Source organism: Falsiroseomonas sp. (assembly GCF_051859025.1).
In the GTDB taxonomy this organism is placed as follows: domain Bacteria; phylum Pseudomonadota; class Alphaproteobacteria; order Acetobacterales; family Acetobacteraceae; genus Falsiroseomonas.
The window spans coordinates 56,145-282,073 of record NZ_JBHYGL010000037.1 but is presented as its reverse complement, the minus strand read 5'-3'; the positions used below and the strand labels follow the sequence as shown (position 1 = coordinate 282,073).

Annotated in this window: 197 protein-coding genes and 2 tRNA genes (2 of these 199 cut by a window edge); 91 read left to right on the top strand and 108 right to left on the bottom strand. The window is 70.8% G+C overall.

What is annotated here, in order from left to right; all coding sequences use genetic code 11:
* From ACTIE5_RS24370 to ACTIE5_RS24350, 5 genes are all read left to right on the top strand, one after another.
* Positions 1–345, top strand: partial view of an aldolase gene (locus ACTIE5_RS24370; RefSeq protein ID WP_439552324.1) — the final stretch only. The gene continues 444 nt to the left of window position 1, outside the view; only the last 345 of its 789 coding nucleotides appear in the window; the start codon falls outside the window, past its left edge; its stop codon occupies positions 343–345.
* A 158-nt stretch (positions 346–503) separates the two neighbouring features.
* Positions 504–1,388, top strand: coding sequence for a DMT family transporter (locus ACTIE5_RS24365; protein ID WP_439552323.1), 885 nt, complete (start codon positions 504–506; stop codon positions 1,386–1,388).
* 19 nt (positions 1,389–1,407) lie between these two features.
* Positions 1,408–2,592: a class I SAM-dependent rRNA methyltransferase gene (locus ACTIE5_RS24360; RefSeq protein ID WP_439552322.1), complete on the top strand. Its 1,185-nt coding sequence runs from the start codon at positions 1,408–1,410 to the stop codon at positions 2,590–2,592.
* Positions 2,589–2,957, top strand: a complete 369-nt coding sequence (locus ACTIE5_RS24355) for a DUF3293 domain-containing protein (protein ID WP_439552321.1) — start codon at positions 2,589–2,591, stop codon at positions 2,955–2,957. Before ACTIE5_RS24360 ends, ACTIE5_RS24355 begins: the two co-directional genes overlap by 4 nt.
* Before the next feature lie 58 nt (positions 2,958–3,015).
* Entirely contained in the window at positions 3,016–4,188 is a 1,173-nt protein-coding gene (locus ACTIE5_RS24350) for a zinc-dependent alcohol dehydrogenase (RefSeq protein ID WP_439552320.1), read from the top strand.
* A 1-nt stretch (position 4,189) separates the two neighbouring features.
* On the opposite strand, the gene ACTIE5_RS24345 is transcribed toward ACTIE5_RS24350, so the two are convergent.
* The 7 genes from ACTIE5_RS24345 to ACTIE5_RS24315 form a co-directional block, all read right to left on the bottom strand.
* Positions 4,190–4,564: a hypothetical protein gene (locus ACTIE5_RS24345; protein WP_439552319.1), complete on the bottom strand. Its 375-nt coding sequence runs from the start codon at positions 4,562–4,564 to the stop codon at positions 4,190–4,192.
* 181 nt (positions 4,565–4,745) lie between these two features.
* Positions 4,746–6,116, bottom strand: a complete 1,371-nt coding sequence (locus ACTIE5_RS24340; protein WP_439552318.1) for a pentapeptide repeat-containing protein — start codon at positions 6,114–6,116, stop codon at positions 4,746–4,748.
* A gap of 35 nt (positions 6,117–6,151) precedes the next feature.
* Complete coding sequence (locus ACTIE5_RS24335) at positions 6,152–7,261, bottom strand: patatin-like phospholipase family protein (protein WP_439552317.1); 1,110 nt, start codon at positions 7,259–7,261, stop codon at positions 6,152–6,154.
* A gap of 157 nt (positions 7,262–7,418) precedes the next feature.
* Complete coding sequence (locus tag ACTIE5_RS24330; RefSeq protein ID WP_439552316.1) at positions 7,419–8,213, bottom strand: 3-hydroxybutyrate dehydrogenase; 795 nt, start codon at positions 8,211–8,213, stop codon at positions 7,419–7,421.
* 56 nt (positions 8,214–8,269) lie between these two features.
* Positions 8,270–9,724: a dihydrolipoyl dehydrogenase family protein gene (locus ACTIE5_RS24325; protein WP_439552315.1), complete on the bottom strand. Its 1,455-nt coding sequence runs from the start codon at positions 9,722–9,724 to the stop codon at positions 8,270–8,272.
* Positions 9,725–9,802: 78 nt separating this feature from the next.
* A complete protein-coding gene (locus tag ACTIE5_RS24320) occupies positions 9,803–10,057 on the bottom strand; it encodes a DUF1150 family protein (protein ID WP_439552314.1) in 255 nt (84 codons plus the stop codon).
* A 65-nt stretch (positions 10,058–10,122) separates the two neighbouring features.
* Complete coding sequence (locus ACTIE5_RS24315) at positions 10,123–10,635, bottom strand: Hsp20 family protein (RefSeq protein ID WP_439552313.1); 513 nt, start codon at positions 10,633–10,635, stop codon at positions 10,123–10,125.
* Between the two features lie 180 nt (positions 10,636–10,815).
* On the opposite strand from ACTIE5_RS24315, the gene def reads away from it, so the two are divergent.
* From def to truA, 3 genes are all read left to right on the top strand, one after another.
* Positions 10,816–11,322, top strand: a complete 507-nt coding sequence (def, locus tag ACTIE5_RS24310) for a peptide deformylase (protein ID WP_439552312.1) — start codon at positions 10,816–10,818, stop codon at positions 11,320–11,322.
* A 98-nt stretch (positions 11,323–11,420) separates the two neighbouring features.
* A complete protein-coding gene (fmt, locus tag ACTIE5_RS24305; RefSeq protein ID WP_439552311.1) occupies positions 11,421–12,338 on the top strand; it encodes a methionyl-tRNA formyltransferase in 918 nt (305 codons plus the stop codon).
* A 1-nt stretch (position 12,339) separates the two neighbouring features.
* Complete coding sequence (truA, locus tag ACTIE5_RS24300) at positions 12,340–13,101, top strand: tRNA pseudouridine(38-40) synthase TruA (protein WP_439552310.1); 762 nt, start codon at positions 12,340–12,342, stop codon at positions 13,099–13,101.
* Positions 13,102–13,118: 17 nt separating this feature from the next.
* On the opposite strand, the gene ACTIE5_RS24295 is transcribed toward truA, so the two are convergent.
* The 5 genes from ACTIE5_RS24295 to dapD all read right to left on the bottom strand — a co-directional run bounded on the left by ACTIE5_RS24295 (position 13,119) and on the right by dapD (position 19,084).
* Complete coding sequence (locus ACTIE5_RS24295) at positions 13,119–15,206, bottom strand: methyl-accepting chemotaxis protein (RefSeq protein ID WP_439552309.1); 2,088 nt, start codon at positions 15,204–15,206, stop codon at positions 13,119–13,121.
* Between the two features lie 98 nt (positions 15,207–15,304).
* Positions 15,305–16,357, bottom strand: coding sequence for an Ldh family oxidoreductase (locus tag ACTIE5_RS24290; protein WP_439552308.1), 1,053 nt, complete (start codon positions 16,355–16,357; stop codon positions 15,305–15,307).
* 42 nt (positions 16,358–16,399) lie between these two features.
* The gene (locus ACTIE5_RS24285) at positions 16,400–16,942 is read right to left on the bottom strand and encodes a hypothetical protein (RefSeq protein WP_439552307.1); all 543 of its coding nucleotides are present in this window, start codon (positions 16,940–16,942) and stop codon (positions 16,400–16,402) included.
* Positions 16,943–17,025: 83 nt separating this feature from the next.
* The gene (gene dapE / locus ACTIE5_RS24280; RefSeq protein ID WP_439552306.1) at positions 17,026–18,147 is read right to left on the bottom strand and encodes a succinyl-diaminopimelate desuccinylase; all 1,122 of its coding nucleotides are present in this window, start codon (positions 18,145–18,147) and stop codon (positions 17,026–17,028) included.
* A gap of 100 nt (positions 18,148–18,247) precedes the next feature.
* Positions 18,248–19,084 (bottom strand): 2,3,4,5-tetrahydropyridine-2,6-dicarboxylate N-succinyltransferase, encoded by an 837-nt coding sequence (dapD, locus tag ACTIE5_RS24275; RefSeq protein WP_439552305.1) that lies wholly within the window; start codon positions 19,082–19,084, stop codon positions 18,248–18,250.
* Between the two features lie 134 nt (positions 19,085–19,218).
* Between dapD and ACTIE5_RS24270 the strand changes: the two genes are divergently transcribed.
* The 3 genes from ACTIE5_RS24270 (at position 19,219) to ACTIE5_RS24260 (ending at position 23,115) form a co-directional block, all read left to right on the top strand.
* The gene (locus tag ACTIE5_RS24270; RefSeq protein ID WP_439552304.1) at positions 19,219–20,466 is read left to right on the top strand and encodes a diguanylate cyclase domain-containing protein; all 1,248 of its coding nucleotides are present in this window, start codon (positions 19,219–19,221) and stop codon (positions 20,464–20,466) included.
* Positions 20,466–21,680, top strand: coding sequence for a DUF2336 domain-containing protein (locus ACTIE5_RS24265; protein ID WP_439552303.1), 1,215 nt, complete (start codon positions 20,466–20,468; stop codon positions 21,678–21,680). The genes ACTIE5_RS24270 and ACTIE5_RS24265 overlap by 1 nt, the downstream gene beginning before the upstream one ends.
* A 190-nt stretch (positions 21,681–21,870) precedes the next feature.
* Entirely contained in the window at positions 21,871–23,115 is a 1,245-nt protein-coding gene (locus ACTIE5_RS24260) for a phosphotransferase (protein ID WP_439552302.1), read from the top strand.
* A gap of 47 nt (positions 23,116–23,162) precedes the next feature.
* Here ACTIE5_RS24260 and argB read toward each other — a convergent pair whose 3' ends face one another.
* The 15 genes from argB to ACTIE5_RS24185 form a co-directional block, all read right to left on the bottom strand.
* Positions 23,163–24,047 (bottom strand): acetylglutamate kinase, encoded by an 885-nt coding sequence (gene argB, locus ACTIE5_RS24255; protein ID WP_439552301.1) that lies wholly within the window; start codon positions 24,045–24,047, stop codon positions 23,163–23,165.
* Positions 24,048–24,192: 145 nt separating this feature from the next.
* Positions 24,193–24,537: a hypothetical protein gene (locus tag ACTIE5_RS24250; protein ID WP_439552300.1), complete on the bottom strand. Its 345-nt coding sequence runs from the start codon at positions 24,535–24,537 to the stop codon at positions 24,193–24,195.
* Positions 24,538–24,711: 174 nt separating this feature from the next.
* Complete coding sequence (gene yihA, locus ACTIE5_RS24245; protein ID WP_439552299.1) at positions 24,712–25,401, bottom strand: ribosome biogenesis GTP-binding protein YihA/YsxC; 690 nt, start codon at positions 25,399–25,401, stop codon at positions 24,712–24,714.
* Positions 25,398–27,230: a membrane protein insertase YidC gene (gene yidC / locus ACTIE5_RS24240; protein ID WP_439552298.1), complete on the bottom strand. Its 1,833-nt coding sequence runs from the start codon at positions 27,228–27,230 to the stop codon at positions 25,398–25,400. Before yidC ends, yihA begins: the two co-directional genes overlap by 4 nt.
* Positions 27,231–27,241: 11 nt before the next feature.
* Positions 27,242–27,520, bottom strand: a complete 279-nt coding sequence (gene yidD / locus ACTIE5_RS24235; RefSeq protein WP_092962849.1) for a membrane protein insertion efficiency factor YidD — start codon at positions 27,518–27,520, stop codon at positions 27,242–27,244.
* On the bottom strand, positions 27,517–27,885 hold the full coding sequence (gene rnpA / locus ACTIE5_RS24230; protein WP_439552297.1) for a ribonuclease P protein component: 369 nt from the start codon (positions 27,883–27,885) through the stop codon (positions 27,517–27,519). Before rnpA ends, yidD begins: the two co-directional genes overlap by 4 nt.
* Positions 27,886–27,910: 25 nt before the next feature.
* Complete coding sequence (gene rpmH / locus ACTIE5_RS24225) at positions 27,911–28,045, bottom strand: 50S ribosomal protein L34 (protein WP_092962847.1); 135 nt, start codon at positions 28,043–28,045, stop codon at positions 27,911–27,913.
* Between the two features lie 335 nt (positions 28,046–28,380).
* The gene (hpf, locus tag ACTIE5_RS24220) at positions 28,381–28,989 is read right to left on the bottom strand and encodes a ribosome hibernation-promoting factor, HPF/YfiA family (RefSeq protein ID WP_439552296.1); all 609 of its coding nucleotides are present in this window, start codon (positions 28,987–28,989) and stop codon (positions 28,381–28,383) included.
* A gap of 66 nt (positions 28,990–29,055) precedes the next feature.
* Entirely contained in the window at positions 29,056–30,549 is a 1,494-nt protein-coding gene (gene rpoN, locus ACTIE5_RS24215; RefSeq protein ID WP_439552295.1) for an RNA polymerase factor sigma-54, read from the bottom strand.
* A 51-nt stretch (positions 30,550–30,600) separates the two neighbouring features.
* The gene (gene lptB, locus ACTIE5_RS24210) at positions 30,601–31,419 is read right to left on the bottom strand and encodes an LPS export ABC transporter ATP-binding protein (RefSeq protein ID WP_439552294.1); all 819 of its coding nucleotides are present in this window, start codon (positions 31,417–31,419) and stop codon (positions 30,601–30,603) included.
* Entirely contained in the window at positions 31,416–32,471 is a 1,056-nt protein-coding gene (locus ACTIE5_RS24205) for an LptA/OstA family protein (RefSeq protein WP_439552293.1), read from the bottom strand. Before ACTIE5_RS24205 ends, lptB begins: the two co-directional genes overlap by 4 nt.
* Positions 32,468–33,163, bottom strand: a complete 696-nt coding sequence (gene lptC / locus ACTIE5_RS24200) for an LPS export ABC transporter periplasmic protein LptC (RefSeq protein ID WP_439552292.1) — start codon at positions 33,161–33,163, stop codon at positions 32,468–32,470. The genes ACTIE5_RS24205 and lptC overlap by 4 nt, the downstream gene beginning before the upstream one ends.
* 149 nt (positions 33,164–33,312) lie before the next feature.
* On the bottom strand, positions 33,313–33,936 hold the full coding sequence (locus tag ACTIE5_RS24195) for a ribonuclease D (protein WP_439552377.1): 624 nt from the start codon (positions 33,934–33,936) through the stop codon (positions 33,313–33,315).
* 128 nt (positions 33,937–34,064) lie between these two features.
* A complete protein-coding gene (locus ACTIE5_RS24190) occupies positions 34,065–35,678 on the bottom strand; it encodes a diguanylate cyclase (protein ID WP_439552291.1) in 1,614 nt (537 codons plus the stop codon).
* A 347-nt stretch (positions 35,679–36,025) separates the two neighbouring features.
* Positions 36,026–36,112: transfer RNA gene (locus ACTIE5_RS24185), tRNA-Leu, on the bottom strand.
* A 154-nt stretch (positions 36,113–36,266) separates the two neighbouring features.
* Here ACTIE5_RS24185 and ACTIE5_RS24180 point away from each other — a divergent pair.
* From ACTIE5_RS24180 to ACTIE5_RS24150, 7 genes are all read left to right on the top strand, one after another.
* Positions 36,267–37,211 (top strand): complex I NDUFA9 subunit family protein, encoded by a 945-nt coding sequence (locus ACTIE5_RS24180; RefSeq protein WP_439552290.1) that lies wholly within the window; start codon positions 36,267–36,269, stop codon positions 37,209–37,211.
* 212 nt (positions 37,212–37,423) lie between these two features.
* Positions 37,424–38,863: an NAD(P)-dependent oxidoreductase gene (locus tag ACTIE5_RS24175; RefSeq protein WP_439552289.1), complete on the top strand. Its 1,440-nt coding sequence runs from the start codon at positions 37,424–37,426 to the stop codon at positions 38,861–38,863.
* 5 nt (positions 38,864–38,868) lie between these two features.
* Complete coding sequence (gene gltB, locus ACTIE5_RS24170) at positions 38,869–43,425, top strand: glutamate synthase large subunit (protein WP_439552288.1); 4,557 nt, start codon at positions 38,869–38,871, stop codon at positions 43,423–43,425.
* Complete coding sequence (locus ACTIE5_RS24165; RefSeq protein WP_439552287.1) at positions 43,422–44,534, top strand: endo-1,4-beta-xylanase; 1,113 nt, start codon at positions 43,422–43,424, stop codon at positions 44,532–44,534. The genes gltB and ACTIE5_RS24165 overlap by 4 nt, the downstream gene beginning before the upstream one ends.
* Before the next feature lie 89 nt (positions 44,535–44,623).
* Complete coding sequence (fzlA, locus tag ACTIE5_RS24160; protein WP_439552286.1) at positions 44,624–45,292, top strand: FtsZ-binding protein FzlA; 669 nt, start codon at positions 44,624–44,626, stop codon at positions 45,290–45,292.
* A 33-nt stretch (positions 45,293–45,325) separates the two neighbouring features.
* A complete protein-coding gene (locus ACTIE5_RS24155; protein ID WP_439552285.1) occupies positions 45,326–45,643 on the top strand; it encodes a hypothetical protein in 318 nt (105 codons plus the stop codon).
* Between the two features lie 71 nt (positions 45,644–45,714).
* The gene (locus ACTIE5_RS24150; protein ID WP_439552284.1) at positions 45,715–46,425 is read left to right on the top strand and encodes a hypothetical protein; all 711 of its coding nucleotides are present in this window, start codon (positions 45,715–45,717) and stop codon (positions 46,423–46,425) included.
* Positions 46,426–46,428: 3 nt separating this feature from the next.
* On the opposite strand, the gene ACTIE5_RS24145 is transcribed toward ACTIE5_RS24150, so the two are convergent.
* From ACTIE5_RS24145 to ACTIE5_RS24130, 4 genes are all read right to left on the bottom strand, one after another.
* The gene (locus tag ACTIE5_RS24145) at positions 46,429–47,148 is read right to left on the bottom strand and encodes an LrgB family protein (protein WP_439552283.1); all 720 of its coding nucleotides are present in this window, start codon (positions 47,146–47,148) and stop codon (positions 46,429–46,431) included.
* Positions 47,145–47,492, bottom strand: coding sequence for a CidA/LrgA family protein (locus tag ACTIE5_RS24140; protein ID WP_439552282.1), 348 nt, complete (start codon positions 47,490–47,492; stop codon positions 47,145–47,147). The genes ACTIE5_RS24145 and ACTIE5_RS24140 overlap by 4 nt, the downstream gene beginning before the upstream one ends.
* A 10-nt stretch (positions 47,493–47,502) precedes the next feature.
* Positions 47,503–48,336, bottom strand: a complete 834-nt coding sequence (locus ACTIE5_RS24135) for a tetratricopeptide repeat protein (protein ID WP_439552281.1) — start codon at positions 48,334–48,336, stop codon at positions 47,503–47,505.
* A 78-nt stretch (positions 48,337–48,414) separates the two neighbouring features.
* A complete protein-coding gene (locus ACTIE5_RS24130) occupies positions 48,415–49,386 on the bottom strand; it encodes a Bug family tripartite tricarboxylate transporter substrate binding protein (RefSeq protein ID WP_439552280.1) in 972 nt (323 codons plus the stop codon).
* Between the two features lie 118 nt (positions 49,387–49,504).
* On the opposite strand from ACTIE5_RS24130, the gene ACTIE5_RS24125 reads away from it, so the two are divergent.
* Positions 49,505–50,353, top strand: a complete 849-nt coding sequence (locus ACTIE5_RS24125) for an SDR family NAD(P)-dependent oxidoreductase (RefSeq protein ID WP_439552279.1) — start codon at positions 49,505–49,507, stop codon at positions 50,351–50,353.
* Here the strand turns inward: ACTIE5_RS24125 and ACTIE5_RS24120 are convergent.
* Together ACTIE5_RS24120 and ACTIE5_RS24115 are read right to left on the bottom strand one after the other, a co-directional pair.
* Positions 50,350–51,087 (bottom strand): alpha/beta hydrolase, encoded by a 738-nt coding sequence (locus ACTIE5_RS24120; protein ID WP_439552278.1) that lies wholly within the window; start codon positions 51,085–51,087, stop codon positions 50,350–50,352. The genes ACTIE5_RS24125 and ACTIE5_RS24120 overlap by 4 nt on opposite strands.
* Entirely contained in the window at positions 51,084–52,244 is a 1,161-nt protein-coding gene (locus ACTIE5_RS24115; RefSeq protein ID WP_439552277.1) for a fumarylacetoacetate hydrolase family protein, read from the bottom strand. Before ACTIE5_RS24115 ends, ACTIE5_RS24120 begins: the two co-directional genes overlap by 4 nt.
* A 179-nt stretch (positions 52,245–52,423) precedes the next feature.
* Here ACTIE5_RS24115 and ACTIE5_RS24110 point away from each other — a divergent pair, with 179 nt between their 5' ends.
* Genes ACTIE5_RS24110 through ACTIE5_RS24085 form a run of 6 tightly spaced genes read left to right on the top strand, consistent with a single transcriptional unit; the run spans position 52,424 to position 58,619 of the window.
* Positions 52,424–53,761, top strand: coding sequence for an extracellular solute-binding protein (locus ACTIE5_RS24110; protein WP_439552276.1), 1,338 nt, complete (start codon positions 52,424–52,426; stop codon positions 53,759–53,761).
* Entirely contained in the window at positions 53,761–54,705 is a 945-nt protein-coding gene (locus ACTIE5_RS24105; protein ID WP_439552275.1) for a carbohydrate ABC transporter permease, read from the top strand. Before ACTIE5_RS24110 ends, ACTIE5_RS24105 begins: the two co-directional genes overlap by 1 nt.
* Entirely contained in the window at positions 54,702–55,547 is an 846-nt protein-coding gene (locus ACTIE5_RS24100; RefSeq protein WP_439552274.1) for a carbohydrate ABC transporter permease, read from the top strand. The genes ACTIE5_RS24105 and ACTIE5_RS24100 overlap by 4 nt, the downstream gene beginning before the upstream one ends.
* A 31-nt stretch (positions 55,548–55,578) precedes the next feature.
* Positions 55,579–56,535 (top strand): isopenicillin N synthase family dioxygenase, encoded by a 957-nt coding sequence (locus ACTIE5_RS24095; protein WP_439552273.1) that lies wholly within the window; start codon positions 55,579–55,581, stop codon positions 56,533–56,535.
* Positions 56,536–56,577: 42 nt separating this feature from the next.
* On the top strand, positions 56,578–57,705 hold the full coding sequence (locus tag ACTIE5_RS24090) for a glycosyltransferase family 4 protein (RefSeq protein WP_439552272.1): 1,128 nt from the start codon (positions 56,578–56,580) through the stop codon (positions 57,703–57,705).
* Positions 57,702–58,619: a glycosyltransferase family 9 protein gene (locus ACTIE5_RS24085; RefSeq protein ID WP_439552271.1), complete on the top strand. Its 918-nt coding sequence runs from the start codon at positions 57,702–57,704 to the stop codon at positions 58,617–58,619. The genes ACTIE5_RS24090 and ACTIE5_RS24085 overlap by 4 nt, the downstream gene beginning before the upstream one ends.
* Here the strand turns inward: ACTIE5_RS24085 and ACTIE5_RS24080 are convergent.
* Positions 58,616–60,346: an NYN domain-containing protein gene (locus ACTIE5_RS24080; protein WP_439552270.1), complete on the bottom strand. Its 1,731-nt coding sequence runs from the start codon at positions 60,344–60,346 to the stop codon at positions 58,616–58,618. The two genes, ACTIE5_RS24085 and ACTIE5_RS24080, sit on opposite strands and share 4 nt — an antisense overlap.
* Before the next feature lie 149 nt (positions 60,347–60,495).
* Here ACTIE5_RS24080 and thrS point away from each other — a divergent pair, with 149 nt between their 5' ends.
* From thrS to ACTIE5_RS23990, 18 genes are all read left to right on the top strand, one after another.
* Complete coding sequence (gene thrS / locus ACTIE5_RS24075; RefSeq protein WP_439552269.1) at positions 60,496–62,430, top strand: threonine--tRNA ligase; 1,935 nt, start codon at positions 60,496–60,498, stop codon at positions 62,428–62,430.
* A gap of 128 nt (positions 62,431–62,558) precedes the next feature.
* Positions 62,559–63,083, top strand: a complete 525-nt coding sequence (infC, locus tag ACTIE5_RS24070; protein WP_439552268.1) for a translation initiation factor IF-3 — start codon at positions 62,559–62,561, stop codon at positions 63,081–63,083.
* Between the two features lie 239 nt (positions 63,084–63,322).
* Positions 63,323–64,708, top strand: coding sequence for a signal recognition particle protein (ffh, locus tag ACTIE5_RS24065; protein WP_439552267.1), 1,386 nt, complete (start codon positions 63,323–63,325; stop codon positions 64,706–64,708).
* A gap of 23 nt (positions 64,709–64,731) precedes the next feature.
* A complete protein-coding gene (rpsP, locus tag ACTIE5_RS24060) occupies positions 64,732–65,061 on the top strand; it encodes a 30S ribosomal protein S16 (RefSeq protein ID WP_439552266.1) in 330 nt (109 codons plus the stop codon).
* Between the two features lie 23 nt (positions 65,062–65,084).
* Complete coding sequence (rimM, locus tag ACTIE5_RS24055) at positions 65,085–65,609, top strand: ribosome maturation factor RimM (protein WP_439552265.1); 525 nt, start codon at positions 65,085–65,087, stop codon at positions 65,607–65,609.
* On the top strand, positions 65,606–66,388 hold the full coding sequence (gene trmD / locus ACTIE5_RS24050) for a tRNA (guanosine(37)-N1)-methyltransferase TrmD (protein ID WP_439552264.1): 783 nt from the start codon (positions 65,606–65,608) through the stop codon (positions 66,386–66,388). Before rimM ends, trmD begins: the two co-directional genes overlap by 4 nt.
* Before the next feature lie 27 nt (positions 66,389–66,415).
* Complete coding sequence (gene rplS, locus ACTIE5_RS24045) at positions 66,416–66,796, top strand: 50S ribosomal protein L19 (RefSeq protein WP_439552263.1); 381 nt, start codon at positions 66,416–66,418, stop codon at positions 66,794–66,796.
* 65 nt (positions 66,797–66,861) lie between these two features.
* Positions 66,862–68,292, top strand: coding sequence for a 3-isopropylmalate dehydratase large subunit (gene leuC, locus ACTIE5_RS24040; protein ID WP_439552262.1), 1,431 nt, complete (start codon positions 66,862–66,864; stop codon positions 68,290–68,292).
* Between the two features lies 1 nt (position 68,293).
* Positions 68,294–68,914: a 3-isopropylmalate dehydratase small subunit gene (gene leuD, locus ACTIE5_RS24035; protein WP_439552261.1), complete on the top strand. Its 621-nt coding sequence runs from the start codon at positions 68,294–68,296 to the stop codon at positions 68,912–68,914.
* Positions 68,915–69,069: 155 nt separating this feature from the next.
* The gene (gene leuB / locus ACTIE5_RS24030; RefSeq protein ID WP_439552260.1) at positions 69,070–70,182 is read left to right on the top strand and encodes a 3-isopropylmalate dehydrogenase; all 1,113 of its coding nucleotides are present in this window, start codon (positions 69,070–69,072) and stop codon (positions 70,180–70,182) included.
* A gap of 68 nt (positions 70,183–70,250) precedes the next feature.
* Positions 70,251–70,327: transfer RNA gene (locus tag ACTIE5_RS24025), tRNA-Arg, on the top strand.
* 202 nt (positions 70,328–70,529) lie between these two features.
* The gene (locus tag ACTIE5_RS24020; RefSeq protein WP_439552259.1) at positions 70,530–71,885 is read left to right on the top strand and encodes a cytochrome P450; all 1,356 of its coding nucleotides are present in this window, start codon (positions 70,530–70,532) and stop codon (positions 71,883–71,885) included.
* A gap of 10 nt (positions 71,886–71,895) precedes the next feature.
* On the top strand, positions 71,896–72,471 hold the full coding sequence (locus ACTIE5_RS24015) for a hypothetical protein (RefSeq protein WP_439552258.1): 576 nt from the start codon (positions 71,896–71,898) through the stop codon (positions 72,469–72,471).
* Complete coding sequence (locus ACTIE5_RS24010; RefSeq protein WP_439552257.1) at positions 72,468–73,499, top strand: efflux RND transporter periplasmic adaptor subunit; 1,032 nt, start codon at positions 72,468–72,470, stop codon at positions 73,497–73,499. Before ACTIE5_RS24015 ends, ACTIE5_RS24010 begins: the two co-directional genes overlap by 4 nt.
* 10 nt (positions 73,500–73,509) lie before the next feature.
* Positions 73,510–74,697 (top strand): FtsX-like permease family protein, encoded by a 1,188-nt coding sequence (locus tag ACTIE5_RS24005; protein WP_439552256.1) that lies wholly within the window; start codon positions 73,510–73,512, stop codon positions 74,695–74,697.
* A complete protein-coding gene (locus ACTIE5_RS24000; RefSeq protein ID WP_439552255.1) occupies positions 74,694–75,386 on the top strand; it encodes an ABC transporter ATP-binding protein in 693 nt (230 codons plus the stop codon). The genes ACTIE5_RS24005 and ACTIE5_RS24000 overlap by 4 nt, the downstream gene beginning before the upstream one ends.
* Entirely contained in the window at positions 75,383–76,186 is an 804-nt protein-coding gene (locus ACTIE5_RS23995) for a 2-oxo acid dehydrogenase subunit E2 (protein WP_439552254.1), read from the top strand. The genes ACTIE5_RS24000 and ACTIE5_RS23995 overlap by 4 nt, the downstream gene beginning before the upstream one ends.
* Before the next feature lie 125 nt (positions 76,187–76,311).
* Positions 76,312–78,459: a methyl-accepting chemotaxis protein gene (locus ACTIE5_RS23990; RefSeq protein WP_439552253.1), complete on the top strand. Its 2,148-nt coding sequence runs from the start codon at positions 76,312–76,314 to the stop codon at positions 78,457–78,459.
* A 54-nt stretch (positions 78,460–78,513) separates the two neighbouring features.
* Here ACTIE5_RS23990 and ACTIE5_RS23985 read toward each other — a convergent pair whose 3' ends face one another.
* From ACTIE5_RS23985 to ACTIE5_RS23930, 12 genes are all read right to left on the bottom strand, one after another.
* Positions 78,514–79,203 (bottom strand): hypothetical protein, encoded by a 690-nt coding sequence (locus ACTIE5_RS23985; protein WP_439552252.1) that lies wholly within the window; start codon positions 79,201–79,203, stop codon positions 78,514–78,516.
* The gene (locus tag ACTIE5_RS23980; protein ID WP_439552251.1) at positions 79,200–81,185 is read right to left on the bottom strand and encodes a hypothetical protein; all 1,986 of its coding nucleotides are present in this window, start codon (positions 81,183–81,185) and stop codon (positions 79,200–79,202) included. The genes ACTIE5_RS23985 and ACTIE5_RS23980 overlap by 4 nt, the downstream gene beginning before the upstream one ends.
* Before the next feature lie 135 nt (positions 81,186–81,320).
* Complete coding sequence (locus ACTIE5_RS23975) at positions 81,321–82,421, bottom strand: alpha-hydroxy acid oxidase (RefSeq protein ID WP_439552250.1); 1,101 nt, start codon at positions 82,419–82,421, stop codon at positions 81,321–81,323.
* 54 nt (positions 82,422–82,475) lie between these two features.
* On the bottom strand, positions 82,476–86,501 hold the full coding sequence (gene glgX, locus ACTIE5_RS23970; RefSeq protein WP_439552249.1) for a glycogen debranching protein GlgX: 4,026 nt from the start codon (positions 86,499–86,501) through the stop codon (positions 82,476–82,478).
* Positions 86,491–87,933 (bottom strand): glycogen synthase GlgA, encoded by a 1,443-nt coding sequence (gene glgA, locus ACTIE5_RS23965; protein ID WP_439552248.1) that lies wholly within the window; start codon positions 87,931–87,933, stop codon positions 86,491–86,493. The genes glgX and glgA overlap by 11 nt, the downstream gene beginning before the upstream one ends.
* A gap of 115 nt (positions 87,934–88,048) precedes the next feature.
* Complete coding sequence (glgC, locus tag ACTIE5_RS23960) at positions 88,049–89,320, bottom strand: glucose-1-phosphate adenylyltransferase (protein WP_439552247.1); 1,272 nt, start codon at positions 89,318–89,320, stop codon at positions 88,049–88,051.
* Positions 89,310–91,574, bottom strand: coding sequence for a 1,4-alpha-glucan branching protein GlgB (gene glgB / locus ACTIE5_RS23955; RefSeq protein ID WP_439552246.1), 2,265 nt, complete (start codon positions 91,572–91,574; stop codon positions 89,310–89,312). Before glgB ends, glgC begins: the two co-directional genes overlap by 11 nt.
* 10 nt (positions 91,575–91,584) lie before the next feature.
* Entirely contained in the window at positions 91,585–94,065 is a 2,481-nt protein-coding gene (locus ACTIE5_RS23950) for a glycogen/starch/alpha-glucan phosphorylase (protein WP_439552245.1), read from the bottom strand.
* A gap of 115 nt (positions 94,066–94,180) precedes the next feature.
* Positions 94,181–95,146: a glucokinase gene (locus ACTIE5_RS23945; protein WP_439552244.1), complete on the bottom strand. Its 966-nt coding sequence runs from the start codon at positions 95,144–95,146 to the stop codon at positions 94,181–94,183.
* A 37-nt stretch (positions 95,147–95,183) separates the two neighbouring features.
* Positions 95,184–95,495, bottom strand: coding sequence for a c-type cytochrome (locus ACTIE5_RS23940; RefSeq protein ID WP_439552243.1), 312 nt, complete (start codon positions 95,493–95,495; stop codon positions 95,184–95,186).
* Between the two features lie 93 nt (positions 95,496–95,588).
* A complete protein-coding gene (locus ACTIE5_RS23935; RefSeq protein WP_439552242.1) occupies positions 95,589–96,341 on the bottom strand; it encodes an SDR family NAD(P)-dependent oxidoreductase in 753 nt (250 codons plus the stop codon).
* Between the two features lie 13 nt (positions 96,342–96,354).
* Positions 96,355–97,098 carry an SDR family oxidoreductase gene (locus ACTIE5_RS23930; protein WP_439552241.1) on the bottom strand — a complete coding sequence of 248 codons (744 nt, stop codon included), beginning with the start codon at positions 97,096–97,098 and terminating at the stop codon, positions 96,355–96,357.
* A 183-nt stretch (positions 97,099–97,281) separates the two neighbouring features.
* On the opposite strand from ACTIE5_RS23930, the gene ACTIE5_RS23925 reads away from it, so the two are divergent.
* The 6 genes from ACTIE5_RS23925 to ACTIE5_RS23900 all read left to right on the top strand — a co-directional run bounded on the left by ACTIE5_RS23925 (position 97,282) and on the right by ACTIE5_RS23900 (position 106,762).
* Positions 97,282–100,560 (top strand): DUF2126 domain-containing protein, encoded by a 3,279-nt coding sequence (locus ACTIE5_RS23925; protein ID WP_439552240.1) that lies wholly within the window; start codon positions 97,282–97,284, stop codon positions 100,558–100,560.
* A gap of 47 nt (positions 100,561–100,607) precedes the next feature.
* Positions 100,608–103,046, top strand: coding sequence for a circularly permuted type 2 ATP-grasp protein (locus tag ACTIE5_RS23920; protein WP_439552239.1), 2,439 nt, complete (start codon positions 100,608–100,610; stop codon positions 103,044–103,046).
* Positions 103,043–103,942, top strand: coding sequence for a transglutaminase family protein (locus ACTIE5_RS23915; protein ID WP_439552238.1), 900 nt, complete (start codon positions 103,043–103,045; stop codon positions 103,940–103,942). Before ACTIE5_RS23920 ends, ACTIE5_RS23915 begins: the two co-directional genes overlap by 4 nt.
* A complete protein-coding gene (locus tag ACTIE5_RS23910) occupies positions 103,939–104,826 on the top strand; it encodes an endonuclease/exonuclease/phosphatase family protein (protein ID WP_439552237.1) in 888 nt (295 codons plus the stop codon). The genes ACTIE5_RS23915 and ACTIE5_RS23910 overlap by 4 nt, the downstream gene beginning before the upstream one ends.
* A gap of 75 nt (positions 104,827–104,901) precedes the next feature.
* On the top strand, positions 104,902–105,894 hold the full coding sequence (locus tag ACTIE5_RS23905; RefSeq protein ID WP_439552236.1) for a hypothetical protein: 993 nt from the start codon (positions 104,902–104,904) through the stop codon (positions 105,892–105,894).
* A gap of 55 nt (positions 105,895–105,949) precedes the next feature.
* Complete coding sequence (locus ACTIE5_RS23900) at positions 105,950–106,762, top strand: aspartate/glutamate racemase family protein (RefSeq protein ID WP_439552235.1); 813 nt, start codon at positions 105,950–105,952, stop codon at positions 106,760–106,762.
* Between the two features lie 189 nt (positions 106,763–106,951).
* Here ACTIE5_RS23900 and ACTIE5_RS23895 read toward each other — a convergent pair whose 3' ends face one another.
* Together ACTIE5_RS23895 and ACTIE5_RS23890 are read right to left on the bottom strand one after the other, a co-directional pair.
* On the bottom strand, positions 106,952–107,923 hold the full coding sequence (locus ACTIE5_RS23895; protein ID WP_439552234.1) for a Bug family tripartite tricarboxylate transporter substrate binding protein: 972 nt from the start codon (positions 107,921–107,923) through the stop codon (positions 106,952–106,954).
* 5 nt (positions 107,924–107,928) lie between these two features.
* Entirely contained in the window at positions 107,929–108,912 is a 984-nt protein-coding gene (locus ACTIE5_RS23890; RefSeq protein ID WP_439552233.1) for a Bug family tripartite tricarboxylate transporter substrate binding protein, read from the bottom strand.
* A gap of 134 nt (positions 108,913–109,046) precedes the next feature.
* Here ACTIE5_RS23890 and ACTIE5_RS23885 point away from each other — a divergent pair, with 134 nt between their 5' ends.
* From ACTIE5_RS23885 to opgC, 5 genes are read left to right on the top strand one after another with little or no spacing between them, the layout of a single operon-like run.
* Positions 109,047–110,804, top strand: coding sequence for an SMP-30/gluconolactonase/LRE family protein (locus ACTIE5_RS23885; RefSeq protein ID WP_439552232.1), 1,758 nt, complete (start codon positions 109,047–109,049; stop codon positions 110,802–110,804).
* A 13-nt stretch (positions 110,805–110,817) separates the two neighbouring features.
* Positions 110,818–111,744, top strand: a complete 927-nt coding sequence (locus ACTIE5_RS23880) for a dihydrodipicolinate synthase family protein (protein WP_439552231.1) — start codon at positions 110,818–110,820, stop codon at positions 111,742–111,744.
* Positions 111,741–112,982 (top strand): mandelate racemase/muconate lactonizing enzyme family protein, encoded by a 1,242-nt coding sequence (locus ACTIE5_RS23875; protein WP_439552230.1) that lies wholly within the window; start codon positions 111,741–111,743, stop codon positions 112,980–112,982. Before ACTIE5_RS23880 ends, ACTIE5_RS23875 begins: the two co-directional genes overlap by 4 nt.
* Positions 112,983–113,036: 54 nt before the next feature.
* Positions 113,037–113,510 carry a hypothetical protein gene (locus ACTIE5_RS23870; protein ID WP_439552229.1) on the top strand — a complete coding sequence of 158 codons (474 nt, stop codon included), beginning with the start codon at positions 113,037–113,039 and terminating at the stop codon, positions 113,508–113,510.
* A gap of 2 nt (positions 113,511–113,512) precedes the next feature.
* Positions 113,513–114,631 (top strand): OpgC domain-containing protein, encoded by a 1,119-nt coding sequence (gene opgC / locus ACTIE5_RS23865; RefSeq protein WP_439552228.1) that lies wholly within the window; start codon positions 113,513–113,515, stop codon positions 114,629–114,631.
* Here opgC and ACTIE5_RS23860 read toward each other — a convergent pair.
* The 4 genes from ACTIE5_RS23860 to ACTIE5_RS23845 form a co-directional block, all read right to left on the bottom strand.
* Positions 114,601–115,584 carry an ABC transporter substrate-binding protein gene (locus tag ACTIE5_RS23860; protein WP_439552227.1) on the bottom strand — a complete coding sequence of 328 codons (984 nt, stop codon included), beginning with the start codon at positions 115,582–115,584 and terminating at the stop codon, positions 114,601–114,603. The two genes, opgC and ACTIE5_RS23860, sit on opposite strands and share 31 nt — an antisense overlap.
* A gap of 75 nt (positions 115,585–115,659) precedes the next feature.
* On the bottom strand, positions 115,660–117,429 hold the full coding sequence (locus tag ACTIE5_RS23855; protein ID WP_439552226.1) for an adenine deaminase: 1,770 nt from the start codon (positions 117,427–117,429) through the stop codon (positions 115,660–115,662).
* Positions 117,426–118,997 carry an ABC transporter substrate-binding protein gene (locus tag ACTIE5_RS23850; RefSeq protein ID WP_439552225.1) on the bottom strand — a complete coding sequence of 524 codons (1,572 nt, stop codon included), beginning with the start codon at positions 118,995–118,997 and terminating at the stop codon, positions 117,426–117,428. Before ACTIE5_RS23850 ends, ACTIE5_RS23855 begins: the two co-directional genes overlap by 4 nt.
* Positions 118,994–119,692 carry a phosphoribosyltransferase gene (locus tag ACTIE5_RS23845; protein WP_439552224.1) on the bottom strand — a complete coding sequence of 233 codons (699 nt, stop codon included), beginning with the start codon at positions 119,690–119,692 and terminating at the stop codon, positions 118,994–118,996. Before ACTIE5_RS23845 ends, ACTIE5_RS23850 begins: the two co-directional genes overlap by 4 nt.
* A 70-nt stretch (positions 119,693–119,762) precedes the next feature.
* Between ACTIE5_RS23845 and ACTIE5_RS23840 the strand changes: the two genes are divergently transcribed.
* Entirely contained in the window at positions 119,763–120,689 is a 927-nt protein-coding gene (locus tag ACTIE5_RS23840) for a nucleoside hydrolase (RefSeq protein ID WP_439552223.1), read from the top strand.
* Positions 120,690–120,692: 3 nt separating this feature from the next.
* Here ACTIE5_RS23840 and ACTIE5_RS23835 read toward each other — a convergent pair whose 3' ends face one another.
* The 5 genes from ACTIE5_RS23835 to ACTIE5_RS23815 form a co-directional block, all read right to left on the bottom strand.
* Complete coding sequence (locus ACTIE5_RS23835) at positions 120,693–123,599, bottom strand: ATP-binding protein (RefSeq protein ID WP_439552222.1); 2,907 nt, start codon at positions 123,597–123,599, stop codon at positions 120,693–120,695.
* On the bottom strand, positions 123,600–124,685 hold the full coding sequence (locus ACTIE5_RS23830) for a TRAP transporter substrate-binding protein (protein ID WP_439552221.1): 1,086 nt from the start codon (positions 124,683–124,685) through the stop codon (positions 123,600–123,602).
* Positions 124,686–124,940: 255 nt separating this feature from the next.
* Positions 124,941–125,267 (bottom strand): hypothetical protein, encoded by a 327-nt coding sequence (locus ACTIE5_RS23825; protein ID WP_439552220.1) that lies wholly within the window; start codon positions 125,265–125,267, stop codon positions 124,941–124,943.
* A gap of 48 nt (positions 125,268–125,315) precedes the next feature.
* Positions 125,316–126,923, bottom strand: coding sequence for a glycosyltransferase family 2 protein (locus tag ACTIE5_RS23820; RefSeq protein WP_439552219.1), 1,608 nt, complete (start codon positions 126,921–126,923; stop codon positions 125,316–125,318).
* 104 nt (positions 126,924–127,027) lie between these two features.
* Entirely contained in the window at positions 127,028–127,984 is a 957-nt protein-coding gene (locus ACTIE5_RS23815) for a hypothetical protein (RefSeq protein ID WP_439552218.1), read from the bottom strand.
* 220 nt (positions 127,985–128,204) lie between these two features.
* Between ACTIE5_RS23815 and rfbF the strand changes: the two genes are divergently transcribed.
* From rfbF to ACTIE5_RS23800, 3 genes are read left to right on the top strand one after another with little or no spacing between them, the layout of a single operon-like run.
* Positions 128,205–129,035, top strand: a complete 831-nt coding sequence (rfbF, locus tag ACTIE5_RS23810) for a glucose-1-phosphate cytidylyltransferase (RefSeq protein WP_439552217.1) — start codon at positions 128,205–128,207, stop codon at positions 129,033–129,035.
* Positions 129,036–129,046: 11 nt separating this feature from the next.
* Complete coding sequence (locus tag ACTIE5_RS23805; RefSeq protein ID WP_439552216.1) at positions 129,047–130,243, top strand: methyltransferase C-terminal domain-containing protein; 1,197 nt, start codon at positions 129,047–129,049, stop codon at positions 130,241–130,243.
* An 11-nt stretch (positions 130,244–130,254) separates the two neighbouring features.
* The gene (locus ACTIE5_RS23800) at positions 130,255–131,346 is read left to right on the top strand and encodes an NAD-dependent epimerase/dehydratase family protein (protein ID WP_439552215.1); all 1,092 of its coding nucleotides are present in this window, start codon (positions 130,255–130,257) and stop codon (positions 131,344–131,346) included.
* Between the two features lie 3 nt (positions 131,347–131,349).
* On the opposite strand, the gene ACTIE5_RS23795 is transcribed toward ACTIE5_RS23800, so the two are convergent.
* Positions 131,350–132,282, bottom strand: coding sequence for a hypothetical protein (locus tag ACTIE5_RS23795; protein WP_439552214.1), 933 nt, complete (start codon positions 132,280–132,282; stop codon positions 131,350–131,352).
* A gap of 19 nt (positions 132,283–132,301) precedes the next feature.
* On the bottom strand, positions 132,302–133,678 hold the full coding sequence (locus tag ACTIE5_RS23790) for an oligosaccharide flippase family protein (RefSeq protein WP_439552213.1): 1,377 nt from the start codon (positions 133,676–133,678) through the stop codon (positions 132,302–132,304).
* Positions 133,679–133,900: 222 nt separating this feature from the next.
* Between ACTIE5_RS23790 and ACTIE5_RS23785 the strand changes: the two genes are divergently transcribed.
* The 10 genes from ACTIE5_RS23785 (at position 133,901) to ACTIE5_RS23740 (ending at position 145,576) form a co-directional block, all read left to right on the top strand.
* Complete coding sequence (locus ACTIE5_RS23785) at positions 133,901–134,647, top strand: glycerophosphodiester phosphodiesterase (protein WP_439552212.1); 747 nt, start codon at positions 133,901–133,903, stop codon at positions 134,645–134,647.
* Between the two features lie 112 nt (positions 134,648–134,759).
* Entirely contained in the window at positions 134,760–135,557 is a 798-nt protein-coding gene (locus ACTIE5_RS23780) for an ABC transporter ATP-binding protein (protein WP_439552211.1), read from the top strand.
* Positions 135,554–137,440 (top strand): AMP-binding protein, encoded by a 1,887-nt coding sequence (locus ACTIE5_RS23775; RefSeq protein WP_439552210.1) that lies wholly within the window; start codon positions 135,554–135,556, stop codon positions 137,438–137,440. Before ACTIE5_RS23780 ends, ACTIE5_RS23775 begins: the two co-directional genes overlap by 4 nt.
* A 9-nt stretch (positions 137,441–137,449) precedes the next feature.
* The gene (locus ACTIE5_RS23770) at positions 137,450–138,343 is read left to right on the top strand and encodes a branched-chain amino acid ABC transporter permease (RefSeq protein ID WP_439552209.1); all 894 of its coding nucleotides are present in this window, start codon (positions 137,450–137,452) and stop codon (positions 138,341–138,343) included.
* A 3-nt stretch (positions 138,344–138,346) separates the two neighbouring features.
* The gene (locus tag ACTIE5_RS23765) at positions 138,347–139,414 is read left to right on the top strand and encodes a branched-chain amino acid ABC transporter permease (protein ID WP_439552208.1); all 1,068 of its coding nucleotides are present in this window, start codon (positions 138,347–138,349) and stop codon (positions 139,412–139,414) included.
* A gap of 35 nt (positions 139,415–139,449) precedes the next feature.
* Positions 139,450–140,739: an ABC transporter substrate-binding protein gene (locus ACTIE5_RS23760; RefSeq protein ID WP_439552207.1), complete on the top strand. Its 1,290-nt coding sequence runs from the start codon at positions 139,450–139,452 to the stop codon at positions 140,737–140,739.
* Positions 140,736–141,578: an ABC transporter ATP-binding protein gene (locus ACTIE5_RS23755; RefSeq protein WP_439552206.1), complete on the top strand. Its 843-nt coding sequence runs from the start codon at positions 140,736–140,738 to the stop codon at positions 141,576–141,578. Before ACTIE5_RS23760 ends, ACTIE5_RS23755 begins: the two co-directional genes overlap by 4 nt.
* Positions 141,575–142,807 (top strand): phenylacetate--CoA ligase family protein, encoded by a 1,233-nt coding sequence (locus ACTIE5_RS23750; protein WP_439552205.1) that lies wholly within the window; start codon positions 141,575–141,577, stop codon positions 142,805–142,807. The genes ACTIE5_RS23755 and ACTIE5_RS23750 overlap by 4 nt, the downstream gene beginning before the upstream one ends.
* On the top strand, positions 142,804–144,399 hold the full coding sequence (locus tag ACTIE5_RS23745; protein ID WP_439552204.1) for an acyl-CoA synthetase: 1,596 nt from the start codon (positions 142,804–142,806) through the stop codon (positions 144,397–144,399). The genes ACTIE5_RS23750 and ACTIE5_RS23745 overlap by 4 nt, the downstream gene beginning before the upstream one ends.
* A gap of 4 nt (positions 144,400–144,403) precedes the next feature.
* Positions 144,404–145,576, top strand: coding sequence for an isovaleryl-CoA dehydrogenase (locus ACTIE5_RS23740; RefSeq protein ID WP_439552203.1), 1,173 nt, complete (start codon positions 144,404–144,406; stop codon positions 145,574–145,576).
* Positions 145,577–145,582: 6 nt separating this feature from the next.
* Here the strand turns inward: ACTIE5_RS23740 and ACTIE5_RS23735 are convergent, their stop codons facing one another.
* Complete coding sequence (locus ACTIE5_RS23735) at positions 145,583–145,744, bottom strand: hypothetical protein (protein WP_439552202.1); 162 nt, start codon at positions 145,742–145,744, stop codon at positions 145,583–145,585.
* Positions 145,745–145,914: 170 nt separating this feature from the next.
* Here ACTIE5_RS23735 and ACTIE5_RS23730 point away from each other — a divergent pair, with 170 nt between their 5' ends.
* On the top strand, positions 145,915–146,331 hold the full coding sequence (locus tag ACTIE5_RS23730; protein ID WP_439552201.1) for a rhodanese-like domain-containing protein: 417 nt from the start codon (positions 145,915–145,917) through the stop codon (positions 146,329–146,331).
* Positions 146,328–146,804: a DUF3237 domain-containing protein gene (locus ACTIE5_RS23725; protein WP_439552200.1), complete on the top strand. Its 477-nt coding sequence runs from the start codon at positions 146,328–146,330 to the stop codon at positions 146,802–146,804. The genes ACTIE5_RS23730 and ACTIE5_RS23725 overlap by 4 nt, the downstream gene beginning before the upstream one ends.
* Here the strand turns inward: ACTIE5_RS23725 and ACTIE5_RS23720 are convergent.
* Positions 146,799–147,935 (bottom strand): ATP-grasp domain-containing protein, encoded by a 1,137-nt coding sequence (locus tag ACTIE5_RS23720; RefSeq protein WP_439552199.1) that lies wholly within the window; start codon positions 147,933–147,935, stop codon positions 146,799–146,801. The genes ACTIE5_RS23725 and ACTIE5_RS23720 overlap by 6 nt on opposite strands.
* Positions 147,936–147,947: 12 nt before the next feature.
* Here ACTIE5_RS23720 and ACTIE5_RS23715 point away from each other — a divergent pair, with 12 nt between their 5' ends.
* Complete coding sequence (locus tag ACTIE5_RS23715) at positions 147,948–148,808, top strand: CoA-binding protein (protein WP_439552198.1); 861 nt, start codon at positions 147,948–147,950, stop codon at positions 148,806–148,808.
* Here ACTIE5_RS23715 and ACTIE5_RS23710 read toward each other — a convergent pair whose 3' ends face one another.
* The 5 genes from ACTIE5_RS23710 to ACTIE5_RS23690 are packed head-to-tail and all read right to left on the bottom strand — an operon-like array spanning position 148,809 to position 154,472.
* The gene (locus tag ACTIE5_RS23710; protein WP_439552197.1) at positions 148,809–149,558 is read right to left on the bottom strand and encodes an alpha/beta fold hydrolase; all 750 of its coding nucleotides are present in this window, start codon (positions 149,556–149,558) and stop codon (positions 148,809–148,811) included. It abuts the gene before it with no gap.
* A gap of 4 nt (positions 149,559–149,562) precedes the next feature.
* Positions 149,563–150,036, bottom strand: coding sequence for a sarcosine oxidase subunit gamma (locus ACTIE5_RS23705; protein ID WP_439552196.1), 474 nt, complete (start codon positions 150,034–150,036; stop codon positions 149,563–149,565).
* Positions 150,029–152,971 carry a sarcosine oxidase subunit alpha family protein gene (locus ACTIE5_RS23700; protein WP_439552195.1) on the bottom strand — a complete coding sequence of 981 codons (2,943 nt, stop codon included), beginning with the start codon at positions 152,969–152,971 and terminating at the stop codon, positions 150,029–150,031. Before ACTIE5_RS23700 ends, ACTIE5_RS23705 begins: the two co-directional genes overlap by 8 nt.
* Positions 152,968–153,219 (bottom strand): sarcosine oxidase subunit delta, encoded by a 252-nt coding sequence (locus ACTIE5_RS23695; protein ID WP_439552194.1) that lies wholly within the window; start codon positions 153,217–153,219, stop codon positions 152,968–152,970. Before ACTIE5_RS23695 ends, ACTIE5_RS23700 begins: the two co-directional genes overlap by 4 nt.
* A 2-nt stretch (positions 153,220–153,221) precedes the next feature.
* The gene (locus ACTIE5_RS23690; protein WP_439552193.1) at positions 153,222–154,472 is read right to left on the bottom strand and encodes a sarcosine oxidase subunit beta family protein; all 1,251 of its coding nucleotides are present in this window, start codon (positions 154,470–154,472) and stop codon (positions 153,222–153,224) included.
* A gap of 136 nt (positions 154,473–154,608) precedes the next feature.
* Here ACTIE5_RS23690 and ACTIE5_RS23685 point away from each other — a divergent pair, with 136 nt between their 5' ends.
* Positions 154,609–155,739, top strand: a complete 1,131-nt coding sequence (locus ACTIE5_RS23685; RefSeq protein WP_439552192.1) for a TMEM43 family protein — start codon at positions 154,609–154,611, stop codon at positions 155,737–155,739.
* 63 nt (positions 155,740–155,802) lie between these two features.
* On the opposite strand, the gene ACTIE5_RS23680 is transcribed toward ACTIE5_RS23685, so the two are convergent.
* The 12 genes from ACTIE5_RS23680 to ACTIE5_RS23625 all read right to left on the bottom strand — a co-directional run bounded on the left by ACTIE5_RS23680 (position 155,803) and on the right by ACTIE5_RS23625 (position 175,112).
* Complete coding sequence (locus ACTIE5_RS23680; RefSeq protein WP_439552191.1) at positions 155,803–156,906, bottom strand: hypothetical protein; 1,104 nt, start codon at positions 156,904–156,906, stop codon at positions 155,803–155,805.
* 269 nt (positions 156,907–157,175) lie between these two features.
* Positions 157,176–158,585, bottom strand: a complete 1,410-nt coding sequence (locus tag ACTIE5_RS23675) for a formylglycine-generating enzyme family protein (protein WP_439552190.1) — start codon at positions 158,583–158,585, stop codon at positions 157,176–157,178.
* Between the two features lie 367 nt (positions 158,586–158,952).
* A complete protein-coding gene (locus ACTIE5_RS23670) occupies positions 158,953–160,119 on the bottom strand; it encodes an FtsX-like permease family protein (RefSeq protein WP_439552189.1) in 1,167 nt (388 codons plus the stop codon).
* Positions 160,119–160,826: an ABC transporter ATP-binding protein gene (locus ACTIE5_RS23665; RefSeq protein ID WP_439552188.1), complete on the bottom strand. Its 708-nt coding sequence runs from the start codon at positions 160,824–160,826 to the stop codon at positions 160,119–160,121. The genes ACTIE5_RS23670 and ACTIE5_RS23665 overlap by 1 nt, the downstream gene beginning before the upstream one ends.
* Positions 160,823–162,724: a vWA domain-containing protein gene (locus ACTIE5_RS23660; RefSeq protein WP_439552187.1), complete on the bottom strand. Its 1,902-nt coding sequence runs from the start codon at positions 162,722–162,724 to the stop codon at positions 160,823–160,825. The genes ACTIE5_RS23665 and ACTIE5_RS23660 overlap by 4 nt, the downstream gene beginning before the upstream one ends.
* The gene (locus tag ACTIE5_RS23655) at positions 162,721–163,746 is read right to left on the bottom strand and encodes a hypothetical protein (protein WP_439552186.1); all 1,026 of its coding nucleotides are present in this window, start codon (positions 163,744–163,746) and stop codon (positions 162,721–162,723) included. The genes ACTIE5_RS23660 and ACTIE5_RS23655 overlap by 4 nt, the downstream gene beginning before the upstream one ends.
* A complete protein-coding gene (locus tag ACTIE5_RS23650) occupies positions 163,746–166,361 on the bottom strand; it encodes a virulence factor SrfC family protein (protein ID WP_439552185.1) in 2,616 nt (871 codons plus the stop codon). Before ACTIE5_RS23650 ends, ACTIE5_RS23655 begins: the two co-directional genes overlap by 1 nt.
* Positions 166,358–169,312 (bottom strand): virulence factor SrfB, encoded by a 2,955-nt coding sequence (locus ACTIE5_RS23645; RefSeq protein WP_439552184.1) that lies wholly within the window; start codon positions 169,310–169,312, stop codon positions 166,358–166,360. The genes ACTIE5_RS23650 and ACTIE5_RS23645 overlap by 4 nt, the downstream gene beginning before the upstream one ends.
* Positions 169,313–169,397: 85 nt before the next feature.
* Positions 169,398–170,582, bottom strand: coding sequence for a hypothetical protein (locus ACTIE5_RS23640; RefSeq protein WP_439552183.1), 1,185 nt, complete (start codon positions 170,580–170,582; stop codon positions 169,398–169,400).
* A gap of 5 nt (positions 170,583–170,587) precedes the next feature.
* Positions 170,588–171,871, bottom strand: a complete 1,284-nt coding sequence (locus ACTIE5_RS23635) for a hypothetical protein (RefSeq protein WP_439552182.1) — start codon at positions 171,869–171,871, stop codon at positions 170,588–170,590.
* A 3-nt stretch (positions 171,872–171,874) separates the two neighbouring features.
* On the bottom strand, positions 171,875–173,611 hold the full coding sequence (locus tag ACTIE5_RS23630; protein WP_439552181.1) for a trypsin-like peptidase domain-containing protein: 1,737 nt from the start codon (positions 173,609–173,611) through the stop codon (positions 171,875–171,877).
* Between the two features lie 298 nt (positions 173,612–173,909).
* Positions 173,910–175,112: an MFS transporter gene (locus tag ACTIE5_RS23625; protein ID WP_439552180.1), complete on the bottom strand. Its 1,203-nt coding sequence runs from the start codon at positions 175,110–175,112 to the stop codon at positions 173,910–173,912.
* Positions 175,113–175,264: 152 nt separating this feature from the next.
* On the opposite strand from ACTIE5_RS23625, the gene ACTIE5_RS23620 reads away from it, so the two are divergent.
* From ACTIE5_RS23620 to ACTIE5_RS23610, 3 genes are read left to right on the top strand one after another with little or no spacing between them, the layout of a single operon-like run.
* On the top strand, positions 175,265–176,236 hold the full coding sequence (locus ACTIE5_RS23620) for a Bug family tripartite tricarboxylate transporter substrate binding protein (RefSeq protein WP_439552179.1): 972 nt from the start codon (positions 175,265–175,267) through the stop codon (positions 176,234–176,236).
* Positions 176,237–176,247: 11 nt separating this feature from the next.
* Entirely contained in the window at positions 176,248–177,222 is a 975-nt protein-coding gene (locus tag ACTIE5_RS23615; RefSeq protein ID WP_439552178.1) for an NAD(P)-dependent oxidoreductase, read from the top strand.
* Positions 177,223–177,273: 51 nt separating this feature from the next.
* Positions 177,274–178,185, top strand: a complete 912-nt coding sequence (locus tag ACTIE5_RS23610; protein ID WP_439552177.1) for a DMT family transporter — start codon at positions 177,274–177,276, stop codon at positions 178,183–178,185.
* Here the strand turns inward: ACTIE5_RS23610 and ACTIE5_RS23605 are convergent.
* From ACTIE5_RS23605 to ACTIE5_RS23585, 5 genes are all read right to left on the bottom strand, one after another.
* On the bottom strand, positions 178,178–179,335 hold the full coding sequence (locus tag ACTIE5_RS23605) for an acetate/propionate family kinase (RefSeq protein ID WP_439552176.1): 1,158 nt from the start codon (positions 179,333–179,335) through the stop codon (positions 178,178–178,180). The two genes, ACTIE5_RS23610 and ACTIE5_RS23605, sit on opposite strands and share 8 nt — an antisense overlap.
* Before the next feature lie 52 nt (positions 179,336–179,387).
* Positions 179,388–181,634, bottom strand: coding sequence for a molybdopterin cofactor-binding domain-containing protein (locus ACTIE5_RS23600; protein WP_439552175.1), 2,247 nt, complete (start codon positions 181,632–181,634; stop codon positions 179,388–179,390).
* Between the two features lie 3 nt (positions 181,635–181,637).
* Positions 181,638–182,105, bottom strand: coding sequence for a (2Fe-2S)-binding protein (locus ACTIE5_RS23595; RefSeq protein WP_439552174.1), 468 nt, complete (start codon positions 182,103–182,105; stop codon positions 181,638–181,640).
* An 81-nt stretch (positions 182,106–182,186) separates the two neighbouring features.
* Entirely contained in the window at positions 182,187–183,161 is a 975-nt protein-coding gene (locus ACTIE5_RS23590; RefSeq protein WP_439552173.1) for a Bug family tripartite tricarboxylate transporter substrate binding protein, read from the bottom strand.
* Between the two features lie 14 nt (positions 183,162–183,175).
* The gene (locus ACTIE5_RS23585; RefSeq protein ID WP_439552172.1) at positions 183,176–184,126 is read right to left on the bottom strand and encodes a Bug family tripartite tricarboxylate transporter substrate binding protein; all 951 of its coding nucleotides are present in this window, start codon (positions 184,124–184,126) and stop codon (positions 183,176–183,178) included.
* Between the two features lie 140 nt (positions 184,127–184,266).
* On the opposite strand from ACTIE5_RS23585, the gene ACTIE5_RS23580 reads away from it, so the two are divergent.
* Positions 184,267–185,262, top strand: a complete 996-nt coding sequence (locus ACTIE5_RS23580) for an amidohydrolase family protein (protein ID WP_439552171.1) — start codon at positions 184,267–184,269, stop codon at positions 185,260–185,262.
* Between the two features lie 3 nt (positions 185,263–185,265).
* Positions 185,266–186,351, top strand: coding sequence for an Ldh family oxidoreductase (locus ACTIE5_RS23575; protein WP_439552170.1), 1,086 nt, complete (start codon positions 185,266–185,268; stop codon positions 186,349–186,351).
* Here the strand turns inward: ACTIE5_RS23575 and ACTIE5_RS23570 are convergent.
* From ACTIE5_RS23570 to ACTIE5_RS23555, 4 genes are read right to left on the bottom strand one after another with little or no spacing between them, the layout of a single operon-like run.
* The gene (locus ACTIE5_RS23570; protein ID WP_439552169.1) at positions 186,348–187,382 is read right to left on the bottom strand and encodes an acyl-CoA dehydrogenase family protein; all 1,035 of its coding nucleotides are present in this window, start codon (positions 187,380–187,382) and stop codon (positions 186,348–186,350) included. The two genes, ACTIE5_RS23575 and ACTIE5_RS23570, sit on opposite strands and share 4 nt — an antisense overlap.
* Entirely contained in the window at positions 187,379–188,554 is a 1,176-nt protein-coding gene (locus tag ACTIE5_RS23565; RefSeq protein ID WP_439552168.1) for a CaiB/BaiF CoA transferase family protein, read from the bottom strand. The genes ACTIE5_RS23570 and ACTIE5_RS23565 overlap by 4 nt, the downstream gene beginning before the upstream one ends.
* Positions 188,551–189,699: an acyl-CoA dehydrogenase family protein gene (locus tag ACTIE5_RS23560; RefSeq protein WP_439552167.1), complete on the bottom strand. Its 1,149-nt coding sequence runs from the start codon at positions 189,697–189,699 to the stop codon at positions 188,551–188,553. Before ACTIE5_RS23560 ends, ACTIE5_RS23565 begins: the two co-directional genes overlap by 4 nt.
* A gap of 38 nt (positions 189,700–189,737) precedes the next feature.
* Positions 189,738–190,628, bottom strand: a complete 891-nt coding sequence (locus ACTIE5_RS23555; protein ID WP_439552166.1) for a LysR substrate-binding domain-containing protein — start codon at positions 190,626–190,628, stop codon at positions 189,738–189,740.
* Between the two features lie 103 nt (positions 190,629–190,731).
* Here ACTIE5_RS23555 and ACTIE5_RS23550 point away from each other — a divergent pair, with 103 nt between their 5' ends.
* The 3 genes from ACTIE5_RS23550 to ACTIE5_RS23540 are packed head-to-tail and all read left to right on the top strand — an operon-like array spanning position 190,732 to position 193,504.
* Entirely contained in the window at positions 190,732–191,625 is an 894-nt protein-coding gene (locus tag ACTIE5_RS23550) for a hypothetical protein (RefSeq protein WP_439552165.1), read from the top strand.
* Positions 191,626–191,629: 4 nt separating this feature from the next.
* Complete coding sequence (locus tag ACTIE5_RS23545) at positions 191,630–192,460, top strand: MBL fold metallo-hydrolase (protein ID WP_439552164.1); 831 nt, start codon at positions 191,630–191,632, stop codon at positions 192,458–192,460.
* Positions 192,461–192,514: 54 nt separating this feature from the next.
* Positions 192,515–193,504, top strand: coding sequence for a tripartite tricarboxylate transporter substrate binding protein (locus ACTIE5_RS23540; RefSeq protein WP_439552163.1), 990 nt, complete (start codon positions 192,515–192,517; stop codon positions 193,502–193,504).
* On the opposite strand, the gene ACTIE5_RS23535 is transcribed toward ACTIE5_RS23540, so the two are convergent.
* From ACTIE5_RS23535 to hemP, 3 genes are all read right to left on the bottom strand, one after another.
* Positions 193,501–194,286: an SDR family NAD(P)-dependent oxidoreductase gene (locus tag ACTIE5_RS23535; protein WP_439552162.1), complete on the bottom strand. Its 786-nt coding sequence runs from the start codon at positions 194,284–194,286 to the stop codon at positions 193,501–193,503. The genes ACTIE5_RS23540 and ACTIE5_RS23535 overlap by 4 nt on opposite strands.
* A 53-nt stretch (positions 194,287–194,339) precedes the next feature.
* Positions 194,340–195,647 carry a histidinol dehydrogenase gene (hisD, locus tag ACTIE5_RS23530; RefSeq protein ID WP_439552161.1) on the bottom strand — a complete coding sequence of 436 codons (1,308 nt, stop codon included), beginning with the start codon at positions 195,645–195,647 and terminating at the stop codon, positions 194,340–194,342.
* 75 nt (positions 195,648–195,722) lie between these two features.
* A complete protein-coding gene (gene hemP, locus ACTIE5_RS23525) occupies positions 195,723–195,884 on the bottom strand; it encodes a hemin uptake protein HemP (protein ID WP_439552160.1) in 162 nt (53 codons plus the stop codon).
* Between the two features lie 116 nt (positions 195,885–196,000).
* Between hemP and ACTIE5_RS23520 the strand changes: the two genes are divergently transcribed.
* Positions 196,001–196,327 (top strand): ArsR/SmtB family transcription factor, encoded by a 327-nt coding sequence (locus ACTIE5_RS23520; protein WP_439552159.1) that lies wholly within the window; start codon positions 196,001–196,003, stop codon positions 196,325–196,327.
* Between the two features lie 13 nt (positions 196,328–196,340).
* On the opposite strand, the gene trxC is transcribed toward ACTIE5_RS23520, so the two are convergent.
* A complete protein-coding gene (gene trxC / locus ACTIE5_RS23515; RefSeq protein WP_439552158.1) occupies positions 196,341–196,772 on the bottom strand; it encodes a thioredoxin TrxC in 432 nt (143 codons plus the stop codon).
* Between the two features lie 84 nt (positions 196,773–196,856).
* On the opposite strand from trxC, the gene ACTIE5_RS23510 reads away from it, so the two are divergent.
* The gene (locus ACTIE5_RS23510; protein ID WP_439552157.1) at positions 196,857–197,378 is read left to right on the top strand and encodes a rhodanese-like domain-containing protein; all 522 of its coding nucleotides are present in this window, start codon (positions 196,857–196,859) and stop codon (positions 197,376–197,378) included.
* A gap of 1 nt (position 197,379) precedes the next feature.
* On the opposite strand, the gene ACTIE5_RS23505 is transcribed toward ACTIE5_RS23510, so the two are convergent.
* The 5 genes from ACTIE5_RS23505 to ACTIE5_RS23485 all read right to left on the bottom strand — a co-directional run bounded on the left by ACTIE5_RS23505 (position 197,380) and on the right by ACTIE5_RS23485 (position 201,649).
* Positions 197,380–198,708 (bottom strand): LLM class flavin-dependent oxidoreductase, encoded by a 1,329-nt coding sequence (locus ACTIE5_RS23505; protein ID WP_439552156.1) that lies wholly within the window; start codon positions 198,706–198,708, stop codon positions 197,380–197,382.
* A gap of 136 nt (positions 198,709–198,844) precedes the next feature.
* Positions 198,845–199,642 (bottom strand): MetQ/NlpA family ABC transporter substrate-binding protein, encoded by a 798-nt coding sequence (locus ACTIE5_RS23500; RefSeq protein WP_439552155.1) that lies wholly within the window; start codon positions 199,640–199,642, stop codon positions 198,845–198,847.
* Positions 199,643–199,660: 18 nt separating this feature from the next.
* Positions 199,661–200,314 carry a methionine ABC transporter permease gene (locus ACTIE5_RS23495; protein ID WP_439552376.1) on the bottom strand — a complete coding sequence of 218 codons (654 nt, stop codon included), beginning with the start codon at positions 200,312–200,314 and terminating at the stop codon, positions 199,661–199,663.
* Between the two features lie 5 nt (positions 200,315–200,319).
* Positions 200,320–201,441: a methionine ABC transporter ATP-binding protein gene (locus ACTIE5_RS23490; RefSeq protein ID WP_439552154.1), complete on the bottom strand. Its 1,122-nt coding sequence runs from the start codon at positions 201,439–201,441 to the stop codon at positions 200,320–200,322.
* Between the two features lie 13 nt (positions 201,442–201,454).
* Positions 201,455–201,649, bottom strand: coding sequence for a hypothetical protein (locus ACTIE5_RS23485; RefSeq protein ID WP_439552153.1), 195 nt, complete (start codon positions 201,647–201,649; stop codon positions 201,455–201,457).
* A gap of 339 nt (positions 201,650–201,988) precedes the next feature.
* Between ACTIE5_RS23485 and ACTIE5_RS23480 the strand changes: the two genes are divergently transcribed.
* Entirely contained in the window at positions 201,989–202,390 is a 402-nt protein-coding gene (locus ACTIE5_RS23480; RefSeq protein WP_439552152.1) for a hypothetical protein, read from the top strand.
* On the opposite strand, the gene ACTIE5_RS23475 is transcribed toward ACTIE5_RS23480, so the two are convergent.
* Together ACTIE5_RS23475 and ACTIE5_RS23470 are read right to left on the bottom strand one after the other, a co-directional pair.
* On the bottom strand, positions 202,387–203,457 hold the full coding sequence (locus tag ACTIE5_RS23475; RefSeq protein WP_439552151.1) for a hypothetical protein: 1,071 nt from the start codon (positions 203,455–203,457) through the stop codon (positions 202,387–202,389). The two genes, ACTIE5_RS23480 and ACTIE5_RS23475, sit on opposite strands and share 4 nt — an antisense overlap.
* A gap of 51 nt (positions 203,458–203,508) precedes the next feature.
* Positions 203,509–203,997, bottom strand: coding sequence for a CinA family protein (locus tag ACTIE5_RS23470; RefSeq protein ID WP_439552150.1), 489 nt, complete (start codon positions 203,995–203,997; stop codon positions 203,509–203,511).
* A gap of 225 nt (positions 203,998–204,222) precedes the next feature.
* On the opposite strand from ACTIE5_RS23470, the gene ACTIE5_RS23465 reads away from it, so the two are divergent.
* The 5 genes from ACTIE5_RS23465 to ACTIE5_RS23445 are packed head-to-tail and all read left to right on the top strand — an operon-like array spanning position 204,223 to position 208,905.
* Entirely contained in the window at positions 204,223–206,331 is a 2,109-nt protein-coding gene (locus ACTIE5_RS23465; RefSeq protein WP_439552149.1) for a TonB-dependent receptor, read from the top strand.
* The gene (locus ACTIE5_RS23460) at positions 206,331–207,017 is read left to right on the top strand and encodes a Fe2+-dependent dioxygenase (protein ID WP_439552148.1); all 687 of its coding nucleotides are present in this window, start codon (positions 206,331–206,333) and stop codon (positions 207,015–207,017) included. Before ACTIE5_RS23465 ends, ACTIE5_RS23460 begins: the two co-directional genes overlap by 1 nt.
* Positions 207,017–207,679, top strand: a complete 663-nt coding sequence (locus ACTIE5_RS23455; RefSeq protein ID WP_439552147.1) for a MotA/TolQ/ExbB proton channel family protein — start codon at positions 207,017–207,019, stop codon at positions 207,677–207,679. Before ACTIE5_RS23460 ends, ACTIE5_RS23455 begins: the two co-directional genes overlap by 1 nt.
* A 4-nt stretch (positions 207,680–207,683) precedes the next feature.
* A complete protein-coding gene (locus tag ACTIE5_RS23450) occupies positions 207,684–208,115 on the top strand; it encodes an ExbD/TolR family protein (protein ID WP_439552146.1) in 432 nt (143 codons plus the stop codon).
* Complete coding sequence (locus tag ACTIE5_RS23445; protein ID WP_439552145.1) at positions 208,096–208,905, top strand: energy transducer TonB; 810 nt, start codon at positions 208,096–208,098, stop codon at positions 208,903–208,905. The genes ACTIE5_RS23450 and ACTIE5_RS23445 overlap by 20 nt, the downstream gene beginning before the upstream one ends.
* Here ACTIE5_RS23445 and ACTIE5_RS23440 read toward each other — a convergent pair whose 3' ends face one another.
* Complete coding sequence (locus ACTIE5_RS23440) at positions 208,906–210,207, bottom strand: NtaA/DmoA family FMN-dependent monooxygenase (RefSeq protein ID WP_439552144.1); 1,302 nt, start codon at positions 210,205–210,207, stop codon at positions 208,906–208,908. It lies immediately after the preceding gene.
* Positions 210,208–210,209: 2 nt separating this feature from the next.
* Complete coding sequence (locus ACTIE5_RS23435; RefSeq protein WP_439552143.1) at positions 210,210–211,592, bottom strand: amidohydrolase family protein; 1,383 nt, start codon at positions 211,590–211,592, stop codon at positions 210,210–210,212.
* Positions 211,593–211,685: 93 nt separating this feature from the next.
* On the opposite strand from ACTIE5_RS23435, the gene ACTIE5_RS23430 reads away from it, so the two are divergent.
* Entirely contained in the window at positions 211,686–213,239 is a 1,554-nt protein-coding gene (locus ACTIE5_RS23430) for an ABC transporter substrate-binding protein (protein ID WP_439552142.1), read from the top strand.
* 1 nt (position 213,240) lies between these two features.
* On the opposite strand, the gene ACTIE5_RS23425 is transcribed toward ACTIE5_RS23430, so the two are convergent.
* From ACTIE5_RS23425 to ACTIE5_RS23410, 4 genes are all read right to left on the bottom strand, one after another.
* Entirely contained in the window at positions 213,241–213,939 is a 699-nt protein-coding gene (locus ACTIE5_RS23425; RefSeq protein WP_439552141.1) for an SDR family NAD(P)-dependent oxidoreductase, read from the bottom strand.
* Positions 213,940–213,951: 12 nt separating this feature from the next.
* Positions 213,952–215,586, bottom strand: coding sequence for an alpha-D-glucose phosphate-specific phosphoglucomutase (locus tag ACTIE5_RS23420; RefSeq protein WP_439552140.1), 1,635 nt, complete (start codon positions 215,584–215,586; stop codon positions 213,952–213,954).
* 89 nt (positions 215,587–215,675) lie between these two features.
* Positions 215,676–216,986 carry a siroheme synthase CysG gene (cysG, locus tag ACTIE5_RS23415; RefSeq protein ID WP_439552139.1) on the bottom strand — a complete coding sequence of 437 codons (1,311 nt, stop codon included), beginning with the start codon at positions 216,984–216,986 and terminating at the stop codon, positions 215,676–215,678.
* Between the two features lie 50 nt (positions 216,987–217,036).
* On the bottom strand, positions 217,037–217,996 hold the full coding sequence (locus tag ACTIE5_RS23410; protein WP_439552138.1) for a Bug family tripartite tricarboxylate transporter substrate binding protein: 960 nt from the start codon (positions 217,994–217,996) through the stop codon (positions 217,037–217,039).
* 137 nt (positions 217,997–218,133) lie between these two features.
* Here ACTIE5_RS23410 and ACTIE5_RS23405 point away from each other — a divergent pair, with 137 nt between their 5' ends.
* Complete coding sequence (locus ACTIE5_RS23405; RefSeq protein WP_439552137.1) at positions 218,134–218,445, top strand: DUF4387 domain-containing protein; 312 nt, start codon at positions 218,134–218,136, stop codon at positions 218,443–218,445.
* 17 nt (positions 218,446–218,462) lie between these two features.
* A complete protein-coding gene (locus ACTIE5_RS23400) occupies positions 218,463–219,839 on the top strand; it encodes an acyclic terpene utilization AtuA family protein (protein ID WP_439552136.1) in 1,377 nt (458 codons plus the stop codon).
* Positions 219,840–219,845: 6 nt separating this feature from the next.
* Here the strand turns inward: ACTIE5_RS23400 and ACTIE5_RS23395 are convergent, their stop codons facing one another.
* From ACTIE5_RS23395 to ACTIE5_RS23380, 4 genes are all read right to left on the bottom strand, one after another.
* The gene (locus ACTIE5_RS23395) at positions 219,846–221,555 is read right to left on the bottom strand and encodes a putative bifunctional diguanylate cyclase/phosphodiesterase (protein WP_439552135.1); all 1,710 of its coding nucleotides are present in this window, start codon (positions 221,553–221,555) and stop codon (positions 219,846–219,848) included.
* Complete coding sequence (locus ACTIE5_RS23390; protein ID WP_439552134.1) at positions 221,543–221,944, bottom strand: hypothetical protein; 402 nt, start codon at positions 221,942–221,944, stop codon at positions 221,543–221,545. Before ACTIE5_RS23390 ends, ACTIE5_RS23395 begins: the two co-directional genes overlap by 13 nt.
* A 195-nt stretch (positions 221,945–222,139) precedes the next feature.
* Entirely contained in the window at positions 222,140–222,745 is a 606-nt protein-coding gene (locus tag ACTIE5_RS23385; protein WP_439552133.1) for a TetR/AcrR family transcriptional regulator, read from the bottom strand.
* A 62-nt stretch (positions 222,746–222,807) separates the two neighbouring features.
* Positions 222,808–225,929 carry the 3' portion of an efflux RND transporter permease subunit gene (locus tag ACTIE5_RS23380; RefSeq protein WP_439552132.1) on the bottom strand. It continues 31 nt past the right edge of the window, so only the last 3,122 of its 3,153 coding nucleotides appear in the window; the start codon falls outside the window, past its right edge; its stop codon occupies positions 222,808–222,810.

Genomic DNA, 225,929 nt, shown 5'->3' with positions numbered 1-225,929 from the left:
ACGGTGGTGGATGAGGATTACAACGGCCTGGCACTCGACACCGATGAGGGCGACCGGATCGCGGCCTCCATCGGGGATGCCGACATCGTCTTCATGAAGAACCACGGCGTGATGGTGGTCGGCCCGACCATCGCAGAGGCGTGGGACGACCTGTATTACCTCGAACGCGCGGCGGAGGCGCAGCGCCTCGCCTTGTCCACCGGCCGGCCGCTGAAGCAGGTGCGCCCCGACATCGCCGCCAAGACCGCCGCGCAGATGCGGGAAGGGGACCGGGAGAGCGCGCGGCTGCAACTGGAGAGCGTCAAGCGCATCCTGTCCCGCGAAGAGCCGGACTTCCTCGACTGATTCCAACGCTCGATTTCATCGACCGTTGGAATTCGTATGCAGCCCCTCAATCGCCGGGCGCGGCCTCCGGCCGCTAGGCTTCGCCGCACTGGCGGCGGGCCGCGTTCGCGGCCTCGGCCGCTAGCGGCGGCCGCAGGTCAGTCGTTTCGAGTGAGGGCATGACAGTAACCCCCGCCCGCCCCAACCCCACGGGGCTGCTGCTGCTGCTGGCGACGGTCACGGGCTGGGGCTTCAACTGGCCGGCGATGAAGCTGCTGCTGGTGGAGGTGCCGCCCTTCTCCATGCGCGTGGTCTGCGCGCTGGTCGGCATCGCGCTGCTGGCGGCGATCGCCCGATGGCGCGGCGAATCGCTGGCCGTGCCGCGGGGGCTTTGGCCGCGGCTGATCGGGGCGTCGCTGCTGAACGTCACGGCCTGGATGGGGCTGGCCTCCTTCTCCCTCGTCTGGCTGACGGCGGGGGAGGCGACGATCGTCTGCTACACCATGCCCGTCTGGGCCTCGATCTTCGCCTGGCTGGTGCTGGGGGAGAGGCTGACGGCCAGGCGGCTGGTGGCACTCGGCGTCGGGCTGGCGGGGCTGGCGGTGCTGGTGCTGGCGCAGGGGGTGGAAGCGGGGATGGGCAAGCTGCCGGGCGTCGGCTTCGCGCTGACCGGGGCGATCCTGTTCTCGCTGGGGACCGTCGTGACCAAGCGCTGGCCGCTCGGGCTGCCGCCGGCGTCTTCCGTCATCTGGCAGATGGGGCTGGGGACGCTGCCGCTGCTGCTGGGCGCGCTGCTGGTGGAGCATCCCGATTTCCCCGCCGTGACGACGCAGGGGTGGTTGCTGATCCTGTATGGCGGGGTCGGGCCGCTCGGGCTGTGTTACCTCGCCTGGTTCGGGGCGCTGCGGCGGCTGCCGGCCTCCGCCGCCGCGGCGGGGACGCTGCTGACGCCGGTGGTGGGGGTGGTGAGCGCCGCCTTCATCCTGGGGGAGCCGCTGGGGCTGCGGGAGGTGCTGGCGCTGTCGCTGACCGTGTCGGGCGTGGTGCTGGCGGTGCGGGGCTAGGCAAGGCATTAGGCGGGCCATGACAGACCGTCCTCTTCTCCGCCTGGCCCCCGGTGGCGACCGCCGTGTGAAGGCGGGGCACCCCTGGGCCTTCTCCAACGAGATCGCCATGTCCCCGGCGCTGCGCGCCCTGCCGCCCGGCATCGTGGTGCGGCTGGAGGGTGATGACGGGCAGAAGCATGGCGCCTGGCACTTCAACCCGCACAGCCTGATCGCCGCGCGCCGGCTGGATGGCAACCCGGACGCCGCCTGCGATGCCGCCTGGTACAAGGCGCGCATCGGCGCCTGCCTGAGCCTGCGGGACCGGATGTTCGACGCGCCCTTCTATCGCCTGGTGCATGCGGAGGCCGATGGCCTGCCGGGCCTCATCATCGACCGCTACGGCGATGCGGTGGCGATGCAGGCGAATACCGCGGGGATGGAGGCGGCGACGCCGCATATCCTGGCCGCGCTGCGCGACCTGTTCGACCCGCGCCTGGTGGTGGCGCGGAACGACAGCGCGGTGCGCAAGCTGGAAGGGATGGAGGAGGCGGTGACGCTGCTGCATGGCAGCGACGGCACCGCCACGGTGGAGGAATCGGGGCTGCGCTTCCCGGTGGATTTGCTGGGCGGGCAGAAGACCGGCTGGTTCTTCGACCAGCGCACGAACCGCGCCATGGTGGCCCGCTTCTGCGCCGGCAGGACGATGCTGGACGCCTTCTGCCACACCGGCGGCTTCGGCCTGGCGGCGGCAGCGGCGGGGGCGAAGGAGGTCACGCTGCTGGACCGTAGCGAGCATGCGCTGGACCTGGCCATGCAGGGCGCGCGGCTGGCCGGCTTCGGCGGCCGCGTGACGGCCGTGAAGGCGGAGGCGCTGGATGAGCTGGAACGCATGGCCGCCGGCGGCCGGCGCTTTGAGGTGGTGGTGGCGGACCCGCCGGCCTTCGCCAAGACGCGCAAGGACCAGCCGGCGGCACTGCGCGGCTATGCCAAGCTGGCGCGGCTGGCCGCGTCGCTGGTCGCGCCGGACGGCATCCTGTTCATCGCCTCCTGCTCCCACCACGTGGCACCGCCCGATTTCGCGGAGGCCGTGACCTGGGGGGTGCACAAGGCGCGGCGAGAGGCGCGGATTCTCGCCACTGTCGGGGCGGGGCCGGACCACCCGGTGCATCCCGCGCTGCCGGAGAGCGCGTATCTGAAGGGGCTGCTGCTGCACCTCGCATGACGCCCGGGCTTCTGCGCGCGTTCCGCGCGACCGCCTATGAGGCAGAGGGCGCGGTGGCGCGGATCGGCCGCCGGTCGCCAGCGGTGGACGCGCTGCTAAAGCGCCCGGCGGCGTTCATCACGGCCTGGAACCCCTGCAGCCGCGCCATGCCCTTCGGCTGGAACGACCGGATGCAGGACCGGCTGCGCCAATTGGTACGCGGGCGCGTCATCGGGGAGGGCTGGGGACGGGGCCGCGCCTGGGCGGAGCATCACCTGCTGGTGGAAGGGCAGCCCGCGCGGCTTCGCGTCATCGCCCGGCGCTTCCGGCAGCACGCCATCGTCATCGTCGCACCCGGCCGCGCCGCGAGGCTGTTGCTGGCGTAACGGCCTGCAACCGGCGCTGTCACGCCCCGTTGGCCCCCTGGCAACAAGGGAGGCGGCGATGCGCGCGATCTGCTGGCACGGCAAGGGCGACATGAGGGTGGATACGGTGCCGGACCCGCGCATCGAACAGCCCGGCGACGCCATCATCCGCATCACCGCGACCGCGATCTGCGGCAGCGACCTGCATCTGTATGATGGCTACGTGCCGATGATGAAGTCGGGCGACATCATGGGCCACGAACCCATGGGCATCGTCGAGGAAGTGGGCCCTGACGTGACCCGGCTGAAGAAGGGGGACCGCGTGGTGGTGCCCTTCGTCATTGCCTGCGGGTCCTGCTTCTTCTGCGAGAAGTCGCTGTTCTCCTGCTGCGACACCACCAACCCCGATGCCGCGGCGCTGGCGGAATTGCAGGGCCAGGCAGGGGCAGGGTTGTTCGGGTACTCGCATCTGTATGGCGGCTATCCCGGCGGGCAGGCGCAGTATCTGCGGGTGCCGCATGCCGATGTCGGCCCCGTGATAGTCCGCAGCGACCAGCCGGACGACAAGGTGCTGTTCCTGTCGGACATCCTGCCGACAGGCTGGCAGGCGGCGGAGCAGGGCAACATCCAGCCCGGCGATACGGTCGCCGTCTGGGGCTGCGGGCCGGTGGGGCAGATGGCCATCCTCTCCGCCTGGCTGCTGGGCGCCGGGCGCGTCATCGCGATCGACCGCGTGGCGGAGCGGCTGGAGATGGCGGGGATGCACGGCAAGGCGGAAGTGATCGATTTCACCAGCCAGGATGTCTACGACCAGCTCCAGACCATGACGAAGGGGCGCGGCCCCGATGTGTGCATCGATGCGGTGGGGGCGGAGACCCATGGCCTCGGTTCCATGGATGCGATGCTGGACAAGGCGAAGGCGGCGGTGGGGCTGACGACGGACCGCATCCATGCGCTGCGCCAGGCCATCAATTGCTGCCGCAAGGGCGGCACCGTTTCCGTCCCCGGCGTCTATATCGGCTTCCCCGACAAATTCCCGATGGGCGCGGCCTTCGGCAAGGGGCTGACGATGCGCATGGGCCAGACCCATGCGCAGCGCTTCCTCCAGCCTCTGCTGGACCGCATCGACAAGGGCGAGATCGATCCGAGCTTCGTCATCACGCACCGCCTGCCGCTGGAGGAAGGCCCCGCGGCCTATGAGACCTTCCGCGACAAGAAGGATGGCTGCATCAAGGTGGTGCTGACGCCGTAGTTCACCGCCTGTAGAGCGACCAGCCGCCGACGACGATGCGGAGGATGCCGCGGAAGCGGATCGTCTCCCGCCCTATGGTCAGGCGGCCGCAGACGCGCTGGACATCGACGGCGCCGATGCTCGCCTCGGGCTTCGCGCTGCGCGCCTCCGTGACGATGGCCTCGAGGATCTGCGCCAGCGTCCAGCCGGTATCGTCGAGTTGCAGCGTCTCCACCCCATCGGCCTCCGTCAGGCGGAGATCGCCATCGCCGGGGTGCCAGATGCGGACGGGATCGCGGGCGCGCAGCCGGGTGTGGATGGGACCGACGCGCCAGCGGCTGAAGGGGGGCGGTTCCTCGGGCTCGCAGGCCCAGGATTGGGGGGCGGTTCTGTCCATCGCCGAAGCTCCTCTCCGCATCGTTTCTCGATGCGGAGATGAAGCCTGGGCGGGCGTCGCGGGGCCAATCCGAAGCGCCTGTGGGGGCGATAGGCGTTGCCTTCGTTGCAGGCAGGGACTGCAAGGAATGGAAGGGGTGTGGCGCGGGCTATGGCGGCGATAGGCGTTGCCGATGGCGCGGTCAGCGCGGCGGGCAGGCGCCCGGCGCCATGATCATCGCCTGGCCCGTGGGATCGACGCCGCTGGGCAGGCGAGTACGGCAATCGTAACGGGCAGCGGTCAGATCAGCACCACTGAGGTTGGCGCCGCGCAGATCGGCCCCGCGAAGATCAGCCCCGTGAAGATTCGCGCCACGCAGATCAGCACGGCGCAAATCCGCGTCCACGAAGCGGGACGCCTGCAGCATGGAACCGTTGAGCTGTATCCCCGTCAGGTTGGCGCGCGTGAAATCGGCGTACGTCAACTGGGCATCCGTCGCACGGGCGTCGCGGAGGCTGGCGCCGGAGAACTGCGCACGCGCGAAGGTCACGCGATCCAACGTCGCGCCGTCCAGCCTCGCTCCTGTCAGGAAGATGAACCTGGCAGCCAACGTGCTCAGGTCCGCATGGCGGAGATCGGATTCCTGGAAGATCGCATCGCCAACATAGGCGTTACGGAACGTGGCGCGCTGGAGATTGGCCTGTCCCGCGTCCAACCTTATGATCGCCGCGTCGATGAAGTTGGCGCCATCCAGGTCGCGGCCGGTAAGGTCGAGGCTGGTGGCACTGATGCCCTGGAACTGGCGCAGCCTAGTGAATGCTTCACCGTCACCCATGCGGTACCGGGCCTGAAGCGCCCAGCCCTCCAGTTCCGCGTCATGCGGGGTGAGCACGGCAGCATGTTGGAGCGCGGTCAGCGCTTCCGCAGGACGCGAGGCATAGAGAAGCGAGCGCGCAAGGCCGAGATGAGCTTCCCTCCACTCGGGATGGGCGCGCGCCAGCGCAGCGTAGGCTGTGGCTGCCCCTTCAGGGTCCCAATTCTCCCGGAAGCGAGCACGCTCGAATGCCGGCGCGAGGCTGCCCGGTGCCGCCTGGACCGCGGCATCGAGCCGTCGCCGTTCGGATGCAGGACCCCTCAGCGAATCGAAGGCGCGGGCATTTCCGCCCGCAGCGCATCCCGTGAGCCAGAAGATGCCGTGATCATCGGTGTTGGAGGGCATGGCAAGGATGCTTTCCCCGACCGCAGGGGGGAAGAGGAATGCGAGACAGCCGGCGGTGCGAAGCACGGCGCGGTCAGGCACCGCACCCTTCCAGATGTCGGTCGGCTCGACGATGACTTCGATGGTGTACTGCGGAGCGTCGGCCAAGCGGGATTCGAGAATGCGCCCCTCGAAGATCGCCGGTGCCCTTCGCACCAGATCAAGCGCGGCGTTCGGATGGCAGTGGCAAGCTGTGGGCGGCGAAGGTGGGGCACGCTCCGCGCATGCCTGTGTCAGCAGCAGGACAACGCCAAGCGCCAGTGTGGCTGCCCATGAACGGCGCTGCGGCGTGGATAGGAGTCGATCGACATTCATGATGCGCCATCGTAGCGAAGGCGCTGCACCCGCCGCTACAGGAACCGCTCCCGGATATCGACGCTGCTCTCGCGGCCCAGCTTGTCGAAATGCGTGGCGAGCCAGAGGTCCGCCGCTTCCCGCCCGTAGCGCTTCAGGGTCGAGAGAAACTCCCAATCCCCGTTCAGCTTGGTGGACAGGCGAAACTCCCGCATGCGCGGCTCATCCTCGATGCAGTGGATGAACAGGCGCCGGTAGCGCGGCTGTTCAAGCCGGCCGGCATCCAGCAGGCGCTGGACGAAATCGATGGCGCGCATTTCCGCCATCAGCGATGCGTTGAAGCTGATCTCGTTCAGGCGGTTCACGATCTCGGTCGGGCGCGTCGGCAATTCGTCCCGCACGATGGGGTTCAACTGCACAAGCAGGATGTCGGGCGGGCCGCCCTGTTCGTACAGCGGCCAGAGCGCGGGGTTGCCGAGGTAGCCGCCATCCCAGAAGGGCTCGCCATCGATCTCCACCGCCTTGAAGAATTGCGGCAGGCAGGCGGAGGCGAGGATGGTGTCGACCGTCACCTCCTCCTTCGAAAACACCCGCGGCTTGCCGGTGCGGACGGAGGTGGCGGAGATGAAGAGCTTCGGCCCGTTGCCGTGGCAGAGCACGGTCGGGTCCACCGCTTCCTCCAGCACCTGGCGCAGCGGGTTGAAGTCGTAGGGGGTGGGATTCATCTGGTAGGGGGACAGGACGCGGGTCAGCGTCTCGAAGGCCTGGTAGGCGAAGGACCAGGTGAGGTCGTGGCCCCAGATCGCCTTCTCCAGCGGCGTGTTCTGCAACGGGCTGACGGCCATGCGCGCCGCGGCGCCGCGCCAGAAGCGATCGAGTGCCGCGATGGCGCCTTCGCGGCCACCCTCGCAGAGGCCCTGCACGAAGACCACGGCATTGACCGCGCCGGCGGAGGTGCCGGAGACGGCCTCGAATTCCAGCCGCTCATCCTCCAGCAGCCGTTCCAGCACGCCCCAGGTGAAGGCGCCGTGCGTGCCGCCGCCTTGCAGCGCCAGATTGATGCGGCGGGTGGCGCGCTGCGGGCGGATATTGGGCCTGGGCGCCTGGGTGGCGCCGGGGACGGCCAGGGTATCGGCCGCCTCCTTCCTGAATTCGCCTTCGATCATTTCTTGATGCCCTCAAACGGCGGGCGGGCGCATCCGCGCCCTTGCCTTCGCGCCCTGCACGGCCGCGTCCCGGCCGCACGGTCAGTCTGGGCGCGGCGCCCATTCGGGCGCTCGGCCCGCGCGAAGTGGCACGGGCCGCCAGCACCATCCGGCAGGATCACTGCGCCACCCAGCCGCCGTCGATGCTGAGGGACATGCCGTTGATGGAGCCGCTGTTGGGGCCTGCGAGGTAGAGCGCGCCCTCGGCGATCTCCTCCACCTCCACCCAGCGCTTGTTGGGCTGGCGTTCCAGCAGGAAGTCGGTCAGCGCCTTCTCCTCGCTGACATTGTGCTTGGCTGCGAGCGGCGCGACCTGCGCCTCCGCCAGCGGCGTGCGCACGAAGCCGGGGCAGATGGCGTTGCAGGTGACGGGGGTGCGCGCGACTTCCAGCGCTACCGACTTCGTCAGACCCACCACGGCATGCTTGGCGGAGACATAGGCGGTCTTGAAGGGGCTCGCGACCAGGCCGTGCGCGCTGGCGACATTGATGATGCGGCCGAAGCCGCGCGCCTTCATCCCCGGCAGCGCCGCCTTGATGGCGTGGAAGTTGGAGGTGAAGTTGATGGCGATGATGCGGTCGAACTGGTCGTCCGGGAAATCCTCGACCGGCGAGACATGCTGGATGCCGGCGTTGTTCACCAGGATGTCGAGCGAACCGAGCGTCGTCTGGCATTCCGCGACCATGGCGCGGATCTCGGCGGGCTTCGACATGTCCGCCGCGGAGTAGGGCGCTTCCGCGATACCCATGGCGGCGCCGACCTTCGCGCGGGCCTCCGCGATCGCTTCCGGCTTGCCGAAGCCGTTCAGCATCACCTTCGCACCCTCCGCCGCATAGGCCAGCGCGATGGCGAGGCCGATACCGGAGGTCGAACCCGTCACCAGGGCCACGCGGCCCTCCAGCTTCCTCGTCATGGGTCGATCCTTCCTCGAATAGGTATGTCGCAGCGCGGCACGCGGCGGAGGGTTGCTCAGGGCAGCCGCTTGAGCAAGCCGACCACGCGCTTGACCAGCGGCGACATCAATTTGGGCGCGTAGAAGTCGCCGGCGGCGCGCTTCGCGGCCTCCGCCAGGGTCGGGTAGGGCAGCACCAGGCCCGCCAGGGCGGAAAGCTTCATCTTCCGGCCGATCATCAGCGCGAAGGTCCCTGCCATCTCACCCGCATGGGGGGCGAGGATGCCGGCGCCGAGCAACCGCCCGGACTTCGTGGCCACCAGCTTGACCAGGCCGTGGCGCACACCCTCCGTCACCGCGCGGTCGGTCTCCGGGACGGGGAAGCGGAGGATGCGGATGTCGTGGCCGGCGGCGCGGGCCTCATCCTCCGTCATGCCGATCTGGGCGAGTTCGGGGTCGGTATAGGTCACGCGGGGCAGGGCGGCGTAATCGACCTTGGCGGGCAGGCGGAACAGCATGGCGCGGGCCAGGATGCCGGCATGCTGTGAGGCCACATGGGTGAAGGCGCGGGGGCCGATGCCGATGGGGTCCGCGATGTCCCCCACCGCGAAGACGCGGCGGTTGGTGGTGGAACGCAGGCCCTCATCGGTGGTGATGCCGGCCTTGCCGTGCGCGACCTGGCCGGCGGTGAGATCAAGCCCCGCCAGGCGCGGCGCGCGACCCACCGCCAGCAGCAGATGCGTGCCGCCGATGCGACGGCCATCCTCCAGCACCGCCACCAGGCCCTGCGTGCCGTCCTCCGCCGGGTCGGGCTCCACGCGCGCCAGCTTGGTGCCTTCCAGCAGCGCCACGCCATCGGCGGTCAGCGCGCGGCGGAGGCCATCGGCCAGTTCGGGGTCGTCGCGGCCGGCGATGCGCCCGGCCTCGATCACCGTCACCAGGCAGCCGAGGCGCGCATGGGCCTGTGCCATCTCCAGCCCGATCGGGCCGCCGCCGAGGATGATGAGGTGGCCCGGCGGTTCCTCCAGGTCGAAGATCGTCTCGTTGGTCAGCCAGGGGACGGGGCCGAGGCCGGGGATGTCCGGCACGATGGCCTGGCTGCCGGCGGCGATCACGCAACGGCGAAAGGTGATGCGGCGGCCCGCGGCCTCGATCACGTCAGGCGCCACGAAATGGGCGGAGGCGCGGATCACCTCCACCCCCATGCCGCGGAACCGGGCCTCGGAATCGGTCGGCGCGATGTGGTCGATCGTGCCGCGGATATGGGCGCGGAGCGCCGCCCAATCGATCTCGGGCGGGGGCAGGCGGATGCCGAAGCGGTGCGCCTGGCGGGCGCTGGCGGCGGCATGGGCGGCGGCGAGCATGGCCTTGGAGGGCACGCAGCCGAAATTCAGGCAATCGCCACCCATCGCCGCACGCTCGATGAGGGCGACCTTCAGGCCGAGGCCGGCGGAGAAGGCGGCGGTGGACAGCCCGGCGGCGCCGGCGCCGATCACCACCACGTCGAAGTCAGGCGTGCTGCCGAAGGCCATGGGCCGCGTCCTCTGCCGTGCGGCACCGGCAATGCCGGGATGGGCCGCCCGGGGCAAGCCCCGGGCGGGTTTGGGGCGTCAGTGGACGGAAGCCGGTTCCATGTCGTGCTGGCGGATGGCGGCGGCGGCCAGGCTGGCGCTGGGCGCGGCGCCGATCGGCGTGCCATCCGCGGCATGGATGCTGAAGGCCACCGCGCCGTTCATCACGACGGGGCGGAGATAGGCGACATGGTCGGCGCCGAGGCGCGCGAAATCGCGGTTGGACAGGCTGCGAAGGGTCTGGCTGCTGAGGAAGCTGGGGGCCTCGTCGGCGTAGCTGTCATGGTCGTTCATGGTCTTCTCCTTCCCGCACGTCCCGCAGGCCCGTGTGGATTGAACGCGGCAGGGGTATCCGAAGATCACCCCTCCCTGTTGCGGATGCCGTTGATGGGGGCGGGCGGCAGGTCGCCCACCTGGCTGACGCCGTGCTGGCTGACAACCGGGCGTTGCGGCGCGCCATTGCCGCGCGCCGCGATCTGGATGGTCTTCACGCGCACTTCCGGCACCGGCCGGCGCAGATCCACATGCAGCAGGCCGTTGTCGAGCCAGGCGCCCTCCACCTCGATCCCCTCGGCCAGCACGAAGGCGCGCTGGAACTGCCGGGCGGCGATGCCGCGGTGGAGGAAGATGCGCCCTTCCGAATCGTCGCGCTGCCGGCCGCGGATGACAAGCTGGTTGTCCTCCTGCGTGATCTGCAGGTCGTCCATCGAGAAGCCAGCGACGGCGAGCGTGATGCGAAGCCGCGTCTCGCCGGTCTGCTCGATGTTGTAGGGGGGGTAGCCGTCGGCGGATTTCTGCACCCGGTCGAGCATCTGTTCGAGATGATCGAAGCCGAGGAACAGGGGTGAGCCGAACAGGGAAGGGCGTGACATCGGTATTGTGTGCCTCCTCGCTCAGGAGCGAAGCGTTGGTCCGCGGGGCCCCAAGGCACCCCGTGGGGGGAGATTTTGGCGGTTGGGCACGCCGTTGCAAGGGGGGCGGGGCGGGGCTACCTGTGCCGGCCCCTCCCGCCACCAAGGCCTGCCATGTCCACGCCCCCTGATTCCGCCTTGATGCCCATCCTGTTCGTGCCTGACCCCCGGCTGCGCGCCAAGGCGAAGCCCGTGGTGGCGGCGGGGCCGGAGATCGCGGCGCTGTCGGAACGGATGCTGGCCACGATGTACAAGGCGCCCGGCATCGGGCTCGCCGCGCCGCAGGTGGGGGAGATGCTGCGCCTGGTCGTCATCGACCTGCATGAGAACGACATCCGCGCGCCGCTGGTCATGGTGAACCCGACCATCATCGCGGACAGCAAGGAACTGGCGACGCGGGAGGAAGGGTGCCTGTCCCTGCCGAACCAGTTCGCGGAAGTGACGCGCCCCGCCCGGGTGAAGGTGGGCTACCAGGATCTGACGGGCGCGAAGCGGGAGGTCGAGGGCGAGGGGCTGCTGGCCGCCTGCCTGCAGCATGAGATCGATCACCTCGACGGCGTGCTGTTCGTGGATCACCTGTCCGCGCTCAAGCGCAACATGATGCTGCGCAAGCTGGCCAAGGAACTGAAGGCCAAGGCGAGCGAATGAGCCGGCCCTTGCGGCCGCCGGAGGCGGACGAGGCCGCGAACGCGGCCCGCCGCAAGTGCGGCGAGCCAAGCGCGCGCCCGGCGCCTGAGGGCATGAAAATGCGCATCGCTTTCATGGGCAGCCCGGACTTCTCGGTCCCGGCGCTGCGGGCGCTGCATGGGGCGGGGCATCACATCATCGCGGTCTACACGCAGCCGCCGAAGCCGGCGGGGCGCGGGCAGAAGGAGACGCCCTGCCCGGTGCATCGCGCCGCCCTGGAACTGGGGCTGCCGGTGCGCACGCCGGCGCGCGTCAGGAAGGATGAGGCGGAGCACGCGGCGTTCCGGGCGCTCGACCTGGATGTCGCGGTGGTCGCGGCCTATGGGCTGATCCTGCCCAAGGCGATGCTGGATGCGCCGCGGCGCGGCTGCCTCAACATCCATGCCTCCCTGCTGCCGCGCTGGCGCGGGGCGGGGCCGATCCAGGCCGCGATCCTGGCCGGGGACCAGGAGACCGGCATCACCATCATGCGGATGGAGGAGGGGCTGGATACCGGCCCCATGCTGCTGCGGGAAAGCGTCCCGATCGGCCCGCGCATGACGACGTCCGAGTTGCACGACGCCCTGGCCGCCATCGGCGGGCCGCTTGTGCTGCGGGCATTGGACGAAAGCCCGGAACCGGTGCCGCAGCCGGAGGAGGGCGTGACCTATGCGCCCAAGCTCTCCAAGCCCGATGGCCGCATCGACTGGTGGCAGGACGCCGCGGCGCTGGACCGGCGCATCCGCGCCATGAACCCCTGGCCCGGCTGCTTCTTCCAGGCGGGGGAGGAGGTGATCCGCGTACTGGCCGCCGAACCCGCCGCCGGGGAGGGCCTGCCCGGCACGGTGCTGGACGGCGCCCCCACCATCGCCTGCGGCAATGGCGCCATCCGGCTGCTGCGGCTGCAACGCGCGGGGCGGGCCGCGATGCCGGCGGCGGATTTCCTGCGCGGCTTCCCGATGGCGCCCGGCACCGTCCTCGCCCCCACCAGCGGCTGACATGCCCCGCTACGCGCTGCGCCTGGAATATGACGGCACGGAATTCTGCGGCTGGCAGCGGCAGGGGGACCTGCCAAGCGTGCAGAAGGTGCTGGAGGAAGCCTGCGCCTTCCTGAACCATGGCGTGGTGCCGACCGCGACGGCGGCGGGGCGCACCGATGCGGGCGTGCATGCCGAAGCGGCGGTGGCCGATGTTGAACTGGCGCAAGACCTGCCGGCGCATCGCATCCGGGACGCCATCAATTTCCGCACCCTGCCGCACCCCGTTGTCGTCACCGCCGCGGCCCGCGTGGCGGATGACTGGTCCGCGCGCTTCGCCTGCATCGGGCGGGGCTACCGCTACCGCATCCTCAACCGGCCATCGCGGCCCGGGATGGAGCCGGGCAAGGTCTGGCACGTGAAGCGGCGGCTGGATGCGGGCGCGATGCATGCGGCCGCGCAGGGGCTGCTCGGCAAGCATGATTTCTCCGCCTTCCGCGCCTCCTCCTGCCAGGCGAAGTCACCGCTGCGGACGCTGGACCGGCTGGACGTGTCGCGGGTGGGGGAGGAGGTGGTGATCGTGGCGGAGGCCCGGTCCTTCCTGCACCACCAGGTCCGCAACCTCGTCGGCACGCTGGTGGAGGTGGGGGATGGGCGGCGGCCCGTCAGCTGGCCCCGCACCCTGCTGGAAGGGCGGGACCGCACCAAGGCGGGGATGACGGCGCCGCCGGACGGGCTGGTGTTCCGCTACGCGAAATACGAGCCCGAGCCGGGCTGGGTGTAGTCCGCCGCGCGGGGATGTCAGGCGGCGCGCAGCCGGGCGGTCAATTCGTCCAGCGTCTCGCTCAGCGTCCCGCCCTGTTGCAGCACCGCCGCGGCCGCGCTGCTGACGCTTTCGACCCCGCCAGTCGTCTCGGCGACGTCGGCGCCGGCCTTCTCGACACTCGCGCTGACCGACGCGGTGGCGCGGGCGGTGGCCTGCACCGCGCCGGCGATGGCGCGCGTGGCGGCATCCTGCTGCTGGACGGCGGAGGCGATGGCGCCGGCGATGCTGGCCACATCCTGGATGGTCCGGCCGATGCCGCGGATCGCATCGACCGCGCGGCCGGTCTCCCCCTGGATGGCGAGGATCTGGGCGGAAATCTCCTCGGTCGCCTTGGCGGTCTGGGAAGCCAGTGCCTTCACCTCCCCGGCCACCACGGCGAAGCCCTTGCCGGCCTCCCCGGCGCGCGCGGCCTCGATCGTGGCGTTGAGGGCGAGGAGGTTGGTCTGGCCGGCGATGCTGCCGATCAGCCGGGCCACTTCCTCGATGCGCCGGGCGCCCTCGGCCAGGCCGCGCACCGTGGCGTCCGTGGCCGCGGCTTCCGCCACCGCGCGGCCGGCGACTTCGCTGGCCTCGGCGACGCGGCCGGTGATGTCGCCGATGGAGGCGGCGAGCTGTTCGGCGGGGCTGGCGATCTCCTGCATCCCGCGATCGGCATCGCTGGCCGCGACCGCCGCGGCATGGGCGGAATCGCGCATCCGGCTGGCGGACTGGTCCAGCCTGGTGGCGGCATCGCGGAGCGCGGTGCCGGCCTCGATCACGCGGCGCGCCACGCCGCCGACGCTGCTTTCGAAGGTGTCGGCAAGCCCGCGCTGCGCGGCGCGGCGCGATTCCTCCGCCTGCCCGGCACTGGCCGCGGCCTCGGCTTCCAGCCTGGCGCGTTCCTGCATCGCGGCGCGAAAGACCGCGACGGTTGCCGCCATTTCCCCCACCTCGTTGCGGGCGCCGAGATAGGGCACGGTGGTCGAGAGGTCGCCATCCGCCAGGCGCCGCATCGCGGCGCGCAGGCTGTCGAAGCGGTTCAGCGTGCCCCGCGTGACCACCAGCACAAGCCCGACGCACAGCGCCGCCAGGCCGAGCAGCAGCAGCGTATCGCGCAGCATGCGGCCGCCGGCGCGGTCCACCCGCGCATCCCAGGCCGCATCCAGCTGCGACCCGGCTTCACGCACCAGGCCGACGATGCTGTCCAGCACCGCGGCGGACCGGCCGAAGAAGGTGTCGAAATCCACGGGTGCGGCCCCGGGTGCGGCGGTCAGCAGCGCTTCGCGCAGCGCGCGGTAGTCTCCGCCGAAGCGGGCATCGATGTCGCCGCCGGCGCGCGCCAGCGGTCCGGGGGATGCCTTCGCCGCCAGGGTCATCAGCACCACCTGCCGGGCATTCTCGGCCCGGCTGTGGTACTGCGCCATCTCGGCCCTCGCCGCATCGGACAGCGGTGTGCCGGCGGCCAGCGACAGCGCGAACAACGTGCGTTCCCGTCCCGAGAATTCGCGCCATTCCCAGGCCCGGTCCTGCACCGTCTCCAGCAGGCCGATCAGGCTGGTGGTCTCGGCATCCTCCGGGCGCAGCCACAGGCGCTGGCGCTGCAGGTCGGCGACGGTGGCCTTGATGCGCTCCGGCAACGCCCGGGCCAGCGCCGCGTCGCGTTCCGGCAGGCGCTGGGCCGTCAGGCGGTCAACGGCCTGGCGGAGTTCCGACAGGCTCGCGCGCGTCGCATCGGCTTCGCGGAGGTAGCGTTCCACAGCCTCGGTCCGCGGCAGGCTGGCGCCGAGCCGCCGGGCGAGGTCGAGCGACTGGTCGGCGGTGCGGCGCTGCGTGTGCAGAAGATCCCGGAAATTGGCCGGGATGGCATCGGGCAGGCCCAGCGCAACCTGGCTGACGCTGCGTTCCAGCGACAACTCGACGGTGCCGAGGGCGATCGCGTTGCGGGTCTGGTTGGCGACCTGCAGCACCTGTGACGTCCGATAATCCCGCCAGGCGAGGACGAAGTCAGTGACGGCCAAAGCGGAGGCCGCGATGGCCAGCAGGCCGATCATCAGCAGGACGCGGGCGCGGATGCTCGAAACCATGCGTGGTATCCAGTTGTCGTCAGTCGTCTCCGATCTACGGCGCGTTTGTGAAAAAAATGTTAGGGATTGCCGTCGAACGCGGCGGGTGCCGCGCTGCGCTACAGGGGTTCCGGCGCTTCCAGCTCGAACCGCTGCGCCAGCTTCGCCAGGGCGGGCGGGATGCCGGGGTGCAGGACCACGCCCTTCTCCATCGCCTCCGCCCGCCGCCGCATCGCATGTTCGCCGGGCAGGCGCGGCGCGGCATGGCCGGGGCGGGGCGGGTTGCTGTGGACGGCATCGGCCATCCAGCCAGTCTCCCGCATGAAGGCGTCCGTGCCGCCGAAGCGGGCGGGGTCCAGCACCATCACCAGGACGGAGGCGCCCCAGCCCGTCGGGTTGTCCGCGCGGCCATGGCCGGCGAGCGCGCTGGTCAGGGCCTCCACCAGCAATCCGAGGGCGAAGCCCTTGTGCCCGGCCTCGATGCCGCCCAGCGGCAGCAGCGTGCCGGCGGGTTCCGCCCAGAAGGCGTTGGGGTCGGTCGTCGGGTTGCCATGGCCGTCCAGCAGCCAGGGGTGGTCGAAATTCTTGCCCTCCGCCCGCTTGCGGGCCGTCATGCCATTGGTGGTGTTGGACATGGAGACGTCGATCAGCACCGGCCCCGCGGGGGTCGGCCAGGCGGCGGCCAGCGGGTTCGGGGTATAGACGCGCTTGGTGCCGCCCCACGGCGCCACGCTGCCGGTGGCGGGGTCCGAGCATGTCAGGATCAGCATCCGGCCCGCGGCCGCGACCGGCGGGCCATAGGCGGCGAGCGCCCCGATATGGTGGCAGCGGCGGATGCTGATGGCGCCCATGCCGAATTCCGCGGCCAGCTCCTGCGCCTTGTCCACGGCGCGGCGCACCAGCCAGGGGCCGGGCAGCTTGCGGCCATCCCAGGTCTCCGCGACCGGGGTCGCGGCCACCAGCTCGGGCTCCCCGGCCCCGCGCATGTCGCCGCTGGCGAGGGCATCGAGGTAGGGGGTCAGCAGCGCCAGGCCATGGGTGTCATGGCCCATGAGGTCGCCTTCCAGCAGCACCTCCGCCACCGCGCGCGCCTTTTCGGGATCGAGCCCCGCGGCGGTGCAGGCGCTGATGGCGAATTGCCGCAGGCCCGCGACCTCATGCCGAACCGTCATGCGACGTATCTCCCGTGGTTCTTGTCGTTCGATTCGTGTCGTTCAGCCCAGCGAAAGTCGCTGCGCCAGCCCTGCCAGGAACAGGCCGATGAGGAGGTCGAGGAAGACCACCGCCGTCGCCCTGCCGCTGGTCACGCCGAGGCCCACGCGCACGGTGAACCATTCCAGCCAGACGAGGTAGCCGAAACAGGCCAGCGTCAGCCCCTGCAGCAGCAGGCCGGAGGCGCCGACCGCGACCGGCACCGAGAGCGCCAGCCACAGCAGGTACTGCACGATGGTGATCCAGTTCCAGGCCGCGATGAAGCGCGGCCAGGCGGCGCCGCGGCCCCAGGTCTCCGCGATCCAGAACGACACCAGCGGGAAGACGAGCCAGCCCAGCGAGTAGGTGATGATCTCGGCCAGCAGCGGGCGGCCCAGCACCTCCGCCCCCACGCCGGCCTGCGCCCAGCCGAAGAAGCGCAGCGCCAGGAAGGCGGGCAGGCAGATGGCGGCGGCGATGAAGGACCGCCAGGCGCCGGCAGGCGTGCTTTCCATCAGCACCATCCCCTCCGGCCGCCCGCGCGCGAGCAGGGTGGCGCCCGCCATGCCGGCGGCGATCGCGAGGCGCAGGGGCGGCCCCGGCGGGGCGCCAGGCGGCGGTGGCGGCGGGCCCGGTGGGGGGGAACCGCTCAGCCGAGCACCTCCTCGATCACCCGGGCATAGAGGCGGGAGAGGGCGCGCAGTTCCTCGACCGGCGTGCGTTCATCCGCCTGGTGCATGGTGGCGCCGACCGCGCCGAGTTCCGCGACGGGGCAGTGCCGCGCGACGAAGCGGGCATCGGAGGTGCCGCCGCCGGTATCGAGCGCCGGATCGCGCCCGCATTCCGCCCGCACCGCGCGCACCAGCGCATCGACGAAGGGGCCGGGCTGGGTGAGGAAGCTCTCGCCCGAGCATTCGATGGCCAGGTCGTGGCGCGGGGCCTCGGCTTCCAGCACCGCGCGGATGCGCGCGGTGAGGCTGGCCTCGGTGTGGAGTTCGTTGAAGCGGATGTTGAGCCGCGCGGTCACCTTGCCGGGAATGACATTGGTGGCGGGGTTGCCGACATCGACGCTGGTGACCTGGAGGCTGGTGGGCTCGAAGAACCTCGTGCCCTGGTCCAGCGGCTCCGCCGTCAGCGCGTGCAGGACGCGGACCAGGCGATGGATGGGGTTGTCGGCGCGCTGGGGATAGGCGGCGTGGCCCTGGGTGCCATGGACGGTGATGGCGGCGTTGAGGCTGCCGCGGCGGCCGACCTTGATGGTGTCGCCGAGTTCGACCTTGCTGGTGGGCTCCCCCACCAGGCAGCAATCCGGAATCTCGCCGCGGCCCTTCAGCCAGCCCAGCACCTTCACCGTGCCGTCCAGCGCCGGGCCTTCCTCATCGCCGGTGATGAGCAGGGAGAGGCTGCCGGGCAGGTCAGCACGCCGTCCCAGGACGGCGGCGATGGCGGCCACGAAGGCGGCGACGCCCCCCTTCATGTCGGTCGCGCCCCGGCCATACAGCACGCCGCCGCGCACCTCCGCCCCGAAGGGATCGGTGGTCCAGGGCGCCTGGCCCGGCGGCACCACATCCGTGTGCCCGGCGAACATCAGATGCGGGCCGGCGGTGCCGCGCCGCGCGTATAGGTTCGGCGTGGTGCCGAAATCCACGCGCTGGCACGCGAAGCCGAGCGGCGTGAGCGCCGCTTCCAGCACCGCCAGCGCGCCATCATCCGCGGGGGTGACGGAGCGGCAGCGGATCAGCGCCTGGGCGAGGGGAAGGGGGTCGGTCATCGGATGCAGGGATGCCTCGTGCGACCCCCACCCCGACCCTCCCCCGCAAGCGCGGGGGAGGGAGCAGGGCAGCGCAGTCGCGATTGCTGGCGCGTGTCCTTCAATCCCGCAGCAGGTCGTTGATGCTGGTCTTGGAGCGGGTCTTCTCATCCACGCGCTTCACGATGACGGCGCAGTAGAGGCTCGGCCCCGGCGTGCCGTCCGGCAGCGGCTTGCCGGGCAGGGTGCCGGAGACGACGACCGAATAGGCGGGGACGCGGCCGTAGAAGATCTCGCCCGTCGCGCGGTCGATGATCTTGGTGGACATGCCGAGATAGACGCCCATGGACAGCACGCTGCCGCGTTCCACGATCACGCCTTCCGCCACCTCGGACCGTGCGCCGATGAAACAGTCATCCTCGATGACCACGGGGTTCGCCTGCAGGGGTTCCAGCACGCCGCCGATGCCGGCGCCGCCGGAGATGTGGCAGTTCTTGCCGATCTGCGCGCAGGACCCGACGGTGGCCCAGGTGTCGATCATGGTGCCGCTGTCGACATAGGCGCCGAGGTTCACGAAGGACGGCATCAGGATGACGCCCGGCGCGATATAGGCGCTGCGGCGGACCACGGCGCCCGGCACGGCGCGGAAGCCGGCGGCCTTGAAGCGGTTCTCGCCCCAGCCCTCGAACTTCAGCGGCACCTTGTCATAGGCCCCCGCGGCGGTGTCCATCGGCTGGCTGTCGGACAGGCGGAAGGACATCAGCACGGCCTGCTTCAGCCACTGGTTGACCTTCCAGCCGCCGTTTCCATCGGGTTCCGCCACGCGGGCGCCGCCGGAATCGAGCAGCGCGAGCGCTTCCTCCACCGCCGTGCGGTCGGCGCCATGGGTCTGCGCATTCAGCGTGTCCCGGCGCGCCCAGAGCGCTTCGATGCGGGCCTGGAGGGCAGTCTTGTCCATGGTGATTCGGGTGTCCTGGCGGGGGGTATCGGTGCGGCGGGACCATGCATAGCGCGCTGGCGCGATGTCAACGGAAGGGGGGGGCGCGCGCCACGCTAACCGGCAATTCACCCGCCTCCCGCATCCTGCCGCCCATGGATGTCCTACCCGATGATCGCGAACAATCACTGGCATCCGCCCTGATCGACAGCCGCGCCCGCTGGCGCGACTTCGCGCTGCTGGCGGCTGACCTGGTGTTCGAGACGGATGGCGGGGGCTGCTTCACCTTCATCGGCCCGGATGAGGTGCTGGGCTGGCGGGCGGAGGCGCTGCTGGGCCGGCCGGCGGCGCAGTTGCTGGCCAGCGGCGGCTGCGGGCTGTTCCGCACGCGCCAGGCGATGCGGGGCGCCCGCGTCTGGCTGAACCGCGCCGATGGCACGCCCGGCTGCTTCGACTTCACCGTGGTGCCGCATGAGGAAGGGCTGCGCGGCACCGCGCGGGACGTGACGGCGGAGGAGCGGATGGCGGAGGTCTCCGCCCGGGCGCTGCGCCGGGCGACGACGCTCGGCCGGTTGCTGCGGCTGGGGCAGCGGCAGGGCGACCCCTTGGCGGCGCTGGGCGCGATCCTGCGCGCGCTGCCCGCGGCGCTGCCCGCCATGGGCGCGGCGCTGCTGGTGCCGGAAGGGCCGGGCTGGCGCCTGGCGATGGAAGGCACCGCCCCCGTGCCGATCGGCCGCCTGCCCCCGCCGGGGGGCACCCCGGCGCCGGGCGCCCGGCTGCTGCTGGCCGGCGCCGATACCGGCGCCTGCCTGGCGGCCTGGCGGGACGAGGCGCAGCCGGATTTCGATACCGAGGACCGGGACCTGCTGGAGGCGCTGGCCATGCCCGTGGCCGGGCTGCATGCGGAGGCGCTGCGTCAGCAGGAACTGGCGCAGGCCGCGCATGGCGATGCGCTGACCGGCCTGCTGAACCGCCGCGGCTTCACGCTGGCCCTGGCCGGCCGGGTGCGCCCCGGGGCGGGGGCGCTGGTGTTCATCGACCTCGATGGCCTGAAGCCGCTGAACGACGTGCTGGGGCATGAGGCCGGGGACGCCGCGCTGCGCGGCATGGCGGACCGGATACGCGCCGCGGCCTGGCCGGGCGACGTGGCGGCCCGGCTCGGCGGCGATGAATTCTGCGTCTGGCTGGAGGGGGTGGGGAGTGAGGCCGCGGCGCTGGATCGCGCCTGGTCGATCGGCCAGCCCGGCCCCCTGCCAGGCTGGCCGCAGGCCGGGGAGGGTGCGCTGCGCGCGAGCCTCGGCATTGCGCTGCCGGCGCCGGGCGAGGATCTGGGGGGGCTGATGATGCGGGCGGATGCCGCGATGTATGCCGTGAAACGCGCCAAGGGCGGGGGGCGGCGCTGATGGCGGCGCTCGCGCCCTCTCCCCCAGGGGCGGCCCATGGAACATCCCATGGGGCGAGCCCGGAGGCGGTCCATGCCGCCCGGCATGGCGATACGGCCGCGCGCACCGCCGTGGCGCGGCAGGCCGGCACGCCCCCGGAATTGCTGACCTACCTGGCCGCGGACCCGGCGGCGGAAGTCCGGCGGGCCGTGGCGGCCAATACGGCCACGCCGCCCGCGGCTGACCGGCTGCTGGCCGATGACCGGGACGCAGCCGTGCGCACCGAACTGGCACGGCGCGTCGCCCGCCTGGCACCCCGGCTCAATGCCGGCGCGCAGGACCGCATGACGCGGCTTACCGGGGGCACGCTGGCGCTGCTGGTGGAGGATACCGCGGTCGAGGTGCGGGCCGCGCTGGCCGCGGTGCTGCGCGACATGCCCGACGCGCCGCGCGACCTGATCCTGCGGCTGGCGCGCGATACGGCGATGCCGGTGGCGGAGCCCGTCATCCGCCTGTCGCCGCTGCTGACCGATGACGATCTGATGGCCCTGGTGGCGGATCCGCCCGCTTCCGGCACGCGGCGCGCCGTCGCCCGTCGCCCGGCGCTGACGGAGCCCGTCACCGACGCGATCGCCGCCACCGCCGATACCGCGGCCGTCGCCGTATTGCTGGCCAATCCCTCCGCCGCCATCCGGGAGTCGACGCTGGATGCGCTGGTGGCCGGGGCGGGCAGCCGGCCGAGCTGGCAGGCGGCCCTGATCCGCCGGTCGCGCCTGCCGCCCCGTGCCGCGAAGGCGCTGGGGGAGATCGTGGCGGACCACCTGATCGGCCGCCTGGCGGCGCGGCCGGACCTGCCGGCCGGGCTGGCGGAATCACTCCGCACGCGCGTCATCGCCCGGATGGCCGAAACCGAGGGCGAGGTGGCGCCGCATGAGGCGGCACTGTTCACCGCCGCCCGGGTCGGCGACCGCGATGCGCTGATGGAGGCGCTGGCCCGCGATGCCGCGATGACGGAGGGGCAGATCGACGCCGCGCTGTCGCTGCGCAGCGGCCGTGCCTTGGCCGGGCTGTGCCACCGCGCCGGCTGGTCGCCAGCGTTGGCGGAGGCTGTGCAACTGGTGCTGGGCGGCCTGCCGCCGCATGAGATCGTCCGCCCCACCGCGACCGGCGGATGGGCGATGGGCGACGCGGAGCTGGAATGGCAGGCGGAACTGCTGGAGAGCCTGCCGGCCTGACGCCCGGCGCCTGACACCCGGCGCCTGACACCCGGCGCCCGACCCCTGGCGCGCCGCGCCGCGCGGGTCACGCTGGACTTTTCCGGACCCGCAAATATCGTCCGCATGGTGAAAGCCCCCTGGGGCGGCGAAAGCGGCGCGGCGACTCCGCGAAACGGCGGGGGTGCACGGGCGGTGGCGGGTGGATGCGATGACAGGCGATAGTGCGGCGAAGTCGGTCGCCGCATCGGGTGGCCCGCCCGCGGCGTCCCACCGCGCGCTCCACGCGGCGCTGGAGGCGCTGGAGGCCGGGCGGCAGGAGGAGGCGCGGGCAATGCTGGCCCCGCTGGTCGCCCCCCTGATGGAATCAGGCCGCGCCTACGAACTGGCGGATCACCAGCCGCTGGTCACCCTCGCGGAGGGATACAACGCGTCGCTGGACTGGGCCGGGGGCCATCTCGTCTACCAGGTGCTGGTGGCGGCGGGGCATGCCGGCTTTGTCGACAGGCGGGACTGGCTGGCCAAGCGCGTTGCCGTGCAGGAGCAGTTCCTCGCCCATTTCGAGGGCGAGACGAGCCTGGCACGCCTTGGCCAGGTGCTGGGCCCGAGGCTTGGCGGGCAGGTGCGCGGGATCAAGACGACCCGCATGCGGCCAGGCATGGTCGCCATGGCGTTGTACCGGCATGAGGTGACGCTGGAAGGCCGGTCGGGCCCCATGGTGGTGGTGGAAAAGACCTTCCGCGACCGCAAGGCGGACATCGAGAAGCTGACGCTCCAGGACCTGCTGTTCACCACCGTGCCGCCGCAGCGGCTGTTCGCCCCGGCCTATTACGGGATGCTGCGGGGCGGGTCCTTCGGGTCGAGCTTCCACGCCATGGTGCCGGGGGAGTCCCTGCCGCCTTCCCGCTGGGAACGGACCTGGCGCGAATTGATGTACTACTACTGGTCCGAGGCCCCGCACCCCAGGCTGGCGGCTGGAAAGAAACTGATGCGGCAGGTCATGAGCGACCTGCGGCACGTGGCTGCGGGCGGGCTTCGGCCTGCCATGCGCGCGCATCTCAGCGACAGGCTGAGGGGCGATGGCGCGGCGTCCGCGGCGGCGGCGCGCATGGCGGCGATCGAGGCCGCGGTGGCGCCGCTACCGCTCTTCGTCCTGCATGACGATTTGCATGCCGGCAACATCCTGGTGGATGAGCAGGGTTCGCTCAGCGTGATCGACTGGGATCGCTGGTGGCTGGCGCCGATCGGCGCGGGCTGGCCGGTGCCGTTCACGCCAGAGGACGGGGAGGCGATGTCGCTGGACCGCATCACCTGGGCGCGGCCGCTGCCAGCGGGCGTGGGCACCTCGCAGATGATGCTGGCGGCGGCGCTGTGGGCCTGGCAGCTGGCCACGCGGCACGAACACCCGAAGGACGCCGCGCGCTACCTGGAACGCGCGCTGACATGGGAGGGATGACGGGGGAGGGCTGACGCCCCCGCACGCCAGCGACCCGCCGGGGCCCGTCAGGCGCGGATCAGCGTGCCCGCGCCCTTGTTGGTGAAAAGCTCCAGCAGGACGGCATGGGGCACGCGGCCATCGAGGATGACGGCCCCCTTCACGCCCTGCTCCACGGCATAGATGCAGGTCTCGACCTTCGGGATCATGCCGCCGGAGATCCAGCCGGCCTCGATGCCGGCCTTGACCTCCGCCACCGTCATCTCCGGGATCAGGTTGCCATCGGGGCCGAGCACGCCGCGCACATCGGTCAGCATCAGCAGCCTTTCGGCATCCAGCGCGCCCGCGATGGCGCCCGCCACGGTATCGGCGTTGATGTTGTAGGTCTGGCCATGGGCATCGACGCCGACGGGGGCGACGACGGGCACGATATCCGCGCCGATCAGCAGGCGCAGCACGCGGGCATCCACGCTTTCGGGTTCGCCGACGAAGCCGAGGTCCAGCACCTTCTCGATGTTCGAACCCGGGTCACGGTAGGTGCGGCTGAGCTTCCGCGCGCGGACCAGCCCGCCATCCTTGCCGGAGATGCCGACGGCGAGCGCGCCTGCGCGGGTGATGGCGGAGGCAACCTGCTTGTTGACCGGGCCGGCCAGGACCATCTCGACCACGTCGAGCATCGCCTCATCCGTCACGCGCAGGCCCTGCACGAAGGTGGACTGCACGTTGAGGCGCTTGAGCATGGCGTTGATCTGCGGGCCGCCGCCATGGACGACCACCGGATTGACGCCGACCTGTTCGAGAAGGGCGATGTCGCGGCCGAAGCGGAGCGCCGTCTCCTCCTCCCCCATCGCGTGGCCGCCATACTTCACCACCACGATCTGGTCGTCGTAGCGCTTCAGGAAGGGCAGCGCGCCGGCGAGGATCGCCATCTGGTCGAGCGGGTCATCGGTCATGGTCTAGGCGTCCCCGTTCGCCCCGGACCCTTCGCCGTGGGCGGCGCGGTTTGTCGCCGCGGGCGGCGCGGTTTGAAGCCGAACCGCGCAAGGGTCAAGGGTGGGGCGGCGGGCGCGGGCGGCGCTGCCCGCCGCGCGCGGGTGGTCAGCGCGCCTCGATGCCGCGGCGGGTCGCGATGATCTCCGACGTCTCGCAGATGTTCACGCGCATCAGTTCCGCCGTCTCGCCGCTGGCCCAGACAAGCTTGAAGTCATAGGCGCCGCCACGGCCGCCGGGGTTGTAGGAGACGGAGCGGCCATTGGGCAGGACGTTCTCGCCCAGGCGGTCACGGCCCCAGCTGGATTGGGAGGAGGGGCCGAAATAGAACTCGTTCACCTGGGAGCCGGAGTTGTTGCGCAGCGTGAAGCGCGTGTCGCACTGCGCGAAGGCAGGGGCGGCGACGGCGGTGGCGGCCAGCAGCGTGGCGCCGAGGATGAAGCGTCGGAACATGGGGGGCATCCTTGCGAGGGATGGCGCCCGCGGAAGGCGGATCGCCGGGGCTTATGTTACGCCCGAAGGATGAAGCCCAGATTTCCGACCGTTCCGCCAGCCTGCCCCGGCCCGGATGGACCGTTCAGGGCGCGAGGTAGGCTTGGCGCTCAGGCCGCGAGGCCGGCTTTGCGCTCAGGCCGCGAGGCCGGCCAGCTCCGCCCGCAGTTCGGGGATGCCGGTGCCCTTCTCGCTCGACGTCACCATCACCAGCGGGTGCGCAGCGGTGCGCTTCTTCACCAGCGCGTCGATCTCCGCCAGGCGCTTCTTCAGCTGCGGCGGCTTCACGTCATCCACCTTGGTGACGACGATCTGGTAGGCGACGGCGGCATCCGCCAGCAATTCCATCGCGGCGCGGTCGGCGGGCTTGGTCTCGACGCGCGCATCCATCAGCAGCAGCACGCGCCGCAGCGTGGGCCGGCCGCGCAGGAAGTCGAACATCAGGCCCTGCCAATCCTCCTTCAGCGTCTTGGAGGCCTTGGCATAGCCATAGCCCGGCATGTCCACGAGCGTGAGACGGCCCTCATCCAGGTCGAAGAAGTTCAGCTGCCGCGTGCGCCCCGGCGTGACGGAGACGCGCGCCAGCGCCTTCTGCCCCGTCAGCGCATTCAGCAGGGAAGACTTGCCGACGTTGGACCGGCCGCAGAAGGCGATTTCCGGCCCGCGGACCGGCGGCAGCTGGTCGATGCTCTGCGACGCGTAGAAGAAGGTGCAGGGGCGGGCGAAGAGGAGGCGCCCGGCCTCGATCAGCGCCGCGCGGTCCTCCTCCAGCTTCGCCTCGGCAAGGCCGCCCGCGGGAAGCGGGGCGGCCGGGAGAAGGCTCATCCCTTCTTGTCCTTCGCGGCGATGGCGGGCTTGGCCGGCGCGGGGGCCGCGGCCGGGCGAAGCTGCCGCTTCTTGTCCATCTGCTGGATCCAGTACTGCTGGGCGATGGAAAGCAGGTTGTTCCACGTCCAGTAGATCACCAGGCCGGCCGGGAAGGAGGCCAGCATGAAGGTGAAGATCAGCGGCATCCAGGCGAAGATCTTGGCCTGGATGGGGTCCGGCGGCGTCGGGTTCAGCTTGAACTGCAGGAACATCGTGATGCCCATCGCGATGGCCCAGGCCGGCATGTGGAACAGGCTGGACCACTGCATGGGGTCGAAGGGCAGCAGGCCGAACAGGTTGAACAGGTTGGTGGGATCGGGCGCCGACAGGTCGTGGATCCAGCCGAAGAAGGGCGCGTGCCGCATCTCGATGGTGACGAACAGCACCTTGTAGAGCGCGAAGAAGACCGGGATCTGCAGCAGGATGGGCAGGCAGCCGGAGGCAGGGTTCACCTTTTCCGACCGGTACAGCGCCATCATCTCGGCCTGCGCCTTGGCGGGGTCGTCCTTGTAGCGCTCCCGCACCTCCGTCATCTTCGGCGCGAGCGTCTTCATCCGCGCCATGGAGATGTAGGCCTTGTTCGCCAGCGGGAAGAAGGCGAGCTTCAGGCCGAAGGTGAAGACCAGGATCGCGATGCCGAAGTTCCCGAAGACCTGGAACAGCCAGTCGATCGCGTAGAAGAACGGCTTGGTCAGCCAGTAGAACCAGCCGAAATCGATCGCCTTGTCGAAATCGACGATGCCGAGTTGCGCCTCATACCGGTCGAGCGTCCGCACTTCCTTGGCGCCGGCGAAGAGGCGGGTGGCGAGCGTGCCTTCGGCGCCGGCGGCGACGGTCTGCGGCGCAGGGGTGGCCATGTCCACCTGCCAGCGATCCTGCCCACCCTCGCCGGAATGGCGGTAGGCGGTGCGGACCTGCGTGGCCTGGTCCACCGGCGTCAGCGCGGCGAGCCAGTACTTGTCGGTGAAGCCGGCCCAGCCGCCGGGGCTTTCCTGTTCCACCGCCGGGCCGCGGCGCTTCTCGGCCTCGGCGCGCGCATCCTTGTAGGTCCACTCCACCAGGCGGCCGTTCAGCACGCCGACGAAGCCCTCATGCAGGATGAAGAAGCCGGCGACCTGGGGCGTCGTCTCGCGCCGCACGCGGGCCCAGGGCAGGACCTGGATGGGCTCGGCCGCGCTGTTCCGCACGGATTGCCGCGCCGTGACCATGAATTCGTCGTCGAGTTCGAGCCGGATGCGGAATTCCTGGCCCTGGCCGTTGTCCCAGCGCAGCGTGACGGGCGCGTTGGGGCCGAGGGGGCCGCCTTCCACCGCCCAGTCCGTATCCGGGCCGGGCACCACGGTGCGGCCATCGGCCGCGGTCCAGCCCCATTGCGCGAAATAGGGGTTGGCTTCCGTGCGTGGCGCGAACAGGCGGACCAGCGCGCTGTCGGGCCGCACCGTTTCGCGGTAGCGGCGCAGCACCAGATCATCCAGCCGCGCGCCGCGCAGGCCGATGCTGCCCTGCAGGGACGCATTCTCCAGCGCCACGCGCTGTTCCGGGCCGCGGCTGGCCGCGGTCGCCGCAGTGGCGCTGCCGGGCGCCTGGTTGGAGACGGCCGTGGGCGGGATGGGGACGGGCACGGCGGCGCCCGTCGTGCCGGCGGCGGGTGTGGCGGCCGACTGCTGGGCCGCGATCTCCGCCTGGCGAACACGCTCGGCTTCGCGGGCCGGGCGGTTCCAGAGGTCGAAGAGCAGCAGGATGCCGACCGACAGGGCGATGGCGGCGAGGAGGCGCTTCTGGTCCATGACGGCCTGGTTCAGCCTTTCGTCACGCCGGCGGCGGCGGGGTCCGCGCCGCGGGCGTTCGGGGAGGAGGATGGCGGCACCGGGTCATAGCCACCCGGATGCCAGGGGTTGCAGCGCAGGATGCGGCGGGCGGTCAACCAGGACCCCTTCAACGCCCCGTGCGCCGAGACGGCTTCAAGCCCGTAGTCGCTGCAATGCGGCAGGAAGCGGCAGTTGCAGCCGATGATCGGGCGCAGCGTGTACTGGTAGGTGCGGATGGCGCCGCGCAGCAGGTGCTGCTGGGGTGTCACGGCACGGATTCCGGCACGGGGGTGGGCTTGAGGAGCCCGGCCTGCTTCAAGGCGCCGCGGAGGTCGCCGACCAGGGTGCGGAAATCCCGCGTCGCCGTGGCATCCCGGCCGATCAGCACCAGATCGTAGCCGGCCGGTGCGGCCTCTCCCAACAAGATGCGCGCCGCCTCCCGCAACCGGCGCCGGGCGCGGTTTCGGGTGACGGCGTTGCCGATCTTCTTGGTTGTGGTGAAGCCGACGCGCAAGGGCGCCTCGGTCCCAGCCAATACCTGCAGCACGAGCCCCGGCCGCGCGACGCGCGTGCCGCGGGAGGAGACGCGCTGGAATTCGCGGCGCTGCTTCAGTCGCGGCGGGCGTGCCGGCATGACACTGGACTCGCCCGCCCCGCGATCAGGCCGAGAGCTTCTTGCGGCCCTTGGCGCGGCGATTCGCCAGCACATTGCGGCCGCCGACAGTCGCCGTGCGGGCGCGGAAACCGTGACGGCGCTTCCGGACGAGCTTCGAGGGCTGATAGGTACGCTTCACGACACACTCCCGCGGTGACCGGACCTGTTCACCGCCGCGGGAAGTCCCGATGGCGCCGACGATCCGGCAGGTATCTCTAAGGGATCGTCATGGCGGCCGCGAAGGACCAGGGCGCGCCCCGACGAAGGCCCGGACGTATAGGGAAGGGGGCGCCCTTCCGTCAACCGCGCAGGGCGGGCGGGGCGGGGGGGAAGACAGGTTCTGGCCATAAATCGGGGTGAACGCCCGGGTTCCGGACGGTTTCGGGGAGGCGGCGCGGACCCCCACCCTCAGCCTGCGGCGTCGCGGCAGTGCCGCGGCCCCCGCAAGCCCGGGGGAGGGAGCAGCCGAGTCCCTCAGTTGGTGCGGGGGTCGATCCAGCCGATATGGCCGTCGCCGCGGCGATAGACGACGTTCAGCGCGTTGGTCGCGCGGTTGCGGAACATCAGCACCGGCACATGCGCCAAATCCATGCGCATCACCGCCTCCCCCACCGTCAGGCGGTCGATCGTCGCGGGGGTCTCGGCGACCACGGCCGGATGGTCCGCGCCATGGGCCATGGCGGGCTCGGCATCTGCCTCGACCTCCTCCTCCGTCTCCCGCGCCAGGACCATCTGGCGGGCGGGTTCGCCCATCTCGGGCTGCCGCTCCCCGGCCAAATGCCGGGCGTGGTCGTTCATGCGGCGCCTGTATCGTCGCATCCGCTTGGCGACGTGCTCCGCCGCTTCCTCGAAGGCCCGGTGGGCGTCGGCGCCCTCGCCCTCCCCCCGCATGAACAGGTTGCGCCCGGCCTTGAGGTTGATGTCGCAGACGAAGGCGTGGCCCTTCGCGTCGCGGCGGAAGGTGACATTCGCTTCGAGCGCGTGGTCGAAATACTTCCGCGCGATGGTGCCGAGGCCATCCCGCACATGCGTCTTCAGCGCATCACCGGTTTCGACCTGCTTGCCCGCGACTGTAATATGCATGAGGGATTTGCTCCTTCTCCGGTTCGGAAAAGGCCGCCCGGTGGAACCGGCGGAAAAGCGCCAAGGTCAGGCCGGGACGGCCTTCTCCCGCTTGCGCTGCACAGACGATGGTATGCGCAACGCCTCCCGGTATTTGGCCACCGTTCGGCGGGCGATGTCCACACCCTCCTTGCGCAGACGCTCGACAATCGCGTCATCAGACAAGACGTCGTCAATACCTTCCGCCATGATCATCTCGCGGATGCGAAAGCGAACGGCCTCCGCGCTATGACTTTCACCACCACTGGTGCCTGCTATGGCAGTGGTGAAGAAATACTTAAGCTCGAAGGTCCCGCGCGGCGTCGCGATATACTTGTTCGCCGTCACGCGGCTGACCGTGCTCTCATGCATGGAGACATGTTCGGCCACGTCCCGCAAAATCAACGGCCGTAAATGTCCGACTCCGAGGCGGAAGAAGGCGTCCTGCCGGCGCACGATCTCGGCTGCCACCTTCAGGATGGTATTGGCCCGCTGTTCCAGGGACTTCACCAGCCAGGTCGCGCTCTGCAGCTTGTCGGCGATGAAGGCCTTGTCGTCCCGGCTGCGGGCGCCGACCACGGCGCGGGCGTGGAAACCGCGGTTGACCAGGATGCGGGGCAGCGTCTCCGGGTTCAGCTCCACCGCCCAGCCGCCATCATTGGTGCGCCGCATCAGCACATCCGGCACCACGGCCATGGCGGGCGCCGCGTCGAAGCTGGCACCGGGCTTGGGGTCGAGGCGCTTGAGCTCCGCGACCATCTCCGCGAGATCCTCGGAATCCACCTCGCAGACGCGCATCAGGCCGCGCAGGTCGCGCCGCGCCAGCATATCGAGGTTGTCGAGCAGCGCTTCCATGCAGGGGTCGAGCCGGTTGCGATCCGCCAGCTGCACCGCCAGGCATTCCCGCAGGTCGCGGCAGAACATGCCGACGGGGTCGAGGCGCTGCATCCGCGCGCGCACGGCGGCGACCTTCGCCTCCTCGCACCCCATGGCGGCGGCGATCGCGGCATCCGTCACGGGCAGCCGCCCGGCGGGATCGACCATCGCCAGCATCTGCGCGGCGATCATGCGGTCCCGGTGGTCATGGAAGCTCAGCCGGACCTGTTCGCCGAGGTGCTCGCGCAGCGACTTCCGCGCATCGGCCAGATCCTCGATGCCGGAGAGGTCGTCGTCGAAATCGGCCCGGCCGCCGCGGCCCGCGCCATCCCCCGCGCCGAGCCCGGCGCCGCCGCCGCTGCCATCGCCGTCATAGACATTGCCGTAATCGGCATCGAGCGGGCTTTCCGCCATGGAGGTCGCCGTCGCGGCTTCCAGCGAATCGCGGGGCTCCGGGGCCAGTGCCTCGGGCGCCCGTTCATCCGCGGTGGTGCGGGGTTCAGGCCGCTCATCCCGCTCCAGCAGCGGGTTGCGCTCCAGCTCCTCCTCCACGAAGGCGGTGACTTCCATGTTGGAGGATTGCAGCAGCTTGATCGCCTGGCGCAGCTGCGGCGTCATCACCAGCGACTGCGTGTGCCGCATGTCGAGCCGCGGGCCGATCGCCATCGCGCTCAGCCCCCCGCCTGGTGATGCGCGGCGCCTGTCATGGTCCCAGGCCTACAGCGAGAAGCGTTCGCCGAGGTAGACGCGGCGCACCCCTTCATGCGCGACGATGTCGCGGGGGCTGCCCTCCATCAGCACCTGGCCGTCATGCAGGATGTAGGCGCGGTCGATGATTTCCAGCGTCTCCCGCACATTGTGGTCGGTGATGAGCACGCCGATGCCGCGATCCTTCAGGTGCTTCACCAGGTCGCGGATCTCCCCCACCGCGATGGGGTCGATGCCGGCGAGTGGTTCGTCCAGCAGGATGTAGCTGGGCTGGGTGGCGAGCGCGCGCGCGATCTCGCAGCGCCGGCGTTCGCCGCCGGACAGCGCGAGCGCGGGGGCGCGGCGGAGGTGGCCGATGCCGAATTCCGCCAGCAGCGCGTCCAGCATCTGCTCCCGCCGGTCGCGGACGGGTTCGACGACTTCCAGCGCGGCGCGGATGTTGTCCTCCACCGACAGGCCGCGGAAGATCGATGCTTCCTGCGGCAGGTAGCCGAGGCCGAGGCGCGCGCGGCGGTACATCGGCAGGAAGGTCACGTCATGGCCATCCATGGTGACCATGCCCTCATCGGGCTGCACCAGGCCGGTGATCATGTAGAAGGTCGTGGTCTTGCCGGCGCCGTTGGGCCCGAGCAGGCCGACGGCCTCGCCCCGCTTCAGGCTGATGGAGACGTTCCGCACGACGGGGCGCTTCTTGTAGCGCTTGCCAAGGCCCTTCGCGACCAGGCCGGAATTATCGGCGGCCAGGCGCACGGGCGGTGCGCCCGTGCGGGGGTCGCGTGCTCCAGCCTGCGGGGGGCCATCCTGCGGGGGGCCATCGGGGGGCGTCATCGCGTCGCTCCCTGCGGCTGGCGCGGCGCCGGGGGCGGGGGCGTGGGGACCGGGCCGGTGGTGGGGGCGGGCCGTGGCGCCGGCCGGGGCGCGGGCGCCGCACCGGCTGGCGCGGGTGTCACGCTGCCGGGTGCTGGCTGCTGCTGGGGCACGACCAGGCCCTGGACCCGGTCGCCGGGCGCGGAGACGAGGCGGGAGACCCCGGTGCGGAGGTTCACGATCGCCTCCGTCCCGTTCAACTGGTTGTCGCCGCGCGTGATGCGCACGCCGCCCATCAGCCGCGCCAGCCCGGTGGGCGGGCTGTAGACGCCGCGGTCGCCGCGGACGACTTCCTCCGGCGACCGGATCTCGACGCTGCCATAGGCTTCCACGCGATCGATGCGACTATTCTCCGTATTGCCCGGCAGGCCGGGGATGGCGGCGGGGCGGCTGGCGGCTGTGGTGGGCGCCGGCGCGGGCGCGGGCGCGGGCGCGGGAGTTGCCGCGGGCGCGCCCGGGGCCGGGGACTCAAGAAAATAGGCGACCAGCGTATCGGCGGCGATGCGCCGGTTGTCGCTGGTGGTCACCACCGCGCCGCCGCGGCCCACCGCCATCCGACGCTGCGGCCAATATTCCAGGCTGTCCCGCGCCGTGATGCGCTGTTCCGGCGTGGTCAGGGACAGGTTGCGGCCGGACATCACCATCACCGCCTGGTCGATGTCATAGACCGCGCGGTCCCCTTCCGCCCTTTCGGTGGCGGAGGTGACGCGGACATTGCCCTCGGCCTCGAAGCGGAAGATCTCGCCCCCTGACATCGGGCTTTCCCCGGGCTGGACGGTGGTGCCGGCGCGGGGGCGGTAGCGTGCGATCAGCCGGTCGGCGTCCACCGTCACGCCATCGCGCACCGCGCGCGCATTGCCGCGGGCGACGATGACCTGTTCCTGCTGGCGCCACTCGATCCCGTCGGTCGCCGTGATCTCGACCGGGCCGCCCTGGGTGAGGTCCAGGTTCTGGGCGATCGCGGGGGCGGCCAGCAAGGCGATCGCGACGGCGAGGAGGGCGCGGCGGATCACTTGCCGCCCTCCAGCACCGCGCGGGCCTGGCCGGTGAAGATCACGACCTGGCCGCGGTCGATCAGCCGGAAGCCCTGGGCGGTGAGGGTCCCGAAGGGGCCCTGCGCGGCCACGGGGTCGTCGCCCGCTGCGGCGCCGGCGGCGAGGTCCACCGCGGCCTTGTCCGTCACGAACTGGGTGCCGTCGTCATGATGCACGGTCACGCGTCCCGCCAGATCCAGGTGGTTGCGGGGGCGGTCGTAGCGGCCATCGCGCGCCTCGATATAGATCCAGGCGCCATCGCTCATCAGCAGGTCGGCGCGGGGGGCCTGGAGGTTGACCAGATCCTCGTTCCCCGCCTGGGTGGCGAGGGTGGCAGTCACGTTGTAGGGGCGGTTCTGCTCGTCCACGCCCTGGTAGCGGGGATCGACGATGCGCAGCGCGTCCGGCCGCGCGGAGATCACCCGCTGGAAGGAGATGCGGCCCCGGTCCGCCGCGCTGTCGAATTCCGGCCACAGCGCGATGGCCGCCAGCAGCCCCACCGCCGCCAGCGGCAGCACGCGCTTGGCGATGCTGACGAAGATGCGCCGCCGCGCGAGTTCCGCCGGCCGTGGCGCGCGCCGTTCCCGGGACGGGGCCAGCATGCGGCGCGCGGGCGCGCGGAAGCCACCGGGCGCGGAGCCGGCAGGGCGGGAGGAGATGGGCGGGGGCAATCGCACCAAGCTTGTATGGGCCTGCCGGGCCATAGGGTCAACGAGCGGATGGCCCTTCCGGCGATGTCCGGACAAGAAACGTGCCAACCTTTCGTCAACCTTGGCGCGACTTGGCAACGATCGCGCGATTTCAAGGCAGGGCAGCCGATTCAGTGACTGAAGATGTCCGGTTCCTCATAGCCCAGCAGGTCCAGCCTGCCGCGCATGGGCAGGAAGCGATAGCAGGCCTCCGCGACGTCGAGCCGCCCTTCGCGTTCCAGCAACGCCTTCAGCCGGGCCCAGAGCGCATGCAGATGCAGCACATCGGACGCCGCATAGGTCAGCTGTTCCGGTGTCAGCTCCGGCTGGCCCCAGTCGCTGGATTGCTGCTGCTTGGAGAGTTCCACCCCCAGCAATTCCTTGCAGAGGTCCTTCAGCCCGTGCCGGTCCGTGTAGGTCCGCACCAGCTTGGAGGCGATCTTGGTGCAGACCACCGGCGCGACCTCCACCCCCAGCGCGTTGTAGAGCGCGGCGACGTCGAAGCGGGCGAAGTGGAAGATCTTCAGCACCGACGGGTCGGTCAGCAGCTTCTTCAGGTTCGGGCAGTCGCCCCCCCGCCCGCCGAGGCTGGTGGGCAGGATCTGCACGCAATGCGCGGTGCCATCGCCGGCGGACAGCTGCACCAGGCAGAGCCGGTCGCGGCGGGGGTCGAGGCCCATCGTCTCGGTATCGATGGCGACGGAGGAGCCGAAGCTCAGTCCTTCCGGCAGGTCGTGCCGATGCAGCTGGATCATGGCGTTCCGGGTGAAAAGGGTCTGGCCCTGGCCGCCGGCGCCCCTTGCCGGGGCGAAGGGCGTCCCGGCAAGGGGGAATTGCGCGGTCATCGGCCTCCGCCCGCTATAGCGGAGGCAGGGAGTGGCCGCTACCGGGACAGGCTGCTGGCGCGCATCTCCTTCGGCACCTCGCTCACCATCCGCACCTCCACCCGGTTGCGGCCCTTGGCCTTGGCCAGGAAGACGGCGGCATCGGCGCGCCTGAGGAGATCCTCCGGCCCCTGGTCCCGCGGCAGCAGGCCGGTGACGCCGATGCTGGCGGTCAGGCGGGCCGGGGCCTCGCCATCCTCTGCCGTGAAATTGTGGCGGGCGACGGCGGCGCGCATCGCCTCCGCCAGCGTCGCCGCCGCATTGGCATCGATGCCGGGGAGGGAGACGGCGAAGACCTCTCCGCCCAGGCGGCCGAGATTGGCGGGCATTCCCTCAAGCGGCGCCGCGACCAGCCGTGCCGCGGCCAGCAGCGCCGCGTCGCCGGCGGCGTGGCCGCGCATGTCGTTCAGCAGGCGGAACTGGTCGAGGTCCAGCAGCACCAGCGCCAGGGGCGCTCCCTGCCGCCGGGCCGCGGCGATGTGCTCCGCCAGGCTGCGCAGGAAATGGCCGCGATTGCCGATGCCGGTCAGGTCATCCGACTCCGCGCGGTGGCGGAGTTCGGCGGTGCGGTCGGCCACTTCCTCCGTCAGCCTGGCATTGCCCTCCGCCAGGCGCGCCTCCGCCTCCCGCCGCTCGCTCAGCAGCGCCATCAGGGCGAGGGCGTTGGTGGCCATCAGCACGATCATCATGGCGACGGCGCGGAGGGGATTCGGGACGACATCGGGCTGGAAGGGGCCGAGGCCCGCCAGCGTGCCGATGGTGGCGACCACGCTGATGAGGGTCAGCAGCGAATAGGCGGCGCGGAGCGAGATGCGCAGCGTCACCCAGGTGACGGGAATGGTCAGCAGAACCACCGCTTCCGGCTGCACCAGGGCGGATAGCGGCGGGGGCAGGGCGAAGACCAGCGCGGCCAGGCCGGCGGTGGCGGCGAAGACCGCCGCATCGCTGGCCGCCGGCCGGTGGCCGGGCACCGCCGGCGTGCGTTCGGCACCGATCCACAGCATCAGGGCCGGGGCGAAGAAGAAGACGCCACCGGCATCGCAGAGCACCCAGCGGGCGAAGACGGAATAGGCGGCTTCCACCGGCAAGCCACCGGTCGCCAGCAGCGCCGCGGTGCCACCCAGCGCGGTGAGCAGGGATTGCAGCATCACGCCGCCCGCCACGAAGCCGAGCACGCCGCGCAGCCGGGTGAAAAGGCCGGTGGGCGGGCGCAGCGACCTGGTCAGCACCGCGCCCACCCAGGGGCCGAGGCTGTTGGAGACGGAGATCAGCGCCGCGGGTAGCAGCCCGGCATCGAGCAGCAGGCCGTTGACGGCGAAGGAGCCGAGGAACAGCCCGGGCACCAGGCGGAGCCCACCCACCAGCGTGGCGACGGCGGCGATGCCGGCGGGCAGCCAGATGGGCGCAGGGAACAGGCCGTAGCGGGCGAAGAACAGCCCCACCGCCGCGCCAAGCCCGGCATAGAGCAGCGCGACCACCAGATTGGCCGCCAGCAGCGGTAGGGGATGGGCCAGCGACTCCGCGATCGCGGGCCTTTCCACCGCCGGGTGGGCGGGGGGGCTGACCCGGGCCGGGGTCCCGAAGCCGAAGCTGCCGAAGTGCCTGTCTCGCATCAGGTCGGGACGCTCTCGTGGGAGTCTTGATCCAGGTGGAGGCGGTATCCAGGTGGAGTCGTATCCGGGCGCAGGCGGCGCTTGCGGTCAGGGAATCGGCCAGGATCGGCACCGATGGCCAACGAAGCGCCGGCTGCGGCAGGCTTGCCGAGCATGGGGGGCGATCGGGCGATGCGCGGCGTGCCAATCTGGCACCGCGGCGAGGGCGTCGCAACAACCAGATGGAGTTATCCGGTCGCGGATCTGCCACTGTGGGTCGCAATCCCGACGCCATGTGCAGGACTGGATGCGGAAAGGGCTGTCGGGTTTCTGCTGCCGCTGTGCCCCGCGAGAATTCGGCGGAGTAGTGGTGCCCAGGAAAGGACTCGAACCTTCACGACCTTGCGGTCACTGGCACCTGAAGCCAGCGCGTCTACCAATTCCACCACCTGGGCAGGGGGCGTCGTTCAGCGAGGGGCGATTTACGGGGCGGGAAGGGGGGCGTCAAGCGGGGGGGCTTCGACAAGTTGTGGATGGTTTCCGATGCTTGGCGGGCGAGGGTCGCCCCCATATGGTCCGGCACGGATTTCCCTGACGGAGTGACGGATCATGCGCGCGGCGGATCGCAAGGTGGCGACGGTGTTCGGCGGCGCCGGTTTCATCGGACGCTACGTGGTGCAGCGGCTGGCGGCGCAGGACTACATCGTGCGCATCGCGGGGCGGGACCCGCTGGCGGCACGCTTCCTCTGCACCCAGGGGCGCGTCGGCCAGATCGTGCCGCTGCGCGCCGCGGTGACGGATGCCGCCGCCGTGGCGCGGGCGGTGGAAGGTGCCGATGTGGTGGTGAACCTGGTCGGCATCCTGCACGGGGATTTCGACAATGTGCAGGCCAGGGGGCCTGGCGTGGTGGCGCAGGCCGCGGCGGCGGCCGGGGTGCGGCGCTTCGTCCAGGTCTCCGCCATCGGCGCCGATGCGGCCAGCGACAGCCGCTACGCCCGCAGCAAGGCGGAAGGGGAGGCGGCGGTGCGCGCGGCCTTCCCGGCAGCCACCATCCTGCGGCCCTCCGTCGTCTTCGGGGCGGAGGATAATTTCTTCAACCGATTCGCCGGCATGGCGCGGCTGCTGCCCTTCATGCCCGTCGTGTCCGGCGGCACCAGGTTCCAGCCGGTCTTCGTGGGCGATGTCGCCGATGCGGTGATGGCGGCGGTGGAGCGGGACGACGCGGCTGGCCGCACCTATGAACTGGGCGGCCCGCGCGTGATGACGATGCGCGACGTGCTGCGCTTCATCCTGGACACCACGCGCCGCAACAAGCGCCTGGTGGATATGCCGATGGGGCTGATGGGCTTCCAGGCCAGCATCCTGGAGAAGCTGCCCAACCCCGCCCTGACCACGGACCAGCTCAAGCTGCTCGGCCGCGACAATGTGGTGGGGGAGGGGGTGCCCGGCCTTGCCGATCTCGGCATCGCGCCGACTTCGGTCGAGGCGGTGGTGCCGGGGTACCTGCGGCGCTTCCGCCCGGGTGGGGGCCGGCGCGATTTGGCGGCGGCCTGAGCGCCGGGCCGGATCGGACCTATTTCGCGGTCCGGTCCGGTGCATGGTTCGGGCTGCGGACCGGATATGCAGAAATAAGGTCAGCTAAACTGTCCTGTTAATGCATTTCGGACTCGCGCGGCGGTTTTCGGTGATGTAGAGGGGCCTCACGCGAACCCCGGGGGATGAGAGGGGGCGCGTGCCTCGTTTCGCCCCAAGGGAGCGTCGCCGCCATGGCCGACCGGATGCTGCAATTCGTGCGCCTCGACCAACGCCTGCCGGAAAAGCGGAAGGCGGATCTGCGACGCGAGGATTTCGACGAGATCTACAAGGCCTTCGACCCCGAAGGCGCCAAGACGCAGGCCAGCCGCTGCAGCCAGTGCGGCGTGCCATTCTGCTCCGTCCACTGCCCGCTGAACAACAACATCCCGGACTGGCTGAAGCTGACCGCGGAAGGGCGGCTGGAGGAAGCCTATGAGGTCGCCTCCGCCACCAACACATTTCCCGAAATCTGTGGCCGCATCTGCCCGCAGGATCGCCTCTGCGAGGGCAACTGCGTCATCGAGAAAGACTTCGGCAGCGTCACCATCGGGTCGGTGGAGAAGTACATCACCGATACCGCCTGGGAGAATGGCTGGGTCAAGGCGCCCAAGCCGCGGCACGAACTGACGCAGAGCGTCGGCATCATCGGCGCCGGCCCCGGCGGCCTGGCGGCGGCCGAACGTCTGCGCATGCGCGGCTACCAGGTGCATGTCTATGACCGCTACGACCGCGTTGGCGGGTTGATGATCTACGGCATCCCCAACTTCAAGCTGGAGAAGGAAGTGGTGCTGCGCCGCTGGAAGCAGTTCGAGGAAGGCGGCATCCACTTCCACCTGAACGTCGCCGTGGGCAAGGACATCACCCTGGCCGAGCTTCGCGAGAAGCACGATGCGGTGCTGGTCGCGACCGGCGTCTACAAGGCGCGCGACATGGCGGCGCCGGGCATCGGGCTGGACGGCATCGTGCCGGCGCTGGACTACCTGACGGCGTCCAACCGCGCGGGCCTCGGCGAGGTGGTGCCGGCCATGGAATCGGGCGCGCTGAACGCGGCCGGCAAGCGCGTGGTGGTCATCGGCGGCGGCGACACGGCGATGGACTGCGTCCGCACCGCGGTACGCCAGGGTGCCACTTCCGTCACCTGCCTCTATCGCCGCGACAAGGCGAACATGCCGGGCTCCATGCGTGAGGTTCATCACGCGGAGGAAGAAGGTGTGACCTTCGAATGGCTCGGTGCGCCGGAAGCCTTCCTGGGCGATGGCAAGGTCGATGGCGTACGCGCCCACCGCATGCATCTCGGCCTGCCCGATGCCTCCGGCCGCCAGCAGGTGGAACCGATTCCCGGCAGCAGCTTCACCATGCCGGCGGACCTCGTGATCATGGCGCTGGGCTTCGATCCCGAGAACCTCCCCAAGGCCTTCGAGGAGCCTGGCCTGCCCGTCACGCGCTGGGGCACGCTGAAGGTGAATCACCGCACCATGATGACGGACCTGCCCGGCGTGTTTGCCGCGGGTGACATCGTGCGCGGTGCCTCGCTCGTCGTCTGGGCGATCCGAGATGGCCGCGACGCGGCTGAACAGATGCATGGCTACATCCAGCAGAAGACCGCGGCGCTCGCCGTGGCGGCGGAGTGACTGACATGGACAACGGTTTCGAGAACGCTTCTTTCGAGAGCGGGGCGCAGTTCGCCGAGGGCTACAAGGCCAACCTGGCCACGCTGCAGGACGCCCATGTCGACCTGACCGAGCATGATGCCTGTGGCGTCGGCCTGGTGGCGGCGCTGGATGGCAAGGCGCGGCGGGATGTCGTGCAGGCCGGCATCGATGCGCTGAAGGCCGTGTGGCACCGCGGCGCCGTGGATGCCGATGGCAAGACCGGCGACGGCGCCGGCATCCATATCGAAATCCCCCAGGATTTCTTCACGGAAGTCGTGCAGCGCGGCGGCGACGCCGTGCGCCCGGGCCGCATCGCGGTCGGCATGGTGTTCCTGCCGAAGACCGACCTCGGCGCACAGGAACGCTGCCGCCAGATCGTCGAGACCGAGATCCTCAACGCCGGCTACAACATCTATTCCTGGCGCCAGGTCCCGATCGACGTCTCCTGCATCGGCGAGAAGGCCAATGCGACGCGGCCGGAGATCGAGCAGATCCTGCTGTGGAACCCGCGCGGCGTCGATGACGACACCTATGAGCGGGACCTCTACGTCATCCGCCGGCGGATCGAGAAGCAGGCCATCGCGGCGCAGATCCCGGAGCTGTACCTGTGCTCCCTGTCCTGCCGCTCGATCATTTACAAGGGCATGTTCCTGGCGGAGAACCTGACCGACTTCTTCCCGGACCTGAACGACACGCGCTTCGTCAGCCGCTTCGCCATCTACCACCAGCGCTATTCCACCAACACCTTCCCCACCTGGCGCCTGGCCCAGCCCTTCCGCACGCTGGCGCATAACGGTGAGATCAACACCGTCCACGGCAACATCAACTGGATGAAGAGCCACGAGACGCGGCTCGCCCATCCGTTGCTCGATGCCTACATGGAAGATCTGAAGCCGATCGTTCAGGCTGGCGGGTCCGACACCGCGACGCTGGACAATGTGTTCGAGCTTCTGGTGCGCGGCGGGCGCGATGCGCCGATGGCCAAGGCGATGCTGATCCCGGAAAGCCTCGGCAACAACGCCACCATGCCGGAGGCACACCGGGAATTCTTCCTGTACTGCAACGCGGTGATGGAGCCCTGGGACGGCCCGGCGGCGATCGCGGCCACCGATGGCAAGTGGGCGATCGGCGGGCTGGACCGCAACGGGTTGCGCCCGATGCGCTACACCATCACCACCGACAACATGCTGGTCACGGGTTCCGAGACCGGCATGGTGAAGATCGCGGAGGACCGCATCATCGCCAAGGGCCGCGTCGGACCCGGGCAATGCGTCGCCGTCGATCTCTCGACCGGCCGATTCTATGGCGACACGGAGCTGAAGGACGCGCTGTCCGGCCGCAAGCCCTTCGGCGACTGGACGCGCCGCACCACGCGCATCGACGGCATCGTCAAGGCCGGGGCGGATGAGCAGGCGGAATGGAGCGGGGAGGCGCTGCGTCGCCGCCAGCTGGCCGTCGGCTACACGCTGGAGGAGCTGGAGACCATCCTGCACCCGATGGTGGAGGAGGCGAGCGAGGCCGTGGGCTCCATGGGCGACGACACGCCCATCGCCGTGCTGTCCGGCCAGTATCGCGGCCTGCACCATTATTTCCGGCAATCCTTCAGCCAGGTGACGAACCCGCCGATCGACAGCCTGCGTGAGACGCGGGTGATGTCGCTGAAGACGCGGCTCGGCAATCTCGGGAACATCCTCGATGAGGACCCGACGCAGTGCGACATGCTGATGCTGGACAGCCCCGTGCTGTCCAACGCGGAATTCGCCGCGATGCGTGCCTATATGGGCGCCACCGTCTGCACCGTGGACGCGACCTTCCCGGTCTCCGAAGGGGAACAGGGGCTGCGTCGCGCGATCGAGCGCATCCGCCGGGAAGCCGAGGAAGGCGTGCGCAGCGGCTGCGCGCATGTCATCCTGTCCGATGAGGCGCAGGGGCCTGAGCGCGCCGCGATCCCGATGATCCTGGCCGTTGGTGGCGTGCACACGCATCTCGTGCGCCATTCGCTGCGGACCTTCACCTCGGTGAATGTGCGCTGCGCGGAATCCATCGATGTCCACTACATCGCCGTGCTGATCGGCGCGGGTGCGACGACGGTGAACGCCTATCTGGCGCAGGAAAGCATCGCGGACCGGCACCGCCGCGGGCTTTTCGCCGGTCTGTCGCTGAAGGACTGCGTCGCCCGCTACAAGAAGGCGGTGGACAAGGGCCTGCTGAAGGTGATGTCCAAGATGGGCATCTCCGTCATCAGCAGCTATCGCGGCGGCATGAATTTCGAGGCCATCGGCCTGTCCCGCGCCCTCGTCGCCGAATTCTTCCCCGGCATCGCCAGCCGCATCTCCGGCATCGGCCTGTCCGGCATCGCGCGCCGCGTGCTGGCGCTGCATGCCAAGGCCTGGGACGCGGATGCGGTGACGCTGCCGGTCGGCGGCCTGTACAAGCTGCGCAAGCGCGGCGAGAACCATGCCTTCGACGGCAGCCTGATCCACACGCTGCAGAAGGCGGTGGAGACGGACAGCTACCAGACCTTCAAGCGCTACACGGAAGGCGTGCGCAAGCTGCCGCCGGTGGCGCTGCGGGACCTGCTGGATTTCCGCGCCGATGGCCGCATCGCGGTCTCGCTGGAGGAAGTCGAGAGCATCACGGAAATCCGCAAGCGCCTGGTGGCGCCCGGCATCTCCCTCGGTGCGCTGAGCCCGGAGGCGCATGAGACGCTCTCCATCGCCATGAACCGCATCGGCGCGCGCAGCGACAGCGGCGAGGGTGGCGAGGATCCCGCCCGCGCGAAGCCGCGCAGCAACGGCGACAATGCGAACTCCTCCATCAAGCAGATTGCCTCGGGCCGCTTCGGCGTCACCGCCGAATACCTGAACAACTGCAAGGAGATCGAGATCAAGGTTGCGCAGGGCGCGAAGCCTGGTGAGGGCGGGCAGCTGCCCGGCTTCAAGGTGACGGAACTCATCGCCAAGCTGCGGCATTCGACGCCGGGCGTGATGCTGATCTCGCCGCCGCCGCACCACGACATCTACTCGATCGAGGATCTGGCGCAGCTCATCTACGACCTCAAGCAGATCAATCCCGAGGCGACGGTCTGCGTGAAGCTGGTGGCGCGCAGCGGCATCGGCACCATCGCGGCCGGCGTCGCCAAGGCGAAGGCGGATGCCATCCTGGTCTCCGGCCATTCCGGCGGCACGGGCGCATCGCCCGTCTCCTCCATCAAGCATGCCGGCCTGCCGTGGGAGATGGGGCTCAGCGAGACCCATCAGGTGCTGATGCTGAACAGGCTTCGCCATCGCGTGAAGCTGCGCACCGATGGTGGCCTCAAGACGGGGCGGGACGTGGTGATCGCGGCCATGCTGGGCGCCGAGGAATTCGGCATCGGCACGGCGTCGCTCGTCGCCATGGGCTGCATCATGGTGCGGCAGTGCCATTCCAACACCTGCCCGGTCGGCGTCTGCACTCAGGACGATGCGCTGCGGCAGAAGTTCACCGGCACGCCGGAGAAGGTCATCAACCTCTTCTCCTTCGTGGCGGAGGAAGTGCGGGAAATCCTGGCCGGCCTCGGCTTCCGCAAGCTGACGGACGTGATCGGCCGCACCGACCTGCTGCGCCAGGTGTCGCGCGGTTCCGATGACCTCGACGACCTCGACCTCAACCCCCTCCTGGTGAAGGCGGATGCCGGTTCGCATGCGGCCTACTGCACCATGGAAGGCCGGAACGAGGTGCCGGAGACGCTGGACGCCGACATGATCCGCGACGCCGCGGCGCTGTTCGAGCGCGGCGAGAAGATGCAGCTGGCCTACAACATCCGGAACACGCATCGCGCCATCGGCACGAAGATCTCCTCCAAGATCGTGCGCAAGTTCGGGATGGAGGGGCTGCAGAGCGGGCACCTGACCGTGCGGCTGCGCGGTTCCGCCGGCCAGTCGCTGGGCGCCTTCGCGGTGAAGGGCCTCAAGCTCGAAGTCTTCGGTGACGCCAACGACTATGTCGGCAAGGGCCTGTCGGGCGGCACCATCGTGGTGCGGCCGGCGCCGTCCTCCTCGCTGGTGTGGCGGGAGAACACGATCATCGGCAACACCTGCCTCTATGGCGCGACCGGTGGCGCGCTGTTCGCGGCGGGCCAGGCGGGCGAACGCTTCGCCGTGCGCAATTCCGGCGCGCTGGCGGTGGTGGAAGGCTGCGGCGCGAACGGGGCCGAATACATGACGGGCGGCTGCGTCGTCATCCTCGGCGCCGTGGGCGACAATTTCGGCGCGGGCTTCACCGGCGGCATGAGCTTCCTCTACGATGCCGACGGGAATTTCGAGAAGCGCGTGAACCCGGAGACGCTGCTGTGGCAGCGCCTCGGCGGCAGCACGCATTGGGAGGAGGTGCTGCGCGACCATGTGCAGCGCCATGTGAAGGAAACGGGCAGCCCCTTCGCCGCCCGCATCCTGAACGACTGGGCGACGGAACGCGGCCACTTCTGGCACGTCGTGCCGAAGGAATACGCGAAGTACCTGCCCAAGCCGATGACCGACGCCCCGGCCGTCGCCGCGGAGTGATCGGCCGAAGGGCCGTGCTGGCCGCCCCCGCTCTGCTGGGCGCGGGGTGTGCCAGCGCGCAGGTGCCGCCGCCCATCCCGCAGGCGGCGGCGGGCCCCGGGTTGCACGCCCGTGCGGCCGCCAAGGGGATCACCTTCGGTACCGCCATCACCACCCGGCAACTGGCGGAGCCCGACACCACCGCGGCCATCCGGGCGGAATGCGGTCTGCTGGTCGCGGAATACGAGATGAAGTGGGACCAGCTGGAGCCCACGCGCGGCGATCGGCGCTTCCGCCTGGCCGACCGCCTCATGGAGTTCGCCCGGGTCAACCGCATGGCGATGCGCGGCCATACCCTGGTCTGGCACGAAAGCGATCCGCCCTGGATGGCCAGGCTGGATGCGCGCGGCCTGGCCAATGCCATGCAGGAGCATATCGAGGCGACGGTCGGCCGCTGGCGCGGCCGCATCGGCAGCTGGGACGTGGTGAATGAGGCCGTGCGGGCGGAGGATGGCCGCGTGGACTGGCTCCGCCGCACCCGGATGCTGGAGGTGCTGGGCCCGGACTATATCCCCGCCGCCTTCCGTGCCGCCCGCGCCGCGGACCCTGCCGCGCGGCTCGCCTATAATGATTTCGGCTGCGAACACGCCACTGTCGCGGCGCGGCGCAAGCGCATGGGCGTACTCGGGCTGCTGCGCGGGTTGAAGCGCGCCGGGGCGCCGGTGGATGTGCTGGGGGTGCAGGCGCATCTCCAGGCCGGGCAGCCCTTCGCAGCGGATGAATGGCAGGATTTTCTCGGCGATGTCGCCGAACTCGGCCTGACGATCGAGGTGACGGAGCTCGACGTGAATGACCGCGCCCTGCCGGCCGATCCGGCGGCGCGGGATGCCGGCAGCGCCGATCTTGTGCGCCGCTTCCTGGAAGCGACCGTGGCGCAGCCCGCGGTCAAGGCGGTGCTCACCTGGGGGCTGTCGGACCGCCACAGCTGGGTCCAGGCCGGCCGCCTGCCGGAACACCGCCGCCGCGACAATGCCCGGGCGCGGCCCCTGCCATTCGATGAGGCGATGCGCCGCAAGCCGATGTGGCATGCCATCGCCATCGCCTTTGACGGGGCGCCGAGCCGGGCGTGATGACGCCAGCCGTGAACAGGGGGCCTGTTGGCCCGCCGCGCCCCCCATGCGATACGGCGTCACATCCCCGAATTGAAGCGCCAGCCTGCATGCGGATTCTCTACCACCTCCCCCTCTCGCCCTTCGCCCGCAAGGTCCGGCTCGCCCTGGCGGAGAAGCGGATTCCGTTCGAATTGCGGGTCGAGAAGGTGTGGGAAAGGCGGGACGAGTTCCTGGCGATGAACCCCGCCTGCACCGTGCCGGTGCTGCAGGAGGCCAACGGCCTGTCCATCGTGGATTCCAATGCGATCTGCGAATACCTGGACGAGGCCTATCCGGACATGCCGCTGCTGGGCCGCACCCTGGCGGAACGGGCGGAGGTGCGGCGCCTTGTCGCCTGGTTCGACCATAAATTCTACGCCGAGGTCACGCGCAACCTGCTGTTCGAGAAGCAGATGAAGCGCCTGCTGGGGCGCGGCAACCCGGATGCGGCATCGATCCGCGCGGGCTATGCCAACCTCAAGCCGCATCTCGAATACATCGGCTGGCTGGCGGAAACGCGGGCCTGGCTGGCGGGACCGGCGCTGAGCCTGGCGGACCTGGCCGCGGCGGCACAGCTTTCGACGCTGGACTATATCGGGGATCTGGACTGGTCGATCTCCGGCGGCGCCAAGGACTGGTATGCGCGCATCAAGTCGCGCCCTGCCTTCCGCAACCTGCTGGCGGATCGCGTCAGCGGCGTGACGCCGCCGGCGCATTACGCGGATCTGGACTTCTAGAAACCGTCACGGGGGGCGGACGTTTCGTCCCCCATGACCCATCGCCTTCTCCTTGTTGCCTTCTTCGCCCCGGGCCTCGCCCTTGCGCAGCCTGTCGCACCGCCCCAGGCCGGTGGGCCGCCGCCGGGGCGGGTGGAGGAGATCGGGCGCGATGCCGGCCCGGTTCGCCAGGCGCCGCAGACCGACAGCCCCCAGGCGGTGAACCGTGGCACGGATGGATCGGCCGTCGGGCTCGACCAGCCCGCGGGCACGGGCACCACGCCGCAGGGATTCCTGGGCGAGAGCACGGCAGGCGCACGGGACCCGGCGACGCCACCGGCGGGCGCGCCGCCGCAATCGCGGCCGGAGTGAGGGCCGTTCCGGCGTTGACACGATAGGCCGCCGCCCCCGAGCATGCCCCGGTTCATCATCGGGGGTTGTGCGTGGCTGTTCGTGTTCTGCTTCTGATGGTTCTTCTGGTGCTGGCGCGGCAGGCGCAGGCGCAGGTGCCGGGCACGATGGTCGAGGGCAGCCTGATGGTCGGGAGCAAGGTGCTGCCCCTGCCGCCCGGGCCGTGGCGGGTCCTTCACCTCGGCGTCGATGACCGACGCACCAGCGACATGACGGTGCCGACCCGGATGCACCAGGCTGTCCTCGTGCAGGAACGCACGGGCCGCGCCGCTGCGGTCATCGTCGCCCAGGCGGCGCAGGAAGTCGGAGTGCATTGGGAACCGCATGGGATCTGCCTCAACGAAGGCGCCATCGCGCGCCATGTCGTCTCCGCCGTGCGCGCCGCCCTGGATTGCCGCGGCCTCGTGGTGCTGGCCGCCGGGCAGCAGCCGGGGCAGCCCGGCCATCTGGCTCCGCTGTATGACGAAGGCCAGCGTCGCGCGGGCTGGATACCGCCCTACTGGATCAGCAGCCAGTTCCTGATCAGCGAGACGATGCACTATCTGAATGTCGAGTACCGGGTGGCGCCATCCGCCTTCGCGCCGGCGATGACGGGCCCCACGACCCTGACCGAGGGCGCCCGCGTTTCAGTACCGCAAGCCCTTGTCGATCGACTGGATGGCTGGGGCGCGCGCACCCATGCGGAACTCAAGCGCGGCCTGTATGGCCGCCAGCCCGCCACCCCCCTGCCGGCGCCCTTCTGACGCCTATCCCGCGAAGAAGCCCCAGAGCAGCGGCAGCAGCAGCGCCGTCGCCAGCGCGTTCAGCCCCATCGCCAGCCCGCTGAAGGCGCCAGCGGTGGCATTCACGCTCAGCGCCCGCGCCGTGCCGATGCCATGCGCGGCGGTGCCGATGGCGATGCCGCGCGCCCGCCAGTCGCTGACCCCCGCCCAGTCCAGCACCACGGGGCCGAGCGCCGCGCCGACGATGCCGGACAGGATCACCACCACGGCGGTCAGGCTCGGCAGGCCGCCGATGCGTTCCGCGATGCCCATGGCGACGGGGGTGGTGACGGAACGCGGCGCCAGGCTGGCCACCACCTCCGGCGCCGCGCCCAGCGCGAGTGCGATGCCGATGCCCGCAGCCGCCGCGAAGGCCCCGCCCAGGATGATGGATGCCGTGGCCGCCAGGGCGGATCGCCGCACCAGGGCGAATTGCCGGTAGAGCGGCACGGCCAGCGCGACGGTGGCGGGGCCCAGCAGGAAATGGACGAATTGCGCGCCGCTGAAATAGGCGCGGTAGTCGATGCCCGCCGCCAGCAGCCCGCCCGCCAGCAACGCCACCGCGATCAGCACCGGGTTCGCCAGCGGATGCCGCCCGCACCAGGCGTGGATGCGCAGCGCCGCCAGCCAGGCCAGCAGCGTCGCCGTCAGCGCCGCCAGGGGCTCCTGCGCCAGATAGACCCAGATCTCCGCCAGCGGGGTCACGGATCGTCCTTCGGCAGCAGCATCTGGGCGATCCGCCCCGTGGCCGCGATGGCGGCCAGCGTGCCCGCCAGCACGGCCAGCGACAGCGGCGCCCAGTCCCGCGCCAGCACGGGCAGGAACAGCACCACGCCGACCCCCGCCGGCACGAAGAGCAGCCCGAGATTGCCGAGCAGCCCATCCGCCGTGCCGCCCAGGGCCTCCGACGCCGGCCGCCGGCGCAGGAGCAGCGTCAGGAACAGGATCACCATGCCGACCACCGGCCCCGGCACCGGCAGGTGCAGCGCGCGCACCGCGAACTCCCCGGCCAGCTGGCAGACCAGCAGCGCGGTGATCGCGCCGATCATGCGGTGGCGGTCAACGCCGGAAGGGCCCGGCCTCGTTCAGCGCCAGGTTCTGCGCGGCGAGGTCCGCCGTCGGGCTGTCGGGCGCGAGTTCGATCGCTCGCTCCCAATCCTCCCGCGCCCCGGCGGTATCGCCGCGGAGCTGGCGGATGATGCCGCGTTCCAGCAGCGCCTCGGCATAGTTGGGATCGAGGGCGAGCGCCCGGTCGATGTCCCGCGCGGCATTGTCCACGCGGTCCAGATGCCGCCAGGCGGCGGCGCGGAACATCAGCGCCTCCGTCCGTTCGGTATCCAGCGCCAGCGCGCGGTCCAAATCCTCCAGCGCCTCCCGGTAGCGGGAGAGGGAGCCGAGGGTGACGGCGCGGTCCGTCAGCAGGTCCGGATCGTCGGGGGAGAGGGTCAGCGCCAGCGTCGCCGCCGCATAGGCGCGGCCGGCCTCGCCCGCCATCAGCCAGGCCTGGGTCGCCTGGGCGAAGACGGCGGCGCGGGCGGCGTTGCCGGCGCGGGAATTGCGGGCCAGGCCCTCCAGCAGCCGTGCGGCCTGGCCAGGTTCGCCCATGGCCAGGATGGTGATGGCCAGGCAGTGGCGCGCGCCTTCGCCGCCGCCCTCGGCGTCCCACGCCTCGGCGAAGGCGCGGGCCTCCACGGCATCGGTGCGGGCCAGGATCATGCAGCGCTCGCTGCGCGGGCTGCCGTCCAGCCGCGGGGGTTCCGGCGGCGTCGGCAGCACTTCCTCCGCCGTCAGGGCGGGGCTCGGGATCACCATCACCCAGGTGAACGCCCCCAGCGCCGCCAGCGCGGCGGCGGCGAAGGCGCCGAGGAGCATGGTGCGGGCGGGGCGTCGCATGGGGTGATCCTATACCACCTTGCGCGGGACGGGAATCGCCGGCCGATCCGACCGGCGCAACCCCCACCGCCGGTGGTATTAGTCCGACAGGATCCGGTGTTCGCGCACCACCTTGCCCCAGCGTTCGTATTCGCTGGCGACGAAGGCGCCGAATTCCGCGGGGGCCATGGCGCGGGGCGTCATGCCGATGCCGGCCAGCCTGTCCCGCACCCCGGGATCGGCGAGCGTGGCGGCGAGGTCGGTGTTGATCCGGGCGACAACGGCATCCGGCGTCCGCGCCGGCGCCAGCACGCCGACCCAGCTATCGGCGGAGAAGCCGGGGAAGCCCTGCTCCGCCACCGTGGGCACGGTGGGATGGACCGGGGAGCGTTCGGCCCCCGACAGCGCGACGCCGCGCAGCGATCCCGCCGTGACATGCGGCCCCACCGCGACGGTGGAGGTGATGACCAGCGGCACCTGCCCGCCCAGCGCCGCCTGCACGGCCGGCCCGCCGCCGCGGAAGGGCACATGGGTGAAGCGCGCGCCGGTCAGCGTGGACAACTGCGCCATCATCAGGTGGCCGGTGGAGCCATTGCCGATGGTACCGAAATGCGGGCCTTCGCCGACGCGGCCCGCCGCGATGACATCGGCCAGCGTCCGGAAGGGGGCGGAGGGATGGGCGGCCATCAGGACCGGCGCGCCGCCGATGAAGCCGACCGGGGCGAAATCCGCCAGCGTGTCGAAGGGCATGCGCGGGACCATGTGGGGGTTCACCGCATGGGTGGACAGCGCGAAGAGCAGGGTGTGGCCATCCGGCGCGCTGCGCACCACGGCTTCCGCCCCGATGAGGCCGGAGGCGCCGCCCCGGTTCTCCACCACCACCTGCCGGCCGAGCTTCTCCGCCAGCACGGGCGCGACCAGGCGGGCCACCGTGTCCACCGTGCCGCCCGGCGGGAAGTTCACCACGGCGCGGATTGGGCGGTCCTGGGGAAAAGCTTGCGCCCGGGCGCCCGCCCAGGGCAGCGCGAGACTCGTGGTGGCCAAGGCAAGGGCGTGGCGGCGACGCAGCATGGGGACGTTTCCTGTCTTGCTTGTAACTCTGGACCATGGCGGAACGGTCGCGGGTGCCGCAACCCCTTTGCCGCCACCGCGAAGCGGGGCACACCGACGGGGCAGCAAGGGGGATTCCATGGCGAACCGGTTGGTTGTGGCGGGCCTCGGCTACAGCGGCGGCGCGATCGCGCAGGAGGCCCTGGCGGCGGGTTTCTCCGTGACCGGTACGGCGCGCGATCCCGCCCGCGCCGCGCCACCGCCGGGCGTGGCGGTGGTGGCCTTCGCGGAGGCCGCGCGCGTGATCCGGGAAGCAACGCATCTCGTGGTGACGGCCGCGCCGGGTGAGGGGGGCGACCCGGTCCTCGCCGCCCATGCCGATGCCATCGCGCAGGCGCCCGCGCTGCGCTGGATCGGCTACCTCTCCACGACTGGAATCTATGGCGATCGCGGCGGGGCTTCGGTGGATGAGGCGACGGCCCCCGCGCCGGGGCAGGAGCGTTCGAAGCGCCGGCTTGCGGCGGAGCAGGCCTGGCGCGCGGCGGCGGCCGGGCGGGCGCTGGACCTGTTCCGGGTGGGTGGCATCTACGGGCCTGGCCGGTCCTCGCTGGATGAGGTCCGCGCCGGCACCGCGCGCCGCGTGCTGAAGCCGGGCCACGCCTTCAGCCGCATCCACCGGGATGACATCGCGCTGGCGGTGGTCGCCGCGGCGCGTCGGCCGGATGGGGTGCGGGTGCTGCACCTGGTGGATGACGAAGCCGCGGCGTCGGCCGATATGGTGGCGGAAGCGGCGCGGCTGCTGGGTGTCGCGCCCCCGCCCGCGCTGCTCTTCGAGGATGCGGCCCCGCGCATGTCCCCGATGGCGCTGTCCTTCTGGTCGGAGAACCGCGTGGTGACGAATGCCGCGACCAAGGCGGCACTCGGCATCCAGTGGCGCTGCCCGACCTACCGGGAGGGGCTGGCCGCGATCCTGGCGGCGGGGGGCTAGCCCGCCAGCAGGCTGTCCAGCGTCTCCGCCAGCAGGCGCAGATCCTCCGGCCGGGACAGGCGGTGGTCACCATCCTTGATCAGCGTCACCCGCGCATCGCCCTGAGCCAGCGTGTCCAGGATGCGGATGGCGTGGCGCCACGGCACGTCGGGGTCCGCCATGCCCTGCAGGATGCGGACGGGGCAGGGAAGGTCGATGGGCTCGGACAGGACGGATTGCCGGCGTCCATCCTCCACCAGCGCGCGGGTGATGGGCGTGGGTTCGCCGTATTCGCTGGGCAGGTGGATGATCCCGTCGCGGATCAGCGCCTGGCGCGCCTCCGGCGGAAGGGCGGGCCAGAGCAGCGCCTCTGTGAAGTCAGGCGCCGGCGCGATGCCGACGAGGCCCGCGAGGCGCGCCGCCCGCTGGCGGGCCATCAGCAGCGCGATCCAGCCGCCCATGGAGGAACCGACGAGGATCTGCGGGCCCTCCGTCAGCGCATCGAACAGCGCCAGGGCATCGGCGGCCCATTGGCCGATGGTGCCGTCCTCGAACCGCCCGTCGCTTTCGCCGTGGCCGGAATAGTCCAGCCGAAGGAAGGCCTGGCCGCGTGCCGCGCAATGGTCCCGCAGGAAGATCGCCTTCGATCCCTGCATGTCGCTGCGGAAGCCCGGCAGGAAGACCACGCCCGGCCCCTTGCCCCGCAGGCGCGCCCAGGCGAGTCGGTCGTCGAGGCGGCCCGTCTCCTCACTCATCTCGGCAGCCCCCGCCGCGCAAGGTTCGCCATCAAGGCACCGATGCCGAAGGTCCAGGGCGGGCATTCATCGGTGCGGTCCACCTCATTCTCCAGCGCGCCAAGGCGCGCGGAAGCTATGCGAACCACGTCGCCGGGCTGATGCGTGAAGCCCATGCCCGGCGCGCCGCGATCTTTCGTGGGGGAGAAGGGCGTGCCGAGGAACAGCACCGCGCCATCGGGATACTGGTGGTGCGGCCCGATCATCTGCCCGACGATGTCGGCGGGATCGCGGCTGATGGAGCCGATGCGGCCGGATTCGGACAAGTCGAAGCCGTCGCGCCCCGTGATGGTCAGCGTGATCTCGCCCTGGCGGATATCCTCCAGCGTGAAGCCCGCATCGAACAGCCGGATCATGGGGCCGAGGGCGCAGGAGGCATTGTTGTCCTTGGCGCGGCCGAGCAGCAGGGCGGACCGCCCCTCCACATCCCGCAAATTCACATCATTGCCGAGCGTGGCGCCGACGATCCTGCCGCGGCCATTCACCACCATCACCGCCTCCGGCTCCGGATTCGACCAGTGGCTGATGGGGTGGACGCCGACCTTGGCGCCGGTACCGACGGCGGAGAGGACGGGCGATTTGGTGAAGATCTCCGCATCCGCGCCGATGCCGACCTCGAGGTACTGGCTCCACCAGCCCTTCGCCACCAGCGCGGCCTTCACCGCCATGGCTTCCCTGCTGCCCGGGACCAAATTCGCCAGATCATCGCCGATGATGGCGCGGACCTCGCCCCGCACGGAATCGGCCTGGGATGCATCGCCGCGGCAGCGCTCCTCGATCACGCGTTCCAGCATGGAGCGGACATAGGTGACGCCCGCGGCCTTGATGGCGTGCAGGTCGATGGGGGCGATCAGGAAGGGCTGGCCGGCGTGGCGGGCGGCGTGGTGGGCATTCGCGATGGCGGCCGGCAGGTCCAGCACCGCGGGCACGCCGCGGGCGCGGATGGCGGCGACCGGATCCTCGCTGTTCAGCCAGGCGCTGGCCGTGCCGAAGGCCGGTGTCATGTCGAAGGCGGCCCCGCCCAGCAGCGCGAAGACGGAAGGCCCCTCCGGCGTCTGAACGCGCAGCGCGAAGGCGCCATCCTTCCAATCCTGAGGCAGGCTGTCCGGCATGGTCATGGCTGGTCTCTCCCCGTTTGGAGGGAGCCTAGCCGCATCGGCGCGATGGGAAAGGGGGCGCGGCGGCGCATCGGATGGCGATACGACCCCGCCCGTCATGGCGGGGCTTGCCCCAGGGCGGTGATTCGGCGGAGCATCCGCCACAGACAGGCCGCTTCGAGCCTTGAGGGAGGGACCCCATGACGATGATCACGCGGCGCGGTGCGCTGCTGGGCGGTGCGGGCGTGCTGGCTGCGCCAGCCTTGGTCAGCCAGGTGAATGCCCAGGCCGCCTTCAACTGGCGCCGCTTCGCCGGCGAACGGATCGAGGTGAGCCTGACGGCCAACCCCCGCAGCCAGATCCTGATCCAGAACCAGCGGGAGTTCGAGGAGCTGACCGGCATCCGCGTCGGCTCCGAAGCCATCCCGGAACAGCAGCACCGGCAGAAATTCGTCATCGAATTCGCCTCCGGCCGCCCGAGCTTCGACGTCATCGGCATCAGCCTGCACGTCAACAAGCGCCAGGTCGGCCGCGCGCGCTGGACCGCCGACCTCAAGCCGATGATCGCCGATGCGTCGCTGACCTCGCCTGATTTCGACTTCGCCGATTTCGGCGCCGGTGCGGTGGCCTATTCGACGCAGGCCGATGGGCGGATGGATACGCTGCCGGAGTTCACGGACTACTTCATCCTCTACTACAACAAGGAAATCTTCGCCCGCGCCGGCGTCCAGGTGCCGACCACCTATGACGAGATGTACGAGACCGCCAGGCGCCTGACGGATGCGCGGGCGGGCCAGGCCGGCTTCGTCGGCCGCGGCGTGCGCAACGCCAATGTCGTGCTCTACACCAGCTTCCTGCTGGGCACGCAGCAGCGGGACTGCACGGACGCCAACCAGCGCCTGCTGACGGACACGCCGGATGCCATCGCGGCCGGCGAATTCTACAAGAAGATCATGCGGGACTGCGCGCCGCAGGGCGTGGCCGGCTTCAACTGGAACGAGGCGCAGACCAGCTTCTCCCAGGGCCGGGCCGCCATGTGGCTGGATGGCGTGGGCTTTGCCGCGCCGCTGGAAGACCCGACGCGGTCCCGCGTGGCGGGCAAGGTGGGCTATGCCGTCGTGCCGCGCGGCGCGGCGCGCCACCATTGCGCGCTGTTCGGGACGGGTCTCGGCATCAGCGCCGGGTCCAATGAACGCAAGCGCGGCGCCGCCTGGCTTTACCTGCAATGGGCGACGAACAAGCGGAACCAGCTTCGCTTCCTCACCTCCGGCGCCGGCGCGCCAGCCCGCCAGAGCCCCTATCGCGACGAGGAAGCGATCCGCACCAGCCGCTTCGGCCGCGATTATTTCGAGACGCTGATCAGTTCCGCCCGCATCGCCCATCCGGGCCTGCCGGAGATCGTGCCCGTCACGGAATTCCGCGACACGCTGGGCGCGGCGCTGACCAACACGATCGGCGGTGCCGATGTGGCGACGGAGCTTCGCCGCGCGACGGAAGCCTTCCGCCCGATCCTCGAGCAATCCGAGCGCGCGACCTGATGTCTGGCGGCACCACCACTCCCGATGGCAAGGCGGCGGCACTCTCGGGTGCTGCCGCCGACAGGGTCCGGCGCAAGCGGGCCTATGCACGGCATTACTGGCCCTTCGTCGTGCCCGCCGCGGTGGTGGTGGTCGCCGTCATCGTCTTCCCCTGGATCTTCACGCTCTGGATGAGCCTGAACGAATGGAAGCTGGGCTCCGGCCGCAGCTTCGTGGGCCTGGCCAATTACGAAAGGCTTTGGGGCGACGAACGCTTCCATGCCTCGATCTGGCGGACCCTGTATTTCACCGCGCTGGCGGTCGTGATCCCGGTGATCCTGGGCACGGCGGCCGCCATCGCCTTCAACCGGAAATTCCCGCTGCGCGGCCTGGCGCGCACCATCTTCATCCTGCCGATGATGGCGACGCCCGTCGCCGTCGCGCTGGTCTGGACGATGATGTTCCACCCGCAACTCGGCGTGCTCAACTGGATCCTGTCCCAGTTCGGCATCCCGCCCAGCCTCTGGGTCTACGATGCTTCCACCGTCATCCCGACCCTGGTGATGGTGGAGGTCTGGCACTGGACGCCGCTGGTGATGCTGCTGGTGCTGGGCGGCCTGGCGTCGCTGCCCGTCGATCCCTATGAGGCCGCGAAGATCGATGGCGCGACGGGCTGGCAGGCCTTCCGCTACATCACCCTGCCGCTGCTGGCACCCTTCCTGATGGTGGCGATCATCATCCGCACCATCGACGCCCTGAAGGCCTTCGACACCATCTACGTCATCACCCAGGGCGGGCCGGGCACGGCGAGCGAGACGATCAACATCTTCCTGTATCTGAACGCCTTCGCCTACTACAACATGGGCTATGCGAGCGCCGTGGTGGTGGTGTTCTTCATCCTCATCATCGGGCTGGCGCTGCTGCTGCTGTGGTCGCGCGAACGCTTCAAGGACGCGGCACGATGAGCGGCACCATCCGCGCCCGGCCCTGGAAAAGGCGGCTGGAGAGCCTGGGCTTCGGCCTGGCGGTCTTCGCGCTGGTCTCGCCGGCGGCGCTGGTCTTCCTGTGGATGCTGTCGCTGTCCCTGAAGAACGAGGTGGACAACACCGCCTTCCCGCCGGTCTTCATCCCCAGCCCGCCGACGCTCGACAATTTCCGCGCGGTGTTCGAACGCAACGACTTCCTGCTGCAGGCCTGGAACAGCGTGGTGGTCAGCTTCGGCGCGACCGGCATCGCGCTGCTGGTCGGCATCCCCGCGGGCTATGGCATCGCCAAGATGCGCGCCACCAAGGCGGCGGTGCTGATCCTGATCGCCCGCATCACGCCGGGGCTTTCCTACCTCATCCCCCTGTTCCTGCTGTTCCAGTGGATCGGGCTGACGGGCACGATCTGGCCCATCCTGATCACCCACCTGGTGCTGACGGTGCCGATCGCGGTCTGGGTGATGATCGGGTTCTTCGAGGGGCTGCCGGGCGAATTGGAGGAAGCGGCGCTGGTCGATGGCGCCACCATCTGGCAGGCCTTCCGCCACGTGGCGCTGCCGCTGGCACGGCCCGGCATCACGGTGGCGACGATCCTCGCCTTCATCTTCTCCTGGAACAACTTCATCTTCGCCATGGTGCTGGCGGGGCGGGAGACGCGGACCCTGCCTGTCGCGGTCAACAACATGCTGACCTTCGAACAGATCAGCTGGGGCCCGCTCTCGGCCGCCGCCCTGCTGGTGACGGCGCCGGTGCTGGTGCTGACGCTGGTGGCGCAGAAGCAGATCGTGGCCGGGCTGACCCAGGGCGGCGTGAAGGGCGGCTGACGGCAACGGCCGCCTGCGGCACGATGGGGGGATGAACGACATCGTCCCCGTCATCGACATCGCCGGCCTGCGCAGCCCGGACCCCACCGCCCGCCGCGCGGTCGCCGTGGAACTCGGCGCCGCCTGCCGTGGCGCGGGCTTCTTCCTCGTCACCGGCCACGGCATCCCCGATGCCGTCACCACCGGCCTGTTCGACGCCGCCCGCGCCCTTTTCGCGCTGCCGGATGCCGACAAGCAGGCCCTGTCCATCCGGCGGTCGCCGCATAATCGCGGCTATGTCGGGCTGTCGGAGGAACAGCTGGACCCCACGAAGCCGGCCGACCGGAAGGAGGCTTTCAATGTCGGGCTCGAGATGGCACCGGACCATCCGGAGATCCTGGCCGGCATCCCCTTCCGCGGCCTGAACCTCTGGCCCGAGGGGCGCGCCGACCTCCGCGCCGCGATCCTCGCGCATTTCGACGCGGCCTGGGCGCTTGGCCGGTTGCTGCATCGCGGCTTCGCGCTGGACCTCGGGATCGAGGAGGATTTCTTCGAGGCTCGGCTGGACCGGCCGCTCGCCACGCTTCGGCTGCTGCACTACCCCGCCGGCAGCGGCCAGGCCGCGCCGCTCGGCGCCGGGGAACACACGGATTATGGCTGCGTCACGGTGCTGGCCACCGATGGCGTGGCGGGGCTGCAGGTGAAGCGCCGCGGCGGGGGGTGGGAGGATGTGCCGACGCTTCCCGGCGCCTTCATCTGCAACATCGGGGATTGCCTGATGCGGTGGACGAATGACGTCTATGCCTCCACGCCGCACCGCGTCCGCGCGCCGGCGGCGGAGCGTTATTCCGCCGCCTTCTTCCTGGACCCCAACCCCGATGCGGTGGTGGCCGTGCTCCCTGGCTGCACGGGGCCGGGCAACCCGCCGCGGTATACGCCGATCACCGGGGCCGCCTACCTCCGCGCGAAACTCGACGAGACCTACGCGCATCGGCGCGAGCCAGGCTGAACCCTTCACGCGCGCGCTCGTCGGGGGTAGGAACCGCGGCTGATGGCCAGCCCCCCCGCCGTGTTGCAGGTCCTCCCCGCGCTCGTCACTGGCGGCGTGGAGCGAGGCACGATCGAGATCGCGGAAGCCATCCGCGATGCGGGGCTGCGCGCCATCGTCGCCTCCCAGGGCGGGCCGATGGTGGCGGAGTTGGATGCACTCGGCATCCACCACGTCACGCTGCCGCTGCGCGCCAAGTCGCCGGTCACGATCTGGCGCAATGCGGGCGCGCTGGCGGCGCTGGCGCGGCGGGAGGGGGTGGCGCTGATCCATGCCCGGTCGCGCGCGCCCGCCTGGTCCGCGCTGATGGCGGCGCGGCGCATGGGGGCGGGTTTCGTCACCACCTATCACGGCGCCTATAATGAAGGCTTCCCGGGCAAGCGGCTCTACAACTCCGTGATGGCGCGCGGCGACCGGGTGATCGCGGTCAGCCACTTCATCGCCGACCTGGTCCGCGAACGGCATGGCGTGCGGGAGGACCGGCTGCGGGTGATCCATCGCGGCGTCGATCCCCGCCGCTTCAACCCGGCTTCTGTGCCGCCGGAACGCGTCGCCGCGCTGCGTGCTGCCTGGGGCGCGCCGGATGACCGGCCCGTGGTGCTGCTGCCCGGCCGACTGACGCGCTGGAAGGGCCAGGCCGTGCTGATCGAGGCGATGGCGAACCTGCCCGGCAACGCCCTGGCCGTGCTGGCCGGCGGAGGGGGTGAGGGCGAGTATCGCGCCGGCCTGGTGGCGCTGGCCCGCCAGCATGGCGTCGGCGACCGCGTCCGCATCCTCGGCCATGTGGAGGCGATGGGCACGGCGCTGCTGGCGGCCGATGTCGTCGTCCACGCCAGCACGGATGCGGAAGCCTTCGGCCGCACGGTGATCGAGGCCCAGGCCATGGGCCGCCCCGTGGTGGCCGCCGACCTCGGCGGGCCGAGGGAGACGGTAGAGGATGGCGTCACGGGCTGGCGCGTGCCGCCCGGGGACCCCGCTGGCCTGGCCGCGGCGCTGGCGCGCGTGCTGGCCCTGCCGGCGGCGGAGCGCGATGCGGTGGCGCAGGCCGGGCGCGCTTCCGTCCTGGCGCGCCACACCACCGCCGTCATGCAGCGCGCCACCCTGGACGTCTATCGGGAATTGCTGCCGTGACGGCACCGGTGCTGGTCATCCGCCTCGGCGCACTCGGCGATTTCGTCCAGTCCTTCGGGCCCTTCGCGGCCATCCGGGCGCATCACCCGGCGGCGCGGATCGTGCTGCTGACGACGCCGCCCTTCGCGCCGCTGGCCCGCCGCAGCCCCTGGTTCGACGAGGTGTGGGAGGATGGCCGCCCAGCCTGGACGGATTTGCCCGCCGTCTTCCGCCTGGCGCGCCGACTGCGCGGTGCGGGTTTCGACTGGGTCTATGACCTCCAGACCTCCGGCCGGTCATCCCGCTACCGGCTGATGGTGGGGCTTGGCGCCCGCTGGTCCGGCACGGCCTGGGGTGCGTCCCACCCCCATGCCAATCCGCGGCGGAACGTGATGCACACGCTGGAACGCCAGCGGGACCAGCTGGAGATGGCGGGCATCCGCCACTTTCCCGCGCCGGCGCTGGATTGGCTGGATGCCGACCTGTCGGACCTGCCCTTGCCGCCGCGCTTCGCGCTGCTGGTGCCGGGCGCGTCGCCGCATCGCCCGGGCAAGCGCTGGCCGGCGGAGCATTTCGCCGCCTTTGCCGCGGGCTGCGGGCTGCCCTGCCTGGTGCTGGGCGGGAAGTCGGAAGCCGCGCTGGCGGCGGAGATCACCGCCGCCGCGCCCAACGCCATCGATTTGGCCGGCCGCACCAGCATCGCGCAGGTCGCGGCGCTGGCGCGGCGGGCGAGCTTCGCGCTGGGGAACGACACCGGCCCCACCCACCTGATCGCCGCCGCCGGCTGCCCGACGCTGGCGCTGTTCGGGGATGAGAGCGACCCGGCGCTGTGCGCGCCGCGCGGCCCCGCGGTGGCGGTGCTGCGCCACGCGCCCCTCGCCGCGCTCGGCGTGGAGGATGTGCGCGCGGCGATGGCGGGGCTTTCGCCCCGCTAACCGATCCCGGCCTGGGTCCAGTTCCGCAGCGCCTCCTTCTCCGCCTCGCTCAGCGGTTCATCCACCGCGCGCACCGCCGCGACCAGCGTGGCGTAGAGGCGGCGGGCGTGCTGAGCCGCGGCGTCGGGGGCCGGGGCCTCCTGCAGCCTGGCGAAGCCGCGCAGCAGCCAGCGCAGGATGGCCGTGACCTCCCGCGCGGAGACATGCAGCCCCTGCGCGGCGGCGTCGGCGGCGATGGCTGTGGCGGCGGCGGGCATTTCCACCATCTCCAGCGGCTGGCGCGCGGCGATGGCGTTGAGCACGAAGCCGATCTCCGCCGGGGCGAAGGCGGGCAGATCCTGCGCCAGGCCCTTGTTGTCTCGGGAACCCCAGAGAAGGTCGCGCACCAGCAGCGCGGCCTCCGCCATCAGCGCCTCCCGGCTCGGCGGCTCGGGCTCCGGCTCGGGTTCCGGGGTGGGGGCCGGCTCTTCCGCCACCACGGGCGGCGCGGCGGGCTGGGATGGCTCGGGTTCCGGTGGGTTCTCCACAGGAGTCTCGGGCTCCGCCGCCACCTCGGGCGGGCTTTCCACGATCTCGGCCTGGGACGGTGCTGCTTCCACCGGGGCGGCTTCCGCCGGCGCGTCGGGCGCCTCCTCCGCCGCGCCCTGGGCTTCGGCGGGAAGGCCGGGCTGGTCCTCGATGCCCGGCGGCAGGTCGCCGGGCGGGGGGCCGCGTTCCGGGTCGAAGACCCAGCGGCGAGATGCCGGGCCGGTCATCAGCAGGCGCGGGTCGCGCGCTTCCTCGATCAGCCCGCCGAGCGACCCAGCCCCGGCATAGGCGGTGCTCCTGAGGGCGGGCAGGTGGCGGCTGATCTGGCTGCCGACCTCCGTCATCCGCAGCGCGCCGGCGGGGCTGCGCGCCAGCGCCTCCCTCAGCCAGGCCAGGGCGGCGGCGCGCAGGCCGGGCAGGTCCGGCGCCCTTGCGGGCGGGGCTTCCGCCCGCACGGGGTCCGGCCGCGGATGGTCCGCCCGGGACTGTTCTGGGCGGGCCGGTTCGGGGCGGGCCGGCTCAGAGCGAGCGGGTTCGGGGCGTGAGGGCTCGGGCCTCACCGGTTCCGGCCGGGGCGGCGATTGCTCGACCTGGGCGATGGCGACATTGCCCATGCCCTCATGCGCGAAATCATCCAGCCCCACCACGATGTCGGCGGCGGCCAGGTAGGCGCGCTTGGCCGTGTTCTGCGCCAGGATGGTGATGCGCCGGTCATGCGCCCGCAGCCGTGCGAGGGCCGGCAGGAAGTCGCTGTCCCCCGACAGGATCACGAACTCGTCGAAGGTGGTCTTGTGGTCCAGCGCATCCCGGATATCGAGCGCCATCTTCATGTCGGCGCTGTTCTTCAGGTAGGCGACCGGCGGGCAATCCACGATGTCGAAGCCGGCCTGCACGAAATTGGCGCGGAACTCCCCGAACCAGGTCCGGTTCCGCAAATCGCGTTGCTGGCGATAGCGCGCGACGGCGCGGCCCATCTGGAAGTCGAAATAGCCACCGGGATTCAGGTAGCAGCGGCGGATGAGCGTGCGCCTGGTGGTCGGCGCGCCGCCTTCCTCCCGCCCCTCCAGCCAGGCCAGCCAGGCATCGGGCCTTTCGCCGAAGGCATAGGCCGCCCGTTCATCCCACCGTAGCAACGCCATGAAGACATTGTCGAAATCAACATACAGGGCCGCCCGCGGCGGCTTCTCGGCATCAGCCATGCGACGATTCGACTCCGGAACGCAGGAAAGGACGTAGTATAACCCATGGTTGAGGGTTCGGCTGTAACCATAGCGGGCAACCTTGACGAGCGCGTGCCGGGCTGGCCATGGTCCCGCCCCATTTTCAGCCATCGGAGCTTGCTGCCCCCATGCCCGCGATCACCCTGCCCGACGGTTCCGTCCGCGCTTTCGACGGGCCCGTGACGGGCACGACGATCGCCGCCAGCATCGGCCCCGGCCTGGCCAAGGCGGCACTCGCCATGCAGGTTGATGGCGCGCTCCGCGACCTGTCGCATGAGATCGCCGCCGATGCCGCCGTGCGCTTCGTCACCCGCAAGGACCCCGAGGCGCTCGACCTCATCCGCCACGACACCGCCCATGTGCTGGCGGAGGCGGTGCAGGAGCTGTTCCCCGGCACCCAGGTGACGATCGGCCCCTCCATCGAGAACGGCTTCTACTACGATTTCTCTCGCAACCAGCCCTTCACGACCGAGGATTTCGCCGCGATCGAGGCGAAGATGCGGGAGATCGTCGGCCGCAACGCCCCCTTCCGCCGCCAGGAAGTGAGCCGGGAGGACGCGATCGCCCTGTTCGAGTCGAAGGGCGAGCGCTTCAAGGTGGAGCTGATCCGGGACCTGCCGGCGTCGGAGACCATCAGCCTCTACAGCCAGGGTGATTGGGTGGACCTCTGCCGCGGCCCGCATATGCGCGGCACCGGCGATATCGGCACCGCCTTCAAGCTGATGAAAGTGGCCGGGGCCTATTGGCGCGGCGACCACCGCAACCCCGTCCTGTCCCGCATCTACGGCACCGCCTGGCGCGACCAGAAGGAACTCGACGCCCACCTCCTCCAGATCGAGGAAGCCGAGAAGCGCGATCACCGCCGCATCGGGCGGGAGATGAACCTGTTCCACCTGCAGGAGGAAGCGACCGGCAGCGTCTTCTGGCACCCCAAGGGCTGGAAGCTCTACCGCACGGTGGAGGACTACATGCGCCGGCGCCTCGATGACGGCGAATACCAGGAGGTGAAGACCCCCCAGGTGCTGGACCGGAAGCTGTGGGAGAAATCCGGCCATTGGGAGAACTACCGGAAGAACATGTTCATGGCGACGGTGGAGGACCAGGACGAGGCGCATCGCCTGCTGGCCCTCAAGCCCATGAACTGCCCCTGCCATGTGCTGATCTTCAACCAGGGCATCCGCAGCTATCGGGAACTGCCGCTGCGTATGGCCGAATTCGGCGCCTGCCACCGCTACGAGCCTTCGGGGGCCCTGCACGGCATCATGCGCGTGCGCGCCTTCACGCAGGACGACGCCCACATCTTCTGCGAGGAACACCAGATCGCGGACGAAGCCGTGCGCTTCACCGCGCTGCTGTCCCGCATCTACAAGGACCTCGGCTTCGAGAGCTTCCGCGTGAAGTTCAGCGACCGCCCCGAACAGCGCGCCGGCGATGACGGCATCTGGGACCGGGCGGAAGGCGCGCTGCATGAGGCCTGCCGCAAGGCCGGCGTGGATTACGAGATGAATCCGGGGGAGGGCGCCTTCTACGGCCCGAAGCTGGAATTCGTGCTCCGCGACGCCATCGGCCGGGACTGGCAATGCGGCACCTTCCAGGTGGATTTCGTGCTGCCGGAACGCCTCGATGCCGAGTATGTAGCGGAGGATGGGTCTCGGAAGCGCCCCGTCATGCTGCACCGAGCCATCCTCGGCAGTTTCGAACGCTTCCTCGGCATCCTGATCGAACAGCATGCCGGGCGCTTCCCGCTGTGGATCGCGCCCGTGCAGGTGGTGGTCGCGACCATCGTGGACGATGCCGCCCCCTTTGCGAAGGAAGCGGCGGAGGCGCTGCGCAAGGCCGGGCTGCGCGTCGAACTCGACCTGCGGAACGAGAAGATCAACCGGAAGGTCCCCGACCACATCGCCCAGCGCGTGCCCGTGCTGGTGGTGGTCGGGCGGCGGGAGGCGGAGGAGCGCAAGCTGGTGCTGCGCCGCCTGCCGGGCCGGGACCAGGTGGAATTGCCGCTGGCGGAGGCGGTCGCCACCCTGGCGGCGGAGGCCACGCCACCCGATATCCGCGGCTGACCCGCATTTTTCAGCCCGGTGCGGCCCTGCCCATTAAGGCGGCGGCTTGCACCGGGCGGGTCCACTCGCCATAACAATGAGACACTGCCCTTGAACAGCGACAGGAGAGCGCCATAGCCCGTGGTCCAATGCCCGCCCAGATGCCGACGAGAGACGGCCCGCGGGTCAATGAGGATATCCGAGTCCCCCAGGTCCGCCTGATCGACCAGGACGGGGAGATGATCGGCGTGATGTCGGCGCGCGATGCGTTGCTGCGGGCCTATGAGGTCGGGCTGGATCTGCTCGAAATCAGCCCCAACGCGATTCCGCCGGTCTGCAAGATCCTCGACTACGGCAAGTACAAGTACGAGCAGCAGAAGAAGGCCAACGAGGCGCGCAAGCGCCAGAAGGTCGTCGAGCTGAAGGAAATCAAGGTCCGTCCGAACATCGACGACCATGATTACGGCGTGAAGATGCGGCAGATGAAGGACTTCATCGGCGAGGGTGACAAGGTGAAGGTCACGCTCCGCTTCCGCGGCCGCGAAATGGCCCACCAGGACCTCGGCCTGAAGGTGCTGGACCGGATCCGGACGGAACTGGCCGAGACGACCAAGGTCGAACAGATGCCGCGGCTTGAGAACCGGCAGATGATCATGGTCCTGGCGCCGAAGTAACCGGCAGCCGACCTCTGATACGGGACAAGGCCCGCGCCATCACTGGCGCGGGCCTTGCCGTTTCCGGGGATGCTTGACCGGGGCGCCGATCGGGCTTAATGGCGCCCTCCGGTCCGCCCTGGACCTGATCGGTCGCTCCGCCTGATGCGGTGCGGCTCCGTCGCTCCGCGAAGGCTCGCGCAGCGGCGCGATTTCGTTTGGGGCGGTCTCAACGGACTTTCAGGGGATTTCCCGCCGCGATGTTCGAGGCGCTGGGCAACAGGCTGACAGGGGTTTTCGACAAGCTGCGCCGCCGTGGCGCGCTGACGGATGCCGATGTCCAGGAGGCGCTGCGCGAGGTTCGCGTGGCGTTGCTGGAAGCCGACGTCGCCCTGCCCGTGGTGAAGGATTTGGTGAACCGCGTGCGCGACCGCGCCGTGGGTCAGGAAGTCATCCGCTCCGTCTCCCCGGCCCAGCAGGTCATCAAGATCGTCAACGACGCGCTGGTCGAGGCGCTGGGCGGTGGCGAGGGCGATGACGGCAAGCGGGGGCTGGACCTCAACGCGCCGTCACCCATCCCCATCCTGATGGTGGGCCTCCAGGGCTCGGGCAAGACTACCACCTCCGGCAAGATCGCGCTGCGGCTGCGGACGCGTGACCGCAAGAAGGTCCTGCTGGCGTCGCTCGACGTGCACCGCCCCGCCGCGCAGCTGCAGCTGCAGACGCTGGCCGACCAGGCCGAGGTCACCGGCCTGCCCATCATCGCCGGCCAGACGCCCCGCCAGATCGCCGAGCGCGCGATGGATGTGGGCCGGCGCGAGCTCTACGACATCGTCATCCTCGACACCGCCGGCCGCCTCGCGATCGACGAGGCGCTGATGGCCGAGGTCGCGGACGTCAAGGCGTTCGTGAAGCCGCATGAGACGCTGCTGGTCGTCGATGCGATGACCGGCCAGGACGCGGTCAACACCGCCAAGGCCTTCCAGGAGAAGGTCGGCGTCACCGGCATCGTCATGACGCGCGTCGATGGCGACGCGCGCGGCGGCGCGGCGCTGTCCATGCGTGCCGTCACCGGCGCGCCGATCAAGCTGCTCGGCGCCGGTGAGAAGCTGGACGCGCTGGAGGATTTCCATCCGGATCGCATCGCGAACCGCATCCTCGGCATGGGGGACATCGTCTCCCTCGTCGAGCGGGCCGCGGAGGCGATCGACCAGGCGGAAGCCGAGAAGCTTGCGAAGAAGATGCAGAAGGGGTCCTTCGACCTCGAGGACTACGCATCGCAGATCAAGCAGATCGGCAAGATGGGCTCGCTCTCCGGCATCCTCGGGATGCTGCCGGGGGTGGGCAAGATCAAGTCGCAGATCGAGAACGCCAACCTCGACCAGACCATGCTGAAGCGCCAGGCCGCGATCATCAGTTCGATGACGCCGAAGGAGCGACGCAATCCCGACCTGCTGAAGGCGGCACGCAAGCGGCGGATCGCCGCGGGTTCCGGCACCACGGTGCAGGATGTGAACCGCCTGCTGAAGCAGTTCGACGAGATGTCCGCGATGATGAAGCGGATGAACAAGCTCGGCCAGAAGGGGCTGATGCGTGGGGGCCTTGGTGCCCTTATGCCCGGCCTTGGCAACCGACGACCTTTCTAGACGATCAGGAGAAGGTAACCCTCATGGGCCTCAAGATTCGCCTCGCCCGCGCCGGCGCCAAGAAGCGTCCCTACTACCACATCGTGGTGGCGGACAGCCGCAGCCCGCGCGACGGCCGCTTCATCGAGAAGCTGGGCAGCTACAACCCGATGCTGCCGTCGGACCACGCCGACCGCGTGCGCCTGTTCGCCGAGCGCATCACCTACTGGAAGTCGGTCGGCGCGCTGCCGACGGACCGCGTCGCGAAGTTCCTGGGCCATGCCGGCCTGGCGCCGATGCCGGTGTACGCCGAGCAGCCGAAGCAGTCCGCGCCGAAGAAGAAGGCGCAGGAACGCGCCGCGGCCGGCGGCTGATACTGACCTCGGCGGATCGGGCCATGCGGGTGCAGCGCGTGCTGGTGGGTGAAGTGGGACGGCCGCATGGCGTCAGGGGCCTCGTGCGCCTGCATGCCTTCACGGCCGATCCGCGCGCCATCGGCAGCTATGGCCCGCTGACCGACCAGGCCGGCACCAAGGTCTTCCGCATCACGCCGCTGCCTGACGGGCTCGGCCGGATCGAGGGCGTCGCCGACCGCGACGCCGCGGCACGGCTGACCGGCACGAAGCTGTATGTGGAACGCAGCCAGCTGCCGCCGCCCGCCGACCCCGACGAATTCTACCTCAGTGACCTCGAGGGCCTTGCGGCCTTCGCGGAGGATGGGGTGGCGATCGGCACGGTAAGGCTGGTGGAGGATCACGGCGCGGGGCCCTTCCTCATCATCGACGGAAGCGCGGGCGAACTCCTGCTGCCCTTCACCAAGGCCTGCGTGCCGGTGGTGGATGTGGCGGGCGGGCGGATCACCGTGGTGCCGCCGGCGGAGGTTCTGGTCCGTCCGGAAAGCGGGGAGGGGGCGTCGGCATGACCTGGCGCGCCACCATCCTGACGCTGTTCCCGGACATGTTCCCGGGCCCGCTCGGCCTGTCCCTGGCCGGCCGTGCGCTGCGCGAGGAACGCTGGGCGATCGAGGCGCTGGATATCCGTTCCTTCGCGACGGACCGCCACCGCACCGTGGACGACACGCCCTTCGGGGGCGGTGCGGGCATGGTGATGCGCCCGGATGTGCTGGATGTGGCCTGCGAAGCCGCGACCAGCCGCAACCCCGGCGCGCCGCTGGTCTACCTGACGCCCCGCGGGCGGAAGCTGGACCAGGCGCTGGTGCGGGAATTGGCGGCGGGGCCTGGCGTGACGGTGCTGTGCGGCCGTTACGAAGGCGTGGACCAGCGCGTGATCGAGGCGCGCGGGATGCTGGAAGTCTCGGCCGGCGATTTCGTGCTCTCCGGCGGCGAACCCGCCGCCCTGCTGATGCTCGACGCCTGCATCCGGCTGCTGCCGGGTGTCATGGGCGGCGCGGCTTCGGCGGAGGAGGAGAGCCACGGCGCCGAGGGGCTGCTGGAATACCCCCACTACACGCGGCCCGCCGAATGGCAGGGCCGGAAGGTGCCGGAGGTGCTGCTCTCCGGCCACCATGCGGAGGTCGCGCGCTGGCGGCGCGCGGAAGCGGAAGCGGCAACGCGGACGCGGCGGCCCGACCTCTGGGAACAACACATCCTCCGCCACCGCGCGGAACCAACCCCCCGCGCTAGCGCGGAAACCAAACAGGCAAAGGTGGGGCGGCTGGACGGCCACCCGGCCGCCGCCTAATTGCTTCAGACGGAAGGAACCACCCCGATGAACCTGCTCCAGCAGTTCGAGGCCGCCCAGCAGGCGAAGCTCTCGGCCAACCGCACCACGCCGGAATTCGATGCGGGCGACACGCTCCGCGTCATGGTGAAGGTCGTGGAAGGGGAGCGTATCCGCACCCAGGCCTATGAAGGCGTCTGCATCGCGCGCAGCAACCGCGGCCTGAACAGCAACTTCACCGTCCGCAAGCTGTCCTACGGCGAGGGCGTGGAGCGCGTCTTCCCGCTGTACAGCCCGAATGTCGCGGAGATCGTCGTGGTGCGCCGCGGCAAGGTGCGGCGCGCGAAGCTGTATTACCTGCGTGGCCGGACCGGCAAGTCCGCCCGCATCGAGGAGCGGGCGCGGGTGAAGGTCGAAGCGACCGCCTGAACTAAGCCTTACCGAACGCCCCGGCCCACCAGGCCGGGGCGCTTTTGTCTTGGGGGAAATCGAGAATGTCGGCCACGAAGCCGCGAACCTTGTTCGACAAGATCTGGGATGCGCATGTCGTCGAGACGCTGCCCGACGGCACCGCGGTTCTCTACATCGACAAGCACCTGACGCATGAGGTGACGAGCCCGCAGGCCTTCGAGGGCCTCCGGCTTGCCGGCCGCAAGGTGCGCCGCCCGGATGCGACGCTGGCCGTGGTGGACCACAACATCGCGACCGATAGCAGCCGCTACGGCACGATCGAGGACCCCGAGAGCCGCACGCAGGTCGAGACACTGGAAGCCAACGTCAAGGCCTTCGGCGTCCCCTACATCCCGCTGACCGACAAGCGCCAGGGCATCGTCCACGTCATCGGCCCGGAGCTGGGCCTGAGCCTGCCCGGCATGACGATCGTCTGCGGCGACAGCCATACCTCCACCCACGGCGCCATGGGCGCGCTGGCCTTCGGCATCGGCACGTCGGAGGTCGAGCATGTGCTCGCCACCCAGACGCTGCTGCAGAAGCCCGCGAAGAACATGCGCGTGACGGTCGATGGCAAGCTGCCGGCCGGCTGCACGGCCAAGGACATCGTCCTCGCCATCATCGGCAAGATCGGCACTGCCGGCGGCACGGGACACGTGATTGAATTCGCCGGTGAGGCGATCCGCGCGCTCGACATGGCCGGCCGCATGACGGTCTGCAACATGTCGATCGAGGCTGGCGCCCGTGCCGGCATGGTGGCGCCGGACCAGACCACCTTCGACTACGTGAAGGGCCGCCCCTTCGCGCCGCAGGGCGAGGCCTATGACCGCGCCATCGCCTGGTGGAAGACGCTGCCCTCCGACGCGGGCGCTGTCTTCGACAAGGAAGTCACGCTCGACGCCGCGCAGATCATCCCGCAGATGACCTGGGGCACGAGCCCCGAGGACGTGCTGCCCGTGACCGGCGTGGTGCCGAACCCCGCCGAGATCGCGGATGAGGCGCGCCGCGCGCAGGTGCAGCGCATGGTCGACTATATGGGCCTGGTGCCCGGGCAGAAGCTGACTGACCTCCAGGTCGATGTCGTCTTCGTGGGGTCCTGCACCAACAGCCGGATCGAGGACATCCGCGCCGTGGCCAGCATCGCGAAGGGCCGCAAGGTCGCCTCGCATGTCCGCGCGCTCGTCGTGCCGGGCTCCGGCCTGGTGAAGGAAGCGGCGGAGGCCGAGGGGCTGGACAAGGTCCTGCTGGAAGCGGGCTTCGAATGGCGGGAAGCCGGCTGTTCCATGTGCCTCGGCATGAACCCGGACAAGCTGAAGCCCGGCCAGCGCAGCGCCAGCACCTCCAACCGCAACTTCGAGGGTCGCCAGGGCATGGGCGGCCGCACCCACCTCGTCTCCCCCGCCATGGCTGCGGCGGCGGCGATCGCGGGCCACTTCGTCGATGTGCGCGACTACCAGCCGAAGGAGGGCGTGTGAGATGAGGGCCTTCACCACGCTCACGGGCATCGCGGCGCCGATGCCGCTGGCCAATGTGGACACGGACAAGATCATCCCGGGCCGCTTCCTCAAGACCATCCAGCGCACGGGCCTCGGCAAGCACCTGTTCGCGAACATGCGCTACGAGGATGACGGGGCGGAGAAGCCCGACTTCGTGCTGAACCAGGAACCCTACCGCCAGGCCGAGATCCTCGTCGCCTACGAGAATTTCGGCTGCGGGTCGTCGCGCGAACACGCGCCCTGGGCGCTGCTGGATTTCGGCATCCGCTGCGTCATCGCGCCGGATTTCGCGGACATCTTCCACAACAACAGCTTCAAGAACGGCGTGTTGCCGGTGAAGCTGCCGCGGGAGGTGTGCGAGCAGTTGATGGAGGATGCGCGCCTCGGCGCCAATTCCCGCATCACGGTGGATCTGGAACGCCAGGTGGTGGTGCGCCCGAACGGGGAGGAAATCCCCTTCACCATCGACCCCTTCCGCCGGCACCTGCTGCTGAACGGCCTGGACGATATCGGCCAGACCATGCAGCACGCCCCCGCCATCGATGGGTTCGAGGCGAAGCAGCGCGCGTCCCAGCCCTGGCTCTACGACGCCAAGGTCTGACTGTCTGGAGCAATAGGCGTTCAGATGAAATCATCTGAACGCATTTCTTGCTCCAGTTTCAGTAACTTGTAGAGCACGGGCCGCGAACGCAGCTCGTGCTCTAGCGGGGGCTGAGGCACCCGCACCTCCACGACCGTCCCCAGGACCACCATTCAATGCCCGCGAACAAGAAGCTCCTCATCCTGCCCGGTGACGGGATCGGCCCCGAGGTGATGCGCGAAGTGCGCCGCATCATCGACTGGATGGATCGCCGCCGCTCCGTGACCTTCCAGGTGACGGAAGGCATCGTCGGCGGCGCCGCCCTCGACGCCACCGGCAGCCCCTGCCCGGATGAGACGGTGGCCGCCGCCGCCGAAGCGGATGCCGTGCTGTTCGGCTCCGTGGGCGGCCCGAAGTGGGACAGCCTGCCCTTCGACCAGCGCCCGGAACTCGGCATCCTGCGGTTGCGCAAGGACCTCGGCCTGTTCGCCAACCTGCGCCCCGCCGTGGTGCTGGACCCGCTGGCCGATGCCTCCTCGCTCCGCCCCGAACTGGTGCGCGGGCTCGACATCATGATCGTGCGGGAGACGACGGGCGGCATCTATTTCGGCGAGCCCCGCGGCATCCATGTGAACGAACAGGGTCGGCGCGTCGGCATCGACACGGAGGTCTATTCCGAGGACGAGATCGCCCGCGTCGCCCGCGTGGCCTTCGACATCGCCCGCAAGCGCAGCCGCAAGCTGACCAGCGTGGAGAAGGCGAACGTCATGCAGTCCGGCCGCCTCTGGCGCGCCGTGGTCGGCGAAGTGGGCGCGGCCGAATACCCGGATGTCGAGCTGCAGCACATGTATGCCGACAATTGCGCGATGCAGTTGGCCAGCCGCCCGAAGCAGTTCGACGTCATCCTCGGCGGCAATCTGTTCGGCGACGTGCTGAGCGACCTGGCGGCGGCGCTGACGGGCTCGCTCGGCATGCTGCCCTCCGCGACGCTCGGCGCGCAGCAGCCCTCCGGCAAGCGCCACGCGCTGTACGAACCCATCCATGGCAGCGCGCCGGACATCGCGGGCAAGGGTGTGGCCAATCCCTGCGCGCAGATCCTGTCCTTCGCCATGCTGCTGCGACTGTCCTTCGGCATGGATGAGGATGCGAAGCTGATCGAGACGGCGGTGGAGAAGGTGCTGGCCGGTGGCCTGCGCACCGCCGACATCATGTCCCCCGGCCGCGCCCGCGTCGGCACGACCGTGATGGGTGAGGCCGTGCTGCGGGAGCTGGAAAAGCTCTCGGCGTAAAATTGGTGACAAGGGATGGGCGGAGGGGTTGCGCCCCCCCGCCCATCCCGCTAAATCGCCCCCCGTGCGGACCCGTAGCTCAATTGGATAGAGCACCAGACTACGGATCTGGGGGTTAGGAGTTCGAATCTCTTCGGGTCCGCCATTACCCGCCCCTGATTACTCACCAAGCCGCGGCAACAGCCGCGGCTTTACTCGTTTCAGGGCCCTGGGCCTGGGCGAGGTGCGCGCTGGCCCGGCGGGCCCAGCACAGCCCCGGCTCAACCTAGTTTACTTTCCAGTCGTCGTCTCGACACGCGCCGGTTGAGCTATGCCACCGGGGCGATATCGGGCATTTTGCCCGCCGAATGATCCCCACCCCCAACCGCGCTGCCGCCGCCGTGCCGGATGTCCCATCGCTGCCAGGTGGCGGGCTGCTCGGCCACCTGCCGGCCATGGCGGCCGCGCCCCACAGCTTCCCCGCCGCCGCGCTGCATGCCCATGGCGGCTTGGTCGGCATCCGGCTCGGCCCGCGCCGCATCGTCGCGATCGGGCGTCCCGATCTGGCGCGGGAAGTCCTGGTGACGCGGGCGGACCGCTATCCGCGCGGCCGCATCAACCGCAACCTCGGCGCCGTCATCGGCGATGGGCTGCTGGCGACGGAGGGCGACCTCTGGCGCGCCCGCCGCCGGCGGATGCAGCCCTCCTTCCGCGCCGATCGCCTCGGCACCCTCGCCACCACCACCGATGCGGTGATGCGGGAGACGCTGGCGGGATGGACTGGCGCGCCCGTCGATGCGGGGGAACAGGCGGGGCGCATCGCCATCCGCGTCATCGGCGGCGTGCTGCTGTCGCAGCGCATCGGGGAAGGGCAGGGCAGCGCCTTCGTCGTCGCGGTGCAGGATTGCCTGGCGCAGCTCATGCGCCGGAACTGGTCGCTGGTGCGCTGGCCGCTCTGGGTGCCCGTGCCCGTCAACCGCGCCGTCAACGCCACGCGCCGCACGCTGGAATCCTTCCTGGGGGAGGAGCTGGACCGCCGCCTGGCAGCCCCGGATGCGCAGCCCGACGACCTGCTGGCCGCCCTGATCCGCGGCCGGCCGGATGACCCGCCCTTGCCGCGCCAGGCGCTGCTGAACGAACTCAAGACGCTCTTCGCCGCGGGGTTCGAGACGACGGCCACGGCGCTGACCTGGCTGATGTACCTGCTGGCCCGGCACCCCGATGTCGCGCAGGCGTTGCGGGACGAAGCCGCGCCCGTGCTGGGCGACCGCGCGCCCACGCCCGCGGACCTGCCGCGCCTGCCCTATGCCGCGGCGGTGGTGGAGGAGGCGATGCGCCTGTTCCCGCCGGTCTACAACATGGGCCGGGACTGCGCGGCGGATGATGACCTCGGCGGCTATCGCATCCGCGCGGGCACCACGGTCGTCGTCTCCATCTTCGGCATCCACCGCAGCCCCGATCTGTGGGAGGCGCCGGAGGCATTCCGCCCTGACCGCTTCCTTGGGCCCGGCGCGGCCGGCCGGCGCAACCTGCTGCCCTATGCCTGGGGCCGGCACCAATGCATCGGCAACCACTTCGCCGATCTGGAACTGGTGGTGGCGCTGCTCGCCCTCGTGCGGCACTGCCGGCTCGAGCTGACGGAGCAGTCGCCGGTCGGCATGCGGGGCCGCACGACACTGGCGCCCGACCGCCCCATCCTGCTGCGGGCGGTGCCGTTCGGATGAGACCCCCGGCATGAGAATCGCGGCCCCAACCCTGGCGGGGTTCGAGGTGCTGGACACCAGCGATCCTGGCGCGGTGCTGGCCTATGAACAGGCCTTCTACGCTGCCTTCGAACCCATCCGCCCGGCCGGGCTGCTGCGGCATCTCTGGAACTGGGACGACGCCGCCAGGCGCATCGCGGCGCCGGTGCCCTATGCGGACCAGGTGGTCTATGTGTTGCGGGATGCGGGGGGGAAGGTTCGGCGCGGGCTGGCCGTGAACCTGGCGCTCCGCACCGTGCAGGCCGCACGCTTCGGCTTCACCCTGCCCGAGGAGAGCGGGATCGCGGAGATGCTGACCTTCTTCGCCGCCGGCCCGCATGACCTGCGCGGCGCACTGCGCTTCCGCCGCGCCTGCTATGCGGACCTTCGCGCCCGGGGCCTGCGCTACGGCTACGGCACCGCCCGCCGCCGCCCGCTGCCCGCCTATGGCCGCTTCGGCACGGCGGTGGTGGGGGAACGCCGGATCGAGGACGAGGCCCGCTACCTGCTGCGCTTCGACCTGGAGGCTGATTTTTCCCGACCATCGGGGACGGGCGCCGGCGGATGACGCCACGGCCCGCCCGGCGCCGGCCCCTGCTGCTGGCGCTCGCCGCGCTGTCGGTCGGCGCCGCGCTGCTCCTCGCCCAGGCCGAAAGCCCCGCCCCCACCGCCCAGCCGCTGCCGGCCAACGCCTCCCTGGTCGCGCGCGGGCGGATCGAGCCGGAGGGCCGTGTCATCGCTCTCCATGGCCCCTTCCGCGGCGTGCTGGGCCGCGTGCTGGTGCAGGAAGGCCAGGATGTCGCCGCCGGCCAGATCGTCGCGCTGCTCGACACCCATGCGGTGGCGGAAGCGCAGGTGGAGGCCGCGCGCGCGCGCCTCGCCTTGGCGCAGGCCGAGGAAGCGCAGGTCGCCGCCCCCGCCAAGCCCGGCGTGATCCTCGCCCAGCGCGCCCTCGTGAGGGCGCGGGAGGCGGAGCTGACCCTGGCGCGGCAGGAACACGCCCGCATCGCGACACTCCGCGCCACCAGCATCGCCACCCAGGCCACGCTGGAACAGCGCCAGGCGGAGCTGGACCGGGCGGAGGCCGCGCTCCGCCAGGCGGAAGCCGAACTCCGCGCGCTGAGCGAGGTGCGGGAGGAGGATCGCCGCGCCGCCGCCGCCCGCAGCGCCGTGCAGCGCGCCGCGCTGGCGGAGGCCGAGGCCGAGCTGGCCCGCGCCAGCATCCGCGCCCCCTTCGCCGGCACGGTGCTGGCACTGCTGCGGCGGGGCGGGGAGAGCATCGGGGATGAGGGCATCCTGCAGATGGCCGCCCTCGACCGCCTCGTGGTGGTGGCGGAGGTGGAGGAGGCGGACGCCCCCCGCATCGTCCCCGGCCAGGCTGCGCGCATCGCGGGCCGCGTGCTGGCCGCGCCGGTGGAGGGCCGGGTGGACTCCGTCGGCCGCCTGGTGCTGCGCCAGCGCCGGACGAGTTCCGACGTGCTCGTCGGCCGCGATGCCCGCATCGTGGAAGTCACTATCCGCCCGCTGGGCCCCCTGCCGCCGGTGGTGGGGGCGGAGGTGGAGGTGCGGTTTCCCCTGGCACCCGCGCGCCCATGATGCCCCCCCTGTGACAGATCTGGTGCGTTTCGCCGCCCTGCTGGCCTTCCGCCAGCTGCGCCACCGTGCCCTGGCCTCCGTCGCCGCGCTGGCCGGCGTCGCCGTCGCGGTCATGCTGATGCTGGTGCAGGTCGGCTTCCGCAACGGGCTCTATGACAGCGCACTGGCGCTGCCGCGGGCGCTGGCGGCGGACCTGGTGCTGGTCAGCCCGGGCTACCGCGCGCTGACCTTCTCGCCCCCCTGGTTTCCCCGCGCCGCGCTGCGCGATGCGGCGGGGGTGCCGGGGGTGGCGGAAACCGCCAGCCTCTATGCCTATAGCGGCCAGGTCCGCAGCGCGGAGAACGGAAGCAACCTCTCCGTCTGGCTGCTCGGCATCGATCCCGCCGCCCGGGTGCTGGACCTGCCGGGCATCGCGGCGGCGCAGCGCGCGCTGTCCGTCCCGGATACCGCGCTGCTGGACCGCCTCTCCCGCCAGGAATTCCGCGCCGTGATCGGCCAGGTCGCGGCGGGGGAACTCGCCCGGCTGCCGGTCTATGCGCCCTCGGCGGATCTGGCGCCGGTACTGTCGCTGCGGGGTCTCTTCACCCTCGGCCCCTCCTTCACCATCGACGGTACCCTGTTGATGAGCGACCTGACGCTCCATGCCACGCTCGGCGTGCCGCTGGACCGGGTCTCCATCGGCCTGGTGCGGCTGCAGCCGGGGGTGGGCGCGGAGAGTGTGGCGGCGGCGATCGCCGCGCGGCTGGATGGGCGCGCGCGGGTGATGACCCGGGCGGCGTATCTGGCGGAGGAACGGCGCTTCTACGCCAGCCGTACGCCGATCGGCGTGATCTTCAATGTCGGGCTGCTGGTCGGCATCGCGGTGGGCGTCGTCTTCATCCTGCAGGTGCTGAACAGCCTGGTGGATGCGAACCTGCCGGAATACGCGGTGCTGCTGGCCCAGGGCTATCGCCCGGCCTTCCTGGCGGCGGTGGTGGCGCAGGCGGCGGTGGCCATCGCGCTCGTCACCTACCTGCCCGCGCTCGGCCTCGCGCTGGCCGTCACCGGCGCGGCGGCGGAGGTCACGCGCCTGCCGATCGGCCTGCATGGGTCCGACATGGCAATGGTGCTCGCCCTCAGCCTGGTCATGGCGGCGGTCGCCGCCGGGATGGCGATGCTGCGCCTGCGCCGGGCCGATCCGCTGGCCCTGTTCGGATGAACGCGCCGCTGGCGGAGCTTCGCGATGTCAGCCACGGATTCGGCACCGGGCCGCAGCGCCGCGCGGTGCTGCGGGGCATCACGCTCGATCTGCGCGCGGGCGATTTCGTGGCCCTCACCGGCCCTTCGGGATCGGGCAAGACCACGCTGCTGACGCTGCTCGGCGCGCTGCGGGTGCCGGAGGAGGGGGCGCTGCGCCTGCTGGGCCAGGATGTCCGCGTGCTGGATGGGCGGGCGCTCGGCGCGCTCCGCCGGCGCATCGGCTTCGTCTTCCAGCGCCACCACCTGCTGCGGTCGTTGAGCGTGCTGGAGAATGTGGAGGCCGCGCTGCACGGCCAGCCCGATGCCGACCCCGCACGGGATCGCGCGGCGGCGCTGGCGATGCTGGAGGCGGTCGGCCTCGGCGGGCGGGGCGGGGATTCCACCGCGCTTCTGTCGGGTGGCGAACAGCAGCGCGTTGCGGTGGCGCGCGCGCTGGTTCGCCGGCCATCGCTGGTGCTGGCGGATGAACCGACCGCCTCGCTCGATGGCAGCAGCGGCCGCGCCGTGGTCGCGCTGCTGGCCGACCTCACGCGCGGGCGGGACTGCGCGGTGGTGATGGGAACGCATGACGAGCGCTGCCTGGACCTCGTGACCCGGCGGCTGCACATGGAGGATGGCGTGCTGAGACAGACGGAACGGGCGGCATGACCCCCGCACCCGACTTCACCGAGCGGCCCTGGCCGCCGTTGCGCGACCTCATCCTCGGCATGTTGTCGCTGCACCGGCCGATGACCTTCCACGGCATGATGGAGGTCGATGTCACCCGCATCATGGATGGGCTGGCGAGGCTGCGGCGGCAGGACCGCCAGGCGGTGTCGATGCATGCGGTGATGGTGGAAGCCGTGGCCGTGGCGGCGGCGCGCAACCCGGGGGTGCTGACCTTCCGCCACAGGAAGAACCTGGTGACGTTCCGCGACGCCGATGTGGCGACGGTGGTGGACCGCAAGCAGCCCGACGGCACCCGCCTGCCCATGGGCCTGACCATCCGCGCCGCGCAGGACAAATCCGTGATGGCGATCCATGAGGAATTGCGCGCCGCGCTGAAGGGCGACCTGACGCAGACGGAGGAGGTGAAGCGCCGCCGCCGCCTGCTGCGCCTGCCGAAGCCGTTGCGCGCGCTGGTGCTGCGGCGAATCGCGGCGGACCCGCATCTGCTGCGCCGGGTCCAGGGTACGATCGGGCTGACCAGCCTGCAGCGCCCGGGCCTCGATTTCCGCATGGTCCCCTTTCCGCCCAACCCCTTCACCCTTTCCATCGCCATCGGCGGGATCGATACGCGCCCGGCGGTGGCGGGTGGGGCGCCGCGGCGCGTGTTGTCGCTGGGTGGGTCGATGGACCATGCGGTGATCGACGGCGCCGCGCTGGCGCGCTTCACCATCGCGCTGGAACAGCGCCTGTCGGATGCGGAGGGGATGGCCGGGCTGATCGAGGCGGCGGAGGCGCGCTGACCGCGGCGGTCTGCACAGCGCCGGTTGCGACGCCAGGCAAGGCGGCAATCGCGGTGTCGACAAGCCACGCTTAACCCAAGGGCGGTAGAACCCGGCACCTGGACCACGCCAGGAAAGCAAGACTGATGAACCTGCCTCACGCCGTCGCCGCAGCACCATCCATCGGCGGGGGGCGCGGCTGGAGCCTCCGCGCCAGCCTGCTGGCGGCCTTCGGTCTCATCTTCCTGCTCTCCGCCGGTGCGCTCACCGTCAATGCGGTGCAGGCCTGGCGCGAGCGCGTTGCCGCGACGCAGTACCTCCAGGTGATGACCGGCCTGCAGGAACTGGCGCGCGGCGTCGGGCATCTCGTGAATGAACGCAGCTGGGTCTCCGTGCTTCTCGCCAATCCCCAGCCGATGAGCGCGGCGGAGCAGGCTGAACTGGCGCGCTGGATGCAGCCGGCGGCTGCCGGCATCCAGGGCGCCCGCGCCCTGCTGCCGCTCCACCCGGCGGTGCCCGATGCCAGCGGCCTGGCCAGCCGGTTCGAGGCCGCGACCGCCGCCTGGATGCAGGACCGCGCCCGTGCCGAACAGGCCCTGCGCCAGCCCCTGGCCGCGCGCAACGCCGCCGTCCGGGACGACCATGCCCGCACGGCGCAGGAGGTGATCAATACGGCCAGCGCGCTCTGGCTTGCCGTCGGGCAGCAGGCGGCGGCGCCCGATGCGCTGCTCAACCGCTATGCCGAGGTGGCGCGAACCGCCTGGCTGCTGCGCCGCGATTCGGGCCTGCTCCGCGTCTTCACCAGTGGCGCTGTCGCCAGTGGGCGCCTGCCGAATGCCGAGACCATGGCGCGCTACGAACGCGTCGCGGGCGTGTCGCGCATGCTGGCCGAGCGCCTGGACCTGCTGACGCGCGACGCCATGGTCGGCCCCGGCCTGCGCCAGGCCGCGCTGGCCGCCAACGCGACTGTGATCGGGCCGGAGGGGCTGGAGGCCGTCACGCGTGGGGTGCTGGAACGCATCGCCGCCGGCCAGCCGGCCGGCATGACGGCGGAGGCCTTCACCACCCGCACGAACGACATGTTCGAGACGGTGCTCGCCGCCGCCTATGACGCGAGCGCGAGGGCGACGGGCCGGGCCGCGACGCTGCGCGACGAGGCCGCCTGGCACTTCGCCGCGTCGCTCGGCCTGCTGCTGGCGGGGCTGGGGATCGGCATCGCCGTGCTGCTGCTGGTGGAGCGCCGCCTGGCGCGTCCCCTGGCAGCCCTGGCGACGCAGGTGGCGGGCATGGCCACGGGGGGCGCGGCGGAACGCGGCGCCCCCATCGCGGCGGCCGCGCGGAAGGACGAGATCGGCCGCCTCGCCGGCGCGGTGCAGACGCTGTGCGGCGCGATCCTGGCCGAGGCGCGGAGCGCCGAGGCCGCGCGGGCCGAACGCAGCGCGGCGGAGGAACGGGCGAGGCTGGAGACGGCGGCCGAGGTCCAGCGGGCGCTCGGGGAAGTGGTGGAGGGCCTGGCGCGCTCCGGCCCGGCGCTGCAGGCGGCCTGCCTGACGCTCGACGAGGCTTCCGAGGGAGCCCGGCAGCAGGTGGTGCTGGCCGGCGGCAATGCCACCGAGACCAATGCCAACGTCCAGGGCGTGGCGGCGGCGACCGAGGAATTGACGGCCTCGGTGCAGGAAATCGCACGGCGCGCGGCGGACAGCGCCGCGGGCGCGGAGGCGGCGGTGCGCGAGGCGGAGCAGGCCGATGCGACGATCCGCGCGCTGAGCGAGGCGGCCGGGCGGATCGGCGATGTGGTGCGCCTGATCGGCGACATCGCCGGCCAGACCAACCTGCTCGCCCTGAACGCGACCATCGAGGCCGCCCGGGCAGGGGAGGCCGGGAAGGGCTTCGCCGTGGTGGCGAGCGAGGTGAAGAGCCTGGCCACCCAGACCGCCAAGGCGACCGGCGAGATCGGCCAGCAGATCGCCGAGATGCAGGCGGCGACCGGGCAGGCGGTGGCGGTGATCCGCGGCATCGGCGGGACCATCGGCAACCTCTCCTCGATCGCCGCCGCGATCGCGGCGGCCGTGGAGGAGCAGGGCGCGACGACGTCGGAGATCGCGCGCAGCGTCGCGCGCGCCGCGGACGGCACGGGGCAGTTGACCGGGAATGTGGAGCGGCTGGATGCCGGGGTCGCCACCACGCGGACGGAAATCGACCGCCTTCGCGACATCGCCGCCGATGTCGGCGCCCAGGGCACGGCGCTTCAGGGCGCCATGGCGCGGCTGGTGGCGAAGCTGAAGGCGGCCTGAGGTCCGGCGCCTCTCCGCGACGCCGATCATGGCGTCGCGGGAACCGGCTGGGCGCTACCCTGGCACGCCGGGGTGTTTCATCAGCCCGCCATGGCGCAGCGCCACGTGGTCGAACAGCGCGCGATCCTCCCGCGTTGCCTCCAGCAGCAATTCGCAGGTCTCGCTGTCCAGGTTGATGCGGCCCTGGCCGGCGGTCACGTTCTCCCGCTCCACCCGGCCCGGCAGCAGGCCCAGCCAGCGATGCAGCGTGGCGGAGACGTCATCGACGCGCGCGGTGGTGCCGACCAGGGCGTAGCAGCCCTCCAGGATCGCGATCGCCTCCTTCGCCGTCGGCGCGCCGGTCAACTGCCGGCAGGCCTCGGCGGCCAAGGCGGGGGCGGATTCGCGGATGAATTCGGCGAAGCCGCGATGGCGGAATTCGGCGTGCAGCGGGTGGTCCGCCCAGGTGGCCATGTAGTTGAAGGCGGAGACCAGCCGCGCCACGGGGTCCCGCAGCAGGGTGACGAAGCGGGCATCGGGCCGGGCGCGTTCCAGCGCCTCGTTCACCGTCACATGGCCGCTGACCAGCGCATGGCCCGCCACCTGGTCCGGCGCCATGGCCAGGAAGGTGGCGTGTTCCGCCTGGTCGCCGATGCGCAGCACGCGGGCGGGCGGCAGCGCGCGGGCCAGGGCGGCGTGCAGGGCGAAGCCGCCGGTCTTGGGCAGATGGATGAAGACCACCTGGGCCGGCACGGGGCGGATCAAGCCTCGGCCTCCCGCCGCGGCCGGAGGAAGGCATAGACCACCAGGGCGAAGCCCAGCACCCAGAGCACGGCCAGCACATAGGGCCGCCAGACCAGGATGGCGGAGCGTTCGGCCTGCACGACCGCCGGCATCGCGGGGGCGGCAGGTGCCTCGGCATAGGCGACCCGCACCGCCGGCGTGGGGGCGGCGCTGGACCAGGCGAGGGCCACGCCCTGGCCATCCAGCAGCGCGACGTCGCCCCGTTCCAGCCGCGGCGCCGCGGCGGGCAAGGCGGGCATCAGCGTCGGCAGCCGCAGCCAGAGGCCCGGGCGATCGCCCTCTGCCGTCACCAGTTGCGCCGCGATCATGCGCTGCGCGCCTTCCAGGTCCAGCAGCGGCCGTCCTTCCCGCTCGGACAGGGCCCGGTCCGACAGGGTCAGCCGCCCCGCATCGAAGCGCAGCACGGGCTGGCTGCCCGCCGGCGGGTCGGCCGTGACGGCGATGAAGGGGCCGGTCGGGCGCGGCGGCGCCGTGCCTTCGCGCAGGGAGACGGTGAGGGGCGCGGCGGCGGGCACCAGGCCGCGCAGCAGCCACAGGATGGGGTTCAGCGCCTCGGCCACCGGACCACCGTCGGGCGCCTCCAGGATCACCTCCACGCCCCCGGCGAAGCGGCCGGGCAGGCCGAGGAAGTCCCGCGGTGCCGGCGCGGGGGACAGGCGCAGCAGGCTGTCCGGCAGCAGCTGCGCCAGGCCGCCCGGCGCCGGGCGTTGCAGCGTGACGACGAGGCGGTTGTCGAGCCGCAGCAGCGCCGGCGGGATGGGCAGGCTGACCCGCGCCGCGCCCTCCGCCGCCAGCGCCGTGCTGCCCAGCATGGTGTCGTTCAGCACGGCGGTCACGACGCTGCGGCCGGCGGTGTCGGGCGTGAGCATGAAGGTCAGGTCCAGCGCCGAGGGCAGTCCGCCCCCCGGCAGGTCCCGCAGCGCGAATTCCAGCGCCCAGCCGGGCGAGGCACCTTCCTGCGGCAGCGTGGCGCCGCGCAGGGCCGAGAAGGGGAGGGAAGCCGCCGTCGCATCCGGCGCGCGCGCATCCCGCACGCCGATCGTCGCCGCGGCCGCCGCATCGCGCCACGGCCCGTCCAGCAGCCCCGCCGCGCGTTCGGGCTGCGGCCCGCCCAGCGCCAGCGCCGGCATCCCATCGAGGTCCAGCACCGCCGCGCCGGAAGGGCCAAGCCCCACCACGACCGCGCCGGTCGTCCAAAGGCGCTGGCCCGCCGGCCCACGATCGAGCGAGGGCGGCGCGCCGGACCCGATCCGCACCTCCCGCCCCGAACCCGTGAGCGCCAGGCCGATGCGCAGCGCCGCCGCGGCTTCCGCCACCGGCAGCGGGCCCGGGCGCGTCAGCACCTGGGTCTGGCGCGGCAGCAGGCGGAACAGGGTGGCGACGGAGGGCGCCATGCCATCGGGCAGCAGCAGCGCCAGGTGGCTATCCGCCCGCAGCGTGGCCAAGGCCCCCCCCGCCTGGTCCACCAGCCGCAGGCCGAGGCGCAGCGAAACGCCCTCTCGCGCCAAATCTTCGGCCGGGATGGGCAGGTCGATCGTCAGGCGCGTCTCGCCTTCCGCGAAGGCGCGGCTGGCCAGCACCCTGCCATTGGCCCAGACCTCCACCGCCTGGCGCCCGCCGAAGGGGGCGACGAGGTCGAAGCCCAGGCTGGCGCGTGCCGCCAGGCCCGGAATGTCCCGCGGCATGGGGAAGGCCACTTCCCGCCCGGCAGTGCCGAAGGCGAGCCCCGCTTCCAGCCCGAGCTCATCCAGCCCGACATGCCGTTCAAGCGGCGGTGGCGGCACGGGAGCGGGCGCAGGCGCCGGCAGCGGCTGGGTGGCGACCGGTGGGCGCGCGGCCGGCCGGGCCGGACGCTGCTGCGCCTCCGCTGCCAGCGGCAGCAGCAGGGCGGCAACGACCAGGCAGCGACCGGCGGCTGTGGCGGTGGGGCGATGGGGTCGCACGGATCCTCGGTGACGTCACAGGCAGGCGGAGGCGCCGGCCGCCAGCAGCGGGGTGCCGCCTTAAGGTTGTGCGCCCCCCACTATTCCACCCCGGCGGCGGCCCCCGCAAGCGCGGGGGACATCAACACCTCGCCTTCAATACCCCCGCTGCGGCTCCGCCAGCAGCGGGAAGGCGGAATGCACATGCGGCAGCGTGACCGGCGCAACAGGATGCAGCATGGATCGGTCCGTCGCCGCGAAGCTGCTGGCGCCGAGCAGGCCGAGGCAGGTCTGCACCTCATCCTCCAGCAGTTCCAGCACGCGCCGCACGCCATCCTGCCCCGCCGCCGCCAACCCGTAGCAGTAGAGGCGGCCGATCCCGACCATCTCGGCGCCGAGGATGATGGCCTTCACCAGATCCGTCCCCCGGCTGATCCCGCCATCCATCCAGACGCGCGCTCGGCCGCCCACGGCCTCCACCACCTCCGGCAGCACGGCCAGCGACCCGCGCCCATGGTCCAGCTGCCGGCCGCCATGGTTGGAGACGTAGACGACATCGACCCCATGCTCGACCGCCATGCCCGCATCCTCCCCGGTGCCGATGCCCTTGAGGATCAGCTTGACGTTCGGATGCGCGGCGCGGACGCGGGCGATATCGGCCCAGGACAGTGCGGCCTGGTGGTTCATCCCCTCGCTGCGCGCCCGCCAGTGCTTGACGAAGCGCTTGGCGATGTCGCGTTCGCGGCGGCTGTAATGGGCGGTGTCGACCGTGATGGCGAAGGCGTCGTAGCCGCTGTCCATCGCCCGCTTGATGTGGCTGTCGATGAAGTCCGGCCCGCCACGCACATAGAGCTGGAAGATCTTGGGCCCGTCCGGATTGGCGAGTGCCGAACCCTCCAGCCCCGGCTCCGTCACGCTGCTGACGATGATCGGCACGCCGAAGGCCGAAGCCGCGCGCCCCGCCGTCGCGGCTCCGCCCGGATCGAAGCTGTCCAGCGACCCCACCGGGGCGAGGGCCACCGGCAGCCGGATGCGCCGCTTGCCGAGGAAATCGCCCGTGCAATCGACCGTGCTGACATCCCGCAGCACCCGGGGCCGGAAGGCCCAGGCATCGAGGGATGCGCGGTTGCGCTGCATCGTCGTCTCGGTCTCGGTCGCGCCGACGAGGTAGTCCCAGATATTGGCGTTGAGGCGGATCTTCGCGCCCTTCACCAGTTCATGCAGCGTCTGGAACCGTTCCTGACCTTCGGCCGACATCGCGCGTTCTCTCCCCCGTGATTCCCACAGTCTGCAACGGGGGTGAGGCGGGGCCTAGCCGCCCCGGACGCCGCGCAGGGTTGCGAGGATCGCCTGCGCCCGCGGCAGCGCCGCCAGGTCCGAGACCGCCACGGGCAGGCGGCGGCGCCAGTTGGGCCTTTCCCGGTCCGTGCCCGGCAGGTTCACCGCGATGCTCTCTCCGGCCAGGTCCTCGGCCTGCACCAGCATGAGGGCGGAGGGCGTGCGCGCCACCAGCGCGTGGATGGCGGCGGCCAGGGCGTCATCCATCGCGGCATCGGGCCCGGCGCCATCCGGCAGCAGCCCCTCCGCCGCCAGCAGCGCGCAGAGTGCGGCACGGTCCGCCGCCCGCGCCGCGCGTTCCGCCGGGGGGTCCGCCAGCAGCCCCAGCGCTTCCCGTTCATCGAGGTCCGCGCCGGTCCAGAAGCCCGCCAGCGTCGCCAGATCATGCGTCGCGACGCAGGCGGCGGCGCGGGGCGGGTACTGCGCGGGGGGCTTGAAGCGATCGCCCTCCTTCTCGAACCACAGAACGCGGTAGGACAGCACATCGGCGGATTGCAGCGCCTGGCCGATCCCCTCCGGCACCGTGCCGAGATCCTCCCCCACCACCAGGCAGCGCGCGCGGGTGCTTTCCAGCGCGAGGTTCCCCAGCATGTCCGCGAAGGGATAGGCGAGGTAGGCGCCCTCCGCTCCTTTCGCGCCGTCGGGCACGAGGAACAGGCGCCGCAGGCCGAGCACATGGTCCACGCGGAGCGCCGCGGCGTGGCGCATATTCGCGCCGATCAGGCCCGCGAAGGCGGCGTGGCCGGTTTCCAGGGCGTGGCGCGGATCGGGCGGCGGCAGGCCCCAGACCTGGCCCTCCGCGCTGAAGGGATCGGGCGGCGCGCCGACGGAAAAGCCCGGCAGGAACCGCGCATCGCCGGACCAGATCTCTGCCCCATCCGGCGCGGCGCCGACGGCGAGGTCCCGGTAGAGCCCGGCGCCGGCACGTCCGGCCTCCGCCAACTGGTCATCGGCCAGGCGCTGGCAGAAGGCGGCGAAGCCCACGGCATCCGCGTGGCGCGCGGCGAAATCCGCGATGCCGCTGTCATCGCCATGGCGCAGCCCGGCGGGCCAGCGCCGCGCATCGGTGTGGCCCTGCTGTTCCGCGATGGCGACGTAGGTGCAGAACCGCGCCAGCGCGCTGCCCGGCGCGGGGAGGTCGCCGCGCGGCCCGGCTTCCCAGGCCGCGCGCAGCACGGCGCGCTTGGCGGCCCAGACCGCCGCGTGATCCACGCTGGCACCCGCGGCCAGCCCGCCCAGCGCATCGCCGCCCGGCAATGCCGAGACACTGACAAAAATCGGGTCGAGGAAGCGCCGGTCGCTGGGGTGATAGGGGCTGGCCCGGCTGCGATCGATGGGCGAGAGCGCGTGCGGCGGGCTGAGGCCGAGCAAGGCCGCCCCCTGGTCCCGCGCCACACGGGCGAGTTCGGCGACGGCGGCGAAATCCCCGATCCCCTGGTCCCGCGCGCCGCGCAACGCGTAGATCTGCGCGGCGATGCCGAAGCGAGGCCGGTCCAGCAGCGGCGGCAGGAAACAGCGCGCGGGCGCCACGGTCAGCAGGCAGCGCGCATCCGGCGCGGCCTCATCGAACAGCACATGCCGCCCCTCCGGCAGTGCTGGCAGCGCCACCAGTCGGTCGGCGGCGGCGGTGCCATCGGGGCGCGTCAGGCGGCGCGTCTCCCCGGCCTGCGGCGGCACCGGCAGGCGATGCTCGCTGCCATCCTCGCAGACGATGCGCAGCATCACCGGCCGGTCGGACAGCGCCATGGGCAGGGGCTGCCCCGCGCGCAGCGTCGCGGAGGGGGGCAGGCGCGGGACGGCCGAAAGCCGCGCCAGGCTGTCCCGCATCGCATCGCGGGTGCTGGCGGGCAGGTCCATGGCGTGCAGCAGCGCGCGCAGCGTCTCCGCGGGCACTTCATGTCGCAGGCCGGAAATCTCGTGCCAGACCGGGTCGATCCCTGCCGCGCGGGCCAGGCGCGCCAGCAGCGCGGGATCGTCGCCGGGCGCGCAGGCGGGCCGGTCTTCCTCCGCCAGCAGCAGCACGGCCCGGGCGGGCAGGGTGCCGGGCAGGGTGCCGGGCAGGCTGGCGGCATCCGGTGCGCTGCTATCGGCCAGCAACCGCCAGGCGCGGCCGGGGCGGGCAGGGGGCAGGGCGAGCGGCACGGCATCGCCGGCATTCAGCGCCAGCAGGCAGCGATCGCCTTGCGCCCGCAGCACCGCGACCAGCGCGCGGCAATCGCCGTCATTCCAGCGATCCATGGGCGCGCCATCCGGCCGCAGCCAGGCGACATCCGGCACGCCATCCGCGCCCGCGACGCCCGTCAGCGCCGCGCCATCATGCAGCGCGGGATGCGCGATCCGCGCCGCCACCAGCCGCCGCGTGAAATCCACCAGCCCCGCATCCGCGCCCGCCCAGTCGAACCAGGTCGTCGGATTGTCCTGTGCATAGGCGTTGTTGTTGCCGCCCTGGCTGCGCCCGGCCTCATCGCCCATCGCCAGCATCGGCGTGCCGCGCGCCAGCAGCAGCGTCGCCAGCAGCGCCCGCGCATCGGCCTGGCGGCGCGCGATGATGCCGGCGTCGTCGCTCGGCCCCTCCGCGCCACCGTTCCAGGATTTGTTGTCGTCCGTGCCGTCGCGATTATCCTCGCCATTCCCGTGGTTGCGCTTGGCGGTGAAGCTGGTCAGGTCCCGCAGCGTGAAGCCATCATGCGCCGTGACGAAGTTGACGCTGTCCATCAGCGCGCGTCCCCGGAACGCATCGGCGGAACCCGCCAGCCGCGTCGCAAGCCGCCCCACCATGCCGCCATCGCCGCGCCAGAAGCGGCGCACATCGTCACGGAAGCGATCGTTCCATTCGCCCCAGCCCGCGGGAAAGCGGCCGAGCTGGTAGCCATCCCGCCCGATGTCCCAGGGCTCCGCGATGATCAGCAGGTCGCGCAGCACGGGGTCCTGGCGCATGGCCTGGATCATCGGCCCATCGGCATCGAAGCCATGTTCCCGCCGCGCCAGCGTCGTCGCCAGGTCCAGCCGGAAGCCGTCCAGCCCCGCCTGCTGCGCCCAGTGCCGCAGCGCATCCATCGCCAGGCGAAGGCCCCAGGGCCGGTCCAGCGCCAGCGCATTCCCGCAGCCCGCATCATCCACGTAGCGTCGCGGGTCATCGCCGCGCAGCCGGTGGAAGGCCGCATTGCCCAGCCCCTTCAGCGACAGCGTCGGGCCGAGGTGATCGCCTTCCCCTGTATGGTTCAGCACCACATCCAGCACCGCCGCGATGCCCGCCGCCTGCAAGGCCGAGACAGCGCCGCGCACCTCCGCCATGCCCCCCGGCGCCAGCTTCGGGTCGGGCGCCAGCAGCGCCACGGGGTTGTAGCCCCAATGGTTGGTGAGCCCGATCGGCGGCAAATGCCGTTCATCGATCCAGGCCGCAGCGGGCATCACCTCCACGCAAGTCACGCCGAGGCCGCGCAGGTGGTCGATGGCGGCGGGATGGCCGAGGCCCGCGAAGGTGCCGCGGATCGCCTCCGGCACGCCGGGATGGGCGGCGGTGAAGCCCTTCACATGCAGCTCGTAGATCACCTGCGGCCCGCGCGGCGCAGCGCGGCGGAGGGGCGGCAGCGGCGCCGTCAGCACCGCCTTCGGCATGAACGGCGCGCTGTCGGCATCGTCCGGCGTCTCGCCGGTATCGAACAGCGCGGGATGCAGCGCGAAGCGCCGGTCCAGCGCCACCGCCCAGGGATCGACCAGCAGTTTTCTCGCGTTGAACCGATGTCCATGCCAGGGCTGGAACGGCCCCTCCACCCGCAGGCCATAGCGCGTGCCGGCTGCGATGCCCGCGACATGGCCGTGATGCACATCGCCGGTCCGGCCGGGCAGCAGGATGCGGGCGACTTCCCTGTCCGCATCGTCGAAGACGCAGACGAACACCGCGGAGGCCCCCGGCGCCGGATAAGCGAAATTCGCGCCCCCGCTGTCGAGAGTCGCACCGAGCGGTTCGTGAATCCCCGCGCTGGCCTCAGCCCGCATCGGCGATCGCGTCGCGATACAGCGCGGCGTAGCGCCTGGCCGATCGGGTCCAGGACACGTCGGTGGCCAGCGCATTGGCCTGGAGGCGCGCGAAGGCATCGCGGTCCCGCCACAGCCCCGCCATGCGCCACACCGCGGCTTCCAGCATCTCCCGCTGCACCGGGGAGAAATGCACGCCCGTGCCGACGCCCTGCGCCAGCGCCATCTCATTCGCGTCCACGACGGTGTCGGACAGCCCGCCGACATGGGCCACGAGCGGCACCGCGCCGTAGCGCAGCGCGCAAAGCTGGGCCAGGCCGCAGGGCTCGAACCGGCTCGGCACCAGCAGCACATCGGCGCCGCCATAGATCAGCCGCGCCAGGCCCTCATCATAGCCGATCTCGGCGCCGATCCGCCCGGGATGCGCCCAGGCAGCGCCGCGCGCGCCATCCTCGATGGGCTTCTCCCCGGTGCCGAGCAGCGCGAGCTGCGCGCCACAGCCGAGGATGGCGGGCGTGGCGCCGAGGATCAGGTCCACGCCCTTCTGCCAGGTGAGCCGCCCCACGAAGCCCATCAGCAGCGCGTCGGGGTCTTCCTCCAGCCCCAGGCGCCGTTGCAGCGCTGCCTTGTTCGCAGCGCGTCCTTCCAGCGCGGAGGCGGAGAAATTCGCGGCGAGGTGCCGGTCCGTCGCCGGGTCCCATTCCACCGTGTCGATGCCGTTGAGGATGCCGGAGACGGCGCCCGCGCGGCCGCGCAGCAACCCGTCGAGGCCCATTCCCGCCTCCGGCGTGCGGATCTCCGCGGCATAGCTGGGGGAGACGGTGGTGATGCGGTCCGCGTACCAAAGCCCCGACTTCAGGAAGCCGAGCGTACCGAAATACTCCAGCCCCTCCACGGAAAGCGCCTGCGGCGGCAGGCCGAGGCGCGGGAAGAGGTCCACCGGAAACTTGCCCTGGAAGGCCAGATTGTGGACGGTGAATACCGATGGCACGCGCCTGGCGCCGAAGCGCAGATAGGCCGGTGCCAGCCCCGCCTGCCAGTCATGCGCGTGCACGACATCGAAGGCCACGTTGCGCACGCCGCCCGTCGCCAGCAGCGCCGCCATGGCGCCGAGGGCCGCGAAACGGATGCCGTTGTCGGCCCATTCCCCGCCATGCGGCGCGAGATACGGATTGCCCGTGCGGGCGAACAGATGTGGTGCGTCGATGGCGATGATGTCGAGCCCCGCGGCCTCCCCGCGCTGCAACCGCGCCGGGCCGCCGAACAGGTCATCGATCCGCCGCAGCGCCCGCCCGCCGCCGAGCGCGGCCATGACGGCCGGGTAGCCCGGCAGCAGCGTCGTGACCTTCACCCCCTCCGCCGCCAGCGCCGCCGGCAGCGCGCCGGCGACATCGGCCAGGCCGCCGGTCTTCACCAGTGGCACGCATTCCGAGGCAACGGAAAGAACCTTCATGTCACGCCCTCAAACGGCGGGCGCCGGCTTGCCTTCGCGGCACAAGCCGCGTCGGCCATTCGGCCGCTCGGGCGCCAAGGGGCGCCCGCAGGTCCACCCCTGCGCATGCGGTGGCTCACGGCGCGATGCGGTCCAGCATCGCCTGGGTGATGAGGCAGATGCCCTTCTCGGTCCGGCGGAAGCGCTTCGCATCCTCCTCCGGGTCCTCGCCGACCACCATGCCTTCCGGGATCTTCACGCCACGGTCCACGACCACATTCGTCAGCCGCGCGCCGCGCCCGACATCGACATAGGGCAGGATCACCGCGCCATCGATCTTGGCGAAGCTGTGCAGGTGCACGCCCGTGAACATCAGCGATTTGCGGGCCATGGCGCCGGAGACGATGCACCCGCCCGAGACCAGCGAGGCAATCGCCTCCCCGCGACGGCCTTCGAGGTCATGCACGAACTTCGCCGGCGGCGTCACCTCGGCGTATGTCCAGATCGGCCAGTCGCGGTCATAGAGGTCGAGTTCCGGCACCACGTCGGTGAGGTCGATATTGGCCTCCCAATACGCATCGACGGTGCCGACATCGCGCCAATAGGGCTTCGATTCCGCGCGCGATCGCACGCAGGACCGCTCGAACCGATGCGCCACCGCCTTACCGTGCTTGACCAGATAGGGGATGATGTCGTGCCCGAAATCCCGCTGGGAATTCGGGTCCGCCGCATCGCGCCGCAACTGGTCGAACAGGAACTTCGTCTCGAAGACGTAGATGCCCATGGAGGCGAGGGCCAGGTCTTCGCGCCCTGGAATGCCGGGCGGATCCTTGGGCTTCTCCATGAAGGCGACGATGCGGCCATCCGGGTCCACATGCATCACGCCGAAGCCCCGCGCATCCAGGCGCGGCACCGCGATGCAGCCGACCGTGACGTCGGCGCCGGATTCCACATGCTGCTGCAGCATGTGTTCGTAATCCTGCTTGTAGATGTGGTCGCCGGCCAGGATGACCATGTGGCGCGGCGCCAGGTCCTCGATGATGTCGAGGTTCTGGTACACGGCGTCGGCGGTGCCGAGGTACCAGTTCGCGCCGTCGCCGCGCTGGCTGGCGGGCAGGATGTCGAAGGTCTCGTTCCGCTCCGGCCGCAGGAAGTTCCAGCCGCGCTGGAGGTGGCGGATCAGGCTGTGCGCCTTGTATTGCGTCGCCACCGCCAGGCGGCGGATGCCGGAATTCATGGCATTCGACAGCGCGAAATCGATGATGCGCGACTTGCCGCCGAAATAGACCGCCGGCTTCGCGCGCCGGTCCGTGAGTTCCATGAGGCGCGAGCCCCGCCCGCCCGCCAGCACGAAGGCCATGGCGGTTCGCGCCAGAGGGGCACTCGCCTGGGTCCTGCTATTCGGCATTGCTCTCCCCTTTCTTGTCGTCCGGTGCCTCTTGCTCGGGCTCCGGACCCTCCGCCACCAGCCAGATGGTGCCGAGTGGCGGCACCGTCACCGTGGCGGAAGCGGGAAAGCCCTGGAAGGCCACGCGTTCCGCCACCACCCCACCCATGTTACCCACGCCCGATCCGCCATAGACCGCGGCATCGGTGTTCAGCACTTCACGCCAGGCCCCCGCGCGCGGCAGGCCGAAGCGGATGCCCGCATGGGGCACCGGCGTCATGTTGCAGATCATTGCCACCGGCGCGCCACCCTCTCCGTCGAAGCGGAGCCAGGAAAAGATCGATCGCGCCTCGTCATCCGCCTCGATCCAGCGAAAGCCCTCAGCCTCCGCATCCCTGGCGTGCAAAGCGGGCATCGAGCGGTACAGCAGGTTGAGGTCGCGGACCAGTTTCTGCACGCCCTGGTGGGGGGCGTGTTGCAGCAGCCACCAGTCGATCTCCCGCGCATCCGACCATTCGCGCCATTGCGCGATCTCGCCGCCCATGAAGAGCAGCTTCTTGCCGGGATGCGCCCACATCATCGCGTAGTACGCGCGCAGCGTCGCGAAGCGCTGCCAATCGTCGCCGGGCAGCCTGCCCAGCAGCGATCCCTTGCCGTGCACCACCTCGTCATGGCTCAGCGGCAGCACGAAATCCTCGGTGAAGGCGTACATCATCCCGAAGGTGATGAGGTCATGGTGCCAGCGCCGGTGGATGGGATCGATCGCCAGGTACCGCAGCGTGTCGTTCATCCACCCCATGTTCCACTTGAAGCGGAAGCCGAGGCCGCCTTCCGAGGCAGGGCGCGACACGCCGGGCCAGGATGTCGCTTCCTCCGCCATCATGGCCGCGCCGGGATGTTCCTCCTCCACCAGCGCATTCACCTGGCGGAGGAAGGCGACGGCCTCATGGTTCTCCGTGCCGCCTTCCGCATTCGGCGCCCAGTCGCCAGGTGCCCGCCCGTGGTCGAGATGCACCATGGTGGAGACGGCATCGACGCGAAGCCCGTCGGCGTGGAATTCCTCCAGCCAATAGAGTGCGTTGGAGGCGAGGAAGGCCGCGACCTCCTTCCTTCCATAGTCGAACACCGCCGTGCCCCAGGCCTTGTGGAAGCCGCGCAGCGGGTCCGGGTCCTCATACAGCGTCTGGCCGTCGAAGCGCGAAAGCCCGTGCACATCCTTCGGGAAATGCGCGGGAACCCAGTCCAGCAGCACGCCGATGCCCTGCACGTGGCAGGCGGCGATGAAGCGCTTGAGGCCCGCGGGATCGCCCATCCGCGCGGTCGGCGCATGCAGCCCGATCGGCTGGTAGCCCCAGCTCTCATCGAGCGGATGCTCCATCACCGGCATCAACTCGATATGCGTGAAGCCCATCCAGGCGGCATGGGGGATCAGCGTGCCGATCAGGTCGTCCCAGGAATAGAAGCGCCCATCCGGGTGCCGCCGCCAGGATGGCGCGTGCACCTCATAGATCGATATCGCCGCGCGCCGGGATTGCGTGACGGCGCGAGCCTTCACGAAATCCGCGTCCTCCCAGGCGAAATCCTCGTCGCGCGGGACGAGCGACGCGGTGGAGGGCCGCAGTTCCGCCGCCCTGCCCAGCGGGTCCGCCTTCAGCGGCAGCACCTCGCCATCCTTCGCCAGGATCTCATATTTGTAGGGCGCGCCGGCGGCGATGCCGGGGATGAACAGCTCCCACAGCCCGCTATCCACGCGCTTGCGCATGGGATGGCAGCGGCCGTCCCAGGCGTTGAAGGCGCCGACGACGGAAACCCGCGCCGCATTCGGCGCCCAGACGGCGAAGCGCGTGCCTTCCGCCCCCTCATGCGCCGCCACATGCGCGCCGAGCCTGCGGTGCAGCCGCCGATGCGTGCCTTCCACCACCAGATGATCGTCGAGCGGGCCCAGCGTCTCCCCGAACCTGTAGGGATCGTCGAAGGCCCAGACGCGCCCTTCGCGCCGCGCGCGGAGGCGATAGCCGAAGGGCTGCGCGCGGCCGGGCAGCAGCCCTTCGAAGAAGGCGCCCTGGCGGCGGGGCAGGGGGATGGCGTCGCCCCCATCCCAGGGCAGCACTGCCAGGTCCTCGACCTCCGGCACCAGCGCGCGGATGACGATCCCCCCCCCCGCCGGAGGCGGCCCTGGCCATGTGGAATGGGGGCCGAGGATGGCGAAGGGGTCGCCGTGGCGCGCGGCCAGCAGGGCCTCCACCGCTTCCTGCGGTGCGCGCCACGGCTCCATGCTCAACCCCTCACCGTTTCACCGGTACGTTCCAGATCTCCTGCGCATATTCGGCGATGGTGCGGTCGGAGGAGAACCACCCCATGCTGGCGGTATTGATCACGGCCGATTTCCACCAGGCCGCCGGATCGCGCCACCGCGCCGCGACATTGCGCTGCGCGTCGTAGTAGCTGTCGAAATCCGCCGTCACCATGAAGTAGTCGCTGCCGCGCAGGTTCGCGACCAGCTCCCGGTACCGCCCGGGATCGTCGGGGGAGAAGACGCCAGCCTCGATCTGCTCCAGCGCTTCCTGCAGCCGGCGGGATTGCTCGACGGCGCGCTGGCCCTGCCAGCCTTCCCGCCGCCGCTGGTCCACTTCCTGCGTCGTCAGGCCGAAGATGAAGATGTTGTCGTCGCCGACATGTTCCTTGATCTCGACATTGGCGCCGTCCAGCGTGCCGATGGTCAGCGCCCCGTTCAGCGCGAACTTCATGTTGCCGGTGCCCGACGCCTCCATCCCCGCCGTGCTGATCTGCTCCGACAGATCGGCCGCGGGCACGATCACCTCGGCGAGGGAGACGTTGTAGTTCGGCAGGAACACGATCTTCAGCAGGTTGCGGACGGTCGGGTCGCTGTTCACAACGCGCGCGACGTCATGCGCCAGCTTGATGATGAGCTTGGCGCGATGGTAGCTGCTGGCCGCCTTGCCGGAGAAGATCTTCACGCGCGGCGCCCAGTCCCGCGTCGGCTGGCTGCGGATCTCGTCGTACAAGGCGACGGCTTCCAGCACGTTGAGCAGCTGGCGCTTGTATTCGTGGATGCGCTTGATCTGCACGTCGAAGATCGCATCGGGGTCGAGGCGAAGCTGGAAGCGGTCGCGCACCAGGTCGGCCAGCGCCATCTTGTTGGCGCGCTTCACGGCGGCGAACTTCTCCTGGAACGCCTTGTCGCCGGCCAGGGGCTTCAGCTTGGCCAGCGACTCCGGGCGGTCCAGCACCTCCGGCCCGATGGCCTCCACCAGCAGGGATGTCAGGCCCGGATTGCATTGCTGCAGCCAGCGCCGGAAGGTGATGCCGTTGGTCTTGTTGGTCAGACGGTCCGGGAACAGCCGGTGGAAGTCCGAAAATACCGTCTGCTTCAGCAAATCCGAATGCAGGGCGGAGACGCCATTCACCTTGTGCGAGCCGACGACCGCCAGGTGCCCCATCCGCACGCGGCGCCCATGCCCTTCCTCGATGAGCGAGACGGAGGACAGCAGCCGCCCATCGCCGGGATATTTCAGCCGCACGCCATCGAGGTGGAAGGCGTTGATGAGGTAGATCAGCTGCATGTGCCGCGGCAGCAGCCGTTCCATCAGAGGCACCGGCCAGGATTCCAGTGCCTCCGGCAGCAGGGTGTGGTTGGTGTAGCTGATGGTCTTCTGGGTGATCGGCCAGGCCTCGTCCCAGGGGATGTCGTGCAGGTCGACCAGGATGCGCAGCAGCTCCGCCACCACGATGGCGGGGTGCGTATCGTTCAGCTGGATGGAGACGCGGTCCGGCAGTGAGCGAAGGTCGCCGTAAACGCGAAGATGCCGACGCACCAAATCCTGGAGCGCGGCAGACGAGAAAAAGTACTCCTGCCGCAGCCGCAATTCCTGTCCCGCCGCGCTTTCGTCGGAAGGATAGAGCAGCTTGGAGATGCTCTCCGCCTTCACCTTGTTCGTCAGGGCGCCCATGTGATCGCCGGAATTGAAGGCATCGAGCCGCAGCGGATCGACCGCGCGCGCCGACCACAGCCGCAGCGTGTTCACATGCGCGCCACGCCAGCCGACGATCGGCGTGTCATAGGCCACTGCCTGTACCGTCTCACCGGGCTTCCACACATGCTTCACGCGGGCCTCGCTGACCGTCACGGCTTCCACCGTGCCGCCGAAGCCGATCTCATGCGCGATCTCGGGGCGCGCGAATTCCCAGGGGTTGCCGTCGTTCAGCCAATCCTCGGGATATTCCCGCTGCCAGCCATCGCGGATGATCTGGCGGAACAGGCCGTGGTCGTAGCGGATGCCGTAGCCGAAGGCGGGGATGGACAGCGTCGCCATGCTTTCCATGAAGCAGGCCGCCAGCCGCCCGAGGCCGCCATTGCCCAGCGCCGCATCGGGTTCCGCGATGCGCAGTTTCTCCAGATCCACGCCCAGCGGTTCCAGCGCCTCCCGCAGCGTCGGCAGCAGGTTCAGGTTGCTGACATTGTCGCGCAGCAGCCGGCCGATGAGGAATTCGAGGCTGAGGTAATAGACCTGCTTCGCGCCGGACTGGTAGGTGGCCCGCGTCAGGTCGATCCAGCGATCGACGATGCGGTCACGCACGGCCAGCGCGGTGGCGATGAACCAGTCCCGGTCCCGCGCGCCGAGCCGGCTCTTGCCCAGATCGTAGGTCAGTTTCCGCAGGATCACCTCGCGCAGGGCGGCGGCGTCCTCGCTCTCCCCGGGCCGGGTGGGGATGGGCGGGGCGCTCGTCGTCGTCGAGGTGTCCATGGGCGGGTGGCTCCTTCCTGGGTGCCGGGGAGGCGGTGGTTGTCCCAACGCGCTGCGATGCAACAAATTGCATGGTCCCGCGCCGAGATCAAAGCACAGGAATAGGCGCGGATGGTTAGCTTTCTGCGACCGGCTGTCCGGCCGCCGCTTCCGCCAGCGCCGCCAGGCCCGGGAAGGCGGGGGCGGGGTGGGTCACGATGAACAGCGGCACGCCCTGCATCCAGCCCGCCATCGGGGCCTTGTCCTCGAACCGCGCGCGGAAGGCGGCCTGGTCAAGCCCCGGCGCCAGGCGCGGCAGGATGCCGCCCGCCAGGAACACGCCGCCCCGCGCGCCCCAGGCCAGGGCCATATCCCCCGCGAAGCCGGCCAGCAGGCTCAGGAACAGGCGCAGCGCCTCCGCCGCCACCGGGCAATCACCGGCCGCCGCCACCACCGCGGCCGCGTCGCGGTCGGGCACCGCCGCCCCCCGTAGCCCTGCCACCACCGCATGGAGGTTGGCGATCCCGCGGCCGGAGAGCGCTTCCTCCGCCCCCGCGCGGCCGCAGCGGGCGCGCAGCCCCGCCACCACCGCATCCTCCACGGTATCGACCGGCGCCAGGCCGATATGCCCGCCCTCCGTCGGCACCACGATTGGCCCCTGTGGCGGCCCCGGCAGCAGCGCGGCGCAGCCAAGCCCGGTGCCCGGCCCCAGCACCAGCATCGGCGCCCCGGGCTCCGCCCTTGCCGTGCCGATCGGGATCAGGTCGGCGGATGACAGGTGGGGCAGGGCATGCGCCAGGGCCTGGAAATCATTCACCAGCCGGGCGTGGCGCAGGCCGAAATGCGCGGCGATGGCGGCTTCTGCGAAGCGCCAGGGCGCGTTGGTCAGCCGCGCCGTGCCGGCGGAAACCGGCCCCGCCACCGCCAGCACCGCGCCTTCCGCCGCCATGCCCGGCGAAAGCTCCGCGAGCGCGGCTTCCATCGCTGCTTCCGGCGTCGGGAAGCCCGCCACGGGCAGGATGACGGGCGGGCCGATCACGCCATCCGCCAGCAGGGCGAAGCGGGCGTTGGTCCCGCCGATATCGGCCAGCAGCGCCCTCATGCCGCCTGGCCCCGCGCGGTTTCTGAGTTCCTCGGCGTCAGCGCGGTCTTTGCGCGAGGATATAGGCCGCCAGGTCCTGCGCCTGCCGCGCCGTCAGCCCATGGTCCGGCATGTTGGCATGCGGCAGGCGCAGATAGGTCGCGATACCCTCGGCCGTCGCGCCCCGCCGTGCCGCGATGGTCGGGAAGGCCGGCGCGGCATCGTTGCGTCCGCCGGGCGCCTGGGCGGCGATGGTGTGGCACGCGCTGCACCATTGCCGCGCCAGCCATCGGCCACGTTCCACCGCTTCCCCATCCGCCCACGCCGTGGCGGGCAGGGCGGCCAACATCCCCAGCAGCATGAATCGCATCGCTCGCATCCCCGTCTCCATCCCGGCACAACCGGGTGGCATCCAGGCTAGGCCAGGGCGATGCGTTGCTCATTGCGCCGTATCAATCCCCTCTCAATAGGTCGCGCGCCCGCCGGAGATGTCGAACACCGCGCCGGTGGAGAAACTGCAATCCGCCGTGCAGAGCCAGCAGATCAGCGCCGCGATCTCCTCCACCTCCACGAAGCGGCCCATAGGGATCTTCGACAGCATGAAGGCGATGTGGGCTTCCGTCATCTGGTTGAAGATGTCGGTCTTGGCGGCCGCGGGGCAGACGCAGTTCACCAGTACGTTCTTCTGCGCCACTTCCTTGGCCAGCGACTTGGTGTAGCCGATCAGCCCCGCCTTGCTGGCGGAATAATGAGCGGCGTTCGGATTGCCCTCCTTCCCCGCCACCGACGCCACATTCACCACCCGCCCCCAGCCATTGGCGATGAGGTGCGGCATCACCGCGCTGGCCACGATGAAGGGCGCGTTGAGGTTCACGTCGATCACGCGGCGCCACTGCGCCACCGGAATCTCCCAGGACGGCATGTTGCCGCCGGTGATGCCGGCATTGTTCACCAGCAGGTCGATCTTGCCGTGTGCCTTCAGCGTGCGCTGCGTGGCCTCCGCCACCGCGACCTCATCCGCCAAATCCAGCACTTCCGCCGTGACGTTGCCGTCGGCCGCCAGGGCGGCGCGGCTCTCCTCGGCCTTGGCGGGGTCCATGTCCCAGATGGAGACGCTGGCTCCCGACTGCACCATCCGCCTGGCGACCGCGAGCCCGATGCCGCGCGCGCCGCCGGTGACGATCCCGACCCGGCCCTGAAGGTCCAGCTTGTTCATCGCCATCGCTCCCTCAACCGCGGCCCACGAAGGGCATCTTGGTGGCCATGATGGTCATGGTCAGCACATTGGTCGCCAGCGGCCAGGCCGCCATCTGCGCCACCGCCTGGCCGACATGGTCCACATCCATCAGCGGCTCCGCCTTGATGGTCCAGTCCGCCTGAGGCACGCCGCGCGCCATGCGTTCCGCCATCGGCGTCGCGGCGTTGCCGATATCGATCTGCCCGACCGCGATGTCGAAGCGGCGGCCATCCAGGTTCATCGACTTGGTCAGGCCCGTCACCGCATGCTTGGTGCTGGTGTAGGGCGCGCTGCCCGGCCGCGGCGCATGGGCGCTGATCGATCCGTTGTTGATGATGCGCCCGCCCACCGGCGACTGCTTCGCCATCATGCGGAAGGCCGCATGGGCGCACAGGAAGACGCCATTCAGGTTGACGTTCACCACCTTGAACCACTGCTCCGCCGTCAACTCCTCGAACGGCGTGCCGGGCACGTTGTTCCCGGCGTTGTTGAACAGCAGGTCGAGGCGGCCGAATTCCTTCTCGATCGCGGCGAAGGCGGCGTCGATCTGGGCGGGGTCCGTCACATCCGCCGGCACCACAAGGGTCGTGCCCTTGCACAGCCCCGCCGTCTCCTCCAGCGCATCGCGCCGGCGGCCGAGCAGCGCCACGGTCCAGCCATCGGCCGCCAGCGCGATGGAGGCCGCGCGGCCGACGCCCGATCCGGCGCCCGTCACCAAGGCATATTTCTGGGCCATGCTGGTTTCCCCCTTCAGGTAGTCCGATCCGGCGCGCAGGGTGGATCGGCCGCCCCCCGCCTGTCCACCCAGGGGCAGCCTGGCGGGCTGGAGCCGGGCCTCATGCTGCGCTGCGGCCTTGCGGCGGGGACCGTTCCAATGGGATAGCGAAGGTACCGTCTCCCCGCCGGACAAAATCGCCCCATGAGCATCCACGCCGCGCTGACGCACCGCACGACCTACAGCTACGACCGGCTGGTCGGCATGTCGCCGCAGTTGATCCGGCTGCGCCCGGCGCCCCATTGCCGGACCCCCATCCTCTCCTACTCGCTCGACATCCAGCCGAAGCCGCATTTCCTCAACTGGGTGCAGGACCCCCAGGGCAATTTCATCGCCCGCGTCGTCTTCCCCGACAGGGTGCGGAAGTTCGAGGTGACGGTCGATCTCCTCGCCGACCTCGCCATCATCAACCCCTTCGACTTCTTCGTGGAGCCGGAGGCCGAGTCATTCCCCTTCGAATACGACCCGGTGCTGGCGCAGGAACTTGCGCCCTTCCGCCGCGTGGATGCGCCGGGGCCGTTGCTGGACGCCTACCTGAAGGGCGTGCCGCGCAGCGCGCCGAACACGGTCAACTACCTGGTCGACCTCAACCAGAAGCTCTCGACGGAAATCGGCTACATCGTCCGCATGGAACCCGGCGTCTGGACGCCGGAGGAAGTGCTGGAGAACCGCAAGGGCTCCTGCCGGGACTCGGGCTGGCTGCTGGTGCAGATCCTGCGGCACCTCGGCTTTGCCGCGCGCTTCGTCTCCGGCTACCTGATCCAGCTCGTGCCCGATGTGAAGTCGGTCACGGGCCCGGTCGGCACCTCGGTCGATTTCACCGACCTCCATGCGTGGTGCGAGGTCTATGTGCCGGGCGCCGGCTGGATCGGCCTCGACCCCACCTCCGGCCTGCTGGCCGGTGAGGGCCATATCCCGCTGGCGGCGACGCCGGAACCCGCCTCCGCCGCCCCCATCACCGGCGGGGTGGATGAGGCCGAGACGGAATTCGGCTTCCACATGGAAGTCCGGCGCGTGGAGGAAACGCCCCGCGTCACCAAGCCCTACACGGAGGATGCCTGGGCGCGGATCGCGGCCCTCGGCGCCAGCGTGGACAAGGCGCTGGTCGATGGCGATGTCCGCCTGACGGTCGGCGGGGAGCCCACCTTCGTGGCGGAGGCCGATCGCGACGCGCCGGAATGGAACACGGAGGCGCTTGGCCCCACCAAGCGCGCCTATGCCGGCCGCCTGCTGCGCCGCCTGCAGCCGCTCTGGGCGCCGGGTGCCGCGCTGACCTATGCGCAGGGCAAGTGGTATCCGGGGGAGCAACTGCCGCGCTGGGGCCTCTACTGCCACTGGCGCGCGGATGGGGAGCCCGTCTGGACCGACCCCGCGCTGCTCGCCAGCGATGACGACACGGGCGATGCGACGGCGCAGGACGCGGCGGAATTCGCCACCATCCTCGCCGGCCATCTCGGCATCGATCCAACGCTGCGCATCCCCGCGCATGAGGACATCCACTACTACCTCTGGCGGGAGAAGAAGCTGCCCGCGAATGTGGTGGCGGAGGATGCGAAGCTGCGCGATCCGCTGGAACGCGCGCGACTGGCCAGGCTGTTCGGCGCCGGGCTGAACGAGGAAGTCGGCAGCGTCCTGCCGCTGCGTCGCCGCGGCGAGGGTGAGGCGCGGGCCTGGGAATCCGGGAAGTGGGCCCTTCGCGAAGGCGAGTTGTTCCTGATCCCCGGTGACAGCCCCATCGGCTTCCGCCTGCCGCTGGAAAGCCTGCCCTGGGCGACCGAGGAATCGATCGAGGCCGAGCCCGAGCCCGATCCCTTCACCCGCCGCGAACCCCTCCGCCCGCGCCGCGAATTGCCGGAAGGCCGCGCCCGCATCGTGGAGCAGACGCTGCCCGTGCCGGGGCGGGAGGAACCGGGCGTGGTGCGCACCGCGCTCTGCGTGGAAGCGCGCCGCGGCCTGATCCACTGCTTCCTGCCGCCGCTGACGGTGGCCGATGACTGGCTGGACCTGGTCGCGGCCATCGAGGCGACGGCGCGCGACACAGGCCGCAAGGTGTTCCTCGAAGGCTATCTCGCGCCGTCCGACCCGCGGCTGCGTGACTTCTCCGTCACGCCCGATCCCGGCGTGATCGAGGTCAACATCCACCCCGCCAGCGACTGGCAGGACCTCGCCACCCGCACGGAGCAGCTTTACGAGGAAGCCCGCCAGGTCGGGCTGGACTCCCAGAAATTCATGCTGGATGGCCGCCATGTCGGCACCGGCGGCGGCAACCACATGGTGATGGGCGCGGCGGAGGTGGCGGACAGCCCCTTCCTGCGGCGGCCTGACCTGCTGAAGTCGCTCGTCGCCTTCTGGCACAACCATCCGAGCCTTTCCTACCTGTTCAGCGGCATGTTCATCGGCCCCACCAGCCAGCATCCCCGCGTGGATGAGGCGCGCGGCGACGCGGTGCATGAGCTGGAGACGGCACTGGCCCAGGTGCCCCCGCCCGGCGTGGATACGCCCCCCTGGATGGTGGACCGCATCTTCCGGAACCTGCTGGTCGACATGACCGGCAACACCCACCGGACGGAATTCTGCATCGACAAGATGTACGATCCCTCCGGGCCCTCTGGCAGAAGGGGTCTGGTCGAGTTCCGGGGGTTCGAGATGCCGCCGCATTGGCGCATGTCGCTGGCCCAGCAGGTGTTGCTGCGGAGCCTCGTCGCCGGCTTCTGGCAGCGGCCGTATGAGCGGCGCCTCATCAAATGGGGCACCAGGCTGCATGACGATTTCATGCTGGAACATCACTGCCGGCAGGATTTCGGTGACGTGCTGGAGGAACTATCGGGCCTCGGCTTCCGCCTGGACCCCGCATGGTTCGCCCCCCACTTCGAGTTCCGTTTCCCGAAGGTCGGCGCCATCGCCGTGCGCGGCATGGAGCTTGAACTGCGAAACGCGCTGGAACCCTGGCATGTGCTGGGGGAGGAAGCCGCCGCCGGCGGCACCACGCGCTACGTGGACAGCAGCGTCGAACGGCTGCAGGCGCGCGTCACGGGCTGGGTGGAGGAACGCTTCACCCTGTCCTGCAACGGCGTCGCCGTGCCGCTGCAGCCCACGGGGACGGAGGGCGAATACGTAGCCGGCGTGCGCTTCAAGGCGTGGGACCCGCCCTCCGCCCTGCATCCGACGGTGCGCGCCCAGGCGCCGCTGACCTTCGATGTCTATGACAGCTGGACCGGCCGATCGCTCGGCGGCTGCACCCATCACGTGGCGCATCCGGGCGGGCGCAACTACCAGACCTTCCCGGTCAATGCGAATGAGGCCGAGGCCCGCCGCCGCGCGCTGTTCTTGCCGATGGGCCACACCCCTGGCCCCATGGCGCCGCCCCGCGTGGTCACGTCCCGTGCCACCCCCCGCACCCTCGATTTGAGGCGCGCCCGCTGACCCACGTCGCGGCGCCGGGGGGAGGTGCCCCCCCACAACTGGACGAGATGGTGGATGGCCGCGGCCGGGTGCGCCCGCAATGGCGCGGGCTGCTCGGCGCCTATTCCTCGCTGGGCTATGCCGCGGTCGCCGAGCGTGGCCGCCGCCTGGACCGGGCGTTCGAGGAGGAGGGCGTCGCCACCGTCCTCGCCGCCGATGCCAGCGGGGGCGGCCCGCGGTCCCGCCGCCCCTGGCGCTGCGATCCCGTCCCCCTGATCCTGGGGGCGGAGGAGTTCGAGGCGCTGGAAGGCGGCATGGCCCAGCGCGCGCGCCTGCTCTCCGCCATGCTGGATGACCTCTACGGCCCGCAGGCCCTGCTGCGCGAAGGGGTGCTGCCGGCGGCGCTGGTGGCGGGCAACCCGCATTTCCTCCGCCCCTGCCGCGCCCCTGCGCCGCAGCCCTTCCCGCGGCTGATGTTCTACGGCGCCGACCTGCTGCGCGGCCCCGATGGCGAATGGCGCGTGGTGGCGGATCGCTGCGGCGGCGCGAATGGCGTGGGCTTCGCGGCGGAGAACCGCGCGCTTCTGGCCCGCGTGCTGCCGGAAGCCTTCCGCGCCGTGCAGGTCCGCCCGCTGCGCCCCTTCTTCGACACCTGGCTGGACGGGTTGCAGAACCTGGCGCCCGCCGGCGTGGACAATCCCCGCATGGCCTTGCTGACGCCGGGCGCCAAGCAGGACACCTGGCTGGAACACCTGCTGCTGTCCCGCGAACTCGGCCTTGAACTGGTGGAGCCCGGGGACCTCACGGTGCGGGACGGCCAGGTCTTCCTGAAGACCCTGCGCGGCCTGCGCCGGATCGACGTCATCCTCCGCCGCATCAAGGGGGAGCAGTCGGACCCGCTGGAGTTCAATGCGGGCTCCGGCGTGCCCGGCCTGATGCAGGTGCTGCGCTCCGGCGCCGTGCGCCTGGTGAATGCCCCCGGTTCCATGCTGGTGGAGGCCCCCGGCGCCGCGCCCTACCTGCCCGGTTGCGCCCGCTTCCTGCTGGGGGAGGAGCTTCGCCTCGGCGCGCTGGAGACGCTGTGGCTCGGCGATGAGGAATCGCGCCGCATCGTGCAGGCCGATCCCGATGCCTGGCGGCTGCGCTCCGCCTTCGATCCGGGCCAGCCCGTGGCGCTCGGCGCGCTCGATGTCTTATCGGGGCGCGGCACCACGCCGCCCTGGATGGTGGCCGCCACGCGGCCCATGGCGCCGTCCGGCGCGCCGCGCCTGATGGGGGAGACGCTGGAACCCGCCCCCGTGATGCTGCGGATGTTCCTGGCGCGCGATGCCGGCGGCGCCTGGCGCGCCATGCCGGGCGGCCTGGCCCATCTGCTGGAAGGCAGCGGCGCCATCGCGGGCCCGCCGACGCGCCGTGGCGTGGCCAAGGATGTCTGGGTGCTGGCGGAGGATGGGGGCGACATCCTCGGCCCCGCCGCGCCGCGCGTGGCGACGCTGCCGATCCGCCGGTCCTCCGGTGAACTGCCCTCCCGCGTCGCGGATGACCTCTACTGGCTGGGGCGCTACCTGGAACGGCTGGAATCCAGCGCGCGCCTGGTCCGTGCCCTGCTGGCGCGCCTGCTGCGCGGCGCCACCCTGCCGCGCGAACTGGCGGAAATCCGGGCCCTGACGCGCTGCCTGACCGCGGCCGGGCTGATGGAGGAGGAGGTCGCCGCCAGCCCCGCCGATGGCACCGCCTTGCCGCGCGCGCTGCGCGCCATGGCGGGCCCCGGCGGCGGGCTGCTCGGGCTGCTGGAGATGGTGGAACGCCCCCAGGCCGCGGTGCGGGACCGGCTGACGCATGACATGTGGGCCGCCTTCGCGCAGCTCAGCCAGGAAGGCCGCGCGCGGCTGGCCGCCGGCACCGCCGGGCTGGATGCGCTGGTGGAGGCAATGGGCGCCATCATCCGCGCCTGCACCGCGGTGGCCGGCATCGCGGCGGAGAACATGGTCCGCGGCGGCGCGTGGATGTTCCTCGACCTCGGCCGCCGGATCGAACGCGCCACCACCACCGCGCGCAACCTGGCCCATGCGCTGGACCAGCCGCCGCGCCGGATGGAGGCCGGGTTGCGCCTCGCGCTCGAGATCTGCGACAGCGCGCTGACCTATCGCGCCCGCTACCTCGCCACCATCCAGCCCGCGCCGGTGCTGGACCTCGTGCTGGCCGATCCCGGCAATCCCCGCGCGCTGGGCTTCCAGCTGACCGCCGTGAAGGAACGCCTGGCGGAGATCGGCGGGGCGGATGACGCGCTGGCCGCCACGGCCTCCGTCCTCGCCGCCCGGCCGCAGCGCCTGGTGGATGAGGTGCTGATGGAGCTTGACCGGGACGCCGCCGCCGCCCGCCTGCCCGATGCGCTGCTGGCGCTGGAACATGAGACGGCGGCGCTGTCCGACGCCGTCGCGCGGCGCTATGTCAGCCACGTCCGCGCCCGCGCGCTGGATGAGGATGAACCGGGAGGAACGGGGTGACGCGCTACGCGCTGCGGCACCACACGGCCTACAGCTATGGCAGGGCGGTGGACCTCGCATCCCACCTGCTGCACCTGTCCCCGCGCCCGGTGCCCGGCCAGCGCGTGGAGGAAGCGACCATCCATGTGGCCCCCGAATTCGGCTACCGCGTCGATGGCCACGACCATTTCGGCAACGGCGTCACCTGGCTGTTCCTGGAAGCGCCCCACGCCGCCTTCGAGGTGACGCTGGAAGCCACCGTCGATGTCGCCTTCGCGCCGCCCCCGCCGGATGACCAGACGCCTGCCTGGGAAGCGGTGCGCGCGGCGGCGATGCGGCCGGAGGGCTGGGACGCCGCCGAATTCGCGCTGCCCTCGGCGCTCGCGCCGGCGGACCGCTCGGCCGGCGCCTATGCGGCGCGGTCCTTCCCCCCGGGGCGGCCCGTGCTGGCCGGGCTGCGGGAATTGTGCGGCCGCATCCGGCGGGACTTCGCCTTCAAGCCCGGCGTCACCACCATCTCCACCCCCGTGGCCACGGTGCTGGCGCTGCGCGCCGGCGTCTGCCAGGACTTCGCCCATCTGATGATCGCGGGGCTGCGCGCGATCGGCCTGCCGGCGCGCTATGCCAGCGGCTATGTCCGCACCCGTCCGCCGCCCGGCCAGAAGCGCCGGCAGGGGGCGGACCAGTCCCATGCCTGGGTGGGCGCCTGGCTCGGCCCCGATCACGGCTGGGTGGACCTCGACCCCACGAATGACCTCGTCGTCTCCGACGAGCATCTGCTGCTGGGCTGGGGGCGGGACTATGCCGATGTCAGCCCGGTGAAGGGCATCCTGCTCGGCGGCGGGCGGCAGGGGCTGGAGGTCAGCGTGGATCTGGTGCCGGTGGATGAGCCGGTGGATGAGGAGGAGGTTGCGTGACCATCACCTTCGCGAGCTACAACATCCAGTACGGCAAGGGGCAGGACGGCCGCTACGACCTGGAACGCATCGCGCGGGAAATCGAGGCCGCCGACGTGATCGCGTTGCAGGAGGTCGCGACCGGCTTCGCGCGCAACGATTTCGTGGATCAGGCCGCCTGGTTCGCCGAGAGGCTGGACCGCTACGCCGTCTATGGCGCGCCCTATGATGTCGATGCCAGCTACCGGGACGCCACCACGGGCCGCGTGGTGAATCGCCGGCGCCGCTTCGGCAACATGGTGCTGTCCCGCTGGCCCATCCGCTCCACCCGCACGCTGGTGCTGCCCTTCATGCCCCCGGCGCAGGACCAGGACATCCAGCGCTGCGCGGTGGAGGCGGTGCTGGACCTGCCGGGCGGGCCCATCCGGGTCTATTCGCTGCACCTGTCGCACCTGACGCCGGGCACCCGCATTCCGCAGGTGGAGGCGCTGAAGGCCATGGTCGCCAGCGCGCCGCGGGACGGCATGGCTTGGGCCAATGAACGCAACACCGACCCCAGCTGGGCCGAGGGCTGGGCCGAACCCGCGCCGCCCGAGCCCTGCATCCTGATGGGCGACTTCAACCTGCGCCCGGCCGACCCGGAATACCCGCTGCTGGTCGGCGATATCGGCATGGCGGGCGGCCGCGTGCCGCTGCGCGGGCAGTTCATCGATGCCTGGGTCCAGGCGGGCCAGGCGGAACGCACGGGCTGCACCCTGGCGGAATGGAACGGGGAGCCCGGCGGCCGCATCGACTACGCCTTCCTGCATCCCGCGCTGGTGCCGGCACTGCGCCGCGCCTGGATCCGCGAAGACGCGACCGGCAGCGACCACTATCCCTTCTTCGTCGAACTGGCGCTCGGCTGATCATCTGTCGCCGCGGTTGAAACCGCACCGCCCCGCGCGTTAATCAGGTTGCGGGACGGGAACGGGGCGGGCGCGATGCATCCACTCGACTGGTCGCGGCGGGATGCCGAACTGGCGCTGGCGGCGATGAAGGCGGTCTTCACCCTCTACGGAAAGCGCGACCTGGCGCCGATCCATGCGGAGTTCCTGCTGGCGATGCGGGACGCCGTGTTCCGCCAGCCGGGGCTCGATCCGTTGGCGGCGCGGCCCATCGGCCCCGGCGAATTCGCCGCGCTGGTGCCGGTGACGGAGCATCGCGAACGCGCGCTCGAATACCTCACCATCGTTCCCTATGTGGATGTGGCGATCGAGCCCGCGAAGGCGGAACTGGTCGGCCAGTACTTCGCCTTCGTCGGCCGCGGCAGCGATGCGCTGAAATTCCTCGACAACATCGCGCACCAGCATGTCCGCGCCAGCCAGTTCTGCATCGCCCGCAAGCTGCTGCCGAAGCTGCTGCCCGGCGGGCCGATGACGCAGGTGACGCGCGCCATCCGCATGCTGCGGGAGAATCGCGGGGACGCCGCCAAGGCCGCGCGCTTCCAGGCGCTGGGCCGGCTGCCGGAACGCACGCTGGGCAACGTGTTCTACCGCTTCCACCGCGCCCGCGGCTTCGCCCTGCCAGGCGAGCCCGGCTGCATGCCGGAGGATCTGCTGGCGACGCACGACATCACCCACATGCTGTCGGGCTACAACACCGATGCGAATGGCGAGATCTGCGCCAACGCCTTCGCCGGCGGGTCGATGCCGAAACATGCGCTGATGATCGCGGTCACCGGCCTGCTGTCCTTCCACAACAAGGGCGGGCTGGACCAGAGCGGCAAATACGCGGCCTCCACCGGCAACCTCAACCCGCGCGAATTCGCCAACGCCTTCCAGCGCGGCATGGAGAGCACCTGCCTGGTCGGCTGGGACTACCACCGGGACTGGGAGGTGAGCGTCGATGCGCTGCGCGCGCGCTTCAACATCCGTGACGCCGCCGACATCTGGGACGACCCACCGAGCGAGGAGGCGATGGCGCTGATGAGTTGAGGCGGCGCCGCTGACGGGCGTAGCGTGGCGCCCGGCCAGTGCAGGAGCGCGCCCCATGAAGATCGGTCTTGTCGGTGCGACCCAGGCCGCGGTGGCGGGGCTCGGCGCCCCCGCGGAACTCGCCGCCATCGCGGCGCCCGGCACGGTGATCCAGGCCTTCCCGACGCGGATGCCGGTCTTCGCGCACACGCCCCTCGAATTCGCGATGCAGGCGCTGAACACGACGGAGGCCGGCGTCGCGGCGGCGGCGGCGGGCTGCGACGCGCTGGTGATCAATTCCTTCTCGGATTACGGGATCGCCGCGCTGAAGGCCGCGGTGGACATTCCCGTGGTGGGCGCGGCGGAGGCGACGCTGCGCTTCGTGGCGATGCTCGGCCCGCGCTTTTCCATCGTCACGGTCTGGCCGCCATCCCTCGACTACATGCCCCGCCAGGTGATGCGGGATGCGGGGGCGGAGGGTGCCTGCGCGCGCATCCGGCATGTCGGCGATGAAGCGGTGGTGGCCGGCAGCGCGCGGCCGGATGGCTATGTCAGCGCGCTTCAGCACGCCGAGGGCGACATCGTCGCGCGCATCCAGGCGCAATGCGACGCGGCGGCGGAACAGGATGGGGTGGACGCCATCATCCTGGGCTGCACCTGCATGTCCCCCATCGCCGCGCGGCTGCGGTCCCGCCTGCCCATCCTGAACCCGCTAGCGGTGGCGCTGAAGGTGGCGGAGATGCAGGCGGTGCTCGGCCTGCGCCCGGCGGTGACTGCGCCGCGCCGGCTGCAATCCCTGGCGCGGCTGTCGCAGATGGTGGCGGCGGGGGCGGTGGTGGGATCGGATGGCGATTGCGCGGTCTGCGCCGTGGCGGGGGCGGCGGAATAGCCGGCAACTGTGGCATTTTAGACGCTAAATGCATTTAGCCCTTTTAGCCGTTTTAGTGCATTTAGTCGGGGTGCGCGGCGGGGGCGGCGGCCTGGCCGGACGCCCGGGAAGGGACGGCCGGAGCCTGGGCGCAGGATGCCAGAAACGTATCAGAAACACCGGCCGAAAGGCCAGGGTTTTCGGCGCGGGTCACTCGATGCGGATATTCGCCCGCCTCGGCACGGCGGACCATTTCTCCACCTCCGCGACGTAGAAGCGCTGCCAGGCGTCGCGGTCCATCGGCGCCGGGATCAGGCCGAGGGTCTGGAGGCGCGACGTCACCTCCGGCACTCCGGCGATGCTGGTGAAGGCGGCGTGCATCCGGTCCAGCGCCGCGGCCGCCGTGCCGCGCGGGGCGATGAAGCCGAACCAGCTATCGGCCTGCAGCGCGGTCACGCCGAGTTCGGCGAAGGTCGGAACCTCCGGCAGCAGGGGGCTGCGGGTCGGGCTGGTGACGGCCAGCGCGCGCAGGCGCCCGGCGCGGACATGCTCCGCCACCTCCAGCACGTTGGACACCATGAAATCCAGCCGCCCGGCGATGAGGTCCGTCTGCCCCTGCGGCCCGCTGCGATAGGGCACGTGTTCCAGGGTGAGGCCCAGCGCCTCCTTCATGATCTGGTGCGCGGGCTGCCAGCCCGCCAGCGCGGCGCTGCCGGTCTGCAGCGGCGCCGCGGCGGCGCGGCCGCGGGCGGCCAGCGAGGCAAGCGTCTGGTCCGGCGACCCGGCCGGGACGACCAGGACATTGGCCGAATTGCCGGCGAAGAACAGGCCGGTGAAATCCGCCGTGGTGTCATAGGGCAGCCGCGCATAGAGGCCCGGCGCCACGGCATGGGCGTTCGGGATCAGCAGGATGGTGTGCCCATCCGGTGCCGCCTTGGCGACGCGGTCGGAGGCGATGGTGCCGCCCGCGCCGGTGACGTTCTGCACCACCATCGGCTGGCCGAGCAGCGGCTGCATCCGCTCCGCGAAGGTGCGGGCGATGATGTCGGTGGCGCCGCCCGCGCCATAGCCGACGATCAGCGTGATGGGCTTGTCCGGCCAGGGGGCCTGCGCCAGGGCCGGGAGGGATGCCAGGAAGGGGGCGGCCAGGAGGGGGGTGGCGAGCAGCGACCGGCGAAGCATGGGCGTCACTCCACCACGATGTTCTGCGCGCGGGCCAGGTCGCGGAAGGTGGCCAGTTCCCGCGCCATGAAGGCGGTGAAGGCGGCGGGCTCGGTCTGCTGCGGCATCTCGAGGAACAGCTGCTTGTAGCGGGCGGCGGTGTCGGGGTGGCGGAGGAAGGCCTGCGTTTCCTGCGCCAGGCGGGCCAGGATCGGCGCCGGCGTGCCGGCGGGCGCGGCGAGGCCGTGCCAGGAAGCGAGCTCCGCGCCTGGATAGCTCTCATTCAGCGCGGGCAGGTCCGGGTAGTCCGGCATCCGCGTCGGGGAGGTGGTGGCCAGCGCGCGGATGCGGCCTTCCCGCAGCAGCTGCGCCGTGGTGGCGGCGACGTCGAAGGACACATCGATGGTGCCCGCGACCAGCGCCTGCAGCAGCGGCCCGCCGCCGTTGAAGGGCACATGCGTCATGCGGATGCCGGCCTTGGCCATGAACAGCTCCACGCCCAGGTGGAGCGAGGAGCCGACGCCGGAGGAGCCGAAGTTCAGTGCCTCCGGCCGCGCCTTCGCCGCCGCGACAAGGTCCGCGATGGTGCGGACATCCGGCAGCTTCTGGGGATTCGTGAGGACCAGCGCCGGCGTGACCGCCAGGTTGGAGATCGGGGAGAAATCCTCGATGGGGCGGTAGGGCAGGGGCACGCGGCGCACCGCGGGCAGGATGGCGTTGGCAGCGATGTTGATGAGGCCGATCGCATAGCCATCCGGCGCCGATTTCGCCAGCGCATCCACGCCGATGGAGCTGCCCGCGCCGCCGCGATTCTCGACCACGAAGCCCCGGCCGAAGGCGGTCTGGAAATGCGCGGCCAGCATCCGGCCGACCAGGTCCGCGGCGCCGCCGGGCGGGAAGGGGACGATGAAGCGCACGGGGCGGCTCGGCCAGGCTTCCTGCGCCCAGGCGGGGGCCACCGCGGGCAGGGCCAGGGTGGCGAGGATGAGGCTGCGGCGGGTGGCGCGCATGGTCGGCTTCCTCCTTGTGTTCCGTGTCGGGCTTGCGAGCCGTGGAACTTGGTTCCAGGATATGGACAGGGTGGGGCGGGGTCAATCGGCGGGTTGCGCCGGAATTGGGTGAACGGGCGGTCAGGGAAGGGCGCATGAACCGGAGCACGGCTCGCGAGGAGGACGACAGCACCACCCCCGCCGTGCAGGGCACGCAGGCCCTGACGCGCGGCATCGCGCTGCTGAACCTCGTCGCCGACAGCCCCGCGCCGCTGCGCTTCGCGGAGATCGCGGACCGCGCCGGCCTGGCCCGCCCGACCGCCCACCGCATCCTGGCTGCGCTGGTGGAGGCGCGGATGCTGCGGCAGGACCCGCTGGCGCAGACCTATGCGCTGGGCTCCCGCTTCCTGGAGATGGCGCATCGCGTCTGGGATGGCTTCGACCTGCGCGCCACCGCCGCGCCGGAACTGGAACGCCTGGCCCGACTGGCGGGGGAGACGGCGCGGCTGGCGGTGCTGGATGGCGATGGCGTGCTCTATGTGGACCAGCGGGAGGCGGAGCAGGAGGCGGTGCGGCTGGTCAACCGCGTCGGCGCCCGTGCCCTGCCGCACGCCTCCGCCTGCGGGAAGGCGATGCTGGCGCAGCTGCCGGCGGCGGAACGGCGCGCGCTGCTGGACCGCCTGGCGCCGCTGGCCGCGCCGGGGCCGCGCACCGTCACCGATCTGGCGGCGCTGGAGCGGGAGGCCGCGCTGACGGCGGCGCGCGGCTACGCCCTGTCGCTGGAGGAAGCGAGTGCGGGGGTGAATGGCGTGGCGGCCGCGGTGCTGGACCGCCATGCCCGGCCACTCGGCGCCATCTGCCTGGTGGGGCCGGCCTTCCGGCTGGGCGAGGCCAGGCTGCACGCGCTGGGGCGGGAGGTGATGGAGGCCGCGCGCCGCATCTCCGGCAATGCGGCGCAGAGCGCCATGACGCTGACGGTCGCGCCGCGGCCCGCCGCCGTGTCCCCCGGCGTGGAGGTCGCGATCCGGGCGGAGGCGCTGCTGGGGGAGGGGCCGCTCTGGCATCAGGGGCGGCTGCATTGGGTGGATATCCTGGCCCCCGCTTTGCACCGCAGCGACCCCGCGACCGGCGAGGACCAGGTGACGCCGGTGGAGGAACTGGTGGCGGCGCTGGCGCCCCGCCGCGGCGGCGGCCTGGTGGCTGCGGCGCGCAGCGGGTTGCGGGCGCTGGGGCCCGATCGGCTTGGCGCGGGGGGGCTTGGCGCGGGTGGGCTTGGCGCGGATGGGCTGGGCGCGGTGCTGGCGGCGCCGATCGCGGAAGGCGCGGCGCTGCGCCTGAATGACGGGAAATGCGATCGCGCGGGGCGCTTCTGGGTGGGCAGCCTGGCGCTGGATTCGACGCCCGGCGCGGGCGCGCTGCATCGCATCGATGCCGATGGCGGCGCGGTGGTGATGCAGGCGGGGCTGCATGTCGCGAACGGGATCGGCTTCAGCCCGGATGACCTGGTGCTCTACCTCGCGGATAGTGCCGCGCGGCGGATCGATGCCTTCGATCTCGACCTGGCCGGTGGCACGCTGTCCAACCGCCGCCCCTTCGCGAGCTTCGCGGAGGGGGAGGGCGTGCCGGACGGGCTGACGGTGGACGCCGAGGGCTTCGTCTGGGTGGCGCTGTGGGATGGGTGGCGCGTGGCGCGCTTCGCCCCGGATGGCAGGCCCGACCGCGTGATCCATCTGCCCGTGCCGCGGCCCACCAGCGTCGCCTTCGGGGGCGATGCCTTCGACACATTGTTCGTCACCAGCGCCCGCGTGCGGCTTTCGGCCGCGGAGCTTGCCGCCGCGCCGCTGTCGGGCAGCGTCTTCGCCATCGATCCCGGCGGCATTCGCGGCCTGCCGGAACCAGAATTCCAGGGATGAGGAAACGACCTTCATGACCAGCTTTTCCAAAGGGGGCCTTTCGGGCGTCTTTCCCGTGCTGCCCACGCCCTTCACGCCGGACAACCAGGTGGATGAGGCCGCCTTCCGGCGGCTGGTGGATTTCGCCGTGGAATCCGGCGCGGACGGCATCGTCTTCCCCGGCATGGCGAGCGAGGTGGAAACGCTGTCCGCCGCCGAGCGCGGGCGGATGGTGGCGGTGCTGGGGGAACAGCTGGCGGGGCGGCTGCCCTTCATCGTCGGTGCCTCCCACGCCGACCCGGCGGAGAGCGCGGCGCGGGCGAGGGAGGGGATGGCGGCCGGCGCGGTGGCGGCGATGATCATGGCGCCGCCCCATGCGGGGCAGGATGTCGCGAAGCAGGCGGCCTTCTACGCGGCCGTCGCGGATGGCGCGCCGGGCATCGCCATCATGCTGCAGAACGCGCCCACGCCGAATGGCGCCGCGCTGGCGCCGGAAGCCGTCGCCGCTGTCGCGGCCGCCGTGCCCGCCATCCGCTATGTGAAGGAGGAGACGCTGCCCTGCGGGCAGCATGTCACGCGCATCCTGGCCGCTGCCGGCGGCACGCTGGATGGCGTGATGGGCGGCGCGGGCGCGCGCTTCGTGCTGGATGAACTCGCGCGGGGCGCCAATGGCACCATGCCCGCGCTGGAACTGGCGGATGCCCATGCCGCGCTGTGGCAGGCGTGGAAGGGGGGCGATCGCGCGAAGGCGCGCGCCATCTACCGCGACACGCTGCCGCTGCTGGCCATGCAGATGACCTTCCGCGTGCGCGCGACGAAGGAGGTGCTGAAGCGCCGCGGCCTGCTGGACCACACCGGCGCGCGCGCTTCGGGGCCGAAATTCGATGCGGGGGACCTGGCGGAGATCGGCGAGCTGATCGAGACGGCGCGGCCGGCGATGACGATGTATCCGCCTCGATGAGCGCGTCCGATGACCGGAGCGCCGCAGGGCGCGGAGGTCTGAATCGGCCGCGGCCGCCAGGCCCTGACCGCATCGAGAAGGTCACCGCCTTCGTCATCGAGATTCCGCGGGACGTGCCCTATCTCGGCCCGCTGCGCGAAGGAGAATTCGTCAACCGCGCGGGCTACATCGTGCGGGCCGGCAATCGCACACTGTATCCGACGAAGGACCGCAGCGTGGTGCTGCGCATCGACACGGAGAAGGGCCTGACGGGCTGGGGCGAGACCTACGGGATTGTCGCCCCCGAAGCCGTGCGGGCCATCGTCGACGACGTGCTGGCGCCGGTGCTGGAAGGGCGCGATCCCGCCGTGCCGGCGGTGATCCACGAGGACCTCTATGACCTGATGCGGGTCCGGGGCTTCTTCGGCGGCTTCTACGGGGATGCGCTGGCTGCGGTGGATATCGCGCTGTGGGATTTGCTGGGGAAGTCGCTCGGCGTGCCGGTCTCCACCCTGCTCGGTGGGCGGCGGCACGACCGTATCCCGGCCTATGTGTCGGGGCTTCCGCGCGCGACGCTCGGGGAACGCGTGGACTTCGCGCGGGACTGGCAGGCGCGGGGCTTCGGGGGTTTCAAATTCGCCGCCGTCGTGGCGGATGAAGGGGCGGAGGCCGAGATCGCGGCGCTGCGGGAGGGCCTCGGCCCGAAGGCGCGGATCATGGCGGACCTGCACTGGAAATACACCGCGCCGGAAGCGATCCGCCTGATCCGGCGGCTGGAACCGCACGGCTTGGCCTTCGCGGAAGCGCCCTGCGCGCCGGAGGACATCGAGGGCACGACGCTGGTCGCGCGGTCCGTCGGCGTGCCGGTGGCGCTGGGGGAGGAATTGCGCACGGTCTTCGAATGGCTGCCACGCCTGGAACGCCGCGCCTTCGGCATCGGCCAGCCGGAGATGGGGCGCACCGGCATCACGGAGTTCGCCCGGATCGGCGCGCTGTGCCACGCCTACAACGTCGAGGTGATGCCCCATGCCACGATCGGCGTCGGCATCTTCATGGCGGCGAGCCTCCAGGCCGCCAGCGCGCAGCAGAAACTGCCCTGCCATGAATACCAGCACAGCATCTTCGACCCGAATTTGCGCCTGACCCGGCCGACGGGGACGCGGCACATGGCCTGCGAGGCCGGGTTCTACCTCCTGCCCGATGGGCCGGGGCTGGGGGTGGAGCCGTCTGACGAAATGTTCACGCACCTGGCGGCGTAACGGGGCGCATCACGGGGGCGAAGCAGGGGACAGATCCCGAGCGGAGAGCCCCCGATGTCCCCCTTCATGCCCCTGTCACCCAGGGCCGACCGCATCCTGATGCTGCTGGCCTGGCCGGCGGCGATCTGGATTGCCTATGAGCTGACCTGGTACCAGCAGTTCAAGCTGACGGGGAATGAGGGCTCGGTCCACCTCTTCACCATCCTGTCGGATTGGCTCGGCACGCCGGGGGGCGAGAAGCCCTTCCGCCTGTTCGTCGCCATCCTGGAAATCTTCTGCGCGGTCTTCGTGCTGATCCCCCGCACGCGGATGATCGGCGCGGCGCTGTCGCTCGGCACCATGTCGGGCGCGATCTTCTTCCACACGGTCAGCCCGCTCGGCATCGATCCCTACGGGGATGGTGGGCAGCTGTTCAAGGAAGCGGTCTTCACCTGGTTCATGGCGCTGCTGGTGCTGTTCGCGCATCGGGCGGAGGCGGTGGGGCTGCTGGCGCGGCTGCGGGCGCGCCTGCTGCCGGCGGCGGCCTGACCATGGCGGTGCTGAAGCGCCCGCCGCGCGACCTGCGGCTTGATGTGCTGCGGGGGTGGATGCAGGTCTCCATCTTCGTCAGCCACGCCTTCGGCACCGCCTTCGCCTGGGGCATCCATGCGGCCTGGGGTGTCTCCGACTCCTCGGAGCAGTTCGTGCTGCTGTCGGGACTGGTGCTGGGGTCCGTCTTCTCCCTGAAATTCGCGCGCGATGGCTTCGGCGCGGCCTGGCGCGATATCGCCATGCGCGCCGGGCGGCTGTGGCGGATGCATCTGCTGGTCTTTTTCGCCTTCGCCGCCATGGTCTTCGCCTTCGAGCTGTTCACGCGGCTGGATGGCGTGGTGGAGGCGGGTGGCTGGTGCTGGCTGGCGGAGGCGCCCTGGTTCGCGATCCCCGGCGCCATGGTCGGGCTGTATCAGCCGGAATTCATGGGCGTGCTGCCGCTGTTCGTGCTGTTCATGCTGCTGCTGCCGGGCTTCGTGCTGCTGCTGGGGCGTTTCGGCACGCGGGCGCTGCTGCTGCCCTGGGGGCTTTATGCCGCGACGCAGATCTTCGGCCTGATGCCGCCGGCGCTGGGCGGGACCTATATCGCCTTCGATCCGCTGGCCTGGCAGGTGCTGTTCATGACGGGCGCCTGGCTGGGCTGGCGGGCGCTGCATGGGGCGGCGCCACTGGCCCGGCCCTGGTGGCTGGTGTCGCTGGCCGTGTCGGTGGTGCTGGTCGGCCTGTGGGTGAAGCTGTCCCTGCATGGCTTCGTGCCGGAACTGCCGGCCTGGGTGCTGGCGCTGACGGACAAGGATGTGCTTGCGCCGCTGCGGCTTGCCCATGCGCTGTCGCTGGCCTGGCTGGTGTCCCTCATTGTCCCGAGGGAGGCCGCGTGGATGCACCAGCCGGTGCCGCAGGCGATGGCCGCGATCGGGCGGAACAGCCTGCAGGTCTTCTGCCTCGGCCTGTTCCTGTCCTGGACGGTGGCGGCGCTGTTCCGCCTGTTCCCGGCGGATCGCCTGGTGCTGGACCTGGCGCTGATCCCCGCTGGGATCGCGGTGCTGATCGCCTTCGCGCGGTGGCGCGAAGGCGACAGGAGTGTCTCCTACAGGGAAGCGACGGCGCGTTCCCAGTAGCCGAGGTCGAGGTAGCGATCGGGCGCCGGCGGCGTGCCGCCCCAGCTTCCCAGCGTCTCCGCGCGCACGGCCAGCACGGTGCGGAAGCCCTGCAGGTCGAAGCGGCCATCGATGGCGGAACCGGTTTCCGGCGCCGTCAGCAGCGCCAGGTTGCGGCGCGCCAGCGGCGGGGCGAGGCGCAGGCGCTCCGCCAGCAGCGCCGTCACCGCATCCGTATTGGCCGGCGCCAGCATCCAGCGGATGCCCTCGATGTAGCCCTGGAGGTAGCGATGGACCACGTCCCGGTTCGCCGCCGCCCAGGCCCGCATCGCCCAGCCCGCATTGCCGAGATAGGGGCCGACCGCTTCCGTGACGGTGGACAGGCGCCGCAGGCCCCGATCTTCCGCCTGCAGGGAGAAGGGCGGGTTCAGCATGGAGGCATGGGCGGTCGGGTCGTTGAACATGAGTTCGTAGCGGGCGAAGGTGCCGCCCGTCGGTCGGATCTCGTAGCTGCCGCGCGGCAGGCCGTTCATCGCCAGCATCTTGTAGGCGACCAGCGCGTAGGCGGTGTTGGGCGCATCGACGATCAGCGTCTTGCCGCGCAGCCCGGCCCAGTTCTGGATTTCCGGCTTCACGTAGAAGGCGTTGAAGGCGCTGTCGCCGCCGATGAGGATCCCGATGTCATGGCCCGCTTCGGCCATGGCGACGGCATTGTCCACGCCGGCCACGACCAGCTGGTGGTCGCCCGCCGCCAGGCCGTTGCGCAGCACGTCGGAATTGGGGGTGTTCTCGATCACCACCTCGATCCCCCGGCGCGCGAAGGCGCCGGTGTGCTGGCCGGCGAAAAGCGGCAGGTTGGCGAGGCCCGGGAAGACCTTGACCTTCAGCGTGGTGGCCTGGGCGCGGGCGATGCCGGGCGCCGCCAGCGCGGCGGTGGTGGTGCCCAGAAGCAGGCGTCGCGTGATGCGGATCATGGCGTCCGTTCCCTCCGAAATCGATTGCAGGGATTGTGCCCGAACCGGAAGGGGACGCAACAACCAAGCGCGGGGTCAGGCTGGCAGGGGCTCCGCGGGGTCGAAGATCTCCCCCGTCGCGCCATCGGTCAGGCCGAGGTCGGTCGGGTGCGGCGCCGGGTTGCAGGCGAGGGACAGGCCCGTCATCGCGCGGAAGACGCGGAAGGGGCCCTGCCAGTCGATCACCTGGTCGGCCTCCTGCCGCAGGGCCGCGAAATTGGCGGCGGTGACGTCGGGCGGCGTTTCGGCCAGCAGGCCGGCGATGGGCAGGGGGACCAGGGCCGTGACCTTGCCGTTCCGCGCCACGGCCATGCCGCCACCGCATTCGATCAGCGCGTTGGCGGCCGCCTGCATGTCCGCGGGATCGCGGCCCAGCACGAGCAGGTTGTGGCTGTCATGGCTGATGGTCGTGGCGATGGCGCCGCGCGGATTGCCCCAGCCCTCGATGATGGCGGTCTGCGGCGTGGCGGGGACGCGGCCGTGGCGGTGGATGATGGTGATGCAGGCGTGGTCGGGCGGCAGGACCGCGAAGCCGTTGCGGACGGGGACCTCCACGCTGCCCCATTTGCCGTGCCGCGCCCCGACGATTTTCCTCAAGCGCGCCGTGCCGTCGCCGACGCCGTTGACGCGCGGCATGAAGGATTCGATGGGCTGGATGGAGAGCTTCACCGTGTCCGTCGGGCCCTTGGTGCGGCGCGGTGCTTCCAGCAGCTTGCCGTCGCGCGCGACCAGCTTCCCGGCGGTGAAGACGCGCTCCACCGTCACGGAAGGCAGGTCCGAAAGAACAACGATATCCGCCTGCCGCCCCGCGCCGATCAGGCCGAGATCGTCGCGCTTGAGGCGCATCGCGGCGTGGAAGGTCGCGCAGCGGATGGCCGCGATGGGGTTCATGCCGCGGGCGATGATCCGGGCAATCGTGTCGCGCAGGCCGCCCTTTTCGAGCAGCTCATCCGGGAAGATGTCATCGGTGCAGAACACCAGGTTCGGCGGCAGCATGGGCAGGGCGGCGAGTGCCGTCAGCACGCCGGGCAGGACATAGTCGTGGCTGCCGCGGAGTTCGACCGTCATGCCGGTGCGGAGCTTCTGGAGGAAATCCTCCGGGCCCACGATCTCATGGCAGCTGGTGACGCCGGCGCTGGCATAGGCCTGGAGGTCGCCATCCACCATGCCGCGGGCATGGCCGTTGACGTTCTTGCCGGAAGCGAGCCCCGCGCCGACGATGCCCGCCATGTGCGGCGTGCCGCGCAGCACGCCGGGCATGTCCATCACCTCCGCCACGCCGGCGATCTCTGGCCAGGACAGCATCTCCGCCATCTCCGCCGGGCCGATATCCGCGCCGGCCACTTCAAGGCCAGGGGCTGAGGGGACGCAGGAGGGCGCGGCGACCAGGCTCCGCAGCGGCAGGTCGCGCGACGCATCGATGGCCCAGCGCACGCCGGGCAGGCCCAGCACATTCGCCAACTCATGCGGGTCCCACACGCAGGTCGTGGTGCCGGCGGGGACGACGCTCGCGGCATAATCCGCCGGCGCCATCAGGCTGCTTTCGTAATGCAGGTGGCTGTCGATGAAGCCGGGGGCGAGGAACCTGCCCGAGACATCCTCGATCCGCTCCGCATCCTCCCGCGACCCGGGCGCGTGGACGGAGGCGATGATGGGACCGACGATGCCGATATCGGCCGCGCGGAGTTCGCCGGTGGCGACATCGACGATGGTGCCGCCCATCAGCAGCAGGTCGAAGCGGGCGGAACCGCGCGCGGCCTGGACGGCGCGGGCGCGGATGGCGGGGTCGACGGGGTCGTGGGTCATCGGGCAGCCCTTCCGGCGCTGAAGGCCAGCGTCATCTCATCGGTGCGGGGTTCGTAGGTGAAGCCGCGGCGCATCGCCCAGGTATTCTGCGCGAAATAGAGGGGAATGAGCGCGGTGTGGTCGACCAGCGCCAGGCGCGTGGCGCGCTGCGTCAGGGCGCGGCGCTGGTCGTCATCGATCGTCGTGCGGGCCTGCTGGATCAGCGCATCGACCTCCGCATTGCTGAACCGGCCGCGATTGGCGGTGCCGAGGCCGAGTGTCGTGTTCCAGCTGTGGATCTGCGTCTCCAGCATGCCCAGCAATTCGGGGTTGGGGGAGAAGCCCGCGAAGTTCACGCTGTAGCGGAGTTGCGCAGCCTCGCTCAACCAGACGGCGCGGGTGCGCGTTTCCACCGTGGTCGTCAGGCCCAACCGCGTCCACATCTGCGCGATGGCCTGCACCACCTGTTCGTCATTGACGAAGCGGTCATTGGGTCCGTTGACCTGCACGGTGAAGCCCTGCGCCCAGCCAGCCTCCGCCAGCAGGCGGCGTGCCTCCGCCAGGTCGAAGGGCGGCGGCGTCATGTCCGGGGATGTGCCGAAATAGCCGGGGGGGCCGAGATCGCCGGCCGGCGTGCCCTGGCCTTGCAGGATGCGGCTGGTGATCGCCTCCCGGTTGATTGCCAATGACAGCGCCCGGCGCACACGGGCATCGCGCAGCGGGTTCGGGATGCGCGCGCCATCCTTGCCGCGGATATGGGGGCTGTCCTCCCGGTCGCTGTCCAGCGTCAGGAACAGCAGGCGGTTGGAGGGGCTTTCGGCCACGCTGAAGCGCGCGGCATCGGCGCGGAAGCGCGCCAGATGGTCGGGCGGCACGATCTCGATCATGTCCACATCGCCCGATTGCAGCGCGGCGGTGCGGGCGCCGGCATTGGCGATGGGACGGAATTCGACGCGGGCGAAGGCGGGCGCGGTGCCGTGGAAATTGGGGTTGCGTTCCATCACCACGGGGCTGCCGGGCTGCCAGGAGACGTGGCGGAAGGGCCCGGTGCCGACCATGACGCGGCCGGCATTGTAGTCCTGCGTGGTCGCGCCTTCGCCGTGCCGCTTCGAGACGATCATGACAAGCGCGAGGAAGTTGGGCAGCAGCGGCGTCGGCTGGCTGGTGCGCAGGCGCAGCGTCGTCGCGTCCACCGCCTCCACCGCCGCGATGGGGCGGGTGGCGTAGCGGAAGCTGGATGGCGAATTGGGCACGTCGCCGGCGCGGGCGATGGTGAAGGCCACATCCTCCACCGTCACCGGCGCGCCATCATGGAAGCGCGCGACGGGGTCGAGCTTCACTTCCCAGGTCAGCTCATCCACCGCGCGCATGGACAGCGCGATGGCCGGCCGCAGGGCCTGGCGCGCATCCTGTTCCATCAGCGGCTGGAAGATGTGCCGGCTGAAGGCGATGTTGGTGATGAGGCTGGCGAAATGCGGGTCGAGGCTGGTGGGCCCGGCCTCCACCCCGATGCGGATCGAATCCTGCGCCATGGCGGGGGCGGCGAGGAGCGGCGCGGCCAGCAGGGCGGCGCGAAGCGACTTCATCATGCGGCGTGATCCAGGGGCAGGCAGATTGCGTGGGGCGCGGTGCCGGGTTCGGGCACCCAACCCCCGTGCATGGGGCGCAGGATCGGGGTGGCGAAGGCGGCGCGGACGGGGATCGCCCCGGGCCAGGAAGCCTGCCAGCGGTTGCCCTGGGCCATGGCGACCAACATTCCCACGGGCGTGACGCCGGCGGCCTTCAGCAGGGCCAGGCCCGCCAGGGCCGAGGCGCCGGTGCTCACCACGTCATCCACCAGCAGCACGCGCTTTCCCTCCAGCCGGTGGATGATCCGCGGGTCCAGCCACAGGCGGCGCTCGGCGGGGGAGGTGATGGAATGGACGGGCACCGAGAGCCGGTCCTCATACCACCGCTTGCGGGACCAGCCGGGGGCGACCCAGTTCGGGTGGCCCAGCGCCTCCGCCACCATTGGCGCGAATACCTGGCCGAGGCTCGGCAGGCCCACCACGATTTCGGCCCCCCAGGGCCGGGCGGCATCGGCCATCCAGCCCGACAGCGCCCGCACGACGGGGAAGCTGGCCTGGTTGGCGATGAGGCCCGCGACGCCGAAATCGCCGAAATCGCGCAGCGGCAGGGGCAGCACGCTGCCATCGGGCATCGTCGCGGGGTAGGACGCGGTATGAGGCCCGGGCGCCGTCCTGGACTCCGCCGGGGGCGCCTCGAACCGCTGCCAGAACTCCATCAGGCTTCCATTGGGTGTGGGCGCCGCACCGTGGCATGCTGCGCCGCACAGCCGCAACCCGGGACGAGCCATGCCGCGCACCACCATCATCGATTGCGACCCGGGGACGGATGACGCCATCGCGCTGTGGCTGGCGCTGGGGTCGCCGGAACTGGATGTGAAGCTCATCACCGTGGCGGGGGGGAATGTCGGGCTGGACCGCACCACGGCCAATGCCCGCGCCGTGGTCGGGCTGACGGGGCGGGACATTCCCATCGTGGCTGGGGCCGAGCGGTCCCTGATGGCGCCCTTCCGGGCGGAGACGGCGGTGCATGGCAATGATGGCCTGGGCGGCGTGGTGCTGCCGGAAGGGCCGCCGCTGGCGCCCGGGATCGCCGCGGATGCCATCCGCGGCCTGCTGCGGGAAGCGGCCCCGGCTTCCGTCACCGTCATCGGCCTTGGCCCCGTCACCAACCTGGCGCTGGCCTTCGCGGCGGAACCCGCGCTGGTGGACCGCGTGCAGGATCTGGTGCTGATGTCCGGCGCCTGGTCGGAGGGCAACATCACCCCCGCCGCCGAGTTCAACGCCTGGAATGACCCGGAGGCGCTGGCCATCCTGCTCAACCTCGGCCTGAAGGTCGCGATCGCGACGCTGGACCTGACCTTCCAGGCGAAGGTGACGCCGGGGGTGATCGAGGCCCTGGCGGCGCGGGAAGGGGGCGCCTGCTGGCACGCGGCGCTGGCGATCCTGCGGGCGCTGCCGGCATCGCGCCGGATGCACCATGAAGGCTTCCCGCTGCACGACCCCTGCGCCATCGCCTGGGTGCTGGCGCCGCATCTGTTCGGCGTCAAGGACGCGGCGGCGGAGGTGGATTGCACGGCCGGGCCATCCCGCGGCCGCACGGTGATCGACCGCTGGAACCGGCTGGGCCGGCCCGCCAATTTAGCGCTGATGGAGACGCTGGACGCGCCGGGCTTCTTCGACCTGCTGGCGGCGCGGATCGCGCCCTTGCCCTGACGCTCAGTCCCCGACGCCCTGGGCGAGGCGGGCCGGCGGGATGGTGTCGTTCATGGCCTGGCGGTTCAGCGGCGCCTCCACCAGCGGCAGGGTCGCCGCCGCCACTTCCAGCACCTGGCGCAGGCTGGCACTGGGGTCGCGGCCGGCATGGAGTTCGGCCTGCATGAATTCCGTCACGGCGGCGAGGCGCCGCGCGCCCAGCGTGCGGGCGGCGCCCAGCAGGCGATGCGCGGCGTGGCGCAGCCGGGGCAGGTCCTGCGCGATGGCGGGGGCGGACAGCGTCTCATACCCCAGCCGCACCTCGCCCACGAATTCGCTGATGACGACATCGGCGGTGGGGCCGAGGTCGGCGGCCAGGTTGCGCAGCGCGGCGCCATCCAGCAGCGGCTGCTGCATCTCCCTGGACGTCGCGGGCCCGCCATCATCCAGCGAATGCCCGGCGGCCAGGCGCTGCACGGCGGCGAGCAGGATCTCGCGGTCGATCGGCTTGGCCAGATGGCCGTCCATGCCGGCGGCGCGGCAGGCCGCCACCTGTTCCGGCAGGGCGGAGGCGGTGACGGCCAGCACCGGCACGCGCTGCCGCCCGCCATCGAGCGCGCGGATGCGGCGGGTGGCTTCGAGCCCGTCCATCACCGGCATCTGCACGTCCATCAGCACCACGTCGTAGCTGTCACGCTCCACCGCGGCGAGTGCTTCCGCCCCATCCGCCGCGCTGTCCACGCGATGGCCGGCGGCCACCAGCATGGCGCGGGCCACCATGCGGTTGGCGGCGACATCGTCCGCCACCAGCACCCGCAGGCTGCGGCCGGGGGCGGCGGGCAGCATCTCCGCCGGCGCGGCGGCGACCGTGGCGGGCAGCGGCACTTCCCGCAGCGGCAGTTCCACCCAGAACATCGCGCCCTGGCCGGCGGCGCTGTCGCAGCCGATCCGCCCGCCCATCGCGGCGGCCAGGCGCGCGGAGATGGCGAGGCCGAGCCCCGTGCCCGCGCCATCCTGCCCCGCCACGGGGAAGAGCTGGGAGAAATCCTCGAACAGCAGGTGCCGCTTTTCCGGCGGCACGCCGGGGCCGGTGTCCTTCACCTCGATCCGCAGGCCGGGGCGGCCGCCGGGTAGCGGCAGGGCGCGGAAATCCACGCGGCCGCCGGGCGGCGTGAACTTCACGGCGTTGGACAGCAGGTTGAGCAGCATCTGCCGCAGCCGGGTGGCATCGGCCTCCACCGCCGGCGGCGTGGCGGGGGCGATGTCCAGCGTCAGGGTCAGGCCCTTGCGGTCGACCTCCGGCGTCAGCAGGCTGGCGCAGGCATCCAGCATCGGGCGCACGGCGACGTCGCGCAGATGCAGGTCGAGCTTGCCGGCCTCGATCTTGGACAGGTCGAGCAGGCTGTTGACGAGTTCGAGCAGGTGGCGGCCGGCATCGTGCAGGGTCTCCACCTGCTCCCGCTGCTCATCGGTCAGGTTCGGGTCGCGCAGCAGGACCTGGGCGAAGCCGAGAACGCCGTTCAGGGGCGTGCGCAGTTCATGCGACATGCGCGCCAGGAACTGGGACTTCGCCTCCCCGGCCGCGCGGGCGCCGTCGCGGGCGGCGGCCAGTTCGTCCATGGCGCGCTTCAGCGGCGTGATGTCGGTGCGGATGCCGACGGTGCCGCCATCCGGCGTGCTGCGTTCGGTGATCAGCACCCAGCGGCCATCGGGCAGCAGGCGTTCGATCGGCGGGTTGTTGGCGTGGCGCCAGGCATCCATCTCGTCGATGAAGGCCTCCAGGTCGCCGACCGCCTGGGGGTACTGCCCGCGCTTGGCACCTTCGCGCATGATGTCGCGGAAGGCGGCGCCCGCCTTGATGAAGGGCGCGCTGATTGCGTAGAATTCCTTGTAGCGCTGGTTGCAGGCAATCAGCCGGTCGTCGGGCCCGAACATCACAAAGCCGTCCGACATGCTCTCCAGCGCATTCTCCAGCGTCGAACGCCAGCGCGCGCGTTCCGCCTCCACCTTCTCCCGCTGCCGCAGGCCGACGAGCAGGGCGGCGGCGAGGGCCAGCACCAGGGCTGCGAAGGCGCCGGAGACCAGCAGCGCGCGTTCGCGGTCGAACTCCCACCCCGCCAGCGCCGCGCTGCGCTCCACCGTCGTGACGACGGAGAGGGAGGGGTAGAGCGTCGGGCGGACGGAGACGAGGACCGGTTCGTCGTTGAAGCGGCTGCGGGCCTGCGTCGCGCCCATCAGCGCGCCGGCGGGCACGGCCAGGCGGCGGCCGATCCGCGTCTCGTCATGCGGCAGGGCGGCGAGCAGCGTGCCGTCGTCCCGTTCCAGCGTGACGCGCATGCCGGGGGCTTCGCCGCCGACGGCGAGGAGGGAGCCGACCAGCGGCACGGGCACTTCCGCCACCGCGGTGACATTGCCGATGACCGGCATCCGGATGGGGCGGGCGAAGAACAGCGCCCATTCGCCCGTGGCGGGGTTCTGCACGGGCCCGCCGATCATCACGCTGCCGGCATGGGGCGCGGCATCGGTGAAGGCGGGGCCGAGCGGCAGGGGCAAGGGCCGGCGGCGGGAGACGGCGAGCGCGGTCGCGATCGGCATGCCGTCCGCCCCCACCAGCAGCACGTCGCGGAAGGTGAAGTTCTGGTTGTTCAGCTCCCGCATTACGCGGCCGGCGCCGGAGGCATCGAACCGCCCGTCCCGCGCATAGGGCGCGAGGATGGAGGGCAGGCCCGCCAGCATGGCGTCCACCTGCACGAAGTTGCGGTTGATGGAGGCCTCCACCGCGCGGGCGACGCGGTTGGCGGTATCGCTGGCGGCCGTCAGCGCCGCATCGCGCGATCGTTCCATCAGCAGCGCCGTCGCCACCACCTGCGCCAGCAGGATGGCGAAGACGGCGCCGAGGACGGCGAGGCGGAGGCGGCGTGCCGTCTGCATCTATTCGGGCCGCGCCCGGATGCCGAGCGTCGGTGCCAGGTGCTCGTTCCAGGCGTCCACGCAATCCATGCCGCAGCGGTTCACCCAGCGCGGCAGCACCACTTCCGTCAGCAGCCGGCGGCGGCGATCGTCATCGGCGGCGGTGACGGGCACGACCGTCATGCTGCCGCGGCGGCCCGTGGTGCAGGCGGGCTGGCCGGCATTGCAGGCCAGGCCGTCGCCGGTCTCGCGGTCCGCGGCGTTCCAGATCTCGGGCTCCAGGTCCGCGACCCCGCGGCGGATGATCTCCTGGATGTCGGGGGCCAGGGCGGACCAGGCGGTGGAATTGGCGCCGAAGATGGAGATGCCCCAGGTGATGGCCATGGCGTGCACATGGCTCGTCACCTCATGCAGGCCGACGGCGTTGCCGGACAGCGTGCCGGTGATGGCGCATTCCACAACGCCGCCGCGGATTGCCTGCACCATCTCCGCGAAGGGGGTCACGACGGGGGTGGCGCCGAGGGCCTGCACCATCTCCGACTGGCCGACGGAGGAGGTGCGGATGCGCCGCCCCGCCAGGTCCGACAGGCCGGCGAAGGGGCGGGTGCAGAACACCACCTGGGCGGGGTAGGTGTAGATGCCCAGCAGCTCGATCTGGTAGCGCTCCCGCAGCACCTGTTCGATATGGGGGCGGTAGGCGCCGACGGTCTGGCGCAGCGTGCGCATGTCCGGCGACAGGGCAGGCAGGTCGACCGCGTTGAATTCGGGTTCCTCGGTCGAGACGATGGCGAGCAGCGCGGTGCCGAAGGGCACGACGCCGAGGCGCATGAGTTGCAGCATCTCCTGCCCGCGGATGCCGCTGCGGTCGAAGGGGGCGATTTCCGCCACCACGCGGCCCTGGGTCAGTTCCGTGATCCGGCGGCGCCAGAAGGGTTCCTCATACCGGACATACTGGCTGACATCGGCCAGGCCGCCGACGATCTTCAGCCGCGCCTGCGGTTCCTGCTGGCCCTGTGCCTGGGGTTGTGCCGGTGTCTGCGTCTGTGCCGGTGTCTGCGTCTGCCCCTGGGACTGGGCGTGAACGGGCACGGCGCCAAGCAGCGCCATCAAAAACGCGGCAGCAAGACCAAGGCGGCAGCGTGCCAAGCGCATAAGGATTCCCCGGAACAGCGACCATCATCGTGACCATCGGGCGTCCACGACGCCAGGGCAGTCTCACGCCATGGTATAGCAGTTACTTTAACGATTGCGACAACCCTAACGCGAGTCACCGCGGGCTGCATCGCGCGAAAATGCGAGCCTTAGATGAAATTTCTGAAGGATTGGGCGGGCCTGCGACAGGCTGGACCAGCGATCGCTGCGTCAGGGCAGCATGTCGCGCAGCCAGGCTTCCGATTCCGCCGAGAGGCCGGACCATGCCGCCTTCGGGCCGACCGCCGTCACCAGCAGCAGGCCGCTGCGGTCGAAGCCCCGCCGCGCCAGGGCCCGCTTGAAATGACTGATGAGGTAGGATGGCGACAGGTCGGTGGAGACGAGGATGCTGTCATCCGCCACCGCCCAATGCGCATCTGCCACTTCCCACACGGCATCCCGCACGGCCTTGCGCATGCCCTCCACGCCCCCGGCTTCCGGGCTGGCATCCGCCGCATCGGCGGCTTCGGGGCGATGGATGACGAGGGACAGGCTCATCCCCGGATTGTTGCGCCAAACCGCCGCGCAGCCAAGTGTCCACAGGCCTTAGCCCGCCAGGCGATCCCGCTGCCAGGCGGCGGTGTCCTGCATCAGGCCGAGCGCCACCAGCGCGTCCGGCCCCTCCAGCGCCCTGGCTTCCGGTCCGGCGAGGGAGAAGGCGGGGTCTGCTTCCAGCTTGCGGAGATAGCGGCGGTATTCGCGGGATCCGTCGTAGTGGATGCCGCGCGTGACGGCATCGACGGCACGCTCGTGGAAATCCTGCAGGAACTTGAAGTGCAGCAGCACGCCGGTCGGCTGTTCCGCCGCCATGCGCATGGGCGCGATCCGGTGGGTGGAGGCCAGCAGCGCCGCGCCTTCGCGCCAGCGTACCAGGGGCAGCTTCGTCAGCGTGGGCGACCGCGGCGGCGCGAGCGCGAGGAAGCGGGCATTGGTCCTGAGCGCCGGGATGCGGTGGCCGAGATTGAACAGCCTCTGCCGCAGCCAGCGCAGGCCCCGGCTGGGGTTCGCCTCCGGGAAGAACAGCCTTTCCCGGACCCCGCCATAATCCAGCGCGCCGGGGAAGCCGTCGATCCGCTCACGCCGCAGGCGGGGCGGCTCGAACAGCGGCGCGGCGTCGCGCAGGTCATCCCCCGCGCGGTAGCGGCAATCCGCCAGGGCGCTGCGCGGGAAGCAGTCCAGCAGGATGGTGCGGAAGGCTTCCGCGCCCTCCGCATCCAGGTGCCGCGTCAGCGCGCGCAGGCCGACGCGGTCGCTGCCGGGGAAGACCAGCTGCTCATCCGCATCCAGCACCAGCACCCAATGGCCGCGGCCCCAGGCATCCAGCACCGCATTGGTCCAGGTGATGCCGTAGCCGGAGGCCGGGTAGCCGCCAGGCGCGTCGATCAGATGCGCGCCGGCGCGCAGCGCCACGTCCCGCGTGCCGTCGGTGGACCGGTTGTCGATGACGATGAAGCGATCCACCCCCAGCGCGCGCGCGGCGGCCAGGGCGGCGGGCAGGCGCAGGGCCTCGTTCCGCACGACCAGCACGGCCAGGATCTCCCCGGGCCTTGGCGCGGGTGGCGGCCCGATGGGGGAAAGCCCGTCCGGCAGGCTCGGCAGCGGGGCGTGGGCGCTGGCATTGGTCCCGGCCAGGGCGCGGGCGGCGATGGCGGGATCGTCTTCGAAGGGGGCGGCGAAGGGCAGGCCGCTGCCGAAGGCGGCCGGCAGATCCGCCAGCCCCAGCGCCGCCCCATCCGGCCGCCGATGCGCCAGCGCGGATGCCGGACGCGGCAGGATGGCGCGGGCCCGCATGCCGAGGGCCGCTGCCTCGATGGAGCCTTCCGCCGCCAGGCGCCTGGCGGTCGCGGCGGTCAGGCACCAGGCATCGCCCGCATCGATGCCGGGATGGTCGCCGGCCAGCAGCCTGGCGGCGATGGAAGCGGGCGGCCGCACCGGCAGGGCGCCAGGCGGCAGCCAGGCCAGGGAGCGCAGGGCGGGATCGGCCAGCGCCTGAAGCAGCGCTGCCTCATCCTGCCCCGGAACGACACGCGCCCCCCAGCCACAGAGCCGGTCTGCCAGGCGAGGCGCCGCACCCAGCACCGTGACCCCGTGCAGGGGCGCCGGCGGTGCGTCGATGGTGACGGAACCGTTCGGGTGCAGGCAGGCGGTGCTCACGGGAAGGAAGGTCTCCGGTCCAGCTCAGGGACATCGCGCAACGTCCCGGCTGCGATGTGGTTGCGTCCCCGGCCTGACCGTCCGCCAGCCCGGACAGGGGACGTTCAGGCCGTGGGCGCGGTCCGCCCCGGCTCCGGCGCCGCGCCCGGCAGGGGGCTGCGGCGGCCGCGCCAGGAAGCCCACGCGCTGCGCCACGAACCGAGCGTGCCGCGCAGGACGATGCCGGCGCGGCGGCGGATGTCGCGCAGCCCCTCCTTCACCTCGGCCCGCCAGAAGAAGGGCTTCACGGGGTGCCACAGCATGTCGGACCGCGTGCCCATCCGGTACAGCGGCGGCTTGAACACCAGCGTGCCGGGGGCGAGGTTCACCTGCAGCGGCGTGTTGGTGTAGTGGCGCCCGCGGTAGCGCCCCGGCGTCATCGGCCCATCGCCGCCGAGGTCCAGCACCGTGAGCCCCGCTTCCATGCCGAGCGTGGGCCAGGTGGCCTCGCAATGCCCGCCCCAGCCTTCGCGATAGGCCGCGTCCATGACCCGCATCATGGCGGCGGAGGCCCGGTAGATCGGCAGGAAGGCGCGCCACTGCCGCGATTCCGGCACCGGCATCGGCGCCTGGAGGGAGGGCCAGTTGTACCAGTCGGGATCGGAGATGCGCGGGATCAGCCCGGGCACCAGCAGGTCCGCCGGATCATCCTCGAAGGCACGGAGGAAGCGGCTCCATCGGCCGGAATAGCGGACGTCGTATTCCACCACCCAGTAGCGCGCGTGCTGCGGCTGGGCGCGCCAGTAATGCAGGGCGATGAGGTCGGTATGCCCGCCGGCCCAGAGGGTCCAGGCATCGCCGCCGGATTTCGCGGGATAGGCGGTGTGGCGCATCTCCGGCGAGCGCACGATGTGGTGAGGCACTTCCGCCAGCCGCCGCGGCACCGGCGCGCCGGGCGCCAGGTGGATGAGGACGACCGGGCGGATATGGGGCGGGCAGCCCGCGCGCAGCTGGCTGAAGGCCCGCGCTGCCCAGCGATCGAAGAAATGGGTCTGGAACAGCAGCGCGGTGGTCGGCGGCATGGCGGGGCCTTGTCGTGCGGCGCGCCTTGGCCGCCGAGGTCTTCGACCATCAGCTTGCGCGCTCCGCGGTCCGATGGCGCCTCAAGATGCCGCGACGCACGCGGATGCGAGGCGGCTGCTAGCAACCGCGTGAGTGGTGGAACCTTCGGCTTCCATCAGCGCTCCCCACCCAGTCGTTCCGGCACCGCGGCAGGTGCGGGGCCATCAGGGAATTCGCGTCATGACGGTGCGCAAGGCAGTCATCCTCGCCGGCGGCTACGGGACGAGGCTGATGGAGGAGACGGAGACGCGGCCGAAGCCGATGGTCGAGATCGGCGGGCGGCCGATCCTGTGGCACATCATGAAGATCTATTCGGCGCACGGGATCAACGAGTTCGTGATCGCGCTGGGCTACAAGGGATACATGATCAAGGAGTTCTTCGCGAACTACCGCCTGCACATGTCGGACGTGACCTTCGACTACGGCCGCAACGACGTTTCCACCCATGTCGGAAGGGCGGAGGCGTGGAAGGTGACGCTGGTGGATACGGGGGCGGAGACCATGACCGGCGGGCGGCTGAAGCGCCTGGCGGATTACATCGGCGACGAGCCCTTCTGCATGACCTATGGCGACGGCGTCGCGCAGATCGATATAGGCGGGCTGATCGACTACCACGAAAGCCATGGCCGCGCGGCGACCGTGACGGCGGTGCGCCCGCCGAGCCGCTTCGGCGCGCTGGAGACGGATGCTTCAGGCCGCGTGGAGAAATTCCGGGAGAAGCCGCCGGGCGACGGCGTGCGCATCAATGGCGGCTTCTTCATCCTGTCCCCCCAGGTGCTGGACTACATCCCCGGCGACGAGACGGTCTTCGAGAAGGAGCCGATGGAACGCCTGGCGGAGGATGGCGAGCTGATGGCCTGGGAGCATGACGGCTTCTGGCATTCCATGGACACGCTGCGTGACAAGCGCGCGCTGGAAGCGATGTGGAGCGCGGGCCAGGCGCCCTGGATGGACCAGCCGCGCGCCGGCCTGCCACGGATCGACAATCCCCGGGCCGCCGTGACGGCCTGAGGGCGCCTGCCATGGCGCGACTGCACGAGGCACGACGGAACGGCATGCGTGCCCCGCCATCATCCGCGCCCTCCTGCCGCTGCTGCGGCCTGGTGCTGGAGGAGGAGGTCGCCGATTTCGGCCTGGCGCCGCTGGATGCGGCCCCGGTGCCGCCGGGGGCCGGGCTGTCCTTCCATCCGCTGCGGCTGATGGTCTGTTCGGATTGCCGCCTGGTCCAGCTGCCGGACCCCGCGCCGGCCGTGGCGCGGCCGCCATCCGCCCCGTGGCAGGCGGAAGGCTTCGCGGCCACCATGGTGGCCGCGCTGCGGCTGGATGGCTGGACGCCCGTGGCGGAGATCGGGCCGGGCGCCATGCTGCCGGCCTTCGCGCGCCGCGGCATGCCCGTGCTGCAGCAACACGCGGTTGGCTTCACCATCGACCAGGCGCGCCGCCTGCGGGCGGAGGGGCTGGAACCCGTGCTGCTGCTGGTGCCGGATGCGATGGCGGAATCGCCATCCCTGCACAGCCTGGCCGCGGGGCTGCGCGAATTCCTCGCACCCGGCGGCCTCGTGATGCTGGATGTGCCTTCGCTGCAGGGGATGATGGAGGGACGGCGGATCGACCTGGTCCGGCACGGCCTGCTGTCCTGGTTCACGCTGTCCACGGCGGAGATGGTGCTGGCGCAGCACGGCCTGGTGATCTTCGACGCCATCCGCACCGGGCGCGATGGCGGCGGGCTGCGGCTGCTGGCGCGCCATGTGGAGGATCGCGGCAAGACGCTGACGCCGGCGATCGAGGCGCTGCGGCGGGAGGAAGCGGCGGCCGGCCTTTCATGCCCCGATGCCTATCGCGCCTTCGCCGGCCAGTTGGTGGAGGCGAAATGCGCGCTGCTGGATTTCCTGCTGGGCGCGCAGCGCGGAGGGCGGCGCGTGGCGGGAGTCGGCGTGCCCGGGGGCCTGCCGGGCGGCGGCACGACGCTGCTGACCTGGTGCGGCGTGGGGCCTGAACTCCTGGCCTTCACCGTCCATGATGATCCGGCCTGGCAGGGCATGACCCTCGCCGGCACCAGCATCCCGATCCGCCCGCCCGAGGCGCTGGAGGAGGAGGCGCCGGACTATGTGCTCGACCTCGCCGCCACGCCCCGGGCGGCGCTTTCCTGCCGCCAGCCGGGCCCGCGCGCCTGGGGCGGGCGCTTCGTCGTGCCTCTTCCCAACATCGACATCGTCTGAGGAAGACTCCCATGCGCATCCTCATCACCGGCAACATGGGCTATGTCGGGCCCGTGGTCGCGGCGCATCTGCGCGCGACGATGCCCGGCGCGACGCTGGTCGGCCATGACGCCGCCTTCTTCGCGGATTGCCTGACCACGGCGGAAGGGCTGCCGGAATCCGTGCTGGACGCGCAGCATTTCGGCGATGTGCGAGACCTGCCTGCGTCGCTGCTGCGGGATGTGGATGCGGTCGTTCACCTCGCCGCCATCTCCAACGACCCGATGGGGCTGCGCTACGAGGCGCCCACGGCGGAGATCAACGCGGGCGCCTCGCTCCGCCTGGCGGCGCTGGCGCGGGAGGCGGGGGTGCGGCATTTCGTCTTCGCCTCCTCCTGCTCCATCTACGGCTTCGCGGAGGGCGGGAAGCGGCGGGAGGATGACGCGCTGAACCCGCTGACCGCCTATGCCCGCAGCAAGGTCGCGACGGAGGAAGCGCTGCACGCCATGGCGCCGCGCGACATGACCGTGACCTGCCTGCGCTTCGCGACGGCCTGCGGCGCATCGCCGCGCACGCGGCTCGACCTGGTGCTGAACGATTTCGTCGCGGGCGCGCTGGCGAATGGGGAGATCAGCGTGCTGTCGGATGGCACGCCCTGGCGCCCGCTGATCGAGGTGCGCGACATGGCGCGCGCCATCGAATGGGCGATCACCCGCGACCCCGCCGCGGGCGGGCCCGTGCTGAGCGTGAATGCGGGATCGGATGGGTGGAACCTGCAGGTGAGGGAATTGGCCGAGGCCTGCGTCGCGGCGATCCCCGGCACGCGCCTGTCCATCAATGCCGATGCGCCGCCGGACCGGCGCAGCTACCGCGTCGATTTCGGCCTGTTCCGCCGCCTGGCGCCGGACCACCAGCCGCGCATCGGCGTGGCGGAGGCGATCCAGGGGCTGCGGGACGGGCTGTCCGCCATCGGCTTCGCGGACCGGCATTACCGCGAAGGGCGTTTCATTCGCCTGCGCGTGCTGGACGCGCTGCGCAGCCGCGCGCGGATCGATGGCGATCTGCGCCGGCAATCCGGGACCGTGGCGCAGCCCGCGAACGAGAGGGCGGCCAGCGCCGCCTGATGCTCAACCCGGCGCCGTTTCCCGCCGGCGCCGGGCGAGCCAGTCGCGCAGCGCGTGCCGCTTCGCGCCGGCGATGACGCGCCATTCGCGAAAACCCGCGCCGATCTCGTCCTTCCAGTGCCAGGGCTTCACGGGGTGCCACAGCGTGTCCCGCCGCGTGCCGGCGCGGTACATCGCGGGCTTCGCGAAGAAGGTGCCGGGCGCCAGGTAGAATTGCGTGGCGCTGGTGGCGGCCGATGTGTAGAAGCGCCGCGTATTGCCGGGCGCGACGAAGGGGCCTTCTCCGCCAATATCCTCGATCACGAAGCCGCGCAGCCGGGCGAGGGTGGACCAGGTGGCTTCCAGGTGGCCGCCGAAGCCGGCGGCATAGGCGGCATCCATCGCGCGGAACATCCGGGCGCTGACGCGGAACAGCGGCAGGAAGGCCGCGGTCGAGGCCTCCGCCAGGGCTTCCGGCGTCCCGATCCCCGCGAGCGACGGCCAGCACACCCAATGCGGGTCCTGGTCCCGGGCGCGGACGCAGGTGGTGAGGAGATCCGCCTCGCTGCCCTCGAAGGCGTCGAACAGGCGCGACCAGCGGCCGGTGAAGGCGACGTCGTATTCCATCACCCAGCAGCGGTCGAAATCCGGCAGGGCGCGCATGGCGTGCAGCGGGATCAGGTCGCAATGGCCACCACCCCACAGCTCCCACGCCCTGCCGGTCCAGTCCGCCGCCGCGTTCTTGCGGGGGTAGGGCATGGCGCGGAGTTCATCCGTGCGGACGATGTGGTGCGGGTGGCGCGCCAGGCGCGGCGGCACGGGGGCGCCGGGCGGCAGGTGGATCAGCACGCGGCAATCGAAATGCGCGGGCGCTTCGCGGACGAGGCGCCGGAAGGCGCGTTCCGACCGGGCATCGAAGTAATGCGTCTGCAGCAGCAGCAGCGTGCGGGCCGGCATGGGGATGCGATCCTCCGGGCTATTCGGCGGCGATCATGCTGGCGCGGCGGGACAGGGCGCGTGGCAGGCGGCCGCGCAGCATCATCCAGGCCACCGCGCCATAGACGGCGGCACCCAGCGCGGCCGCCAGGATCAGCTCCGCCATCGGCGACAGGCGCAGCGTGAGTTCCAGCGCGATGACGGTGGCGGCCAGCGCGCCCGTCGCCACCAGGGCAGGCGCGATGCGCGCCAGCAGCCAGTTGACGGAGCGATTGACCTCCTTCAGTGCCATCCAGGTGAGGATCGGCGGCATGATCAGCGCCTGCGATGCCCAGGCGAGGGCGACGCCGGCCGGGGTGGCGGGCTGGAAGATCGCCAGCGCCGTCAGCGGGATGATCGTGGCCGCCGCCGCGACCGTCACGTTCCGCTTCGGCTTGCCGCGCGCCACGAACAGGCTCGTGGTATCGCCATGGATGAAGGTGATGACGGCGCTGAGGCCCACGATCTGCGCGGCATGCGCGGTCTGGTACCAGGCGGGGCCGAGCAGCGCCTGCACCAAATCCGGCGCCGTCAGCGCGATGCCGGCCGCCAGCGGCATGCCGAGCAGCGCCTGCAACTGCGCGAGGTCACCAAAGGCTTCGGCCTGCGCATGATCATCCCCCTGCAGGGCACAGAGCCGCGGCATGGCGATGCGCGAGGTCGCCTGCCACACCATCACGAGCGCGGCATCGAGCATCCGGAAGGCGAAGTGGCATACCGCCAGCACCGCCTCCGTGGTCACGAGGCCGAGCGCCAGCAGGAACAGCCGGTAGCGCCCGACCATGACGAACACCGCGAGCACCTGCGGCCCCGCGATGGGCCAGAGCGCGGCGAGCGAGGCGCGATCGATCGCGGGCTTGGCCGTGAAGCGGCCGAAGCAGACCATCAACAGGAAGATCGTGATGGTCGCGACCACCTGGTTGCCGATCATCGCCCAGGCACCGTAGCCCTGGGCGGCCAAGGCGAGCCCCACCGCGAGTGCCAAGGGCTGGCCCAGCATCACCCGCGCCGCCAGCAGCTTGAAGCGCTGCTGCCGCAGGACGAGGCCGGAGGCGCAGCCCGCGAAGGCGGATAGCGGCAGCAGCGGTGCCAGGCTGAGCGCCAGCGCCGTGACGCCCGGTGCGTCCGCCGCGCTGGCCAGAAGGGGCGCGCCAGCCGCCAGGATCAGCGCCGCGACGCAGCCTGCCAGGGTGGCGCCGATCAGCGCGCTGCCGGCATGCCGGGGCGTCAGCCTGGGGTGCTGCACGACCGCATCGGTGAACAGCGTGGCGCCGGCGACATCAAGCAGCATGAAGGCCGCGATCGCGACCATGCCCGTGCCGGTGGCCTCCGGCCCGATCACGCGGCCGATGACCAGCATCGACAGGAGGGAGAACACGGCGGAGGTCGCCGTCTCCGCCAGGACCCATGCGGGGGAGCGGGAGGCTGGGAGGCGCAGGGCGGTATTCCTTGGCAGCTGACGAGAATTGGTGCGGTGCAATATGCCCCCGATCGAGGCCGGCGCCGCTGACAACTCCGTGCCCGGGCCAAGCGCGAAGGGCCGGCAACGGTTCCCGACCGGGGCTGGATTTCGTCATGGCGACGGGCGAAAATCGCGCCCATGGCGAACCGCACCCTGATCGCCGCCCATCGAGGCGGCCTTTTCCTCTGGCCCGAGAACAGCGCCCGGGCCTTCCGAGAATCTGCTGGCCTCGCGGTCGAGCAGGCGGAATGCGACGTGCATCTCTCCGCGGATGGGGAGGTGATCGTGATGCATGACGCGACACTCGACCGCACCACCGACACGCGCGGCCCGGTTTCCGCCCGCAGCGCCGCCGAACTTGCCCGCGTTCGCGTGCGGGGCACGGCGGGGGAGGCCCCGCCGACGCTGGCGGAATACCTGGCCATCCTGGCGCCGTCCGCGGTCGCGCCGCGGATCGAGATCAAGGTCGATGCCGACAACCGCCCGCATCCCGGGATCGTGCCGAAGGTGATGGCGGCGCTGGATGCCGGCGGGCAGCGGGCGCGAAGCTGGATCATCGGCTTCCAGGCCGATACGATGGCGGAGGCGCAGCAGGCCGGCGGCCTGGCGGGCGTCGCCTGGCTGTCGGAACTCTCCACGCTGCGCGACATCGGCCTGGACGGCATCATCGCGGTGGCGAAGAAGCACGGCTTCCCCGAGATCGGCGTGACGGAAGGCGTGATCGACGCCGAATTCCTGGCGCGCTGCCGCGCGGCGGGGCTGGGGGTGGGCACCTGGGGCGCCAATCACGCGCCGAGCATCCGCCGGATGCTGGACATCGGCGTCGATATCTTCGCGACCGACGATCCCCCGCTGGCGATCCGGATGCGCGCCGCCAGCGCGTGAACATGTCTCGGGAAACGGGCAGCGAGTCTGCCATGGTGTAACGGGTTGCGGCGGGCCGCGCCGCATGCGTAAGCTTCCCTCCAAGGAGACAAACCAGGGGGGACACGGCGGCGTGGCCGACGAGGATCCGATTCTGTCGGCGGAAGGCGTGAGCCTGCGCTTCGGCGGCGTGAAGGCGCTGACCGACGTTTCCTTCAGCGTCCGCAAGGGCGAGGTCTTTTCCATCATCGGCCCGAACGGGGCGGGCAAGACCTCCATGGTCAATTGCGTCTCCGGCCGGTATCGCCCGACGGAAGGGCGCATCCTGTTCGATGGACAGGACATCACGAAGCTCGGGCCGAACCGCCGCGCGGGGCTCGGCATCGGGCGCACCTTCCAGAACCTGGCGCTGTTCGGGCATATGAGCGTGCTCGACAACATCATGGTCGGCCGCCACCATTTGCTGAAGGCCGGCTTCCTGCGCGGCATGATGTATTGGTGGGGCGGCGCGCAGCGCGAGGAACTGGCGCATCGCGCGGAGGTCGAGGAGATCATCGACTTCCTCGAGATCCAGCATGTGCGCAAGGCGCAGGCGGGTACGCTGCCCTACGGGCTTCGCAAGCGCGTGGAACTGGCGCGCGCGGTCGCGCTGAAGCCGAAGCTGATCCTGCTGGATGAGCCGATGGCGGGCATGAACCTGGAGGAGAAGGAGGACATGGCCCGCTTCATCCTGGACCTCAACCAGGAATGGGGCATGACCGTGCTGATGATCGAGCACGACATGGGCGTGGTGATGGACATTTCCCATCGTGTCATGGTGCTCGACTTCGGACGGAAGATCGCGGAAGGGCTGCCGGAGGAGGTGATGGCCCATCCGCAGGTCCGGCGCGCCTATCTGGGTGTGGACGATGAGGTGGAGGTCGAGGCATGACCGACACGCTGCCTCGCATTCTTGCCGACAACGCCGCGAAGCATGGCGATGAGATCGCGCTGCGGGAGAAGCAGTTCGGCATCTGGCGCAGCTTCACCTGGAACCACTACCACGCGCGCACGCGGCTGTTCGCGCTCGGACTCAAGCGCCTGGGCGTGGAGCGGGGCGAGGTGATCGCGCTGATCGGCGACAACCGCCCGGACTGGGTGATGGGGGAGATCGCGGCCCACGCGCTGGGGTGCCGCAGCCTTGGCATCTATCGCGACGCGCTGGATGAGGAGGTGGCCTATCTGCTCGCCCATGCCGGCGCCACCATCGTCTTCGCGGAGGATGAGGAGCAGGTGGACAAGCTGCTCGCGGTATCGGACCAGGTGCCGGGCCTGCGGCGCATCATCTACAGCGACCCCCGCGGGATGCGGAAGCTGGACGACCCGCGGCTGATGGCGGCGGAGGAATTGTGCAAGCTCGGGGCTTCCGAGGACCCCGCCGATTACGATGCGCTGCTGGCGGCGATGGAGGCGGAGGACATCGCCATCCTCTGCACCACATCGGGCACCACGGCGCGGCCGAAGTTGGCGATGCTGACAAGCGGCGCGCTGGTGCGGCATTGCCGGGCCTACCTCAAGGCGGACCCCAAGGGGCCGCATGACGAATACGTCTCCGTCCTGCCGCTGCCCTGGATCATGGAGCAGATCTACGTCCTCGGCTGGGGGCTGATCGCGCGGATGAAGGTCAATTTCGTCGAGGAGCCCGAGACGATGATGGCCGATTTCCGGGAGATCGGGCCGAGTTTCGTGCTCTTCGCGCCGCGCGTGTGGGAATCGCTGGCGGCCGAGGTGCGGGCGCGCGTGATGGATGCGTCACCGCTGAAGCGGAAGATGTTCGACCTCGGCATGAAGCTGGGGCTGGAGGCGGTGGCGAAGGGCACGAGGTCCGGCATGGCGGATACGCTGCTGTTCCGCGCGCTGCGGGATCGCCTCGGCTTCACCAACCTGACATCCGCCGCGACCGGCGGCGCGGCGCTGGGGCCGGAGACCTTCCGCTTCTTCCAGGCCATGGGCGTGCCGCTGCGGCAGTTGTACGGACAGACGGAGCTTCTGGGCGCCTATACGCTGCACCGGAAGGGGGAGGTCGATTTCGACACGGTCGGCGTGCCCTTCGACGAAAGCGTCGAGCTGCGCGTGCACGAGCCCGACGCGAATGGGGTGGGCGAGATCGTGACGCGGCACCCCAACATGTTCAGCGGCTATTTCGGGCTGGAGGCGCCGGCCGATCTTCGCGATGGCTGGTTGCATACCGGCGATGCCGGCTATTTCGGCAAGACCGGGCAGCTTGTCGTCATCGACCGCATCAAGGACATCGCGGAGACATCCGGCGGCGATCGCTTCAGCCCCCAATACATCGAGAACAAGCTGAAATTCTCGCCCTTCGTGGCGGAGGCGGTGGTGCTGGGCGCGGGGCAGTCTCACCTGGCGGCCATGATCTGCATCCGCTTCCCCATCGTCAGCAAATGGGCAGAGCGCAACCGCATCGCCTTCACCACCTATTCCGACCTGGCGGCGCGGCAGCAGGTGCTGGACCTGCTGCGGGATGAGGTGGCGAAGGTGAACGCCACCTTGCCGCCGGCGCAGCGCCTCCGGCAATTCGTTCTGCTCTACAAGGAGCTGGACGCGGATGACGAGGAGCTGACGCGTACGCGCAAGGTGCGACGCGGCGTCATCGCGCAGAAATACGGCGACATCATCGCGGCGATCTATCGCGGCGACGAACAGATTCCCGTGGACACGACGATCGCCTTCCAGGACGGCACGAAGCAGCGCATCCGCACCACCTTGCGCGTGATCGTGACGGATATGGCGGCGCCGGCCATGGCGGCGGAATAGGGGGCGACGATGGACCTGACGCTGCTGCTGCAACTCACGCTGAACGGGCTGATCGTCGGCGCGCTGTATGGCGTGGTCGCGATGTCCTTCGTGCTGATCTACAAGGCATCGCAGGTCGTGAACTTCGCGCAGGGCGAGTTCCTGCTGGTGGGCGCCTGGGTCTGCTGGTGGTTCCTGACAGAATGGCAATTGCCCTTCTATGCAGGGTTCCTGTTCACCTTGGTGTTCATGATGCTGTTCGGCCTGGTGCTGCAGGTAGTGGTGCTGCGGCCGCTGATCGGGGAGCCGGTGATCAGCGTCATCATGGCGACCATCGGCCTCGGCATCTTCTTCCAGGCGCTGATGAAGTGGATCTTCGGCGTGTTTGCCAAGCCGTTTCCACCGGTCTTCACGGTCGAACGCATCAGCGTGCTGGGGCTTGAGGTGCAGACGGTCTACCTGGCGAGCCTCGGCATCTCGCTGCTCATCATGGCGGGTTTCGGCTGGTTCTTCACGGCGTCCAAGCACGGGCTGGCGATGCGGGCGACGGCCTTCGACCAGCAGGTGGCGCAGTCGCTCGGCGTTTCCGTGCCGAAGGTCTTCGCCATGTCCTGGGCCATCTCGGCGGTGGTGTCGTCCGTTGCCGGTGTCGTCGTCGGCGTGGTGAATGGCGTGTCCTCTGCCCTGTCCTTCTACGGCATCAAGGTGTTCCCGGCGGTGATCCTGGGCGGGCTCGACAGCATCATCGGCGCGGTGCTCGGCGGCGTGATCGTGGGGCTGCTGGAGAACTGGGCGCATTACATCGACAGCGAATGGCTGAACTGGGGCAACATGTTCCAGATCGCGCCCTTCTACGCGCTGGTGTTGATCCTGCTGATCAAGCCCTACGGCTTGTTCGGCACCAAGAACATCGAGCGGGTCTGACCGATGGTCGCGATGACCCCCGCGGGTGACTACCGCACCAGCTATCGCGCCGACACGACCATCTTCCCCACGCGCAACAGCCGCATCGCGCTGTTCGTGGGGCTCGCCCTGCTGTGCTGTGCGCCGCTGCTGCTGGGGCGGTATGAGCTGAGCCTGCTGATCAATATCGGCTTCCTCGGCATCGCGGCGCTCGGGCTGAACATCCTGGTGGGCTTCACCGGCCAGATCAGCATCGGGCATGCGGCCTTCTTCGGGCTGGGTGCCTTCACCTCCGCCTGGCTGCATGAGCATCTCGGTATCCCCGTCATGCTCTGCATCCCGCTGGCGGGCGCGATCACGGCGCTGATCGGGCTGGTCTTCGGGGCGCCGGCGGCCCGCCTTAAAGGCCTGTACCTCGCCATCGCGACGCTGGCGGCGCAATTCATCCTGGAGGATTTCTTCGCCCGCGCGCGCTGGTTCACCGGTGGCGTGGCGGGGCGGATGACGGAAAGCCCGGTGCTGTTCGGCTTCGCCTTCGATCGCGACGAGACCTATTTCTACCTGACGCTCGCCTGGGTGGTCATCATGTTCGTGGGTGCCGCCAACCTGATGCGATCCCGCGACGGGCGCGCGCTGGTGGCGGTGCGGGACCATTACCTCAGCGCGGAGATGATGGGCATCAACCTGGCCTATTACCGCACGCTGAGCTTCGGCATCGCCTCGCTCTATGCCGGCATCGGCGGCGCGCTCTACGCGCACTACCTGCTGTTCGTCAGCGTGGAGGCCTTCAACATCCTCTTCTCCATCCAGTTCCTGGGCATGGTCATCATCGGTGGGCTGGGCAGCGTGATGGGCAGCCTGATGGGCGCGGCCTTCATGGTGATGCTGCCGGAGGTGACGCAATGGGGGGCGGAGGCGCTGGCAGGCAGCGCGATCGACCAGGCGCTGCGGCTCGGCGCCTCCATCTCCTTCCTGCGGGAGATGGTGGTGGGCGCTGCGATCATCCTGTTCCTGATCTTCGAGCCCGATGGGCTCGCGAGGCGGTGGCGCCTGATCAAGGCGTACTGGAAGCTCTACCCGTATTCACATTGACCGGCCTAACGCCGGCGAAGGGGAGGACCAAGGCGATGAAGATCAAGCACCTGGTGATGGGCGCCATGGCGGCGGTGGTGGCCGCGTTGCCGGCCACGGCGCAGCGCATTCCGGTCGGCCACCTCATGGATAATTCAGGCGCCACCAGCGATGTCGGCGTGCCCTATGGCCAGGGCGTCGCGGACGCGTTGCAGTGGGTGAACCGCACGCGCAACGGCATCAACGGAAGGCAGCTCGATGTCTCCGGCTTCGACTATGGCTATGCCGCGCCGCGCGCGGTCAGCCAGTACCAGGCCTGGACGGGGCGGCAGCGCGTGGTAGCCATCCAGGGCTGGGGCACGGCGGATACGGAAGCGCTGGTGCGCTTCGTCACGCGCGATCGCATCCCCTATATCAGCGGGTCCTATGCGGCGTCGCTGACGGATGCGGCGGGGCGGTCCGGGCGGCAGGGCGTGGAGGCATCGCCCTTCAACTTCTTCTATGGCCCGTCATACTCCGATGCGTTGCGCGCCATGCTGCAATGGGCGGCGCAGGATTGGCGCGCGCGTGGCCAGCAGGGGCGGCCGAAGTATGTGCACATGGGCGCCAACCACCCCTACCCGAATTCACCGAAGGAAGCGGGTGAGACGCTGGCGCGCGAGCTTGGCTTCGATGTGTTGCCCGCGATCCAGTTCGCGCTGACGCCGGGCGACTACACCGCGCAATGCCTGACGCTGCGGAATGGCGGCGCGAACTACGCCTATCTCGGCAATACCGCGGGGTCCAACATCTCCGTCCTGCGGGCGTGCCAGACGGCGGGCGTGAACGTGCAGTTCATGGGCAATGTCTGGGGCATGGATGAGAACGCCATGAAGGCCGCGGGTACGGCGGCGAATGGCGTTGTCTTCCCCGTCCGCACCGGCGCCGTCTGGGGCCAGGATGTGCCGGGGATGCGCGCGGTGCGGGAGATCAGCCGGATCTCCGACGCTGCCGGAACGGCCTATCGCCCCGTCCACTACCTCGCCGGCATCTGCAGCGCGATGCTGATGGTGGAGGCGATGGAAACCGCCGGCGCCAATGGCGGCCAGGTGGCGGCGGAACGGATCCGGGAGGGCTTCTACGCCCGCCAGAACTGGGTGCCGCGCGGCTTCGAGGGCGTCTGCAACCCGTCCAGCTTCGCGCCGGATGACCATCGCGGCACGCTCCGCGTCGGCATCTATCGCGCCGTCGTCAGCGGCAATACCGCCGCGGGCTCGGTCGCGGAGCTGGTGCAGGCGGGCACCATCAAGGTCGAGCCTGTGACGGTGGTGGAGCTTGAGCGCCGCCGCGACTGGCTCGGCTGGTGAGCGAGGCCATCGACCTCGGCGTGAAGGCTCCCCCGGCAACGGGGGAGCCGCCTTTGCTTGAGGTCAACAACATCGAGGTCGTCTACAATGATGTGATCCTGGTGCTCCGCGGGCTTTCGCTCGCGGTGCCGAAGGGGAAGATCGTGGCGCTGCTCGGCGCCAATGGCGCGGGGAAGTCCACGACGCTGAAGGCGATCTCCGGCCTGCTGAAGTCGGAGGAAGGGGAGGTGACGCGCGGCGATATCCGCTTCGCCGGCGAACGGCTGAATGGGATCGAGGCGCATCAGATCGTCCGCAAGGGCATCTTCCAGGTGATGGAGGGGCGGCGGATCATCAGCGACATGACCTGCCTGGAGAATCTGCGCCTCGGCGCCTTCACGCGCAGCGACAATGCCGGCGTGAAGCGCGATATCGAGATGGTCTATGACTACTTCCCGCGGCTGAAGGAACGTACGGGGCTGGCGGGCTACCTGAGTGGCGGCGAACAGCAGATGCTGGCGATCGGTCGCGCGCTGATGGCCAGGCCGAAGCTGATTCTGATGGACGAGCCCTCCATGGGCCTGTCGCCGCTGCTGGTGAAGGAGGTCTTCGGCATCATCCGCAAGCTGAACGAGGACCTCGGCATCACCATCCTGCTGGTGGAGCAGAATGCGCGCATGGCGCTGTCCGTCGCTACCCACGGCTATGTCATGGAACAGGGGAAGGTCGTGCTGGACGGATCGGCGGAGGCGCTGGCGAACAACGAGGATGTGAAGGAATTCTACCTCGGCGGCCATGGCGCCGATCGGAAATCCTTCCGCAACCTGAAATCCTACAAGCGGCGGAAGCGGTGGCTGTGACGGGGCATTACGACGATCGCGAGACGCGGAGCGCCGAGGTGCGGGAGGATGCGCTGCGCATCGCGCTGCCGCGCCTGGTGTCCCATGCGAAGGCCCGCGCGCCCGCCTATGCGACGCTGCTGGCGGGTGTGGATGCGGCGGCGGTGACGGACCGCGCGGCGCTCGGCCTGCTGCCGGTGACGCGCAAATCCGCGCTGATCGAGGCGCAGGCTTCGGCACCTCCGCTCGGCGGCTTCACGACGCGGCCGCTGGGCGACCTGCCGCGCGTCTTCGCTTCGCCAGGTCCGATCCATGAACCGCAACCGGAGGGGCGCGACCCCTGGCGCTTCGCGCGCGCGCTGCATGCGACGGGGCTGCGACGAGGCCAACTGCTGCACAACTGCTTCGCCTACCACTTCACCCCCGCGGGGATGATGCTGGAGGAAGGCGCGCGGGCGCTGGGCTGCCCGGTGTTTCCCGCGGGGCCCGGCAATACCGAAAGCCAGGCGCGGGCGGCGGCGCATCTGCGACCGACCTGCTATGCGGGCACGCCGGATTTTCTCAAGGCGATCCTCGAAGCGGGCGATGCGCTGGGGCTCGACCTCTCCTCGCTGACGCTCGGCCACGTCACGGGCGGCGCCTATCTGCCCGCGCTGCGCGCCTTCTACGCCGCGCGCGGCATGACGGTGCTGCAGAGCTACGGCACCGCCGACCTCGGCCTCGTCGCCTATGAGTCGGAGGCGCGAGAGGGGCTGATCGTCGATGAGGATGTGCTGCTGGAGATCGTCCGCCCCGGCACTGGCGATCCGGTGGCGGAGGGCGAGGTTGGCGAGGTTCTCGTCACCACCTTCAACGAGACCTATCCGCTGATCCGCTTCGCCACCGGCGACCTCTCCGCCGTGCTGCCGGGGACCTCGCCCTGCGGGCGCAGCAACATGCGCATCAAGGGCTGGATGGGGCGGGCGGACCAAGCGGCCAAGGTGCGCGGCATGTTCGTGCGGCCGGAACAGGTGGCGGCGGTGATGCGGGATCATCCCGGGCTCGGTCGTGCACGCCTGGTGATCGGGATCGATGAGACGCGGGACAGGATGGTGCTGCGCGTCGAATCGCCGGTGCGCGACGCCAGCCTGGTGGAGAGCCTGGCGCGCAGCCTGCAGGGCTACACGCGGCTGCGCGGCGTGATCGACCTGGTGGAGCCCGGCGCCCTGCCGAATGATGGCAAGGTGATCGACGACACGCGCCCGGCATGATGGGCGGCAGCTACGAAGCCATCCGCGCCGCCTTCCGCTGGGACATCCCCGCGCGCTGCAACCTGGCGGAGGAAGTCTGCGATCGCTGGGCGGATGGCAGCGGGCGTGTCGCGATGATCGAAGTGCTGGCCGATGGTGCCGCGCTGCGCATCGACTATGACGAACTCCGCCGCCGCGCCTGCAAGCTGTCCAACCTGTTCCTGTCCATGGGTGTCAGGCGCGGCGACCGCATCGGCGTGCTGCTGCCGCAATGCCAGGAAACGCTGCTGGCGCATCTCGCGGCCTGGCGCATCGGCGCGATCTCCGTGCCGCTCTTCGTGCTGTTCGGTGAGGACGCGCTGTCCTATCGCCTGGCGGATTGCGGTGCCGTGGCGCTGGTGACGGACGATGAAGGCGCGGCGAAGATCGCGCGCATTCGCGGCCAACTCCCCGATCTGCGCCATGTGCTGGATGTCGGCGTCCTGGCGGCGATGATCGAACCCGCCAGCGACCGCCACGACTGCGTCGCCAGTGGGCCCGACGATCCCGCGCTGATCATCTACACCAGCGGCACCACCGGCAGCCCCAAGGGCGCGCTGCACGCCCATCGTGTGCTGCGCGGCCACCTGCCGGGGGTGGAGATGCCGCAGGAATTCTTCCCCCAGCCCGGCGACCGCTTCTGGACCCCGGCGGACTGGGCCTGGATCGGCGGCCTTCTGGATGTGCTGCTGCCGAGCCTGTTCCACGGCATTCCCGTGGTCGCGCACCGCATGCGGAAATTCGATCCCGAGGACGCATTCCGTTTCATGGCGCGCCACGGCGTGCGCAACGCCTTTCTGCCCCCGACCGCGCTGCGCATGTTGCGCCAGGTGCCGGACCCCATCGGTTTCGGCGTCAGTCTTCGCAGCATCGGGAGTGGGGGAGAGAGCCTGGGCGCGGAGATGCTGGAATGGGGGCGCGGCGCCTTCGGGCTCACCATCAACGAGTTCTACGGCCAGACCGAATGCAACCTCACCATCTCCTCCTGCGCCGGCATGTTCCCGCCGAAGCCGGGCGCGATCGGCAAGCCGGTGTCGGGGCATGAGGTCGCGATCCTCGGCCCCGATGGTGCGGTGCTGCCGCGCGGCGTTGAAGGCACCATCGCCATCCGCGCGCCTGACCCCGTGATGTTCCTGGGCTACTGGAACAGGCCGGAGGCGACGGCCGCGAAGTTTCACGGTGAATGGCTGCTGACCGGCGACCAGGCGGTGATGGATGAGGAGGACTATGTCACCTTCGTCGGTCGCGACGATGATGTCATCACCTCCGCCGGCTATCGCATCGGCCCGGGCGAGATCGAGGATTTTCTGATGGCGCATCCCGCCATCGCGGCGGTCGCGGTGATCGGCCTGCCCGACCAGCTGCGCACGGAGCGTGTCTGCGCCGTTGTCGTGCCGAAGCCCGGCATCACGGCGGATGATGCGCTGGCGCGGGACATCCAGCGTAGCGTCGCCACGCGCCTTGCCGGCCATCTCTACCCTAGGCAGGTGGAGTTCGTGGAGAGCCTTCCGCAGACGACCACGGGAAAAATCATGCGCGGCGTTTTGCGCCGGCAATTCGCGACGAAGGACTGAACCCATGTCCGCCAACCAGCTTCCGCTGCTCGATTTTGACCTGGGGGATGAGGTCGATGCGCTGCGCGACAGCGTGCGTGCCTTCTCCGATGCCCGCGTCGCGCCCATCGCGGCGGAGATCGACCGCACGGATGAATTCCCGCGCTACCTCTGGCCGGAAATGGGCGCGCTCGGCCTGCACGGCATCACGGTGGAGGAGGAATATGGCGGCGCGGGTATGGGCTACCTCGCCCATTGCGTGGCCATGGAGGAGGTGAGCCGGGCCAGTGCCTCCGTCGGGCTTTCCTACGGTGCCCACAGCAATCTCTGCGTCAACCAGATCCGCCGCAACGGGACGGAGGACCAGAAGCGCCGCTATCTGCCGAAGCTCATCAGCGGGGAACATCTGGGCGCATTGGCGATGAGCGAGCCCTCCGCGGGTTCCGACGTCGTCTCCATGAAATTGCGGGCGGAGAAGCGCGGCGATCGCTGGGTGCTGAACGGCACCAAGCTCTGGATCACCAATGCCCATTACGCGGAGACGCTGGTGGTCTATGCGAAGACCGATCCCGCCGCCGGGCCGAAGGGCATCACCGCCTTCCTGATCGAGCGCGGGTTCAAGGGTTTCCGCCCGGCTCAGAAGCTCGACAAGCTCGGCATGCGCGGCAGCCCGACCAGTGAACTGGTCTTCGAGGATTGCGAGGTGCCGGAGGAGAATGTGCTGGGCGCCGTGGGGGGTGGCGTGCGCGTGCTGATGTCGGGGCTCGACTATGAACGGGCCGTGCTGGCGGCGGGGCCCATCGGCATCCTGCAGGCGTGCCTCGACCTGGTGGTGCCCTACATCCATGACCGCAAGCAGTTCGGCCAGCCGATCGGGGAATTCCAGTTCATCCAGGGCAAGGTGGCGGACATGTACACGCAGCTGAATGCGTGCCGCGCCTATGTCTACGCCGTCGCCAAGGCCTGCGACCGCGGTAAGACAACGCGCAAGGATGCGGCGGGCGCCATCCTGTTCGCCGCCGAGGCCGCGACGAAGGCATCGCTGGATGCCATCCAGATCCTCGGCGGCAATGGCTACATCAATGACTACCCCGCGGGGCGGCTGCTGCGCGACGCCAAGCTTTATGAGATCGGCGCCGGCACCAGCGAGATCAGGCGCCTTCTGATCGGACGCGAAATATTCCGCGAGACCGCCTGAGGCGCGTCAGCGCAGATAGCCGGCCAGGGCGGCGAGATCGACGGCGATCAGCGCAAGGAGCGCGAGGATCCAGGGCCAATCCTGGCGAAAGGCCTCGCCCGCCGTGTTGGCGATGGGCCGGCCCATGTGGTCGCGCTGATCGGCCAGCGGCATGTCGGTATCGGTCAATTCGATATCACGGCCGGTCGGCGATATGCGGTCTTCCTGTGTGATGCCTGACATGAGTGCTACGGGTCCCTTGCAGTGTCCCGGCAGACAAGGCCGGGGCGCCGCGAAGGTTGCCGCCAGGTATGGCTTTGGCCATCCTGGGCCCATTCAACTCCGAGGGAGATTCCCCCATGCCCGGTGTTCCGGATGTCAGTCCCCGCGCCACCTTCCAGGCCCTGGCCGAGGATCCCGAGGCTGTGCTGGTCGATGTGCGCACCGACGCGGAATGGAATTTCGTCGGCGTGCCGGATGTTTCCGAACTCGGCAAGCAGGTCGTGCTGATCCCCTGGCAGGTCTATCCGACGATGCAGATGAACGGCGCCTTCGCCGAGCATCTGCGTCGCGCCGGCGCGTCGCCGGCCTCGAAGCTCTACTTCATCTGCCGGTCCGGCGCGCGGAGCCTGGCGGCCGGCCAGGCCGCGCAGGCCGCGGGGTTTCCGCACGCCTTCAATGTGGCGGATGGCTTCGAGGGACCGGTGGATGCGGAAGGGCATCGCGGCAGCGTCGCGGGATGGAAGGCCGATGGCCTGCCCTGGCGGCAGCGGTGAGCAATCCCGTGGAGCGCATGGAGCTTGCCACCGATTTCCTCTTCCGCATGGAAATCGCCGTGGCCGCGCCGCAGATCATCGGCGACATGCCGCTGGGTGACCGCCGCATCGGCCTCATCACCGGGGGGCGCTTCCACGGGCCGGGGCTGCACGGCGTGGTCCTGCCCGGCGGGGCGGATTGGCTGCTGACGGGGGGCGACGGTGCGACGCGCCTCGATGTGCGGGCGGTGCTGCAGGCCAATGATGGGCAGGTGATCGGCATCACCTACCAGGGCGTGCGCCATGCTCCGCCGGATGTCGCGGCGCGGATGGCGGCGGGTGAACAGGTGCCGCCGGGCAGCTACTACATGCGGACGGCGATCCGGTTCGAGACGGGGTCGGGCCCGCATGAATGGCTTAACCGGCTGCTGGCCGTGGCCGTCGGGCATCGCTTCCCTGACGGCCCCGTCTACGATGTCTATGCGGTGCTATGAACCGCCGATGGTCGCGGCCAGGCGGCGGACCAGCGCATGCGGGTCCGCTTCCAGCGCCGTGACGCCGACGGCGGCGAGGTCCGCGGCCGCGCGTTCCATCGAATAGCCCGCCAGCGCGGCGTGGCCTGCCGCCAGGCCGACGAAAAGCGGCTTGGGGGACGGCTTCTCCCGCAGCGCCGCCGCCAACGCCTCCACGCGGCCCTTGAGGGGGCGTGAGGCGAGGGTGGTGTAGAACAGCACGGCGTCGATGCCGGGCCTTTCCGCCATCTCGAAGGCCGCGGCGAAGCGCTGGACGGCGGTCTCGGCGGGGCCGCCCTGGGCGTTGTCCATGAAACACGCGGCGGGGCAGCCGGCATCGCCCAGCAGGTCCAGCATCATCATGCCGAGTCCCGCGCCGGCCGTGACCATCGCGACGCGCCCGCCCGGGATTTCCACCATCTGGAAGCCCTGGTCCCGCGCGCGGCGTTCCAGCGGCGTCAGCGCCGCTTCCTCCAGCGCCGCGGATAGTGCGGTACCGGCGGCGTCGTGGCGGAAGGATGCGGCTTCGTCCCGCACCGCCTTGCAGTCGCAGGCCAGCAGCGTGCCATCGGCGAGGCGGGCGAGGGGATTGATCTCCAGGCTCTCCAGGTCCTCGGCCACCATCACGCGGGCGAGTCGCACGGCGAGGCGCGCGAGGCGCGCGGCGATGTCGGGCGTGAAGCGGGTGCGAAGGAGGCGCAGGCTGATGGCGATGGCGCCGGGGGATTCGGGCAGGATGTGCCAGCGCAGCGGCGGCGCTGCGCTCTCGACCTCCACGCCGCCTTCGGGCGCGCAGAGCACTTCGATGGCCTGGGCGGTGCCGTCCACGCGCAGCGCCAGGAAGATCTCCTGCGCGATCGCCACGGGCTGTTCCAGCATCAGGGGCGCTGATGTGCCGAGGATGCCGCGGATGATGCGCGCGGTGCCGGGGATATCGCCCTCCGCACGCCGCACCAGGCCGCGCTTGCCGCGCCCGCCTTCGAGGAGCTGCGCCTTCACCACCGCGTCGTCGAAGCCGGGCGGCGGCGCATCGCCTTCCATCAGCACGGCATCGGGCAGCGCGATGCCGTGACGGCGCAGCGCCACCTTGCCGTCCCACTCCGTCAACCGCATGCTCCGCCCCCCATGACACCGACCTTCCTGCACACCGCGCCTCAGCGCGTCGTCATCGTCAACCCCACCGGGCGCTATGCCAGCGCGCAGGTGGCCGCCATGCGGGCCGCGGGCACCGCCATCGTGGCGGGAATCGCGCCGGGGAGGGGCGGCACGTCGCAGGACGGGCTGCCACTGCTGGATGAACTGTCGCAGCTGGATGCAGCCCCCGATGCGGCGGTGCTCTACACGCCGCCGGATGGGGTGCTGGATGCGGTGCGGGATTGCTGCGCAGCGCGCATCCCGCTGATCGTCGCCGCGGCGGAATACGTGCCGGTGCATGACAGCCTGAAGGCCGCGACCATCGCGCGGGAAGCGGGGTGCTGGCTGGTGGGGCCGAACACGCTGGGGCTGGCGGTGCCGGGGCAGGTGCTGCTGGGCTCCATCGCGCCGGAATTCATCAGGCCGGGCCGCGTGACGCTGCTGTGCCGCAGCGGGACGCTGACGCTGGCGATTGCGCGGCTGCTGACGGAGGCGGAGATCGGCCAGCGCGCCGTGATCCATATGGGCGGCGACCTGGTGATCGGCCGCAACCCGCATGAATACCTGGCGGCGCTGGCGGAGGATTCCGCGACGGATGCGGTGCTGTATTGCGGCGAGTTGGGCGGTGACAAGGAATACGCGCTGGCCGCCGCGCTGCCCGCGCTGGGCAAGCCACTGGTCGCGCTGGTGATGGGGCGGCACGCGCCGGCCGGCACGCGCATGGGCCATGCGGGCGCGCTGGCGGGGGCGGAGCGAGAGACGGCGGCGGCGAAACTCGCGGCGCTGGCCGCCGCCGGCGCCATCACGGTGGAGCGGCCGGAAGAGGCGATCGAGGCGCTTCGCCGCCTGTAGTCAGCGCGGCGTGTGCGCGCGGAGAAAACTCCGCATGTGGCGGATGGCGACCGGGATGCGCGAAGGCGGGTCCTTCCAGGGATAGAGGCTGATCTGCGATTGCGGCGCCAGCATCGCGGCCTCCATCGCGACGGCGTAGGGATGCGCGGGCACGTCATCCGGCAGGATCATCACCGGCGTCTGGCATGAAGCGACGAAATCGCGCGTCACGGTGAAGACGAAATCGGGATCGGTCGCATACATGCGGCGGAGGTAGCGCTCCACCTGATCCATCGTGATGTCGGGGCGACGGGCGACCAGCGCGGGGCCCCAGCCCGCCATGTTGTTGTCGTAGAACAGCGTCGGCTTTTCCGGCCGGAAGCCGCTGGGCTGGGCGAGGATGGCGGCGGGAATGCGATGTGCGGCGCGCTTCAGCAGGTTCCAGCTGAAGGGCCCGCCGATGCAGAAGCCCAGCACCAGGAATCGATCGATGCCGAGGTGATCCATCAGCGCCAGCTGGTCATCCGTGTGGCAGTCCCAGGGGCGGTCGGGTTCCAGCGGGCCGGAGGATCCTCCGCCTTCCGCATTGCGAAGATCGAGCGTGATGCAGCGGAATTCGTCGCTGAACTCGGCCAGCGCGTTGAAGGGGCCCTTCTGCGTCAGGAAGGGGATGGTGGAGTTCAGGCCCCCGCCCGGGATCATCAGGATGGGAAAGCCGCTGCCGGCTTCCTCGTAGTGGATGCGCACATCGCCGCGTTCGAAGAAGGGCATGGGGTCAATCCGTTGGGGCGAGCATGAGGCCGCGGCTGTGGGATGCGGTCACGAGTGTTTCCATCAGCGAATCGCCGAAGGACCGGTAGCAGGCCAGGGTGAAGGCATCGCCTTCCCGCCAGACCAGCACGGGGATGTAGGCGCCGATGGTGCTGGCGGCGGCGCCATCGGGGAAGGCGCTGTCGTGGAGGTCGATGGGCAGGAAGGTCGCCAGTGCCTCCCGCGCGCGCGGGCCGGCGACGGTGATGATGCGGCGCGCGCCGGTGAGCGGCGTGCGATGCGCTTGCGGCACAGCCGGCGCGGCATCGCGGGGATGCAGCAGCAGCCATTGGCCCGGCGCGGTCCAGATGGCGGTGCCCTGGGGCAGCACCACGGCGGCGGGGCCGCTGGGCAGGCCCGGCAGCAAATCCGCGGGGCCGTGCAGGGCGGTGAGGCCGAGGCGCCGGCGATCCGTGAGCGTGACGCCGATCTCAGCCACGGCTGCGCCCTCCCTCGGGATCGACGAAGACGGGCCTCGTCACTTCCGCCTCCGCATCGCCGCCGCGGATGGGATCGAACACGCGGATGCGCGTGCCGATGCGCGCGGTACCGCCCGCGATCAGCGCGAGCGCGACCATGTGGCCAAGATGGGGTGACCAGCAGGCGGAGGTGACGTGGCCGAGCGTGTTCGCCGTGCTGACCGCGGCGCCGGGTTCCAGCAGATGCGATCCGGCCTTGATGATTTGCGCGCCGTCCAGCGCCTTCAGCCCCACCAGCACGGGCCGCGCGGGGTCCACCAGCGCGGGCCGCTTCGCCATCGCGCACCCGAGAAAGTCCTTCTTCCTCGACAGCATGCGCGCGAGGCCGAGATCGCCCGCGGTGGTCTGGCCGTTGAGTTCGCTGCCGGCGGCGTGGCCCTTCTCGATCCGCAGCACGCCCAGCGCCTCCGTCCCATAGGGCGCCAGGCCATGCGGCGTGCCGGCCTGCATCAGCGCCTCCATGAAGCGCTCGGCATCATCGGGCGGGACGCCGATCTCATAGGCCAGTTCGCCGGAGAAACTCAGGCGGTAGAGCCGTGCGGGAATGTCGCCGGCAACCGTCGTTTCCACACAGGCCATGTGCGGCAGGGCTGTGTTGGAGACATCGGCCGTGGTGATGGCGGCGAGGACGTCGCGCGACCGCGGCCCCGCCAGCGAGACCTGCGCCCAGGCATCCGTCACCGACAGGATGGCGACATCGAGGTCCGGGCGCAGCACCTGGTGGCAGAACTCGATGTGCTGCATCACCTTCCCCGCGTTGACCGTGGTGGTGGTGACGAAGAAGCGGTCCTCCGCCAGGCGGGCGCAGGTGCCGTCATCCATCACGAAGCCGTCCTCCCGCAGCATCACGCCGTAGCGGATGCGGCCGACGGGAAGCGTCGAGATGTCGTTGGCATAGACTAGGTCGAGCAGCGCGGCCGCACCGGGGCCGACGATTTCGATCTTGCCGAGCGTCGAGACATCGCAGACCCCCGCGGCGGCGCGGACGTTCAGCACCTCCCGGTCCACGCTGTCGCGCCAGCCGCGCTCGCCGGGGCGGGCATACCATTCGGCGCGCAGCCAGGGGCCGGTTTCCACGAAGCTCGCGCCGTTGCGCCTGGCCCAGTCATGCAGCGGCGTGCGGCGGGTGGGCTTGATGGCGCGGCCGACATGGTGGCCGGCGAGCGCGCCGATGGCGACGGGGGTGTAGGGCGGGCGGAACATCGTCGTGCCCGTCTCGGGAATGGTGCGTCCCGTCTCGGCCGCGAGGATGGCGAGGCCGACGACATTCGCCGTCTTCCCCTGGTCCGTCGCCATGCCGAGGGTGGTGTAGCGCTTCGCGTGCTCGACACTGCGGAAACCCTCGCGCGCGGCGAGGGCGATGTCGTCGGCCGTCACGTCGTGCTGGAAATCGACGAAAGCTTTTCCGCGCCCGCCCTTCACATGGAAGAAGGGCACCAGCGATGCCGGTTCGTCATCCGCACGCGGCAGGGTCAGGGCCTGGCCGTCATGGCCCGCATCGCGCGCCGCCGTCAGGCCCGCGGCGGCGCCATCGGCCAGGCAGGCGGCGAGTGTCAGGCGGCCGGCGGCGGCGCCGGCCACGGCCAGGCCAGGGGGCGGCGTGCCGGGGGTGAAGGCGTGGATGGCGTCGTTCCAGGCGGGGCGGCCCCCGTGATGGGCGCTGAGGTTCAGAGTCGGGTTCCAGCCACCGGCGACGGCCAGAAGATCGGCCTCGATCCTGCCAGCGCCTTCGACTTCCACGCCGGTCAGCGCCAGGCGGCCGGTGGTGCCGGTGACGCGGCCGCCCAGGATATGCCGCGCGCGTGGCGCCTGCGCGGCGACGGCGGGGGCAACCTCCCGCCGCGCATCCACCACCGTGACCTCCGCGCCCGCGGCCAGCATGTCGGCCGCGCTGCGCCAGCCATCATCGCCGGCGGTGAAGACCACGGCGCGCCTGCCCGGCAGCACGGCGAAGCGGTTGAGGTAGCCGCGCGCGGCGGCGGCGGACATCACGCCGGGGCGGTCATTGCCGGGGAAGGCGATCGGGCGTTCCACCGCGCCCGCGGCCAGCACGGCGCGCTTCGCGACGATGGTCCAGGCGCGCTGGCGTGGCGTGCCCGGCGGGGGCTCCGCCAGATGGTCCGCCACGCGTTCCAGCGCGCCGTATTGCCCATCATCGAAGACACCGAAGACGGTGGTGCGGGGCAGCAGCGTCACGTCCGGCATCGCGCGGAGTTCCGCCAGCACCTTCTCCGCCCATTGCGCGGCGGGGGCGCCATCGATCTCCTGCCGGTCCTGGAGGAGCCTGCCGCCGACGCGCGAATCCTCATCCGCCAGCACCACCCGGGCGCCCGTGCGCGCGGCGGCCAGCGCCGCCGCCAGGCCGGCGGGACCGGCGCCGATCACCAGCACGTCGCAGAACAGATGCGAGCGTTCATAGGCATCGGGGTCCGGTGCATCCGGCGCGCGGCCGAGGCCGGCGGCGCGGCGGATCAGCGGCTCATATACCTTCTCCCAGAAGGAGGCCGGCCACATGAAGGTCTTGTAGTAGAAGCCGGCGGAGAAGACGGGGCCGAGCATGCCGTTCACCGCCATCGCGTCGAAGCGCAGGCTGGGCCAGCGGTTCTGGGATGTGGCCTCCAGCCCGTCGAACAGTTCCGCCACCGTCGCGCGCGTGTTGGGCTCGCGCCTGGCGCCGCCGCGGAGTTCCACCAGCGCGTTGGGTTCCTCCGTGCCGATGCCCCAGATGCCGCGGGGGCGATGGTACTTGAAGCTCCGCCCGACCAGCGTGACGCCATTGGCGAGCAGCGCGGAGGCGAGGGTATCGCCCACATGACCCATGTAGCCGCGGCCGTCGAAGGTGAAGCGCAGCGTGGTGGCGCGGTCGATCGCGCCGCCGGTGGGGAGCCTGGTCATGCGCGCGCCGCCTTCACGACGGCGATGGCGTGGCTGCGCGTGTCGCGCGTGACGACCAGCCATTGCCGGCAGCCATGCACGTGCTGCCAGAGCTCGTCATGCAGCCCGGCGGGATTGTCCCGGAGGTTGACGTAGTCATGCCACGCCTCGGGCGGCGCATCGGGCGCCGGACGTGGCGGTGGCTTCGATCCGATCGTCGAAAATTCGGCGCTGCCGCGGGGGCCGCAGAAGGGGCAGGGTATCATCATGGCTAGTGAAGGTTCGGCTGCGCGCCGACCCCCTTCTCATCCAGCACGGCGCCGCTGGCGAAGCGGTCCAGGCGGAATTCGGCATTCAGGGGATGCGGTTGCCCGGTCGCGATGGTGTGGGCGAAGCACCAGCCGGAAGCCGGCGTCGCCTTGAAGCCGCCGTAGCACCAGCCGCAATTGAGAAACAGGCCCTCGACCGGCGTGCGGTCGATGATGGGCGATCCATCCATCGACATGTCCATGATACCGCCCCATTGGCGGAGGTAGCGAAGGCGGGACATGGCGGGGAAGAGCTGCACGCCGCCTTCCATCACATCCTCCACCACCGGCAATCCGCCGCGCTGGGCGTAGGAATTGTAGCCATCGATGTCGCCGCCGAAGACCAGGCCGCCCTTGTCGGATTGGCTGACGTAGAAATGGCCGGCGCCATAGGTAACGACGCAATCGATCATCGGCTTCACGGCCTCGCTCACGAAGGCCTGCAGCACATGGCTTTCGATCGGCAGGCGCAGCCCGGCCATGGCGGCGACGCGGGAGGTGTTGCCCGCGACGGCCAATGCCACGCGCTTCGCCGCGATGAAGCCGCGATTCGTCTCCACGCCCCGCACGCGGCCACCCTCGACGCGGATGCCGGTGACTTCGGTGTTCTGCAACAGGTCCACGCCGCGCTGGTCGGCGGCGCGGGCATAGCCCCAGGCGACGGCATCATGCCGCACCGTGCCGCCGCGGCGTTGCAGCAGCCCGCCCTTGACGGGAAAGCGCGGATTGTCCGTGTTCAGCAGCGGCAGCATCGCCTTCACCTGCGCCGCGTCCAGCAGTTCCGCATCCACGCCCGCGATGCGCATCGCGTTGCCGCGCCTTGCATAGGCATCCCGCTGGCCGTCGCTATGGCACAGGTTCAGCACGCCGCGCTGGCTGACCATGGCGTTGTAGTTGATGTCCTGCTCCAGCCCCTCCCACAGCTTCATGCTGTGCTCGTAGAAATGCGTGTTGCCGGGCAGCAGGTAGTTGCTGCGGATGATGGTGGTGTTGCGCCCGACATTGCCGGAACCGAGGTAGCCCTTCTCCACCACCGCTACATCGGTAATGCCGTGCAGCTTCGCCAGGTAATGCGCCGTCGCCAGGCCGTGCCCGCCGCCGCCGACGATCACCGTATCATAGGCTGCGCGTGGTTCCGGCTGGCGCCAGACCGGCTTCCAGGACCGGTTGCCGGTCAGCGCATGGCGCAGGATGGCGAGGGCCGAATACTTCATGCGGTCATCTAACCCCACCCCAACCACCACGGCCAGCCAGCCCCGCCCGAAACCGCACGACATCGCCGCGCCCCTGGCGGCAATGGACAGGCAATCCAATCCTGTTACGGATCGGTCAGCGAAGGAGTGCTGCGCCATGCCCGTGGACATCAATGATGTCGTCACCGAGACCACCAGCCAGTCCTGGTTCTCCCGCCTCGGGGGCGCGCTGACCGGGCTGCTGATCGGCCTGGTGATGGTCCCCGGCTCCTCCGCCCTGCTGTTCTGGAACGAAGGCCGCGCCGTGCAGACCGCGCAATCCCTGGCGGAGGGCGCCGGCCTGGTCCTGGCGGTGGAACGCCTGGACCGCGCCAATGAGGGCAGGCTCGTCCATGTCGCCGGTCCCGCGCGGATCGCGACGCCGCCGCGCGACCCCGAATTCGGTGCGCCCGCGCCCGATGGAACCCTCCGCCTGGCGCGCAGCGTGGAGATGTTCCAGTGGAAGGAGGAGCAGGAGAGCGAGACGCGCAACAAGCTCGGCGGCGGGACGGAGACGGTGACGACGTACCGCTACACCAGGGGCTGGGCGGAGGGCCGCATCGATTCGTCCCGGTTCCGCCAGCCCGACGGCCACCAGAACCCCACGCCGCGCCAGACGAGCCGCAGCTTCGTGGCCCAGGGCGTGACGCTGAACGGCTTCCGGCTGACGGAGGCGCAACTCTCGGCCATTGCCGCGAACGAGACGCTGTCGCCCCCCGGCGCGACGGGCGACAGCCTCCGCTACATCGGCGCCGATCCCGCCAATCCCCGCATCGGCGATCTGCGCATCACCTGGTCCGCTGCGCGGCCGGAGGCACTGTCCGTCATCGCCGCGCAATCCGGCGACGGCTTCGCCCCCTACGCCACCCGCGCCGGCGACCGGCTGATGATGGTGGAACCAGGCCGCCGCACGTCAGCGGAGATGTTCCGCGCAGCGGAGGAGGGGAACGCGATCCTCACCTGGGTGCTGCGCGTCGTGGGGGCGGTGCTGATGTTCGTGGCCTTCGCGCTGCTGATGCGGCCGGTGAAGGTGCTGGCCGATGTGATCCCGCCGCTGGGCTGGCTGGTCGGCTTCGGCACCAGCCTGGTGGCCGGCGTGCTGACGCTGCTGCTGGCGCCGAGCGTCATCGCCATCGCCTGGCTGTTCTACCGCCCGCTGGTCGCGATCGGCGTGCTGGCGGCGGGCGCCGCGGCGGCCTTCGCGCTGACCCGGCTGCGCCGCCGGGCGCCGGTCGCGAAGCCGGCCTGACCCCTACCGCTGAGGCGGCGGGCAAGTGCCCATCTATCGTTGAGGCGGCGGGCAAGTGCCCATCTATCGTTGAGGTGGCGGGCAAGTGCCCGCCAGGGCACAGGCCAATTGATCCGCGGCCGCCGGGCCGGGCGGGCGCGCGACGGGCGCCGGGGCAGGCGCCGGGGTGGGCGCCGGGGCAGGCGCCGGGGCGGCACCCGGCAGCACCGGCCGTGGCGCGCTGGCGACCGGCGGCGGGCGCTGCGGCTCCGGCGGCGGCGCGGGCGGCACGAACACGGGTGCGGCGCCCAGTGGCGGCGGCTTCTCATCCCCGCCGCCCAGCCCCTGCTGGCTCATCGGCCCGCCGGGCTTGCCGATGCCGGCATCCACCGGCGGGCGCGCGGCCTGCTGGACCGGCGGCTGCGCTACCGGCGGGCGCGGCGCCGCCTGGATGGGGGCGGCGGCGGGGCGCGCGGGCGTCAGCGTGACGTTACAGGGCTGCTGGCCGACCAGGCCGCGCGCATGGATGCGCTGGGGCGTCACGACCAGGGCATCGAAGCTGGCGGCACCGCTGCGCGGCCCCTGGCCATCCAGGCGCATCAGCGGCGTCGGGCTGACGCCCAGGATGCGGCCCGCCATTCGCACATCCTCGAATGCCAGGGACAGCACGTTGTTCGTCACCGTGCCGCGGGCCTGCATCTCCCCGTTGTCGGAGAGGTCGCGCGTCGGGCAACTCACCGTGCCGGCCCAGGGGCCTTCCAGGCTGCCTCCGGTCACGGCGGGCTGGGCTGTGGGCCTGCCCTGCTGCGGGGTAGCCTGCTGCGCCGCGCCGGTGGACAGCGCCAGGTTCAGATTGCAGGGGCGGTCGCCGACCAGGCCGCGCGCATGGAGCTGCCCGCCGGGCAGGACCACGCCGGTGAAGGCGGCCGTCATCTGCCGCGTCTCACCCTCCAGCCGCACCGCCGCCGCGCCGAGGTTCAGGATGCGGCCGCTGACCACCATCTCCGGCAGCGTCACCGTCATCTCCCCGTTCCGCACCTGGCCGCGCACCGGCGTGCTGCCGCTGTCGAACAGGCTGCGGGCGGGGCAATCCAGCGTGCCGGTGACCGGCCCCTCGAAGGATTGCGCCTGCGCGGGCCAGGCGAGGGCGAAGGGCAGGGCGGCCAGGGCGACGGCGCGCAGGGACAAGGGGGTCTCCGAATTTCGGTGCGGCGCAGGATAGGGGCTCGCGCCGGGCTGCGCCACGATCTCACCCAATCGTGGCATAGCCGTGTTGACAGGCTGCGGAAGAACGGGCGGCTGAGGATGGGCGAGCGAATTTTCGCGCAGGATTAAGGAAGACGCGCAGGCACGATGTGGTGGCATCGTGGCAAGCGCCAAAGGGGGTTGGCCCGAATCCTGCGCGGAAAGGCGCCGTCCAGCCGACCCGTCCCGTTTTTCCGCAGCCTGTTAAGGCATCATCTCGGCGCGGGTGCAGCGGTGGTGCGCAGGATGTCGGCGCGCAGCACCGCCACCGGGGGCACGCTGCCGCGGCGCGCGGCCTCCGCATGGCTGGCCACCAGCATCACATGGGGCAGCAGCGCCGGCACGTTCTGGGCGCGCAGCTCCTGCTGCACCACCTCCACCTCCGCCGGCACGGCCACGTCCGTTGCCTGCGACAGTTGCGCGATGATGGCGGCATAGGCGCGGACGCCGCCCTCCACCTCCGCCTGCACCGCCGCCAGCATGGGCCGCCAGGCCTGGGCCTGCTGGGGCGTGGCGCCGAAGGCGCCGGGATTGTCCACCATGCCCTGCAAGCCATTCGCCCGCTGCTGGGCGATGAAGACGTTGCGGGACAGCACCGCCGCCGCCTGCAACTGCGCCCGCGCCGCGACCCTCGCCCGGTCGGTCCTTTCCCGAGTCTCGCGCGCATAGGCCGCGCCGAGGCGATCGAGCGCCGTCTGCATGGCGGGGTCCGATTGTTCCCGCCGCAGCGCCGCGATCAGCGCCGCCGGGTCGTCCTGCGTGCTGGCACGGGCGCGGGTCTCGGCCTCGAACGCCGATCGCAGCGCCGCCGTATCCGCCAGGCTGCCCTGCGCCGGCGCCGCCAGGACGAAGCGGAAGCCGACCGTCGTGATGCGGGTGGGCTCCCCGCTCGTCGTGTCGTAGGGCGCGTATTCGATGCGGAGGCTGGACCGCAGCTGCGCCTCCCCGGTGTTCCGGTAATCACCGCCGCGCGCCACCAGCCCGCCCGCCAGCCCATGCTGCCGGCCGACGCGGTTCAGCCGGAAGGGCTCCAGCGCCCATTCCGCCGCATTGCCCAGCATGTCGTGCAGCCCGAGCGGATTGGGCCGCTTCAGCCCGATCGGCGAAAGCCGCCCCGCGGCGCTGCGCGGGCCCTGGAACCAGGCATAAGCCTCCGGCCCCTCCGGCATCGGGGGGGTGCGGGCCTGGAACTCGGCCTCCGCCACCGCCGCGCCGCCGCGCGCCGCATATTCCCACTCCGCCTCCGTCGGCAGGCGCACGAAGGCCGGCGCGCCACCCCGGCGCGGCAGGCGCGGCCCGCCATTGCGGGCGAGGAAGCCCGAATAGCGTTGCGCCGTCTCCATCGCCTCGAACCAGCTCACCTCCACCGCCGGCAGGCGCGCGGCCGGGGTGTTCGCGGCCGGGCAGGTCGGGTTGCGCAACGCCTCCAGCTGCGTGCGCGTCACCTCATACTTCGACATCCAGAAATGCCGCGGCTCCGCACCCCCGCCGAAGGGGCCGACCAGATAGGTGCGGCGCAGATACTCGATGTAGCCCGTCTCGGTCTCCGCACTGCCCAGCAGCAAAGCGCGATCATCCAATCCGCCATCGCCCGCCGGCGTATCCACCCGCCGGAACGCCATCGCCCCCCCACACGGCAAGGGCAGCACCAGATCATCAGGCAAGGCCCGCGGATTGAACGCCGCCGCCGGCCAGGTCGGCGTGGGCTGGGCCAGCGCAGGGGCGGCGGAGAGGATGAGGGCTGCGAGGGTGGCCAGGGCATGGGGACGCCGTCCCCCTGCACCCCCTGCAAAGGGGCAGCGGCCCCTTTGATCCCCCTTCAATCGGATGGTGGGGGGAGGGGCACGGAACGCGCTTGCGGCAAGCGGTTCCGCGGAGCCCCTCCCCCCACCATCCGATGCAATGCCTGGGGTCCAGGGGCCCGCTGGCCCCTGGCAAAGGGGGTTCGGGGGAAACGGCGTTTCCCCCGACCTGCCACCCACGCCGTCCTCATTCATCCCGCAGCCCCTCCGCCGGGTCCGCCCCGGCCGCGCGTTGGGCGGCTGCCGCGGCCGCCAGGATGGCGGCGGTGGTGGCCAGCAGGCAGGCGAGGGTGAATTCGTCGATGCCGATGCGGGCGAGGTCCCGGCCTTCGGCGGTGCCGAGGAGGGAGAGGCGGTTGACGGCCTGGGCGGCGCCGATGGCGATGGCGGTGCCGAGGATGCTGCCGCCGATGGCGTAGGCGATGCCTTGCCAGATGGGGATGAGCACGAGCGTCAGGCGCCGCAGGCCCATGAGGCGGAGCAGGGACAGGGTGCGCCGCTTGCGGCTGATTCCGGCCCAGAGCGCGCTGCCGAGGCCGAGGATGAAGCCCGTGGCGCCGACGGTGGCGATGACGGCGAAGCCCGCGGTCAGGTTGCGGTCCAGCGCCAGCAGCGCGGCTACGTCATCGGCGCGGGACCGGGTTTCGATGCCTTGGGATTGGAGGAGGGCGACGAGGGTCGGCACGTCCTCCAGCCGTTTCGCGTGCAGCCGGAAGCCTTCCGCGCGGCGGGGCGTGCCATCGGCGGTGCGGTCATCGAGGAAATCCTGCACGCGGCGGCCGAGGGCGGGGGGCGCGAAGATGGCGTCCCGGTCGAAGGCGCCGGCGGGGGCGATGGCTGATGTGGCGAGGTCGAGGTTCAGCACTTCACGCCCGTCACCGACGCGGCGGATGATGCGCAGGCGGATGGCGTCGCCCGCGCTGATGGAAAGGCGCTGCGCGGCGGAGGCGGTGAGGATGACCTGCGTGTCGCCGGGCGGGGCGATGCCGGGCAGCAGGGGGTCGCCGGGCGCGGTGGGCAGGATTTCGACGGTGGTGACGCGGCCGGGGCGGGCGGTGGCTTCCAGGCTGCCGGTGGCGGAGAGCAGGCGTGTGCGGGGCACGAGGAAGCCGGTCTCTGGCCGGGCGGCCAGCGCCGCGAACCAGGCGGCATCCAGCGCCAGGTTCTGGATGTTGGCGATCTCCCGCGTGCGGGGGCTGGCGGCCAAATCCTCCTTCAGCCCCGCCACCACGCCGGCGCGCAGGCCCGCCAGCAGGATGAGCGGCGCGATGACGGCGGCGAGCGCGAGGACGGAGCAGAGGGTGAAGGCCGGTTCGCGCCGGAGGTCGGCGAAGGCCAGGCGGAGGGAGCGCATCAGGCGTCGGCCATGGCGGGGACGCGGGCGGAGGCTGGGCCAGGTTGCAGGGGGATTTCGAGGAAGCCGGCGGCGCGCGCGGCGGGGGCATCATGGGTGGCCAGCAGCACGGCGGCGCCGGCGTGCCGGGCCTGTTCGGCGAGCAGCGCGAGGATGGTGGCCGCCATGTCGGGATGGACGCTGGCCGTCGGTTCGTCGGCCAGCACCAACGCGGGCCGATGCGCCAGCGCCCGCAGGATGGCGGCGCGCTGGCGCTGGCCGACGGACAGCGTGGCCGGCATACGCGCCAGCAGCGCGCCGATGCCGAGGCGTTCCGCCAGCGCCGCGAGATGGCCGGGGTCGCGCCGCCCCGCGAGGTCCTGCGCCAGGGCGGCGTTGGCGCCGACGGTCAGGAAGGGCACGAGCCCGCCGGTCTGCAGGACATAGCCGAAATGCCGTGCGCGAAGCCCCGCCAGCGCATCCTTCGCGCCCTGCGCCCAGAGAGCGGCGGCATCCGTGCCGCAGACCTCCAGCTTCGCCACGGCGTCCGGCCGCCGGGCAAGCGCGGCGACGTCGAGCAGGGTGGATTTCCCCGTCCCGCTCGCCCCGGTCACTGCCACCAGCGCCCCGGGGGCAAGGTGCAGTGCCTCGATGGTCAGCGTGAAGGCGGCCCCGCCGGCGCGGCGGGCGGCGACCACCCCCTCCAGCCGAAGGGGCGCTGTGGTCACGGCAGCTGGTCGAGCGGCATGGGGAAGACGGCCGCGCCGGCATCTGCCCCGCTGCCGAGCTGCGTCCACAAGGCCGGCGTGCGGGCGTATTCGTCGTAGAGCCTGAGCTTGGCTTCCAGTGCGTTGAGAAGCTCGCGCTGCCCGCCGGATTGCAGTTCCAGCCAGCCGCGCTCGGTCAATTCCATGACCTGGCTGCGATAGGGCAGGCCGTCGAGGTACTCGCCGAAGGCGGCGCCGAGGCGCTCCAGGTTGCCGATCCGTCGCGGATCGCGCGCGGCGGAGAGTGCGGCGTTGCGGATATTCGCGAAGACCGTCTGCGGCTGGAGGCGCCCGGCATTGGCGCCATCGATCACCAGCCGCAGCGCGCTGCGAAGGTCGGAGAGCTGGTCGCGCGTCAGCAGGATGCGGACATCGAGGTTGGCGCGGTTGCTGTCCGCCAGGTCCCGGTCCGTCGTGAAGCTGCGCACGATATCGGGCGCCGCCGCGTCCTGAACGCGGCCGAGATAGGCGAGGCGCATGGCCTGGCCCACCACGTCGATCTGCTGTTCCACCTGCGGCGCCGCGGCCGCGGGCCCGCCACGGAGCTGCGCGATGGGCGTGTTGGTGACGGCGGCGACCTGGCGGAGCAGGGCTTCGGTGATGGCCTCCACCGTCTGGCCGAAGGCCGCGACTTCGCCGTTCGGGATCGGGAAGTAGAAGGGCTCCGGCGCGCCATCGAAGCGGGTCAGTTCGCGATACTGCGCGCGGGCGCGGGCGTGGTTGTTGCGGCCTTCTGGCGTCAGCACATGCAGCGCGAAGGTGGCGATGGCGCGCTGCTTCAGCAGTTCGCGCATCTCCGCGATGCCGAGGCGGGTGGAGGAACGGGGGTCGGTCGCATCCCGCGTGCCCGCATCCGTCACCAGGATGATGAAGCGGCCACCGAGGCTGTTCCAGTCGGCGGCATCGAGCGCGGCGCGCAGGCCTGCGATGGCATCCTCGTCGAAGCCTTCGTTGCTTTCGGTGGCGGCGGCGGCTTCGGCGATGCGCGGCAGGATGGCGTCCGCGGGCGCGCTGAAATCGGCGCGGGCATGGGTGCGGGTGACGTATTCCAGCGCCTGGTTGCCGCCGAGGTCATCGCGATAGGCGACGAGCCCGAAGCGGAATCGGTCCCGCAGCGCCGTGGTGCCGATGCGCGCCATGACGTTGCGGATCGCCTCCCGCGTTCGGTCGAGGTAGGGCTGCATGGAGAGCGTGGTATCCACCACGAAGACCAGCGCGCCCCTGAAATCCGCCAGCGGATCGCGCGGCGGCGGCGCGTTGCGGCGCTCCGCGGGGGCGGAGGCGACTTCGAGCAGGCGCATGCGGTCGCCGCGTTCGTTCTCGACTTCCTCCGCGCTCAGCACGGGCAACAGATAGAAATTGCGGCTGATGTCGACATAGGTTTCAGGTTCGAGGGCGATGACGCGGCCATCATTCGCGCGCCGCGCCTCCGCCCCCGCCGCCGCCATATCCCGCGACAGGATGATGCGGCGCAGCGCGGGGCCTTCGGCGAAGAACATGGTGCGTTCGCGGCCGGCGGGGTTGGTGAAGGCCAGCACCATGGTCTGGCCCCAGGGGAGCGAGCGTTCCTCCCGCATCCAGCCCTCGGTGGTGCCGGTGGCGTCGCGGCCGACCTCGATCCAGGCCTCCGCGCCGCTGCCCTGGCGGGCGAAGACGTGGAACAGGGTGAAGCCGGGGACTGGCGTGGATGCGGTGGCGCCCGGTGTGGCGTGCAGCGTGGCGCCGGGGCGCGTCAGCACCTTCTGCGTCAGCGTCTGCTTGCCTTCCATCAGCAGCGCCCGCCGCGCACCAGCGGGCGCTTGCGCCATGGCGGGGAAGGCGATGAGGGCAGCAAGGATGAGGGCGAGGAAGCGCATCATGGCCAGAAATCCCGAAGCGCGAGTTGTGCCACCGTGTCACCACCGCGTGCCGCGGTTTCCAGCCTGTCGCGCAGGATGGCGCGCGGCGCCGCGGCGGTGGTATCGCCCGCGCGTTCCGCGTTGCGCCACAGCTCCGCGGCCTTGGTGGGGTTGGGCATGGATAGCGCGCCGCCGGGCGCGAAGGTGGCGGGGTCATAGAGCCGCGCGAGGGCGCTGATCGCCGGCGCGTGCCCCGCATCGGCCGCGAGTTCGATCAGCAGCAGCGCATCCTGCGGGCGCGCGGCCTGCCGTGCCTGGCCGATCGCCAGCACCCGCGCCGGCGGCAGGTTCATCGCCGCGATCTCGGCGGGGGTGGCGGTGGCGGTGGGATCGGAAGGCGCGGGTGTCGCAGGTGCCGGTGTCACGCCGGCCTGTTGCGGTGCGGGCGCGGGCCAGAACCACCAAGCCGCCGCGCCGGCGCTGGCCAGCAGCAGAAGTGCCGCCAGGATCAGCGGCAGGCGTGACGGTGGCGTGGGCGCCTCCGGCGCACGGATCGGCGGTTCGATCGGGCGCGGCGGCGGTTCGATGCGCGGCGCGGCGCGGATCACCACCGTCTCGTCTTCCGTCGGCGCTTTCGGCGCGGGGGGCTCCACGCGCCCCGGCATGCGGCGCGGCTGCGCCTGGCCGGGCCGGTTGGCACCGAAGCCGCCGCGCTTGCCGCTCTGCGCCGGGGCGATTTCCGGCCAGATCACCACCTGGTCGATGCCGAGCGCGGGAATGCCGAGGCGCACCGGGCCCGGCTCCAGATGCTCCGCCGCCTCCGGCCCCAGCACGAGCACGAGGTCATCGCCCTCCGCGCCGCTCTCGATGGGCGTGAGGCGCCCGGCCGCGACCTGCCAGCCATCGGGGCCGAGGCTGTCCGCGCCGAAACCCTCCCGCGTGAAGGTCACGAAGGGCGCCTCGCGCCCCGCCATGCCGGGCAGCACCAGGCGCGCGCAGCCTTCGCCGGGGCGGTGGGGGTCTTCCTCGATCCGCAGGCGCATCACGCCGCCTTCGCGCCATGCAAGGCGGTGTCGAGGTCCGACAGGATGCGCCCGAGCGCCGCGTTGCGCGCGACATCCACCGCATCCTCCCCGTCGCCCTGCACGTTCAGATCCGTGGAGCGGAGGAAGGCCTGCACCCAGTCGAGGCTCTGCTGCCGGTCATAATCCGCGGCGACGACGCCCAGCGGCGGCAGCCCATCCAGCTTGGGCCGCGGCGCGAAGACCGGGCGGCGTTCGGCGCCCACGACGGGGCGATCCGCGATCGGCTTGGCGTCGAAGCCCAGCGCCGCGACGAAGCCGCCGATGCGCAGCGCCGCACACAGCCCGCAGATGGCCGCGGCGGCGGAGGCATGGCGGCGGAAGCCGAGGATACCGCGGAGTTCGGCGGCGAGTGCGGATTGCAGCTTCTCCCGCCGCGCGGATCGCAGCAGTTCCGCCACCAGCGTCCCCGCCACTTCCGGCGTCATGCCATAGAGCGCATGCGTCGCTGGCGCATCGGCGAAGGCGTGCAGCCGGTCCGCCCACAATTTCAACGCAACCGAGGCCAGGTGATCCGCCTCATCCTCCGGCCCCGCGCTTTCCACTTCCGGCGGCGGTTCGTCGCCGAAATCCAGTTCCGCCAGCAGCCCCGCCGCGCCGGTGCGGGCGCCGACGGGGATGGCCCCGGCCTCGGTCGCGGCGAAGCGGGTGCGTGACAGCACAGCCGAAATCTCATCGGCCTCTGGCGCCAAAGCGCGCAGCAGATGGCCGAAGCGCTGCCGCTCCACCGCCTTCGCCAGCGCGATGGCAACCGCGCGGGATGCGGCGCGGCGCTTGGCGAGTTCCTGCGCCAGATCAGCGGAATGCCAATGCGGCAGCAGCCTTGCGCGCAGGCGTTCACCAAGGTCCGCCAGCCGCGCCGCCACCTGCCGCCGCTTCAGCGCGGGGTCGCAGACCGGCCGCAGCCGCGCGGCCAGATGCCCGATGCCGCCGTCATTGAGCCGCATCGCCTCGTCCCAGCTCAGCGCGGGGTCGGCGAAGTGCTTGCGGGCATCGTCATTGCCCAGGAAGTCGGCGCGAAGCTGCGCGACGCGGGCGGCTTCCTGCGGGCGGATGCCGGTCTCCTTGCCCTGGTCGTCGTAATCCAGGATCGCCTTGTTCGCGACGTTGGGGTTGCGCAGCCAGAAGAGGTTGTCGAAGGGTTTTCCGGAATGCCATTCGCGCGGCCAGGTGCTTTCCTTGCCGAAGAAATCGATGAGCGAGGCGGCGAGCCGCGCTGTCCAGCGCCCGCCGCCTTCCGCCTGGCCCTTCTTGCTCTCGAACTCCATGTCGAACTTCGTCAGCACGAAGAACAGCGCGGTCGGCTGCGTCGCGCGCTTGGCCGGCGTGTCGCCATGCGTGCCGTTGATCCATTCCTCCACCATGCGCGGCAGGGTGCGCACTTCCTGGTTGGAAGGACCGATGCAGAGCAGCATCCCGGTCAGCTCCGTCTCCGCGCAATAGCGCTCGAACAGATAGGCGACCTTGCCGCGCAGCAGCACGGCGGGGAGCTTCGCGGGGTCCGCCAGGTGCTTCGCGGGGTCGCGGATCTGTTCGCGGGACCGCGCGCCGGGGAAGTCCAGCAGATCCGTGACGTCGAAGAAATCCCAGGGCTTGTCGCGCAGCTGCACGGTCACTTCCGCGACCAGCGCGGCCAGCACCGCGCGCGGCAGATCGGCGCGGAGGCCGCTGCGCGTGGCTACCGCGATGGTCGTGTCATCGGGCGCGCCGAAGCGGTTGAGCGTCAGCACGTCGATGATGCTGGATTCCCGCGGCACCAATGCCGTCAGCGGGCAGAAGGCGTCATCGGGATGGCCGAGCTGCGCCAGCGCGCCCGCCAGCCGCAGATAGGCATCATCCAGCCGTGGCACGCGGCCCCAGACCAGGCCGAACAGCGCGGCGCGGGCGGGGTGGTCGAGCCGTGGCGCGATCTCGCTCGCCGCCTGCCAGAAGCGCGCAGCCTTCAGCGCCTGCACCAGCGCATGGCCACCGAAGCGGCCTTCGAAATATTCGCGGAGGTCGACATAGACATCGTCTTCGCTGAGCCTGTCGAAACCCGTGGGCAGCATCCGCCCGCGCGCCTGATCCAGCGCGGCCTCGATCGCGCCGGGGGAGGGGGCCTCGACGTCGGCGGGATCGAAGTCGGAGAGGAAGGCGTTGCCGATGATCTTCACCACATCGGTCTGCGACAGCAGGCGCAGCGCCACGGGCATCCCCGGCGGCGTCGCGATGCGCTTCATGGTGAAGCGCGTCACCAGGCCCGTCGCCTCCCGCCCGCCTTCCGGGTTGATGTCGCGCACGAAATCCACCGCGCGATCATCGAACATCGCCATCAGCGGCGCGTCCGGCGACTGCGCCAGCGCGGAGATCAGGTAGGATTTCCCGGCCTGGGACGGCCCGAAGACGCCGACGCACATCGGCCGCGAAGCCGCCGCCGCCAGCCTGCCCGCGCGCAGCCCCACGCCGCGCAATTCCCGCGCCAGCGCCGCCGCATCCAGCCCGGGGCGCGCCGCGGCCCCGAACCAGTCCAGCGCGCGGCCCGCGACCTCGCCCACCTTCTTCGCCTCGGTGGCGAGCTTCTCGTCAGCGTTCGTCACGGTACCCCCAGCGCGCCCGTGTCGCGCCAATAGCCGCCTTCGTCGCGCATGGTCTGCAGGCGCATGCGCACCGTCGTCGGATGGCGTTCCTGGCCCTCCGCGTCGCGGATGCTGGCGGGCTTGAATTGTTCGCGGCTGGCTTCCGCTTCCGCCGAACCCTGGTCCGCGATGCCGCGCGCCAGGCGCACCGTCAGCGGCAGCGCGAGGTTCCGCACATCATCCGCATTGCCGAATTCCAGCGCATACAAGGGAGTCGCTGGCCATCTCTCCAGCGGCAGTTGGCGAAAACCGAGCATGGAGGGTGCCTCGAAGGGTATCTCCACCTCCACCGCCACGGCGGTATCGGCGTCGAGGTCGATGTCCCGCATGTATTCGTTACGCTGCAACAGCTGGCCCGATGTCTCCAGCCGCCCGATGTAGCGCGCGGTGGATTTCATGCCGAGGCGTGAGGCGCGCAGCAGGAAGCCGGGCAGCGAACCCTCCGCCAGCGCCGCGACCATGGCGCCGACTGCGGCGGTGGTCTTCGGGTCCTCGATCCGCGCATGGGCATCGCGGAAGGGGTACCAGCCGCCGGCGGGGTAGCCCTGCATGTGCACGATGCGATGCGCCGCCACGGGCAGCTTCGCCAGCACGATGTCCATCACCGCCCGCAGGCGGGATGGCCGGCCGGACAGCAGCAGTACGTCGCAATCATAGGCGTGCGTGGCCTCACACAGGTCGGCCAGGATCGGGCCGAGCGTGCCGCGCACCAGCCCATCCATCACGTTGGCTTCCGGCGCCACCTCCACGCCGCTCAGCCGGAAGTCGCTAGCCCCGGCATCCAGCGCCAGCCGTTCGAAGAAGGCGCAGGCGCGGTCATGCCGCGGCCGGCCCGGCCCTTCCGCGATGCCGAGCCGCGCGACGACGCCGACCGCGCCGGGCTCCATGACTTCGTAGCCCGAGAGCAGCGCCAGCGCGCAGGGTTCCAGCACGCGGGCCACGAATTGCCGCGTGAGCTGCCGCTCGGCCTCCGACTGCCCACCCCGGGCGCCGCCCAGCACGCGGCGCAGGAAGGCCTTGGGGTCGCGCAGCCCGGCTGCCCCCAGCGCGGCTTCCAGCGGCGGCAGGACCACACGCTCGATCACGGCCTGCAGCAGGTCGTCGCCCGCGATCTTGAAGCCCTCTCGGAAATTCTGCGTCGGCCTGATTTCCTGGTCCTGCGCCAGGGCATAGGTGGTCACGGCCAGGTCGGTGGTGCCGCCGCCGATATCGATGCTGGCGATGCGAAGAGAGGGCTGCGCGCCATCCCGCACGCGGCCCATCAGCGCGAACAACTGCCGCGGATCGGCCTGCAACCGGTGCACGGATTCCGCATAGAGCCACACAAGCTGCGTCGCCGTCGCTTCATCGAGGTTGGAGGAAACGCGCGGCGGCAGCGGCGCCGCGATGGCGCGCTCCGCACTGCCCGCCGTCCAGCCCATCCAGGCCCAGACCAACTCCACCGCCGCTTCCGCCCGGCGCCGCACGATGCGCTGCTCGGCGACGGGCATCGCGGTCGGCAAGGTCAGCGTCACGCGCCGCAGCCTGCGCGGCACATCGGCGTTGCGCCGCGCGGCGCGCGTGGCTGGCGCGTTGATCTGGCTGATCGCCTGCAACAGGATCTCCGCCAGCATCAGCGTGTAGAGCGAGGAGCGTGAGAAGCGCGCGCGCACCGCCGGGGTGGCGTTGCGGTGCTTCGACAGCAACTCCCCCGTTTCCGTCAGCTCATTCATGAAGGCGCCGGACACCGGCTGTTCCCCCGCCGTGCCGAAGGCCGCAGGCGCCGACCCCGCGCCGAAGCGCCAGCCGAGCACGGAGGGTCTTTCATCCCAGAGGTAGCGCTTGGGCGATGACAGCCCCGTCGCGCCCTCATTCCCCACGGACAGCCCTGCCAGCCTGACCGCTTCCGGCCCCACGCGCAGCGGCGAGGGCCAGGCGAAGGCGGCGGCGCGGCCGGATCGGCGGGACAGCGCATCCTGCCCGAAGCTGGCGCGGGAGAACTCCACCCGGCTCTCGAACGGCTTGGCCGAGACGTGTTCCGGCTTGCTCAAATCCCGCAGCGCGAGCGGATAGGAATCATTCAGCGACAGCGGCCCATCCGGCGCGCTTTCCACCAGGATGCCGCAGGTCCGCGCATTGCCGATGTCGAGCAGCAGGTCGACATCCACCATGGCGCTGCGTCGTCCCGACACGCCGGCATCCACCAGGCGCATGCGGGGCGCCGCGCCGGCATGGGTCAGAACTTCCAGCAGCGTCAGATACCGGGCGAAGGGCTCCATCCGGTAGGGAAGCTCCTCCAGCTTCACCGCCTTGCCGCGCCGCTGGGCGGAGACGAGGTCGAGAAACATCGTCTCCAGCCACTGGCCGAACCAGCCTTCTGCGAGGAAGGACGCATTGTCCGCCAGCCGCGCCGCCAGGCCGAATTCCTGTTCCTCCGCCGCGTCCTCGGTACTCGGCCCGGCATAGGCACGGCCATCGCGGCGGGGCACCAGCGTGGTGTCGAAGGCCAGCACGGCGCGATGGGTGGCGCCGCGCACCGTGCCCGGCGGCAGTTCCACCACGCGCAGCCGCGCCCAGTTGGTGGGGCCTTCGTCGAAGATCGGCATGCCATCCGCGCTGCGGGACTGCACGCGCAGGAAGGGGAGGGGCACCCATTGGCCGAGGAAGGGTTCCAGCGCCTGGGTGCGGGTGATGCGATAGACCTCATCCTCCGGCGGGTGGTTGCGCCCCACCGGGTCGAACAACTCGCCCTCATCCGACTGTTCCAGCGCGCGCAGCAGCACCTGCTGGTCGCCCTGGGCGTCGCGGAGGTGCATCGGCTTCTCGTCCCAGAAGGGGCGGCTGATGCGGGGCAGGGCGTTGATGTCGAAATCGACGTCCAGGAACTGGATGCCGGATGCCGGGATCAGGCTGTGCAGGGCGGCGCGGTTCATGGCGTGGCGCGGCTTCCCGGTTCTGACGTTAAGGCGGGAGTATCGCCCGCAACCCCTTGGCGCGGCAAGGAAGAGGGTTCCGCGATCATCGGCGCAGCGTGAAGCGGCTGCCCGGCGCGCCGGGGTTGCGCACGTTCCGGCTTTCGCATTCCGCACGGTTCTCGTTGCTGCGTTCGCAGCGCGCCAGGCGGTGCAGGATGCGGTAGCGGTCGTCGCAGGGCAGGTCGGCGGTATCGTCGATCAGCAGGGTCTGTCCCTCGAACCGGCCGGCCACGGGGCCGGTGCAGCGGCGGTTGTTGTCATAGACCATGGTCTGGGTGCCCCGGCCGTTGCGGTCGAAGCACATGCGCCATGAACGGACGGTATCGATCCGGCCGGTATCGACATCCCGGGTGCGATAGTTGGAATCGAGGTTCCAGCAGCCTTCCAGCAGCGCCACGTCGCCGCGGTCCCAGCGTTCCTGCGGCAGGGCGGCGCGGGGCGGCTGGGCCGGGGGTGTCGGCGCGGGCGGCGCCGCGGGCGGGGCGGGCGGTTCCGGCGCCGGGGGGGCTTCCGGCAGCGGACATTCGGCCATGCGGCGGCCGCGGTCCTGCCGCAGCCGGTCGCGTTCCGCCATCAGCCCGCGGCCTTCCTCCCGCGCCTGATCCAGTTCCTCCAGCGCGGCCAGCCCTGCGGCATCCACGCGGCAGGCCGGCAGGGGCGGGTTCAGCAGCGCCACCAGGAAGGGCGCCGCCAGCACTGCCGCCAGCGCCAGCGCCAGCAGCGCGCCCGCCGCCAGCGCGATCGCCGTTCGGTCCCCCGGCAGGGCATTCGCGCCCCGGCCATCATCGAAGGGGCCGAGCACCGTGATGGCCGGGCCCTGCGGCGCGGCGAAGCCCCAGCCCGCCAGCACCGGCGCACCATCCACGGCGAAGACCAGTTCCGGCGCCGGCACGCGGCGCGCCAAATCCAGCAGCTCCGCCTTCGCGGCATCGCCCTTCGCCCGCGCGGTTTCCGCCGCGCGGCGGATGTCCGAGAGCAGGACAGTCAGCGTCGCGTCGAACACCGCGCGCTGGTCGCGGCTCATTCGCGGCATGGGAAGGCTGGCCTCGCCCGGGGCTTCCCAGGCGATGCCGTCGCCGGTCCGCACCGGCGTGGCCAGCAGCGCGGCGTGGTGCGGGCCGAGTTCGGCCAGCAGGGGTTTCAGCGCCGCCAGTGCCTCCGGCGGCGTGATCCCGGCGGGGCCGAGCCAGCGGAGGCGCGAATCGGGCAGTTCGGCGAGGGTCTGCATGGCGCTCACCGGCCCGGGATCGTGAAGCGGTCCACCACCCGCGGCGGGCCGGGGCGCGCCACGCCGGTGATGGTGCGGTCGGGCTGCCCGGCGATGCGGATGGTCACGCGGTAGGGCGTTTCCTGCCGGTCCACATGGTCATACTGGTGGACGCGCACCTGGTAGGTGCCGGGGATGGGGTTGTCGAAGAACACGTTCTCCACCGGCGTGCGGCTGCGCTGGTTGCCGACGTTGCGATCGACGTCGAGCGTCCCGCCGCAGCCCTGCCGCTGCAGGTAGGAGATCACGGTCCCGTCCGGGCAGATGATCGACAGGTCGAGGTCATCGCGCGAATCCCAGCCCAGGATCACCTGCACCCGGCCCTCCTGCGCGCCTTCGCGGCGCGCGCGGTCGGCGTCGTCATTCGGCGGCGGCTGGGGCGGGCGCGCGGGCGGTTCGGGCGGCGCGGGGGGCGGGGGTGGCGGGACCGGCTCAGGCTCCGGCGCCGGGGGGGGCGGCGGTTCCGGCGCGGGTGGGGGAGTGGGGCGTGGCGGCGGTTCGCACAGCAGGCGGCGGCGGCCGACATCCTCCGCGATGTCGGCCAGGCGGCGGCGCAGCTCCGCCTCCTCCTCCCGCGCCCGGTTCATATCGTCCAGCAGGGCCAGGTCGTCGGGGTTGGCCACGCATTGCATCGGGGGGACGACCCGCCAGCCGAAGGGATCGCGCCAGGCCAGGAACAGGCCGATGGCCAGCATCAGCGCCAGCAGCGCCGCGGCCAGCGCGGCCCAGAGCCAGTTGGCGGCGCGGGCGAGGGGCGACAGCGCCAGCATCGCCATGGGCGCGGCGGTGGCCGGCAGGGCGCGGACGAGTTCCGCCGGCGCCGCCCGTCCCGCGCGATGATGGCCCCAGGCGACCAGGAAGATGGTCTCCCCCCGCAGCCGGATGAATTCGCGGCCCGGTACCTCGATCGCCTGGCGCAGCAATTCGCCGAGCAGGCGCAGCCCCTCGTCCCGTTCATTCGAAAGGCGGTCGGCCTCGGCGCGGATGGCGGTGGCGAGTTCCTCGAACCGCGCGGCGGCGGCGGGATCTTCATCGATGGCGATGCTCTCGCCATCGCCCTCCGCGTACCAATCCGTGCTGCCGCGGGCGGGGTCGGGGCTGGGTTCGGCGAAGATGGCGGCATGGGCGGAGGAGAGGCGGCGGATCAGGTGGCCCGTGACCTGCCCCCAGGCCCCGGCCACGGGCTGCCCGCCCGCCGCCAGGGCGCGAAGCTCCGCATCCCGTGTCGTGGCCGCGAGGCTGCGTGACATGGCTCAGCGCGCCCGGGTCGGGGCCGGCGTGGCGGGGGCGGCCGGGGTTGCGGGCGCGGCGGGCGTGGGCGCGGCGGGCGTTGCCGGAGCCGGGGCGGGCGGCGCTGCAGGGGCCGGGGCGGGCGGCGTTGCAGGCGTCGCGGCGGGTTCGGGCGTCGGCGCGCAGGCGCTGTCCACCGGTTCCACCGCCACGCCGGCTTCCCGCAGGAAGGCCAGCAGCGCATCCGTCTTCTGCGCGTAGCTCACGCGTTCGGCGAGCTGCGCGTTGATGTGGTTGAAGGTGTTCACCCCCGCCACGCGCCCGCAGCGGTCCACCAGCGGGCCGCCGGAATTGCCGGGGCTGATGTTCGCGGAATGCGGCATCGCCACCAGGCCGGAGGCCAGCGTCTGGATGGCGGAGATGCGGCCATCCGTCACCACCAACTCCGGCATCTGCGACATGTCTCCCCGCAGCACGGCCTGGAAGCGCGCATCATTCTGCACGATGGCGGCGGGGTAGCCGGCGGCGATCACCTCATCCAGCCGTTGCGCCTGGCGCGTCAGCGTCAGGGGCGTCAGGCTCGGCACGCCCGCGACGCTCAGCAGCGCGAAATCGGGCTCGCCCGGGCGCGCCTGCGACGTGCGGCGCGTGACGGTCGCGGGGAAGGCGCGGCCGAGGTGGCGGGACGCGACGACGAGCTGCCCCGTCACATCGGCGACCACATGCGCGTTGGTGACGACGACACCCGGCGCGATGAAGAAGCCCGTGCCGATGGACAACCCGTCCCGCCCCGGCCCCGCCACCAGCACCACGGATTGGTCGAGCAGCTGGAGCAGGTTGTTGGGGCGGGGCGCGAGCGGCGCATCAGGCGTGGCGGGCGGCGTCGGCCGCGCGGGCAAATCCTGCGGCAGCGGGCCGCGGCCGGGCGGGGTGGTCAGGGGCGTGGCCTGGCAGACATTGCCCTCCGCGGCGCGGCGCGCGCGTTCCACCTCCTCGGCCAGGCCTTCATTCGCGCGGCGCTGCAATTCGATGGTCTGGCGGATGCGGTCGCGGTCCACCAGTTCGGCGGTCTGCGGGCGGTTGGCCACGGCATCCGCCAGCAGCTTCCAGCCCAGCCAGAAGCCGAGCAGGAGGAAGATGAGGGCCACCGCGATGGCCGCCGGCACCAGCCAGAAGCGGCGCGGGCCGATGGGCGCGGCGGTGCCGGTGGGCAGGATGGGCGGCGGTGGCGGCGGCGTGCTGCGCATCGGCGCGGCCCGCGGTGCCACGGGCGCGGCGCCGGCCGGTGGGGTGCCGGGCAGGAAGGGGCCGAGCACGGAAGCGATGCGCGCGGCCGCATCCCGCTGATCGCCCGCCGGCACCAGCCCCCAGCCTGCCAGTACCGGGCGCCCATCCACCACCAGCACCGCGCGGGCATCGGGCAGGGACAGGGCGGCGGCGATCAGCGCGGCATCGCCCCCCACCCCCTGCGCCCGCGGCGCGAGGTCCGCCAGCGCGGCGCGAAGCTGCGACTCGGCGCTGGCGCGCTGCGGCTGGCCGAGGCTCGAGAGCGGCTGCGCCTCCGCCCCCGGCGCGTACCAGGCAAAGGAGATGATGGCACCGGTGGCATCGCGCGTCGGCACCGGTTCCGCGAACAGCCCGGCCTGCGCGCCCGCCGCCCGCTGCAAGGCCGCATACTGCGCCTGGATGGGCTGCCCGCCGACCTCCACGGGCACCACCGACCCCACCGGCGTCTGCAGGAGGAAATGCGGCGCTGCCATGGTGGATCCTTGATTTCGCGCGCCGCGAATACGAAGCGCGGGGCTTGTCGTTGAACTAAGTGACCGTTTGAGAACACTGGCGGGTCGGTTTCGCTGGGCTTTTCCGCCCCTGGTGCGTCGCCGGACTTGCCGATGCAACCAGCATCGGCCGCGCCCGGCTCCTGCCAGGGACGAAAAATCCCTCGCGAACCCTCAGCCGCCAGCATTCTCAAGCGGTCACTAAGACGACCATGCGCGCATGGCGCAAGCATGGCGGAGGCGCGGCATCATTCTTGTGTGTTGCGCGTGTTTCGCGCCGTTAACGGCTCAGGCGCCGCATGACGAGCAGGCCGAGCAGCGTGAAGGGCGCCAGGTGCCCGAAGGCCAGCACCCAGGCCACGGCGCGATCCGTTCCCACCAGGTCCAGCGCGATGCCGACGCCGAGCGGGCCGAGGAAGCCGCCGGCATAGCCGCACATGCTGTGCAGCCCCATCGTGGCGCCCCGCATCCCCGGTGCAGCCGACTGCACCGTGCCGCCCGTCAGCGCCGCGCTGTCGAGGTAGATGCACGCATTCCAGGCGATGACGCAGAAGGCGGCCAGCAGCGGGGAAGCGATGCCGGCCAGGCCCGTCGCCACCGAAAGCCCCGCCGCCATGGCCATGGCCCAGGTCACGACCTTGGTGCGGCCATGCTTCTGCGCCGTCTCGTTCCCCGTGACGGAGACGGCGATGCCGACCAGCCCGGCCGCGGTGAAGATCGCCGCCGGCCCGGGCATCCAGCCGGGCACGCCATCCCGTGCGAAGCTCGCGGCCAGGAAGGCGACGCCCCAGGCGCGCAGCGCGGCGAGTTCCCAGGTATGGACCGTGTAGCCCGCGATCCAGGCCATGGCGGGGCGGTTGCGCAGCACCGGGCGGAAATCCAGCAGCGCGGCGGGTGGCGGCGCATCCGGCGCGCGTGGCGGCAGGCCGCGCGGCATCACCGCCACCCCGATCGCCCCGGCGGCGATGGCGGCGATGCCGCCGAAGGCGAAGGCCGCCGCCGGGCCGGATGCCGCATCCAGCAGCCCCGCCATGGCGAAGGACGCAGCCCCCGCGATGCCCACCCCCGCCGCGTGCCAGGACACCGCGCGGGACTGCGCCGCACCCTCCAGCCGATCGGCCAGCACCTTCAGCCCGGGCATGTAGCAGCCCGCCCAGCCGATTCCGGCGATGGCCCGGAACGCCAGGCCGGACCAGAAGCCCTCCGCCAGCAGGCCGAAGCCCAGATGCGCCACCGCCGTGCAGCCCGCGCCGACCAGGTAGATGCGCCAGCCCGGCACGCGGTCGGTGAGCGACACCAGCACGGGCACCGCCGCGACATAGGCGGCGAAGAAGGCACCGACGAGCCACCCGGCCTCCGTCCCCGACAGGTCCCATCGATCCATGTAGCCCGGCAGCAGCGCGGGCAGGGTGAAGGCGCCGATCTGCGCCAGCACCTGGGCGGCGACGATGGCGGCGGTGAAATGTCGGTCGGTCAGGGGCAAGCGGTCACATCCCGTCGCGGCGGCACCCCGCCGCGCGCGGACGAGGTTGTCGCCCCATCGCGGCGCGCGCAAGGTTGCGGCATCGTCGCCCGTACAGGGCGCATCAGACGTTGCCCGTACAGGGCGCATCAAACGGGGAAGGACAACATCCGATGAACCGCCGCACCATCCTGCAAGCCGGCATCGCCGCGCCGCTGCTGGGCATGCCCGCCGTGACGCGCGCGCAGGATTTCAACCAGACCGTCCGCATCGTCGTACCCTTCGGCCCCGGCGGCACCAGCGACATCCTGGCGCGCCTCATCGCGCCCTCCCTCTCCGCCCGCATCGGGCAGAATGTGGTGGTGGAGAACCGGGCCGGCGCCGGCGGCAATATCGGCGCGGATGCGGTGGCGAAGAGCCGCCCCGATGGCCACAGCATGGTGCTGCTGGACATCTCCGCCCTGGCGACCAACCCCTGGCTGTTCGCGCGGATGCCCTTCGACCCGCTGAAGGATCTGGCGCCGGTGCAGATGGTGGTCTTCGCGCCCTACATCCTGGCGGTGAACAGTGCGCTGCCGGTGCGCAACGCGGCGGAACTCGCGGCCTATGCGAAGGCGAATCCGGGCCGGCTCAACGCCGCCAATTCCGGCACCGGGACATTGACGCATCTGGTCGCGCTCTCGCTCGCCCGGCATTGGGGCGGGGCGATGGAACACGTGCCCTATCGCGGTGGCGCGCCGGCGCTGCTTTCGCTGGTCGCCAACGAATCGAACCTGACCATGGCGGGGTCCACGCAATCGATGAACTACGTCGTCAACGGCCAGATGCGCGGCATCGCCGTGACGGGCCCGCGCCGCTTCGCCAACCTGCCTGATCTGCCGACCTTCCGCGAACTCGGCTGGCCGGAACCCGATGCCGGCACCTGGCAGGGGCTGCTGGTGCAGGGGCAGACCCCACCCGCGATGATCGCGCGGCTGGAGCGGGAGATCGCCGCCGTGCTGAACGAGCCCGCCATCAAGGCGCGGATCGGGGAGATCGGCGGCGAGGTGCAGGCCGATGGCGCGGAAAGCTTCCGCCGCCGCCTGGTGGCCCAGACGGAATCCTATGGCGAGATCATCCGCGCCAACAACGTGCGGCTGGAATAGTGGCGCCGGGATTGCGAATCCACGCGCAGGTCAACCCGGCATCACCCCAGGCGGCGGAATTCGACGCGGCGCGCTGGGGGCGATTGCTGGCGGAGATGGCGGGGCCGGGTGTGGTCGCCACCCACGCCACCGATCCCGCCGCCTTCGACGCGGCGCTGGCGGAGGCGGAGGTGCTGTTCCTCTGCGGCCCCGCGGCCCTGCATGATTTGCCGCGGCGGGCGCCGCGGCTGCGCTGGATCAGCTATTCCAGCGCCGGCGTCGAATGGCTGCTGAAGGCCGGGCTGCCGCCTGGCGTCACGCTGACGAATGCCAGCGGCACCCATGTGCCGAAGGCCGCGGAATACAGCCTGGCCGCGGTGCTGATGCTGAACAACTTCATCCCCGCCTTGGTCACGGCGCAGCGCGCCCATCGCTGGGCGCCGCGTTCCGGCGGCACGGTGGCGGGGAAGCGGGTGCTCATCCTCGGCATGGGGGCGCTGGGGGGCGCGGCGGCGGATGCGCTGGCGGCGCAGGGGATGGTCGTGCTGGGCAACAGCCAGTCCGGCCGGCCGCATCCCTCCGTCATGGAGATGACGCGCGGCGAGGGCTTCCGCGCCCAGCTGCCGCGTGCCGAATTCCTCCTCATCGCCCTGCCGCTGACCCCCGCGACCCATGGCCTGATCGGCCGGGCGGAGTTGGATTTGCTGCCGCCCCAGGCAGGGGTGGTGAATATCGGCCGGGGCGAGATCCTGGACACCGATGCGCTGGCGGCGAAGCTGCGGGACGGATCGCTGGGCGGCGCGGTGCTGGATACGCTGCCGCGGGAACCGCTGCCGGCGGACAGCCTGCTGTGGGACACGCCCAACCTCATCATCACGCCGCATTGCGGGCTGTATGACCCGACCGCCTATGCGGAACGGTGCCTGCGCGCCTTCTTCGCCAACCTGTCCCGCTTCAGGGGCGGGGAGGCGCTTCACCAGGTCGTTTGCCTCGATCGCGGCTACTGACCGGGCGCTGGGCATTGGACGCGATGGGGGCGGGCATGGTTTCCTGCCGGCATGGCCGCCAGCATCCCCCCGCCGCCCCGGCCCGACGATCCGGTGCGGGGCATCCTCCTCATGCTGGTGGCGATCACGCTGTTTTCCATCGCGGATGCGATGTCGAAGCAGCTGACGCAGACGCTGGCGCCGCTGATGGTCGCCTGGATCCGCTTCGCGACCTTCTTCCTGTTGGCGCTGCTCTTCGTTGCGCGGCGCGGCGGCACGCGTTTCCTGGTGGCGCGGCGGCCCTGGCTGCAGGTGATGCGCGGCATCGGCGTGGCGGGATCGGCGCTGGCCATGACCTTCGCGCTGAAGGTGCTGCCGCTGGCGGAGGCGACGGCCATCAACTTCGTCTCCCCCGCCTTCATCACCGTCCTGTCGGTGATCTTCCTGGCGGAGAAGGTGGGCTGGCGCCGCTGGTCCGCCATCGTGGTGGGGCTTGTCGGCGTGCTGATCGTGGTGCGGCCGGGATCGGGCGTGTTCCAGGCCGCCGCCCTGCTGCCGCTGCTGACGGCGGCCTTCTGGGCCGGCGCCGTGATCGTGACGCGGAAGATGGCCGGCGTCGGCGGCGATGGGCCGGAGACGACGCTGATCTGGACCGCGGGCGTCGGCTTCCTGCTGTTCACGCTGATGCTGCCCTTCGGCTGGCAGACGCCGGATGCGGGGCAGGTGGGCTTCGGCGTGCTGGTGGGCCTTGTTTCGTCGGTCCCCCATGCGCTGGTGGTGCTGGCCTATCGCAACGCCCCGGCCAGCGCGCTGGCGCCCTTCGCCTATACGCAGCTCGTCACCTCCGGCCTGGTCGGCTTCATCGGCTTCGGCGCGGTGCCGGATGGCTGGACCTTCGCCGGCGGCGCGGTGATCGCGGCGAGCGGCCTCTACAGCGCGCATCGCGAAAGGGTGCGGGCGCGGGAGGCCCGGCGAATCAGCTGAAGGCGAGGGCCGCGGTGTGGCGCGCGATCATGCGTTCCTCATCCGTCGGCAGCACCCAGGCCTGCACCGCGCTGTCCGCGCGGCTGATGCGCGGGCCATGCGCGTCGTTGGCAGCCGCGTCCAGCGCGATGCCCAGCCAGGCCAGGTGCCCCAGCACGCGCGCCCGAACCGGCGCCGCATGTTCCCCGATGCCGGCGGTGAAGACGATGCCGTCCAAGCCCCCCAGCGTGACGGCGAGCGAGGCGATGGCGCGCGCCACCGCCAGGCAGAAGAAGTCCACTGCGAAGCCCGCGCGCGGTTCGCCGCTGGCCAGCAGGTCCCGCATATCCGAGGAAATGCCGCCGGACAGGCCGAGCAGCCCTGATCGCTTGTAGAGCAGGTCCTGCACCTGGTCCGCCGACATGCCGCGCGCCTGGATCAGGTGCAGCACCACCCCTGGATCGATCGCGCCGCTGCGCGTGCCCATCGGCAGCCCATCCAGCGCCGTGAATCCCATGGTGGTGGCGACGGACACGCCCCCCTGCATCGCGCAGGCCGAGGCCCCGTTGCCGAGATGCGCCACCACGACACGACCCTCGCGCAGTCCCGCCGGCAGGGCGGAGGCGATGTATTCATAGGACAAGCCGTGGAATCCGTAGCGGCGGATGCCATCGGCCTCCATCGCGGCGGGGATGGCGAAGGCCTGGTTCACCGGCGGCATGGATCGGTGGAAGGCGGTGTCGAAGCAGGCGATTTGCGGCAGCGCCGGGTCCAGCGCGGCGATGGCGTGGATGGGCGCCAGATTATGCGGCTCATGCAGCGGCGCCAGCGGCACCAGCGCCGCCAGCTCGGCCAGTAGCGCCGGCGTCACGCGTTCCGGCCTGGCGTGATGCGCGCCGCCATGCACCACGCGGTGGCCGATGGCCTGCAGGGGGCGTAGCGCCCGAAGCCAGGGCAGCAGCAGCGCCGCGGCCTCCCCCGGCGTGGCCGGGGCGGGGTCCAGCGCGGCTGGTGGGATGGCGTTCCCGCCGGAATCCTTCGCCCGCGCGGCCGGGCGCTGGCCGATGCCCTCCACCACGCAGGACAAGACGCGGTCCTCCCCCGCGAAGACCGCCGCCTTGACGGAGGAGGAGCCGGCATTGATGACGCCGATCAGCGGCGTTGTCGTCATGGGAAGCCTGTCGGTGGCGCGGCGCCAGTGTAGCGCCGCGCCAGCTTGCTGGTCAGGCTCTCAATGCCGCGAGCACCCGTTCCGGCGTGAAGGGGATCTCCGCCACGCGCCGCCCCGTCGCATCCAGGATGGCGTTGGCGATGGCGGCGCCGGTCGGCCCCTGGCTGCCCTCGCCCACACCCAGCGATGGCAGGTCCGGCCGGTCGATCAGCACGCTTTCGATCGGCGGAATGCGTTCGAAATCGATGATGGGATAGGCGGTATAGTCCTCGCTCACCATCCGGCCGCGATCCCAGCGCCCTTCCTCCAGCAGCGTCCAGGACGCCGCCTGCACCATGCCGCCCTCGATCTGGTTGGCGATGCCGTCCGGGTTGATGGCCCGCCCGGCCTCCGTCGCCGCCCACATTTTCTCGAGTCTCACCACACCGGTGCTCGGATCGACGCTGACGCGGGCGATGACGGCGACATGGCTGTCGCTGTTCTTGTATTTCGTCATGCCGATTCCGGTGCCGACCAGCCGCGCGCCCTGGGCGTTGCCGCGCCCCATGACCACGGGCTTCGGCTGCCAGCCACTGATCTCCACGGCCTTCCGCAGCACCGCGACCAGCCGCTGGTCCGCCAGGTGGCGGATGCGATAGGTCACGGGATCGACGCCCGCGAGGGACGCGCATTCGTCGATGAACATCTCCGCCGCCACGGCGTTGAAATAGCCGCCGAGGGTGCGCAGCGCGGAGGTCCGCACCGGCATCGCCGTGTGGAAATGCGTCGTCACGCGCTGGCCGGGGAAATCGTAGATCGGCACGGCGTTGCGCGCCGATGCGCCATTCGGCAGCGCCCCATCCACGATGGGGGAGGGCGCGACGGGATTCTCCAGATACCAGGCGGAACGGAGGTTGCAGCCCACGCGGTCGCCAGGCCGTGTCGAATGCGGGAAGGACCAGACATCATGGCCCCAGGACGCGATGCTGCCATCCGCCCCCATCGCCGCTTCCAGCTTCACCACCATGGCGGAGCCCCAGGGCTCCCACACCATCTCCTCCTCATGCGTCCAGTGCACGCGGATGGTGCGGCCGGGCATGGCGCGGGCGAGCAGCGCGGCGTCCAGCGCCACGTCATCCGCGCCATTATGCCCGTAGCAGCCGGATCCCTGGGCATGGATCACGCGGATCGTATCCGGCTCCATCCGCAGCCCGCGCGCCAGATCGCCCCGCAGCGGGAAGGGCCCCTGGGTGTGGGACCAGACCGTGAGCTTCCCATCCTCGAACTTCGCCAGCGAACAGGAAGCCCCGATGGAGGCATGGGCCTGGAAGCCGCGGCGGTATTCCGCGACATGGGTCCGCGCCGGCGTCGCGGTGGGCGCTGCCTTGCTGTGGATGGTGCAGGTCAGCGCAGGCTCGGTCGTCAGGTATTCGAAGGCACCCTTGCCCCCGAACAGCGCATCGCCATCGCGCCACTGCGCCGCTGCCGTGATCTTCCGCGCGGCGTCATTCGCCTGTTCCTCCCGCCGTGCGATCACGCCGATGAAGCTGCCATCGCGAACAACCTTCACGACACCCGGCAGCGCCTCCGCCCAGGCCATGTCGAGCGCGACGAGCCGCGCGGCGTAGGAAGGCGGGCGGGCGATGGCGCCGAACAGCATTCCCTCCGGCCGCAGATCATGGATGAAGACCTGCTGGCCGAAGACCTTGGCGGGGATGTCGGTGCGGGGGAGCGAGGTGCCGATGACCGTGCCCGCATGGGGCGGCTTGCGCTGCGCCGCCGGATTGGCAGGCCGAACCAGCGACACGCGTGCAGCCGCTTCCGCATAGGTCATGCGGCGGCCGCCGATGCCCTCGATCACGCCATCGGAAACGCTGAGCGCCGCGCGCTCCACGCCCCAGCTTTCGGCCGCGACATTCACCAGCGTCGCGCGCGCATCGGCGCAGGCGACGGCCAGGGCCTCGCCGCCGAACTTGATGGATTGGCTGCCGGCGGTGACGCCTTCATTCGCCGTCTCGGCCGTGTCGCCGGAGATGAGTTCGAGCCGCGCGGGCGCGACATCCAGCTCCTCCGCCGCGATCTGCCGCATTGCGGTCAGCACGCCCTGGCCGAGCTCTACCCGGCCCGTCAGCACCACGATCCGTCCATCCGGCGTGATGCGCACCCAGCTATCCAGCTTCGGGTTCGCCCGCAGCATCGGCGGCCCGACCGGTGCCGCCTGCTGCGCGCTGGCATCCAGGCGGAATCCGATTGCGAGGCCGGCGGCGCCGGCGGCGAGGCCCGCGACGAAGCCGCGGCGCGTGGGGGTCTGGATGCCCATGGCTCAGGCCCCCTGCTGGCGGGATGCGCGCATCACCGCGCGGACGACGCGCGGCTGGGTGCCGCAGCGGCAGAGGTTGTGTTCCAGCGCCTCCGCCACCTGCGCCTCCGTCAGCCCGGTGCGGCGTTCGGCGAGCAGCGCGGCCGCCTGCATGATCATGCCGCTGGTGCAGTAGCCGCATTGCGCGGCCTGCTCCGCGATGAAGGCGGCCTGCAGCGCATGCGGCGCTTCCGGCGTGCCGAGCCCTTCCAGCGTCGTGATCTGCTGCGCGCCGGCGACGTCACCGAGCTTCACCTGGCAGGACCGCGCGGCATGGCCATCCACCAGCACCGTGCAGGCGCCGCATTGCGCGCGCCCGCAGCCGAGCTTCGGCCCGTTCAGCGCCAGGTCGTTGCGCAGGACGTAGATCAGGGGCGTGGCGGGGTCGGCATCGACCTCCATCGCACGGCCATTCACCGTGATCCTCGGCATATCCATTTCCTCCTCGGCGCCGTGCTGCGTGGCCGGCGCCTTCATCGCGTCACGCTAACGCCGATGTGAGGGGGTCACAAGCTAGTTGACCTTGATCCCGAATTCCCGCGTCAGCGCCGTCCATCGCGCCACGTCGCGCGCGACGTAATCGGCGAAGGCGGCGGGCGTGTCGCTTGGCGTGATGCGCACGCCCTGGCGCAGCAGCCCCGCTGCCACGTCCGGATCCCGCAGGATGCGCGTGACATGGCCGTGCAGTGCGGTGACGATCGGCTCCGGCGTCCCCGCCGGCGCGAAGAGCCCGTTCCAGAGGGTCGTGACCAGGTCGGGGAATCCGGCCTCGATCGTCGTCGGCACCTCGGGCAGTTGCGGCAGCCTTTCATGGGAGACGACGGCCAGCGCCCGCAGCCGCCCGGATTGGATATGGGGCAGGGCGGAGACCAGGTTGAATTCCGTGATCTGCGCGTCGCCCCGCAGCATCACCGGCACCATCTCCCCCGCGCCGCGCAACGGCAGGTGCACCAGCGTGATCCCTGCGCGCTTCGCGAAGGCTTCCAGGTCGATGTGCTGGTAGGACCCCACGCCGGCGGAGGCGAAGACCAGCGGGTTCGGCGCCGCCTTCGCCCGCGCCACGAATTCCGCGAGCGTCGTTGCCGGGAAATCCGCCGGCGCCAGCATGACCTGCGGTGCCTCGATCAGGTTGGTGATGCCGACCAGGCCGCGGGATGGCACCAATGGCCGGTCCGCCGGCGCCATGGCGGAATTGATGCCATGGGTGGAGACGTTGTTGACGATCAGCGTGTGGCCATCAGGCCTTTCGCGCATGACGTAGTCATTCGCGATCCAGCCATTGGCGCCGGCCCGGTTCTCCACCACGACGGGCTGCCCGATGGCGCGGGACAGCGGTTCGGCGATGACGCGCGCGATGAGGTCCGTGGTGCCGCCGGGCACCAGCGGCACGATCATCCGCACGGGCCGCGATGGCCAGGCGGGTTGCGCGATGGCCGGTGAGGCCAGGAGCGCGGCGCTGGCGCCAAGCAGGTGTCTTCGGGTCAGCATGGCTTGTCCCTCCCTCATTCCGCCGTGATGCCGGCGCTGCGGATCAGCGTGCCCATCGTCGCATGATCCGCGGCCAGGGACGCGGCAAAGGCATCCGGCGTGTTGCCGACGACCTCATAGCCCAGCTGTTCCAGCCGGGTGCGCACGGGCGGGTGGTTCACCGCCTCCCGCAGTGCCGTGTTGATGCGCGCCACCACGGGCGCGGGCGTGCCCGCCGGTGCCAGGAAGGCGCCCCAGGTGTGGAAGGTGAAGCCGGGCAGCGTCTCCGCGATGGTGGGCGCGTCGGGGAAGGTGTCGATCCGCGCCGGCCCCGCCGTGCCGAGCAGCCGCAGCTGCCCGTCGCGCACGAAGGCGTTGGGCGTCGGCAGGCCGAAGAAGCCGACCGGCACCTGGCCCGCCGTCACGGCCGTCAGCGCCGGGGTCGCGCCGCGATAGCTGATGTGATTCATGCGCAGCCCCGCAGCCTGCAGGAACATCTCCATCGCCACATGCTGCGGGCTGCCCGCGCCGCCGGAGGCATAGTCGATCTGCCCCGGCCTGGCGCGCGCGGCCTCCATCAGCCCCGCCACGGTGGTGGCGGCGAAGGAGGGATGCGCCACCAGCGCCCAGCGGATGCGGACGATCTGCCCGATGGGCGCGAAATCCCGCAGCGGGTCATAGCCCGCCTGCGCATTCATGTTGGGCAGCATGGTCAGCACGGCGTCGTTCACCGCCAGCAGCGTCAGCCCATCCGGCGCCGCCCGCGCGCCGGTGCGCATGCCGATCATGCCGGAGGCACCGGTCATGTTCTCGATCGCCAGGCGCTGGCCCAGCGTCTCTCCCATCCGCTCCGCGACGATGCGGACGACCACATCCACCGCGCTGCCGGCGGCCAGCGGCATGATGACCCGGATGGGGCGATCCGTCTGGGCGGCCGCGGGCAGCGCGACAAGGGTAAGCAAGGCGGCCAGCAGCCAGCGGCGCATCGACGGTTCCTCCCTATTTCTGCCCAGGAGATTGCGGCGCGCCGTCCCTGTCAAGCAATCCCGCATCTTGACCGAAATGCCGGCGGACGTTCACTAGGCGGGAAGGCCGCCCGCGCGGGACGAGCCCCGGGGGAACCGCCATGACCGTGATCGACAGCCACACCCACATCCTGACGGAGCCGATGATCGCCGCCATCGCGAAGGAGGTGCCTTCGCTGGCGCCGAAGCTGACGCGGGTGGATGATGACAGCGCGGTGCTGGAGATCCTCGACGTCAAGCAGAACCCCTTCCCGCGATCGGCCTGGGACCTGGAACGGCGCTTCGCGGAAATGGCAGCGCAGCGCGTGGACATGCATGTCATCTGCAACATCCCGCACACCTTCCTCTATGAGGCCGATGGCGCACTGGCCGATACCGTCAGCGAAATTCAGAACGAGGCGATCGGCGCGCTGGTCCGCCAATACCCAGACCGCTTCATCGGCATGGCGACGGTCGCGATGCAGTCACCCACGCGTGCCGCGGCGACGCTGGACCGCGCCATCACGGCGCATGGCCTGCGCGGGCTGCATGTGGGGTCCAACATCGCGGGGCGGAACCTGGATGACCCCGCGCTGGATCCGGTGTGGGAGGTCGCGGACCGCCACGGCCTGTTCATCCTGGTGCATCCGCACAAGGTCGTCGCCGCACAGCGCATGGGCAGCTACTACCTCACGAATCTGATCGGCAATCCGCTGGAGACGACGATCGCCGCGGCGTCGCTGGTCTTCGGCGGCGTGATCGAACGGCATCCCAACATCCGCTTCTGCCTCTCCCACGCCGGCGGCTTCACGCCCTTCCAGGCCGGGCGCTTCCGGCATGGCTGGAAGGTGCGGAAGGAACCGCATGTGCGGCTGAAGGGCGACCCGGCGGAGAGCCTGGCACGCTTTGTCTACGACAGCATCACCCACGCCCCCGGCCCGCTGCGCTTCCTGCTGGAGGAAGTGGGCGCGGACCGCATCATCTTCGGCACCGACTATCCCTTCGACATGGGCACGACGCGCGGGGTGGAGGAGATCGAGGAAGCCATCGCCGACGTGGCGATCCGGCAGAAGCTGTTCGAGGGCAATGCCCGCCGCTTCTTCGGCCTGGGCGCCTGAGCGATGGCGATCGAGGAGTCACTCGCCGCCACCCTGCCGCGGTACCAGGCCGCCACGATGATCGGCTTCGTCGCCGATGTCTTCCGCCATGAAGGCTTCTCCGACGCTCATGCAAAGCGCGCCGGCGAACTCATGGTCGAGGCCGACCTGACCGGCGCCGACAGCCATGGCATCTTCCGCCTGCCGCAATATGTGCGCCGCCTCCGCGCCGGCGGATCGAACCCGCGCCCCGCCATCACGGTGAAGCGCCTGGCGCCGGCCGTCGCGATGGTGGAGGGCGATAACGGCCTCGGCCACCTCGTGATGTCCCAGGCCGGCGAAACCGCCGTGGAGATCGCGAAGGAAGCCGGCATCGCCTGGGTCGGCGCGCGGCGTTCCAACCATGCGGGCAGCGGCGCGGTCCATGCCTGCCTGCCGCTTCCGGCCGGGATGATCGGCATCTACACGGTGGTGGCGAGTGCCAACCACATGGCGCCCTGGGGCGGCACGGACAGCCTGCTGGGCACCAACCCGCTGGCCATCGCCATCCCCATGGGCGATGCCGATCCGGTGGTGCTGGACATGGCGACCACCGTCGTCTCCTACGGCACGGTCAAGGGCCATGCGCTGCTGGGCCAGCCGATGCCGGAAGGCTGGATGGTCGATGCGAAGACGGGCGAGCCGCTGACCGATCCGCGGCGCAGCAAGGACGGCATCCTGCTGCCCATCGGCGGCTACAAGGGCAGCGGGCTGGCGCTGATGCTCGGCCTGCTGGCGGGCCCGCTGAATCGCGCGGCCTTCGGTAGGGACGTGGTGGATTTCAACGCCGATGACCGCACGGTGACGGAGACAGGGCATGTGCTGATTGCCCTCGACGTCTCCCGCTTCCTGGACCCCAGGGCCTTCCAGGCGGAGGTGACGCGCCACCTGGAAGACCTGCGCGGCTCCGCCCGCCTTCCAGGCGTGGAGCGCATCCGCCTGCCCGGCGAGATGCGCGCCGCCCGCCGCCGCGAACGCGCGACACAAGGCGTGCCGCTTCCCGCGCCGCTGATGGCGCAACTCGACCGGCTGGCGGAGGAATGCGGCGTGACGAAGCTGGGCGAGCGCTAATCCTCCTCCGGCATCTCCGCCACGAAGCGCCGGCGGTGCAGCGCGGCGGAGCCGAAGGAGTTCGCCAGAACCATCGCCTTCCGCAGGAACAGGCCGACATCGTACTCGTCGGTGTAGCCGATGGCGCCGTGCAACTGCACCGCGGCGCGCGTGACCAGCATCGAGGCCTCCGCCGCGCGGGCCTTGGCGCGGCTGATGGCGGCGCGGCGGTGCGGCGCGGGTGCATCGGAATCCAGCACGCCGGCCGCATCCTCCACGCTGGCCCGCGTCAGCGTGATCTGGAGTTGCAGATCCACCGCGCGGTGCTGCAGCGCCTGGAAGCTGCCGATGGCTTTCCCGAACTGCTTCCGCGTGCGGAGGTAGTCGAGCGTCATCGCGAAGCTCTGCTCCATGACGCCGAGCAGGTAGGCGGCGGTCGCCAGCGCGGCCTCGTCCAGCGCACGCTCCATCGCGGGCGCGACGTCATCGGCCAGGCGCCGTGCGCCGTCTGACGAGCGGCGCAGCGTAGCGACATGGCTGCCATCCTGCGTCATCAGCACGTCCAGCTTCTGCGGCGGCACTTCGTACAGTGCCAGGCCCGACGCCTCCCGCACCGGCAGCAGGATGCGCGCGGCACCACGCGCCAGCGGCAGGAACAGCCGCGCCGCATCCGGTGATCCCGGGGCGTGCAGCGTGTCCGGGGCTTCCTGCCACGCCGTCACGACGTAGTCTTCCGGCGGAGCCTCTCCGGCGGCGGTCAGCAGCGCGGCTGAAAGGGCGCCCGGGATCAGCGGTTCCGGCACCAGGCCGCGGCCCAGCGCCTCCGCCAGCGCGACGTATTCCGCCATGCCGAGGCCCGCGCCGCCGGCATCCTCGGGCACGCGAAGGGAAACCCAGCCCATCGCGACCATCTCGGCCCAGGTCGCGGAATCGAAGCCCGCTTCGGTGAAGCGCAGGTCGCGGATGCGGCGGAAATCGCCGGGCACCACGGCAGCCGCGCTGTCCCGCACCAGGCGGATGCTCTCCTGCCGCTCGGCGTGGCTGTCGCTCATGCATCCTCTCCCAGCCAGTCGCGCAGTACCTCATCCGTGTGTTCGCCGAGGCGCGGCGGCGGGCGGCGATAATCCAGGGGGGTATCGGAGAAGTTCACGGGATTGGCGATCATCGGCAGCGCATCGCCATCCTGCCCCGGCAGTTCGCGGAAGATGCGGCGGTGCTTCACCTGCGGGTCATCCGCCACCGCGCCGAAATCATTGATGGGGCCGGATGCGACGCCGACCTCGTTCAGCGCATCCATCCAGTCGCGCGCCGGCTTCGCCATCAGCGCCGCCTGAAGCGCGGGCAACAAGGTCGGCTTGTTCGCCATGCGGGCGCGGTTCGTCGCGTAGCGCTCATCGGCCGGCAGGTCCGGCAAGCCAAGCACGCGGCAGAATTGCGCGAATTGCTTGTCGTTGCCGATCGCGACCATCAGCGGGCGGTCCGCCGTCTCGAAGGCCTGCCAGGGCGTGTTGATCTGGCTCGCCGCGCCGGCCCGCACCGGCATGCGGCCGGAGATCAGGTGGTTCATCGCGATGTGGGAATGCGCCGCGATCTGCGCATCCAGCAGCGCCAAATCGATATGCTGGCCCTTGCCGCTGACGGTATCGCGGTGATGCAGCGCGGCCAGGATGGCGATGGTAGCGTAGAAGCCGGCGTTGATGTCGGAAACGCTGTACCCTACGAGGTTCGGCCCCGCGCCGGGCTGGCCATCCGGCACGCCAGTGATGCTCATCAAGCCGCTCATTGCCTGGAAGACGGGGTCGTAGCCCGGCAGCGGCGCATAGGGCCCGTCCTGCCCGAAGCCGGTGATGGAGCAATAGACCAGCTTCGGGTTCAGCGCGGACAGGCTGGCATAGTCGAGCCCGTATTTCGCGAGGCCCCCGGCCTTGAAATTCTCGATGAACACATCGGATTTCGCGACCAGCGCGCGCAAGGTCGCCTGGCCCTCCGGCTTGCCGATATCCAGCGCGATGGCGCGCTTGTTGCGGTTCATCGCCTGGAAGGAGGATGTCTCCCCGCTGCCATCGGCGTTGCGGAACCCCATGCGGCGCACATCGTCGCCCGTGCCTGGCTGTTCCACCTTCACCACATCGGCGCCGAAATCGCCGAGGATCTGCGCGCACCAGGGCCCGGCGAAGACGCGCGTCATGTCCAGGACGCGGATGCGGGGGAGCGGGCCGCTCATGCCGGCAACTCCAGCAGCGACCGTGCCAGCACGTTGCGCAATATCTCCGATGATCCGCCGAAGATGGTGGAGGGCCGCGCGATCAGGAACTGGCCCGCGGGATGCAGAGCGAGGCCCGGCATCGGGTCCAGCAGCCCCGCATTCTCCCCCGCCAGCTCCAGCATCGCATCCGTGATGCGCTGGAACAGCTCCGTCGCCACCAGCTTCAGCATGGAAGGCTCCGCGCCCAGCGTCTCGCCGCGCTTGAGCGCCGCCGCGCAGCGTTCATACAGCGCCTTGAGGTCCGCGAGTTCCAGGCGGAAGCGCGCATGCATCTCCAGGAAGGCGGGGTCATCGGCGCGGCCCATGCTCTCGGCCAGGCGCTTCATCGCCGCCAGTGCATTGGCGGAAAGGCGCGGGCTGCCGATGGCGATGCGCTCGAACCCCAGCAGCGCCTTGGCGTAGGTCCAGCCCTTGTTGACCTCCCCCACCAGCATGTCCTTCGGCACGCGGACATTGTCGAAGAAGACCTCGCAGAACTCGTCATGCTGGTCGAGGTTGAGGATCGGGCGGATCGTGATGCCCGGCGTCGCTGTCGGCATCAGGAGGAAGCTGATTCCCTCCTGCTTCTTCGCCGTCTTGTCGGTGCGGGCGAGGACGAAGATCCAGTTGGCGTCATTGGCGAAGGTGATCCAGGTCTTCTGCCCGTTCAGCACCCAGTGGTCGCCATGATCCACCGCTTCCAGCCGCAGCGCTGCCAGATCCGATCCCGCATCGGGTTCCGAATAGCCCTGCGCCCAGATGTCCTCGCCCGAGAGGATGCGCGGCAGGAAGCGGCGCTTCTGGTCCTCGCTTCCATGCTTCAGCAGCAGTGGGCCGAGCATCAGCACGCCCATGTCGCTGACGCGCGGGCAGCCATGGCGCTCGAACTCCTCGATCATGATGAGTTGCCGCGCCGCGCCCAGCCCCATGCCGCCATGGTCGCGCGGCCAGGCCGGCGCCAGCCAGCCCTGCTTCGACAGGGCCAGGTACCAGGGCCGGTTCTCATGCCAATGCAGGCGGCGGCGCGGGAAGCGAAGATCCTCCGGCGTATTCGCCTCCACCCAGGCGCGCACATGCAGGCGGAAGGCGGCGTCATCCAGCGCGTCGAGGTCTTCGAGCGTCATTCCGCGTTCCTCCGGGCGTTAGGTCAGTTATGTGACCTTTATCGGCTGGGTGCGGGACTGTCCAGTTGCGCCAGGATCCAGTCTCGGAAGGCGACGATGCGCGCGGGCAGGGGCTCCGCATCCCGGATCATCAGGTGGAAGGCGCCGCGCGAGGGTAGCGCCACCGTGAAGGGCTGCACCAGTCGGCCGGCCTGGAGATCGGCCTCGATGAATCCCTGCCGGCCCAGCGCGATGCCGATCCCGTCCAGCGCCGCGCTGTAGGCGACATCGGTGCTGGTGAAGGTGATGGGGCGCGGCAGGCGCACCGGCGGCGCGCCGGTCAGCGCATACCAGCTCTGCCAGTCATCGGCATCGCGCGGCGTCTGCAACAGCGCGTGGTGCGCCAAATCCTGAGGCTGCCGCAGGGCCGCGGCGTGGCGGAGGTAGTCGGGGCTGCACACCGGCACCACGACGCGATCCAGCAGCTTGTGGGACCGCAGGCCGGCCAGCGCGGGGCGATCCGGCCCGATGGCGACATCCATGTCGGCGGGCGGCTCATCCTCCGGCAGCGCGGTGGTGATGCGCACGGGCAGGCCGGGATGCAGCGCCTGGAAGCCCGGTAGCCGCGGCAGCAGCCAGAGCCGGATGAAGAAGCGCGATCCCCAGATATGCAGCGTGTCCTGCCCGCCGCTGGCCAGCGCCTGCGTGCCATCCCGCAGCCTTTCCAGCGCATCCCGCACCACCGGCAGGTAGCGCGCACCGGCTTCCGTCAGCCGCATCTCCGCCGCGCCACGCTGGAACAACGCCACGCCGAGGAACGCTTCGAGCTTCGCGATCTGGCGGCTGACGGCGCCGGGCGTGACGTGCAGTTCCGCCGCCGCCCGGCTGAAGCTGTTCAGCCGGCCCGCCGCTTCGAAAACCCGCACGGCGTTGAGCGGTGGCAGGCGCATGGCCCGGGGCCCTGTGACTTTTTCTCAAAAGTGACGTGACCATAAGTCGTTTGCCCCCGCAAGGCGCGGCGTCTCAACTTCCCATCATGGGAGAAGAACGCAGATGCTGACCGAAGTGGCGGAGAAACTCGCGCCGGGTGTCGAGGAATTGGTGCCCGGGCGGCTGTTCGTGCTGCGCAGCCTCTGCCCGCTGGATGGGCGGATGAGTTCCTACCCCGCCAATGCGCGCGGCTTCACCGCCGTGAATTGCTACCTGCTGGTGGAACCGGGCGCGGCGTTGATGCTGGATACCGGCTTCACCGCCCATGCCAAGGGCATCATCGCGCAACTCGCCAGCGTGCTGCGGCCGGATACACGGCTTTCGGTCTATCCGCTGCGCCTCAATGAATTCATGTCCGTCTGCAATGTCGAGGTCATCGCCGACAATTTCGACGTGGAGCAGTGCTACTCCGGCAATCCGGACGCCGCGCTCTGGGTGGATTTCGGCGGAAGGTCGGACCAGGCCGGTGCCCTCGCCAGGCCCATGAAGACCACGCTCGTCGCGCGGGTGCAGACCTTGCAGGTGGGTGATGGCGATGCACGCCCGGTCGATGCCTTCCAGGCGCCGATCCGCCTGATCGGCACGCGCTGGCTCTATGACCGCGCCACGCGCACGCTCTTCACCTCCGACAGCTTCACCCAGGAATGGAGCGACGAGGCCGAGGGGCCGTGGAACGTGGCACGCGCCGCGGATCTGCGCGGCCCCGACCACCTCCGCAGTTTTCTTCTCAACACGCGCTACTGGTGGCTGGAGGGCGGGGAGACGGAGAGCCTCCGCCGCAAGCTGCGCGATGTCTTCGACCGGCATGAGATCACGACCATCGCCCCCGGCTATGGCCGCGTGCTGCGCGGGCGTGACGTGGTGCAACGGCAGTTCGAGATGATGGACGAGGTGCTGGCCGGGCTCGCCCGCGGCGTCGCGCCATCCCGCTACATCGACCGCGACGAGATCAGGTGATCCCATGAACCGACCGAATCCGCTGCCGCGGGAGATCACGCCGGGTGTCTTCTGGCTGGGCGACTGCCTGGAACAGCGCGCCAAGGGCAAGATCTACCACACCTACAACGCCGCCTTCCTGATCTGCGGGACGGAGGCGTCGATGCTGGTGGAAACCGGCCACCCCAAGGATTTCCCGCTGATCGACCGGCAGATGCAGGAAATCCTCAGCACGCGCGCGCCGCTGAAATACCTCTTCGTCACGCATCAGGAAACGCCGCATGCCGGCGGCCTCGGCCGCGTGCTGAGCCGCTATCCCGAAGCGCTGCTCTGCGGCGATGTCAGCGACTACCACCTGGCCTTCCCGCAATACGAACACCGCCTGCTGCCGATGAAGGAAGGCGATCGCATCCCCCTCGGCGGGCGTGACTTCGTGGCGGTGGAGCCGGTGATCCGCGACCTCCGCACCACCTGGTGGGGCTTCGACAGCGGCAGCCGGGTTCTCTTCCCCGGCGATGGCTTCGCCTACAGCCACTACCATGAGGACGGCCATTGCGGGCTCTGCGCGGAGGAAGCCTCCTCGCTCGACCTGCCCGACGTCTCCGCCGTCTTCGCGGATCGCGCGCTGTTCTGGACCAAGTTCACCGACATGAACCATTACGTGGACCGGCTGCGCCTGCTGCTGGAACGCCTCGACGTGAAGGTGATCGCGCCGAGCCACGGGCTGCCGATCCTCGACCCGGAGGCGACGGTGCCGAAGCTGATCGAGGGCCTGCTCTATGGCGGCTCCGTTCCCGAATCCGGGACGGAAACCGGCCTCGCGCCGCCGCCCGAGCTGATGGTGCCTGCCCAATAATTGCTGCCCCCGCCTGCCGGGGACCAAGAAGAACGACACCTGGGGAGAGAAACGATGCGAGACGCTTGTCCGCCGGCGTTTGGCCGCCGGGACTTCGCGGCGATGGCGGCGGCGCTGCTGCCGGCCTCCGCCGCCCGCGCGCAGGAATGGCCGGCGCGACCCATCCGCATGATCGTCCCCGGAACCGGCGGCGGCGGGATGGATGTGATCGCGCGCGTCATCGCGGACCGCATGGGCAGCATCCTCGGCCAGCCCTTCGTGGTGGAGAACCGCGCCGGCGCCGGCGGCAACATCGCCGTCGATGCCGTCGCGAAGGCGGCGCCCGATGGCTACACCGTGCTGCTCGGCCAGACCGCGCATTTCGCCATCAACCCCTCGCTCTATGCGCGGCTTCCCTTCGACACGCAGCGGGATTTCATCCCCGTCGTGCAGTTGGCGGATGCGCCGAATGTGGTGGTGGTGGGGGAGGGATCGCGCTACCGCGCCTTGCAGGATGTGGTAGCCGATGCGCGCAGGACGCCGGAGGGGCTGCACCTCGCGACCCCAGGCAACGGCACCGTCTCCCACCTCACGGGTGAATTGTTCCAGGGCGTGGCGGGCATCCGCTTCACCCATGTGCCCTATCGCGGCGCGGCGGCGGCGGTGACGGATGTGATCGCGGGGCGCGTGCCGCTGATGATGTCCTCCGTCCCCACGGCGCTGTCCAACATCCGCGATGGCCGGCTGCGCGCCATCGCCGTGTCCGCCGCCCGGCGCAGCCCGGTGCTGCCGGATGTCCCCACCATCGGCGAACAGGGCTTTCCCGGTTTCGATGCCAACACCTGGTATGGCCTGTTCGTGCCGGCTGGCACGCCCACCGCCGTGGTGCAGCGCCTGAACACCGCGGCCAATGACGCGCTGCGCGCCGCCGGCGTCGCGGACCGCGTGCGCCAGGAAGGCGGCGACATCGTCGGCGGCACGGCGGAGGCCTTCGCCCGCATGGTCGTGGCCGATGCGGCCAAGTGGTCCCGCGTGGTGCAGGAATCCGGCGCGCGACCCGATTAGCCCGCCGTCCAGCCCCCATCCACCAGCAGCGACGACCCCGTCATCAGGCTTGCGGCGTCGGAGGCCAGGAACAGGATCGCGCCCATCAGATCCTCCACCTGGCCGAGCCGCCCGAGCTTGATCTTCTGCACGACGCTGGCCTTGAAGGCCGCGTCCTGCAGGAAGGGCTTCGTCATCGGCGTCTCGATGAAAGTGGGGCAGAGCGTGTTCACGCGGATGCCATGGGGGGCGAGGTCGATCGCCATCGCACGCGCGATACCCTCGATCGCCCATTTGGACGCGCAATAGACGCTGCGCCGCGCCCCGCCGACATGCCCCATCTGCGAGGAGACATGGATGATGGCGCCGGGGATGCCGGCCTCCATCATCCCCTTCGCCACGGCCTGCGCCACGAAGAAGGCGGCGCGGACATTCAGGTTCATCACCGCGTCGAAATCCGCCGGCGTCACATCGGGGAAGGCGGCGGGGCGGTTGGTGCCGGCGTTGTTCACCAGCACATGGAACGGCCCGGCCTTCGCGATCTTCGCGGTGGCGTCGTCGATGTCGGCGACATCCATCGCCAGCGCCTCCGCCGATCCGCCCTGCGCGCGGATGGCCTCCGCCGCTTCCCCGATCTCCTCCGCCGACCGCGCGGCCAGCACGACATGCGCGCCAGCCTCCGCCAGCGCGCAGGCGGCGGCGAGGCCGATCCCGCGCCCGGCGCCCGTCACCAGCGCGCGGCGGCCATCGAGGCGGAAGGACGGTGTCTTCGGCAGTTCCATGGCCTGGCGCGGCCGATTCACGCCGCCGGTGCTCCCCTGCTCCGCAGGCTCCGCCCTCCGGCGATCGGACGCGCTCACTCCGCCGCCTGCCCGTAGGGCACATTCAGCCCGCCATAGCGCCGCAGACGGATATTCGCCTGCTCCGCATGGCCCACGAAACCTTCCAGCATGCAGAGGCGGGAGCAATAGGCGCCCACCATCGCGCTTGCCTCATCCGTCAGCACGCGCTGATACGTCACGGTCTTGAGGAACTTGCCGACCCAGAGGCCGCCCGTGTAGCGCGCCGCGCCGAGCGTCGGCAGCGTGTGGTTCGTGCCGATGACCTTGTCGCCGTAGGACACGTTGGTGCGCGGGCCGAGGAACAGCGCGCCGTAATTGGTCATGTTCTTCAGGAAGAAATCATCGTCGCTGGTCATCACCTGCACATGCTCGGAGGCGATGCGGTTTGCCTCCCGCAGCATTTCCGCCTTGTCCTCGCAGACAATCACCTCGCCATAGTCTTCCCAGGCCTTGGCGGCGATGCTGGCGGTGGGAAGGATCGTCAGCAGGCGTTCCACCTCCCGCATCGTGTCGCGGGCCAGCTTTTCCGAATCCGTCAGCAGGATGGCGGGGCTGGTCGGGCCGTGCTCCGCCTGGCCGAGCAGGTCCGTGGCGCAGAGTTCGCCATCGACGGTGTCGTCCGCGATCACCAGCGTCTCCGTCGGCCCCGCGAAGAGGTCGATGCCGACGCGGCCGAACAACTGCCGCTTGGCCTCCGCGACATAGGCATTGCCGGGCCCCACCAGCATGTCCACCGCGGCGATGCTTTCCGTCCCCAGCGCCATGGCGCCCACGGCCTGCACGCCGCCCAGCACACGGATCTCATCCGCCCCCGCCAGGTGCTGCGCCGCCACGATCGCCGGCGCGGGCCTGCCGTTATAGGGCGGCGCGCAGGTGGCGATGCGCGGCACGCCCGCGACCTTCGCCGTCACCACGGACATGTGGGCGGAGGCCAGCAGCGGATACTTGCCGCCCGGCACGTAGCAACCCACCGAATTGACGGGGATGTTGCGGTGGCCGAGCACCACGCCCGGCAGCGTCTCGACTTCGATGTCCTTCATCGATTCGCGCTGGTGCTGCGCGAAGTTGCGCACCTGTTCCTGCGCGAAGCGGATATCGTCCAGCGCGCGGGCCGGCAGTTCCGCCAGGCAGGCGCGGATCTCCGCATCCGTCAGGCGGAAATCGGCGCGGTCCCAGCCATCGAACCTGGCCGACATCTCCCGCACCGCCGCGTCGCCGCGCTTCGCGATATCGGCGAGCAGCGATTCCACCGTCGCGCGGACCTGGACCTGCGCGGCTTCCTTGTCATCCGCCGCGATCGAACGCTTGAGCCATTGGGCCATCGCCGGTGTTCCCGCCTTCCTTGGTGGCGGCAACCTGCCGTGGCGGCAGGCCCCAGGGCAATCCCGCCAGGGCGGCTATTTCGTCAGGATCAGCTTGTCCTTGCTGGTCAGGCGGAGGCGATAGACCTCCCCCCCATGCAGGATCGTCGCCTCCCGCCCGCCCTGGAGCAGCGCCTCGCTGGTCACGGTGGGGGCAGCGGGGGGGGGAGGCTCGGGAAGAGGCGGCGGTTCGGTCAAGGTGCTTGTCCTGTCTGGTCGGAAGAGTCATAACGCAATTGCGAGGCAGTCGCAACGCAACGGCCTTGATCCCCACCCGGCCGCGGCACACATGGGCGAAGATGCTGGATGCCCCGATGCCTGACGTCCTGACGCCGCCCGGCGCCCTCCTCATGCAGGAGCGCGCGGCAGAGGCCGCGACCCTGCTGCGCCTGCTCGGCAATGAACGGCGCCTGCTGCTGCTGTGCCAGCTGCTGGTGGAGGGGGAGGCCTCGGTCGGCAGCCTGGCGATCCATGTCGGCCTGTCCCAGCCCGCCTTGTCCCAGCATTTGGCCAAGCTGCGGGAGGATGGGCTGGTGGCGACGCGCCGCAGCGGCACGACCATCCACTACCGCATCGCCGATCCCCGCGTGGCGGCGCTGATCGCCACGCTGAAGGACCTGTTCTGCAGCGACCTCGGCTGAGCCCGGCGGGCCGCTAACGGTTTCGTGCCCAGGCGACGATCTGGCCCGCCGGCAACGCCCCCGCCTGGCGCGCCACTTCCTGCCCCCCTCGGAACAGCGCCAGCGTCGGGATGCTGGTGATGGAGAGTGCGGCGGCCAGCGCCGGCGCTTCCTCGGTGGAGACCTTCACCAGCCGCATCCCCGGCTCCAACTCCTTCGCCGCGGCCTCGAAGGCCGGGGCCATGGCGCGGCAGGGGCCGCACCAGGACGCCCAGAAATCGACCAGCAGCGGGATGGTGGACAGCCGCAGATGCCGCCGGAACCCGGCCTCATCCAGCGCCAGCGGCGCGCCCGTGAACAGTGGTTTGCGGCAGGCGCCGCAGCGCGGGTCCTCCGCTAGGCGGGCGGCCGGCACCCGGTTCGCGGCGCCGCAATGCGGGCAGGGGAGGGTGTGGGATTCGGTCATGGGGGTCTTCCATCAACGTAAGAACACTCTAAATAAGAGAAATCGAATGTAGTGCTGCCGCCACCCCTGCTCAAGGATGCCGCCATGACCCTGAGGATGATCGCCGCCGACCAGGCCGCCGCGCTGCTGCGGGATGGCCGCGCCGCGCTGGTGGATGTGCGGGAGGCGGATGAACGCGCCCGTGCCCATGTCCCGGGCTCCGCCCATTGGCCGCTGTCCCGGCTGCCGGATTCGCCCCCGCCGCGGGCGGAGGTGCTGCTGTTCCACTGTGCCTCCGGCGCCCGTACCAGCCAGGCTGGTGGCGCGCTGGCGGCCAGGGCAGGGGCGGGCGAGGCCTTCGCGGTGGAGGGCGGCCTGGCGGCGCTGCGGGCTGCCGGCGTGCCGGTCGCGGAGGATCGCCGCGCGCCCCTGCCGATCATGCGCCAGGTGCAGATCGTGGCGGGCGGGCTGGCGCTGCTGGGCGCGGTGCTGGCGGCCGCGGTGCATCCCGGCTTCATCGCGCTGTCGGGCGTGGTCGGCGCCGGGCTGGTGATGGCGGGCGTCACCGGCTTCTGCCCGATGGCGAATGCGCTGGCGGCGATGCCGTGGAATCGCCGCGCAGCCTGATTCACTCAGGGAAGAAGCGGTTCGCGGGCCGTTCCAGGCCGAGGTGCTCGCGCAGCGTCGTGCCCTCGTATTCCGTCCGGAACAGCCCGCGGCGCTGCAGTTCCGGCACGACCTGGTCGCAGAACTCGTCGAGCCCCGCCGGCACGAAGGGGAACATGATGTTGAAGCCATCGCAGCCGCGCCCGTCCAGCCAGCGCTCCATCTCATCCGCGATGGTCGCGGCCGTGCCGACCAGCGCCAGCCCGCCATAGCCGCCGAGCCGCTGCGCCAGTTCGCGCACGGTCAAATTCTCCCGCCGCGCCATGGTGATGGCGCGTTCGCGGCCGGACTTGCCGCCCTCCGTCTCCGGAATCTCGGGCAGGGGCGCATCCAGGTCGAACTGCCGCGCATCCACGCCGAGCGCGACCGACAGCGACCCGATGGCGCTGTCGAGGTGCACGAGGCTGTCGAGGTGCCGGTGCTTCGCGCGCGCTTCCGCCACCGTGTCGCCCACGATGACCAGCGCGCCGGGCAGGATCTTGATGCGGTCCGGGTCGCGGCCGTAGCGGGCCGCGCGGCCCTTCACATCGGCGTAGTAGGCCTGCGCATCCTCCAGCTTACCGCCGGCGGCGAAGACCATTTCCGCCGTCTCGGCGGCGATCTGCCGCCCCGCGTCGGAGGCCCCGGCCTGCACGATGACAGGCCAGCCTTGCACGGGGCGCGCCACGTTCAGCGGCCCGCGCACAGAGAGTTCCGGCCCCTTGTGGTCCAGCACATGCATCCGCGCGGGGTCCCAGAAGATCCCGGTTTCCTGGTCACGGATGAAGGCATCGTCGGCGAAGCTGTCCCACAGGCCGGTGACGACGTCATGGAATTCGCGGGCGCGCTTGTAGCGTTCGCCATGCGCCATGTGGGCGTCATGGCCGAAATTCAGCGCGGCATCGGGGTTGGCGGTGGTCACCAAATTCCAGCCCGCGCGGCCATTGCTGATATGGTCCAGCGAGGCAAATTTCCGCGCGACGTGATAGGCATCGTTGTAGGTCGTCGATGCCGTGGCGATCAGGCCGATGCGCTCCGTCACCGCGGCCAAAGCGGGCAGCAGGGTCAGCGGATCGAAGCTGGTGACGGTATGGCTGCGGCGCAGCGCCTCGATCGGCATGTTCAGCAGCGCCAGGTGATCCGCCATGAAGAAGGCGTCGAACTTCGCCGCCTCCAGCCGCTGGATCAGGTATTTCAGCCGGGGAAAGCTGAAATTCGCATCCGCCCAGGCGCCGGGGTAGCGCCAGGCGCCGGTGTGGATGCTGACGGGGCGCATGAAGGCGCCGAGGTGCAACTGCCGTGCTGCGCTCATCGGCGCCTCCCTGGTCGTATCGCTCAGACAGTTCTGCGGCCGCTCTCGGCGGCCGAGGCCGCGAACGCGGCCCGCCGCCTATGCGGCGAGCCAAGCCGCCGGAGGCGGCGCCCGGCGCTTGAGGGCACGGATATCATCAGAACGCCGGGACCACGGCGCCCTGGAAGGTGGTCTGGACGAAGTCCTTCACCTCCTGCGTCTGGTAGGCCGCGACCAGGCGCCGCACCCAGGGTGCGCCCTGGTCCTGCTGGCGCACGGCGATGAGGTTGGCATAGGGGCTGTCGCTGGATTCCAGCGCGATCGCGTCCCGCACCGGGTTCAACCCCGCGGGGATGGCGAAGTTGGTGTTGATGGTGGCGGCCTCCACCTCCTCCAGCACCCGCGGCAGCTGCGCCGCTTCCAGTTCCACCACGCGGATGCGACGCGGGTTTTCCGTGATGTCGGCGACGGTCGCGCGGAAATCTGCGCCGTCGCGCAGCTTGAACACGCCGTTCGACGCCAGCAGCACCAGCGCGCGGCCGCCATTGGTCGGGTCGTTCGGGATCGCCACGCGCCCGCCATTCGGGATGGCGCTGGCCGCGCGGTGGCGGCGGGAATAGAGGCCCATGGGGAAGATCATGGTCTTCGCCACGCTGACCAGCGCCAGCCGGCGGTCGCGCACCTGCTGGTCCAGGAAGGGCTGGTGCTGGTAGCTGTTGGCGTCCAGGTCGCCGGCGGCGAGCGCGACATTCGGCTGGATGAAGTCCTGGAACTCGACGATGCGGAGCGCCAGGCCGTCGCGCGCCGCGATCTCCCGCACCTTCTCCATCACCTGCGCATGGGGGCCGGCGGTGACGCCGATGCGCAGCGGCCGCTGCGTGGTGCCGATGTCCTGCGCGTGCGCGGCGAAGGGCAGCGCGGCGCCGGCCAGTGCGAGGGTGCGACGAGAGATCATGGGTGGTTCCTTGTCAGATCAACGATGCGACAGCCGGCGCACCAGCCAATCGCCCAGCGATTGCAGCGCCTGCACGAAGACGATGAGGATGACGACGACGGTCGCCATCACTTCGGGCATGAAACGTTGATAGCCGAAACGAATGCCGAGGTCACCGAGCCCGCCGCCGCCCACCGCCCCCGCCATGGCGGAAAATCCCACCAGCGAAACCAGCGCGACGGTGGTGGCTGCGACCAGCCCCGGCAGCGCTTCCGGCACCAGCACCTTGGCCACGATCTGCATCCGCGTCGCACCCATGGCGCGCGCGGCCTCGATCACGCCGGGATCGACTTCGCGTAGCGCATTCTCGAACAGCCTGGCCAGGAAGGCGGTCGCGGCCAGCGCCAGCGGCACGATGGCCGCGCCGGTGCCGATGGAGGTGCCGGCAACCAGCCGCGTGAAGGGCACGATCGCCACCATCAGGATGATGAAGGGCGTGGACCGCGTGGCATTCACCACCAGGCCGAGTGGCCGGTTGATCCAGGCATTGGGCGCCAGCCCGCCCGGCGCCGTCGCATGCAGCAGCAGCGCGATGGGCAGGCCGATGATGGCGGCTATGGCGGCGGAAGCACCCACCATCAGCGCCGTGTCCCACAGCGCCTCCACCAGCAAATCCTGCAGCGCGGGGGCCAGCCAGCTCATGCCGCGATCTCCGTCACCGTCAGGCCCAGGTCCCGCATCCAGCCGAAGGCCGCGTCGATGGCGCCATCCGGCCCATAGGCCGCCAGCGCCATCACGCCGAAGGGCTCCCCCGCGATGTCGTCCACCCGGCCGGAGACGATGTTGATGTCGAGCCCGTAGTCCCGGCTCGCCTCGCTCACCACCGCGCGGGTCGAATTCGGCCCGGTGAAGACCACCTGCGCCAGGCGGCGCACCTCCCCCGCGCGCGGCGCGGGCAGGCGGGCGATTGTGCTTTCCGGCACGCCATGGCCGATCACCTCCGCCACGAAGCTGCGCGTGGTCGCGTGTTCGGGGCGCGTGAAGACGGAGAAGACGGGCCCGTGCTCGATCACGCGGCCCGCTTCCATCACGGCGACGCGATCGCAGATCGCCTTCACCACCGCCATCTCATGGGTGATGAGCAGCACGGTCAGGTCGAGCCTGGTGCGAAGGTCGCGGATCAGCGCCAGGATCTCCCGCGTCGTCTCGGGGTCCAGCGCGCTCGTCGCCTCGTCGCACAGCAGGATGCGGGGGCGCGAGGCGAGGGCGCGCGCGATGCCGACGCGCTGCTTCTGCCCGCCGGAAAGCTGCGCGGGATAGGCATCCCGCTTCCCCTCCAGCCCCACCAGCGGCAGGATTTCCGCGACGCGCGCGCGGCGTTCGGCGGCGGGCAGTCCGGCGACTTCCAGCGGGAAGGCGACATTCTCCGCCACCGTGCGGCGCGTGTGCAGGTTGAAGTGCTGGAACACCATGCCGATGCCGCGCCGCGCTTCGCGCAGCCCCGCATCATCCAGCGCCAGCAGGTCCTGCCCCAGCACGGTGACGCCACCGCTATCCGGCCGCTCCAGCAGGTTGACGCTGCGGATCAGCGTGGACTTGCCAGCGCCCGACCGTCCGACGATGCCGAAGACCTCGCCTTCCCGCACGCTGAGCGAAACATCGTCCAGCGCCAGGGTGTTGCCGCGGGCGAAGCGTTTCGTGAGGCGATCCAGCGTGATCGCCCAGGGGGTCACGGTCGGGGAGGTGTTGTCCGGCATGGCGTCGGCCATGTGGCGCGGCGCCAGGCGCGCGGCAACCCTCGCGGTGAGCAGGTCTGCCATCGGCTTCGTTGCGTCAGTGGGGCCTGCGCGTCGTGGCGCGCGCCAGCACCAGGCGCGCCACGCGGGCGACTTCCTCGGCACTGGTGAAATGCGTGCCGTGCAGATCGTCCAGCACGGGATCCACCGCGACGAAATGCCAGGAGAGGGATGAATTGACCGCGACGCCGACGAAACGGCCATCGATGTCGATGGGACGGGATTCGATCATGGAATGCACTCCGGAAGCGTGACCAGGGACGGTGTCGTGGGGCGGCCTTCAGCCGCGGCGACAGCGCCGCATTCGCCGCGTGCCCGGGCAGGCCAAGGCGACGATGGTGGTCAGGGGCGGGTGCACGGTGCGTGATCCTCATCAGGCCCCCGGGAGATGCGCTGGCTACCACGCGCCGTCAAGGTAAAAACCGTTTAGCATCGTGAAATTATGCGTGGCGGGATCGCCGCGAAGCTAACCGCCCCATGGCAGGGCAGGGAAGCAACGTCATGTCGCGCGGCTGCTTAATCAACGCGCCGGTGTCGTTGAACCGGCCCCACCCATCCGCTAAGCCGCCGCATGGAGTTGAACCCCGAGATCATCGCCCGCATCGATGGACGCCTCGACCGCCTCGGCCTGGTGGCGGAGGAGGTGGACCTCGCTGCCGGCCTCAAGCCCGGCACCATCGCCGCCCTGCTGCGGGGCGATGGCGCCCTGCCGCGCGGCCAGGCGCTGAGGCGCCTCGCGGCTGCCCTCGATGTCGACGAAGCCTTCGTGCTGGGACTGGAGCCCGGCGACCTCATCCCGCCGCACATGCTGGAGGAACCGCAGGGCGATCTCGGCCTGCTGGCGCCGGATGAGGAAGCGCTGCTGCGCCACTACCGCCGGCTCGACGTGCCGACGCGGGCCGCCTTCGGCCTTGTCCTGGCCCGCGCCGCGGGGCCGGAGCCGGAGCCGCCCACGAAGCGGGGGCGCCGCTAGCGCGGGTTGCTGAACCGCGCATTGCCGAGCCCCGTGCCGATGGTCAGCACGCCCCAGCGCTCCACATCCCCCATCGCCGGCGCCTGGCTCAGCCCCTGCACGACGGCGTCATTGTGCAGGATGATGGTCGGCGCCACGCCGTCGATCGTTGGCAGCGCGGCCGCCAGCGCCTCCGGCAGCCGGAAATCCTCATCCTCCCAATTGCCGCCCGGCAGGTTCTGGCCGCCGCGGGCGATGCGCCCATCCCGCGTGATCACACCAGGGCAGCCGATGCCGATGAAGGGCGCCAGCCGCCTGCCCATCACCGCGGCATGGTCCACCATATGCGCCAGCAGGGAGGCCAGCTTCGCCACCGCCTCGTCGCGCCCGGGCGCTTCCTCCGCATGCTTCCATCGTTCGGAATCGAGGACGCTGGCGCCCGACAGATCCGCCGCATCGCCGAGCGCGACCAGCCCGGCGCGCATGTTCGTTCCACCGATATCGACGGCCAGGCAGGCATCGAAGCCTTCCAGCAGCGCGGGCGGCGCCAGATGCGGCGCGCCGCACAGCGCGGCGTCGTCGGGGTGGTGCAGCACCGGCGCGACGCGCACCGGCTCCCCGGCCGCGCGCAGCAGAACGCCGAGGCGCCCCACCGCCATCAGCCCCACCTTCGCCTCCAGGAAGCCGCCGCCAACCGCGATGCGTTCGGTGCCCTGCCAATCCGGCAGGCGCAGGAAGCGGCGCACCACCGCGGCCATGTCCTGCGCGAAATCCTCGATGGCGGAATGCACGAGGCCCGCCGCTTCGGGGTCCTCCGCGGTGCTATCCAGCATGGCGTCCAACTCCGCCCGGTCGATCGCCCGCGTGGGCCGGCCTTCGCCGACGGCATCCTCCAGCGGATCCTCGCCCCCCGACGCGCGCCGCACGCGGGTGCGCCAGTCATCGAGCATTTCCATGAAGGCGCGGTTGCTGGCCCGGTCGCCGAGGAAGCCCGGCCCGTCGGGGTCATGCAGTTCCGCGTTGTAGGCATCGAGGCGCAGTCGCGGCAGATCGGCCGCGCCATGGGGGGCGGTGGGCTTGTCGGGCATGCAACCTCGGCTGCGGATGAAGCCGAGTTAACGTGATCGGTCCCGCCGGGTTCAGCCCGCGTCGGTGATCGCCTGTTCCAGCAGTATCAGCGCGGCCGCCGCGAAGCGGCGCATGTTGTCCGCCCGATCCGCGCTGCCCGTCTCCAGCGTCGTCACGCGCGTCACGGCACCCGTCACCGCCAGGCAGGCATGGCCGGCCGCATCGCCGTAGCGATTGCCCGAAGGCCCCGCCGCGCCCGTCTCCGCAACGCCCCAATCCGCGTCGAGCTTGCGCCGGATCGTCGCCGCACAGAGCGCGGCATAGGGCTCCGACGCCGACCGCATCCCGCGCATGTCATCGTGCGTGATGCCGAGCAAGCCGCCGCGCGCCTGCGCCGTGTAGACCACGGCGCCGCCGCGGAAATACGCGCTGGCGCCGGGCAGGGCGAGGAGGCTGGCCGCGACCAGCCCGCCGGCGGCGGATTCGGACACCGCCACCGTTTCCCCGCGGGCCTTGAGCAGTTCGCCGATGCGGGCGGCGATCGGCAGCAGATCCTGCATGGCGGCGGCTTTCCTGATGAGCGCGGCAGAATCTTACAGCTTTTCAATGCCCGCAAGACCATCCGTCACAGTCCGTGATATTGCGAGGCATTCGCAAACAGTCTAATCGCGTCGGACCCGCCGGAAAGGCGGTGTCCTTTCTGCCAAGCCAGCCAGCACCGGGCCGCTCCTCCCCCGCGCGCAAGCCAGCCAGGCGCCACTTCGAGCCCCTGGAGCGCCCCGCCCGTGAAGCCCGCCCCCCTCATGACTCCCGGCCTGCTGAAGCCGACGCTCGGCCTGGCGGGTATCGGCCTCGTCACCGCGCTCGGCGCGCCTGCCGCCACCGGCCAGGAAGCCCCGTCCGCCGCGCTGCCGGAAATCGGCATCACCGGCCAGGCGCCCTCCACCTACCGCACGGAAACCGCGCCGCTCAGCCGCAGCCCCGTCACGGCCGGGGAGATGCCGCAGACCGTCAACGTCATCCCCCGCGCGGTGATGGAGGAACGCGCCGCGACGACCGTGCGGGAGGCGCTGCGCAACGTCACCGGCATCAGCCTCTCGGCCGGTGAGGGCGGGTTCAGCGGCGACAACCTCACGCTCCGCGGCTTCTCCGCCCGCAGCGACTTCTTCATCGATGGCATCAGGGACACCGGCCAGTACACGCGCGACACCTTCTTCCTGGAATCGGTCGATGTGCTGAAGGGCCCGTCCTCCGTCATGTTCGGCCGGGGATCGACGGGCGGCGCGGTGGACCAGCGGTCGCGCCTGCCGCTGGCGACGAACCAGGGCGAGGTCTGGATCTCCGGCTACTCGCCCTCCGGCGTCCGCGCCACCAGCGACGTGAACATCCGCGCCGGCGACGTGGCCGCGCGCATCGCCGCGATGGGGTCGCGCATCGATGCATCGCAGCGCGACCACGTCTTCAACGAACGCTGGGGCGTCTTCCCCTCCGTCACCTGGGGCATCGGCGGGCCGACCTCCCTGACCCTGTCCTGGCTGCACCAGGAGGAACGCAACATGCCGGATTACGGCGTGCCCTACCGCAACGGCCGCCCGCTGCGCGTCTCGACCAACACCTTCTATGGCCTGAACCAGACCGATGAGGAGAACACGCAGACCGATGTCTTCACCGCGCGGCTCGAACACCGCGTGAATGAAGGCGTGCTGCTGCGCAACACCACGCGCTGGGCGAACTACTCCCGCGACGTCTCCGCCACCGCGCCGCGCCTGAACGCGACCGGCACCGCCATCACGCGGCAGTCCCAGGTGCGGTCCGGCTTCGACACCATGATGGTGAACCAGTCGGAGGCCTCGCTGAACCTCAACCTGCTGGGCTTCCGCCATGACATCCTGGCGGGCGTGGAGTTCGGGCGGGAATCCTCGGAAGTCACGCGCTACAACCAGACCGGCCGGCCCCTCGCCAACCTGCTCTCGCCCGATTTCTACGCCACCGGCAACATCGTCACGTCCCTGGCGTCGGACATCAAGACCTCCGCCGACACCATGGCCTTCTACGTCGTGGACCGCATCCACCTCAGCGAGCAATGGGAAGTCATGCTCGGCGGGCGGTGGGAGAGCTTCGACGCATCCCAGACCAACCGCGGCAACTCGCAGGTCTTCAGCCGAACGGACCAGGAAGCGACCTGGCGCGGCGCGCTGATCTTCAAGCCGTGGGAGGGTGTGCGCACCTACGTCTCCGCCGGCACCTCCTTCAACCCCTCCGCCGAATCGCTGACGCTGGCGGCGAACAATGCGAATCTCGCGCCGGAAACCGCGACCACCTACGAATTCGGCGCGTCCTGGAACATCGCGGATGGCGTGCGCCTGCAAGGCGCGCTGTTCCGGACGGAGAAGCTGAACGCCCGCACCAGCGACCCCGCCAATTCCACGCTGCAGGTGCTGGATGGCCAGGTGCGCGTGGATGGCGCGGAGGTCTCCGTCCAGGGCCGCATCATGCCGGGCTGGAACGTCATGGCCGGCTACACCTACATGCAGTCGGAAATCCGCAGTTCCGGCAACGCGGCGGAAGTCGGCAAGGAATTCGCCAACGTCCCGCCGCACTCGGCGTCGCTCTGGTCCACCTATGACCTGCCGGGCGACATCCAGGTCGGCGGCGGCCTGTCCTTCGTAGACCGGCGCTTCGCCAACACGACCAACACCGCGCTGGCACCGTCCTACACCAGGCTCGACGCAGCCCTGGCCTGGAACCCGAGCCAGTCCAACCTGCAGGGGCTCCGCGTGCAGCTGAACGCCATCAACCTGGGCGATGCCCGAACCTATGACACGGTCTATACCGGCCATGTCGTCCCCGGCGTCGGCCGCACCTTCATCGCCAGCGCGGCGGTGCGTTTCTGATGCTGGTCGAGATCGCCGATGTCCTGACGGCGGAGGAGGCGGCGCGTGCGCATGCCGCCCTTTCCGCCGCGCCCTGGATCGATGGCCGCGCCACGGCCGGGCACCAATCCGCGGGGGTGAAGCACAACCTTCAGATCGAGGAAGGCACCAGGCTGCACCAGGAGCTCGGCGATCTCGTGCTCGGCGGGCTCGGACGGTCGGCGCTGTTCATCTCCGCCGTCCTGCCCTTCCGCGTCTTCCCCCCGCTGTTCAACCGCTACGATCCGGGGATGGATTTCGGCGCGCATGTGGACAACGCGATCCGCCAGATCCGCGGCACGCCCCACCGCATCCGCACCGACGTCTCCTGCACCTTGTTCCTGACGCCGCCTGAGGAATATGAGGGCGGCGAGCTCGTGGTGCAGGACACCTATGGCGAACAGCGGGTGAAGCTGCCGGCCGGCCACGCCGTGGTCTATCCCGCCACCAGCCTGCACCGGGTGGAACCCGTGACGCGCGGCAGCCGCGTCTCCGCCTTCTTCTGGGTGCAGTCGATGATCCGCGATGACATGCAGCGCCGGCTGCTCTTCGACCTCGACATGGCGATCAACGGCGTGATGGCGGAGCTGCCGCCCTCCCATGGCGGGCCGGTCGCGCTGACGGGCGTCTATCACAACCTGCTTCGGCAATGGGCGGAGGTCGCGTGATGCAGGAAGCCATGCATGGGCCGGACCTGTCGCCGGTCGGCCTCATCCTCCAGGCCGGGCCGGTGGTGCAGGGCGTCATGGCGGTGCTCGCTCTGGCCTCCGTCGCCTGCTGGGCGGTGGCGATCGAGAACGCGATCCTGCTGCGCCGCCTGAGGCGGGAAGTCGCCGCCCTGTCGCATATGGAGGCCACCCATACGGGGGAGGGCCTGGCCGCCCGCCTGCATCGCGCCGCCGCGCGCGAATGGTCGGAAGGCCGCGAACAGGGCGAAAGCCGCGGCGAATACCGGGAGAGGATCGAGCGCGCGATGCGCGACCTTCTGGGCAGCGCGCTGCGCGGCATGCAGGGCGGCGTACCGATCCTGGCCACCACCGGCGCCGTGGCGCCCTTCGTCGGGCTGTTCGGCACGGTCTGGGGCATCATGGGCAGTTTCCAGGGCATCGCGAAGATGCAGGACACCAGCCTGGCCGTCGTGGCGCCCGGCATCGCGGAAGCGTTGCTGGCCACCGCCATCGGCCTGGTCGCCGCCATCCCCGCCGTCATCGCCTATAACCGCATCACGCTGCGTTTCGCGCGGCTGCGGCAGGAAGCGCTGTCCGCCATCGCGACCGTCGGCGCGCGGCTCTCCGCCCGCCCGCCCCGCGCCTCCCGCGCGGCGGAGTAGTGCCATGGCCTTCCGTATGGCTGGCGAGGATGAGGGCGAGGACCAGCCGATCGCAGAGATCAACGTGACACCCTTCGTCGATGTGATGCTGGTGCTGCTGATCATCTTCATGGTGGCGGCGCCGATGATGCAGGCGGGCGTGCCGGTGGATCTGCCGCGCAGCGCCGCGCCCCGCGCCTCCAGCCCCCAGCCGCCCGTGCTGCTGACCGTGACGCGCGACGGCGCCATCCACCTGGACCAGGACCGCATCGAGGAAGCCGGGCTGTCCGATCGCCTGGTGGCGCTGCGCCAGGCGAATGAGAATGTCACCGTGCATGTCCGCGGCGACCGCAACGTGCCCTATGGCGATGTGCTGCGCGTCATGGGCCGCGTCGCCGCCGCCGGCATCTCCCGCGTTGCTTTGATCTCGGAGCCCGATGCCGGTGGGCGCCGCTAAACCCGCGTGGCTGGTGGTGACGGCGCCGCGCTGGCCGCGCGCGGTGGGCGCCGGCCTGGCGCTGTCGCTGCATGGCGGCGTCGCCGCCTGGCTGCTGCTGGCCCCGCCCGCGCAGGCCCTGCAGGAACCCGTTCTAATCCCCCTCCAGGCCGTGCTCGCCGATCCGGTGATGGAGGAGAGCGAGGCCCCCGCCGCGCAGCAGGCCGAGGCCCAGCCCGCGCAGTCCCCGCCGCCCGAACCCGCGCCGCCCGAACCGCCGCAGCCCGAGCCGCCCCCGTCGGAGCCGGAGCCGGAGCCGGAGCCGCCGCCGCCAGAACCGGCGCCGGAACCCGCACCGGAGCCGCCGCCGCCCGAGCCCCCGCGCCCGGCTGCCCCGCCGCCGCGCCCCGCGCCGCCACGGCCGCCGGTGGCGCGCGTCCCGGCCTCCGCCGCCATGCCATCCCCCGCGCCGTCAACGGTGCCCACAGCCTCCCCAGGCCCGCCGGCGCCCGTCGCGGCCTCCGGCCCGCCGCCCTCCTACCTCCAGGCCCTGGCGGGCGCGCTGGAGCGGCAGAAGCGCTATCCCGATGGTGCCCGGGCGCGGCGCGCCAGCGGCGTCGCCATGCTGCGCTTCACCGTGCTGCGGGATGGCCGCGTGGCGCGCTGGCAGATCGCGCGCGGGTCCGGCGACGCGGAGCTGGATTCAGCCGTGGAGCAGATGATCCAGCGCGCCACGCTGCCCGCCTTCCCCGCGGGGATGGAGGGCGACCTGCTGGAAGTGACGGTGCCGGTGCGCTTCCAGATCCGCTGATCAACCGGCGTCGAGAAGGTTGCCCCGCAGCGTCGCCGCCGCGTAGCGCGTGCGGAACAGGCCGCGGCGCTGCAATTCGGGCACCAGCATCGTCGCCACTTCCTCGAAGGTCGTGGGGAAGACCGTGGGCGGCAGGATGAAGCCATCCGCCGCGCCGGATTTGAACCAATCCTCCATCATGTCCGCCACCTGCGCCGCCGTGCCAACAACCATGTCCCGCGGCAGGCGCACGGCCTGGGCGAAGCTGATGCCCTTCGCCTTCGCCACCTGCATCATCCGGTCGCGGTGGCCCTGCACGCCCTGGTTCCCGGATTGCGCGACCAACGCGCCCTCATCATCGATCACGCTGAGATCGGCGGCGACGGACCAGGAGGCGGCGGCGATGACGAGTTCCGGGTCCACCTGGCTTTCGATGAAGGCCGCCTTCTCCCGCGCGATCGATTCCGTTTCCCCCAGCACCACGGTGAAGGAAGGCAGCACCGCGCATTCATCGGGGTTGCGGCCGATGGCGTCCATCCGCGCGCGGATGTCGGTGCGATAGGCAAGCGCCGCGGATTTCGTCGCGGGCGAGCAGAAGATCATCTCCGCCCATCGCGCCGCGAAGGCCCGCCCGCGATCGGACGACCCCGCCTGCATGATGACGGGCCTGCCCTGCGGTGATCGCGGGATGGACAGCGGCCCGCGGCTGGCCACGTACTTCCCCTTGTAGTTCGCGTAGCGGATCTTCGACGGGTCCGCGAAGACGCCGCTTTGCTTGTCCAGCACCAGCGCATCCGCGTCCCAGCCCTCCCACAGCGCGGTGCAGGCTTCCAGGATCTCATCCGCGCGGTCGTAACGCTGGTCCTTCGGCGGCAGCCCTTCCTCCCCGCAATTCTGCGCCTCGAACTCCCGCGCCGTGGTCACGACGTTCCAGGCCACGCGGCCCTTGCTGAGGATGTCGAGCGACCCAAGGCTGCGTGCCAGATTGTAGGGATTGTGGAAGGTGGTGGAGAGCGTGGCGCCGAGTCCGAGGCGCGTCGTGACCCGCGCCATCAGCGGCAGCAGGGTCATCGGGTCCAGCAGCGAGAGCTGCCCGCCGCGCGCCACGTAATCGTCGAAATTGCCCTTGTAGAGATCGGGCACGCCGAGCCCATCTGCGAAGAAGCAGGCATCGAAGAAGCCGGCTTCCAGCACCTGCGCGATGCGTTCCCAACGCGTCGGCTCGAACAGATCATCCAGCGTCGCGGTCGGGTGGCGCCAGGTGCTGGGATAGCTCGCCGAGGGCCCCGTCTTCATGTAGGCGACCAGATGCATCTTCCGCATGGTCAGATGTCCAGCCAGCGCAGCGCGCGCGGCGGCGGCAAATCCGGGTTCGCGGCCAGCATCCGTGCCCACACCGCCTGCGTCACGCCCTGCGCTTCCTCGATCAGCGCCTGTTCATCCGTGACCAGCAGCTTGCCGTCCCGCAGCACGAATTCGCCATCCACCATCACACTCTCCACCGTGCCGGGATGGCCATAATGCACGATGTTGCCGATGAGGTTCGTCACAGGCCGCAGCGCGGGGCTGTTGAGGTTGAGGAAGGTGAGGTCGGCCTTCTTTCCCGCCTCGATGCTGCCGAGGTCGTGGCTGCGTCCGATCGACTTTGCGCCGTTCACGTTCACCGCATCGAAGATCGCTTCCGGCTGCGGGTCCACGCCCTGGATGCCCTCCGCGCCGCGATGCACGATCAGGCCGATCTTCATGGCGTGGAACATGTCCTCCGTCATGTTGTCGGTGCCGAAGCAGATGTTGACGCCGGCGGCGCGGATCTTCTTGGCCAGCACGGGATGCGGCCCGCGGCGGGACCCGTTGGCGGGGCAATGCACCATCTGCATGCCTCTTTCGCCCAGCAGCGCGACATCGGCTTCCGTGCAGTAGGTCCAATGCGCGGCCACGACATCCGGCGCCGCCCAGCCATGCCGCGCCAGGTACTCTGCCGGTGTGCAGCCATAGCGGTCCCGCACCGCGCGGATTTCCTCCACCGATTGCGCCAGGTGGATGGTGCGCGGCATTCCGTGCTCGCGCGCCAACTCGGTCAGCTTTTCCAGGTATGCCGGCGTGCAGTTATCCGTCGCATGCGCCGCGATCTGGATCTGCAACCTCCCGTCATGCGTGTTGTGGAAACGCTCGATCCCGGCCTTCGTACGTTCAAGAAAAAAGTCGCCGAAGGCCGGGTCGGGCGACCAGTCGCCATGGCGGATCTTCAGCGTGTTCACATCGGCGCAATTCTCGCTGAGCACGAGTCGCACGCCGAGCCCCGCCATCGCATCCGCGTAGTCCGGCACGTGGCGGAAGGGATCGACGAAGGTGGTGCAGCCGGACCGGATGCCCTCCACGATGCCGAGCATGCCCATCACCGAACGCTCATGCGGCGTCATGGTGTAGGAAACCGGCGACATGTAGCCGTAGACGGCGTTGCCCGCCCAATCCTCCACCGTCGCGCGCAGCACGGTCAGGATGGTGTGGGTGTGCGCGTTGATGAAGCCGGGCAGCACCGCCTTGCCGCGCGCGCTCATTCGCGGAAGGTCGTGATGCGCTTCCTGCATCGCCGCCGTCGGGCCCACCGCCGCGATGCGGTCGCCGCGGATCGCGATGGCGCTGCGATCAAGAATTGTGCGTGCTGCATCCTGCGTGACGATGACTGCATCGGTGATGAGCAGGTCCATCGGGCGGAGCACTCCCTCGCGGTGATGACCGCGATTGCGGGGCCGCATCGCGATCCATAGGATCGGCGCGAAGCATGTTCATGGGGTGTCCCGATGCGCAAGACCCTGCTCGCCCTCGCGCTGCTTGCAGCACCTGATGCCGTGTCGCAGACGCTGTCCATCGGCGTCGGCGGCGCCTTCACCTCCATGGACCCGCACTACCACACCCTCACGCCCAATAATGCGCTTACCAAGCATGTCTTCGAACGCCTGGTCGCGACCGACGAGGATTTCCGCCTGAAGCCCGGCCTTGCGACGTCATGGCAGGCGATCAGCGACACGGTGTGGGAATTCAGGCTGCGCCAGGGTGTGGTGTGGCATGACGGCACGCCATTCACGGCGGAGGATGTCGTCTTCTCCTTCGAACGCGTCCCCCAGGTCCGCAACAGCCCCGGCAGCTTCACCATCTACACGCGCCCGGTGCAGCGCATCGAGATCGTCGATGCCCACACCATCCGCCTGCACACAGCCACACCCAACCCGCTGATCCCGAATTTGATGAGCGGCATCACCATCATCAACCGCAGCCTCGGCCTGCAGGTGGAGACATCGGAGTTCAACAGTGGCCGCGCCGCGATCGGCACCGGCCCCTATCGCCTGGTGTCCTATTCCCCGGGCAGCGAGGCCGTGATGCAGCGCAACCCGTCCTGGTGGGGCGGGCAGCAGCCCTGGGCGCGCGTCAACTACCGCGTCATCGCGAACGATGCGTCGCGCATCGCCGCACTCCGTGCCGGCGATGTCGATGTCATCGATGCCGTCTCCACGCGCGATGTCGATGCGCTGCGCGCCAACCCCGCGATCTCCATCGCCAGCCGCCCGGCGCTGCGCAACATCTACCTCTATCTCGACCACCGGCGGGACGATACGCCAGGTGTTACCGGCGTGAATGGCGAACGCCTGCCGCGCAGCCCGCTGCGGGACCAGCGGGTGCGCGAAGCCCTGTCGCTGTCCATCAACCGCGATGCCATCGTCCGCCAGGTGATGGGCGGCCACGCCACGCCATCGGGCCAGTTCCTGGCCGCGGGAATGATGGGGCATGATCCCGAAACCCGCCCCGATCCCTTCGACCCCGCCCGCGCCCAGCGCCTGCTCGCCGATGCGGGCTTCGCCGGCGGCTTCCGCGTCGTCCTCGCCGGCCCCAATGACCGCTACGTGAATGATGACCGCATCATCCAGGCCGTGGCGCAGATGTGGTCGCGCATCGGCGTGCGGACCGAAATCCAGGCGCTGCCCTCCAACGTCTATTTCACGCGTTCGGCGCGGGAGGAATTCTCCATCGGCCTCAGCGGCTGGGGCACCGGCACCGGAGAGCCCGACAGCCCCATGGTCGCCCTGATCGCGACGACCGACCGCGCGCGGGGCCGCGGCACCTCCAACCGTTCGCTGTATTCCAACCCCGCCTTCGACGCGGTGCTGGAACGCGCGCTGACAACCCTCGATCCCGCGTCGCGGGAGGTGGCCTATCGCGAGGCGACCCGCATCGCCATGCGCGACTACGCCATCATCCCGCTGCACCACCAGGTGAACATCTGGGCCGCGCGCCGTGGCCTGCGCGTGGTCGCGCGCAATGATGAGGAGACCTACGCGATGTCGGTCTCCCCCGAGTAGGTCAGCCCCTGCCGGTGACGGGCAGCAGCACGCCCGTGATGCCGCTCGCCGCCGGGCTGACCAGGAAGGCCGCGGCTTCCGCCAACTGCGCCGGCTGCACCCATCCGGAGGTATCGGCCCCCGGCATCGCCGCGCGGTTCTGCGGGGTGTCGATGGTGCCGGGCAGGATGGCGTTCATCCGCAGCCCGCTTGGCTTCAACTCCTCAGCATAGGCTTCCACCAGGCGCAGCACGCCCGACTTGCTGGCTGAATAGGCCGCGAGCTGCGCGGGCGCCTTCAGCCCGGCCATGGCGCCGATCGCCACCAGGCTGCCGCTGCCCTGGGGGCGCATGGCGGCGATGGCGGCGCGGAACAAATTCACCGTCGTCATCAGGTTCAGCCGGAACATCCGCTCGAACAGCTCGGCGCCGCCATCCCCGATGGAGGCCATGTCGAAGCCGCCCACGGTATGCACGACGCCATCGAGGCGCCCGAACCGCGCCATCACCGCAGCCACCGCTGCCTCGCAGGCGGGGCCGTCGCCGAGGTCCACGCCCGCCAGCACCATGTGCCCGCTGCCCGGCAGCCCCGCGACCATTGCTTCCAGCGGCGCCGAGACGCGGTCCAGCGCGACGACGGTGCCCCCGCGCGCGGCCAGGGCGGCGACCACGGCGCGGCCGAGATTGCCGGCGGCGCCGGTGACGAGCGTGATGTCAGCCATGATCTTCCTGCCTCACGTGATAATGCTGGGTTCCGCGCGGCCTGTATGCGCCTCGATCCCCGCGATGGCCCGCGCCGCGGCAATCACGGGGGCGAGCACGTCCTGCACCGGCAGGGCGTGGCGCGCGGCATCGGGCTCGAAGCGCTCGAGGTAGACGCGCAGGGTGGCGCCGACCGTGCCCGTTCCGGACAGGCGGAACACCGCCCGAGCATCCTCGGCGAACAGGATGCGCACGCCCTGCGCGGGCGTCACGCTGCCATCGACGGGGTCGGCATAGGCGAAGTCATCCGCCGCCGCGACCGTCAGCCCGGCGAAGGACTGGCCTGGCAGCGTGGGCAGCTTCGCGCGCAGCGCCGCCATCAGCGCCTTCGCCGCGTCGCTGTCGACTTCCTCATAATCATGGCGGCTGTAGTAGTCCCGCCCGAATTCAGCCCAATGGTCCCGCACGATCGCATCCGCGCGCCTGCCCGTCGCGGCGATGATGTTCAGCCAGACCAGCACGGCCCAGAGGCCATCCTTCTCCCGCACATGGTTCGACCCGGTGCCGGCGCTCTCCTCCCCGCACAGCGTGATGCGGCTGGAATCGAGCAGGTTGGCGAAGAACTTCCACCCCGTCGGCGTCTCGTAGCAGGGAATGCCGAGGCGCTTCGCCACCCGGTCCACCGCGCGGCTGGTCGGCATGGACCTCGCGACGCCGGCAAGCCCCTGCGCATAGCCCGGCGCGCGATGGGCATGGGCGGCCAGGATCGCCAGGCTGTCCGACGGCGTCACGAACATCCCCGGCGCCACGATCATGTTGCGGTCGCCATCGCCATCGCTGGCCGCGCCGAAATCGGGCGGCGCGTCGCCCATCATCTCCGCCATGAGGTCCGCGGCGTGGACGGGGTTGGGGTCCGGGTGGTGGCCGCCGAAATCGGGCAGGGGGGTCGCGTTCACGACGGTGCCGGCGGGCGCGCCGAGGCGACCCTCGATGATCGCCTTCGCATAGGGCCCCGTCACCGCGCTCATCGCATCGAAGCGCATGCGGAAGCCGCGTGCGAACATGCCGGCGATGGCGGGGAAATCGACCAGCGTTTCCATCAGCGCCGCATGGCCCGCGACGGGATCGATGACGGACACCGTCGCTTCCAGCAGCCGCGTGTCGCCGATCGCGTCGATATCCGGCGCCGCTTCCTCCGCGATCCGGTATTCCGTCAGCGCCGCGGCGCGGCGATGGATCGCCTCCGTCACCTCCTCCGGCGCCGGGCCGCCATTGGCGGTGTTGAACTTGATGCCGAAATCGCCGTCCGGCCCGCCGGGATTGTGGCTGGCGGAGAGCACGATGCCGCCGATCGCGCCGCTCGCGCGGATCAGCGCCGATGCCGCGGGGGTGGAGAGCAGCCCGCCCTGCCCGACCAGGATGCGCCCCGCGCCGGCGGCGGCGGCCATGCGGATCGCTGTCTCCGCCACCTGCCGGTTGAGGTATCGCCCATCGCCGCCGATCACCAGCGTGGCGCCTCGCAGCCTGTCACCGACGACGTCGAGGATCGACTGGAGAAAATTCTCGACATAGTGGGGCTGCTGGAAGACCGGCACCTTCTTCCGCAGGCCGGATGTGCCGGGCCGCTGGTCGGCAAAAGGCGTCGTCGCCACCTGGCGGATGGGCATCCCTGCGGTTCCTCCGGTCGAGCTTCCCGTGCTTGTGCCACGGCGAGGCGCCGAACAGAACCGGGGCAGGGTCGTTCCGCCGGACCGGATCACGAAGCCGAAGGCGGCGCCCCCAGCGCGACGGCATCGCCCACCAGCACCAGGGCCGGCGCCCCGCTGGCCCAGCCCTCCGCCAGCGCGGCGATGGTGCCGATGGTGGCGGGCAGGCTGCGCGCGCCGCCCGTGCCGCCATTCTCGATGATGGCGGCCGGCGTCGCGGGGTCCATCCCCGCGCCGACCAGCCCATCACGCAACTGCGGCAGCGATGCCAGGCCCATATAGACCGCGATGGTCTGAAGCGGCCTGGCGAGTGCCACGAAGTCCAGGTCCAGCACGCCGTCCCGCACATGCCCCGTGGCGAAGGTCACGGTGCGGGCGGCGTCGCGATGCGTCAGCGGGATGCCCGCGCTGGCCGCGCAGGCCAGCGCCGCGGTGACGCCGGGCACCACCTCATGCGCGATGCCCGCTTCCCGCAGCGCCAGGATTTCATCCCCGCTGCGCCCGAAGACGAGGGGATCGCCGCCCTTCAGCCGCACCACGCGCTTGCCCTCCCGCGCCAGGCGCACCAGCAGGGCGTTGATGCCGGGCTGGGGCAGGGAATGCGCGGCGCCTGCCTTGCCGACGAGGATGCGCTCCGCGTCACGCCGCGCCAGGTCCAGCACCTCCGCCGTCACCAGCCGGTCATGCACGATGACATCGGCCTCCCCCATCAGCCGCAGGGCGCGGAGCGTCAGCAAATCCGCCGAGCCCGGCCCGGCGCCCACCAGATACACGATCCCGGGCGGCGTGGTGTCGGACGCCGCTAGCGCCGCGGCGAAGGCGGCCTCCGCCTCCTCCACCCGTCCTGCCAAGGCGAGGTCGGCCGGCGCGCCCGTCAGCGCCTGGTCGAGAAAACGCCGCCGCGCCGCCAGGTCCGGCAGCCTGGTGCGGATCGCCGCCTGGAAACGCTCCGCCAGCGCGGCCAGCGTGCCGATGGCGGGGGGCAGCAGGGCCTCGATCCGCTGGCGGATCATGCGGGCCAGCACCGGCGCCGCCCCGCCCGTGCTGACCGCGACGGTGATGGGCGCGCGGTCGATGATGGCGGGGGTGATGAAGGAACACAGCGCCGGCCGGTCCACCACATTCACCGGGATGCCGCGCGCCTGGGCGGCTTCCGACAGCGCCTGCAGATCGGCCTCCGCCGCATCCGCGCCGACAGCCAGCACCACGCCATCCAGCATCGCCGGCGCGAAGGCCGCTTCCTGCCGGATGATGGCGCCGGCGCGGCGCAGCGGCTCCGCCTTGCGCGCCGCCACCTCCCCGGTGCCGAGCAGCAGCACGGTCCGGCCGCGCAGGTCGAGGAAGGCGGGGAAGTGTCGCATCACCCGCCTTCTGCCATGCGCGCGCCTGTCGGCGAAGCGTTGTCAGCCCGTCAGAACTCGATGCGGATATTCGCGCGGCGGACGAACTCCACCCAGAAGGCGGTGCTTTCCTTCATCAGCGCCGAGAATGCCGGCCCGCGCATCGGCATGGGTTCCACCATCAGCGCATCCAGCCGCGCGCGTGTGTCCGGCTGCGCCAGCGTGGCGATGACGGCATCGCCGAGTGCCGAGACGGTCGCGGCCGGTGTCGCCACCGGCACCACCATGCCGAACCAGGCATCGACGACGAGGTCCGGCACGCCGCCCTCCGCCGTGGTCGGCACATCGGGCAGCGCCGCCAGGCGGGATGGCGCCGTCACCGCCAGGGCGCGCAGCCTTCCGCCGGACAGGAAGGGGGACATGGCGGCCAGCGTATCGCAGCTGAACAATTCCCGCCCCGCCGCCAGGTCGGTCAGCGCCGGCGCGCTGCCGCGGTAGGAAACGCCTTCCGCCTGTACCCCCGCGCGCATCAGGAACAATTCGCTGGTGAGGTGCCCGATGGTGCCGACGCCACCCATGGCGAAATTGCCGCCCCCCGCCCGCAGCCGCGCCACCAGCTCCCCCAGGCTCCGCGGTGCATCGGCGCCGGCATGGGTCGCGATCAGGTAGTAGGACCGCGCACAGCCTGCGACGGCGGCGAAATCCCGGTCCACCCGGTAGCCCGCATGGGGGTTCTGCGCGGCATTGATGCCGAGTGACGAACTGGTCCCCATCACGATCGTGCTGCCATCCGGCGTGGCGCGCGCGCCCTGTTCCGTGCCGGTGGTGCCGCCGCCGCCCGGCCGGTTCTCCACCACGATGGTCTGGCCGAGCACATCCTTCATGCCGTTGGCGACGATGCGGGCGATGGTGTCGCTGCCGCTGCCCGGCGCGAAGGGCACGAGAAGCCGGATGGATTGGCGCGGCTGCGCCAATGCCGGCGTCGCCAGCGCCAGCGGCGTGCCCAGCAGCAGGCGCCGAGAGATCGTCATGGCCGTGTCCTCCGCGCGCGCCTTGGCGGCGCGTCGCCCCGACTGTCCGAAGCAGCGTGGCCAGCGTCAAGCACGGCTTGACCCCGGCGGTGACGGGGCGGAGCATCCCGCCGCAAGAATTCGGGGGAAACGGCGGGATGAGTGGCCGGAGACTGATCGACATCGCGCGCGTCATCCGCAGCAAGAATGCGGGCCCGCTGCATTGCACGCTCGACATCCTCTTCGACGATGACGCGACGTTCCGGGAGGCACTCGCATCGCCCGCCATGACGCGGGAAGCGATGGCGCGTCTCTACGGCGTTTCCGCCACCACGGTGGAGGTCATTCCCTACGCCGCGGCCCATGCCATCAAGGTGGTGCTGGACCGCCCGGTGGTGGCGGGGTCGCCGGGTGATTCCGATGTCTATGGCGCGCAGCAACACGCGCCGCTGCTGGGGGTGGTGCTGTGAGTGTCGTCGGAAAGCTGATGGACCAGGGGCTCCGCCCGGGCGTGCCGCTGCGCGTGCTCGCGGCCTCCGGCCAGTTGGGCAATGGCGTGCCGGAGGCCGCGCTGAAGGCCGGCCTGGCACGCGCGCCGCATGTGCTGGGCTGCGACATGGGCTCCATCGATGTCGGCCCCGCCTATCTCGGCGGTGGGCGCCTGGCGACCAGCCCCGCCATCACGAAGCGCGACCTTCGCCTCGTCATCCAGGGTGCGCGGCAGGTGGGCGTGCCGCTGCTGATCGGCAGTGCGGGCACGGCGGGCGCGCGCCCGCATCTCGACCAGGCGCTGGCGATGATCCACGCCATCGCGAAGGAGGATGGGCTCAAGCTCCGCGTCGCCATCATCGCGGCCGACATGGACCGGGACTGGCTGCGCGGCATGGCGCAGGCCGGGCGCGTGCAGCCCATCGGCGCCATCGGCGCGCTGACACCCGCGGTCATCGACGGCGCTTCGCATATCGTCGGCCAGATGGGGACGGAGGCCTTCCTCCGCGCCCTCGCGATGGAGCCCGACATCATCCTGGCCGGCCGCGCCTGCGATACCGCGGTCTTCGCCGCCGTGCCGCTGCTGCTCGGCTATCCCGCCGGGCCCGCCACCCACATGGCGAAGATCATCGAATGCACCTCGCTTTGCTGCATCCCCGGCGGGCGGGACGCCATGCTCGGCACGCTGCTGGGCGACAGCTTCGAGCTGGAGAGCATGAACCCCGCCCGCGCCGCGACCCCCGTCTCTGTCGCCGCGCACAGCCTCTATGAACAGGCGGACCCGCTGCGGGTGCATGAGCCCGAGGGGATGATGGACACGACGGATGCGCGCTACGAGGCGATCGATGATCGCCGCGTCCGCGTTTCCGGCGCCACATGGGTGCCGGCCACGCAGCACAGCATCAAGGTGGAGGGCGCGACCTTCGTCGGCGAACGCGCCGTGCTGCTGGCCAGCACCACCGACCCCCGCGTGATCGAGCACCGCGAGAGCATCGCCGCGGGGGTCCGCAAGATCGTCGCCGACATCCTGCCCGGCGCCGGCGACTACGACCTCCGCTTCCGCGCCTATGGCACCGGGGAGACGAACCTGTTCCCCGGCGCGCGCGAAGGCCTTCCCGTGCCGGCGGAGGTGTTCTTCCTGCTGGAATGCATCGCGGGGGATGCCGACACGGCCAAGGCCATCATCGGCGTCGCCAAGCAGAACCTGCTGCATTTCGGCTTCCCGGGGCGCCTGTCCACCGGCGGCAACATCGCCTTCCCCTTCACGCCCCCGGAACTGCCGGCGGGCTCGGCCTATCGCTATTCCGTCTATCACATCGCCGAATGCGACGACCTCGCGGCCGCCTTCCCGGTGCGGATGGAGACGGTGGGGTAGGCCCGCCTACCCGAAGCGCGCCAGCAGGGAAGGGATGGCGGAAGGCGGCTGCGCGGGGCTGAACAGGAAGCCCTGCGCCTCCCCGCATCCTTCCGCCGCCAGGCGCTCGAACTCCGCGGGGGTGTTCACCCCCTCCGCCGTCGTCGCCAGGCCGAGGTCGGCCGCCAGCCGCATGATGGCGCGGATGATCGCCGCCCCCTCCCGCTGCGTGTCCACGCCCACCACCAGATTGCGGTCGATCTTCACGCGCCCCACCGGGAAGCTGCGCAGCTGCGCGAGGGAGGAGAAGCCCGACCCGAAATCATCCAGCGCCAGCCCCACCCCCTGCGCCCGCAGCAGCGCCAGCACATGCGCCGCGCCGCGTTCATCGCCGAGGAACGTCACCTCGCTCAGCTCCAGCTCCAGCCGCCGCGCGGTCAGCCCGGTGCCCGCCAGCGCATCCGCCACCAGCCGCGGCAGCATCTCCCCCCGCAACTGGATGGGGGAGATGTTGACCGTGACGCGCAGGTGATCCGGCCAGGCCGCCGCATCCCGGCAGGCCTGCCGCAGCACCTGGTCGCCGAGCTGCGTGATCAGCCCCGTCTCCTCCGCCAGCGGCACGAATTCACCCGGGGAGACGAAGCCGCGCGCGGGATGCCGCCAGCGGGCCAGAGCCTCGAACCCTGCCAGGCGGCGGGTCGCGGTGGCGATGATGGGCTGGTAGTGCACCTCGATCTGCCGCTGGATCAGGGCCTGGCGCAGATCGGCCTCCGCCTGGCGGATCGTCTGCGCGCCGCGCAGCGTGGCGGGGGCGAAGATCGCCAGGCGGTCGCCTGCGCCCTGCCGGGCCGTGGATAAAGCGAGTTCCGCGTCGCGCATCAGCGCCCCCGGATCCATGCCGCCCTCGGAGACGGCGACCCCCACGCGGGTCGCCAGCACCACCATCCCCTCCGGCGTCGGCACCGGCGCCGCCAGGTCGCGCAGCAGCGCGGCGGAGAGTTCGTGCACCGTTGCGGCCGGGCAACCCGCCAGAAGCAGGGCAAAATCATCCGTCCCGATGCGCGCCGCCACGGCCCCCGCGGGCTGGCGCCGCACGATGCGGGTGGCGGCGATGCGCACCGCCTCCTCCGCCGATGCGCGGCCGAATTCGCCGCGATGCCCCTCCAGGCTCACCAGCAGGATGGCGGCGCCGTCCGGCCGGTCCTGCATCGGCTCCATGCGCCGCCGCAGGCCGCTGGCGTTCAACAGGCCGGTCAACTCGTCATGCTCCGCCAGGAAGCGGGCGCTGGCTTCCGCCCGGCGGCGGGCGGTGATGTCCTCGAAGGATACGGCGACGCCCTGGTCCAGCCGCACCGCGCGGCTGCGGAAGCTGCGCGACCCCTGGCCATCGCCGGCACCGCGTTCGCGGATGCTGACGGTCCCCGTTTCCAGCACCGCGGTGAATTCCGCCAGCATGCCGCCCGGCCCGCCGAGGTGCATCGGCAGCGCCAGGCTGAGCCGCGCCCCCGCTTCCCGCCCGCGGCGGGGCCGCAGCCCCAGCAGCCGCGTGGCCGTGCCATTGGCGTAGTCGATGCGGAAATCCACCACCGCCCCGGCGGCATCCCGCAGCGGTTCCAGGACCACGAAGCCTTCCGGGGAGATGTCCTGCGCCGTCTGGAACCGCGCTTCCGACCGCGCCAGCCGGCCTTCCGCCGCCTTCAGCCCGGAGATGTCCACCAGCACGTTCACCGCCCCCACCAGCTGCCCGTCCGGCGCATGGAGGGGGGGGGGAAGGGGGCGAAGGGTATCCGCACGCCATCCGGGCGTTCCGCATAGGCCCAGGCCCCGCGCACCGCCTTTCCTTCCTTCAGGCAGACGGCCATCGGGCATTGGTCATGCGGCAGGGTCGACCCATCCGGCGCCACGATCCGCCAGGACCCGCACCAGCGCTGGTCATGCAGCGCCGGCCGCCGGCCCCACAGCGTGGCCGCGGCCTCGTTGTAGTAGGTCAGCGTCCCGGTCACATCCGTGGCGTAGACGGCGACACCCAGCGCATCGATCAGCAGCCGCGCGGCCTGCCGGCCTTCCGCACCCGCGGAATCCTCGCGGCCCAGACCATCGATGAAGGCCGCCAGATCGTCCGCCATGGGTAACAGATCCGGATGCGGATTGCCGGAAGCGGGAGCAAGCCTGGCCAAACCGTCCATGGGCGCCTCGCGGATTCGTCTGGTGGAATGCGTCGGACTCGACGGTTCCTTACAATCGCTAACGGTTCGTTGATCGCTGCCCTGCCAAAGGCCGCTCCACCTGGAAAGACAAACCTTAAATTATTGTTGGATCGATCAGACCGGGGTCCGCGCGGCTGCGCCGTGCAGGAAGATGGCGACCGCCAGCCGCGCCAGCCGCGCCACCTCCGCCCCATCCGGCGGCGCCCGCAGGCCCAGCAGCAGCGTCACCTGCGCCGCGCCCAGCGCCATGCCGAAAAGCAGCCGGGCGCCGGCTTCCGCATCGTCCAGCAGCAGCCGCCCGCCCCGGATCTCCCGCTCCATCCGCCGCTGGAGGGTGGAGGCGCCCTTGGCCAGGATCGCGCGGTGGAAGGCCTCCGCCAGTTCGGGCGTCCGCCCGCCCTCCGCGATCACCAGGCGGAAGATCGCGGTCTGGCGGGCGGAGAGCAGGTGCCCCGCCGCCGCTTCCAGGATGCCGACAAGCGCGGCCGCCAGATCCTCCGTCTCGGCTTCCGGCTCCGGCGCCCCATGCACCGGCGCCAGGGCCCGGGCGATGCAGGCCTCGAACAGCGCGGCCTTGGAGGGGAAGTGCTGGTAGAGCGTGCGCTTGGACATGCCGGCCAGGCGCGCGACCTCATCGAGCCCGGCCTCCGCATAGCCATCCCGCAGGAAGACCCGTTCCGCGGCCTCGCACAGCAGGCGGGATCGTTCCGGGCCGGGCATCCTTTCCCGCCCCGGGGCACGGCGCGCGACGGGTGCCGCCGCCACGCGGTCCAGCAAGGCCGTCACTCACCCGGCGCGGGTAGCGCCGCCATCGGGGAAGCACCGTCCTTCGCGTGCGCCGGCTTGGTGCGGAACAGCCGCAGCACCAGCATGAAGAAGACCGGCACGAAGATGATGGCGAGCACCGTGCCCGTCACCACGCCGCCGATCACCCCCGTGCCGATCGCGTTCTGCCCGCCCGATCCCGCGCCCGTCGCGATCGCCAGCGGCACGACGCCGAGTGTGAAGGCCAGCGACGTCATGATGATCGGCCGCAGCCGCTGCCGCGCCGCGACGGCCGTCGCCTCCATCACGCTGCGCCCGCGGTCGAAGCCTTCCTTGGCGAATTCGACGATGAGGATGGCGTTCTTCGCCGTCAGCCCGATGGTCGTCAGCAGCCCGACCTGGAAGTAGATGTCGTTCGACATCCCCCGCATGATGCTGGCCACCACGGCGCCCAGGATGCCGAGCGGCACCACCAGCATCACCGCCGTCGGGATCGACCAGCTTTCATACAGCGCCGCCAGGCACAGGAAGACGACGAGCAGCGAGATGGCGTAGAGCGCCGGCGCCTGGCCCGACGAACGCCGTTCCTCGAAGGAAAGCCCGGACCAGTCGAAGCCGATCCCCGGCGGCAGCCGCGCCGCCAGCTGCTCCATCTCCGCCATCGCCTGCCCCGTGGTGTAGCCCGGCGCCGGCCCGCCCTGGATCTCCCGCGACGCGATGCCGTTGAAGCGTTCGAGGCGCGGCGAGCCATAGACCCATTCCGTGCGCCCGAAGGCGGAGAAGGGCACCATCTGCCCCTGCGCGTTGCGCACGAACCAGCGGTCGAGGTCGCCCGGCAGCATCCGCGCCGATGCATCGCCCTGGATGTAGACGCGCTTGATGCGGCCACGATCCATGAAGTCGTTGACGTAGGTGGCGCCCCAGGCGGTGGACAGCGTGGTGTTCACGTCGGTGATGGAAAGCCCCAACGCGCTGGCGCGCTCCCAATCCACCAGCAGGCGAAACTGCGCTTCGTCATTCAGCCCGTTGGGGCGCACGCCGGCCAGCATGGTGCTCTGCCCCGCCATGCCCAGCAGCTGGTTGCGCGCATCCATCAGGGCCGCGTGCCCCAGCCCCGCCCGGTCCTGCAGCTGGAAGGTGAAGCCCGTGGCGTTGCCGAGTTCCGTGATGGCGGGCGGCGAGAAGGAGATGACGATGGCATCCTGCCAGCCCGCGAAGCGCCGGTTGATGCGCGCCGTCAGCGCCTGCACCTTGTTTTCCGCCCCTGGACGGTCCGCCCAGGGCCGCAGGCTGATGAAGCCGAGGCCGGAATTCTGCCCGCGGCCGCCGAAGCTGAAGCCGTTGATGGTGAAGATGGAGGCGACGACGCCGCTCTCCTCCTCCCGCAGGTAGCGCGTGATCTCGTCCAGCGTGCGCTGCGTGCGTTCCGTGGTGGCGCCGGGCGGGCCGATGACCTGCACGAAGGCGGTGCCCTGGTCCTCATTCGGCAGGAAGCCGCCGGGCAGGCGCAGGAAGGAATAGCCGAGTGCGGCGATCAGCGCGGCATAGACCACCATCATCCGCCAGGGCCGCTTCATGCTGCCGCGGATGCCGCGCTCATACACCTTCGACCCGCGGTAGAAATTGCGATTGAACCAGCCGAAGAAGCCCCGCGTGCCCTGGCCCGGCTTGTGCGGCTTCAGCAGCGTGGCGCAGAGCACCGGCGTGAAGAAGATCGCGACCGCGACGGACAGCCCCATGGCGGTGGCGATGGTGATCGAGAATTGCCGGTAGATCACGCCGACCGACCCGCCGAAGAAGGCCATGGGCAGGAACACGGCCGACAGCACCAGGCCGATGCCGACCAGCGCGCCGGTGATCTGGTCCATCGATTTGCGCGTGGCCTCGAGCGGGGAGAGGTGTTCCTCCCCCATCAGCCGCTCCACATTCTCCACCACCACGATGGCGTCATCGACCAGCAGGCCGATCGCCAGAACCAGGCCGAACATGGTCAGCGAATTGATGGAATATCCCGCCGCCGCCAGCATCGCGAAGGTGCCCAGCAGCACGACGGGGATCGCCAGCGTCGGGATCAGCGTGGCGCGCCAGTTCTGCAGGAACAGGAACATGACCAGGAAGACGAGGACCACCGCCTCCACCAGCGTGTGCATCACGCTGGTGATGGACAGGCGCACGAAGGGCGTGGTGTCCAGCGGATAGACCACTTCCAGCCCCTGCGGGAAGTTGGGCTTCAGGCGTTCGATGGTCGCGCGGACGTTGTTCGCGGTGTCCAGCGCATTGGCACCACTCGCCAGCCGGATGCCGATGCCGGCGGAGGGCTGGCCGTTGAAGCGCGTGGTGAAGGCGTAGTTCTCCGCCCCGATCTCGACCCGCGCCACATCCCGCAGCCGCACCTGCGATCCATCCGGCCGCACGCGCAGCAGGATGGAGGCGAATTCCTGCGGCGTCTGCAGGTAGGACGGCCCGATGATGGTGGCGTTGAGCTGCTGCCCCTGCACCTGGGGCAGCGCCCCCATCTCGCCGGAGGAAACCTGCACATTCTGCGCGCGGATGGCAGTCGCGACATCGCCCGGCGTCATGCCGAAATTCAGCAGCCGCGCGGGGTCGAGCCAGATGCGCATGGCGTATTGCGCGCCGAAGACCTGGTAGTCACCCACCCCCGGCGTGCGGCTGATCGGGTCCTGCACGCTGGTGACGAGGAAGTCGGAGATGTCGGTATTCGCCATCGTCCCGTTGGTGGACACGAAGCCCACCACCAGCAGGTAGTTGTTGCCGGATTTCGTGACGCGGATGCCCTGCTGCTGCACCACCAGCGGCAGGCGCGGCGTGGCCAGCTGCACCTTGTTCTGCACCTGCACCTGCGCGACATCGGGGTTGGTACCCTGCGCGAAGGTCAGCTGGATGGTGGCGCTGCCATCCTTGGACGCGTTGGAGGAGAAATAAAGAAGGTTGTCGATGCCGCTCAGCTGCTGCTCGATGACCTGCACCACCGTGCTCTGCACCGTCTCCGCGGAGGCGCCGGGGTAGGAGACCTGGACCGAGATCGCCGGCGGCGCGATGGCGGGATACTGCGCCACCGGCAGCGTGCGCAGCGCCAGCATCCCGGCCAGCATGATGCCGATGGCGACCACCCAGGCGA

What these genes read in the sequence shown, in the direction of transcription:
- ACTIE5_RS24365 (WP_439552323.1), top strand. Translation starts at nt 504, where the DNA reads ATGACAGTAACCCCCGCCCGCCCCAACCCCACGGGGCTGCTGCTGCTG.
- ACTIE5_RS24360 (WP_439552322.1), top strand. Translation starts at nt 1,408, where the DNA reads ATGACAGACCGTCCTCTTCTCCGCCTGGCCCCCGGTGGCGACCGCCGT.
- ACTIE5_RS24355 (WP_439552321.1), top strand. Translation starts at nt 2,589, where the DNA reads ATGACGCCCGGGCTTCTGCGCGCGTTCCGCGCGACCGCCTATGAGGCA.
- ACTIE5_RS24350 (WP_439552320.1), top strand. Translation starts at nt 3,016, where the DNA reads ATGCGCGCGATCTGCTGGCACGGCAAGGGCGACATGAGGGTGGATACG.
- ACTIE5_RS24345 (WP_439552319.1), bottom strand. Translation starts at nt 4,564, where the DNA reads ATGGACAGAACCGCCCCCCAATCCTGGGCCTGCGAGCCCGAGGAACCG.
- ACTIE5_RS24340 (WP_439552318.1), bottom strand. Translation starts at nt 6,116, where the DNA reads ATGAATGTCGATCGACTCCTATCCACGCCGCAGCGCCGTTCATGGGCA.
- ACTIE5_RS24335 (WP_439552317.1), bottom strand. Translation starts at nt 7,261, where the DNA reads ATGATCGAAGGCGAATTCAGGAAGGAGGCGGCCGATACCCTGGCCGTC.
- ACTIE5_RS24330 (WP_439552316.1), bottom strand. Translation starts at nt 8,213, where the DNA reads ATGACGAGGAAGCTGGAGGGCCGCGTGGCCCTGGTGACGGGTTCGACC.
- ACTIE5_RS24325 (WP_439552315.1), bottom strand. Translation starts at nt 9,724, where the DNA reads ATGGCCTTCGGCAGCACGCCTGACTTCGACGTGGTGGTGATCGGCGCC.
- ACTIE5_RS24320 (WP_439552314.1), bottom strand. Translation starts at nt 10,057, where the DNA reads ATGAACGACCATGACAGCTACGCCGACGAGGCCCCCAGCTTCCTCAGC.
- ACTIE5_RS24315 (WP_439552313.1), bottom strand. Translation starts at nt 10,635, where the DNA reads ATGTCACGCCCTTCCCTGTTCGGCTCACCCCTGTTCCTCGGCTTCGAT.
- def (WP_439552312.1), top strand. Translation starts at nt 10,816, where the DNA reads ATGCCCATCCTGTTCGTGCCTGACCCCCGGCTGCGCGCCAAGGCGAAG.
- fmt (WP_439552311.1), top strand. Translation starts at nt 11,421, where the DNA reads ATGCGCATCGCTTTCATGGGCAGCCCGGACTTCTCGGTCCCGGCGCTG.
- truA (WP_439552310.1), top strand. Translation starts at nt 12,340, where the DNA reads ATGCCCCGCTACGCGCTGCGCCTGGAATATGACGGCACGGAATTCTGC.
- ACTIE5_RS24295 (WP_439552309.1), bottom strand. Translation starts at nt 15,206, where the DNA reads ATGGTTTCGAGCATCCGCGCCCGCGTCCTGCTGATGATCGGCCTGCTG.
- ACTIE5_RS24290 (WP_439552308.1), bottom strand. Translation starts at nt 16,357, where the DNA reads ATGACGGTTCGGCATGAGGTCGCGGGCCTGCGGCAATTCGCCATCAGC.
- ACTIE5_RS24285 (WP_439552307.1), bottom strand. Translation starts at nt 16,942, where the DNA reads ATGGCGGGCGCCACCCTGCTCGCGCGCGGGCGGCCGGAGGGGATGGTG.
- dapE (WP_439552306.1), bottom strand. Translation starts at nt 18,147, where the DNA reads ATGACCGACCCCCTTCCCCTCGCCCAGGCGCTGATCCGCTGCCGCTCC.
- dapD (WP_439552305.1), bottom strand. Translation starts at nt 19,084, where the DNA reads ATGGACAAGACTGCCCTCCAGGCCCGCATCGAAGCGCTCTGGGCGCGC.
- ACTIE5_RS24270 (WP_439552304.1), top strand. Translation starts at nt 19,219, where the DNA reads ATGGATGTCCTACCCGATGATCGCGAACAATCACTGGCATCCGCCCTG.
- ACTIE5_RS24265 (WP_439552303.1), top strand. Translation starts at nt 20,466, where the DNA reads ATGGCGGCGCTCGCGCCCTCTCCCCCAGGGGCGGCCCATGGAACATCC.
- ACTIE5_RS24260 (WP_439552302.1), top strand. Translation starts at nt 21,871, where the DNA reads ATGACAGGCGATAGTGCGGCGAAGTCGGTCGCCGCATCGGGTGGCCCG.
- argB (WP_439552301.1), bottom strand. Translation starts at nt 24,047, where the DNA reads ATGACCGATGACCCGCTCGACCAGATGGCGATCCTCGCCGGCGCGCTG.
- ACTIE5_RS24250 (WP_439552300.1), bottom strand. Translation starts at nt 24,537, where the DNA reads ATGTTCCGACGCTTCATCCTCGGCGCCACGCTGCTGGCCGCCACCGCC.
- yihA (WP_439552299.1), bottom strand. Translation starts at nt 25,401, where the DNA reads ATGAGCCTTCTCCCGGCCGCCCCGCTTCCCGCGGGCGGCCTTGCCGAG.
- yidC (WP_439552298.1), bottom strand. Translation starts at nt 27,230, where the DNA reads ATGGACCAGAAGCGCCTCCTCGCCGCCATCGCCCTGTCGGTCGGCATC.
- rnpA (WP_439552297.1), bottom strand. Translation starts at nt 27,885, where the DNA reads ATGCCGGCACGCCCGCCGCGACTGAAGCAGCGCCGCGAATTCCAGCGC.
- hpf (WP_439552296.1), bottom strand. Translation starts at nt 28,989, where the DNA reads ATGCATATTACAGTCGCGGGCAAGCAGGTCGAAACCGGTGATGCGCTG.
- rpoN (WP_439552295.1), bottom strand. Translation starts at nt 30,549, where the DNA reads ATGGCGATCGGCCCGCGGCTCGACATGCGGCACACGCAGTCGCTGGTG.
- lptB (WP_439552294.1), bottom strand. Translation starts at nt 31,419, where the DNA reads ATGACGCCCCCCGATGGCCCCCCGCAGGATGGCCCCCCGCAGGCTGGA.
- ACTIE5_RS24195 (WP_439552377.1), bottom strand. Translation starts at nt 33,936, where the DNA reads ATGATCCAGCTGCATCGGCACGACCTGCCGGAAGGACTGAGCTTCGGC.
- ACTIE5_RS24190 (WP_439552291.1), bottom strand. Translation starts at nt 35,678, where the DNA reads ATGCGAGACAGGCACTTCGGCAGCTTCGGCTTCGGGACCCCGGCCCGG.
- ACTIE5_RS24180 (WP_439552290.1), top strand. Translation starts at nt 36,267, where the DNA reads ATGCGCGCGGCGGATCGCAAGGTGGCGACGGTGTTCGGCGGCGCCGGT.
- ACTIE5_RS24175 (WP_439552289.1), top strand. Translation starts at nt 37,424, where the DNA reads ATGGCCGACCGGATGCTGCAATTCGTGCGCCTCGACCAACGCCTGCCG.
- gltB (WP_439552288.1), top strand. Translation starts at nt 38,869, where the DNA reads ATGGACAACGGTTTCGAGAACGCTTCTTTCGAGAGCGGGGCGCAGTTC.
- fzlA (WP_439552286.1), top strand. Translation starts at nt 44,624, where the DNA reads ATGCGGATTCTCTACCACCTCCCCCTCTCGCCCTTCGCCCGCAAGGTC.
- ACTIE5_RS24155 (WP_439552285.1), top strand. Translation starts at nt 45,326, where the DNA reads ATGACCCATCGCCTTCTCCTTGTTGCCTTCTTCGCCCCGGGCCTCGCC.
- ACTIE5_RS24140 (WP_439552282.1), bottom strand. Translation starts at nt 47,492, where the DNA reads ATGATCGGCGCGATCACCGCGCTGCTGGTCTGCCAGCTGGCCGGGGAG.
- ACTIE5_RS24135 (WP_439552281.1), bottom strand. Translation starts at nt 48,336, where the DNA reads ATGCGACGCCCCGCCCGCACCATGCTCCTCGGCGCCTTCGCCGCCGCC.
- ACTIE5_RS24130 (WP_439552280.1), bottom strand. Translation starts at nt 49,386, where the DNA reads ATGCTGCGTCGCCGCCACGCCCTTGCCTTGGCCACCACGAGTCTCGCG.
- ACTIE5_RS24125 (WP_439552279.1), top strand. Translation starts at nt 49,505, where the DNA reads ATGGCGAACCGGTTGGTTGTGGCGGGCCTCGGCTACAGCGGCGGCGCG.
- ACTIE5_RS24120 (WP_439552278.1), bottom strand. Translation starts at nt 51,087, where the DNA reads ATGAGTGAGGAGACGGGCCGCCTCGACGACCGACTCGCCTGGGCGCGC.
- ACTIE5_RS24115 (WP_439552277.1), bottom strand. Translation starts at nt 52,244, where the DNA reads ATGACCATGCCGGACAGCCTGCCTCAGGATTGGAAGGATGGCGCCTTC.
- ACTIE5_RS24110 (WP_439552276.1), top strand. Translation starts at nt 52,424, where the DNA reads ATGACGATGATCACGCGGCGCGGTGCGCTGCTGGGCGGTGCGGGCGTG.
- ACTIE5_RS24105 (WP_439552275.1), top strand. Translation starts at nt 53,761, where the DNA reads ATGTCTGGCGGCACCACCACTCCCGATGGCAAGGCGGCGGCACTCTCG.
- ACTIE5_RS24100 (WP_439552274.1), top strand. Translation starts at nt 54,702, where the DNA reads ATGAGCGGCACCATCCGCGCCCGGCCCTGGAAAAGGCGGCTGGAGAGC.
- ACTIE5_RS24095 (WP_439552273.1), top strand. Translation starts at nt 55,579, where the DNA reads ATGAACGACATCGTCCCCGTCATCGACATCGCCGGCCTGCGCAGCCCG.
- ACTIE5_RS24090 (WP_439552272.1), top strand. Translation starts at nt 56,578, where the DNA reads ATGGCCAGCCCCCCCGCCGTGTTGCAGGTCCTCCCCGCGCTCGTCACT.
- ACTIE5_RS24080 (WP_439552270.1), bottom strand. Translation starts at nt 60,346, where the DNA reads ATGGCTGATGCCGAGAAGCCGCCGCGGGCGGCCCTGTATGTTGATTTC.
- thrS (WP_439552269.1), top strand. Translation starts at nt 60,496, where the DNA reads ATGCCCGCGATCACCCTGCCCGACGGTTCCGTCCGCGCTTTCGACGGG.
- infC (WP_439552268.1), top strand. Translation starts at nt 62,559, where the DNA reads ATGCCCGCCCAGATGCCGACGAGAGACGGCCCGCGGGTCAATGAGGAT.
- ffh (WP_439552267.1), top strand. Translation starts at nt 63,323, where the DNA reads ATGTTCGAGGCGCTGGGCAACAGGCTGACAGGGGTTTTCGACAAGCTG.
- rpsP (WP_439552266.1), top strand. Translation starts at nt 64,732, where the DNA reads ATGGGCCTCAAGATTCGCCTCGCCCGCGCCGGCGCCAAGAAGCGTCCC.
- rimM (WP_439552265.1), top strand. Translation starts at nt 65,085, where the DNA reads ATGCGGGTGCAGCGCGTGCTGGTGGGTGAAGTGGGACGGCCGCATGGC.
- trmD (WP_439552264.1), top strand. Translation starts at nt 65,606, where the DNA reads ATGACCTGGCGCGCCACCATCCTGACGCTGTTCCCGGACATGTTCCCG.
- rplS (WP_439552263.1), top strand. Translation starts at nt 66,416, where the DNA reads ATGAACCTGCTCCAGCAGTTCGAGGCCGCCCAGCAGGCGAAGCTCTCG.
- leuC (WP_439552262.1), top strand. Translation starts at nt 66,862, where the DNA reads ATGTCGGCCACGAAGCCGCGAACCTTGTTCGACAAGATCTGGGATGCG.
- leuD (WP_439552261.1), top strand. Translation starts at nt 68,294, where the DNA reads ATGAGGGCCTTCACCACGCTCACGGGCATCGCGGCGCCGATGCCGCTG.
- leuB (WP_439552260.1), top strand. Translation starts at nt 69,070, where the DNA reads ATGCCCGCGAACAAGAAGCTCCTCATCCTGCCCGGTGACGGGATCGGC.
- ACTIE5_RS24020 (WP_439552259.1), top strand. Translation starts at nt 70,530, where the DNA reads ATGATCCCCACCCCCAACCGCGCTGCCGCCGCCGTGCCGGATGTCCCA.
- ACTIE5_RS24015 (WP_439552258.1), top strand. Translation starts at nt 71,896, where the DNA reads ATGAGAATCGCGGCCCCAACCCTGGCGGGGTTCGAGGTGCTGGACACC.
- ACTIE5_RS24010 (WP_439552257.1), top strand. Translation starts at nt 72,468, where the DNA reads ATGACGCCACGGCCCGCCCGGCGCCGGCCCCTGCTGCTGGCGCTCGCC.
- ACTIE5_RS24000 (WP_439552255.1), top strand. Translation starts at nt 74,694, where the DNA reads ATGAACGCGCCGCTGGCGGAGCTTCGCGATGTCAGCCACGGATTCGGC.
- ACTIE5_RS23995 (WP_439552254.1), top strand. Translation starts at nt 75,383, where the DNA reads ATGACCCCCGCACCCGACTTCACCGAGCGGCCCTGGCCGCCGTTGCGC.
- ACTIE5_RS23990 (WP_439552253.1), top strand. Translation starts at nt 76,312, where the DNA reads ATGAACCTGCCTCACGCCGTCGCCGCAGCACCATCCATCGGCGGGGGG.
- ACTIE5_RS23975 (WP_439552250.1), bottom strand. Translation starts at nt 82,421, where the DNA reads ATGTCGGCCGAAGGTCAGGAACGGTTCCAGACGCTGCATGAACTGGTG.
- glgX (WP_439552249.1), bottom strand. Translation starts at nt 86,501, where the DNA reads ATGCGGGCTGAGGCCAGCGCGGGGATTCACGAACCGCTCGGTGCGACT.
- glgA (WP_439552248.1), bottom strand. Translation starts at nt 87,933, where the DNA reads ATGAAGGTTCTTTCCGTTGCCTCGGAATGCGTGCCACTGGTGAAGACC.
- glgC (WP_439552247.1), bottom strand. Translation starts at nt 89,320, where the DNA reads ATGCCGAATAGCAGGACCCAGGCGAGTGCCCCTCTGGCGCGAACCGCC.
- glgB (WP_439552246.1), bottom strand. Translation starts at nt 91,574, where the DNA reads ATGGAGCCGTGGCGCGCACCGCAGGAAGCGGTGGAGGCCCTGCTGGCC.
- ACTIE5_RS23950 (WP_439552245.1), bottom strand. Translation starts at nt 94,065, where the DNA reads ATGGACACCTCGACGACGACGAGCGCCCCGCCCATCCCCACCCGGCCC.
- ACTIE5_RS23945 (WP_439552244.1), bottom strand. Translation starts at nt 95,146, where the DNA reads ATGAGGGCGCTGCTGGCCGATATCGGCGGGACCAACGCCCGCTTCGCC.
- ACTIE5_RS23940 (WP_439552243.1), bottom strand. Translation starts at nt 95,495, where the DNA reads ATGCGATTCATGCTGCTGGGGATGTTGGCCGCCCTGCCCGCCACGGCG.
- ACTIE5_RS23935 (WP_439552242.1), bottom strand. Translation starts at nt 96,341, where the DNA reads ATGAACAAGCTGGACCTTCAGGGCCGGGTCGGGATCGTCACCGGCGGC.
- ACTIE5_RS23930 (WP_439552241.1), bottom strand. Translation starts at nt 97,098, where the DNA reads ATGGCCCAGAAATATGCCTTGGTGACGGGCGCCGGATCGGGCGTCGGC.
- ACTIE5_RS23925 (WP_439552240.1), top strand. Translation starts at nt 97,282, where the DNA reads ATGAGCATCCACGCCGCGCTGACGCACCGCACGACCTACAGCTACGAC.
- ACTIE5_RS23920 (WP_439552239.1), top strand. Translation starts at nt 100,608, where the DNA reads ATGGTGGATGGCCGCGGCCGGGTGCGCCCGCAATGGCGCGGGCTGCTC.
- ACTIE5_RS23905 (WP_439552236.1), top strand. Translation starts at nt 104,902, where the DNA reads ATGCATCCACTCGACTGGTCGCGGCGGGATGCCGAACTGGCGCTGGCG.
- ACTIE5_RS23900 (WP_439552235.1), top strand. Translation starts at nt 105,950, where the DNA reads ATGAAGATCGGTCTTGTCGGTGCGACCCAGGCCGCGGTGGCGGGGCTC.
- ACTIE5_RS23895 (WP_439552234.1), bottom strand. Translation starts at nt 107,923, where the DNA reads ATGCTTCGCCGGTCGCTGCTCGCCACCCCCCTCCTGGCCGCCCCCTTC.
- ACTIE5_RS23890 (WP_439552233.1), bottom strand. Translation starts at nt 108,912, where the DNA reads ATGCGCGCCACCCGCCGCAGCCTCATCCTCGCCACCCTGGCCCTGCCC.
- ACTIE5_RS23885 (WP_439552232.1), top strand. Translation starts at nt 109,047, where the DNA reads ATGAACCGGAGCACGGCTCGCGAGGAGGACGACAGCACCACCCCCGCC.
- ACTIE5_RS23880 (WP_439552231.1), top strand. Translation starts at nt 110,818, where the DNA reads ATGACCAGCTTTTCCAAAGGGGGCCTTTCGGGCGTCTTTCCCGTGCTG.
- ACTIE5_RS23875 (WP_439552230.1), top strand. Translation starts at nt 111,741, where the DNA reads ATGAGCGCGTCCGATGACCGGAGCGCCGCAGGGCGCGGAGGTCTGAAT.
- ACTIE5_RS23870 (WP_439552229.1), top strand. Translation starts at nt 113,037, where the DNA reads ATGTCCCCCTTCATGCCCCTGTCACCCAGGGCCGACCGCATCCTGATG.
- opgC (WP_439552228.1), top strand. Translation starts at nt 113,513, where the DNA reads ATGGCGGTGCTGAAGCGCCCGCCGCGCGACCTGCGGCTTGATGTGCTG.
- ACTIE5_RS23860 (WP_439552227.1), bottom strand. Translation starts at nt 115,584, where the DNA reads ATGATCCGCATCACGCGACGCCTGCTTCTGGGCACCACCACCGCCGCG.
- ACTIE5_RS23855 (WP_439552226.1), bottom strand. Translation starts at nt 117,429, where the DNA reads ATGACCCACGACCCCGTCGACCCCGCCATCCGCGCCCGCGCCGTCCAG.
- ACTIE5_RS23850 (WP_439552225.1), bottom strand. Translation starts at nt 118,997, where the DNA reads ATGATGAAGTCGCTTCGCGCCGCCCTGCTGGCCGCGCCGCTCCTCGCC.
- ACTIE5_RS23845 (WP_439552224.1), bottom strand. Translation starts at nt 119,692, where the DNA reads ATGGAGTTCTGGCAGCGGTTCGAGGCGCCCCCGGCGGAGTCCAGGACG.
- ACTIE5_RS23840 (WP_439552223.1), top strand. Translation starts at nt 119,763, where the DNA reads ATGCCGCGCACCACCATCATCGATTGCGACCCGGGGACGGATGACGCC.
- ACTIE5_RS23835 (WP_439552222.1), bottom strand. Translation starts at nt 123,599, where the DNA reads ATGCAGACGGCACGCCGCCTCCGCCTCGCCGTCCTCGGCGCCGTCTTC.
- ACTIE5_RS23830 (WP_439552221.1), bottom strand. Translation starts at nt 124,685, where the DNA reads ATGGCGCTGCTTGGCGCCGTGCCCGTTCACGCCCAGTCCCAGGGGCAG.
- ACTIE5_RS23825 (WP_439552220.1), bottom strand. Translation starts at nt 125,267, where the DNA reads ATGAGCCTGTCCCTCGTCATCCATCGCCCCGAAGCCGCCGATGCGGCG.
- ACTIE5_RS23815 (WP_439552218.1), bottom strand. Translation starts at nt 127,984, where the DNA reads ATGCCGCCGACCACCGCGCTGCTGTTCCAGACCCATTTCTTCGATCGC.
- rfbF (WP_439552217.1), top strand. Translation starts at nt 128,205, where the DNA reads ATGACGGTGCGCAAGGCAGTCATCCTCGCCGGCGGCTACGGGACGAGG.
- ACTIE5_RS23805 (WP_439552216.1), top strand. Translation starts at nt 129,047, where the DNA reads ATGGCGCGACTGCACGAGGCACGACGGAACGGCATGCGTGCCCCGCCA.
- ACTIE5_RS23800 (WP_439552215.1), top strand. Translation starts at nt 130,255, where the DNA reads ATGCGCATCCTCATCACCGGCAACATGGGCTATGTCGGGCCCGTGGTC.
- ACTIE5_RS23795 (WP_439552214.1), bottom strand. Translation starts at nt 132,282, where the DNA reads ATGCCGGCCCGCACGCTGCTGCTGCTGCAGACGCATTACTTCGATGCC.
- ACTIE5_RS23785 (WP_439552212.1), top strand. Translation starts at nt 133,901, where the DNA reads ATGGCGAACCGCACCCTGATCGCCGCCCATCGAGGCGGCCTTTTCCTC.
- ACTIE5_RS23775 (WP_439552210.1), top strand. Translation starts at nt 135,554, where the DNA reads ATGACCGACACGCTGCCTCGCATTCTTGCCGACAACGCCGCGAAGCAT.
- ACTIE5_RS23770 (WP_439552209.1), top strand. Translation starts at nt 137,450, where the DNA reads ATGGACCTGACGCTGCTGCTGCAACTCACGCTGAACGGGCTGATCGTC.
- ACTIE5_RS23765 (WP_439552208.1), top strand. Translation starts at nt 138,347, where the DNA reads ATGGTCGCGATGACCCCCGCGGGTGACTACCGCACCAGCTATCGCGCC.
- ACTIE5_RS23760 (WP_439552207.1), top strand. Translation starts at nt 139,450, where the DNA reads ATGAAGATCAAGCACCTGGTGATGGGCGCCATGGCGGCGGTGGTGGCC.
- ACTIE5_RS23745 (WP_439552204.1), top strand. Translation starts at nt 142,804, where the DNA reads ATGATGGGCGGCAGCTACGAAGCCATCCGCGCCGCCTTCCGCTGGGAC.
- ACTIE5_RS23740 (WP_439552203.1), top strand. Translation starts at nt 144,404, where the DNA reads ATGTCCGCCAACCAGCTTCCGCTGCTCGATTTTGACCTGGGGGATGAG.
- ACTIE5_RS23730 (WP_439552201.1), top strand. Translation starts at nt 145,915, where the DNA reads ATGCCCGGTGTTCCGGATGTCAGTCCCCGCGCCACCTTCCAGGCCCTG.
- ACTIE5_RS23720 (WP_439552199.1), bottom strand. Translation starts at nt 147,935, where the DNA reads ATGCGGTTGACGGAGTGGGACGGCAAGGTGGCGCTGCGCCGTCACGGC.
- ACTIE5_RS23715 (WP_439552198.1), top strand. Translation starts at nt 147,948, where the DNA reads ATGACACCGACCTTCCTGCACACCGCGCCTCAGCGCGTCGTCATCGTC.
- ACTIE5_RS23710 (WP_439552197.1), bottom strand. Translation starts at nt 149,558, where the DNA reads ATGCCCTTCTTCGAACGCGGCGATGTGCGCATCCACTACGAGGAAGCC.
- ACTIE5_RS23700 (WP_439552195.1), bottom strand. Translation starts at nt 152,971, where the DNA reads ATGACCAGGCTCCCCACCGGCGGCGCGATCGACCGCGCCACCACGCTG.
- ACTIE5_RS23695 (WP_439552194.1), bottom strand. Translation starts at nt 153,219, where the DNA reads ATGATGATACCCTGCCCCTTCTGCGGCCCCCGCGGCAGCGCCGAATTT.
- ACTIE5_RS23690 (WP_439552193.1), bottom strand. Translation starts at nt 154,472, where the DNA reads ATGAAGTATTCGGCCCTCGCCATCCTGCGCCATGCGCTGACCGGCAAC.
- ACTIE5_RS23685 (WP_439552192.1), top strand. Translation starts at nt 154,609, where the DNA reads ATGCCCGTGGACATCAATGATGTCGTCACCGAGACCACCAGCCAGTCC.
- ACTIE5_RS23675 (WP_439552190.1), bottom strand. Translation starts at nt 158,585, where the DNA reads ATGGCGTTCCGGCGGGTGGATACGCCGGCGGGCGATGGCGGATTGGAT.
- ACTIE5_RS23670 (WP_439552189.1), bottom strand. Translation starts at nt 160,119, where the DNA reads ATGCGCTCCCTCCGCCTGGCCTTCGCCGACCTCCGGCGCGAACCGGCC.
- ACTIE5_RS23660 (WP_439552187.1), bottom strand. Translation starts at nt 162,724, where the DNA reads ATGATGCGCTTCCTCGCCCTCATCCTTGCTGCCCTCATCGCCTTCCCC.
- ACTIE5_RS23655 (WP_439552186.1), bottom strand. Translation starts at nt 163,746, where the DNA reads ATGCGCCTGCGGATCGAGGAAGACCCCCACCGCCCCGGCGAAGGCTGC.
- ACTIE5_RS23645 (WP_439552184.1), bottom strand. Translation starts at nt 169,312, where the DNA reads ATGAACCGCGCCGCCCTGCACAGCCTGATCCCGGCATCCGGCATCCAG.
- ACTIE5_RS23640 (WP_439552183.1), bottom strand. Translation starts at nt 170,582, where the DNA reads ATGCAGACCCTCGCCGAACTGCCCGATTCGCGCCTCCGCTGGCTCGGC.
- ACTIE5_RS23635 (WP_439552182.1), bottom strand. Translation starts at nt 171,871, where the DNA reads ATGTCACGCAGCCTCGCGGCCACGACACGGGATGCGGAGCTTCGCGCC.
- ACTIE5_RS23630 (WP_439552181.1), bottom strand. Translation starts at nt 173,611, where the DNA reads ATGGCAGCGCCGCATTTCCTCCTGCAGACGCCGGTGGGGTCGGTGGTG.
- ACTIE5_RS23620 (WP_439552179.1), top strand. Translation starts at nt 175,265, where the DNA reads ATGAACCGCCGCACCATCCTGCAAGCCGGCATCGCCGCGCCGCTGCTG.
- ACTIE5_RS23610 (WP_439552177.1), top strand. Translation starts at nt 177,274, where the DNA reads ATGGCCGCCAGCATCCCCCCGCCGCCCCGGCCCGACGATCCGGTGCGG.
- ACTIE5_RS23605 (WP_439552176.1), bottom strand. Translation starts at nt 179,335, where the DNA reads ATGACGACAACGCCGCTGATCGGCGTCATCAATGCCGGCTCCTCCTCC.
- ACTIE5_RS23600 (WP_439552175.1), bottom strand. Translation starts at nt 181,634, where the DNA reads ATGGGCATCCAGACCCCCACGCGCCGCGGCTTCGTCGCGGGCCTCGCC.
- ACTIE5_RS23595 (WP_439552174.1), bottom strand. Translation starts at nt 182,105, where the DNA reads ATGCCGAGGATCACGGTGAATGGCCGTGCGATGGAGGTCGATGCCGAC.
- ACTIE5_RS23590 (WP_439552173.1), bottom strand. Translation starts at nt 183,161, where the DNA reads ATGCTGACCCGAAGACACCTGCTTGGCGCCAGCGCCGCGCTCCTGGCC.
- ACTIE5_RS23585 (WP_439552172.1), bottom strand. Translation starts at nt 184,126, where the DNA reads ATGCGCCGCTGGCTGCTGGCCGCCTTGCTTACCCTTGTCGCGCTGCCC.
- ACTIE5_RS23580 (WP_439552171.1), top strand. Translation starts at nt 184,267, where the DNA reads ATGACCGTGATCGACAGCCACACCCACATCCTGACGGAGCCGATGATC.
- ACTIE5_RS23575 (WP_439552170.1), top strand. Translation starts at nt 185,266, where the DNA reads ATGGCGATCGAGGAGTCACTCGCCGCCACCCTGCCGCGGTACCAGGCC.
- ACTIE5_RS23570 (WP_439552169.1), bottom strand. Translation starts at nt 187,382, where the DNA reads ATGAGCGACAGCCACGCCGAGCGGCAGGAGAGCATCCGCCTGGTGCGG.
- ACTIE5_RS23565 (WP_439552168.1), bottom strand. Translation starts at nt 188,554, where the DNA reads ATGAGCGGCCCGCTCCCCCGCATCCGCGTCCTGGACATGACGCGCGTC.
- ACTIE5_RS23560 (WP_439552167.1), bottom strand. Translation starts at nt 189,699, where the DNA reads ATGACGCTCGAAGACCTCGACGCGCTGGATGACGCCGCCTTCCGCCTG.
- ACTIE5_RS23555 (WP_439552166.1), bottom strand. Translation starts at nt 190,628, where the DNA reads ATGCGCCTGCCACCGCTCAACGCCGTGCGGGTTTTCGAAGCGGCGGGC.
- ACTIE5_RS23550 (WP_439552165.1), top strand. Translation starts at nt 190,732, where the DNA reads ATGCTGACCGAAGTGGCGGAGAAACTCGCGCCGGGTGTCGAGGAATTG.
- ACTIE5_RS23545 (WP_439552164.1), top strand. Translation starts at nt 191,630, where the DNA reads ATGAACCGACCGAATCCGCTGCCGCGGGAGATCACGCCGGGTGTCTTC.
- ACTIE5_RS23540 (WP_439552163.1), top strand. Translation starts at nt 192,515, where the DNA reads ATGCGAGACGCTTGTCCGCCGGCGTTTGGCCGCCGGGACTTCGCGGCG.
- hisD (WP_439552161.1), bottom strand. Translation starts at nt 195,647, where the DNA reads ATGGCCCAATGGCTCAAGCGTTCGATCGCGGCGGATGACAAGGAAGCC.
- ACTIE5_RS23520 (WP_439552159.1), top strand. Translation starts at nt 196,001, where the DNA reads ATGCCTGACGTCCTGACGCCGCCCGGCGCCCTCCTCATGCAGGAGCGC.
- trxC (WP_439552158.1), bottom strand. Translation starts at nt 196,772, where the DNA reads ATGACCGAATCCCACACCCTCCCCTGCCCGCATTGCGGCGCCGCGAAC.
- ACTIE5_RS23510 (WP_439552157.1), top strand. Translation starts at nt 196,857, where the DNA reads ATGACCCTGAGGATGATCGCCGCCGACCAGGCCGCCGCGCTGCTGCGG.
- ACTIE5_RS23505 (WP_439552156.1), bottom strand. Translation starts at nt 198,708, where the DNA reads ATGAGCGCAGCACGGCAGTTGCACCTCGGCGCCTTCATGCGCCCCGTC.
- ACTIE5_RS23500 (WP_439552155.1), bottom strand. Translation starts at nt 199,642, where the DNA reads ATGATCTCTCGTCGCACCCTCGCACTGGCCGGCGCCGCGCTGCCCTTC.
- ACTIE5_RS23490 (WP_439552154.1), bottom strand. Translation starts at nt 201,441, where the DNA reads ATGGCAGACCTGCTCACCGCGAGGGTTGCCGCGCGCCTGGCGCCGCGC.
- ACTIE5_RS23485 (WP_439552153.1), bottom strand. Translation starts at nt 201,649, where the DNA reads ATGATCGAATCCCGTCCCATCGACATCGATGGCCGTTTCGTCGGCGTC.
- ACTIE5_RS23480 (WP_439552152.1), top strand. Translation starts at nt 201,989, where the DNA reads ATGGAGTTGAACCCCGAGATCATCGCCCGCATCGATGGACGCCTCGAC.
- ACTIE5_RS23475 (WP_439552151.1), bottom strand. Translation starts at nt 203,457, where the DNA reads ATGCCCGACAAGCCCACCGCCCCCCATGGCGCGGCCGATCTGCCGCGA.
- ACTIE5_RS23470 (WP_439552150.1), bottom strand. Translation starts at nt 203,997, where the DNA reads ATGCAGGATCTGCTGCCGATCGCCGCCCGCATCGGCGAACTGCTCAAG.
- ACTIE5_RS23460 (WP_439552148.1), top strand. Translation starts at nt 206,331, where the DNA reads ATGCTGGTCGAGATCGCCGATGTCCTGACGGCGGAGGAGGCGGCGCGT.
- ACTIE5_RS23455 (WP_439552147.1), top strand. Translation starts at nt 207,017, where the DNA reads ATGCAGGAAGCCATGCATGGGCCGGACCTGTCGCCGGTCGGCCTCATC.
- ACTIE5_RS23450 (WP_439552146.1), top strand. Translation starts at nt 207,684, where the DNA reads ATGGCCTTCCGTATGGCTGGCGAGGATGAGGGCGAGGACCAGCCGATC.
- ACTIE5_RS23445 (WP_439552145.1), top strand. Translation starts at nt 208,096, where the DNA reads ATGCCGGTGGGCGCCGCTAAACCCGCGTGGCTGGTGGTGACGGCGCCG.
- ACTIE5_RS23440 (WP_439552144.1), bottom strand. Translation starts at nt 210,207, where the DNA reads ATGCGGAAGATGCATCTGGTCGCCTACATGAAGACGGGGCCCTCGGCG.
- ACTIE5_RS23435 (WP_439552143.1), bottom strand. Translation starts at nt 211,592, where the DNA reads ATGGACCTGCTCATCACCGATGCAGTCATCGTCACGCAGGATGCAGCA.
- ACTIE5_RS23430 (WP_439552142.1), top strand. Translation starts at nt 211,686, where the DNA reads ATGCGCAAGACCCTGCTCGCCCTCGCGCTGCTTGCAGCACCTGATGCC.
- ACTIE5_RS23425 (WP_439552141.1), bottom strand. Translation starts at nt 213,939, where the DNA reads ATGGCTGACATCACGCTCGTCACCGGCGCCGCCGGCAATCTCGGCCGC.
- ACTIE5_RS23420 (WP_439552140.1), bottom strand. Translation starts at nt 215,586, where the DNA reads ATGCCCATCCGCCAGGTGGCGACGACGCCTTTTGCCGACCAGCGGCCC.
- cysG (WP_439552139.1), bottom strand. Translation starts at nt 216,986, where the DNA reads ATGCGACACTTCCCCGCCTTCCTCGACCTGCGCGGCCGGACCGTGCTG.
- ACTIE5_RS23410 (WP_439552138.1), bottom strand. Translation starts at nt 217,996, where the DNA reads ATGACGATCTCTCGGCGCCTGCTGCTGGGCACGCCGCTGGCGCTGGCG.
- ACTIE5_RS23405 (WP_439552137.1), top strand. Translation starts at nt 218,134, where the DNA reads ATGAGTGGCCGGAGACTGATCGACATCGCGCGCGTCATCCGCAGCAAG.
- ACTIE5_RS23400 (WP_439552136.1), top strand. Translation starts at nt 218,463, where the DNA reads ATGGACCAGGGGCTCCGCCCGGGCGTGCCGCTGCGCGTGCTCGCGGCC.
- ACTIE5_RS23390 (WP_439552134.1), bottom strand. Translation starts at nt 221,944, where the DNA reads ATGGCGGACGATCTGGCGGCCTTCATCGATGGTCTGGGCCGCGAGGAT.
- ACTIE5_RS23385 (WP_439552133.1), bottom strand. Translation starts at nt 222,745, where the DNA reads ATGCCCGGCCCGGAACGATCCCGCCTGCTGTGCGAGGCCGCGGAACGG.